Origin of the sequence: Pseudoalteromonas sp. (assembly GCF_036960685.1) — a bacterium.
Classification (GTDB): domain Bacteria; phylum Pseudomonadota; class Gammaproteobacteria; order Enterobacterales; family Alteromonadaceae; genus Pseudoalteromonas.
This window is the reverse complement of record NZ_JBALXK010000007.1, coordinates 1-174,274: the sequence shown is the minus strand read 5'-3', so window position 1 is coordinate 174,274 and position 174,274 is coordinate 1. Positions and strand designations below refer to the sequence as shown.

The window sequence follows — 174,274 nt, the reverse complement described above, 5'->3', positions numbered from 1 at the left end:
CGCTTAAAAAGTATACGTTGCTTTGGCATAATAAAAACCACCATTAATCCCGTATGGCGATGTTTCATAATATTTACCACCCCAGTTATTATTAGGAGCAACGGTAAAATCAAGTTTCTCTGCTTCTTGATCTAGCAGGTTTTGCGCACCAACTGAGAAGCTAATAGAGTCATTGAAAAAGTAAGTGACTTCAGCATCAAGGGTGATCGCTGCATCGGCCATTTTTGCTGTTTCGTCATAATCTACGTGCACACCTTGGTATTCACCAAAATAATTTGCGCGAGTAAACATTGAGAAACTTTCCCACTGTTGTGACCAAGTCAATGTGCCACGGTGATTTGGTAAATCGTTTTCTAAACGGCTTACTTTAAATGCACCAGTGATATCAGTTGAACGAGTTACTTCTGTTTCATTCCAGTTGTACGCTAAACTAAATGTAGAGCTGCCGCCTAATAAATCAGTTGCATAGTTTGCAACAAAATCAACACCTTGGGTGGTTGTGTCAAAGTCATTAGTAAAGAAGCTAACTTGCGCTAAGCTTTGTACGTTAGGCACACCTGCCTCTTCTAGGGTGTCTTTATCAGCTTGGCTTAGCTCGATTTTTTCAGATTGGCTGATACGATCTTCAACTTGAATGTTGTAGTAATCAATCGTTAAGAATATTTCACCCAGTGTATAAACGGCACCGAATGTATAACTTTTCGATTCTTCCGGTTCAAGCTCTGTACCACCTAATTGCATGGCAATAGGGTTTGTTGGTGGTAATAAAGCAGAATCTACCAGTACGCCACTGCTTAGGTTTGTTTGTACGTTACTTACATTGGCTTGACCAACTGTTGGCGCACGGAAACCAGTACTAATTGAACCACGAATATTTAAATCTTCAGTTAAATGGTATTGACCCATTAACTTATAATTTACGGTAGAGCCAAAGGTATCGTAGTCTTCATAACGCAGCGCTAAGCCCATTAAGAAGTCTTCAGTAAATGGCGCTTCAATATCCACATAAGCTGCATAGTTACGGCGTGTGTATTCACCCGCATCTGACGGTTTAAAGCCAGGGAAACCATTTGAGCCAATACCAAAGCCTTGCTCAGTTAGCGGGCCTGCAATGAAAGAGGCTTCATCACCAGAAGTAACTGTGAAGGTTTCTTCATGCCACTCAAGACCACCGGCTACATTTACATCATACGCTAGACCAAAATCAAAACCTTTTGATAAATCAAAGTTAAAGTTTTTCTCTAACTGGGAGTATTTACCAGGGCTAAAATCACGCGGGCTATCTGGGCCTAACGATGCATTAATTGTGTCATAAATGAAGTAACGAGATTCATTGAAGCCAACAGTACCACTTAAATCGTAGTAGGCGCCTTCAAGCATACCGTCGGTAAATTCGCCTTTAGTACCCATAGTCAATGATGTATCGGTAATGTTACCACCAAAGTTAGGGGTAAAACCGCCAGGTAGAATTTCGTTGAAAGCAAAACAATCTGGGTTATTAGCAACTTGGCTAATGTAGTCAGGGTTATCAAGTACGTTGTCATCAATCATGATGTTGGTAGGGCAGTTACCGCTCATATCGCCAGTAAGATCGCCGACTAGTAATGTTTCACCGCCATCATTAGAATATGCACCTGGGCGAGTATGTGGGTTACGATAGTAAAAGCCACCACGCACATCTCGCTCAGAGTAGTTACCGAACATATAAAATTCAGAGCTATTAGTCAGTTCAAGGCCAACATTACCAAAAATTGAAATATCGTCATTAACTTCTGGTGCCCCCCATACTTGGGTGATTGGTGCAATATCTGGCACGCCAGCTTCAATTAAGTTTGCTGCATCAGCACGCTGCACTGAACGACTCGTTGCATCCGCTGTTTTGTATTGAAAGCTTAAGTTAGCAAAGCCGCTGTCAGTAAATGGCAGGCCAACGTTACCTGAAATTTGTGTTGTATCGCCGTCGCCTTCAAAATATTGACCATGGCGCACTTCAAATGTCCCGCCTTCAGAGGCGTCTTTTAGTTCAAAGTTGATAACCCCTGCAATAGCATCAGAGCCATACTGCGCGGCAGCACCATCACGTAATACTTCAACTTGCTTTAGAGCAATGCTTGGGATCACTGAAATATCAGCGCCTTGAGCACCATCGTTAATACCACCGCCTAAAAAGGCAATAACAGAAGCACGATGACGACGTTTACCATTGAGTAAGATCAAGGTACTGTCAGATGGTAGGCCACGTAAGTTAGCTGGACGCACTAAAGATGCCGCATCACTAATTGGCATAGAATGTACGTTTAATGATGGAATGGCACCTTTTAATAACTCCAGCATATCAGTGTTACCTGATTTACTCAGTTCTTCACCACCGATGATATCAATAGGTACGGGTGAATCACCAATAGAGCGTGGTGCCGAGCGGGTACCCACTACAGCAATTTTTTCGACATTTTTATTAACTTTAGTGGTTTCAGTTTGTTCGTCTGCGGCAAGTGCAGTTCCTGAAATAAATAGACCCGCGGTAGTCGCGGTTAGTGCAAGTTTAACTGCATGAGTTAACGCTTTATTTTTCAATTTCATTCTAATTTCCCCAGTTAGAATTGTAATAGTTATGTAACCAAATGATTTTTATCAAGACAAATGGTTAGTTGAACTTATACAGATTGTTAAATAAATGTGCAAGGTGTTAAATAAATTGAGTTTTTTTGTTTTTTATATAGAGGAAAATTGAAAGTTAGCTACCCATATGAAAAATAATGGTTTTTTTAACTTAAAAACAATGGGTAAGGTAAAAAGTGTAATTGTTAGGCTAAAATAAATGAAAAAATAAATAATTATTTTGATAAGGTAATTTATTGAGGTTAAATATTGTTCAGTAAAATTAACAAGTGTGTATTATAAATTTTCGCTGTGTTCAAGGTTTTGTAGTCGCCAAACTTTTAATTCTTCCTTGTATTCATCCCATACACACGGGCAGCAACTGCCCCCACCACAGCATTCATCTGAAGCGGGCCTGATTGGTTTTGTTATACAACTTTTTGTTGTAACAGCAAGTTTATTTTGTTGTGTTTTTGTCATTATTTACAGTTACTAAAGAATGAGTGATTTGCTGAACTATTTTATACTTAATAATGCTGCTTTGCTAGTAAAGGTACACCGTTGATCCATTTATACCTCACAGCAGCAAATTATGCTTTGTGAAGTGTTACGGCTATGTGAGAATAGCGATTATGCGACTATATAAAGTTATTCATCGTGCCCCAATTAGAGTGGCAAAAATTACTACAAAACGCCAACAATTGCGTTTTAAGCGAGCTATGGTTGCACTTAAAATTGCACTGGCGCAAGAAAAACAAGAAACCAAAGAAATGCTCACGATTTATCGTCGCTATACTCAAGGCGAAGTTAGCAAAGAAGATTTACAAAAAGCCAATGCCCAGTTTGTGGATATTCTCAAAGGCCTCGGGTTAGGGGTTTTTGCGGTTTTACCATTTGCTCCAGTGACCATTCCGTTAGTCGTGAAACTCGGTCAATGGGTGGGTGTAGATGTTTTACCAAGTTCATTCAACATCAATAAACCGCTTAAAGACATTGATCGAATAATTGTCCAAGAACAACTAGAAAAACAGGCAAGTGAAGAAACCGCAAAGCACAGTGTAAAACCAACTGTAAAAAAATAATGTCATACACTGAAAAGGATAGCCGCTACGCTATACCTTTTACGCTGTGTTATTGATATGCTTGATCATCCTATTATTTTAAATGAGTCATTTAATGAGTACATTAATTCGTCATAGTACATCTGGTATTCCACTGTCTTTTGTTGTTAAAAATGACTTAGCTGCATGGCAACAGCAGCAATCTACTTTTTTACAAAGCTGGCTGAATAGCTGCGATTTTGCTAAGCAAGGTTTGGCACTGGTGGTTGACCCTCAAACCGGCGCACTAAGTCAGGTGTATTGTTTAGTTAATAGCCTAGACGATTTTTGGTTAGCTGGGGATTTGGCGAGCAAGTTGCCTGCTGGACTTTACCAAGTGCAAGAGTACGAACAACAATTAGAGCAGATTGCACTGGGCTTTATGTTGGGTGGCTATGAGTTTAGTGAATATAAAGCTAAAGGTGCTGCTAAAGCACAATTGGCGATAGCTGATGCAACACTTTATGCGCGCCTTAATCAGCAAGCAAATGCCATCAACTTAGTGCGAGATTTAGTTAACACACCAGCGGCTGACATGATGCCGCAGCACTTATCACAAGTGATGGCTGATCTTGCACATACTTACGACGGTAGTTTTAGTGAGTGGGTAGGGGATGAGTTACTAGAGCAAAATTACCCGACGATTCATATGGTGGGCCGTGCTAGTGAAAACAAACCACGTTTATTAGATTTACGTTGGGGGGCAGCCGATGCTCCGCTTGTCACTTTAGTGGGTAAAGGCGTGTGTTTTGATTCAGGTGGTTTAGATTTAAAACCAAGCTCAGGTATGCGCAATATGAAAAAAGACATGGGCGGTGCAGCGCATGTGATTGGCCTTGCGCAGTTGATCATGGCGGCTAATTTACCAATTAGTTTACGTGTGTTGGTGCCGGCTGTTGAAAATGCAGTATCTCGTAATGCATTTCGCCCAGGAGACGTGATTAAAACCCGTAAAGGCATTATGGTTGAAATTGACAACACCGATGCTGAAGGACGTCTAGTATTGTGTGATGCACTAACTGAAGCGCAAAATGATGAACCGCAACTACTGATTGATTTTGCTACTTTGACGGGGGCTTGTCGTATTGCTTTAGGAACTGAATTACCAGGGTTTTTCTCAACTCATCGTGATGTTGCTAATGGCATTATTGATGCGGGCATTGCAGTAAGTGATCCGGTCTGGCAATTACCACTGTTTGAACAATACAAAAGCTTATTAAAAAGTGATGTGGCAGATTTAGCAAACTGTGCAAGCACCCCGTTTGGCGGCGCAATTACGGCTGCTTTATACCTTAAAGAGTTTGTAGAGCCAACAACGCCGTGGGTGCACTTTGATGTCATGGCATGGAACTTACGTTCATTACCAGGGCGCCCTGTAGGCGGTGAAGCTTTAGGGATCCGCGCTGTATTTAATTATCTAGAAAGCCGTTTTCACTAGGCTTCATAAAGCTCTAGAGGTAAATCATCGGGGTCGGCGAAAAATGTAAAACGCTTCCCGGTGATTTCATCCACTCTTATTTCTTCTACTGCGACTGCATGTTCTTCTAAGTAAGCTTTTGCATGGCTAATATCAGCAACTGCAAACGCAAGATGTCTTAAGCCTTGAGCTTCAGGGTAACTGGGCCTCTTTGGCGCCCCAACAAATGAGAACAATTCTATTTGACTACCATCTGGTAGCGCTAAATCCAACTTATAAGAGTCACGTTCAGCACGGTATTGTTCATGAATTATGGGTAACTTAAGTATTTGAGTATAAAAATGTTTAGCACGTTGATAGTCACTGCAAATGATAGCAACGTGATGAATCGCGAGTAGTTTCATATTGTTCCAATAATACCAATCGACTTAAATATTTAACCATTCTAGCGAGCTAAATAAAGCGCGACAGTCGCGCTTTAATAGATACTGTATGTGATTAATCAGTCCCTTTACACGCAGCTACCGCTGGAGCAACTAATTCTAAACCAGTTTTGTCACACGCAGGCAGTGCTGCATCGCTAACGCTGATTGGCGTAACACGTTCACCCCATTTTATGTAACTAGCAGCCCAAGTTAAACCTGCACCAAATGCTGCTGACATAATATTCGCATGAGGTTTAATTAATCCTTGCTCTACAGCTTCACATAATGCGATCGCAATAGTGGCTGCCGATGTATTACCGTATTCGCCAATATTAACCATGACTTTTTCATCCGGCACTTTTAAGCGATGTTGAATGGCTTGAATGATACGTAAATTTGCTTGATGTGGCACAAGTACATCGATGTCATCAAGGCTTAAACTCGCTTGTGTGAGTACATCATCACAAGCTTCGCTCATGCCTTTGACTGCACGTTTAAAGATTTCGCGACCTTCAAACAATAAATCAGATGGCCCAATTGGCACATATTTATCTAAGTCACTGCCAAAGTTGGTGATATGCAAAATATCACGATCTTCGCTATCACAGCCTGTTTTTGTCGCGAGTAAACCCGCTGGCGTATCGGCGGCTTCAAGTACCACAGCACCGGCGCCATCACCAAATAACACTGCACTGTCGCGGCGATCCCAGTTTACATACCAGGTCATGCGCTCAGCAGCAATTACGACGGCTTTTTTTATCATACCAGCTTGAATTTGTGCTGTAGCTGCTTGTATAGCATATAAAAAACCAGAGCAGGCTGCATTAGTGTCCATAGCGGCTGCACCAACTGCACCAATGTTTTTTTGTACTAATGAAGCGGTGTTTGCCACCATAGTAGAGGGCGTACAGGTTGCGAGTAACACAAGATCGATGTCTTTAGCATCAATCCCTGCACAGGCTATCGCATGTTTAGCTGCCACAGTGGCAAGCTCAGCAGTGCTTACGTGGCTAACTCTACGGGCTTTAATACCCGTGCGGGATGTGATCCATTCATCATTGGTATCAACTAATTGGCTGATCTCGTCATTGCTAATACGCGCAGGTGGAATACATTTACCCCAACCGGTAATGTGTGCGTAAGTCATAGTGTGCTCTCTTTAAGTGGTCAGACATGTGTGATCTATGTTTGATTTATACCAAAAATCCACTTCTAAGACTAGTTTATCGCTGAGTTTATGTCGTAAATAGTGGTAATCAAACGTAATTTAGGCTAATGGTAGTAGAAAAATGAGGTAAATATGAAACAAAAATTAATCACTACTTTAGCTTCTCTTAGCGCTTTGGTCTGTTCGGCGTCGAGTTTTGCAACACAAACACAGGTTATTTACGCAGGTTCATTGTTAGCAGGTGCTGAACAAGCGCTGGAAAAACAACAAACAATAGTGATAGAAGATGACATAATTACCCGCATTGAAAAAGGCTATATCAGCATCGGCGAACTTAAATTGCCAAATGCGACAATTATTGATTTAAAAGATCAGTTTGTGATGCCAGGCTTAATTGATATGCATGTGCATGTTACTTTTGAGCGCGATGCAAACACAAACCCTCATCGATGGCTTACAGAGTATGAAGCGGACTATGCGCTGCGATCGATTAAATATTTACAGCGTAGTCTTGATGCCGGTTTTACCTCGGTACGTGATTTAGGCAGCAGTTATAAAGTGATATTTCCGCTACAAAGAGCGGTTGAGCGTGGAGATATTCAAGGGCCTCGTATATTTGCTGCAGGTAATACCATTACGCCAACTGGCGGACATGCTGATTTACACGGTTACCGTAAAGATATTAGTGATGTAATAAGTGGTGGCTTAGGTGTGTGCGATGGTGCAGATGATTGCCGTCGTGCTGTACGTGAAGTTATAAAATCAGGTGCGGATGTGATTAAAATCACCGCAACTGGCGGCGTATTAAGTAATACTGCCGCAGGGGTTAGTCAGCAGTTTACAGATCAAGAGCTTGAGGCAATTGTTGATACTGCACATAATCTAGGACGAAGTGTTACCGCACATGCACATGGTACATCAGGCGTAAAAGCCGCGTTGCGAGCAGGTGTTGATTCAATCGAGCATGGCTCTTACTTAGATCAGCAGAGTATCAAACTGTTTAAAAAACATAATGCGTACTTAGTGCCTACATTATTAGCTGGGCAGACGGTCAGCAAAGAAGTGCTAAGTAACCCTAATATGTCAGTGGCGATTGCCGACAAAGTGCGCGCTGTAGTGCCACAAGTTGAAGCATCATTTAAACTGGCGTTAAAAAATAATATTAATATAGCTTTTGGCACAGACTCAGGCGTGTCGCGTCACGGTGATAATGCCGATGAGTTTTTATGGTTAGTGAAATACGGCATGACTGAAAAGCAAGCTATTAGGTCAGCGACGATTGATGCTGCCAAGCTGCTTGGTCAACAAGATAAGCTAGGGCAGTTGAGTGTTGGTAAACAAGCAGATATCATCAGTGTCAATGGTGACCCGCTGGATGATATAAGTACATTGAAAAATGTACAATTTGTGATGAAAGCAGGGCAAGTATATAAACAATTGTAGGAACTATTATGGGCAGCAAAATCAAGGCGTCATTGTTTAATCATTTGATTGATGCTGAGCGCCAATTATTAGATCCAGAGGTTCGTCAATCTGAGCAAGCACTTGATAAGTTACTTGATGATGATTTTATTGAGATTGCAGGCAATGGCACTGTGTTTAATAAATACCAAGTATTAACGCGGTTACCCACAGAAGTGGTGCCGCAGTTTTATAATCAGCATTTTAAAGGCCGGATGCTAAGTGATGACATTGCCCAACTTAGCTACCAAGCAGCGTTTCGACGCTCTGCGCGGGCGGAATTTAATTATTCACTACGTATGTCGCTTTGGCGCTTAAACGACGACGGCCAATGGAAAATGGTGTTTCATCAAGGCACTCCGTGCGCGGTATTCAGTATTTCCATGGATGATGATTAGTTTAACCCGCTTATATTAGGCATATTTTTAGGTAGTTATGTATGGCGTTTTTAATGCGCACAGATCCGGCCATCAGTCGCTTACTGATGTTACGCAGCGGCGCAATCGCTATTCAACTCATTGCGGTCATTGCTGTTTATTTTCTATTAGAGCACCAAATCCCCTTACTGTCTTTGTTGGTGGTGATTGCCCTTGAAGCGGTATTTCAAATATTAAGCGTGATTGCTTATCGTAATGTCAATAAAGCGAAAGAGCTTGGTATGTTGCTGCAGTTGACTGCTGATGTGTTGTTTTTGTCAGTGTTGTTATCGCTCAGCGGCGGCGCAACCAACGCATTTGTATCATTACTGTTGTTACCTATTATGATCGCTGCTGTTAGCGTAAGCGCCAGGGGATTGGCCTACATAGCTTTACTTGCGATAGCCGCATACAGCATTTTGTTATTTAAAATGCCGCAGCACAGTATGCATCATATGCAAATGACCAGTCACTTTGTGGGTATGTGGGTAAATTTTGTGATCAGCGCCAGCGTAATTGCGTTGGTTATAGGCACCATGAACCGTGCTTTGCATTCACGAGAGCGAACCATTGCCAGTGTTCGTGAAAAACAACTACGTGCAGAGCAATTGGTTATGCTTGATGGTGCTGCGGCGCAAATTACTCATCAACTAGCCAGTCCCATTGCTAATTTACAATTACTGTATGAAGAGCTAACTGAAGAGCAACCGAATAATGAAATTGTCAAAGACATGCAGCAACCGCTTCAGCAATGTGCCCAGCAACTAGACCACTTTCGTGTTTTGTCATCTGAGTTACGCACACAAACCGTTGCCGCAGCGGTGTCATTACCTGAGTTGGCGCAACAAATTACAGATACCATGCTGTTACAATATCCAGATCAACAGCTTAAGTGGTTAAATGATACGCCAAATTACTCGATCGCTAATGATGTCATGTTACTACCGGCTATTTTAAATTTGTTGCAAAATGCCGCGTTTGCCAATCAGCAAGCACAGCAACAAAACTTAGAATTAAACTGGCAACACAGTACCAAGAGCCCTAAATCGGTGAATTTAATTATCCGTGACTTTGGAAAAGGTTTTAGCGCAGCGCAATTAGCTGAATTAGGTGGTCAGCTAATGCCCAGTGAAACAGGCATGGGGCTGGCGGTTATGCTCTCTAATGTCACATTTGAGCGCTTACAGGGCTCATTAACACTATTTAACCACCCAGAAGGTGGTGCGGTTGCCAAAGTGCAATTAACGCTAAGCGATCAAGTCAGTGAGACAGCATGAAATTATTAATTATTGAAGATGATATTAACCTCGCCAATACCTTAGCGCGGCGCTTAACCAAGCAAGGATTTCAATGTCAGCTTGCCCATAATAAAGAACAGGCGCTTCGTGCTGCTAGTGATTATGCGCCCAGTCATATTTTGCTCGATATGAAATTAGCCGATGATAATGGTCTGGCACTTATTACACCACTGCGTGCTTTATTGGCTGAAGCCCATATTGTGTTACTAACTGGGTTTGCCAGTATTGCCACTGCGGTAGAGGCGATGCGCAAGGGCGCAAATGATTATTTAACAAAGCCGGTTGATATGCTGACATTGTTACGTGCATTGAATGGCGCAGCAGAACCTAATACTGAATTAGTGGTGACAGATACGCAAACTATGTCTGCCGAGCGCTTAGAATGGGAACATATTCAGCAAGTGTTGCACGCTAACCAAGGTAATATTTCAGCAACGGCCCGCCAGCTTAATATGCACAGACGTACCTTGCAGCGCAAACTGCAAAAAAAACCAGTGCAGCAATAACCGAGCGTGTTGCAAGACTCAACCCTGAATCTAGTGAAATAGTACTACCTTATAAATTGCTTTTACTATATTAGCCCTAACGGTGAATAACACAATAAGCTATTCATCGTTTCGATGTTGCTGCAATGGCGTTCATTAACTACATTAAAAATATCATTGTATTTTTTGCAATCAGCATAAGCAGTCGCTATGGATTTATCTCAACTAGATTTTGCAGCCGTATTTTTTGCAGCCATGTCTGCTTTTATGTTAGGCGGCATTTGGTATTCGCCGTGGCTATTTCAACGGGCATGGCTTGAAGGGTGTGGCTTAACAGAACTTGATTTAAAAGCGACTAATCCTAAATGGGTATTTGGCGGGAGTTTTGTTTTATCGTTGTTTATTGCATTCAGTTTATCGCTGTTTTTAGGGCCGAACCCTAACTTAGGCATTGCAGTTGCTGTGGGATTTGCCATTGGTGTTTGTTGGGTTAGTAGCTCAATGGGGATTGGTTATATTTTTGAGCAACGACCGTTAAAACTGTTTTTAATCAATAGCGGTTACCATATCTTGCAGTTTACCCTAATGGGCTTAATTTTGGGTCTGTGGCCATAAGCTGTTAGTCTATGTCGCTATAGATTATATAAGCGTGTTTGGACTAGAAGTAACAATATAATGGCAAAACCGAATAAAAAAGGCCCCACCAAAACCGTCGATATTTTTTGCAGTCAATGTAAAGCCCAGTTATTCAAATACCGCAAAGGTGGCAAAGGGGCTTTAGTTAAATGTTTTATCGAACGTATCAGCCAAGATTTCACCACAATTCCTTGCGTATGCCCCAACTGCTCACGCCCTTTTGCTCGAGAAGCAATTATCCGAGGCGCACCAGCGTATAAAATGATCGGCGGAAAAGTGACGTTTAAATAGTTACTTAATTTGATCGTATATTCATATTTTTTGGTGTAAGTATTTTTTAGTCTAATTGTTGCTTTAACTGATTTAAGTATAAACAAACCTAACCTGTGTAATTTGACACGACTTTAAAGAGTAATTGTACAGTTTTTTATGATGTTGATGGTATCTGGGGTTGGTCTACTTCGAAAAGTGAAGCAATGAGAGCTGCATCTTTGAGAGGTTTTAAGAAGTACTTTCGGTGCAAAGTTACACGGAGCTGGGTATATGCAATTGAGCATCGTCTATATTCATTTTCTATAGATGCACATGGAGCTTCTTACGAAGTTAGGTATGGGGTAATGTATATGCAAGGACAAAGAAAACATACTCTAGCTGTGTCGCGTTTTGTAAATAGTTTTAGAATCACTAAGGAATAAAAATGATTAAAAAAGTAATTTTTATTTTTATTATATTTCAATTTTTATTGGTGATTAGTTTAAACCACCAACTTGGGATAGCCATAGCGTTAGCTACTTGTGTTTTTTATATTTTCCGTTCTAAATCAAATTTCTTTTCTTTGAGCTTTCTTTTTGAAGATGTGAAAGAAAATGCATTTACTTTACTATGGTTGTTTTCAATAGTTGCATTGACAATTTGCAAAATCTCTTATAGTTCGAATGACTGGGGGTTATTAACGGTAATAGTACCATTGTCGTTATTGTTTTATTTTTTCCTTACATTTTTTAGTTATGCTGCTGATCATGCATGTAAAATATTCGGTGAGTTTTTTAGTAGGAAGTAAGTGTTCGCAAAGTAAAATAGGAAAGGCACAAATTTTGCGATTTGCGATAGTGCATCAAGGAAATAGAATGTCAAAATATAGATTTTTAGCTCTATTATGTTTAATAGTTAATTCACAGGTATGCTTTTCAAATACGATTGAAAAACCACCTAAAGCTATTGAAGCCGTAGTATATACAATTTGTGATTCGATATATTGTAATACGAGTGTTGTTTTAAGAAATAATACTGCATTTGAAGTTAAGGTAATTTCAAATTATTTTGATGAAACTCATTTTACTGAGCATGCTTTTAATTTCTACAAGGCAAAAGATGTTTATGCAACGAGTAACCCGTTTGAGAATCCATTACCGTTTAAAAATGTAGAGTTTAGACCACTTAAAGAAGACGTAATATTTAAACCTCTTGAGGTCAAAACATATACTACGCTAATAAAAAGAGATAGATTGAATTTTGATAAAGGTACTGAATATGTTGTTTATGCTGTCGATATGTATACTCGCTACATGATTAATGGAAATCAATCAGCAATAATTTCATTACATAGTAAATTTGGAATAGTTGATGACTTACTCGCTTTGCCGGATTATTAAACTAATGTAAAAGTAAACGGGGTTAGGTCTTTCTTTTTGTTTATGCTGCAGGAAGTAAAGGCACTTGCGATATTAACCGCCTATTTATCAAGTTTTGATTTCCTAAAAGTAGCATTCAAATTTAATAGCGGACATTTATCCTGTGGCAATTTTCCTACCCTGCTAAACTTACTCGGTTTGCTGTTTCAATGATTGAAAACAACCCTCCCCATGGAATGGGCCAGTGTTTTGGGTATGATTAAAAAGGATAGGGGACACCCGTGATTGCACTTTTATTTGATATTGTTGGTATGACTGGTACGTTTTTAGTGGTTGGTGCGTTTTTTATGCTGCAACTAGGTAAGGCCACACCAACAGGGCTTTTATATAACATGATGAATTTGTCAGGTGCTATCTTGTTACTTATAAGTCTTTGTTATAACTTTAATTTGGCAAGTTTTGTGATTGAAATATTTTGGATCGCAGCCTCGTTAATTGGCTTATATAAATATTTAAAAGCGAAGCAAACGACTGCAACCGCTTAAATTTATTAAATTAATAGAGAAAAACGCTCGCGCCGTCTCACATTTGTATTAATATTGTAAATGCTACGTTATTTAAAATGTAGCTTTAATAATAAAAAATATAGGTGTAAAACGGCGTAATGACTTTAAAGCAAACTGCGTGTCTTTTTTTGTGTATTTACACAATCCCTTTATTGGCAACGGAAGCGGCAACCCAAGCAGATGACTTATTTGCCCTGAGCTTTGAAGATTTACTCGAAGTTCACGTTGATATCGCCTCAAAAACCACCGAAACGCTCGCCTCAGCCCCTTCAACAATTACTGTATTTAATCGTAAAAAAATAGCGCTGCTTGGCGTTAATAATGCCTTTGAACTGATGAATTTTGTGCCTGGTATGCAATCTACTCGTGGTGATTGGGTTGGTGCGGTGCCAAAAGATCATGCCCGTGGTGTCTACCTTGATAGCGGTAATATCTTAGTGATGATCAATGGTGAGCGCTTGAATGAATCTTCATTTGGTAAAGCGTCTGTTTATATGCCGTTTATTCCTGTTGAAGTGATTGATAAAGTTGAATTCATCCGCGGCCCAGGCTCTGCGCTTTATGGCAGTAATGCATTTTTAGGGGTGATGAACATTGTAACTAAAAGCCATGCTAATGAAATCTCTCTGGCAGTGGGGAATGTTGGTCAAGCAAGCGCTGCATTTTCGCTTAGTCAGCAAATTAATGAGCAAACACATCTTTTTGCTAATGGTGCTTACAACCGCAAAAGCGGGGAGCGCTACCCGCAAGGGGTGAAAGATCCTTTGCAATCCATTTACCTAGAAGCCGGGCTTGATATTGAAAAGCTTGCTGTGAGAGGGCGCTACAATCAAGTTGAGTTGAATGATTTTTTGAACCTGGGCGGTTACTCTGAGGATAACCAACACCAAAGTGAAAATGTGTTTATCTCCTTAAGTTATGATTGGCTTGATACTGATACAAGTACATTTTCGAGTAAAGTTGCCTACTCCCAGCATCAGATACAAAGTGCGGGGTTAATTGCTATCGCGGATAGTCTGCCACTGGCAAGTTATGACTCTTTTATTGGTCCTGCGTGGCGTACCAGTGACTTGACGATTAATCTCGATGCCAGTCATGAGTTTGATAATGGTTGGTTATTTAATTCTGGGCTGGAATATAGCCATGCAGAGCAACAAAAAGCAGATGTGCGCACTAATTATTTTGATGCAAACAGCGGTGCAAGAATCGAAGCAGATCAGTTCTATCAAGGTGGTATTGTTACTATCAAAGAGTATGCGCCGTTTCAGCAATTGCGGTCGACTTTTGAAACCCGCAGTATTTATGGACAAGTGAAAGTGCCTTACTCCGAGCAATTCACCTTGTTTTTAGGAGCGCGTTTTGATGACGTTAAAGATTTAGACAGTAAGTTGTCGCCGCGAATCGCTGCAATCTACAAACCCGCTTTAGCGCATACGATAAAATTACAATATGGCGAGTCGTTTCGTACCCCTGTGACTAATGAACTGTATTCTAACGATGACGTGACAATCGGTAACCCAAGCTTAAAATCAGAATACGTTAAAACCACTGAGTTGGTGTGGCGTTACCAACAACAAGATTGGCATGTTAATTCAGTGCTGTTTTACAACCAATTAAACGATTTCATAAGTCTTGTGCCCATGCTTGCAGATAATACTAAATTTACCTTTGCAAACCAGCTTGATGACACAAACCGAGGGCTTGAGTTCGATAGTATGTTACGCCTAGATAACGATTTTTCAGTGGAAGCGACTTATACCCAGTATTTTGATACCCCCATGCAGCCCACTTTTAAGCGCTTTGCCAGCATTATAGCCAACTATGAATATGAACAATGGTTGTTGAGCATTAATGGTGTATGGCGTGACGAGGTAAATGTGCAAAGCAGCACTATTAGCTTTACACAACCAGAGTATTTTTTACTTGGTACGGTAGTCAGCTGGCAATTTTCAGCACGTAGTCAACTTAGTTTCAAAGCCTATAACCTGTTAGATAAACGTTATGATGTGTTTGATCCCAGAATGGCCGATGGTGCTGTTGCTGGTGTCGGCAGTGAATACTCGGTACACTACCAAATCAAATTTTAAATTATTGAGGCGTAGCAATACGTCTTTTGGTTGCTCATGTTGCGTGTCCCCCGAAAAATATTATTAGCTGTTGCCATTTTAATCGTGCTGTTATTACTTAGTTTTCTATTTGGTCGACACTATGATTTAACACAAGCTAAGCGCCAAGCGCAGCGCCAAGTTAACCAATTATCTCACTACCTTGATACTGAACTTGCTCGCTTTGCCGCCATTCCCCATTTAGTGACTGATAACCAGTTGCTTACAGCGTTTATTAGTGACATGAATTTAAGTGATGACAATCAAGCTGTGCAGCCTATTAATAATTACTTGGCTGATATACAACAAGCCAGTGGCGCGTCAGATGTTTATGTGCTCAACAATGCAGGAGATGTAGTCGCCTCTAGTAACTGGCAGTTGGATTACACTTATATCGGCAATAACTTTGCATTTCGACCGTACTTTTATCAAGCCTTGGCAGGTGAAAAAGTTGCGTATTTTGCTTTGGGGCTGCGCTCAAACGAGCGCGGGATTTATTTTTCAGAGCCTATTTATCATGACAATAATGTGATTGGTGTAGTGGTGTTAAAAGTAAATGTGTCGAAGTTTGAGAGCGATCGACAATTACTAAATACCTCACAGGCAAGCCATTTTTATTTAAGCTTGGCCGATAATGTTATTGCAATGTCAGACATTCAATCATGGCGGCTAAATACAATGCAGCCAATAGATGATGCTAAGCAGCAGTACTTTACTAACAGCCGCCGTTATTTAGATTACATGCCGAAGGTGATCGATGCGCAGCAACAGATTCGTCATGGCGTTCCTATACTACATATAAGTGAAGCGAATAAACGAAGTAAATATGTGCCGGCAACCGCTGCGATCAACCTTTTAAAAGCACACATGACAGTGCTGGTGGATATGTCGTCAGTGAATATTGCACAACTCCCGCGGCTTGTATGGATAGCGGTTATCTATGCTGGCGCATTACTGATTTTTTATAGTTTAATGGCGCGCTTCGCCGGTTACAAAAAGCTGCTTTATTCGCGCCATAGTCTGGAACAAGAAGTGATAGAGCGCACTCATGCACTTGAAAAAGCTCAAACAGCGTTAGTTCAATCTGCAAAGCTGGCAACCATAGGTCAGTTGAGCGCTGGTATTAATCATGAGATAAATCAACCATTGAGTGCTATGAGCACTTATTTAGTCAGTGCAAAACGCTTAATTACCAAAGGCGAGCTAACACAAGCGGCTGAAAATATAGTAATAGTGCAATCTCTGATTGAACGAGTCCATAAAATTGTAGGCCAATTAAAACACTTTAGTAAGCCCGCGCAAACTCAACTTAGAGAGCAAAGCCTCGCACAGTTATTAAAAAATGCCATGGTGATCGCCTCACCCCAACTCAAGCGTGACGATGTAACAGTTAAATATGCAGAGATTGCTGACACAATAAAAGTGTGGGTGGATGGTGTTAAATTTGAGCAAGTATTGGTGAACGTGATCACCAATGCCAGCCATGCCATGGCGCAAAGCTCTAAACGTGAGTTAAGCTTTGAAATAGAGCAATTCGATGGACGTGTAAAACTGTCTATTTTAGATACCGGTCCTGGCATTGAATTACATGCATTAGGTACAATTTTTGAACCTTTTTACAGTACTAAATCAACCAATGGCCTTGGTTTAGGATTATCTATTTCGAAACAAATTATTAATTCATTTAATGGCTGTTTAACTGCCCATAACCGCCCAGATGGTGGGGCGCAATTTATTATTACGCTAGCAAATACCAAAGGAGCGTTATGAACACTTTAGCAAGTGACTGTAAACAGGTCATTGTCATTGATGATGAAGCGATGATCCGCGATTCACTTAGCCAATTACTGACATTGGAAGGGTATCAAGTACAGTGTTTTAATGAGCCAGTCAGCGCGCTTTCAAAACTTAATCGTCGTTTTAATGGCGTGGTACTCAGTGATATTAATATGCCAAAAATGGACGGTTTGGTTTTTCTAGAGCAAGTCAAAGCCTTTGATAGTGAGCTGCCGGTGATTTTTTTAACCGGCTTTGCTGATGTCACCGTTGCTGTTAAAGCGATGCAGTTAGGCGCTTACGATTTATTTGAAAAGCCGCTTAATGAGCAGTTGCTCGATTGTATCGCAAGGGCATGTGAGAAGCGCGCTTTAGTCATGGAGAACCGCGCATTAAAACTTGCCGTTGAGAAAACCTCGGCACCGGGTGTGCGTATTCTTGGTGAAACAGTGCAAATGCAGCAAATGATGCACTTGCTTAATGCTGTGATCGATACGCCCGCCGATGTGATGATTGAAGGCGAAACCGGCACGGGTAAAGAGCTAGTGGCACGTTTTTTACATGATCAGAGTAATCGCTCAAACAGTAACTTTGTGGCAATTAACTGCGGCGCGGTGCCAGAGCAACTGATTGAAAGCGAACTATTTGGCGCCGCAAGTGGGGCGTACACGGGGGCTACACAAAGTCGCCAAGGTAAGTTTGAGTTTGCCCAAGGGGGGACGGTTTTTTTAGATGAAATAGAAAGTACGCCAGCCTCATTACAAGTTAAATTACTGCGGGTGTTAGAAGAGCGCAAAGTCACGCCTGTGGGTGCGAATATCGCCATTGATTTAGATATTCGGATTGTCGCGGCAACGAAAGTTGATTTATTGGCGTTGGTTGAAAAAGGCGATTTTCGTGCTGATTTATATTATCGCCTCAATTTGGTCAAAGTGAGCATTCCTGCACTGCGCGATAGAAAAGCTGATATTCCATTATTATTCAAGCACTTTAGCTCAATTGCGGCAACGCGATTTCATAAACCCCCGGCGCCATTAAGCAGTGATATATTACAACGGCTATTAAGTTATCAGTGGCCAGGTAATGTTCGAGAGTTAAGAAACCAAGCAGAGCGCGCTGTGCTACTCGGTGTTGAATTAGCGTTTCCTAATACCAGTTTAAGTAATGGAAATGATTTATCGCAGGATTTGAGCTTGGCGGAAAAAGTAAGCTTTTATGAGCAATCTTTAATAGAAGAAGCGCTTGAACGCCATCAAGGCAGTATTAAAGATACCATGAATACGTTACAGATAGCGCGTAAAACCCTGTATGACAAAATGAGTAAGTATGCCCTAAACCGCGATATGTTTACTGATTAGTATGGGTGGAATGAGTGACAAAGCTGGTTTTTAAGTGTGTGGGTTTCCGCACAGTTAAATTGAATTTAAAATATAAATTTAACTTAATGTTATGATTTTTATATCTTTTTATTTAAATTGATGAGTTGGCAGTAAACTTGCCTTTATTGTTAGGAACAACAAACAATCCTAATAATAAGAGCACACACAATGATAAGAATAGATAAAAAATTAATCTCTGCATCTGTTGCATGCGCCTTGGGTGTTACAGGCTTTACACAAACGGCGCACGCCGTTGAATACGATATTTATGGCAAAGCTGAAGTGCAAATAGCTAAAACGGATAATGGCACTATGCGCTTTGCAAAAGAAGGCACGCAAATCGATGCGCCTTTTTCACGTATCGGCATTACAGGAAAGCACGGCCTTAGTGATTCGCTTAACGTCGTTTTCAAATATGAAGTGCAAGTTAAAGGTTTTGAAAACGATGATTTAGGTGACCCTTTTCGCGCACGAAACACCTACTTAGGGTTATCAGGTAACTTTGGTGAAGTGGTGGTTGGCCGTAACGATACGCGCTTTAAGTACTCGGAAGGTAAAATTGATAATTTTAATGAAACCCAAGCCGATATTGCACAGTTACTGCCAGGCCAAGCTCGAATTGGCGATACCATTACTTATACTTCAAAATCTTTTGCTGGCGCGCAATTATCATTAACTTATGCGCCCAAAGATGACCGTATTAGTGGCAAGGATGGCTTTGCTGCCACAGTTATGTACGGGGATCGTAATTTAAAAAATGAAAATTATTACCTTGCACTAAGCCATGTTGATTCATTAAATAATATCACTGCCACTCGTATCGCCGCAGCATGGTTACTCGATAATTTACAATTGGGTGCGATCATTCAGCGCAGCGAAACCGCCGAATTAGGTGATAAGTCGGGAAATGGCTATGTACTGAGTGCCAGCTATAAACTAGATAAATGGCTGCCAAAAGTGCAGTTTGTAAGAGATGAGTCGGGAATTCATCATATCGGCACTAAGACAGGCCAGCAATGGACTACAGGGGTTGATTACCTTTTTGATAAGCAAACTACGGCCTATTTATTTTATACCGATCTTGATTTAGAAACGAAATCCGATAGCAGCCTTGCGCTTGGCTTAAAGTATAAGTTTTAAGAGGTGATGCATGAGTAATTCAATAACCGATAACAACCCCACTAAAAACCCTTTGCTACAAGCTGTTATGCTGCTGTTGGGCCCCGCTGTCATGTTGCTAACTTGCTTAATTGATCCACCTGCTGGTATGAGTGTTGCTGCAATGCGCACTGCTGGCCTGGCGTTTTGGATGGCATCGTGGTGGGTTAGTGAAGTGGTGCCAATTCCTGCCACCGCATTATTGCCTTTAGTGTTTTCGCCCTTGGCCGATATTGCGGCGATAAAAAATGTCGCCGCGCCTTATGCTCATCCGCTGATATTTTTGTTTTTAGGTGGCTTTTTAATTTCAATCGCAATGGAGCGTTGGGGATTGCATAAACGTATTGCACTGCGCACTATGCTCTATGCAGGCTCTAAACCCAGTTTGCAAATTTTGGCGATGATGTTAGTTACCGCATTTTTATCGATGTGGATGTCAAACACCGCCACGGCAGTCATGATGCTACCGATTGCGATGTCTATCACGCATTTAGTACAAAAATCGAATCCTGAGAACAACGGCTATGGTAAAGCATTATTGCTGTCTATTGCTTATGGTGCCAGCATTGGTGGTATTGCTACTTTAATAGGTACACCTCCTAATGCGTTAATGGCTGCTTATTTGTCTGATAGCTATCAAATTGAAATTGGTTTTGCCCAGTGGATGATGGTAGGTGTGCCATTATCACTGGCTATGTTGATCATCTGTTGGGTATGGCTGACTAAGTTTGCTTATAAAGTAGATAAGCAAGCGAAAAGTGCTGCAAAAGTGGATACCAAATCTCTTTTTGGCTCGCAGCTAAAAGAGTTAGGTATGATGCAGCGCGCAGAAAAAGGCGTGTTGTGGGTGTTTTTATTCGCCGCAATTTGTTGGATCTTCAGACCATTGCTTGCTGATCTTACGGGACTGAAAATATCAGATACCGGTATTGCCATCGCTGCTGCTTTATTATTATTTGTTCTGCCTGCCAATAAAGGCAGTGACGAGCGTATTTTGGATTGGCAAAGCGCCGCAGGTGTGCCGTGGGGCGTGTTGTTACTGTTCGGTGGTGGTTTAACCCTTGCTGCACAAATTAAGTCATCGGGCTTGGCTGAGTACATTGCACACATGATTGAAGGCGCCAGCGCTATTCCATTGGTACTGAGTGTACTTGCGATTGCCACATTAATTACTTTTTTAACTGAGATCACCAGTAACACGGCAACCGCAGCTGGGTTTTTACCTTTGCTTGGTCCTGTTGCTGAGTCTGTTACGGGTACGCCGTTAGTCTGGGTTATTCCTGCAGCGATTGCGTGTAGCTGTGCATTTATGATGCCTGTTGCAACGCCGCCCAATGCGATTGTGTTTGGCTCTGGACAGATACAAATACGCGATATGATCAAAGCAGGCTTTGTACTGAACTTAATAGCCATTGTGTTAATCACTTTAGTGACGATGACCTTGGCTGCATCAGTATTTGGTTTTTAATTAAACTGCTATAAATTACCCAACCGGAGCGCTATTAGCCTGTAAATAGCGCTCTTTATTACCCCTTTTAATTCCAACGACGCTCGCATCTTGTACTGGTTTGGGTATATAGTGCGTGTATATTGACTTAGTTTACGAGTATGCTTTTGTCTGACACTGTTACAGCTTCCAATACACAATTACAAACGCAGTTTGCTAAGATGCAGCAGCATTTTAATGAACAGCCTTATTTAGCAATATCAAAGCGGATCCAGTTATTAAAATCCCTAAAACGTCAGCTCTTAGCTTTAGAAGCTGAGCTTGTCGCTGCAAGCTCAAAAGACTTTGGCTATCGTACAGCGTTTGACACTGTGTTGGGCGACATATTGCCGACAACCAAAACTATTAGCCACACAATTGCCCATCTACCTAAGTGGGCCAAAGAGTCTCCTCGTAAAGCGGGAGTGAGTTTAGCTCCTTCTAAAGTCGCGGTGAGTTATCAGCCTAAAGGGGTGGTAGGGGTCATTTCTCCATGGAATTATCCGATTCAGCTTGCCATAGTGCCTGTGATCACCGCGATTGCCGCAGGTAATCGGGTATTGCTAAAAGTCAGTGAGTTTACTCCTCATACTAATCAAGTTATAAAAAAACTATTTATTGACGAGCTTAGCGAGCATTGTCTGGTGATTGAAGGTGAAGCACAGTTAAGCCAACAGTTTAGTCTGCTGCCCTTTGCACATTTGTTTTTCACCGGCTCGACAGCAGTAGGGCGGCACATTATGGCTGCTGCGAGTAAAAACCTGACACCGGTAACCCTTGAATTAGGCGGCAAATCACCGGTTATTATTACTGAGCAAGTAGATATAGATAAGGCTGCAAAAGCCATTTTATTTGGCAAGATGACTAACGCGGGGCAAATTTGTGTCGCCCCAGATTATGTTCTAGTGCCGGAAAAATTACAGCATCAATTAGTGAAAAGCCTCTGTGGTCTATATAAAAAGCATTATAAATTAGGTGTTGAGGGGAAAAACTTAACCTCTGTTATTAATGACCATCATTTTTCACGTTTAACTGAGTTATTAACCGATGCGCAGCAACATGGCGCACAAATAATCAAACCACTGGAAGAAAATCAAAGTGATGCGGCAAAACATCGCTTAGGCTTACATATTGTCACAGACGTAAATGACACGATGAAGTTGATGCAAGAAGAGTTGTTTGGGCCAATTCTCGCCATAGTTACTTACCAGCAACTTAGCCAAGCGATTGCCTATATAAACCAGCGGCCGCAACCGCTTGCTTTGTATATAATGGGGCAAAATAAACAAACCAATGCACATATTCAGCAACAGACACAAAGTGGTACATTCGCAATTAATGATACATTAATGCAAGTGACTGCTGATGATGCGCCGTTTGGTGGTTTAGGCCCATCAGGGATGGGGAATTATCATGGCAAAGAAGGGTTTTTAACTTTTAGCCATGCCCGTAATACCTTAAAAACAGGTGGCTTTAATCCTAAACTAGGGCTATTACTGGCGCAGAACACACTGTTAATGAAAATATTAAAATGGCTGTACTTACGCCCATAAGGGCGTTAAGTACAGGGTTGAATGTTATGCCTTTTGGCTGCTAAAACATTCTGCCTTCGCCGGCATAAAGACCTGCTAGAATTTTCTCATATAAGGCATCGGCTTTTTCTTTTGCTTCAGTGATTTGCGCAGGCATTAGTTTACGCTCATCTAACTTACGGCTGTGGCTTGCATCTAAATTGCCATTGTATTCAGCAACTGTATTCCATATATATGACTTTTCGATGTTTTTTTCGACCCCATGGCCTTCAAAATACATTAGCGCCATATTAAATTGCGCCAGTGTATAATTATTCCCTGCGGCTTTTTCATACCAATGCATTGCTTCTTTATAATCTTGAGCGACACCATCGCCATTGGCATACATAACACCTAAGTTAAATTGAGCCGCAGGCATGTTCTTCTCAGCTGCTTGTTTAAATAGGGTGACTGACATTTGCTTATCAAGCTTTACGCCTTTACCTTCTTGATAAAGTACTGCTAATGCAAACATTGAATCAACATGCTGTTTCTTAACGCCTTGTTGGTAAAGTTCAGCCGCTTTTTGGTAGTTTTTCGTTACCCCATGACCACCTTCATAAAGTTGGCCAAGTTCATACATACCAGGTGCATAGCCTTTATCAGCAAGATAACGAAACTCCTTGAGTGCCTCTTCAAATTGTCCCTCGTTAGCTGCGAGAATGCCTTCTTCAAGCCCCGCATGAGCCATACCACTGATGCTAAGTGCACCGACCATCAACAATACATTTAACTTAGGCTGCCACATGACAATACCTCCAATCAGTTTGTTACTGTTTAATTTTAGTTCCTACAACCGCAATTGCCCAGCTTCGCACTATAAATGATAAAGAATGCACATAAGATACAGATCTTACAGAAAATTTAAAGAAATAAAAAAAGCCCCAGCGGGGCTTTTTGATTCATATCAACCGTCACCGATATGAGCAATGTAGCAAGTAAATGTGATCTTAAAGTTTTATTACTTGGGTCGAGTAAGTAAAAAACCGAAGCGTCACGCTCTCCATCAACAAAGTAGTAAAAGGGTCCAGCATCCTTACTGGTGATCTTCCCTAGGGCACTGAGGTCGTTACGTTCCTTTCAATAAGCGAAGGCTTAATGAGTTGGGTTATCTTGTGTTGATGCGAACGATTATCACTTTGATTTGTTTGTGTGTCAATGCTTAAATGATAATTATTTCTATTTTGTTGGTTTTATTTTTAATACTTCATTTACAGCAACGAGTAACTTGATTAACGTAGAGGTATTAACTGTTTAAGAAAATAAAAATGCTTAAAATAAACATGATATTGAAATGTAGAATCGCACTGATTGGTGGATTGTTAATCGCGTTGTCAGGCTGTTCTGCTACGTTTACCTACAATAATATAGGCTGGCTATCGGCATTTTGGATTGATGATTATGTCGATTTATCTAAGCAACAAAGTAAGCAAGCTAAAGCATTAATAAAACAAAGCCGAGACTGGCACCGCAAAACTCAGTTGCCGTTGTATCGTCAGGATTTATTATCATTACAAGAACTGTTAATAAATACCCCCTCAGAGCACGCCTTACTAGCGCATTTTCAAGGTGCTAAGGCGCATTGGCAGGCACTGGTTTTGTATATCAAAGATGACTTGATCGAACTCGCTCTTACCTTATCAGCACAACAGCGACAGGAATTTGTGGATGCAATAGCAAAGGATATGGCTGACGATGTTGCAGAGTTTAATGAACAAACTGCGTCAGAGCGTAAACAAGAGCGCCTTGAACGTCAGTTAGATACTTACGAAGACTGGCTTGGCGATGTTGATGAGCAGCAAGTTGCTTTGATCAGCCAAGCGAATAATGACTTTCAGAGTACCTTTTTGTTATGGCAGAGTTACAAGCAAACACGGTTAGACAAACTTAAACAGGTCTTTTTTGATCCACAACTAAGCCGTGAGCAGTTTATTAGTCAATTATCAGTGGTGATCACCGAACGTGAAGCGTTTATGAGTGATGAACTACTGCGTTTAGATGCCAATAATTCAAAACGTTATGTTCAGCTTTTAATTAATTTAAGAGCGACTATAACAGCAAAACAGCTTAAGCATGCTAATGCTGAATTTGCTGATATGCTAAAAGATATTGATCAATTAATTGCTGATGAGTAGGGCTATTAATTATTAAATTATTCATTTTTAATGTTTTTTAATAAATATATATTTATTAAAAATAAATAGCGCTTGTACTTCGTCAATTAACCGTTAGACTGACTTTTTTGTCTGGATTTAAGCTTCTCGAATGGATATCGCAGCGATTAATAGCGTTAAAGTACTACGTCAAAACTTACTGAAGTGGATATGTTTTTGTTTTGGGATTTTAGCGAGTATTTTCACCTATTTTAACCTTTTTATTAACGACTTCTATTCATTAGGCATGTTAGAAGGTGCTTTTGCTGTTTATTGTTTTTATACTTTTCACTACGCACGTACGCGTAAAATGCAAGCTTGGCAGCCGTTATTATTATGTTTGTGCATCACCTTGTTGATCACTCTGGGTACTCATTTAGCCGCAATGAAGAATGGCTTATTCATTTGGTCCTTCACGCTTCCGGTGCTTTATTATCTATTACTAGGATGTAAGCGAGGTTTTTATTTGTCGCTTTTGTTAGTGAGTGTCCAAACCAGCGTACTTATTAGCAAACCTTCTCTTGCGCCATTTGCAGATCTTAACCTAAGTTTAAATATGAGCTTTAGTTATGTTGGGATTTGGGTTATTGCACATATATTTGAAGCCAGTAGAGCGCATTTTGCAGAGCGATTAGAGAACTTAGCACTGTTTGATCCGTTGACAAAAACCGGTAATCGTCTGGCAATGAATCATTACTTTGAAGTTGAGCTGGTAAATAAAACGAACTTGTTTACTATGCTGCTTGATCTCGATTACTTTAAAAAAGTTAATGATCAATTTGGTCATGATGTAGGTGACCAAGTCTTGATAGAAGTGGCTAATATCCTCAAAAAAATACTTAACAAAGGACGAGTGTTTAGAATTGGCGGAGAGGAATTTGCGCTGTTTATCCCAAATTCAAGTCAACAAGAGAGCTATCAAATAGCTGAAAATATAAGAGTGGCATTACAAGATACAGTGATTAATATTGGCGATCGACAGATCAGTTTAACAGCCAGTATCGGTTTAGCCGCTTATAATCGTGATAATACGTTAAAACAAACACTTAAAGCGACGGATAAACAACTTTATCAAGCTAAAGAAACGGGCCGCAATAACGTCTCAGCTGAGCATATGCACTATCCAAAAAACTTAGAACAGGCTTCTTAATTGTTTTGATACATTTGCTCAAAGGCAGGAATATTACTTTCCCAAAGAGGGATATCTTTACCTAAGTGCTCACGAATAGCATCAAAGAATAACCGTGTTCTCACCGGCAAATCACGATGTGGATATACCGCGTACATGGCACTGTATTCTTGCAGCTTGATGTCGGTTAACAACGGCACCAAGCGACCTTGTTTGATCTCATCATTAATAATAAATGCCGGTGCTAGTACGTAAGTGGTGCCGGAAAGGGTTTTATCTAGCAGCACTTCTGCATCATTGGCTCTGAACACACTTTTTATTTTTTGCTCTTGCGGTAATCCGTATTGATCCACATAACGAATTCCCTCAACGCGTAACGAGGTGCTTGAATAACTGGCCGCAGGTAAATCGACTAAATCTTCTATTTTTGTTGGCAATCCATAGGTTTGAATAAACTCTGGAGCAGCTAATAGCAGCAGCCTGTTGCGGGCAATTTTGCGGGCGATCAGTGATGAGTCTTTCGGCTCACCCACACGAAAGGCTAAATCAAACCCTTCAGACACCAAATCAACTAACTTGTCATCAAGCCTTAACTCGATCTCTACTTGTGGGAAGCGTTTTTGAAAATCGTTAATAACGGGCTGTAGGTAACGTCTGCCTATGATTGCTGATGAGGTTATTTTTAGTACCCCCCGAGGTTCTTGGTGATAATTTTCGGCTAAGCGAACAGTTTCGCCAAGTAATTGCCTTAATTCATTGGCTTTTTTGACCATCTCAGCACCTGCCGCGGTCAGCGAAAATGAACGAGTAGTGCGGTTAAGTAAGCGCACACCTAAGTCATCTTCAAGGCGGCTGATTTGTTTTGAGATCACTGAGCGATCAATATTGCGGGTTTCTGCTGCTTTGGCAAATGAGCCTCGCTCAACCACTTCTAACAACATTAATAAACGACTCGTGGTATCCATTGATTACTCACTAAAATTTAATTGATGCCATATTGGCATTAATGAATTTAAAAATCTACGGTTTTTGTCCGCATGTTTGTCCCGTAACATAAAAAAACACACCAACAGGAGCGTCGTTATGAACAAACACTTAATAGCCATTGCAGTTTTAGGGGCATCACTTGCCCTTACCGGTTGTGCGGAAGAGCCAGCCCAACAAAGTAGCCAACAACACCTTCAGTCAATTGATGTTGCCGAGGTTTTAGTTAAACCAGTACAAAACTGGCACACCTACACCACGCGTTTAGAAGCGCCAGAAGAAGTGTTACTTATGCCACGTGTGGCTGGGGTTATTGAACACATTGCTTTTAATGAAGGCGACGTAGTAAAGCAAGGCGACTTATTGTTTAAGCTCGATGCCCGTCCGTATGCGGCGGTGGTGGCAAGTTTAGAAGCGCAAGTTGTCAGTGCAGAGGCTGCATTATCGCAAGCGCAAAGTGAAGCCAAAAGAGCGGTTCGATTAACTGAGCGAAAAGCGATTTCAACAGAGCAAGCTGAATCACGTACTTCAATGCTACACCAACGTGAAGCACAACTTGCAGCTTTAAAAGCCCAGCTTAACGCGGCCAATTTAGATTTAGAATTTACTGATATCCGCTCACCGATTGATGGCGTGATATCCCGTGCCAACATTACCAAAGGTAACAATGTGCTGGCAGGGCAAAGTGTGTTGACCTCCATTGTCTCAAATCAAACTATGTACGCTTATTTTGATGTTGATGAACGTACTTGGAATAGTTCATTTGATGAAGTAACTGCCGCTGCTCACCAGCAAGTTGTGATGCAAAAAGTGGGTCAACGTGCATTCGCGCACACCGGTTATATCGATTTTATCGATAACCAAATTAACGCTGCAACAGGCACATTGCGTGTTCGTGCACGATTTGATGAAAACAGCGGATTACGTGCAGGCTCGTTTGCGCGGATAAAATTAGCGGCAAATGATATTACAGAGCAAGTGATTGTGCCTGATAAAGCCATTGGTACTGATCTGAAAAATCGTTTTGTACTAACAGTCGGTGAAGGCAATGTACTTGAATATAAGCTTGTTACAACTGGCGAGCGTTATGGCAGTTTCCGTGCTATTACGGCGGGTTTAAAAGTGGGCGATGTGATAGCTGTCAATGGTCCAGCACGCGTAGGACCGGGTATGCCAATTGCACCTAATACCGTGACTTTAGACACCGAAGGTGTTGCTTTTACATTATCGCCAACAGCGCAGCACACGCTGATGGCTAAGAAGTAGGACGAATAATGAAATTTTCACACTTTTTTATTCAACGACCGATATTTGCAGCCATGCTGTCATTGGTGATTTTAATTGCCGGTGCTATTTCGTTGTTTCAATTGCCTGTTAGTGAGTACCCTGAAGTTGTACCACCGACCGTTGTGGTAACGGCAAATTACCCAGGCGCCAACCCAACTGTGATCGCGCAAACAGTGGCAACGCCACTAGAGCAAGAAATCAACGGGGCAGAAAACATGTTGTATATGTTTTCACAAGCGACCAGTGATGGACGCATGACATTGACGGTTACATTTGCACTGGGAACGGATTTAGACCGTGCCCAAGTACAAGTGCAAAACCGTGTCAATAGTGCTTTGCCGCGTTTACCGCAAGAAGTACAGCGCTTAGGTGTAGTGGCAGAAAAGTCATCACCCGATTTAACCATGGTAGTGCATTTATATTCACCTGAAAAAACCCATGATACCGCGTACCTATCAAACTATGCTGATCTGTATATTAAAGACCAAATTGCGCGTTTGAGTGGTGTGGGTGATGTGCAGTTATTTGGTGGTGGCCAATATTCAATGCGCGTGTGGCTTAATCCTGATGCATTAGCGGCGCGAGAGTTAACTGCGATGGATGTAGTGACAGCATTGCGTGCGCAAAATCAGCAAGTCGCAGCGGGTAGTTTAGGCGCACAACCAGCGGCAACGGAAAGCCAATTTCAAGTGTTGTTGAATGTAAAAGGGCGTTTAAATAGCGTTGAAGAGTTTCAACAAGTAATTATTAAAGTCGGTGAACAAGGTCAGTTAACCCGTTTAAGTGATGTTGCGCGCGTTGAACTTGGCCAAAATACTTACTCACTAAGGGCTGAGCTTGATAATCAACCTGCATTGGCAATGCCGATATTCCAACGTCCGGGTTCTAATGCGATTGAGCTTTCGGACCAAGTACGTGAAACCATGGCGCGGTTATCGAAAGATTTCCCAGCTGGGGTTGAGTACGACATCGTCTACGATCCCACTGTGTTTGTGCGTGGCTCAATTGATGCGGTAATTACTACTTTACTCGAAGCGATTGTTTTGGTTGTTATCGTGGTGGTGCTATTTTTACAAACATGGCGAGCATCGATTATTCCATTAATTGCCGTGCCAGTATCACTGATTGGTACTTTTGCGGTGATGCAATGGTTAGGGGTATCGATTAATACACTGTCGTTATTTGGTTTAGTACTGGCCATTGGGATTGTAGTTGATGACGCCATCGTGGTGGTCGAAAACGTTGAACGAAATATTGAACAAGGTTTATCGCCACTGGAAGCGACCCGTGTCGCGATGACAGAGGTGACAGGCCCTATTATTGCCATCGCCTTAGTGCTTTGCGCGGTGTTTATCCCTACAGCATTTATCACCGGTCTTTCTGGGCAATTTTATAAGCAGTTTGCATTAACGATTACTATTTCAACGGTTATTTCAGCCTTTAACTCATTAACCTTGTCACCAGCGTTATCGGCACTGTTATTAAAAAGTCATGATGCTAAACCGGATGCATTGACACGTTTACTAAATCGTTTATTTGGTCGTTGGTTATTTGCGCCTTTTAACCGTGTATTTGACCGTGGTGCAAAAGGCTATCAAAAGTTGGTGCAAAAATTAATGCGCATGACCGCCATAGTGATGGTGGCTTATGTGGTATTACTTGGCGGCACAATTAAATTATTTGATGCGGTGCCAGGTGGCTTTATTCCGGCGCAAGATAAACAGTACCTAGTTGCTATTGCCCAGTTACCAGATGCTGCGAGTTTAGAGCGCACCCAAGATGTAATTAGCCAAATGCAAGAAATTGCATTGCAAGTGCCTGGTGTTGCTAATACCGTTGCTTTTCCTGGCTTATCGGTAAATGGGTTTACTAATAGTCCTAATAGCGGCATCGTGTTTACACCGCTGGAAGCATTTAGTGAGCGTAGTGATCCAAGTATGTCTGCAATGGCCATTGCTGCCCAATTAAACCAACGTTTTAGTGCGATTGATGAAGCATTTGTTGCGGTATTCCCACCACCGCCAATTCAAGGTTTAGGCACTACAGGTGGCTTTAAACTGCAACTAGAAGACCGTGGCAATAAAGGTTTTGAAACGCTCTTTAACAGCTTGCAAACGGTGATAACTAAAGCGCAACAAGATCCCGCGTTAATGGGACTTTATTCAAGCTTTAGAATTCAAGTGCCGCAAATGGATATTGATATTGACCGTGAGCAAGCGCTGATCCAAGGTATTCCGTTGGATGAAGTATTCAATGCCTTGCAAGTATATCTTGGTTCTATGTACGTGAATGATTTCAATTTATTTGGCCGTACTTACCAAGTAAATGCCCAAGCTGATGCAGATTACCGTCTTGATCCTGAGCAAATTTTGAATCTAAAAGTGCGTAACAATCGCGGTAATATGGTGCCATTGGGATCTGTGTTAACTGCTACAGCAAGTACCGGTCCTGATAGAGTGATGCATTACAATGGCTATCCAAGTGCAGAGCTTAATGGCAGTCCAGCGCCAGGTTACAGTTCAGATCAAGCGCAACAAGCAATTGAGCTGATTTTGGCTGATAACTTACCAAGCGGTATTGAATATGAATGGACTGAAGTGACTTTCCAGCAAATTCTTGCCGGTAATACTATGGTGTATGTTTTCCCACTAGTGGTGTTATTGGTGTTTATGGTGCTGGCTGCGCAATATGAAAGCTTACGCTTACCACTGGCAATTATTTTAATCGTACCAATGACTATATTCTCCGCCTTAATGGGTGTGTGGTTGGTGGGTTCAGACAACAACATTTTTACTCAAATCGCCTTAATTGTCTTAGTGGCGCTGGCATCTAAAAATGCCATATTGATGGTGGAATTTGCACGAGATAAAAATAACCATGGGCTGAGCCATTTTGATGCCATTTTAGAGGCATGTCGGATGCGTTTACGTCCTATCCTGATGACTTCAATTGCGTTTACTGCGGGCGTTATACCACTGGTATTAGCAACCGGTGCTGGGGCTGAAATGCGCCATGCAATGGGCAATGCAGTGTTTTCGGGGATGATTGGGGTCACGGTGTTTGGCTTATTATTTACACCGGTCTTTTATATTTTGGTAACTAAAACGCGTAAAGTGACTACGCAGGAGCAAATTAATGAGTAAGTATAAATTAACCGCTCTTGTGGTTGCGGGTCTTTTAAGTGGCTGCGCAAGCAAAATCGATGAGCAGCAGTACCAAAGTCAGCTGCAAGAATTTGTTACGAAAACAAAGATAGCTGAGCAGTTACAAGGTCAAGATGAACTTAACTGGTGGCAGCAATTAAACTCGAGCCAACTCAATAATTTAGTAATGAGTGCTCGTACTAATAATCATGATTTACGTACCAGTCAGTTACAGCTGAAAAGTGCCCTTGCCCGTTTAGGTGGCCAAAAAGCTCAGTATTTACCGCAAGGGGGAGTGGCCGTTGACGCCACTCGTACAAGTATTGGTGAAGCAAATACACGTCAATCGGCAGCCAATGTAAACCTTGATTGGCAACTGGATTTGTTTGGTAAGATCACTGCGCTTGTTAATGCTGCGAATGCTGGCGCGATGAGCCAAGCAGAGCAGTTACGTGCTTTACAAATTGAAGTGGTCGCGTCTGTGGTCAAAGGATTTGTGAGTTTGCAAGGTAATAAGCAAAAGCAGCAGATCATTGCATTGCAAATTGAAGCATTGCAACAAAGCATTACGGTACTGCGGGCTCGTGTTGAGGAAGGGGTTGCTAATGAACTTGATCTAAATCGAACCTTGGCACAATTAAAGCAACAACAGGCGTTATTACCAGAGATTGAATACGCTCAGTTTCGTGATTTAGCGACCCTTGCAACGTTAACCGGCCAGTTACCAAGTGATTTAAGTCTGGTTGATGAGCAAAGCTTATTTGATCATGCGTTTACGGTGAGTTTGGCAACCCCTAGTGATGCGATTGCTTTACGACCTGATATTAGCCAAGCATTATTTGAATTTAGCCAAGCGAATTCATTAAGCGTCGCTGCAAGTAAAGCGTTATTACCAGATATCAGTTTATCGGCATTTGCAGGGGTGGTGAGTTTAGGAAACAATCAACTCTCTGATACTACACAGCAGTGGCAAGTTTCGCCACGCGTTGAATGGTCACTGTTAAGTTACCCTGCATTATTGGCACAACGTGATGCGCAGCAGTATTTGAGTGAAGCGGCTTATAGCCAGTACCAACAAGTGGTGTTGAATGCAATGGCACAGAGTGAACTTTCATTGCAGCTATTAGTCAAACAAAGTCAACAACAAAGCTATGCCGAACAGCGTTATAAATTTGCAAATAATGCCTTTTTACAAGCGCAGGCAATGTATCAAGAAGGGCAAATACCCTACTTAGAGTTGTTAGATGCGCGACAGGATGTTTTAATAGCGCAGGAAAATGCAATTGACTCAACGATTTCATCATTACTTGCTAAAGTAAACACTTATCAAGTATTTAATGGCCGTTGGAGTTATGCGTTAGTTAATTAAGTTAAGTTGAGTTTTTAATGCCACATACTGATCTTTTATCAACAATCCCCGCCACAATGCGTGCGATTGCGTTACTTGAACCAAATGAACAGATACATCTATCTGAGCTCGAACTTGCGGTGCCCGATGTCGTAGACAACGAGCTGCTGATCAAAGTTGAGTATGTTGCGTTAAACCCGGCTGATGCGTGTTTTGCAAAGCACGGTTTTTGTGAATGGCAATACCCTCACATCTTAGGCCTTGACGCTGTGGGTGTGGTTGTAAAAGCAAGCAAAGGTGTATTTCCAAATGTCGGTGCGCGGGTAATGTGGCATGGTAATGTTGGAGAACAAGGCGTGTTATCGCAATATGCAAAAGTACCTAACTTTGCTGTCTCTCAGGTGCCTGATGACGTGAGCTTAAAGGATGCATCTACGTTACCGTGTGCCGGAATGACGGCATTAATTGCGCTTGATAAACTACAATTAACTGAATGCGACTCTATTTTTATTGAAGCAGGCGCTGGTGCGGTAGGGCAATTTGCCATTCAATTTGCAAAACAACGCGGTGCGACAGTATTTACCACTGCGAGTAAACGTAACCATAAACTAGTTAAGCAACTTGGTGCGGATGCGGTGTTTGATTACCATGATAAAAAGCTCATTGATAAAATCCGCAAAGAACTTGGGCCGCAAGGTTTTGATGCCGTACTTGATTCTATTGGCGGGGAAACCACGGTGCGCAATGTTGAATTAATGCGTTTTTGTGGTCGTATTGCTTGCTTAAACCCATTGCCTATGTTTGAGCAAGAACTCATGTTTAGACGCGCACCTAATATAGGTATTGTGTCATTAGGTGGAGCTTGGCTTGCCAATAGTTTATGCGCCCAGCAAAGAATGAGTTTTATGGGCAATTTGTTACTCGATAATTTAGCCAGTGGCAATATTAAAATTCCGCAGATCACTGACGTTGAATTTAACGCCAGCAGTATTTCACAGGCGCTTAATAAGCAAGTTGCAGGTGGCTTTACTGGTAAGCAGGTGGTGAAAGTTAGTCATATTTAGTGATTTATAGCCAAATAACATTAAGCCTCGCAATTGCGGGGCTTTTTGTTATTGTTTAAGAGTATCAACTTAGGGAGTAAATATGACATTTACAGACTTTTATCGACTCAGCGCCCATGCGGTGATCACCAATGCAAGCGGGGAGATTTTGCAGCTGAAGGCAAGCTATGGTGAACAAGGGTGGGGATTGCCTGGTGGTGCGTTAGATATGGGTGAAACAGTACACCAAGCACTTATACGCGAATGCCAAGAAGAACTCGGTTGTGAGGTGAAAATTGAACACTTAACCGGTATTTATTACCACAAGGCGTTTAATTCCCATGCTTTTATTTTTAGAGTCAGTTTATTAAAAGATGCTGTGATCACCCTAAGTGATGAGCATTTAGCGCAGGGTTATTTTAAATTGTCAGAGCTTTCCAAGGTTCAACAACATAGAGTCGCAGCCTGTTTAAATTATAGCGGTACGGTTGATAGCGCCGCATTTTAATTTGCCCTGAACGCTCGCTGTCATTCACTGGAAAACGAAATATGCATACACAACGTTTAGTTCTTCGCCATGGCCAGTTAAGTGATGTGCCATTTATCCTAAGCTTATTAAATCAGCCCAGCTTTTATCGTTATATTGCTGATAAAGGCATTTACACTGAGCAACAAGCTGAGCAATATATACAGCAAACATTTATTGATGGTCACCAACAACAGGGCTTTGGTCCGTATATTGTGGCAAATAAACACGGTGCAGCCATGGGCATGGTGGGGTTGTTCCAACGAGATGCATTAGCAGTGCCGGATTTAGGCTTTGCTTTTTTAGAGCAATATACACAACGAGGGTTTGCCTACGAAGCGGCTGCAAAATTATTAAGTGTTTACCAAGATAAGTTTAACCAAATTGCAGCAATTGCCGATGCAGAGAACACCGCTTCGCATGGGTTATTAAAAAAATTGGGTTTTGGGCATATAGGCAAAGCAGTGCTCAATAATGATGGCACTGCTTTGGTGGTGTTTATTCGTGACTCAACGAACTGAGAGTCGTCGCGACTTGTTTATTAATGTTTTGCCAGTTTAATTCTAAACTTTCGACAAGGCCTTCATAGTCATCATCAATTAACGGACTCAACTCACTAAAGTAATGAATTTCTTTTAATGAACGGCCCTTTTCAAATGACGTATAATACAGGCGCCATAACCCAGAAATATCGGCATTTCCTTGACTATCCCCATTAAAATGATGCAGTTCATATTCTAATTCATAATAACTTTGCTGATCTTTGTCGGTGATAACCGGTAAGCCTTTTACTACCATCCAGTTATCAAGGGCGGTAAAGAGTGCTTGATGCGCGCTGGCGGTGAGCATTTGATCTGGGGCTTCACTCCAAAGATGATAATTTGCAGCATTAACTTGGTTGTTGTCTAGTTTCATGGCGATACCTCGGTTATTCAAGGCTCCACGCAGGCTGACAGTCGTGACGCGCAATTGAGCTATTGTGTCAGTTGAACTGCGCTGCATTGGTTTTATGGTTTGTTCGAACTGATAATATTCAACCGGTGCATTAAGCGATTGGCTACACCCAGATAAAAATAGCACCCCGATAACAGCAAGAAATTGTGGTCGTAAAAGCGTGCGCATTATTGTTTCCTCGGTGTTGGATCGCTAGGCAATGATTTATCAAAAATAAACATATTCGGTTGCTCATTTAAACCACGAGTAAGCGGTTGCAACTCTTCACTCAAGCGCTTAAATTCTGACAGCGTTTGTTGTAGCTGCTGATGAAATGAAGAACCTTGTTGGTAACTTGCCATGGTTTTTTCAAACTGTTTCATGGTGACATCAAATTGCTGCATGCTCTTGGTCATTTCAGCAAAATTACGGTTAATATCACCCGGTAAATCTTGGGTATCTTGTTTATTTAATAATGCGCGCATTTCATTTGCTAGCGATTGGTAATCAGCAAATGCGGATTCAATTTGCGCTAAACTATCTTCAATTTTTAAATTATTTACTTTATTTAATACATCTGAAACTTGATCCGCTAACACCGTGATGCCACTGGAAATACTCGGAAAAACTTGATATTGCGAGAGCGTTTCTAATTGAGCGCTCGGCGCATCATGGTAGATATCAAAATCAACGTACACAGCGCCGGTGAGTAGATTGCCCGGTTTTAAAGAAGCACGTAAGCCATTTTTGATCCAACCATCTACGCTGCTTTGCCAAAACGCTTTGGCTGATTCACTGTCATGATAAATACGGCCATATTCTATTTTTATTAGTGCGGGTACAGCTGTGCTATCAGTTCTAAAATGAGCAGGCTTGCCATCGATGATCACATTTGCAGGGGCTTCAACTACCGTGCCTACTCGCATACCGCGATATTCGACCGGCGCGCCAGCACGCAGACCTCTAATAGACTGTTCAAACTCAATTAAGTAATAATCAAAATCATAAAAACGCTCTTCTAAGGCATCTTTGTAGCTATTACTAAGGGAGAAGTTATGACCTTCTTGGGCATAATCACCTGGCGACTGTTGATCAGGTAAGGCGACGGAGATACCGCCTTTTAACAATTTACCTAAAGAACCTGTTTTGACATTAATGCCATCGGCAGATAAATCAATTTCAACACCAGAATTAACCCAAAAAATAGAATTTAAAGTGATCAGGTTTTGATAAGGTTCGTTGATGAAAATACCGTACTTCATCGCTTGGTTTTTCCAATCAAAAGTCGCCGTTTCAACTTGACCAATTTTATAGTTCTTAAAAAAGATACCTGTGCCTACATCCATTACTTCTGCATCGTAACTGAGTAAAGTAAAACGGCCGCCTTTAACATCTTTACCAATCAGTGCCGGCTCATCTTGTAGTTCAAAGTGCTCTTTTGTTTTAGTACTTTCACCTGGGGCAAACTCTAAATAAACCCCTGAAAGCAGAGTACTCATGCCGCTGATCCCCGTTTCATCTATACGTGGCTTAACGACCCAAATGTTGGCATCCTCGGTGAGTAGACTGTCATAATGTTTATCGATTTGGGCACGGGCAATAACGCTGTTTTTTGTATCGGAAAGGCGCACATGGTCAACTTGACCTATTTTTACACTGCGTACTTTTATCTCTGTTTTGCCTGCAATAATGCCTTCTGCATGGGGCATTGAAATATAAATAGTGGCGCCTTTATTTGCTTGGTACTGATAAAGCATCCATGCACCAACCAATAAAGCTATTACAGGTATTATCCAAATAGCTGAAATAACAGGTTCTTTTTTTATATTAGCCGTTTCACTCATGCTGTTTCTCTAATTTATGGTTTTTATCATTGCTTGGAGAATCCCATAATAGCCGAGGATCAAACGCGTGAGCTGCCAACATTTGGCAAATCACCATGATAGTAAAAAATACAGTGCCTAAGCCAGGGGTCACTGACATTAAGTTTCCTAATTGTACTAAGGCTACTAGAATTGCGACAACAAATACATCAATCATGGACCATTTACCAATAAATTCAGTTAATTGATACACTTTGGTATAGCCCTTTGTTTGGCTATTGGCGGGTTTACTTACCAAGAAACATAAAAAGCTTAAAATAAGTGCTTTTGCTAAAGGAACCACCACACTGGCGAGAAAAATGATCACCGCAATAGGGTATGAGCCGGCTTGCCATAAGATAATTACACCCCCGATTAATGTTGAAGGGGATTCATCCCCAAGGCTGGTGGTATACATGATCGGAAATAGGTTTGCTGGAATATAACAAGCGATTGATGTTAGTAACCATGCTGCGGCTTTTTGTACACTGTGAGGATTACGAACATGGGTTTTGCTATTACAACGCGAACAATACTCGCCTTCACTGAGTTGATGGCAAACATGACAAGCACGAATATCATTATCTATGGCGCGGTAGGGGAGTTTTTCTGCTGCAATTTTAGCTTGCGGCTGAATTTGCTCCCATAACCGTGCTCTATTTAAATGAGCTAACGCGCCAATATAGAAAATCACAAAGGCAACATATGCCCAAAAGCTAACGCCAAAGCTAATGTCCGCCAGTGACATTATTTTAACCATACTGACCAATACACCAATAAGGAATATCTCAGACATGATCCATGGCTCCAACGCTAAGGTAAACTTAAGTAAGCGTCTGGCAATCGCGTTAGGTAATACTTTTAATACCCCTAAATGCAGTGGAATAAGAATAGCGAGCAACATCATGGGTAAACCAATGATACTGATATCGATAAACAGGCCTAATAAATCACTGTCGTAGTTAAATAAAATTCTTGCCGCATCGGGTAAGGTAATGGTCTGCGTTATGCCATTACTGCTAAATGAAATAAATGGGTAAAACATACTACTTAACAGCATCAACAAGGCGCTGAGACTAAGCGCTACTATACGACTGTCATAATTTACATTTGCTGCGCAAAGTTTACTGTGGCAGTGTGGACAAACAGCCATTTGTTTTGCAACTATGTGCGGAATGTCTATTATAAGGTCACAATTAGGGCAGGCAGTTTGCAAATTAGTCGCCATGAGAGAAGTAATTTAAACCAAGTTTGCATTAATTAAGCAGTAAATACAAATGCGAGATTGGATTAACTAGACTAGGCTAATAAGAATGCAGCTATGCAGTTTTAAAAGTGGTAAAAGCATAGATCCAGAGAGGTTAAATGAAGTATTTTATAGCGATTTATTTAATTTTATACAGTGGGCTTGTTATGAGCTTAACCGCGCCTAAGCCCAGCGATAGGATCACTGTTGCTGTTAGCGCGTCTTTGCCTCCTTATGTCTTTAGTGAAGACGATACCGGTTTACAACTGCAAATTTTAAAAGCCGCTTTTAAAGATCAAGGTATTACTAATTTGGATATCGTTTACATGTCCAACAAGCGATCTGGACAGTCGCTTGAACAAATGAGTATTGATATTGCAATGAATTATGCCGGAGCTGCAAATTCTGCGATTTACTCAAGCCAGAGTTTATTGGCTTATCAAAACGTAGCGGTTAGTTTAAAGAAGAATAACTTTAAAATTAATAGCGTGTATGATCTCTCTGGTAAGAGTGTGGTTGCCTTTCAACATGCTACTGAGTTTCTGCCAGCACCATTTAAAACATTAACAACTAAGTTACGCTCTTATGAAGAAGTGGTGTATCAAGCAGCGCAAGTTGATCACTTAATGAAAGAGTGGGTTGATGTGGTCGTATTAGAAAAGCGAGTATTTTTACACTATTTGCAGCAATATAAACAAACTCATCAAATTAAGCCCATCACAATTCATCCTATATTTCCTGAAGCACCTCGCCCGGCTTATTTTACCAGTAAAGTGCTACAAGAGATTTTTGATATGGGACTGACCCATATCATTGAAAATGGCGAATATAGTAAAATTATGGCGTTTGATGGCAGTGATTACGCGCAGGTTGTTGCACCAAACTCAATCGAATAACGCAACGGTTTGACGAGTGAGTGCCAATAATTCTCCAGCTTGTGACCAAATGCAGCCATCTTCTAAACCGTAACCATCTTTGCAGTGATGTGTTATTGCTTCAAAACCAAGCCACTCACCAGCGCTCAATTGAGGCGTTTGCACAAATTCTAAATACCATGACATGCTGCTGGCAGGCGCGGGTTGGCTAAACATTTGTAATAGAGTCGGTGGCCATGCATCTGTCAGTGCAATGATATGAGCTTCACTAAGCTGAGCTGGTGACTCTTTTAATTTCATCCAACCGCCTAAATGCGAAGTTTCAGCCGCCGTAAACGGCATACCGCCTTGTTGCGGGCATAAATCAACGTGTTGAAAGAACTCCGGCATTGCCCCAGCTTGAAATGGCAAAGTGTAACGTTCATTAACCGGTTTAAGGCTCATCATTTTTTTAACGGGTACGTTGATTGCAGAATCACGGGATTTTGCAAAACATGCTTGTACAACCACACTCACTTGATCATTTTGTACTGCTTTGGCTAATACCTGAGTACTGCTTTTTCCTTCGCGTAACACTTCGATGATCATTGAGAAATCTGTATCCGCTAATAAAGGTCCCACAAAGTTGGTACTAATAGAAAGTAGGCGGCGACTTGGTTCTATTTGTTGACGCATAGCTTGATAAAGTAGTGAGGCAGATAAACCACCAAAAGCAGTTCGACCTTGGCACCAGTTGGCTGGGAACTGCATGGTTGCAGTTGCTTGTTCAGGCGATGGTAATTTGCCAATAAGTGTGGCTTGTTGCAGCAATTGATCAAAGTGCATGATGATCCTTATAAGGTGTTTTTTATTTGTTGTTAATTTTATAGCACATAAAAACTAGTCAGACCAGTTGTTAAAAGCGGGGTGGTTGCTGCAAAAAACACCATTACAGTCACTTATTCAGGCTTTTTGCAAAATAAATTACAAAAAATCACTTTTTTTTCATTTTTACAGTTGAATTAAGTTTGGGGCATCCCTATTTACTAGTCATCGAACGTATTAATGAATTTTGAAGTTGGAGAAGTTTCATGGGTAGAATTATTGGAATCGATTTAGGTACTACTAACTCTTGTGTTGCAGTACTAGATGGCGGTAAAGCACGCGTAATTGAAAACGCGGAAGGCGATCGCACTACACCATCAATTATAGCGTATACGCAAGATGGTGAAACACTTGTTGGTCAACCTGCTAAGCGTCAAGCAGTGACAAACCCAACCAATACATTATTTGCGATTAAGCGTTTAATTGGTCGTCGTTTTGAAGACGAAGAAGTACAACGCGATATCGGCATCATGCCTTTCAAAATTATCAAAGCTGATAATGGCGATGCATGGGTTGAAGCCGGCGGCGAAAAACGCGCTGCACCACAGATTTCAGCCGAAGTATTGAAAAAAATGAAGAAAACAGCTGAAGACTTCTTAGGTGAAGCTGTAACTGAAGCGGTTATCACTGTTCCTGCATACTTTAATGACTCACAACGTCAAGCAACGAAAGATGCGGGTCGTATCGCGGGCCTTGAAGTTAAACGTATCATCAATGAGCCGACAGCTGCTGCTCTTGCATACGGCATGGACAAAAACAAAGGCGAGAACATCGTTGCAGTATACGACTTAGGTGGCGGTACTTTCGATTTATCAATCATTGAAATTGATGAAGTTGAAGGCGAGCACACATTTGAAGTTCTTGCGACAAACGGTGACACTCACTTAGGTGGTGAAGATTTCGATAACCGTGTTATCAACTATTTAGTAGCTGAATTCAAGAAAGATCAAGGTTTAGACTTAAAAACTGATCCACTTGCAATGCAACGTGTAAAAGAAGCAGCAGAAAAAGCAAAAATTGAACTTTCATCAGCACAATCTACAGAAGTAAATCTTCCGTATGTAACAGCTGATGCAACAGGTCCTAAGCACATGAACGTGAAACTAACACGTGCGAAGCTTGAATCACTTGTTGAAGACTTAGTACTTAAGTCAATTGAGCCACTTAAACGTGCGCTAGCTGATGCTGATTTATCAGTAAGTGACATCAACGACATCATTCTTGTTGGTGGTCAAACACGTATGCCACTAGTGCAAAAAACAGTAACTGAGTTTTTTGGTAAAGAGCCACGTAAAGATGTTAACCCTGATGAAGCCGTAGCCGTAGGCGCAGCAATTCAAGGTGGTGTACTCGCTGGTGACGTTAAAGACGTACTATTACTAGACGTTTCACCACTGTCTCTTGGTATCGAGACAATGGGTTCTGTGATGACAGCGTTAATTGAGAAAAACACGACGATCCCAACTAAGAAATCGCAAACATTCTCAACGGCTGAAGATAACCAAGCTGCGGTAACGATTCACGTACTTCAAGGTGAGCGTAAACGTGCTAGCGACAACAAATCTCTGGGTCAATTTAACCTAGAAGGTATTCGTCCTGCACAACGTGGTACACCACAAATCGAAGTTACTTTTGATGTGGACGCGGATGGTATCTTACATGTATCTGCAAAAGATAAAGATACAGGTAAAGAGCAAAAAATCACGATTCAAGCATCTTCAGGTCTAAGCGACGAAGAAGTTGAAAAAATGGTTCGTGATGCAGAAGCGCACGCAGAAGACGATAAAAAGTTTGAAGAGCTAGTTGCAGCACGTAACCAAGCAGATGCGTTAGTTCATGGTACACGCAAGCAAATAGAAGAAGCTGGCGATGCACTACCAAGCGAAGACAAAGACGCTATTGAAGCAGCTGTTGTTGATTTAGAAGCAGCCATTAAGAGTGACAACAAAGAAGAGATTGAAGCTAAAACTCAAGCTCTAGCTGAAAAGTCACAAAAACTAATGGAAATTGCACAAGCTAAAGCACAAGAAGCTGGTGGCGAAGGCGATGCACAACAGCAACAATCTACTAAGCAAGATGACGATGTAGTTGATGCTGAGTTTGAAGAAGTGAAAGACGACAAGTAATTGTTGCTAGCGCTTCACCTAACCCAAAACACGATGACTGATATCGTAATTTAAGTTAGGATGAACAACTTAGGCGCGCAGGCACAAGCTTGACGCGCCTTTTGCATGTAAAGACGTGCATACAATAGCTTTAAAAATTCAATGGTAAATCGATAAGATTTATCGGTTTATCCGCAGCAATGCTGCAGTAGCAAAAAGAGTAGTGTGATAGATATGTCAAAACGCGATTATTATGAAGTCCTTGGTGTGGCAAAAGATGCCAGCGAAAGAGACGTTAAAAAAGCGTATAAACGCTTAGCGATGAAATATCATCCAGACCGTACCGCAGGCGATAAAGAACTTGAAACTAAGTTTAAAGAAGTAAAAGAAGCTTACGAGATCCTCACCGATAGCCAAAAGCGCCAGATGTACGATCAATATGGTCATGCCGCCTTTGAACAAGGTGGTGGTGGTGGTCATCATGGTGGCCACGGTCAAGGTGATTTTGGTGATATTTTTGGTGATGTGTTCGGTGATATTTTTGGTGGTGGCGGTGGCCGTCGTCAATCACGTCAACAACGTGGTGCCGATTTACGTTACAACATGGACTTAAGCTTAGAAGAAGCGGTTCGTGGTAAAGAAGTTGAAATTAAAGTTCCAACCTGGGTAAGCTGTTCACCTTGTGATGGCAGTGGTGCTAAAGCAGGCTCTAAACCTAAAACATGTACGACGTGTCATGGTGCTGGTCAAGTACAAATGCGCCAAGGGTTCTTTGCTGTACAACAAAGCTGTCCAACATGTCAGGGTACTGGTCAGATTATTTCTGATCCATGTAATAGCTGTCACGGCCAAGGCCGCGTTGAGAAAACAAAAACTCTATCAGTTAAAATTCCTGCGGGCGTTGATACTGGCGACCGTATTCGTTTATCGGGTGAAGGTGAAGCCGGTATGCATGGTGCACCGGCTGGAGATTTGTACGTGCAAGTCTCTGTGCGCGAGCATCGTATCTTTGAGCGAGATGGTAATAACTTATATTGTGAAGTACCGATTGGCTTTACTACCGCAGCGTTAGGGGGAGAAATTGAAGTACCAACCCTTGATGGCCGTGCTAAGTTAAAGATCCCAACTGAAAGTCAAACCGGTAAAATGTTCCGTATGCGTGGTAAAGGCGTTAAGTCTGTACGCAGTGGTGCCGTTGGTGATTTAATCTGTAAAGTGGTGATTGAAACACCGGTTAACTTAAATGAGCGCCAGCGTGAGCTACTTGAAGAGCTTGAAGTTAGCATGGGTAAGGATGGCTCTAAAAACCGTCCAAAAGAAAAAGGCTTTTTTGATGGTGTAAAAAAGTTCTTTGATGACCTAACTAAGTAACACTTTCGTTATAAAAAAAATGGCGCCAAATGGCGCCATTTTTTATGTTTGTTATTCTTATTAATGGTCTAAGAATAAAAAGTTCTGCCAGCTTTTCATACGGATCAATACTTTACGCATTACTGAAACATGCTCAAAATGATCTGAGTAAACAGCGACTTCTGCACTGGTACCTTTTGGTAGGTTATATTCACTCATATCATCAGTAAGTTTAAGTACAACAACAACTTGACCATTACGAGCAAAGTATTCACTGCCCATTAAAGTACCTTGTGCCTGTACTTGGCCTTCAGCCATTGCTGGTAAAACAGAAACGATTTCACCTGCAAACGTTTTGCCCGGAATTGCTTTGAAAATAAAGTCAGCTTTATAGCCTGCTTTTAATCGTAGTGCAGAGTTTTGACGAAATGAAGCGACAAAGCGCGCTTCTTCATCATGTACAAACGACATAACAGGGCGAAGTGGCATTGGCACTGCCATCATTCCTGGTCGTAAAGTCAACTGGGTTACATAACCATCGGTAGGCGCATAAATTTTAGTACTATCGAGGTTAAATTGTGCTTCTTCAAGACGCGCTTCTGCCTGTGCCACAATGGTCTGCTTACCATTTACTTTAGACTCAAAGGCAATACGTTGGCGCTCTTCTTCAGCTTGAGCCGCTTCATAGCTTGCTTTTGCTGCGTAATAAACACCTTTCATATTATCAACGCTGCCTTTCGAGTAAGCGCCTTTTTTAGCACCTTCTTGATAGCGCTCAAATTCTACTTTACTACGCATATATTCAGCTTTTGCACGCAACGTACTTGCTTGCGCAGATTTATAAGATGCCTCTAGTCCTTTTGCTGCTTGAATTGCGTCTTGCAATTGCGCAGTAGCTTCGTTGACTTTTGCTTGATATGGTGTGTCATCAATACTAAACAGTAAGTCACCCGTTTTTACTTTTTCATTTGGCTTAACTGAGATATTGGTCACGATACCGCGTACATTGGGTACTATTGGTGTGGTTACATATACATTTCGAGCTATGTTAGCGTGGGGATGGTTATAATTCATCACTAATATAAGCGTACCAATTAGTACAATACCACCTAAAATTGCGGTGGGAACGGTCCACTTAGTTAGTGGAATATTAAAAATTCGAAATACCGCAATACACAGTGCGGCGTAAGTTAGTATTAACAGTAAATCCATTATGCGCTCTTATTTTTATTGTCGTTTAGTTGTGTTTGTAGGTTTTCAACAGTTGCTGTTAATTGTGCTACTTTATTTGCAAGTTCATCATGCTCTTGTTGTAAATGGTTAAACCCCCAACCACGATCATCGCGCCATAGCGTTGCCCAAATCCATAAAAATGGCCATAAAACATGTAGCGTAAATAAGCTAACCCAACCCGCATAGTGAATTGCATCTAGATGAGGGTGGTTACGTTTTTTGGCTATTTCGTAAGGAATATCGTGCAGTGCGATAATGCCATAAAATAAGAAGATACCAACGAATACTAATATTCCTAGGGCAAAGTAATCTAAAAACATTCAGCGTCCTTTTTTTAGTTGCTCAGATTGAGCGAGAAAGTAGTTGCTATAATGCCAAAACTAACAGCACAGCGCACTTATTTATGTAAAAAAATGTAAGAACAGTGCTTGTAGTAGTTCAAGCGTAATCTGCGAAGACATAAAACCTAGTTTTGTTTGCTGTACCAGCATGATTGCTGTGCATTTTGGCTCAATTAATGCCTTTAATTACTTGCTCGACTATTGTGCAATTACTAATAATTTGCTGGGTGATAATTTTACCCTTCATTCGCGCTAGATCAATTATCGTTAACTTTACTGTTGGTGCTATTAGCACTAAGTTAAGGCGGTAATCGCAAGAAATGGCATACTTATCGATATGATAATTAGTCTCACTTGCATGATTGAATAATCAGCGTAAAATCAGCGCCATTAATGTATTTAGTGAAATGAGATGGCATGGTAACGCTCGATAAATTAGTAATTGGCCAACATGGCTCAGTAGTAAGCATTGACCCCAATGCCAGTTTGTTACGTCAAAAGTTACTTGCTATGGGTTTAACACCGGGCGCTCCGGTGCAAGTATTACGCTTTTCTCCGTTTGGCGACCCTATGATCGTCAAAGTTCGTGGTACTGTACTGAGCCTTCGTAAAGCGGAAGCAAAATCAATTAATTTGGAACCGGCAGTATGAATCCAAACATTGCCGTTATCGGTAACCCTAACTGTGGTAAAACCACACTCTTCAATGCATTAACTGGCAGCAAACAAAAAGTAGGTAATTGGTCAGGTGTGACTATCGACAAAAAAATTGGTCAATTTAAAGTGGCTGATCAACATGTTGATTTAGTGGATTTACCGGGCACCTACTCTTTAGATGTAAATGCGCAAACTCCACTGGATGAAAAAATTGCCCGTGATTATGCCCTCAGTGGTGAATCACAATTGATCATTAATATTATTGATGCATCAAACCTTGAACGTAACTTATACCTTACAGCCCAGTTGCTTGAGATGAAAATACCGTTAATTGTGGTATTAAACATGGTAGATGTAGCAAAGCGCAATGGTTTAACTACCGACCCTAAAGCGCTTGAAAAACGTCTTGGTTGCCCAGTCATTGCGTTAAGTGCGAATAATAAAAAGGATATTAGCGCGTTAAAAGACTGCATTGCGCAGGGCTTAAAATTTAAAAAAGTATCTGCACAACAGCCAAGTTATGATGAAAAGGTAACGCAGGCGGTTAACAATATAACCGCGAGCTTAGTAGCGAGCAGCACGCCTTTGGCTAACGTCGATAGTCAGTGGCTAGCCCTGCGATTACTTGAGCAAGATGAAAGCTGTTTTGGTTATGCAGATCAACAAACCCTATCAGTGGCTGAAGCTGAGTTTTCACAATTTGCCGATCATCATGAACTTGATGTGTTGTTTGCCAATGGCCGTTATGAGTTTGCTAACCAACTGGCTGAACTGACGCAAAACAGTAAAGGCATCGCCAGCGAAACGATCAGCGATAAAATTGATGCGGTGATCATAAATCGCTTTTTAGGGATCCCGATTTTTTTAGCAATCATGTACTTAATGTTTACCGTTGCAGTGAATGTGGGTGGGGCATTTATAGACTTTTTTGATATTGCGGTCGGTGCTATTTTAGTAGATGGTTTTGGCCAGCTGCTTAGCTCATTAGGTTCTCCTGATTGGCTTCGCGCTTTACTAGCCGATGGAGTAGGCGGCGGTATTCAACTAGTTGCTACCTTTATCCCTGTGATTGGCTTTTTATACTTTTGTTTGGCCTTTATTGAAGATTCGGGCTACATGGCGCGAGCTGCGTTTATTATGGATAGATTAATGCGTGCCATTGGTCTGCCTGGTAAAGCGTTTGTGCCATTGATTGTGGGCTTTGGCTGCAATGTGCCCTCAGTAATGGCAACACGCACCTTAGAAACGCATAAAGACCGTTTACTAACGATTGCTATGTCGCCATTTATGTCATGCGGCGCACGCTTAAGCGTGTATGCGTTATTTGTAGCAGCGTTTTTTACCACTAATGGTCAAAATTTAGTGTTCGCTTTGTATATCTTGGGAATTGTGATGGCGGTATTAACAGGCTTAGTGCTGAAGAATACCTTGTTTACTCCCACGTTAACGCCATTTATTTTAGAGTTGCCGGCATATCACATGCCAACCGCAAAAGGGGTTCTTTACAAAGCATGGGAGCGCTTAAAAAGCTTTTGCTTACGCGCAGGTAAAACCATTATTGTGGTGTTTGTGATTTTAAAAATATTGAGCTCAATTGGCACCGACTTTACTTTTGGCAATGACAACACCGATAAATCAATGCTCAGCGAAATTTCTAAAGTGGCCACGCCAATCTTTTCACCAATTGGCGTTGAGCAAGATAACTGGCCTGCAACCGTGGGAATATTCACAGGGGTATTTGCTAAAGAAGCCGTAGTCGGTACTTTAGATAGTTTATATTCAAATTTAGACGGCGCAGCGCAAACTCCTAGTGAAGATGTTAATGTTATCGATAAAGTCGCTGAAGCATTTGCCAGTATTCCCGCTAATTTAGCTGATGTGTTTGCCAACTTACTTGATCCACTGGGCTTGAATGTCACTAATGTGAGCGATAAAAGCACTGCCGCAGTTGATCAACAAGTGAATGTCTCTACTTTTACTACCATGGAAAACTTATTCAGCAGCCAACTAGCAGCATTTAGTTACCTGGTATTTGTACTTTTATACACGCCGTGTGTGGCTGTAATGGGTGCTATGTATCGTGAAGCAGGGATGAAATGGATGTTATTCGTTGCGACATGGTCAACTGGCCTTGCTTATATAACGGCTTCAGTGGTGTATCAAGTGGGTAACTTTAAGCAAGCACCGATGTTCTCGACATTTTGGTTATTCGGCTGCGCTGTGGTAGTTGCATTCGCTGTTAGCGCTATGCGTATCTATGGTAATAAAATGGCTGCTAAAAGCCGTTTGATCCCCGTAGTGAATATTATTTAGTGCGCACATATAATTGTTAAAAAAGAGTACCTTGGTACTCTTTTTTTTGGTAGTTTAAAACGCCTAACAATAAACAGGGGATAGCGATGACACCGGCAACGCAGCTTTTAAAAAAACACCGAGCCAGCTTTGAAGTGCTCAGTTATGAACATGATGCCAATGCGCAAAGCTTTGGTTTAGAAGCCGTTGAAAAGTTAGCTTTACCGGCAGAGCAAGTATTTAAAACCTTAGTACTTGAAACTAACGCACAGCAGTTAATTGTGGCAATCACCCCAGTAACACAGCAAGTAAACTTAAAATTGTTAGCAAAAGCCTGTGGCGCTAAAAAAGTGCAGATGGCAGCTGCGCAAAAAGTCGAAAATAGCACCGGTTATATTCTCGGTGGCGTAAGTCCGCTTGGGCAAAAAAAGCGCTTAGCAACCTACCTTCATAATAGTGCACAGCAATTCGATACTATTTATGTGAGTGCAGGCAAGCGCGGGCTTGAAATTGCACTTGCCCCATCAATATTGCTAAACCTAACTTCAGGCCACTACGCTGACTTTTGATAAACATCCTTAGCATCACAAAAGCGCGCAATAAATTCAGCATGACTAGGTTGGGTTAACACGGCATTCTCAATCGCTTTACTGCCTTGTTGTAAGCTTTGGGTGAGCTTATTACTATCGAGCGAGTCAAGTACTGGATTATATCGCGAAGGCATCACCTGCATGCCATTAAGTACCGCATACCAACTCGTTGGTTGAAATAATTGTTCAGCCGCTGATGTTAATGTGCCCGCGACTTTAAATATAGCTAATTTTTGTTGCAAACTTTTAGGTATTGCCATCGAAGCACAGTCTCGCCAAAATGCCGTGTCATTTCGCGTTGTAGTGCAATAATGCAGCACTAAAAAATCACGGATCTCAAGGTAGTCTTGGTGAATACGGCGATTAAACTCATCAATAATGACTTGATTAGTGTCACTGTTATCGGGGAACATCTTAATGAACAAGGCTAAACTTTTTGATACTAAATGAATTGCAGTAGATTCGAGTGGTTCGATAAACCCTTGCGCGAGGCCTAAGCTCAAGCAGTTTTTTATCCAAGCTTGTTTACGAACCCCAGTTTTAAAAGCGATTACTTTGGGCTTGGTGAGTAGCTCACCAGTGACACTTGCAAGCAGCGTATCGATTGCTTGTTGATCATCACAGTATTTATCACAAAATACGTAACCATTACCCATGCGATGCTGTAGAGGAATATGCCAGCTCCATCCTGCGTTTTGTGCTTTTGACACAGTATAAGGACTGATTGTTTTAGTGTGAGTGGTTTGTACCGTTACAGCCCGATTACAGGGGAGGTACTCGCTCCAATCATCAAAACCCGCATGCATAGTTTGCTCAATTAAGAGGCCTTTAAAGCCGGAGCAGTCAATAAAAAACTCCCCTTTAATAGACTGTTGATTAACACACACGTCAGAGATATTACCGCTGCTATCTTGGAGCACATCACTAATGATCCCTTCAACGCGTTTTACGCCATTATTTTCGGCAAAATTTCTTAAATAACGCGCCATTAAACCCGCATCTAAATGTAAGGCAAAGCGGGCGCTTGCCAGTGGCGTATTGTGCGCTTCATGGGGTATAAAAAACTTATTCTGCTGGGCCAATATAGCCTCTACAGAATGCGCCATTAATGGCGTTGTATCACCCTCGGCGGCGGTTTTTAACCAGCATTGATAAAAATCGTGACCGTCGATATTACGGCCTAACGTACCAAATGGGTGGAAATAAGTATCTCCTTTGCTGTGCCAATCTGCAAATTGAATTCCGAGCTTAAAAGTGGCTTGCGTGTGTTTGATAAAATCAGCTAAATCAATGCCGATACTTTCTAAAATGGCGATAAGCGGCGGAATAGTCGCCTCCCCAACACCAATAGTGCCAATCTCATCCGATTCAATTAATGTAATATCAACAGATTGATTTTTAAATGCGTAGCTCAATGTCGCGGCTGCGAGCCAACCAGCGGTGCCACCACCTGCAATGACTATTTTTGTTATTGGTTGTTGGGTTAATTGCATTGTGATTATTTACCTTGTTTAAGAGCAAGCGCTTTTAGTAAATTTACTTAAAAACTCACTGTGTGCTGGTGTTTGCTGAGTAAGTGTTGCCACTGTGTTTTGCATAAAGTTTAATTGTTCTATAAGGTACTGCGCAGGCATGTTATCGGCACGCGGATGATACTGTTCAGGTAAGTAACTAAACCCATCAAAAATCGCCAACCAACTGTCTTTACCAAACATTTCCCACGCACGTGGTAGCACGTCGCCGGTATCTTTAAATGCCTGCATTTTTTGCGCTAACGTGGTTGGAATATCCATATCGCGGCAATATTGCCACATTGCAGAGTCTGTTCGTTGATTTAACTTATAATGCAGAATAATAAAGTCACGCACATGTTCGTATTCAAGTGCTGTGATGTCGTTAAATTGCTGTTGCGTCTGCTCAGTGTATTGCCCAGTTGGCAGTAGTTGTTGAATACGCGCAATGGCTGTTTCAACTAAGGAAATACTGGTGGATTCTAGGGGTTCTAAAAATCCCGCAGCTAAACCAATGGCTATGCAATTGCTTTGCCATGCTTGTTTGCAACGTCCTGGTGTGAAAGATAGTGCTTTTGGTGCGTTGAGCATGGGCTCAGTTAACGAGTCAGTGAGGGCGCTTAGTGCTTGTTGATCACTACAAAATTTGCTCGAGTAAACAATGCCGTTACCCGTGCGGTTTTGTAACGGGATTTTCCATTGCCAGCCAGCGCTATGGGCTTTGGCAATGGTACGAGTGGCTGGTTGTTTATTGCTTTGCGTTTGTACTGCAAATGCGCGATCGCATACTAACCACTGACTCCAGTTTATGTAGGGTACGTTTAAAGCTTGTTGTAGTAACACCCCTTTAAAGCCCGAGCAGTCAATAAAAAAATCACCATGTAACAGACTATTATCTGAAAAAACAAGCTGACTTATGTGCTGCGAATGTTGCTCAACGGTTACTTGTGCTACTTGTTTATCAATTAACTTAACGCCTAGCGATAGGGCATGTTTTTTCATCAAATCAGCGAATAAACTGGCATCAAAATGATAGGCCCAATCGAATACTTCGAGCTGGTTTGCAGGTTTTTTATGTTGAGGAGAAAACTTATTCTGCTGCGCTAAACTGGCGCCTAATGAATATGCGCTTAGGGGAACTTGGTGACCGTGTTGTTTGGCGCGTAACCAATAGTGATGAAAGGGCACGTCTTTGGTACTTTGCCCGTACAAACCGAACGGGTGTATAAAACGAGTACCAATTTGATACCAATCTTGGAACTCAATCCCTAATTTACATGTTGCATTGGTTGCTTTAATAATATCCTCATCGCTGTAACCTAGGGTATTACAAAAGCGTCGTAATGTTGGAATGGTTGCTTCACCAACTCCCACCGTGCCAAGCACGGAAGATTCAACTAAGGTAATCGTGATTGACTGATCTTTAAAGTGCTGACTTAAAGCTGCTGCAGTCATCCAGCCGGTCGTACCACCACCAACAATGACAAGGTTATTTATTTTTTTTAGTTGCGAGCTATTCATTACCGGACTCTTATTATAAGTATAAAAACCGCTAACAAGCTTGTTAGCGGTTTTATTGTTTATCTTACTAGCTAAAAAGGCGACTAGAAGGTAATACGAGTACCCAATGTCCAACGTGCTTCATAAACATTCTGGAACGCTTTTTGTCCCGAAAACTCTACATAAGTTTGTTGGATTTCTTCAGTAATATTTGAACCATTGATATACACAGTAATGTTCTCATCAAAGTGGTAGCTCACATTTAAATCAAGTTGCGCATAATCATCTTGATACAGCGACTGACCACCTGTTGAGGCGCTCCCTTGCGTGATCAAACGAGGGCTTCTAAAGTTATAAGCTAGGCGTGTTGAGAACGCATCTTGCTCATACCACAATACAAAGTTATAGGTATCTTTTGACATACCAACGAAAGGTAAGTCATTACCGTGAACATCTTTGCTGTCTTGAGAGCTATCGCTGTATGTATAGTTTGCATCGATACCAAAATTATCGATAAAGCTATTAGTCGCAAATACGTCACCAAACGCTAGTTTAGTGCCAACTTCGTAGCCTGTTACGCTACCGCCATTGCCTTGTACGTTGGCTGTAAATGGCCATGGACCACGACTTACACCATCAGAATCGGGTTCATCAATCATCACGGTTGAACTTTCGGTGAAGCTCTCAATTTCAATATCATAAGTGGCTACGTACATCATTGATGCTTCACCCATATACCATTCAGCAGAAAGCGAATAGTTTTCCGAGCGCCAAGGGTCAAGTGCAGGGTTACCGTTTAATGTACCGTTAACGACCCGCATACAGCCACAACTGTCATCAAATACTGAGCCAACAGTTTTACCCGCGCCCCACTGATCCAAATTAAGTGGTTGCATGTTTTTAGACCATGACGCACGTAAGATAATATCGTCTGTTGCTGAGTAAGCTAAGTTTACAGAAGGTAGGTAGTCGGTATAGCTGCGATCCGTAACAGTATCACCAATATCAGGGCCTAACCCAGAATGCGGAAGGTTTGGACCGACGAGGTTTTGTTTTACGTATAGATTGGTTTCGACCACTTTCATACCCACATTACCGCTTAGCGCTTCGTACTCAAAATTAGCTTGTACAAAATAACTTAATTCGTCTAATGCAGCATCGTAAGTTGAACCACCATTTTCAGTACGCGCGACATTACCAAACACATCTTCATGGAATTGACGAGGATCACGGAAGTTGCTTGGGTCAATAGACCAAACACCTGGAATACCTGTTACTCCCCCAAAATTTGTTTGCCATGAAACTGAAGCATGTTGATCTAGGCGAGTTGGGGGTAATAGGCTGTAGGGTGTCCACGTGCCGTTAACCATTTCACCCGTACCTTGGACTTGGTAGCAAGGATCCCCTTCGCCAGCACCGTTGTATTGTTGGTCAACCGCTTTCCACTGAGCGATGTCACAGCCATCACCAAAATCAGACGTATAAGTAAACTGGTCGTGATCTACTTTACGCTCAGAATAACGCAGACCAAAATCAACACTGGTTATAAATGGATTATCTTCAAGGGCATAATTCCATTTGGTGCTAAAGGTATTGATTTCACCTTCGTCGTCAGTATTCCCCTCAGAAGAAAATGCACCGACGTGATAGGAGTCTAAATCAGCCATGTAGTCAGCAACACTGCGCATGCCTTTGCCACCATTGACCATTTGATCAAATCCGCCAAATGCAGGATGCGTTCCTGCTGCATCGTAGGTAATAAAGAAGTCATTTGACTCTATACCTTGTGAATATAGGGCGTTACAGCCACCCTGATCACCTATGATTGCTTCACCACTGTTGCAAAATTCAGCAGGATTTAAACCGCCAGGGCCTGTAACTAAGCTTCCTTGGTCGATACTTAAGATGTCGCCTTCACCATATCCGTGGCGCATTTTAGCAGTCGCACGAGCAAAAGTGGCTCTTACTTGCCCCGTTAAGGCGCCACCATTGTCATAATTAAGTTCTAGGTTAAAGTTTTGCGACTTTTCTTCGTTACCATTGGCTTGTGTGAATGATTGCATGCGATAAGGACGCATTTTAAACGCATCAACACCTTGCCACGGGTTGCCCTGTGCATCAGTGAATGTGTCACCGGTTGAGTTAGTTGCATAGGCGTAGTTAGCGTAAGTTTGCCAACGGCTATTATGGTTAAAGCCTCTACGTGCATTAAAACGATCTTGCTTTGTGTAAAAATAATCAGCAGTTAATTCAAAACCTTCGCCTAAGTCTGCTTGAAATGAAAACTGCACGGCATCACGTTTACGTTCTTCGGTTTTATTGAATGCCGTAAAACCATGCGGAATAATATTGTAAACTTCGCCACCTTCAGCTGGTTGTTCACCCCATGTATGGTTGTTTTCAGTCCAGCCTAAGCCACCGTTTTCTGAGGTATCATTATAACCATTGTAGTCACTGGCTAAGTTTGCTTCAGATGTAACTGCTGAGAATAAGAAACCCACTTTGCCGTTGTTATAACTCAGTAAACCATTAATATTAGGATCGGTTTCGTCACTGATAGAGCCGCGAGTGATTTCAGCACCACCTGAGACAACCCAGCCTTCGTCCATATCAAATGGGCGACGCGTTTTTAAGTTAACTGAACCGGCAATACCCGCGGCACTATTACTCGATGTGGCTGACTTATACACATCTACCCCAGAGAATAACTGTGATGGTAAATCACCGAAGTCAGCTCCTGAACTATCGATTGTCGTCGCACTAAGAAATACTTCGCCATTTAACGTGGTATCCACTTGTGGTAAACCGCGTATAGCGATTGGACCACCTTCACCAGCTACTCGTTCAATTTGCACACCCGTAATACGTTGCAGTGAATCAGCGATAGTAACATCGGGTAATTTACCAATATCTTCAGCTGCAATGCCATCTACTTGCGATGCTGCAAAGCGCTTGGTGTTAATTGCGGCAACGGTACTGCCGCGAATACCTCTTACTTCGATGACTTCTACATCATCTTTAGTCTCTGCGGCATTGACTGAAAGCGGCGCTATACCACTTAACAATACGCTTGCAATACTTGTTGCAATTAGACTTTGTTTAAAATACCTACCAGACATAAAGAAACCCTTTAATTATTAATATTATATTTCGGTAGAGAACTCATTTTGCTTCATTCCCAATGTTAGGTTGTCACAGGAGGGGCATTAAAAGTTGTGATTTTCTATCATGTTTTGATATTTTTATATCAAAAATTCGTTGCGTTAATTAATGGTTGGTTTTAATTGTTAATTTCACGGTTTGTTTTTTGTGGTTCACTATGACTATTAAGTTAGCATTAAAGTATTCATCGCTTATTTTTCCATTATTCTTTCATTTCAGCGTACATGTGTAAGCTGTTTTTATTCAATAGCTTAGATCTTGCCAATAAAAATAAATTGAAAAAACTGTTAAAAATTTGCTTAGAGCAATTGATCTAATCTAATTTTTATGACGTAATAGAGGTATTGTTATCTGGTCGGATGAGTTAATCATGAGTTTACGCACAAAATTAAAAAAAGTATTACCAAGTATTTCTATCACTGAACAAGAAGCCCTCGATGCGGGTGATGTGTGGTTAGAAGGCTCTATCTACCAAGGTAAGCCTGATTTTGACGCTTTACGCGCAGTACCTGCTGCGGTTTTAAGCGCAGATGAGCAAGCATTTATCGACGGCCCATTACAAGAGTTACTGGGTATGATCGACGATACTGAAATTCAAAACGGTATCCACTTACCTGACTATATTCTAGATTTTTTGAAAAAAGAACGTTTCTTTTCATTGATCATTCCTAAATCGTTTGGTGGTTTAGAGTTTAGTCCGTACGCAAATTCAACGATTGTTGGCACAATCGCCACTAAAAGTTCTGCGGTTGCGGTAACTGTAATGGTGCCTAACTCATTAGGTCCTGGTGAGTTATTACTGCATTTTGGTACACAAGAGCAGCAAGCGCATTATTTACCGCGCCTTGCGAATGGCCGTGACATCCCGTGTTTTGCACTAACTAGCCCTGAAGCTGGCTCTGATGCTGGTGGTATTCCAGACTTAGGCACAGTGACTAAAGGCATGTACAACGGCGAAGAAGTACTTGGTCTTGAGATCACGTGGGACAAACGCTATATCACGCTAGCACCTATTGCTACCGTACTTGGTTTAGCATTTAAAGTGGTCGATCCTAATGGCCTACTAGGCGGTAAAGAAAACCTCGGTATTACCTGTGCGCTTATTCCAAAAGAGCATCCAGGTGTTGAACTTGGTAACCGTCACGATCCTATGGGTATCCGTTTTTATAACGGGACTACGCGCGGTAATAAAGTATTTGTACCAATGGACTTTATCATTGGTGGTCAAAAGAATATCGGCCGCGGTTGGCAAATGCTGGTTAGCTGCTTAGGTGCTGGCCGTGGTATTTCATTACCGGCATTAGGTGTTAGTTCATCTCAGGTAGCATTTAAAGGTGCGTCTGAATACGCAGCAGTACGCGAGCAATTTGGTTTAGCGATTGGTCAGTTTGAAGGTATTCAAGAAAAGCTCGCTGATATTGCAGGTAAAACCTACCTACAAGAAGCGATGCGTGTACTAACAACTGAAGGTTTAGGTATGGGCTTAAAACCGTCAGTCGTCACTGCAATTGCAAAATATCACATGACTGAGATTGGCCGCGATGTGCTTGATTCAGCAATGGATATTCAAGCGGGTAAAGCGATTCAAAACGGCCCGCAAAACACCCTTGCCAGTGGCTATGTAGCACAACCGATTGCAATTACGGTAGAAGGCGCAAACATCCTCACCCGTAATCTGATGATTTTTGGTCAAGGTGTGATGCGTTGTCACCCATATTTACAATCTATGGTTGAGTCTATTCACAGTGAAGATAAAAACGCTGATAAAGAATTTAACAGCATCTTGCGTAAAACTGTGGGCTACAGTGTTGCTAATAGCTTACGAGCATTCCGCTTAGGTGTTTTACCGTTTACTGCAGGTGCTAATTCACCACTTCCTGAAGTGCGTGAATATGAGAAAGCAGCACAAAAATTATCAGCAAAACTAGCTGTATATGCTGACTTCTCGTTATTAGTATTGGGTGGCAAGCTTAAACAAGCAGAAATGTTATCAGCCCGTTTAGGTGATGTAATGAGCTTCTTATATGCGGCAATGGCGTCTATTAAATATTACGAGCAAAAAGTAGCAAGCAGTGAACGCGAGCAAGCAGCGCCTTACTTCCATTATGCTACACGTTTTGCACTACAAAGCGCTGAAGAAGCATTGCACAAGTTTTTAGATAACTTCCCAGCAAGTGGCACACGTAAGTTTATGCGTTTTATTACCATGAATTACTCAACTAAAATGCCAAAAATTAGCGATAATTTAATTCGTGAATTAGCAGAGCAAGCACAGCTTGATACTGCCTTTAAAAAGCAAATTACGCATTTAGTTAAGCCTGTAAAAGGTGATGGTCATTACATCAACGAGCAAGCTTACTTAGCTAAAATGGGCTGTTTAGAGTTACTCGCAAAAGTGAAAAAAGCACTGCGTGCAAAAACAATTAAACCAGGTATTCGCTTTGCATTAACACTTGATAATGCACTTGTTGCAAGTGTTATTACTGAAGAAGAGTACGCAAAACTAATTGATTATAATATCAAGCGTGAACGTGCTATTCGTGTTGATGAGTTTGATTTTGATATGAACTTACTCGACGAAAACGCACAGCCAGTGAATCCACTGAAAAGCGTTGTAAACCAGTAGAGTTTTAATTAATTCAACAATGTAAGCGCCCAGCAGTTCGGGCGCTTTTATCTTTTAAGCCCATGCAATTTTGTGTGGGCTTTTTGTTTTCAGCTTAACATCACTGTATTTAGGTCTATCTAAGCTCTTTAATCTGAAAAAGTTTATGCCATACTACGCACTAGTTGCGTAAACGTTGGTGTGTATGTCTTTTTATCTGCCTTTAATTAGTCTTCATTATAATAGTATTGAAATTACAGAAACAATTACTGCTTTGTGGAGTGGTTGTGGTGAAATAGTGCGTTGTCGTTTGGATGGCAATGCGTGTGTGATCAAAGCGATTAGTGTGCCCGATCACATTAATCATCCGCGAATTTCACAAACTGAGTTTGCAATAAACCGAAAGCGATATTCTTATGAAGTAGAATTTCATTGGTATCAACATTATGCGCCGCATTTACCAGCGCAAGCGCCTGCATTAAATTGTTATGATACTCTAGAACATCGGCAGCAAAAGGTGATGGTATTTGCTGATTACTCAGCGGCAGGCTTTACTAATGCGCAAGTAAATCATCAACATATTGCAGCTATTTTAAAGTGGCTTGGCTATTTTCATGCTTTTCATTTTCAAGTTAAACCTGATGGCCTTTGGCAGCAGGGGAGTTATTGGCATTTAGCTACTCGCCCAGATGAATATGAAAAAATGGCCGACACCGCCATTAAACACCACGCTGATGATATAGATAAAACACTGCGCGCTTGTCATTATCAAACGCTTATTCATGGTGATGCAAAACTGGCTAACTTCGCTGTTAATAGTTCTACTATGGAAGTTCTAGGTTATGACTTTCAATATGTTGGGGCAGGTATTGGTGTTGTTGATGTAATGTATTTTTTGGGTAGCTGTTTAACTGAACAACAATTAGATGATACTGCGGATGATTATTTAGCCGATTACTTTCAGCACTTTAGCAATGCCATGCGGGCGTTTGGTAACAATGAATATACAGCCGCTGTTATTAACGCGTGGCAATCACTATGGCCGGTTGCATGGGCTGACTTTTACCGATTTTTAATGGGGTGGAGCCCAGAACATGCAAAGGTTAATACCTATATGCGCAAACAATATCAAATTACAAAAATAAATTTTGGGAGCAAGCTAGAATGACGAAACAAATTCGCTGGGGGATGATTGGCTGTGGTGCTGTGACAGAAGTAAAAAGCGGCCCGGCCTATCAACACACTGAGGGCTTTATACTACAAGGGGTCACTCGCAGAGATGTTGCACTTGCTGCTGATTATGCAAAACGTCATAACGTGCCGCTGGTTTTTAACAGCGCGGATGAATTAATAGCCAGCAGTGACATTGATGCAGTATATATCGCCACTCCGCCAGATAGTCACTTAGAGCTGGCGCTAAAAGTAGCCGCAGCAGGTAAACCGTGTTGTATTGAAAAACCACTAGCACCCACTTTAGCGCAAAGTGAAGCTATTTTAGAGGCGTTTAGTTGTAAAAATATTCCTTTATATGTAGCGTACTATCGTCGCTCTTTGCCGCGTTTCAATAAAGTGAAAAGCCTTATTGATGCAGGCGAAATTGGTCAAGTACGCCATGTTAATTGGCACTTAAGTAAAGCCGCCAGCGAGCAAGATAAATCAGGAAACTACAATTGGCGTACTGATAAAGTCATAGCCCTAGGTGGATACTTTGATGATTTAGCAAGTCATGGGCTGGATTTATTCGGTTATCTATTTGGTGATTATGAACAGGTTAAAGGCTTAGCTGGCAATCAACAAAATTTATATAACGCGTTTGATGCAATCACGGCTTGTTGGCAGCATAAAAATGGCATTACTGGCTCAGGCAGCTGGAATTTTGGCGGTTTTTCACGTTTCGATGTTGTAACTGTGTATGGTGAAAAGGGGGAGATCAGCTTTAGTGTCTTTGATGAGCAAGTTATTTCGCTGCTTAATGAACAAGGACACGTTCAGTTCAGTATTGATAACCCTGTGCATGTTCAGCAACATCATGTTGAAAATTTAGCTGCAGCACTTTTAAATGATATTGAACACCCATCAACGGGTAAAACTGCAACGCATACCAGCTGGGTGATGGAGCAAATTTTAAACTAGTGACTTGCGGATGTTTCAAACGCATCTTGTAACGCGCCTACCATCCATGACTGTTCTGGTGGTGCAAATATTTGTTTATGACTATTAATGATTATTTGCTGGATTTCTGGCGTTTGTAATGCTTGATCAAATAGCGCAATCGCTTGTTTTCCTTGCTCTGATTGCGAGCAAGCAATAAAGCCAAACACTGCTTGTGTGGTTTTGTCTACACTTAGGTAACGCACATTTTCGGCTTTTGGATTGTTGCCGTGACGGGACATAAAAACGGCACTGTATTCAATTATTGCATCGAACTTATTTTGAAATAACATTTGGCTAAGACGGTACGCGCTAGTTGTACCTCCCAATGTTATAAACGAGTTCGGATGCTTAGCAATATAGTCGTCTATTTCATGACCGTAAGAACGCCCAGAAGTAATGCCGATGGTAAGCTTATATGTGTTTATAGCGTCATTTAAACTAATACTGTCAGGTAGTTCGGGATGATTATAAACGACTAAGCGATTAGCCGGAAACGCCATAATAGGGTAGGTATTAAAAAAGGCGTTTTGTAGGCGTTCGGGGGTTTTGGTTTTATTGAATAAACATACGTCTTTCATGGTGTGTAATTGTTGCCACTCTCTTAATCTACTTGCTGAAATAAAGTTTAATGCAATAGCACCATTGAGTTGTTTTTCAATATCTAGCATGAAGGTGTTGGCAATATTCAGGGGATCGTTATTTATCTGTGATGCAAAGTCGGTCATGATCTGCACTTTTAATGGCTTTTTAGCCGTGGCAAATAAAGGCATACCAGCTAATAAAAAACTGACTATGATCCCAACAGCAAATTTGGTCATAAGATCTTCGTGAGTAAATTTTCATAGTCATTATTATAGTTTAGTTACTTTAAAATATAACAATTATTGCGCTAAATGAGATAAATCGCTGCGTCAGGGCAATTAAATAAACCTTTTTATTGCACGGATCATGCTTTTTTGAAGTCTGATGGAATTTTTTAAGCTAAAATAAGCGCAATTTATTTTTCTTTTAGGCGCTATTATGACTATTCATGTAATTAATCACCCACTTGTACAACATAAACTTGGCCTTATGCGAGAATATGGCATTAGTACTAAGAGCTTTCGTGAGCTTTCATCTGAAGTGGGTACATTACTAACCTACGAAGCGACTAAGAACTTACCACTGGAAAAAGTAGCAATCACTAGCTGGGATGGCAAGCAATTAGATGTTGAACACATCAAAGGTAAAAAAATCACTGTAGTGCCAATTTTACGCGCAGGCCTTGGTATGATGGATGGCGTGATGCAGTTATTACCTGCCGCTAAAGTCAGCGTAGTTGGTTTGCAACGCAATGAAGAAACCTTAGAGCCAATCCCATATTTTGAAAAACTAGTAGGCAAGATTGACGAGCGCTTAAGCTTAGTGATCGACCCTATGCTCGCCACCGGTGGTTCAATGATCGCTACTATCGACATGCTTAAAAAAGCCGGCTGTAAAGAAATTAAAGTGATTGTTTTAGTTGCCGCTCCTGAAGGGGTTGAAAAAACCCTTGCTGCCCACCCAGATGTGGAGATTTTTACTGCCTCGTTAGACAGCCACCTAAATGAAAAAGGCTATATCATTCCTGGTCTTGGTGATGCGGGCGATAAAATTTTTGGTACAGTGTAAACGTGGATAACTCGACCTTCTCAATTAAAACAATTCTAACTGGGGCGCAAATGCTGTTTGTAGCATTTGGCGCTTTGGTGTTGGTGCCACTACTTACTGGTTTAGATCCTAATGTTGCGTTATTTACAGCAGGTATTGGTACTTTACTATTTCATGTGGTTACTAAAGGGCAAGTACCAATCTTTTTAGCATCATCATTTGCATTTATTGCGCCTATTATTGCCTGCGTACAAATGTGGGGAGTGCCTGCAACCATGGGCGGTTTAATGGCGGCGGGTGGTGCGTATATGGTGCTCAGTATTTTAGTTAAACTAAAAGGCGTTGCTGCACTGCATAAAATTTTACCCCCGGTTGTTGTCGGCCCTGTGATCATGGTTATTGGCTTAGCGCTAGCGCCTGTTGCCGTGAATATGGCAATGGGTAAAAGTGGCGATGGTACACTACAACTTATCCCCTATGAACAAGCAATTTGGGTGGCGGCATTTTCGCTATTAGTTACTTTAATATTTGCGGTATGGGGTAAAGGTGTATTTAAGCTTATTCCTATTTTAGCTGGTGTTATTGCTGGTTATAGCTTGTCTTTAGTGATGGGCATAGTCCAGTTTGATGCTGTAACAAATGCGCAGTGGTTGGCCATGCCAGCGTTTACTTGGCCAGAATTTAAATGGCAAGCAGTGTTGTTTATGGTGCCAGTTGCTATTGCACCCGCTATTGAACATATTGGCGATATGATGGCAATTAGCCAAGTAACTAATAAAGACTACCTTAAAAAGCCCGGTTTACATCGCACCTTGTTTGGTGATGGGCTTGCCACTACGGTAGCGTCAATTTTTGGCGGCCCGCCTAACACCACTTATTCAGAAGTGACCGGTGCGGTAATGTTAACTCGTAACTTTAATCCAAAAGTGATGATGTGGACGGCCATTATCGCCATCATTTTAGCCTTTGTTGCTAAAATGGGCGCTGGTTTGCAAACCATCCCTGTGCCTGTGATGGGCGGTATCATGATTTTGCTGTTTGGTTCAATTGCAGTGGTGGGCTTAAATTCATTGGTTAAGTCTGGCGAAGATCTAACCGCACCGCGCAATTTAACTATTGTGGCACTAATTTTAGTGTGTGGTATTGGCGGTATGCACATCGGTGGGAGTGAATTTAGCCTGCAAGGTGTTAGTTTGTGCGCAATTTTAGGTATTGTACTTAATTTAGTGTTACCAAAGGCTGAAAAGCCTGCTTAATAACTGCCCAAACAGTAATTATATTGCACCAAAATAGCGCATTTTAAATGCGCTATTTTTTTAACTCATTAAAAATAAAGGTATTTAAATAGTGGTCTACTAACTGCATTTATCATGTTAACAGTGTCATACTGAATAGGAGCGATTATGCAAGAGGCCAATATTGTGGATATTACCCCGTTTTTAGCAAAGCATCAGCTACCCCTTAAATACCAATATTTAAGTGAGCAGTATTTTGCTCCGTTAGCAGAAGATATTCTTCGTTTGAAACCAACAGAGCGGCCCATGCTGGTGGCCATAAATGGTTGTCAAGGTTCAGGAAAATCTACTTTAGCTGACTTTTTAGTTACCTGGTTTAATTGTAATACTACGTTTAACAGTGTTGCAGTATCGATAGATGATTTTTATCACAGCCGCGATCATCGCTTACAACTAGCGAAAGATGTTCATCCTTTATTTGCCACTCGTGGGGTGCCAGGTACACACGATACAGCCTTAATGAAACACACTTTTAGTGAATTATTACAAGGTAAAGCCGGTGTTTCATTACCCAAGTTTGATAAGCAAACAGATGACCCGGTTGAAAAATCATTATGGCCTGTCACTGAGCATGCTGTTGATATCATCATTTTTGAAGGTTGGTGTGTTGGCAGCGAAGCGCAGCAGCCTTATCAACTACACCAGTGCGTGAATCAATTAGAGGAACATGAAGACCCTGAAGGAATTTGGCGACGCTGTGTGAACAGCTGTTTAGCCAATGAGTACCAAGATGTATTCGCAATGATTGATTACACGGTGATGCTAAAAGCGCCATCATTTGCAGATGTGTATGGCTGGCGGTTAGAGCAAGAACAAAAGTTATTAAATAAAAAAGGAGCGGGTAAAGGCACGTTTGATGAGCAGCAATTAGTACGTTTTATCTCTCACTTTGAACGTATTACCCGAGAAAATCTCAACCAGTTACCAGATCATGCAGATGCATTACTGACATTAGATGAATCACGTGATATTGCGTCGATGAAATTACGCGCCGATGACACATCGATGCCGCTTATTTTTACTGATTTAGACGGCACATTACTGGATCATAATGATTACCACTGTGATGAAATAAAACCATTTTTAACTGAATTAACGACTGCTGGTATTACTGTGGTCTTTAATACCAGTAAAACCTTTGCCGAGGTTAATGCATTACAAAAATCATTAGGGCATAACCAACCTTTTATAATTGAAAACGGCGCCGCAGTTTACATTCCTAAATTTTACTTTGATCTCAAACCAATAGGATGTGAAGAACTGGATGAGCATTGGCGTTATGCATTATCACCCAGTAGTAAGCAATTACAGCAAGAGCTTGAAACACATGCTCATGAGTTTAGTGCTTATTATCGTTTGTTTAGCCAGCTATCTGCACAAGAGGTGAGTCAAATCACAGGCTTGAGTGTTGAACAAAGTGAACTTGCTCGTATCCGAGAGTATTCTGATCCATTATTTTGGCAAGGCACAGAGCAGCAATTACTGGATTTTTTAGACGTAATAAAGCCACTAGGTTATGAGGTATTAATAGGCGGGCGCTTTATCCACCTGAACCGCGGAACTAATAAAGGCATAGCCCAAAATTGGTTACTTAATCAATTTAAACAGCATTACCGTTACTCTTTTACCACCATTGCATTGGGCGATAGTCAAAACGATATGGCAATGCTCGATGAAGCTGATATTGCAATTTTAATCAATAACCCTGCAAGTAAAGCAAAAGCCAAGTTAGCGCAAAAACCTTGGTTACTCAGTGAACATCCCGCACCACAGGGATGGATCGACGAAGTGTCCGATTTAAGTGTTATCAAAGCGCAACTAGCGTGCAAACAGGAGCAATCACATGGCTGATTTTTACCAAAATGGCATCATAACAACATTACATAATATTGCTGATCGACCGCTTGAAGATCTAGAAGCTGAACTGCTTAGTTTTTCAAAGCAGCGGCCAATGGGTTTGATCTTACCCTCACTTTACAGTGAGCTTGAAGGCTCAGCGCTACAAAATATCGTTAAAGAACTAAAACATGTGCCTTATTTATCACAAATTACGATTGGATTAGATAGAGCCGATGAAAGCCAGTATCGCCATGCGTTGCAATTTTTTGCTGAACTTGGCCAACATCACCGGGTTTTATGGAATGAAGGGCCGCGTTTGCAAGCGCTTGATAAAGAATTGCAAACGCTAGGCGTTGCACCACGAGAGCTTGGTAAAGGGCGCAATGTTTGGTATTGCATGGGTTATAAATTAGCGACCGCAAAAGTTGAGTCTATCGCCTTGCATGATTGTGATATTTTAACGTATGACCGCAGTTTATTAGCACGGTTAATTTATCCCGTAGCCCATCCACGTTTTAACTATGAGTTTTGTAAAGGTTTTTACCCGCGCACTGCAGATGGGAAAATTAATGGTCGTGTTTCACGCTTATTAGTAACACCGCTTTTACGCTCCTTTAAAACCATTTTAGGCAGCACTGATTACTTAGAATACATGGATTCGTTTAGATACCCATTGGCAGGTGAGTTTTCGTTTCGTCGCGACGTATTAAACGATATTCGCATTCCTAGCGATTGGGGCTTAGAAATTGGCGTACTGTCTGAAATGTATCGTAACTATTCGCACAATCGCTTATGCCAAGTTGATATTGCAGATAACTATGACCATAAACACCAAGCATTGTCACTGGACAATCAAGCGGCTGGTTTATCAAAAATGTCGATTGATATCACCAAAGCGCTGTTTCGTAAGTTAGCGACACAAGGGGTGACGTTTACCACGGAAACCATTCGCTCACTTAAAGCAACGTATTATCGTATCGCGTTGGATTTTATCGAAACCTACCATAACGATGCGATGATGAATGGTTTAAAACTCGATATTCATCAAGAAGAAAAAGCGGTGGAAATGTTTGCGCAAAATATCATGAATGCGGGCGAGCACTTTTTACAGCACCCAATGGAAGCGCCATTTGTGCCAAGTTGGAACCGTGTTGCATCAGCAATGCCAGATGTGTTTGCGCGCTTAGAAGAAGCGGTAGAGCTTGATAATAAAGAATTTTCATAACGATATTAGAGCAGAAAAGACGGATAAATAATAAAAACTTTTATAAACAACGGGGTAGGGTAATGAGTAAGGCGTTATTTGAGCAGCGGGTTGAACAACACCTAACCAGTATATATGAGAGCGTTGACTTATGTATGAGTATTGATGCGCTCGCAAGCATGTTGATCACCACCATGTTAAGGGATGACCCTGTTCGCGACCCAACGCCCCATAAAAATCGTTGGGATCAGCAAGATGTTATTTTGATTGCTTATGGCGATTCAATTATGCGTTATCGCGATGCTGAACAGGCGGTTGCCGTGCCAAGTGAACCCCCGTTACATACTTTACACCGATTTATGAAAAACCAATGCGCGGGAACGATTAACGCGTTGCATATTTTACCATTTTACCCCTATAGCTCCGATGAGGGATTTTCGGTAATGAACTACGTGCAAGTGAATGAATCGCTAGGCAGTTGGGATGATATTCAAGGGATTGCTCAAGATGTTAAGCTCATGGCTGATTTAGTGATCAATCATTGTTCTAGTCGCAGCCGTTGGTTTGAAAACTTTATTCAAGGCAAAGAACCTGGACTCAGCTACTTTAAAACAGCCAGTTTAAATGACGATTTATCTCAGGTAGTTAGACCAAGAACATCGCCGTTACTTAATACAGTGCAAACGGCGCTAGGGGAGCGCCATGTTTGGTGCACATTTAGCCCTGATCAAGTTGATTTAGACTTTGCCAACCCATTAGTACTTAATGAGTTTGTCGGTATTATTCGTCACTATCTTGATAACGGTGTAAAAATATTCCGCCTCGATGCAGTGGCATTTTTGTGGAAAGAGCTCAATACCTCATGCATTAACTTAGCGCAAACACATGAAGTGATCCGCCTATTACGGACACTGATCGAGCATGTAGAGCCAAGTGCAATTATAATCACTGAAACAAACATCCCAAATCGTGAAAATTTATCCTACTTTGGTAACGCCAATGAAGCGCATTGTATTTATAACTTTTCACTGCCTCCTTTGTTATTACATACTTTGCTCAGTGGAGACAGTAAAGCACTCAAGCATTGGATGATGAGCATGCCTCCTGCGCAAAATGGCACTGCCTACTTTAATTTTATTGCTTCTCACGATGGAATTGGCTTGCGTCCAGCTGAAGGGCTGCTCGACGAGGATGAGCTAGGGCAAATGGTTAATACGGTTAGTCGCTTTGGCGGAAAAGTTTCCATGCGCACTGCCAATAATGGCACCAGCTCACCCTATGAACTGAATATTGCGCTATTTGATGCTTTACAAGGCACACATAAAGGTGTGGATAAGTGGGGGTTACAGCGTTTTACCTGTGCTCACGCTATTATGTTTGCTCTTGAAGGTATTCCAGGACTTTATATTCACAGCTTACTGGGCACCACCAATGATTATGAGCGCTTTGAAAATAGTCAGCATAACCGCTGTATTAATCGTCATCGCTGGCAAGAGTCTGCATTGCTAGAAAAGCTTGCTGATCAATCAAGTCATCATTATCACGTGTTTACTCAAATTAATAACTTACTAGCTATTCGTAAACAGCAAGATGCCTTTCACCCAAATGCCACGCAATTTACCTTGCATTTGACAGGCGCTTTATTTGGTTTTTGGCGTCAAAGCATAGACCGTAGGCAAAGTGTTTTTTGTGTTTATAACATTAGTGATGAACCGCAGACTTTGCTGTTCGCGGATCTGAATTTAATTGATACCGAGCAGTGGTTTGAACTTATTTCAGCACAGGAGATAAATCAGGGGCAACAAAGTATTGAACTTGCACCTTATCAGCCACTTTGGTTATCGAATAGAGAATAGTGAGCGAGTTTAGTAAAAACGGCACAGTTACTGTAAAGGGCTGTAAATCCCCTTTACAGTGTTATTTATTAAGGGCTTTAGCGAGGTTATCTACTGTAAATGGCTGTGGTTCTGTGGCCATTTTACTAAATTGAGTAAAATCAATGTCAGCCAAATCAGTTTCATTTATGTGCTTTACAAGTTTTGCGTTTTCAGCCTTAAGGTTATTGAAGATGGCCAACGATGAATGATTTAGCGAAGTTCGAGCTTTTTCATCATGATGATCAGTAATATTAATGAGTGCATAGGCGCCTAATAACACATGGCCACCCAATGTTATATCTAACGCTTCGGTACCTTTTGGTACAGCGTCCCAATTCATCCCACCAACAATGACCTTATGTGCACTATTGCGCGCTTGTAATGCTCTTTTTGCACCAAACCCAATAGCATCATTGGCGCACCATATAATATTGATCTCAGGAGCAAACTCCATAAATGCTAAGGTTTTTGTGTAACTTTCCTGTTCAGACCAATTGGCAACCTCTTTTCCTATAAAGTGTATATCTTCATGTTGCTCAACAAATTCATCTAAGCCTGCTACACGCTCTATAGATGCGGGTGTTGTATAATTGCCAATAAGCGCGAGTATATTAGCAGGTTGAGTAGAAGTTGTTTTGTGTTTAATAAGTAACTGTTGTGCAAGCGTTTTCCCTGCAGCATAATTATCCGGTATAACGCTGCCAATAATATTAACGCCATCACGTTGTAACGATATAAATTTTCCGATAGCAGGTCGGCTATATAAAAAATAAATAGGGATATTTCTAGTATTTAATTTTGCTAAGTATTTACTGACAACGCTTTTTTCATCGACCACAATTAAATAATCAGGATTGTCTTTAATGGCCTGCCTGATAAGCTCTTTCATCAAAATATGATTACGATTCGCGTATTTTATGTGCAAGTTTATATCTAAGTCATCCGCCGCATTGAGCATAATTTTAGACACTTTGAACCAAAAGTTACCGGTTGTATTTATTTCAGCAGATGAGTCTGCAAACCCAGGATTTACAAAGGTAATGTTTAATTTGGCAAAGCTAGAAGGGCTAATTATTAAACACAACAAGAAAATCAGAAATTGTTTTTTTAATCTTCGCATTCGTTCTAAACCCAAAACACATCACATCGACAAAAACGGATTCTAACACAAAATTAATTTTCACCACACTTAGAGTAAGGTTATATTCATAGCTGCTGGAGTGTATAATGATTTTTCATCTTTTTTGAGCTGTAACTGTTAGGATTATTATGAAAGTATTTTTGTGCCTTGTGGCACTGTTTTGCGCCCCGAGTATATTTGCTAGCGACGATTTTGACCTTGAAGCTCATATGAAAAACATGGGCCTTGCTTATAAACACAGTGTCGAAGCAACTCAACTACCTGAATTTAATACTGCGATCGATGAGTTTATTACCTTGGTTAAACGTAGCAAATCCGCGACTTTTCACAAACAAGCCGAGCAGTCACTGCAAGGTTTGGATAAAGTGATCGCAAAAGCTGAATTAGCTAAAAAATTAGCTAATGAAAAAGGTTTAACGGCAGCTAAAGGGCCATTAAAAGCCATTGATGGTTTACGTAAGCAATATCATAAATTGCATGAGCCGCCAGGTTTTTGGGAATTGTTATTTGGTAAGTAATGTACTGTGTGCGCCTAACAATAGGCGCACATTGTCACATCAGTGATTTATTTCCTGCCTTTCTTTTTCATTCCTTGTACTGCTTTAAAACGTGGATTGTCTTTGCAGATCACAAATACGCGACCTTTACGTTTGACGATTTGACAACCAGGACGGTTTTTTGCACTTTTTAATGAGCTCAGTACTTTCATATTTATTTGCTCCCCAAGTTTTTAAAGCGACGATTAAAGGCGGCAACTCGACCATCTGTAGATACTGATTTTTGTTTGCCGGTATAAAATGGATGCGAATCACTTGAAACATCGATAGGGACGTAAGGGTAAGTTTTACCATCAAGCTCAATGGTGCGATCTGTTTTAATGGTTGAGCCAATAATAAAGTAGCTATCGGCAGCCGTGTCATGAAAGGCCACTGTTTGGTAATCGGGGTGAATATTAGGTTTCATAAAAAGCCTTTTACTGTATATTTACGTTATGTGATATTATAACGATAATTTAAAGCAAATAGGAATTCTTTGCAAATACTATTTTGAGCCAACAGAAAAATAGTAAAGATGATGCTAATTTGTGCAACTTAGCTAAAAAAACAGCAGTCAGTTCAAAAAAACTAGCTATTGATAATTAGCCTGTTATAAATAACTTGTAACCGGGTTAAGGAATCAAATAATCATGAATGAAACCACTCAAGAACATACCACTGAACAACGCCAAGAAATTGATCAAGGTGTGATGGAAACGCTACGCACACGCGACCACAGTGTGTTGGCACAACAAATAGATCCGTTAAGTTGCACACATAACGATATTGTGGAATTACTTGCGCAATATTTAGCATTAAGTGAACAAGACGATGATGACGTATTTGATACGTGGTTTGATGGTCTAAATAAAGCACAGCATACGGTACTAAAGGTGTTTGAAGTGTATCGCGGCCAGTTTGAACATCAAGAGTAATTTATTTGCTAACTAGATAAATTTGCTGAGTCAATTTAGAGTATGCAATTTTCACTCTTTGCTTATCAAGCAGGGCATAGGCAACTGTGCTGTTTAGACTACTTTACGATAGCTTGACACTAATCAAATAAGCATTTCATTGAACATCAAGTACTTATAGACTTGTGAAAAAATTAACGTAGAATCATCTTAAAAAGGATGATTCATTAATGAAAAAAATAACAACGTTTTGCATGGCGGCAAGCATGTCTATACTCTTTGCCAACTCCTCTGTTATCGCGGCTTCTGCGCCAGCTGATGTAACAACAACTACGCAAAGTACTGAAGGTAAAATTATTTGGGCTGACTTGTATACCGGTAATGTACAAGCATCGTTAGATTTTTACACCACCACTTTTGGTTGGACTGAGCAGCACTTTGGCGACGCTGATGCGCGTTATCACCTACTTTATGACGGCAAACAACCCATTGCAGGGGTGATCAAACGCCCAACAGAGCGTAATCAAACAGAAAGTGCGCTGTGGATAGGTAGCGTTGGTACAGACAATGTACAAGTAAATGTTGATAAAGCGGCTGCCAATAATGCCACTGTGATATTTAAACCACATGACTTTGCCTTATATGGCAAACGTGCCGTAATCGCGGATCCACAAGGCGGCATTATTGCCTTTCTTGATTTAGATGAACAAAACCAAGCTCACCAAAATATAAGTAATAAATGGGATTGGGCGCAACTATTTAGTATTGATACTCAAAAAGCAGCTGATTTTTATCAAGCAGCCTTTGATTTTAGTGTAGAAAAAATTGCCAATACAGCCAACAGTTTTTACCTTGTTAAGCAACAAGCAGTCCAAGCCAGCATTGTTAATTTACTAGCAGAATTTGAACAACGTGATCGTTGGGTCAATTTTGTCACAGTGCGCAATTTAGCTCAGACACTCAGCAAAGCAACACAAAACGGTGCTGAGATTATTTATCAGCCAACCGGTGCAGCCCTTGCCATTATTGCCGATCCTAATGGTGCGCTTTTAGGTCTTACTGAACAGGAAGGTGAATAATGAAATTATTTAAAATAGCGATCACCGCGTTGTCACTGGCGTTTTTAACAATTGGCATATCAGGCTGCGAAAACACTCAAGTGAGTGGCTCTGTCAGTTATGGTGTAGGTTACGGAGCAGGCTATGGATACCCTATGTATTATGGTGCAGGTTACCCGCGCTATAATAACGTAACGGTCGTAAGACCTCCACGTAATACAAGGCCGAGACCGACAACAAGACCACAACCCCGTCGCCGTTAAATACCATTGTAATAACTATCTATATAGCCTCATTTGAGGCTTTTTTAATATGCTTTGATAACCCTCACAAGCAGGCCTGACTGCAAACCTCAAAAAAAAGTTGTCGTTTTTTCGCCGCATGACAGTTCTATTGTTAATGGACGAAGCACACCATTACTTCCTGTCTATAAAAGGCTGGAATGTGCCATGAGCGGTCATTCAAAAAATAAATGGCAAAAGGCAAGACGCGACCCCATGTTCCGCGGGCTGATATCACGAAAGATTCAAGTCAATACAGCATTTTTTATACTTTTTGCCACTACCACAGCTGCATGGATCATTACGCCCCAGTTTACCTGCTTTCCGAATTCTAGATTTTTTTAAATCATTCGCTAAATCGTTTAACCTATCCATCTCCAAGCTTGGGATTTCATCTATCGATATATCACTCCATTCAACCTTTTCGAGTATGAATTCATCAGAATAGAATAACTCGATTACCAATCTAGTGGTATCATTTACAGCAAGCATGGCCGAACGAGAATGCTCTAAAACAAACTTTTCATTTCGAGGGAAACATGATTCCTGCCAGAAAAATACTGTTAACTTAACATCGCCATATAGTGAAAGTGGAAATGAACGTTGAGTTTCTCTTTGTTTCACTAACACTAAATCGATATTATCAATAATAGTTTTTCTACACTTTTCAGCACAGTCTAGTAAAAAGCTCGAAATACGAGTTCTACCTCTCTGTTGATTGGTGGATAATACTTTTATTATTTCCATTAAACGCATAGGCATTTTTTGGTTAAGTGGAGAAGCCAGCTCTGGGTCATTAAGCTTATCAGCAAAATAATTATCTACATCTAATCTATAACCGTGGAAATTAATCCTTGTTTCAGGTGTGTCTTTAAGACTATTTGCATAAGAAACATAATTATTATGTTTTAGGTACATTCCTAAATGATCGAGTTCATCATCAGTTTGAATCACTTCAGATAGAAATGAATTCATTCTCTGCTCTAAGAAGTGTAAAAATATAAGTGGGTTATTAAAAACGTCCGAATATACCCTTAGGTCATCAATAGATATAGACCATGTAGGGGTTTTACCCATTTCAATACCGATAGACTTCAAATGTTGTATCTGAGCTGCAATCTCAGTAAAGCTATCAAGAGTGACAGGTAAAATTGTTATTTTCCTGTAATCAGAATGAGAAAGAACACCAATTTCCTTATGATTTTCATCATAAATCGAAACAGACGGTTCACTAAACAAATAATCAACAAAGCGTTGTGCCTGCTGTGACGGGCTTAGGACTAATCCTTTTATTGATTTAATATAAGCAGGAAGATCATTTGCTGGGGAAGTATAAGTAAAAGCACCAGCTTTTACTTCAATAACAAATAAATGATCATCATAGCTAACCAATCCATCAGCTTCACACCACTCCATCCTACCTTTTTTACCAACACCTGATCGATAATAAACAGACCGATACTCTTGAGACCCCGAAATAAGTTTATTTAAGTATTTAAATGGGAGTTCTTCAGAAATGTTCTTTTGTTTCTCATTCCAGTCAGGCTTGTAAAGAGGAGCATGAGAAAATATAACTCTTTGCATAACCCTATAGAAATTGTCAAAAAGACTATTTAGATCGAAGCAATAATACCTACCATTTAACTTAACAAAAGGCTTTTTAAACACAGGCCATATTCTTAATGGCCAACCTCGATACTCACCTTCAGAAAAAAACTCTTTATCTTCGCCTCGACTGAAAGAGAGTGATGAAAGCAACTTCTCAGGAATATTAGTTACTTTAGCAACATCAAATAAATCAAGCCCCATTAACCGCCCGCAAATATCTTCATTGCGACTATCCCAGTTATTTTCATGAATAACTAATCTAAGGAGTTCTCCTAAGTTCTCTTCCTTCTCAATCTTTACTCCTTGTAAAATTCTATCTTCTGCACATGCCATAGTTTCTTTTTGAAACAACTGCATATCCTTAATTGCATTCCCCATGCCATACATTAATGAATCCTGTATTTTCATTAATTCAGAAATCAACTCCTTGGTACTTATTCCAAAATTTTCCTCAATTACACTTGAGTGAGTTAGCAAAAGGTCTGACAAATGAGCTTCTTGAAACTGATGGTATCGTTCACCACGAACATTGCACCAATACATTTGCGCTTTGAAATAGAACTCTTCTTCGTCCATGTCTATATCAGGGTTTAATGCTTTTCTTTTTGCAGTATGACAAATGTGGTAATTACAATTAATTAAATTAAATAGTTTTTCTACTGCGTTGTTTAATTCAATCCAATCACTTTCAGATACTTCCGTTTTTAATGTCGAATTCGGAGAGATTGATACAATAACACTCTGTAAGTAGTCGAGCATTCTTACTGATAGAACATTATCTGAACTGGTTTCAACTTCTGACTTTATCTCCATATGTTGCATAGACATTTCAGTCCACGCTCGCTGTAATATTTGTTCTGCGGGAAGCTCACTAACCATCAACGAAATTTTATCTACCAACTCATCAATCTGAATTACAATGTCATCAAAATCACCAGCTAATTTCTTCTGGAAGTCTACAAATTGATTTTCATTAAAACTAGACTGATAAATGGTTTTATCACCAAATCTAGCCATCTCTAAAGGTCCAGCTTGAAGATACTCATCTGGTTTTACTTGTTTATTTTTTTTCATGAGATGCTCACAGTTAGGGATTTAAGATGCCCGTATAACGCCGCGCTCTGCGGAAATTTATGAGCGCCAGCGAGTAAATTTTCCGTAGCAGTGCTTTGTTATGGCTCACTCTCGCACCCAATACAAAACAAGCGCTCCAAGGGGGGTCAAAACACCAGCTAAGAACAAAAATACAGCAACACTAAACACTTGGTACTTAATAAACGATACCCTAGAGTTGTTTACAGTTTGTTCACAAAAAGCCAGCTCTAATTGGGACTCTATATGCGAGTCCAACTCACTATATTGATTAAATAGCTCAAGGTACGTTCTTTTGCTGTACTTGCAAGCATGGCCAAAAAATAGGGGATTATCTCCTTCTTCTTTACTAGGCATTTTTATCCAGAATGGTGGATTTACCCTAGGTATAAAGGAAGTAAGTGATATAACTATCGCAGCAGCAACAAATATAGCGAAGGATGCCACATATAATGCAACTAAGGCGCTTTCCATTGAGAAGGACGAATAAAGTCTCAGCACTCCAAAAATTGTTGCACACCCTACGGCGACTAGAGCTCCATTTTTAGCCTCTGCAAACTTAAGCCAGTCAACTACTTGTTTAAGTGTGCTTTCAAGCAAATCTATTCTTTCTTTGTTCATAGCTAAATATTTTCCACCGCAGTTTTAATCACATTACCACCGTAAATATCACCACTATAATCTCTTACGTTAATGGATTTTTTTGAAAACCACCCGTTCTTTATCGAATCCGCATTTGGATTAGCTGACTTATAACCATCATAAACAGCTTTAGTCATTAGTATTGGACTATGTGATTCACTGTGAGAGATAGTGGTTTTAAAGAACGTATGAAAATGCTGATCTTTATGCCTTAGCATTCTAGAGCTTGTTTCCTCAAGGTCATTAATAAACTGTTCGTAGGGCTTAGATTGCCAATGCCAATCTCTTAAATACGGATAATAATTACCTTGATGAATCGCAGGGATTGAATAATTTTCAGTTTTATTGGCGAGATCTGTAAGTCGCGACGCTGTATTGGCTGGTTTCCCAAGCCATACTAGACTGCGGTAAAACTCCTTTTCGTCACCTTGCCTAATAGCACCAGACTTAGTTATGAGCATCTTGCCGTAATCAATGCCTATCCCAGCACTAAACTCAAATGATTTAATTCTATTATTTAGAATATGCTTACAAACGCTATTCATTAAAACTGCTGTATCTACAGCTTTTGTAAAACAGTCTTGCTTATCAAACACAACCATTACCCTATCGCCAATAATATTCCTTACGTGACCTCCGTAGTAACGAGCACATGCCAGCATTGTTCTTACGAAGCTGGAATACATTTTAGCTAGAGTTTTAGGCCTTCTCACAGCGCTAATTTTTGCAGAACCGCGAATATCGACGTATAAAACACAGCTCTCAAGGAGTTTACATTTTTTCTTTTGCGTATCGAGATTATCGTAAGTAATACTTGTGTCTGATAATGAAGGAACAAAGTTCGTTTCTATAATTTCAACTTCAAAACTAGACGAGTTTACTGCTTGGACCTCTTCATCTAGCTCTCTCAAAAAATCTATTAACGCCACAAAAATCCCTCAATAGCCATAACGCTTTGCCAAGGGGCAAATGCGAACGTTGTTGGGCGAAGCCCAGTGAGTATTTGTCCCAGCCGCGCTTTTTGCGGCGAACTTAGGCAACTTGTTATATGCCTTTACCAAAACTTCCACCACTTCTGTTGTGAAGCAAAATTTAAATTTTTTGCGTTGTCATAACACATGCCGCAAAGCAAACGAATATGAGCTAGTTCTTCGATTTCCTCACTCCAATCGCCGCCATTTACTTTTAACCTTTCTTCGCATTCAGAACACCATGCATCTGGTCTTGGATTTTCAGAATCATTTGCCCACCAAAAACCACGAGGAGTTACGTCGTGAAGTGACTCAACAATGTGATTACAAACAAATGTCGCCTGCTGTTTTCCGTGTTCACAACAGTCAACTTGCTTCTCGTTTGTCACGATACTTTCCTTGGCATATAACAGCTTATTGAGCACCATTGTGGTGGTTTATAACACACCAAAACGGCGTATATTACATACCATGATAATTTCACCAATAATTACCTTTGTAAACAAGTAATTAAAACAGCTAGAAATTAAGCATGTTATTTTGCCCCAAAACGGCGTTTAATAATGTTATTGGACAAAATTAGATTTCTACTCAAAACACAGGAATAAATTTAACTTTTTCAGTGTCTGCTTCTCGCTCAAAGTACTCATTCAGTAAGTTTGGTTACACTACTCTTAAAAATCACCACATTTCGATTACGTTTATGCGAAGCTGTGATGTGGCACTATTGTTTTACCTAGAACCTAGCCCCTATAACCTATAACCTTTTTTCTTCACTTAACCGACAAATCATATTTAAGCACCAGTGCATCGATATAGCGGCTACGTAGGGTTTGTTGTTTTTCATGCTCTGCGCCGTGGCTTAGTGCGCGATTTAATAGCTTCATGGCGGGGTGGAGCCGTGTGCGTTCATCTTGATTTAGACAGGCCTTGGTACGCAGCTCGGTGATGTCGTCAACGATTAGGCGACCAATATCAACAGCGACTATCTCGTCAATTAGACCGTTTTGCGTTAATGAACCGTATTTGCTGCATAAAAATTGTTGCCACACTTGTTGCAGGTGTTCTTCTATTTCACAGCCAAATAACTCGTCGCTAAATTCAAATCCTTGCTGGGCAAGTTTGCTTAGTGCGGTCATGTATTGCTGGGCAAAATAATCAAAGGCATGACTCGATGAAGTGATTTTTTGTTTGGCAAGCCCTTGCCCCCAGTTAACACAGCCTCTAGGGTAGTAGTCGTCGTATTCTTCACATTCATACAGGCCAGAAAATGAGCTGCAACTTAATTGATTTTTAATGCAATAGCTGGGTTTAGGGAATAATCCACTGTCTTGCCAGTGCAATAATGTATCTTCATCAATTGCTAGAGCCTGACACAACTCTTCGCTGTGATAAAAGTGGGTTGCTAAAAATCGTGATAAACGCATAAAAGTGCACTCAAAGTTAAAAAATAAAGATACTGTTTATTTATACAGTTATTTATTTTGGACTAAGCCACTTAACAACACAAGTAATTTAATTAATTAATCATGCAAGACTCGGAAAACGACTACTTTTATGTTACAACTACGGCAAGTTTTTTTAAGAATAATTTTTTATGCGCAGTCTAGAACAAATTAAACAAGCAAGCCTTATTACCGCGATCAAAACCCCGTATTTAACCAGTGGTGAAATTGACTTAGCCACCTATGATTTTTTAGTTGAACAACAAATTGCCGCAGGTGTTGACGGTATTGTCGTTGGCGGTACTACGGGCGAAGGCCAGTTAATGAACTGGGAAGAGCATTTAATGCTGATTGCGCACAGCGTTAATAAGTATTCAGATAAGCTTATTATTGTTGGTAATACCGGTAGCAATAATACCAGAGAGGCAATTAAAGCCACTGAATATGGTTTTGCCAGCGGTATGGATGCAGCGCTGCAAATTAACCCGTATTATGGTCGTACTTCAATTGCGGGTGTTAAAGAGCACTTTAAGCGCGTACTGGCAATAGGGCCTGCGTTTATTTACAACGTAGCAGGGCGCACTGGTCAAGATTTAACCCCTGATATTATTGAGCCTTTAGCGCAACATGAAAACTTTATTGGTGTAAAAGAATGTGGTGGTAATGAGCGTATTAACCACTACGAACAACAAGGGATTGCGTGTTGGTCTGGTAATGATGACGAAGCGCACGATGCTCGTCACACTTACAAAGCGCATGGTGTGATCTCGGTTACATCTAATTTAATTCCGGGTTTGTTTCGCCAATTAATGGATACAAAAAATGATGAGCTAAACAGCTCGTTACAGCCATTAATGAATTGGCTATTCTGCGAACCAAATCCTATCGCGATCAATACTGCCTTGATGATGACAGGTGCTGTTAAGCCGGTATTTAGACTGCCGTATGTGCCACTTAATGCTCAGCAACAAACGCAGGGCATAGCTTTGATCAATCAACGTGAAGAGCATGACATTATTGGGCAACACGCAACTAAACTTGTTGAACAAGACGTTATTTTACTCTAAACATGAATGGGTGCTTAATTTCGCTGTGGTTAAGCACCAAAATTTTGCATTTTGTCGAGTAATAGGTAAAATAGCACGCCTTTTAGAGTAATAAGACCAATCAGCCTGTGAAATTTGTTGTTGATAATTTTAGTGTATGGATTGCGCCAGAGCAGCAAATTAGTGGACTCGAATCTCTTCCTCACCAAGACCTAAATTTAAGTTGGGTTGCGCCTATGCAGCGCAGACGTTTAAGCCAGTTTATGAAAATGGCTTTACACTGCATGCATGACATTGAAGGTGCGCAAACGCAGGCTATTAATTTTTCTTCTCGTCATGGCGATCTCTCTAAAACTTCAGGTTTACTTGATGCTATCTGCACTGATGATCCCCTTTCTCCGACTGCATTTGGGTTAAGTGTTCACAATGCCGCAGTGGGTATTTTTTCCATTTTGAATAACAATACAGCGCCAATGAACGCGATCGCCTGTGGTAATGACAGTATCATTAGCGCATTGATTGATAGCTATGCTCGTTTACACACGCAATTATGTGAGCAGATCATTATCTGCCATGCAGATAGAGCCTTACCCGCTGAATATCAGTGTTTTGCTGATGAATTACAGGTTGATCACTGTATAGCCCTATCACTTAGCCTAGCAAAAGCAGAGCAGAGCTACTTTTTACTTGAGCCTATTGAGTATCAGGCAACTGAAGATACCAATCAGTTGCTGCCAATCAGTATCCAATTTGCCATTGCATTATTAAACAAAGCACCAGAAACTATCTTATTTAATAATCAACGTGCCTGGATGCTAACGTTCCATGCTGAGTAATTGTGTTGATAAAGTAAATTATGTTTGGCGAATTTTTGCCACTGGATTGTGCTTTAGCTTATTTGGTTTTGGCGGTGTCGTTTTAACAATACTGGTGTTACCGCTACAAAGGTTATTTGAGTCATCACAAGATAAACGAAAATACCAAGCAAGACTAACGGTGCACTATTGTTTTAAAGCGTTTGTCGCTATGATGCACAACCTTGGTGTGATCCACTTTAGTGTGGAAGATAAAGCACGTTTTGCTAACTTAAAAGGTCAGCTGGTGTTGGCAAACCATCCATCCTTGATTGATGTGGTTGTGCTGATTTCGGTGATTAAAAACGCCGATTGCGTTGTTAAAGCTCATTTATTTAAAAACCTATTTATGCGTGGCGTAATAAAAAGTACCGGTTATATTAGCAATCAAGACCCGCAGGGGTTATTAGTTGAATGCCAAGCATCGTTAGCTGCGGGTAATAATTTAATTATATTTCCAGAGGGCACGCGCACGCAGCCAAATACGGGGCTAAAATTTAAGCGCGGTGCAGCGAATATCGTACTCAGGTGTCAAGCATCAGTTTCTTGTGTACTTATAAAAATGCAGCCAAGTACCCTCACTAAAGGTACGCCATGGTATAAAGTAGCGGCTACGCGAGCCCATTTTATGATGAGATTTACATCACTAGAATTTAACAATAATAATGATTTAAATGACGAACCACCGTCAATGCAAGCACGGTATTTGACTCGTCAACTACAAGACTATTTTTCAGAGGAACTAACGCGTTATGAGCGAATTAAAAAATAAAATAAAGCTATTAATTATTAGCAGTTTAGATTTAGAAGATATGACAATCGAAGACATCGAAAATGATCAACCTCTGTTTGTAGATGGTTTAGGGCTTGATAGTATCGATGCACTAGAATTAGGTCTTGCGATAAAAAAAGAATTTAACGTCAAAATTGATGCTAACTCAGAACAAACAAAAGCACACTTTGCATCTGTTGATGCACTGGCTGAGTTTATTGAAAATAACAGATCTTAATACGCACAATAGAAGTAGGAATAAGCATGAAAACGGCAGCAGATATTTATGATGTTTTACATAACATTTTAGTTGAGGAATTTGAGATTGATGCCGATGATATCAATCTTGATGCGCACCTCTATCAAGACTTAGATTTGGACAGCATAGATGCCGTTGACTTAGTGGTGAAACTGCGTGAAATCACCGGTAAAAAGATTGATCCAGACGCGTTCAAGCAAGTTAGAACTGTGCGAGATGTTGTTACTGAAGTTGAAAAACTAGTTATCTAGGCGCGCTAATATGCTCAAGGCAATAAGTATTACGCTGGCGTTAGTATGTTTAACTTTATACCCATTTATTGTGTATTTTGGTTTGCAATATACGTCTGTAAAATATGTCAGCATGATACTGATTGCTTTAGTTATTATTCGTTTATTAGTGAGTCGTCAATTACTAAAACGTATGCCGTGGCTAATACCCGCGAGCGTGCTGGCGGTGATAGCATTAACTATCTCTACGTGGCAAAGCACTGAGATTGGCTTACGTTTGTATCCTGTAATTATAAATACAGTTATGGCCATTACGTTTGCTTTTTCACTGCGTTATGGGCCACCAGTAATTGAAAGCTTTGCACGTATTCGTGAGCCAGACTTAGATGCCACAGGCATTCGTTATACTCGCCAAGTTACTAAAGTGTGGTGTGGTTTTTTTATTCTCAATGCTGGTACAGCACTTTATACGAGCTTATACGCATCGTTATCGGTATGGACGCTGTATAATGGTTTGATTGCCTATATTCTGATCGGACTGATCATGGCAATCGAGTGGTTAGTTAGACAAAAGGTAAGAAACAATGCCCGTTAGGCCGATACAATTTGATGACAAGGCTGCATTTTTTGTTGACCAGCAGCTGATCACGCAAAGCGAGTTTGTCGCTGATATTAAGCATTTTCAAAGTAAATTACAGCAGTTAAAGCCAGCCAGTCAGGTGGTGCTATTTCATCCCGACACCTATCAGTTTGCAGTGCGCTTGTTTGCACTGGCCACCCGCGGCCATACTGTTATTTTGCCTCCCAATGGTCTACCGGAAACCTTGCAAATCTTTTTACAACAAAGTGCTATTTTTTGCGGTGACGATAGTAATTTACTATTTACGGATGAGCTGCTGAATATTGAGACACAGCCACAAGTTGTAAACCCATCGAGTTCGGCACTGACATGGCCTAGCGAGGCGATGGTGGTGTTTTACACTTCGGGCTCGTCAGGTCAATCAAAACCGATTGTCAAATCATGGCATGTTCTCAATCGCGAGTTGATGGTGTTGAGTTCAAGTTTTGAGTTGTTAGGTCGGCTTACATTTATCTCAACAGTGTCGCATCAGCATATTTATGGTTTACTATTTCGTTTGTTATGGCCTTTAGCAAATGGCCACATAATTGATAGCACACAGCTGCAATACCCCGAACATATAGCGCAAAAGCTGCAATCGTGTCCGCAAGCTGTTTTAGTATCTAGCCCTGCGCAATTGGCGAGGTTATGCATTGATAACGTTTTAATGACACAAAAAGCCTCACTACAATGGCTATTTTCATCGGGTGGGCCGCTCAATAATCAGCATTCACAAACACTTTACCAGCAGCTTCAACGACCAATTACTCAAGTGTATGGCAGCACCGAAACCGGTGGTATTGCCTATCGTCAAGTACTTGATGCGTCAATCAACACGCCATGGCAGCCATTTTCGGGTAATCAATTATCACTGAATGAGCATGGTAGGTTGTTGTTAAACTCGTATATTTTACAACAAAAAAATGTGCCGTTAGATGACACTGCACAATTGCTTAGTAATGGTCAATTTCATCTGTTAGGCCGTTTAGACCGCACCATAAAAATTGAAGAAAAGCGGCTAAATCTGGATGAATTAGAAGCGCAATTAATTAAGCATGAATGGGTGCAAGAAGCTAAATTACTGGTTGTGCCAGCTAAACGCGTACAAATTGGTGCGCTAGTTGTACTTAGTGCAGCAGGCCAGCAACATTTAGATTCACAGGGTAAATTGGCGACAAATCGGTTATTGATTAATTTTTTATCGAGTCGATTTGAGCGCGTTTGTTTGCCTCGTAAATGGCGCTATATTCAAGCACTGCCTTATAATAGCCAAGCTAAGTTACATATAAAAACCATGGAGCAGTACTTTGCAAAGCCTGAATAACACTCAGCCAGATGTCACTGTGTTATCGCAGTCAGAAGATAAAGTCAGTTTGGCGTTATACATCAGTGCAGATATTGATTATTTTCGAGGTCACTTCCCAGGCGCTCCGATTCTTGCGGGTGTTGTACAGTTAGATTGGGCTGTAAAATTTGCGCAGCAGTATTTAGCATTTCCAAACACCGTACATGATGTAGAGGTACTTAAATTTCAAGTTGTTACCACGGCGAATATGACAGTAAACTTGACGCTTGAACGCAATAAAAACGGTAAATGTATTTTCAGTTATCACTCTGATAAAGGCCAACACGCCAGTGGCAGGCTAGTATTTGCATCGCAACCGTCATGAATCGCTATTGTATTGTTATCCCTAATTATAATCATACTAATGCGATTGCGGGAGTATTAAGCGAATTGGGCGAATTATCGTTACCCATCATTATGATTGATGATGGCAGCGACGCGGATGCAAAACAACTCTTTGCGAGTCTTGGGCAAAGTTACCGGTTTTTGACCTTACTGACCCACAGTGAAAACCAAGGCAAAGGGGGCGCTGTGCAAACGGGTTTACGTTACGCTTTTGCAAATGGCTTTAGTCATGCAATACAAGTTGATGCAGATGGCCAACATAGTTTAAACGATATTAGCAAATTGATTGCCGCCAGTGAAAAAGCCCCCGACAATGTAGTGAGTGGCTGCCCAATTTATGATAGTTCAGTACCTAAACATCGTTATTTGAGCCGTTATATCACTCATTTCTGGGTCTGGGTTGAAACCCTGAGTTTTGACATTGTTGACTCTATGTGTGGTTTTAGGGTTTACCCGCTGCAACAAACCGAGCAACTAATGAACAAGCGTACATTAGGTACGCGGATGGATTTTGATATCGAGATTTTAGTGCGTTTATATTGGCAAGGTGCGCGCGTTACATTTATTCCAACTCAAGTGATTTACCCTGAAGATGGCGTGTCTCATTTTCGCGCATTGCACGATAATATTGGCATTTCTTGGTTACACACACGGTTATTTTTTGGCATGTTAGTGCGTATTCCTAAATTACTTTGGCGTAAGGTAGCGCCCTGATGGCAGTAAAGCATTGGTCAAAAATGCAAGAGCGTGGTAATCAGCTTGGCATGCAAATTTTGCTGTTGAGCTATAGATTACTTGGCCGCAAAGGTTTGTGGATAGTATTATTTCCTGTGTTGTTGTATTTGTTTCTCAGCGGGAAAACGGCGCGTATAGCCTCACTGCAATTTTTAACTCAAGTTAATCACTACAATGGTGTAAACAAACAGGCGTCTTGGCGTGACAGTTTTCGCCACTTTCGGTCATTTGCCAATAGTGCATTTGATAAAATTGATGCATGGCTTAATCGCATCAAGCAATCAGATATCGTGTACACAAATGAAGCTTTGTATAAGCAATTAGATGAGCAGTGCCAAGGTGCGGTGTTTATAGGCTCTCACCTTGGCAATCTCGAAGTGTGTCGTGCGCTTAGCCAGCACCGCAGTAGTAAACGTATTAATGTGCTGGTTTTTACTCACCATGCGGTTGAATTTAATAAAATTCTTAAGCGTATCAATCCTGCTGTAAGCGTTAATTTAATCCAAGTGACCGATTTGGGCCCTGATATTGCAATCTTGTTAAAAGAAAAAGTAGAGCAAGGTGAAATTGTGGTGATCGTGGGTGATAGAACCAGCACCACGAGCGCAGGGCGGGTGATGGAATGTGACTTTTTAGGTAAGCCTGCGCCTTTTTCACAAGGGCCGTTTATTTTAGCTGCATTGCTTGATTGCCCGGTATTCTTTTTGTTTTGTTTAAAAGATCATAACGCACAAAAAGGCTTGTACTACCGTGTTGTATTTGAAAAATACGCAGACAAACTCGTTTTACCACGTAAAACACGTCAGCATGCATTACAAATAGTTATTTCGGATTATGCAGCGCGTCTTGCTCATTATACGGCTTTGTATCCATATCAATGGTTTAATTTTTATGATTTTTGGCAAAATGATCACACTGTGATCCGTGACCAAAAGAAGGGGAAGTAAGGTGTCGGATCTCGCTACTACAGTATTTGGAAATCAGCGTTTAACAATTGAAGATATAGTGCATATTGCCCTAGAGCAGGGAGCTGTTGCACTCTCTGGTGATGAGCAGTTGGCACGTAAAATCAACAGTGCAGTGGCTTTTTTAGATCAATTATTAAAAGAAGACGGTGTGATCTATGGCGTAACGACAGGCTACGGTGATTCGGTTACAGTAAAAGTACCATTGGCATTGGTTGATGAATTACCACTGCATTTAACACGATTCCACGGCTGTGGTTTAGGTGATGTGTTTAATGTGGCGCAGGGACGGGCAATTTTAGCAACCCGTTTAGCGTCGTTATCGCAAGGATACTCGGGTGTTAGTTGGGATATGCTAAACCTGCTGACGGCGTATTTAAATCATAATATTGTTCCTGTCATTCCGCAGGAGGGCTCTGTGGGTGCCAGTGGTGATTTAACGCCATTATCATACGTTGCAGGAGCAATGGTCGGTGAACGTGATGTATTTTATAAAGGCGAAATTCGCAACAGTTTAAGTGTGATGCAAGAGCTGGGTTTAACACCGTTAACGCTCAGACCAAAAGAAGGACTTGCTGTGATGAATGGCACGGCGGTGATGACAGCCCTTGCTTGTTTAGCGTATGACCGTAGTGCCTATTTAGCTAAATTAACCAGCCGTATTACTGCTTTTGCTAGTTTAGCTTTAAAAGGCAATAGTCATCACTTTGATGATATTTTATTTTCGGTTAAACCACACCCTGGTCAGCAGCAAATAGCAAGCTGGATCCGCAGCGATTTAAACCATGTGGAGCATCCGAGAAATGCAGACCGTTTGCAAGATCGCTATTCGATCCGCTGTGCGCCTCATGTCATTGGTGTGGTGCAGGATAGCTTACCTTGGTTTAGGCAAATGATTGAAAATGAGCTAAATTCGGCCAATGATAACCCGATCATTGACGGTGAAGGTGAGCATGTTCTACATGGCGGGCATTTCTATGGTGGTCATATTGCTATGGTAATGGATAGCATGAAAACGGCTGTTGCAAATTTAGCTGATTTAGCCGATAGACAAATTGCTTCGTTAGTGGATACACGTTACAACAATGGTCTACCGTCAAATCTATCTGCCAGCACCAGTGAAAGACGTTATATCAACCATGGTTTTAAGGCGGTGCAAATTGGCGCTAGCGCTTACACCGCAGAAGCACTTAAATTAACCATGCCAGCGAGTGTATTTTCGCGCTCTACTGAATGTCATAATCAAGATAAAGTGAGTATGGGCACCATTGCTGCCCGTGATTGTTTACGTATTTTACAATTAACAGAGCAAGTGGTTGCCAGTACATTACTTGCGAGCGTACAAGCACTGCGATTGCGAATTGCTCAAAATGAACTTGATTATTCAAGCTTAACAACAGACGTACAAGTGATGTATACCGATATTTGCGACTACTTTGAAGTGCTTGATGAAGACCGTCCATTAGAAAGTGTGCTAAGGTTTACGGTTGATGCAATTCAGAGAAAACGCTGGAGCTTATATGAATAGTAAAGGTGCGCTGCTGAGCACTCATGTTGAAATTGATATTCCTTTTCATGATTGCGATCCAATGAATGTAGTATGGCACGGAAACTATGCTCGCTATCTTGAAGTTGCACGTTGTGAGTTACTGCGTTTATTTGATTATGACTATATTCAAATGAAAGAGTCAGGCTATGCCTGGCCAATTGTTGATATGCGGATAAAATATGTCAGCTCTGCGGTGTTCTGTCAAAAAATACGTGTTGATGCTTATTTAAAAGAATATGAAACACGGCTACGCATTGATTATGTGATCACTGATTGCCAAACGGCTCAAAAGCTAACTAAAGCAACCACTGTGCAGGTGGCCGTTGATGTGCAAACACATGAATTGCAATATGTATCTCCAGCGGTAATAAGTGAAAAACTGCATAAGGTCATCTGATGATACGATTATTTTTAGTTTGCCTAGGCTGTTTATTAACCACAGTGATTTCAGCATCCGAACAGCCGCTTGATAAAGCAGGGAAGTTTAGCCAAGAAAAATATTTTGCAGGCTTTTCAAAACCCTTTATTTCCAGTGGCGTGTTTGTGCTTGAGCCAGAACAACTGAAATGGCAAGTAACAAAACCAATTACTAGCACATTGCTGATTAAAAATGGCCAAGTGTATGTAGAAGACTCTCAAGGCGATGTGGTGATACAACCGGGAGCGGCTCCTTTTGTGAATTTACTGCAGGCAATAATCACCCATGACTTAGGCGCTTTAGAGCAGCAATTTACGATCGCTAATGACACACAAGCAGGTTGCTCGCTGTTGCTGCCAAAAGATCAGCTATTAAGTCAGTTGTTCGTCAGTTTTCAGCTGTGTGCGCTAGATGGTAATGTGCAACAGGTGCGTTTGAATGAACACAACAATAACTACACGATTATACATTTTGAATATACAGCACCGGTTAATGGTTCAACAACTGACGCTACGGAAATAAATTAAAGTGACTCGTTGGCTGAGTGCATTTGCTTGGTTATCAGGGTTAGCGTTATTGTTAATCGCGGTGATTGTCTTGCAAAAACCGCGCATTGACAGCGATATTTTAGCGCTAATGCCTCAATCGGATACACGTATTGATAGTGTTGAAGCGCATTTTTTTGCAGATAATAAACAACAAGTGATGTTTTCTATTACTGGTGAAAATGCAGAGCAAGTGCATGATAGGCTAAACAATTGGCTTATTGATAACGATTTCCCTGCGCGTTTTAATATGCCGAAAATTGACACTTTAAGCCAGTTTTATGCTCCCTACGCCGGACGTTTACTCAGTGAAGACTATCGCGACGCACTTGAAACTGCAAACACCTTTAGCACTTTTTATTATCAACAGCTCAGCCAAATAGCCGATCCATTCGTCAGTGCCACTATCAACCTCGATGCAAGTTTAAGCCTTGCTAGTTTTTTAACTGAACAAATGCAAAAGCTGCAAACCTTTAACCTCGAAGAAAATCGTTTAACGGTATCTTATCAAGATGCCAAGTATTACCTGCTATTTGCGCAGATAAAGGATAATGCCTTTGGTATTGAGCAAGCGCAGCAACTTAGTACAAGCATTAAGCAACAGTTACAACAATTAGCTGTGGATTTTCCGTATACAAAGGTACGTTATTCAGGAGCGGTATTTCATACCAGCGCGAATGCCAGTCAAGCTAAATATGAAATGACATTATTTGGTACATTGAGCCTGCTTGCGTTGATCACTATGATTGTGTGGGTATTTCGTTCAAGTGTCGCCCTATGGCTTGCCTCATTAACTGTAGTGAGTGCGATATTAGGCGGCGCGGCGGTATTACTGGCTGTGTTCGCACAAGTGCATATCCTTACTTTAGTATTTGCGGTAACACTTATTGGTATTGCTATAGATTATTCGTTTCATGGCATGTTGGATCTGTCCAGTGGCGAGCAAAAAGGTTACAGCCGAGGCTTAAAATTAGCGCTGCTTTTGTCCTTGCTGACAACGTCGCTTGGTTATGCAAGTTTATATTTCTCGCCCATGTTGTTGCTTGCTCAAGTGGGCGTATTTGTTGTGGCTGGGCTGTTTAGTGCATGGCTGTGTACGTTACTCATTACGCAACAATGGCAGCATCAACTTATTATTGCAGCGCCAATAATTAGTATTGCTGATAAGCTAAAAGTTATCTTACTCGGATGGGTGAAATTACGCCGTTATGCAGTTGCAGGCAGTATTGTATTGCTCATCGTTTGCTATATATATTCACCAATTAGCTTAAATAATGATGTTCGTTTGCTAAATGCAAGTCCGCAAGCTTTGATTGAAAATGAAGCTTTTCATTTATCATTACTAGGGCGAGATAATGGTCGTATTATGATCATGTTTGCTGATAATGAACAAGCACTGCTTGAGCAATTAACAACCTTTAAAGCTGCGCTTCAGATACGCTCACCTGATGCAAAGCTTAATGTACTCAGCGATTTATTACCCAGCAGGGCAATGCAAGAGCACAATAGCGCGCTTGTCAAAGCAAAGCAAAATCAAGGCGTGTTTGCTGCCTCAGAAAGTATGTCCGGACAGCCATTTACGGCATCTACAAAAATGTTAACGCTGGATACATTGCTGACATCGCCTTTAGCGCCTTTCATTAAACAACAAGTGATGAAAGGCGATGAGTTTGCAGCAAGTTGGTTTATGGTAACGGATGTGTCGGAGAGTGTTTTAGCCGCATTTGCATCCGCCGATCCGCAACTACTGATGTACAATAAAGTGGCGTTACTTAGCGAAGGCCTCACACATTATAGTCATTCACTGCTTATTACTCTATGCTGCGCCATCGTGTTGGCTGGTTTTTTGTTCGCATGGCGTTTTGGGTTGACGTGTGCTTTTAAACAAAGCGCGGTGCTAGTGCTTACCATCGCGATTATTTTATCGTTATGTAGTGTGGTACAGGGGAGTTTATCGATATTTAATTTGCTCGGTAGCTTATTGGTAATGGCTTTGTCTATCGATTACCTTGTTTTTTATCAAATAAATCAATTGAGTCGAGAGAATATCATCGCGATCAGTTTATCCGCGGCCTCATCCATGTGGGTCTTTGGCATGTTAGCGATGTCAATCACTCCCGCAATTTATAGCTTTGGTTTAACAATTATGATTGGCCTGATAGCTATCTTTGTTTTGGCGCCATTGACATTAGCAGTGCCTAAAAGTAAGGAAAATAGGTGAATACGGAAAATCAACAGTACGACGTGGTGATCATCGGTGCTGGCCCATCTGGTGCAGTTGCTGCCAGTTTATTAGTAAAACGTGGTTGGAAAGTCTTAGTGCTAGAGCAGCAGCTGTTTCCTCGTTTTTCAATTGGGGAAAGCTTATTACCACAATGTATGGTGTATTTAGAGCAAGCAGGCTTGCTTGATTGTGTGCATGACAATGCCGCGCCATTGGGCTTTCAATTTAAAAATGGCGCTGCCTTTCAACGCAGTGGTGAACATGCCAGTATTAACTTCACTGAGAAATTTAGCCAAGGCCCAGGGACTACTTACCAAGTCAAACGTGCTGATTTTGACAAATGCCTTGCTGATGGTGCCCAGCAAAATGGTGCTGAAATTCGTTATCAGCATACGGTTGTTGCCTATCATAACGTGGCTGATGGTGCCCAGTTACAGGTAAAAGATCAGCAACATAACGAATACAAAGTATCAGCACGGTTTGTTTTAGACGCCAGTGGTTTTGGTCGTGTACTGCCACGTTTATTAGACCTTGAACAGCCGTCAAATTTTCCTACCCGCAGCGCTTTTTTCAGTCACTTTAAAGATGGCATTGTTGATGATAATTTCGACCGCAATAAAATATTAATTAACGTGCACCCAACTCACAAAGATATCTGGTATTGGTTGATCCCGTTTAGCGATGGCACTGCTAGCATTGGTGTTGTAGCAGAGCCGAGTCGATTTATTAAACATGCTGAGCCTCTTTCATGTTTGAATGACTTTATTGAGCAAGACCCATTTTTAGCGCAATTGCTTAATAACCGAAAAGCCATCGGTGAAGCGCGCAGTATTAGTGGTTACTCGGCTAATGTTAAATCTTTAGTTGGCAAAAACTTTGCCTTATTAGGTAATGCGGGTGAATTTTTAGACCCCGTTTTTTCTTCAGGTGTGACTATTGCGCTTAAATCGGCTTCCTTAATTGCGCCTTTAGTGGATAGACACCTGCGTGGTGAAAACGTTGATTTTGTCACGCATTATGCTGAGCCGCTACAAGCGGGGGTCGACTGCTTTAGAACCTATGTCAGTGCTTGGTACGATGGACGTTTTCAAGATGTTATCTTCTATACAGAGCAAAATCATCAGGTTAGAGAAATGATCAGTGCAATACTCGCAGGCTATGCATGGGATACCGACAACCCATTTGTAAAACAGAGTGAACGTAGGCTCACTACATTGGTGGCTTTATGTCAGTCATAATACGCGCCGCTGCATTAACCATGTTGATGTTGTTAGCTGCATGTACTACCCAGTTTTCGCCGCAAAGTGTGGTTGAGATAGCTGATAATACGACGCTTGAATTAGCAGATCCACCCAGCCAAGTGGTAATTGATAACTGGCAACAAGTCTTACAAGTTACACATCAGGATCAACAACATAGTTTGCTTGCGCAATTAAGTATTGATGATCAACAAGGTATAAATTTAGTGGTGATGACAGCGCAAGGAATGCCTATTTTTATTTTAGAAAAGCCACCGGGTGCGCCAATCAAAAGTACAAAAATGCTGCCTATTGCCGGAGTGGATCCACATTATATCCTAGCGGACATAATGCTGGTGCATTGGCCGGTTGCTGAGATAAATAACAGGCTCCATGGTGCAATTATGCAAGCCAGTGCAACTGAACGTCGTGTTATAAATGATGAACAACTATTAGTCTCAATTGATTTTGCTGGGCCTGTAACCCAACTTATTAATTATCAGCGCGATTATAAAATACAATTTCAAAGGGTTGAGCAGTGATGCCGGTTTGGTTAAATGATTTAGGGATTGTGAGTGCCTTAGGGGTAGGGCATCAGCAGACCATCGATAGTATAAATTCTCAACATATTAATACACTAACGGCAACGGATGAATTAGCATTTGGTGGCCGTCAAACGTATGTTGGCATGGTTAAAACACTGCCTTTATCAGCGATACTTCGCACACATACTTTGATTGATGATGCCCTAGCACAAATAAAGCCGACCCTTGAACAACTTAATATTGCAGCGCAGCGCATTGCAGTGGTGATAGGTACTAGTACCGCATCAATTCACGAGGGTGAACGTGCTCGTATTCATCTTAAACAAGCTGGGCATTGGCCGCCAAAGTACAACTATAACGACCAAACTCTGGTTGCTCCCGCGCATTATATTGCCAAGCAATTGAATGCAACCGGCCCGTGTTACAGCATTTCAACGGCATGCAGCTCAAGCTCAAAAGCAATGATCAGTGCAAGAGCATTACTGTTAGCTGATCTTGCTGATGTGGTGATATGCGGCGGTATTGATAGTTTATGTCAGTTGACTGTTAATGGCTTTGACTCACTGTCATCTATAAGTGATGCTGTTTGCCAACCGTTTTCGCTTAACCGAAGTGGTATTAACATCGGTGAAGGTGCGGCGTTATTTGTGATGAGTAAAAAACCTAATCAAGGTAACGCTGTTGCATTTTTAGGGGGGGGAGAAAGTTCAGATGCACATCATATATCAGCTCCTGCTCCTGATGGCAGTGGCGCAGAGCAAGCGATGTGTGCGGCATTAATTGATGCAAACTTAACTGCTGATGCTATTGATTATATTAACGCGCACGGTACGGCCACGCAGCAAAATGATGCAATGGAGTCACTTGCAATTAATCGTGTATTTGGCAACAATACGCCAGTGAGCTCAAGTAAGCAATTAAGTGGCCATACGCTAGGCGCTGCGGGGGCAATAGAAGCGGGAATTTGTTGGTTAAGCTTAATTAAGAATGACTGCTTGACTACGTTACCTTTTAATAACGGTGACAAAGATCCTGCTCTTGGTGAGATTGCCTTGCTGACCTCTCCCTTTATAAAACCTCTAAAATATTGCTTGTCCAATTCATTTGCATTTGGTGGTAATAATGTCAGCGTAATACTAGGACTTATTGATGAACAACTATAATATTGAGCAAGTAGTACCTCATAGTGCGCCTATGATTTTGCTCAATAAGCTTATCTGTTATGAGCAAAACAGCGCAACTTGCGAAGTAACTATTTCGCCAACTAGTGCATTTTATGCCGAGGATTTGCAAGGTGTGCCAAGTTATATTGGTACTGAATATATGGCACAGGCAATTGCCGCTTATGCAGGTGCCTTAGCACAAGACAAGGGAGAGGCGATTAAAATCGGTTTTTTAATTGGCACTCGTAAATACAAAACGCATACCCCAATTTTTAGTATGGGTTCAGTATTACACATTACAGTTGCAAAGTTATACGAAGAAGATTCTGGGTTAAGTGTGTTTGAATGCTGTATAAAAAACAATAACACAGCATTATGTGAAGCTAATATTAATGTGTTTCAACCGCAAGACCCAATGCAATTTATAAGAGAACAACAATGACAAAACGAATTTTAGTAACAGGGTCAAGCCGTGGTATCGGTAAGGCAATCGCATTACGCTTAGCCGAGGATGGCTACGACATTGCGGTGCATTGTCGCACTGGGCTCGAAAGCGCAAAACAAACCTGTGATGAAATTACGGCACTAGGGAAAAATGCCAGTCTATTACAATTTGATGTGTGTGATAGAGCCGCTGCCAAACAACAAATCGAGGCTGATATTGCTGAGCACGGCGCATATTATGGCGTGGTTTGTAATGCAGGGATCACTAATGATATGGCTTTTCCGGCTATGTCTGGGGAAGATTGGGACAGTGTTATTCGCACTGGCCTTGAAGGATTCTACAATGTTGTGCACCCAACTGTGATGCCAATGGTACAAGGGCGAAAAGGCGGGCGCATTGTTACTATGTCGTCGGTATCTGGTATTGCTGGTAATCGTGGACAGGTCAATTATAGCGCTGCAAAAGCGGGTATTATTGGCGCAACTAAAGCGTTATCACTTGAACTTGCCAAACGCAAGATTACCGTAAACTGTGTTGCTCCAGGCTTAATTGATACGCAAATGACAGATGATTTACCTATCGATGAAATGCTTAAGATGATCCCACTAAAACGTATGGGCGCGGTGCAGGAAGTAGCAGGGACTGTGGCTTTTTTGATTAGTGATGACGCGGCGTATATTACCCGTCAAGTGATCTCTGTTAACGGTGGTATGGTTTAATGAAACGCGTTGTTGTTACGGGTATGTCGGCAATTACAGCTTTAGGTGATCAATGGCCCGTTTTTAAACAGGCGTTACAGCGCGGTGAAAACGCAGTGCAAGTAATATCTGACTGGGATTATTTACCTGATTTAAATACGCGGCTAGCGGCTCCTGTCACTCACTTTATTAAACCGGCGCATTACACGCGTAAACAAGTTCGCTCAATGGGACGCGTTGCTATTATGTCAACGCGCACCACTGAACTTGCACTAGAGCAGGCCGGTTTATTAGATGATCCAAGTTTAACTGATGGCTCGACTGGCGTGTCGTTTGGCTCGTCAACAGGTTCAACCCAGCCTTTGATTGCCTTTGCAAAAATGATGGAAACGGGATCTATGGCAGGTGTTACAGCGACCAGTTATATCCAAATGATGGCGCACACTGCTCCCGTTAATGTTGGCGTATTTTTTGGTATTAAAGGCCGAGTGATCACCACCAGTTCTGCATGTACTTCTGGATCGCAAGGGATTGGTTATGCCTATGAAGCGATTAAATTTGGCCGCCAGAAAGTAATGGTAGCAGGGGGGGCAGAAGAGCTATGTGTTACAGAAGCCGCTGTATTTGATACCTTGTATGCAACCAGTACTAAAAATCAAACACCTAAACTGACTCCGCGACCTTTTGATAGCGAGCGTGATGGTTTAGTGATAGGGGAAGGGGCGGGAACGCTTATTCTCGAAGAGTATGAGCATGCTAAAGCCCGAGGTGCAACAATACTTGCAGAATTGGTTGGTTTTGGTTGTAACTCAGATGGTCAACATGTAACGCAGCCCACCTCTGCAACCATGCAAGTGGCCATTGAGATGGCACTGCAAGACGCTAATCTATCTGCGGATAAAATAGGTTATGTAAATGCGCATGGTACGTCAACCGAGCGCGGTGATATCGCTGAATCCCATGCTACTTTTAATGCTTTGGGCGCAAAACCTATCAGCTCACTAAAAAGCTATTTAGGTCATACTCTAGGTGCCTGTGGGGCAATTGAAGCATGGGCTAGTATTAACATGATGACGGATGACTGGTTTGCACCAACCATTAATTTGACCGAAATAGACAGTAAATGTGCGCCGTTGGATTATATTATCGGTTCAGGTAGAGAAATTCAGACTGATTATGTAATGAGCAATAATTTTGCATTTGGTGGTATTAACACTTCACTTATTTTTAAGCGTTATCAGGGTGAATAAAGTTTTTTGGTTTACTGATAGATTGTCCTGTTTTGCAGATAAAATATATGCAAAAGAAAATCGTATTATAAAAAACGTGAGTTTATTAGCTGCACTGAATATAAATGTGGGTAGGTGCACTTATGGATGGCGTGGCATTAAAAGGCACTTTAATTAAGTTATAACTAACTGCTTGCCTGAAATTGCTGTATAATTTGCGACCCTTGATAATGTGGCCGCAGGTTATACAGCATGAATTTTAAATCTTTTAGTTTTGCCCCTGAACTTCTTCAGGCGTTAGATGAACTTAACTATCACACCCTTACGCCCATTCAACGTAATGCCATTCCAGCAGTGCGTAAAGGAAAAGACGTTTTAGCCAGTGCCCAAACCGGCACAGGTAAAACAGCTGCCTTCGCGTTGCCTATTATTCAAAAATTATCTGAAGTTGAATACAATAAAAGTAATGCTCCTCGTGCATTAGTACTTGCACCAACGCGTGAGCTGGCTGAGCAAATAGCCAATAATTTCACTGATTTTGCTAAATACACTAACCTTAAAATCGTGAGCTTATTTGGTGGTGTAAATACCGCAGGGCAAGCAAATGGTTTAAAAGCCGGCGTAGACATTGTTGTCGCAACGCCAGGGCGTTTACTTGATCATATTCGCTTAGGGAATTTGAGTCTTGCCAATGTACAGCACTTAGTACTTGATGAAGCTGACCGTATGCTAGATATGGGCTTTATCACGGATATGCAAACGGTGATAAATGGCTGTGCAGAAGATCGTCAAATATTATTGTTCTCAGCGACTTTCCCAGCAGCAATTAAACAGTTTGCTAGCAAAGTATTAAAACACGCTGAAATAGTCAAAGTTGATCAAACCAACAGTACTGCTACGACTGTTCACCATGTGGTATATCCTGTTGAAGAGCGCCGTAAGCAAGAGTTGTTATCAGAACTTGTTGGTAAGAAAAACTGGCAGCAAGTGTTAGTGTTCGTCAACATGAAAGAAACCGCTGATGAGCTAGTTAAAGAATTAAACCTTGATGGTATTCCAGCGGCAGTGTGCCATGGCGATAAAACTCAAGGTAATCGTCGTCGTGCATTAAGTGATTTTAAAGCAGGTAAAGTACGTGTACTAGTAGCGACAGAAGTTGCTGCACGCGGCATCGATATTGATGATTTACCACGTGTTATCAACATTGATTTACCATGGCTTGCTGAAGATTATGTACACCGCATAGGTCGTACAGGTCGTGCCGGTAAACAAGGCCAAGCAATTTCATTTGTTAGTCGCGAAGAAGAAAACATGTTGTTTGAAATTGAAACCTTAATAGGTCAAAAAATTCAGCGTGAATATTTACCAGGTTATGAAGTAAGTAACCGTGAAGTATTGATTGATAAAATTGGTAAAAAACCGTCGCATTTACGCCGTAGCCATTCAAATAAACCATCAGGTCAAGCAACGGGTGAAGCGCGAGCTAAAAACCGTGCGCGTATCTCAGGTGTACGTAAGTCACTTAAGGGTGAAAAATTAACGCTTAAGAAATAACTTTTAGTTATTTTAAAGCAAAAAAAAGCCTGAATTACTCAGGCTTTTTTTTGGTTCTAATTTTTAGCTGTGTTTCTCAAGCATAGACAGTGCTAATGCTTCAGCCGCTTTTATGCCATCAATACCAGCGGATAAAATACCGCCAGCGTAACCCGCGCCTTCACCTGCAGGGTATAAACCTAGAGTATTAATACTTTGCATGCTCTTATCACGTTTAATACAAATTGGTGATGAAGTGCGGGTTTCAACGCCGGTTAATAACCCATCGTTTGACGAAAAACCACGAATTTGCTTATTAAATGCCGGAATTGCCTCGCGAATGGCATCAATTGCATATTTAGGTAACACATTGGCTAGATCTGTGAGTTTGATACCTGGCGTATAAGAAGGCTTTACATCGCCTAAATCACTAGAATCTTTACCTTTTAAGAAGTCACCAATGAGCTGAGCTGGGGCATCGTAATTACTACCGCCTAATTCAAAAGCTTGCTCTTCTAGTCTTCGCTGCAGATCAATACCAGCTAATGGGTGGCCTGGGAAATCTTCTTCAGGAGAAATGCCCACAACAATGGCGCTGTTAGCATTGCGTTCGCTGCGAGAATATTGACTCATGCCATTAGTAACTACGCGACCCTCTTCAGAGGTTGCTGCAACCACTGTACCGCCAGGGCACATACAGAAGCTGTAAACAGTACGGCCACTGTCACAATGGTGAACAAGTTTGTAATCTGCAGAGCCAAGGATAGGGTTGCCAGCATTATCACCAAAACGGCATTCATCGATCATAGATTGTTTATGTTCGATTCTAAAGCCAACAGAGAATGGCTTGGCTTCCACGTAAATACCTTTGTCGTACACCATTTTAAAGGTATCGCGGGCACTGTGACCAACCGCAAGGACCACATGCTGGGTATTAAGTTGTTCACCCGTTGACAGCTTTAAGCCAGTGACTTGACCATCATCAAGTAAAATATCATCAACGCGAGTGCTAAAACGGATTTCACCACCGAGAGCTTCAATACTTGCACGCATTTTTTCAATCATAGTAACCAGCTTAAAAGTACCAATGTGTGGCTTGCTGACATACATAATTTCTTCTGGTGCACCTGCGGCAACAAACTCAGTGATCACTTTACGGCCGTAATGCTTTGGATCTTTAACTTGGCTATAAAGTTTACCATCAGAGAACGTTCCCGCACCGCCTTCACCAAACTGTACATTTGACTCAGTATTGAGTGTGCGTTTACGCCAAAAGCCAAAGGTGTCTTTGGTGCGCTCACGTACTTCTTTACCGCGTTCTAGAATAATTGGCTTAAAGCCCATTTGCGCCAGTATTAAACCAGCAAACAGCCCGCAAGGGCCAAAGCCTATTACCACTGGGCGTTCTTGTATCGTTGCAGGGGCTTCAGCAACAAATTTATAGCTAGTATCAGGGGCTGGTTTTACATGTTGATCTTTTGCTAATTGAGTTAGTAGCTGGGCTTCATTATCAACTTCAATATCGAGGGTATAAATAAGTAAAATGGCAGTTTTTTTACGGGCATCGTAACCACGTTTAAAGACATTAAAGCTGTTGAGTTGGCTCTTATCAATGCCGAGCTTGGTGATAATGGCGTGTTCAATGGCTTGTTCGCCATGATCAAGAGGTAGCTTTATTTCTGTTAAACGTATCATATTTAATCTCTGTTAGGTGTCTTAGCAGTCGCTGATGCGATATGCTCACAATTGCAGGCATTTTACGTTAATTTAAGCTGTGATGGCAGCGATTATTTATTGTATTTTGGCTGGGGTTGGGTATGATCCCTCGCTGTAATTTAAGTTATGTTAGGCAAACGTTAAAATGGCATTTGTAGTCACTGAAAACTGTATAAAGTGTAAATACACAGACTGTGTAGCAGTGTGCCCAGCAGATGCGTTTTACGAGGGCCCTAATTTTTTAGCTATCAGCCCGATTGATTGTATTGACTGTGGTTTATGTGTTCCTGAATGCCCAGCAGAAGCAATTTATCAAGAAGATGAATTACCTGACTCGCAAAAAGAATTTACCGAGCTGAATGCGGAACTAGCGCTAGTTTGGCCAAGAATTACTGAAGTAAAGCCTGCCCCAGAAGATGCGGATACATGGAATGGTGTGTCTGATAAGCTAAAGTTAATCGAAACCTAAGACTTTCCCCTTATATTTTTATAATTATTATATTTTTTGCTTCAAGCTATTAACAAATGTACCTGCGTGAATTACAATTCGTGAGCTTATTTACTCATTAAGAGTAATTGAAATTTAAACGGATGTTTATGCAGTATATAAAATCAATAATAAAACCACGTACTATTCTCTTTTTGTTGTCGTTTGTTGCGCTTTTAAGTGGAGTGAGTCAAGCATCTGAAAAACAAAAGTTTAGTTTAGCGCATATTGATCAAGGTATTGATCTTGATGGTCAGCTGAATGAACCTCACTGGCAACAAGCCACGTTGGTGCCTTTGCGTTATCAAAATGAACCTAATGAAAAAGGCGTGCCACCGGTAAAAACGGATGCTTATATCTACGAAGATGGCAACTATTTATATGTTGGCCTTGTTGCTTATGATAATGATCCGAGTCAAATTCGTGCCGCACTTCGCGACCGTGATTCTTTATGGAGTGATGATAACGTAGCGCTCATGATCGATACCTTTAATGATGAGCGAACCGGTTATGAATTTTACGTAAACCCGCTGGGTGCGCAAGGTGATATGCGCATGACAGATACCGACGGTTGGAGTGAAGACCCATCGTGGGATGCGATTTGGGACAGTGCAGGGCAAATAACCGAACAAGGTTATGTGGTTGAAATGCGTATTCCGTTCACAGCCCTGCGCTTTCCTAAAAATAAGGCTGATATGACATGGGGATTTGCGCTGTGGCGTAATTACCCGCGTGAGGTACTTTATCAGTTGTCTAATGTGGGTTTTGATCGTGATGTGAAATGCAGCTTTTGCCAATTTGATAAAGTAACCGGCTTTATTGCCATGGAGCCGAGTAAAAATATTCAATTAACACCAACCTTGACAGCACTTCGTCATGATACGAAAAATACAGTACCTGGTGATTGGCAAAATGGTGATATTGATACCGAAGCTGGACTCGATTTACGTTGGGGTATAAGTCAGGATGCGGTTATTAATGCCACGATTAATCCCGATTTTTCACAAGTTGAGACTGATAGTTTAGAGTTGGATGTAAATACTACTTTTTCTATCCAATACGCTGAGAAGCGGCCATTCTTTTTAGATGGAGCGTCATATTTTAAAAGTAGTCTATTTGAACTGCTTTATACCCGTACAATTGCTGAGCCTGACGTAGGAGCTAAGATAACCGGTAAAACAGATGCACATAGTTATGCGTTTTTGTATGCTGATGATGAAAACACCAGTATTTTATTGCCGACCAACCAAGGCTCTGGCTTTGCTAATTTAGCCGAAAAATCAAAATCTTCCATTGGTCGTTATCAATATGATATTGGTGATCAAGGTACAATAGGGGTGATGAGCACCCATCGTGAAGCAAATGATTATCACAATACAGTATTGTCTGTTGATGGTAGTTATTGGTTTAATCAAACCGATAGTGTGTTGTACCAAGTTGCAACTTCAGACACTAAAAACTCCGCTTTTTTAACTGATAATTATGGTTTAGAGAAAAATCAGTCAGATCAGGCGTATAAGCTCGAATTTTCCCGCGAGAAACGTGATTATAAGCTATTTGCCAGTTATGAAGACATTGGAGAAGATTACCGCACAGACGTTGGCTATCAAGCAAAAGTCGATTACAAAAAAGCGTTATTAGGCGGTGGGCAAACCTGGTACTTAGATGCCAGTGAGATGATAACCGAATATTCTTATAATCTGGATTGGGATAAAACCTGGGCACAAGATGGCAGCTTGCTTGAGGAAGAATATGAAGGTTATATCTTTTTAAAAGGGCAATTACAGTCATCTTTAGAGTTTGGTTTGATCCATCGCAATGAAAACTATAATGATGATTTTTACAATCAAAATATTGGTTTTATTTATGGTGGTTTTAGCCCAACTAAGGATCTGCGAGTCACACTATATAGTGAATTTGGCAGTAAAATTGATTACAGCAATGAGCAGTTAGGTGATTTATTTACCATAGAGCCAGAGCTGACGTGGGATATAAATGATCACTGGCAAGTACAGTTAGAGCATAGTTACAGTCGTTTAAATAACCCACAAGGTGATAATGTTTTTACTGCGAATCTGACTGATTTACGTGTTTACTATAAATTCAACATGCGCTCTATGCTGAAACTGATTTTACAGTTTGAAGATATCGACCGTAATCAAAACGCTTACTATGCCAATGTTAATAGCATCAACCGAGATTACGGTAGTCAGCTGGTTTATTCCTATAAAATCAATGCACAAACCTTGTTTTACTTAGGCTATTCAGATAAAGGCTACCAAGACGATTCATTGAAGAGTTTAGAGCGTGATCAGCGAACTTTCTTCACCAAACTCAGTTATGCGTGGCAGTTGTAACAATATCTAATAGCAAAATTTTAATAACGAACACCTAAATAATAAAAACTGGAAATATAAAAATGAAACTACTTAAACTTACCGCAGCAGCTATTGCTGTAGCAACATTAGCTGGCTGTGCTGCAAAACAAGATGTTAGCCGTTTTGAAGCTGAGCGACCTAAAACAGTGTGTATAGCAGAGCACAAGCAAGTAAAAGAGGGCGTTGTTACTGCGTTACAAGAAGGTTTTGCAAAGCATAATGTAGAAACAAAAGTTATTACTGCAAACTATGTAATGAAGCATCAAGCATATCAAACTGATTTTGAGCCCGTAGATGCACAAGGCTGTAATGCAGTGGCATTTTATGTAGCGAACTGGCATTGGGATCTCGCGCTTTATATGTCATATGCAAATATCTGGGTTAAAGATGTTGAGCAAGCAGATACGATTGCACAGGCAAGTTATCGTGCTGGCGCAGGCTTAGATAAGTTTATTGACGCAAAAGAAAAAATTATCGAACTTGTAGATGCAATGTTTATTCAAGTTGAAGAGCAAAAAGCAGCAAATGATAAAACAAAAACTGCTATCTAATTAGTTGTGAGTTTAAATGTAGCCCCTGCTTTATAGCGGGGGCTTTTTTTCTCTGAGTTGTAAAGTATTAATTGAAGTCGGTTTATTAAAGCTCATTAAAATAAAATACGATGCTGCCACCATCTAACTTGCTGCCATTATTAATATTTATGCCTATGCCAAAGTTCTCGAACCAATCGGTCCAGCTCGTTACATCCCATAATACGCCAAAACCATATTCATAAAAATGGTCTGTACCAAGCGGTTTTTGACTATCCGCACCTAAATCAATACGTTGTGCTTTGACATAAAATGATTGCTGGAAGTCATAAAACTTAAACATATTAAAGGTGGCTTTTATGCCATTTTGGGTTTGCCAGCTTTCTGGATTGACCGAATTTAATTGCTGAGGTTGGGACAGTGCCCAGCCATAATAATAATTAACGTTGAGTTTGTATTCATAGTAGCCCCAATCGCGGGGCAAGCGATAGATTAACGATATATTCGGGTTAAAAATTACCGCGTTACTTTGCACATTGGTATAAATTCCCTCTACAAGTGGTTTTAACAGCCGTTCACTTTGCTCACTTAAATATGCATAGTCATTTTGATAATGCATGTAGTGGCTATTAAAACTAGCTTGATAAAACCATTTTGAGCTAATGGGTTTTTCAAAACTAATGCCAATTTTGGCACTTTGCATGGTTTCAGAGTTGAGATCGGGTAATGTGTCAGCAAAGGTACGTACACTTTGTTTTTGGTGTAGATAACTGACTTGGGTGACTAGCTTAGTTTGATAGCCTAAAACGGGTTTAGCTAAGGCCCAGTCAAATGGAATAGCGTATACACTGAGTTGGTTGCGTAAACCAAGAGAATCAACTTCATTTGCTACATTGTGGTGTGGACTAATAAACTTATTAGGATCAAAATTTCCGTAGCCTAAAGTAATGCTGTCACCATCGGTAAAAACTAATGACGTTGCAAATGCGGATTCGAGTTGCTTAGTGGCATTGGCATAAAGCTGCCATGGTATGAATACAGTGCTAAATAGTAATAGATAAAATGTATAGCGGGGCATAGTATATTCGTTCAGTTTAACAGCCTTGAGTGTAGATTTTATATTTAGAAAAACAACCCACTAAACTAAAAATGCCAGCAAATGCTGGCATTAAATAGTGACTCAGTTATGGGGTGTAATAAGTTGGCGAGCCTGGACCGACAGGTAAGCCAAACACAAATACCCAAAGATAGAATAGTGCCACCCAGCCGACAAAAAATATCATACTATAAGGCAGCATGGTGGCTACTAACGTGCCTATACCCATGTCTTTTTTGTATTTTGTTGCTACCGCGAGGATCAAGCCAAAATAGCTCATCATTGGGGTGATCAAGTTAGTAACTGAATCACCAATACGATAAGCCGCTTGAATGGTTTCTGGTGCATAGCCAATGAGCATTAACATTGGTACAAAAATAGGGGCTGTGATCGCCCACTGTGCAGATGATGACCCTAAACTTAAATTCACGAACGCGCACATTAATATAAATAAAACAAATACTTCTGGGCCTGTTAGGCTTAATGCTTGCAGCATTGCTGCGCCGTTAATCGCTAAAATAGTGCCTAGGTTTGTCCACTTAAAAAATGCTACAAACTGTGCGGCAAAAAATACCAATACAATGTACATGCCCATCGAGCTCATACTTTTACTCATGGCGTTGATCACATCTTTATCGTTTTTCATAGTACCGACAATTCGACCATAGACAAAACCTGGGATACCAAAAGTGATGAAAATAAACACCACGATCCCTTTAGAAAACGGGGAGTGGGCAAATAAGCCGGTCTCAGGGTGACGTAAAATTCCATCCGCAGGCACAATGGTCCAAGCCAGTAAAAGTGAGACTAACAATAATGATACACCTGCCCATTTTAGGCCTGACTTTTCTTTGTCTGTGAGGCCTTCAATATTATTTTCTGCTAGATCGGCGCTGGCCTCATCTGGGTTATATTTGCCTAATCGTGGCTCGACAATTTTCTCAGTAACCCAAGTGCCTAATACGGCGATTAACAATACCGATATCATCATAAAATACCAGTTAGCTTCTGCGCCTACTTGATAAGTAGGATCAATCATTTGCGCGGCAGGGGTGGTGATACCAGCAAGAAGCGGATCGATTGTACCAAGTAATAAGTTGGCACTGTAGCCACCTGAAACACCAGCAAAGGCTGCTGCTAAACCTGCTAGAGGGTGGCGACCTAGACTATGAAATATCATCGCTGCAAGGGGAATAAGTACCACATAACCAAGCTCAGATGCGGTATTAGATAAAATAGCAGCAAATACCACCATAAATGTCACTAAACGTTTTGATGCGCCCATCACCATGCCACGCATTGCTGCAGAAAGAAGCCCTGAGTGTTCAGCAACGCTTACACCTAACAGTGCAACAAGTACCGTGCCTAAAGGGGCAAAGTTAGTAAAGTTGGTAACAAGACCTGTGACTATGCGTTGTAGCCCTTCAGCACTTAATAAGCTGACGACCTCAATTACTCCATCAGCCTCTCGACCTGCAGAGCCAATTGGGCGAGGATCAATCGCACTTAAGCCAAACCAATCAGCAATACCACTGAATAGAATGATGGCTACACAAAATAGTGCAAATAACGTAATAGGGTGGGGTAACATATTCCCCAAAAACTCAACGGATGCTAAAAATCGGTTAAATAATCCCGATGGTTTTGCTTCGTTTGTTGAGTTGGCGTTGTCGACGGCTTTTGACATTACAAGGCTCTCAAAATAATAAATTTCCGCAATCTATCATTTTTAAGCCTGAGTATCATCAATAAACGGTGGTTTGCTGTATAGGTACGACTAATTCTAAATTATACCTTTAAACAATAATGGGTAGCGACGTAACCGCTGCCCAATAAAATCATCCGCAAGTATTTGCTGACATATAAATTCAATGTCTTCTGAGGCCTCAAACACCCAGTCGAATCGCTCAATTGCCGTTAAAAAACCTCTTTTAAGGAATCGCTGCTTACGATACTCGTCAAGATTATTCTTAATAATATCGAGTTTAGATGGATCAGTACGTAATGATGAAACCACGTTATTTATAAAATCTGTATGCTTGTTATGACAAGCTGATGAGCGGTGACGACGTGAACTGTTAAAACTCATGTTTACACTTCATTAAGTATATTTTCTAACTTTTTAAGGAAATCATCTTTGTGTTTGTCATGTTCATAATCGAGATGGTAAGTATTATGAAAACCGAATCGTAATTGCACGCCGCTACCTTTGAGATAAATGGTATAGCCATCAATATCTGAAAATGCAGTTACCCCTTGATAGTGTTTGCCATCTTCACATGGTTCACCGTGTTGAATAATATGCTCGTAAACTGACAAAATCTCTTTTGTTTCAATGTCATTTTTCATAATTACTCCAATATTACGTTTATCAATCTATAATACGAAACTAAGTCGTATTAAGTTTATAGTATGTGATAATAAATGCCTGAAATACTTTGCTATGTCGCAAAATTACAATCAGTGTATTTAGCCAACATGCTAAAGTGTATTTATTTTAGGGATAACAACGATGAAATTTAATTATACTACGCTGCTATTGTTGGTTTTATGTTTTATAAGCTATCAAAACGTGTTTGCAAGTGAAAGTAACTTGGTTTTAAAGGATCAACAAGGTGAGTTATTTGAGCTGAAAAACATTGTCGGTAAGAAACCCGTTTACTTGAAGTTTTGGGCGACCTGGTGCAAACCTTGTATGCAGCAGATGCCGCATTTCCAACATGCTTACGAACAATATGGCGATACTATTGATACGATAGCAATCAATATTGATCTCAATGATGACCCCGGTGCTGTTGCCGCGGTAAAAAAGCGCTTTAATTTAACCATGCCAATAATGACTGATGACACAGGTAAAGTTGCTCAGCATTATCAGTTTATTGGTACACCTTTTCATGTATTGCTGGATAAAACAGGTAAAGTAATCTTTCAAGGACACGAAGCAGATAAAGCACTGGATAATACATTGCGGTTATTATCTCATGATGGTGTGGTTGAACAAACTCGCTTGTTAGATGAAACCAATAAGCAACTAGCTATTGCGTTAGATATTCCTGCCCAAGGTTTTAAAGCGGTGCTGTATACAGCAACCTGGTGTGATTGGTATTTAGCGGATACGCGGCCGAACATGGCAAAGAATTGTGTTGCAGCGCAAAAGCAAATGAACTCTTTAGCTAAACAAGGGATAAATAGTGAAGCAAGAATTAGCCAACTATGGACAGATCAAGCCGCTGTAACTGAATACAAAGAAAAGTTTAATGTGATTCATCCTCTAACAATTGACTACGGTAATGATTTATTTATCGATAATGAGATTAACAAAGTGCCAACATTATTGATTTATAAAGATGGCAAAATCATAAATAGAATTACTAATTTTTCAAGTCCAATAAATCTACAAAACACACCATAATTTGCTTTGAAAACGCGCAAATCTAGCCTATGCTCTAGACTCATTCATTAGTGAGCTTAGAGCATGATAGATAAGGCGTTATTACTTAAAACTCGCGAATTATCAGATAGATTAATCGCCCTACAAACCCCGATTCGTATTTTAGATGCGATTAATTGGGACAAAAGTATAAAAGAAGAGTTTTTTAGACAAAAATGCCAAAAGAACCCTTTGGTCGACAAAGCCTATTATCAACAACGTGATCTAGGGTTTGTACCTAGTGAGTTACGCCAAGCGTTCTCTGATTTAAATCGCAATATTATTAGCCAGCTCGGGCAACTTAACCCAATCACGCAGTATATGAGTAAAATGTGTGCTGAATATAAAACAGTCCTCAATATGCTTGAATACCGTGGCACTGCGGAGTTTCATGATTTATCGGTGGAATTGTTTGGTCACCCGAAAGATCTTTTTCATGCGGGTGAGCCATCGTTGTCAGAGCTTGCGAATATGCTCGAACTACCACTTAAGAACCTGCTTGCTGCGGATATTTTACCGGATGATCCAAAAAATATTGATGCCGATGCTGCGGTTAAAATTCTTGCTGAGCAAGTAAGCGCCAGTATGCCTGGTATTGATGTTGAGGTGATCATCAGTGACGGTATAGTCAGCGATGCCGCGGCTGGTGCAAACAATATTAAGCTAAATCAAGATGTTAAATTTTCGCAACGCGAACTTGATATTCTAGAAGTCCATGAAGGCTGGATCCATGTTGGTACTACGCAAAATGGTTTAGCGCAACCTTATTTAACCTGTTTAAGTAAAGGCACGCCAAGTTCAACGGTCACCCAAGAAGGCCTTGCGGTATTGACTGAAATCATCACCCTTAAATCAACCCCACGGCGTTTATCAAAATTGGTTAATCGTATTCAAGCGGTAACTAAAGTCATAGACGGCGCTGAGTTTGTCGATATTTACCGAGATTATGTAGCACAAGGGTTGAGTAAAGACGAAAGCTATACGCTAGCGCAACGGGTTTTTCGTGGCAGTACAGCTACAGGTTTACCGTTTACCAAAGACATTGCTTATATCAAAGGCTTTGTGTTGGTTTACAATTTAATTCGTGTTGCTATTCAACTTGGTCGTATAGATCAACTACCACTGTTGCTAGTGGGTAAAATCTCAATCGATGACTTTAGGCTCATTTCTCAGTTACATGATTTAGGCGTAATTGAAGATCCTAAGTTTGTGCCACCACACTTTAAAGATCTTCGCGGTTTAGCAACCTGGCTTAGCTTTGGCCGCTTTATTGGTAACCTGTCTTTTGAACAATTAGAGAATGATTATAAACCGCTATTTTTATAGCGGTTATTCTATTGTTGACGCGATAAAAAGTAAGGTTGTAGCACTTAAGAATATATATACGCCATTATTCAGTTGATGAAAAAACTACCATTGCTTTATATTGTTAGTGTTCAATTAATCGCGATTGTTAGTGTTATTATGCCAATACTTCGCATTATAGATTGCCATAATTTGATGGGCAATCTCAGGGCCAAAATCGGCAGAATGATACTGTTTGATTGAATTACGTATTGTGTCACTTTGCATTAAGGTATTTATTTGGCTAATAAACTCAATACCCTCTTGGCTATTATTACAGGCAAAGTAACCACTATTAAACTCTGGGTACTCTATAATTTGTCGGCTCTCTAAAGATGAGTATTGTTCGTCGGTTAAGAAGTGGTTAACACTCATATCATAGTCAATAATAAAATCAACACGCTTATGCAATAGCAACTTTGCAAGGCGAGAAAAACTATCTGCGCCAATAATAGGTGCGGTCTGATGCTGGTACATCATCAAGGTGCTATCTAATTCTTGATAACTTGTTGAGGTAATGACTGCAAATGTGTAGTTATTCGCAAGTAGTTTTGAGATGGAAACCTTTTCGGGAAAATTTTGTATTGTTTCTTTAAGGCCAAATAATCTTCGCTGTAAAAACATAGATGATGGAATATCTGAGAAAATAAACTGTTTTTCACGCTGCGCTGTTTTTAATATATTGAAGCTACAGGCTTGCGATTGATTTGATAGCTCTTTTAACATACGAGCTGCATTTGTGTTGTATTGTTCAACCTTAAATTGATTGCTGAGCTCCTTTATAAACGTGTTTATATATTGCTCATCATTAATTGACTTTTCTCCTTCGTGTAAAAAATAATCATAGGATATAAGCTTTACTGTTGGCAGTGCAAAAGTAAAGTTTGGGAGTAGCATTAAAAAAATAAGTAATAGAGTTTTCATAAAAGTTTCTCCTATCAGTATTAAAATAGCAGGAAACATTTATATTGTCTTTAAAAAAGCCCTTTCGGGCTTTTCGTTATTTTAGTATCTGGTTCGTTGTTAACGAGCGTTGGTACTTTCAAATATTTTATCAGCTGATGCCGCCACAAAGCCAGTATAGAGTTCACCGTCTGGCTTATTATAACGAAGTGCGAATTCATAAAAACAACTTGGTACACTCATTTTGCCATCGCTGAATTCCACGGCAAAATCATCAGCAAGGGTTGATGATTGCTCAAGTAAAACTTCTGGAGACCCTTTAACTTCACCACCTGAGGTATTAAGCGCAAAACCAGCATCTTTTAGAGCTTGGTTTACCGCTTCGATATTATCAAACTTTGCCAGTTCATTAATGCTTACGGTAAAGTGATTAGCACGGTAACCCCATGCTGACATCCAAGCCGCATATTCACTTTCTGCAAGCAACTTTTTATATGTTTCAGTACTGACTTGCCAGTGAGTGCCTGAATATAAAAAGTCATCAGCGGTTACCGCTGTTGCATCAATATTGGCAACCATATCATTGACGATGGCTTGTAGCTCTGGTGAGCATTGCTCAACTAAAAGTTCTGAGATAAATACTTTTGGTTGTGTGGTATCAGGGTGCTCATAATGTTTTGCATACAACTTTTTAGCTTCAAAGTGATATTCACCACATTCTTTGTAGCCAACGGCTAAAAAGTGCGCTGCAAGTTTTTCAAGGCCAATGTGTTCATGGTTAAATGTTCTTAATGCGATATGATCATTAATCACATCATCTTTTTGCGTTGACCCAAGTAGGTCGTGAACCTTAACCGCCGAAGGCGTAACGGATAAATAATTTTGCCATAGGTTGTCAAATAGGGCATTTACATCTGTGTGCATTTTTAATTCCTTAATTTGGTTTAAATGGTGTTGCCATTTAGTCATTATTTAATGATTAAGCCCGGCGCTAGGGTATCAGGTAAGTTTACTTTGTCTGCTTCAACAGAGGCCACAGGGTATGAGCAGTAATCAGCAGCATAATAGGCGCTTGCCCTGTGATTCCCACTGGCACCAATGCCGCCAAATGGAGCTGCGCTTGATGCACCAGTGATAGGGCGGTTCCAATTAACAATACCAGCACGAATACGCTTTAAAAAGTGTTGGTAATCATCATTTGAGTCGCTTAACAGACCAGCAGATAAACCAAACGAGGTGTTGTTTGCCTCATCAATAGCACTGTCAAATTCAGTGTAACGATAAACTTTAATGAGTGGTCCAAAGTGCTCTTCATCCGGCATGTTTGTAACATTGCTTACATCTATGATCCCTGGGCTTACAAAGCCAGTGCCAGATTTTAAGTGTTTTAGCTCAACCAGTGATTTAGCCCCTATATCGAGTAGTTGCTGTTGTGCGCTAACCATACCAAGCGCTGCTTTTTCACTGATCATTGCTCCCATAAATGGTTGCTCTTGAGCAAAGCTATCAGCAACTTCAATATTTTTTGTGACGTTGATAAGTTTCTCTAAAATGGCATCACCATTGGCGGTGTTTTCAATAAATACGCGGCGGGCACAGGTGCAACGTTGCCCTGAGGTAATAAAGCCTGATTGAATAATATCGTGTACTGCTGCGTTAATATCGGCGACATCTTTGATAATAAGCGGATTATTGCCGCCCATTTCAAGCGCGAGAATTTTTCCTGGATGCCCTGCAAATTGCTTGTGCAGCAAGTGACCTGTATTTGAGCTGCCAGTAAAAAATAAGCCATCAATATCTTGGTGGCTGGCAAGCGCAATGCCCGTTTCAACTTCACCTTGAATGAGGTTGATCACACCGGCAGGTAAACCTGCTTTTAGCCATAATTCAAGGGTAAACTGCGCAACATGTGGCGTTAGTTCAGAGGGTTTAAATACCACGGTATTACCCGCTAATATTGCAGGTACTATGTGACCGTTTGGTAGATGCCCCGGGAAGTTATAAGGGCCAAATATTGCGACAACACCATGAGGCTTATGGCGAATAAACGCTTTGGCACCCGGCATCGGGTTTTCAGTGATGCCGGTGCGTTCATTATGGGCTTTAATTGAAATAGCCACTTTACCGGTCATTGCACCCACTTCAGTGCGCGTTTCCCACAGTGGTTTCCCGGTTTCACGTGCGATAATACTCGCAAACTCTTCGCTGTGCTCTTTTAACTGAGCAACAAAGTTTTCCAGCACAATTATGCGATCGCTAATCGGCGTTTGTGCCCAATTAAATTGCGCTTTACGCGCTGCAGTAATAGCCTCATTCACTTGCTCTTTACTGGCTGTTTTACCTTGCCAAATGGTTTCACCATTACTTGGGTTAACTGACGTAAAACTGTGACCAAGGCCGCTTTGCCATTGGTTATTAATAAGTTGAGTTGTGGTACTCATAAGATGATTCCTTTACAAGATCACAGACGAAAGAATCGTGCTGCATCGCCTTGTTTTAATTTAAGTGCGCGTGCGACATCTTGGCTGATTATCAAAGTATGCTTGGCATGATTGTAATGTGCGTGCTTAGTAAACGTGGCTCTAAAATCGCTGACGCCTTGGTTACATATCGCCAAGGTATCTGAACTTTGTTCATCAACATAATCGAGTTCACCAATAGAAATAGGGCATACTAGTGACTCTCGAACACTACGAATGTTGCCGAGTTTGGCCTCAACCGTTGGCCCTGCATCAAATAAATCAACGTAGCCACGGTGCTCAAAGCCTTCTTTTTCAAGTAGCTTGAGTGCTGGTTTAGTTTTTTCATGAACTTTGCCAATCACGGCTTGCGCTTTTTTACTTAATAAATTGGCGTAAATTGGGTATTTTGGCATCAATTCACTAATAAACACTTTATCGCCTAATCCGACAAGGTGATCAGCTTGTGGAAATTCGATACTAAAAAAGTGTTCTTCTAACCATTGCCAAAAAGGCGAGTGACCTTTCTCGTCACTCACACCACGCATTTCAGCGATGATGGTATCGGCAAAACGCTCACTGTGTTGAGCCATAAATAAAAACCGTGAGCGTGATAAAAAGCGCCCAGCCAGCCCTTTGCGGCTATTTTCACGTAAAAACAAAGTGCATATTTCAGAACAGCCAGTGTAATCATTACACATACTTAATATATCAACTGTGTTATACACGTTTAACGTGCGCGAATGATGAACGGTTTTACCAAGGTGATAATGATACAAAGGAACATTAAGGCCAACAGCAGCTTCAATAGCGGTTGTGCCAACCACTTCACCGGTTTCACTATCTTCTAGTACAAATAAGTAGCTTTCATCTTGCGGTTGATTGATGTTTTTTGCAAAACTACGTTCAGCGCGGTCAATTTTCTCAAGTAATAAAGCATCATTGACAGGTAATGAAGTAAAGCCATGGCCTGATTCAATAGCTATTTGCTTGAGTGCATCAAAATCACTGGCAGTAATAGGACGTAATACGTGCATTTAAGAGTGCTCCACTAGCGCCCAGCAAAGCAAGGGCGCTAAATTAGATTAACCGTTTACAACATCCGCAACCGCTTTTTCAAAGCGTGCTAAGCCTTCTTTAATGTCTTCAATTGGGATCACTAATGAAGGTGTAAAACGAACAACATTGGTTCCTGCAACTAAGCTCATTAAGCCGTGCTTGGTGCTGGCAACTAAAAAGTCGCGCGCGCGTCCTTCAAATTTGCTGTTAAGTACTGCACCTAATAATAGACCTTTACCTCGTACTTCGCTAAACACGTCATATTGCGCGTTAATGGCATTCAAACCATCACGGATAAGTTGCTCGCGATGTTTAACACCCGTTAGTACATCTGCGGTATTTACAGTATCAAAGGCAGCTTCTGCTACCGCACATGCCAGTGGGTTGCCGCCGTAGGTCGAACCATGTGTACCAACTTTAAGATGCTGCGCGATCTCCGTAGTGGTGATCATCGCACCAATAGGGAAACCGCCACCAAGTGCTTTGGCTGTGGTTAAAATATCAGGTGTTACGTCTAAATCTTGGTATGCATATAAAGCACCAGTACGACCAACGCCAGTTTGTACTTCATCAAAAATTAATAATGCATTGTGTTTGTCACATAATGCGCGCACACCTTGCATAAATTCATTGTTTGGCGAGATGATGCCGCCTTCACCTTGCAGTGGCTCCATCATCACAGCACACGTTTTATCACTAATTAGTTTTTCAAATGCCGCTAAGTCATTATAGTCACAGTGGTCAATTGCAGCAGGTTTAGGGCCAAAACCATCAGAGTAAGCTGCTTGTCCGCCTACTGTTACCGTAAAGAATGTACGACCATGAAAGCCTTTATTGAAAGCGATGATTTGAGTTTTATCTTCACCATGAACATCGAGTGCAAACCGACGAGCTAGTTTAAGTGCAGCTTCGTTTGCTTCTGCGCCAGAGTTGGCAAAGTAGACTTTATCGGCAAAAGTGGCATCAGTCATTTTTTTCGCTAAGCGTAGTGCAGGCTCATTAGTCATGACATTCGATAGATGCCAAATTTTTTCACCTTGTTCTTTGAGTGCGGCCACAAGTGCAGGGTGACAATGGCCTAAACAGTTAACTGCAATCCCGCCGGCAAAGTCGATATACTCTTTATCGTTTTGATCCCATACACGAGAGCCTTGACCGCGAACTGGGATCACCTCAGAAGGATTATAGTTTGGCACCATTACGTCGTTGAATAATTCTCTTGTTACTTGCATTTGTTACACCTAAATCTGGCTTATAGTGAAAAAAGTGATATTGCATAAAAGGGGTTAATTAAGCCGTTATTAACCCGCAATAGATTGATTTAATAATTTTTATTATCTGCTACTGGTATTATCTTGGTTCGAAGTTTAAATTTGCAGTGCTATTTTGTGAAAAATGATTAAAATAAAAAGCAAAATAGTGAAGGTAATAACCAATATGATAACTCCACAAGATGAGAAGCTACTTTCTATACTACGTACAAACGCTAGGGCGAGTATTTCTGACCTTGCACGACTACTTAACTTGTCGCGCTCAACAGTACAAAGCCGCATGCTAAAACTAGAAGAATCAGGCGTTATCAAAGGATACAGTGTTGATTACGGAGAAGCCTATTTAAATGCGATGGTGTCTGCACACGTATCCATAAAGGTAAAACAAAAACTGACGACTAAAACTAATTTAGAACTTAAGCAAATAGATGCTATTTCACAACTATATGCTATCAGCGGAGAATTTGATCTTATTGCAGTCGTCCAAGCGCAGAATTTAGAAAAGCTCAGTCACTTGCTTGATGATATAGGCAACCTTGATGGCGTAGAGCGAACCACGTCTTCGGTTATTTTAGAAACAAAGTTTAATCGCTAGTACTAATGGGTTAGCGATTAAAATAATTCTAGCAATTTAAAATTAATTGTTTTATTAGACTACACTAGTATTTATCTTAGGATTAATTCTGTGTGTTATAAACCTAGCTTCACTAAGCGGTAAATTTCGAGGATTCATGCAAGTTAATTTATTAAATTCTATTATAAAGCTTACCAAAAACAGAGACGTCGATTCGCTTGAATATACGATTATTTCTACAATTCAAGAGTTTATAGCGTGCTCAGAAATTACAATTTATAAAGATTTAGCAATAGAGGGGGAGCTTAGAGTTGAGCGCAGTGCGTCATTACAGTTTAAGGGAGCTAAAGAGTTTATTTGGCTTGATAAAACTATAATTGAAAACCCTAGTGCAGAACTTATTTCATGTTTGCGATCAACATGCATAATTACGGTTAAAGCAGACAATCATAAAGAACACAGATGGTTACCTATTTGCTTGCAAGATAGGTCTGTTGGCGCTATTGCAATTATTTCCAATGAGTTAAAAAGTGAAGAACAGGTGCTATTAAATGCATTTTGTCGGATCTTCGAAAATTACTTATCTATTTTGCATGAAAACGAAACGGATAAATTAACCGGGCTTTTAAATCGTCAAACGTTTGATAAAAAGTTAAAGCTATTATTAGAAAAACAGCTCGTTAAACAACATAAAACGAATAAAAATGATAAGCATAGGAGTCGTCAAGCTGGTGCAACATCGTGGCTGGCAATCGTCGATATCGATCACTTTAAAATGGTAAATGATCAGTATGGTCATGTTTGTGGTGATGAAGTGTTATTAGTACTAGCTCAGCAGATGAAAGGCTTTTTCCGCTCTACTGATTTAATTTTTCGTTTTGGCGGGGAAGAGTTTGTATTGGTATTTGAACAGACTGATTTTGAATCCATAGAAGCTAAGCTTAATGGTTTCTTAGAGCATACTAGAAAAACTAAATTTCCATTCATTAAGCAACTTACTGTGAGTATCGGGCTATCGCGGATAAGTCTATATGAGTTTCCTATTTCAGTTATAGAAAATGCCGATAGAGCGCTTTATTACGCTAAGCAAAATGGCCGTGATCAATTGCGTTTTTATGATGATTTGATCAGTAAAAATTTGATTGAAGCACAACAATTGCAATCAGATATTGATTTGTTTTAATTACAGTGGTGCTTTTTTAATTACTTTTTTTGTGGCTTCATCCAGCTTGATAACGTATGCGTTGCCGCCAATACCCTTGAACTCCTCATCAGTAAAGATCAGGGTATTTTCATCATAGAAGGTGATCGCTTCTTTTTGTGTGACAATACCAAGGTCTATTATCGATACATCACCAGAGAAAAACTTATCCCCGCTGAAGTTTTCAAAAAGCCAAATACTGGTGGAATCAAGTAGAACTAGCTTAGTACGATTTGGGCTTAATGCGGCTGAGGTGATCCAGCACAGCTTCTCCATAGTGGTACAGGTTTTAAATGAATCGATTAACTCAGCATCGAAATTAGCGGCATGATCACCTACTTTATAAACATTAGTAATACCATCAAACGGCTCAGTACGATTCTTTGTAAATAGGTATAAGTGGCGGCCAAACGCGACAAACGCTTCAAGATCAAAATTTCGTTTGTCTGGTGCTACAGGATTGCCATCAAGTTCTGGGTAGGTGAATTTAATGATTTCAGCTTCGGTAGTATCTCCTTTGATATCAATGGGGTTCTCGATTTTGTAAATAGTCAGCCATTTGCGTTCTTGTTTATTATTACCAAAATCCCCCAAAAAAAAGTGACCAAAATCGTTTTGCGTCATATCCTCCCAGTCAATATTTTTAGCATTTGTCACTAGCACTTCTTTGGCAATCGAACCGTCCTCGTTGAGGCGGTAGAGTTTAGGATCATCTCCGCCATCGTTGATAGCCCAAAGTCGGTTGAGTTTATCAAATTCAATGCCTGATATTTCCTTTAACTTAGGATCAACGCTGATTTGTTTTTTACTATACAGGGTATAAATAGACATACTGATTATGATCACGGCAGCTAATACTGCCACTGTGATAAGAGAATAAAGGCTTTTTTTGAGCATGGAACGCTAAGGTTTGATACTAAGTTACTGAGTATTATTATCTATTTTGAATGTAATTTCTATGGCAAAAGGATGATTATCAGGTTTCTAGATTCCAAACCCCAGTGCCAGTTGCTGCAATATGATTAACATTCCCTTGTAATAATTTACTGCCAACGTTAATCGATGATTGTGGGCGGCTAACTAAATAACCTTGTACACAGCGGATACCCATGCGCTTTACAAGCTCAAACTGAGCAATTTCTTCAACCCCTTCAGCGACAATTTTAAGCCCTAATTTAGTACCTAACTCACTGATAGAATTTAAAATTTCGTTGTATTTTGGGTTTTCATTCGCTTGCGCGATAAACAGTCGATCAATTTTTATCACATCAATAGGTAAATCAGCTAATGTGCTTAGAGAACTAAAGCCTGTGCCGAAGTCATCAATGGCAATGGTGACGCCTTCTTTACGCAGTTTTTCAAGTTCATTAATAATGGTATCGCTTGCTGTGATCAAGGTTGATTCGGTAATTTCTAACATCAAAGAACTTGGTGGTAGCCCTGTTTTAGCGAGTTTTTTCATGACCCACTCATGAATAGGGCGATGTTTGAGCTGAATACCAGAGACGTTTACTGATATTTTTACTTTGCGCATACCTGCGTTATGCCATGCAGCCATTTGCCGGCATGATTCAAGCATTATCCAGTCACCGAGTTCTAAAATTAGGTTTGACTCTTCCGCAATGGGAATAAACTCAACGGGTGAGATTGCCCCTTCAACAGGGTGATCCCAACGGACTAACGCTTCGAAATAATCTATCGCGCAGTCTTCTACATGGACAATGGGCTGAAATGATAAATGGAAATTATGACACGCAATGGCTAAACGTAGCTCTTCTAATAAGTAATGATAGCGACGCATTTTATTACCCATTTCAGGCGAGTAGACTTTAAAAATACCACGGCCATCAGTCTTTGCACGGTACATGGCAACATCGGCCATTTGTAAAAGTGCATGGGGCGTAGAGGCGCTTTCTGGATACACTGCGATACCGACACTGGCGCTAATTTTTATCAGCTTATTACCGAGTACAAAATCACGTTCTATCTCATTTAGTACATGCTGCGCTACATCTAAGCTTTTAGAGTCAACATCGATATTATTGATAAAAATGGAGAACTCATCGCCACCTAAGCGTGCTAAGTTTTGCTCTAACAAGCTCGTTGGGTTGATATCGTTAAGTTTATGATGGCGCAACACGCAGGCAAGGCGCTCTGCAACTTGGATCAGTACTTCATCGCCAAAACTATGACCAAAGGAATCATTGACTTGTTTAAAACCGTCTAAATCGATAAATAGTAACGCACAGTGGATCTTTTTTAATTCAGCACCATTAAGTTGCCTATCAAGGTGCTCAATGTAAGCATGACGGTCAATTAATAGGGTGAGTTTGTCTTGGCTGATGCTAGTTTGAGTTTCGCGAGCATAGTTTGTAACGTGAGTGGTTAACGCATTAATTGCCTGACTTAGGCGAGTAACTTCTGTTGCGTGATCTAAATCAGGAAGCTGAATATTAAACGAGTCGATTACTTTCTGGGTTTGTAAATTTAGCTGGGCAATTAATTGTTTTTCACGTTTGCTATTTAACTGCTTACCTAGATACCAAGTAAAAAATAAACCAATTAAAATCAATAAAATAAAATTGGCAGGTGACAAAATCGTGGCACTTATCAGTGCTGCTGCTGGCGCGGTAATAAATTGTGTTTCTGTTACTTTGATGAGTAGGTAATCGGTTCCATCTTTACTGATTACATTATGGCCGCTTAAAATTGGGTTGTACCAAGCGGGCATTGAAAGCTCTGTGGTGGCGGTATCAAATGCTCTGATCGCAATACTCGATTGCTGCGGATTAATAGTATTGACTTGGTTTGTTAATAATATATTCATGCCATAACAAAAAACAATGATAGCAATAAAGGTAATACTGAGTAAGCGAAAAAGTTTAGTCATTCCATTAAACCATTTTATCCCAATTATATGAGTTTATTATTAGGTACTGCCCATTTTTGTCAGTATATAGTTTGTCAGACTAACTAACAAAACATTTCTTTAACAATAGCTTTGTAAAAGGAACATCTATTTTTATAAACGCCATCAGCTCAGGGACTATCGAGTGTTTACTCAACTTAAGTATTAAATTAATTCACTTTACCCCTGCTTATTTATTAACTACTTTATAGTTTAAAATTCAGACAGTCAGTAAAACTTGGTTTAGTTCTTGCTCCTATTTTAGTTGCTTATAACTAGGTGAGTATTTCGTAATTTTCTTGCACGATTTAGGTGCAGTATTTATTTCATTGCACTGTCATAAAGCATCAATATAACTTTGTTTAACTAAACAAATGTTATAAATACACTATAACCCCCTGCATATGTTGAGTAGTTGAGCACGGCACGGTGGCAAGGATTAATTAACCTTAAGGTTTATTTGGAGCCCGCTATGTTAAGTAAACGATTTTTTAAAACTAAAGATGAAGCTGAAGTTACCTTTGAATTCCAGCACCCTCAGGCAGATCACGTGCAGTTAGTTGCTGAATTTACCGATTGGCAGCCTGTGGCTATGAAATTTAATAAAAAAGAGCAGTGCTTTAAACTCAAGCAGCGTTTACCCAATGATCAACAGTTTCATTTTCGCTATTTAGTTAATGGGACTATTTGGGATAACGATCATCACGCTGACGGATACATTGCAAACAGCTTTGGCACAGAAAATAGTATAGTTAATACACAACGTATTTAAGGCGCGGTTAATGGAGTCACTTTCACAGCTGTTTTATCTACACGGTATTGGCTATGAATACACTAAATATAACGGTGAACATGTTGTTTTTAGTAATGAAACCCGCAGTGCTGCACTAAGTTGCTGCGGTGTCGATGTCACGGACAAGACACAAATAGATCACCTTAATATTCTGTTAGACGCGAATAAGTGGTTACAACTGGTACCAAATTGCAGTTTAGTAAGCGCTGAGCAACCCGCTGTTAAAGTACGAGTCGATAAGCGTATGTTAGCGCTGCAATGCACAGTTTCTTTTACTACTATCGATTTACCGAGTGTCACACACTCATTGGCAGATCTACACTGTTGTGGTGATTATGTTTTTAATGAAATCACTTACCTAGAGCTGATTTTTCCTTTGCCCGCTTTGCCAATTGGCTATCTTGATGCGACTGTGCAGGTGGCTGATACTACACAGCAAACTCAGTTGTGGGTGACACCAAAACATAGCTATCAAGTCGGTGATGAAAAACAAACCGGATTGTCTATTCAACTTTATAGTTTAAAAAATAAAGCTGAGCTAGGAGTCGGGGATTTTGCTGATTTATTAGCGTTGGTGGAGCAAGCTGGGCAGCAGCAGTTGGACTATATTTTATTAAACCCACTGCATTTATTATTTTGTCAGCAACCAGAGCGAGCTAGCCCGTACAGCCCCAATAGCCGTGCATTATTAAATCCGCTTTATATCGCTATTAATTTATGTGCAGATAGCACAAATAATATTGAGCTTGAGCATTACTTACAAAGCGCTGCTACAAGCGAATTTAAACAACGTATACAAGACTTACAATATATTGATTACAGCGACGTAAATCAGTTTAAGTATGCTGCATTTAAGTTACTGTACCAGCATTTTAAAAACCATGGCAGCGAGCAACGCAAACAGCATTTTAGTGATTTCTGTCAGCTGCATGAAGCAACACTTGCGACATTAAAAGTCAATGACACTGAATTTGCTAATTACTTGCAGTGGCAAGCACATGTGCAATTAAAACAGTGCCAAACCAGTGCCAGAGATCATGGTATGAACATCGGGCTGATCAATGATTTAGCGGTGGGTTGCGCCGGTGACGGCAGTGAGTTTTTGAATCAACAGTCCTTATTTACTGATTCAGCTTATGTCGGCGCGCCACCGGATCCTTGGGCTGAGCAAGGTCAAAATTGGGGATTACCTGCACTTAATCCAATTAAACTCAGTGATAACAATTTTAGTTACTACAAAGCGCTAATACGTGCCAATATGGAAAACGTTGGCGGCTTACGTATAGATCACGTTATGGCAATTCGTCGCTTATGGTGGTGCTTTGAAAACCAACAGCAACAAGATGGCTGTTATGTTTATTATCCTTTTGACTATTTATTGGCCATACTCACTATTGAATCTCATTTGAATCAGTGTATTGTCATTGGAGAAGATCTTGGCGTGGTGCCACCAGAAGTGAAAACCGCGCTTGCAGACAAAGCAATTTTTTCAAACGGGTTATTTTATTTTGAAAAAGATTTTCACGGTGAGTTTTTAACAGCGCAGTCATTTCCTGCTCAATCATTATTAATGGTTGCTAATCACGATGTACCGCCTTTCTTCGGCTGGTGGCAAGGGTTTGATCTTACTTTAAAGCATGAATATCAGTTGCTAGACGAGCAGCAGCTTGCCCAACTGCAAACAGAACGAAAAATTGAAAAACAACGATTACTGCGCTTTCTGTCAAGCTGTGAAGAGCACTCATTCTCGCTAGACAGCCCGGCAGAAGATGTATATCAAGCAGTAACATTAGGCTTAGCGCATGCACCTGCGCGGTTATTTACAATTCAGTTAGATGACTTAGATGAGCAAACGTTACCAGTTAACATTCCGGGTACAGATCAAGAGTACCCGAATTGGCGTCGGGTATTATCGCATTCAAGTGAGCATATTTTAGCGCGCCATAGTGCACTGCTCAGTGCTATTAATTCCATAAGGACTAATTAAATGAACAGTCTTGTTCGTAAAACTGCAAAGTTACAGCACTATGAGCAACAAGTTGATGCGTTAAAGCGTGGCTGCTTTAAAGACCCATTTAGTTTTTTAGGGTTACATGCAATTTCAGATACCGACAGTGAGATCCGCTGTTACATGCCAGGCGCCACAAATTTAAGTATAAAACTGGCAAAGCAAACACTTAGTTGTACACGTTACCCTGACTCTGATTTATTCATTTTACAACTGAGCAATAAGGCAATCTCGGCATATAAATTAGTGGTTGATTACAGTGACTGTCAGCTTACTTGTGAAGATGTTTATCGCTTTGAAAGTAGCCTTGATAACAGCGCCATGTATTTATTTAATGAAGGTACATTGGAGCATGCTTATCGTCATCTTGGAGCCCATTTTATTGAATTATCGGCTGTTCAAGGTGTCCGTTTTAGTGTTTGGGCGCCCAATGCAAGTAGCGTTTCGGTAATTGGTGAGTTTAATCATTGGCAGCGTAACCAGCATTTTATGCGATTTAACCCCGCTTCAGGGGTATGGGATCTATTTATTCCAGCGCTGACACAAGGGCAATGTTATAAATTTTCGATCACCACACTCAGCGGTGAAATCCTTGAAAAAGCAGACCCATTTGCATTTAAAATGCAGCAAGCACCAGGCACCGCTTCGGTATTACAAACGCGCCCTGCAGCGATTGAATTGACTGATAAAATGCGCACTCAAAGGACAAAGCGCAATGCAGTTGATGCGCCGATCAGTATTTACGAAGTGCATTTAGGCTCTTGGCAACGCGAAGCGGGGGACCGTTACTTAAATTATCAAGAGTTAGCACAGCGGCTAATTAGCTATGTAATCGAACATGGTTTTACTCATATTCAACTTATGCCGATCAGCGAATTCCCCTTTGATGGCTCGTGGGGATATCAGCCTGTTGGTTTATTTGCACCAACTAGTCGCTTTGGTGGTTTGGAAGATTTTCGCTATTTTGTAGAGCAATGTCACCTAGCAAATATTGGCTTGTTGATCGACTGGGTGCCAGGGCATTTCCCAAGTGATCCTCACGGCTTACATCGCTTTGATGGCACGCACCTATTTGAGCATGCCGATGCGCGACAAGGTTTTCATCCTGATTGGAATACTTATATTTACAATTATGATCGCCCAGAAGTGCGAAGTTTCCTGGTCGCAAATGCGATGTATTGGTTGCAAGAGTTTGCTATTGATGGCTTACGTGTCGATGCCGTGGCATCTATGCTATACCTGGATTATAGTCGCAAAGAAGGTCAGTGGATCCCTAATAAATATGGTGGCCGTGAGAACTTAGGGGCCATTGAGTGCTTAAAACAAGTGAACTTACGTAGCTATGCTAATAACCCTGGGATCATGATGGTAGCTGAAGAATCGACCGCGTGGCCCGGTGTTACGCGCCAAGTGGATCATGATGGTTTAGGGTTTGGTTATAAGTGGAATATGGGCTGGATGAATGACAGTTTACACTATATGCAACGCGATCCATTGTATCGTCAGCACCACCATCATGAATTAACATTTTCCATGGTGTATGCCTACAGCGAAAATTATATATTGCCATTAAGTCATGATGAAGTCGTACACGGTAAAGGCTCTTTAATTGAAAAAATGCCGGGTGACGATTGGCAAAAATTTGCCAATCTCCGTGCTTACTACGCCTTTATGTGGGCGCATCCTGGTAAAAAACTTCTGTTTATGGGCAGCGAAATAGCACAACGAAATGAATGGAACCACGATCAATCAATTGATTGGCACTTACTAGAACATTTATCCCATCAAGGTGTGCAGCGAACCATTACCTTGCTTAATAATGTTTACTGTAATGAAGGGGCGCTGCATCAGTTGGACACTGATCCTGCGGGGTTTAGTTGGATAGATAACCAAAATGCCCAGCAGAGTATTTTTAGCTTTATTCGTTTTGCTAAAAAAGCCAGTAATTATGTGGTTGTGATCAGCAATTTAACGCCGGCTGTTTATCATGATTACTGTATTGGTGTGCCAACCGCTGGTGAGTTTGAAGTCATTTTAAATACAGATGATGAGCAACTCTTTGGCTCTGGCGTTCGTGTTTTTTCGCACGCTAATAAAACAATCTCAACTCAACCAATGGCAAGTCATGGCCAGCAACACAGCCTGAAAATCTCATTACCCGCGCTTGCGACCGTTTACTTAAAAAGGGTGCCTGATGAGTCTATCAATTGAATTAAATAAAGGACATGTTTCGCCACTTGGTGCCAGTGTAGTCGAAGCCGGTGTTAATTTTGCTGTTTATGCCCCTTTGGCTAAACAGCTGTATGTGTGTTTATTTGATGCCAGCGGCCACACTGAAGTTTTAAAGTTGGCTATGAATAATAATGAAGGTGGTATATGGAGTTTGCATATTGCACCGCTTGCCGTAGGCACATTATATGGCTATCGAGCTGATGGTGAATATCAACCGAAAAAAGGACTGTTTTTTAATAGTCAAAAACTGTTAATTGACCCTTATGCAAAAGATCTGTTTGGTGAATTTACATGGAGTGAGCGCCATTATGGACAAATGCCAATAGGTACTTTAAGTACGGTAAACAACGCTATTGATATTCCTAAATCTAAAGTGGCTCAGATACTGCCTTATCAAGGTAAAAAACCACAACATAGTTGGGGTAAAACCGTTATTTACGAATGCCACGTAAAAGGTGCAACGGCTCGTCACCCAAATATTCCGGCTCAGTTACAAGGGACTTATTTAGGCTTAAGCCACCCAAGTTTTATTGAGCACTTACGCACACTCGGTATTACTACATTAGAATTATTACCTGTACATAGTTTTATTAGCGAACAGTTTTTAACCGCCAAAGGACTGCAAAACTACTGGGGATACAATACGTTAAACTTTTTTACCCCCCATAAAGAATACCTAGTAACTGATGAAATTGCTGAGTTTCAACAAATGGTCACTAAGTTACATGAAGCGGGTATCGAAGTTATTTTAGATGTGGTGTATAACCATACTGCTGAGGCGGGTAGTGATGGCCCTATTTTGTCTTGGCGTGGTTTAAATAACCCAGGTTTCTACCGTACTTTAAATGATGATCCTGCGGTCTATATAAATGATACGGGCTGCGGTAATACCTTAAATATTGACGACCCCTTTAGTTTAAAAATGGTCCTTGATAGCCTGCGTTATTGGGTGGAAATAATGGGCGTAGATGGCTTTAGGTTTGACCTTGCCACCATTTTAGGACGCACGGCACATGGTTTTAGCCAAGTTCATAGTTTTCTACAAGCGATTAATCAAGATCCAATTCTAAGCCAAGTAAAGCTTATCGCAGAGCCATGGGATATCGGCCCTGGTGGTTATCAGCTCGGTGCTTTCCCAGCGCCGTGGCGAGAGTGGAATGACAAATACCGCGATGTTGTTCGGCGTTTTTGGCAAGGCCAAAACAATATGTTGGCTGAGCTTGCAAAACGCCTGCATGGCTCATTTGATTTATTTGATCATAATCACCGAGGGCCACTCAATAGCATTAATTTTATTACCAGTCATGACGGCTTCACATTAACTGACTTGGTCAGCTACGAACAAAAGCATAATGAGGCTAATGGCGAACACAATCGCGATGGTCATAGTGCTAACTACTCATTTAATTGCGGCTTTGAAGGCTTTACTGATGATATCAAAATTGCCGCCTTGCGGTTGCAGCAACAAAAAAACTTGTTATTGACCTTACTGCTTTCGAAAGGGGTACCGATGCTCTCATCTGGCAGTGAAATGGGGCATTCACAAGGCGGTAATAACAATGCGTATTGTCAAAATAACCGTACTGGTTGGCTGGCATGGAAAGACTCACAACGTAGTCACAGCCTAACTCGCTTTATAGATGATGTATTAAGTATCAGAAAACAGCATTGTGTATTCAAACACAGTGTATTTTTACATGACTCAGACAAACGTTTCGCCGTTGATTGGTATACCGAGCAAAGTAAAGCGATGCAAGAAAGTGACTGGCATGATGGCTCGAAACAATTTTTGATGTATAGCTTAAAAGATACTCAGTTGAATACCGCTTTACTGATTATTTTAAATGCCAGTAACGTGGCGGTGAAGTGCCAGTTACCAGTGCTTGAAGGTGCAGCTGCATGGTGCTTAGCGCTTAGCAGCGTTGATCAAGCAGAGCTTAAGAATAAAGAACAGTTTGAGGTTGCTGCACAAAGCAGTTGGGTTTTTACCGCTAATTTAGAGGATCAAGGAAATGGCTAATAACAGTGAACAAATGTGTGTTGCAAAAAGCTGGCAAGATGCCCCTTTAATCGATGAAAGTACGCTTGAAGATGATTTGTCGCGGCACTTTTATTATACCCTTGGTCGGGATAAAGTAGGAAAATCGCAACTGTATTTATATAACGCCTTAGCGCTGACTATCCGCGATAGATTAGTCGCCCGTTGTCGAGCAACAAAGCAACAAATACACAGTGAAAAGCGCCGAAAAGCCGCGTATATCTCATTGGAATTTTTAATGGGGCGGGCACTTGGCAATGCTATTTTAAACTTAGATTTAGATGAGCAAGTAAAACAGGCACTCAATACTTACTGTGCTCAAGTAGAAGATGTTGCCGCAGCAGAGCACGATGCAGGGCTTGGAAACGGTGGCTTAGGACGATTAGCAGCCTGCTTTTTAGATAGTTGTGCAAGCTTAGCATTACCAGTTACCGGTTATGGCATTCGTTATGAATATGGCATGTTCAATCAATCAATTGAAAATGGTCATCAAATTGAACAGCCTGATAATTGGTTACGTGAAGGTCACCCGTGGGAACTCAGTGCACCAGAGCAAGCCAAGCGAGTTAAGTTTTTTGGCCATGTTGAGAGCTATACCGATAAACACGGCCGGGTTCATCGCCAATGGTTAGATACTGAAGATGTATTAGCTGTGCCTTATGATGTGCCAATTCCAGGCTATAAAAATGATATCGTCAATACGTTACGACTTTGGAAATCAGAAGCCACCGATGAGTTTGATTTAGGGGAATTTAATGCCGGTAGTTACTCCGAGGCTGTGGCACATAAAAACCTTGCTGAACAAATTACCATGGTACTTTATCCAAATGACAGCAGTGAAAATGGCAAAGAGCTGCGCCTAAGACAGCAATATTTTTTATCTTCAGCAAGTTTGCAAGATATCGTCGGTGTGTGGGTTTCACAACACGGCGAAGATTTTAGCGACTTTGCTGAGTATCATGTTTTTCAACTCAACGATACTCACCCTAGTATTGCGGTTGCAGAATTAATGCGCCTGCTGATTGATGATTATGACTTAGATTGGGACGCTGCATGGCAGATCACCACAAGTACCATGGCCTATACTAATCACACCTTACTTCCCGAAGCCTTAGAAAAATGGTCCGTATCGTTATTCGCGCGGTTACTACCACGTATTTTAGAAATCATTTATGAGATAAACGCGCGTTTTCTAGCGCAAGTAGCACTGGCATGGCCTGGCGATGTTGCAAAACAACAAGCCTTGTCGCTTATCGAAGAAGGCCATGATCCACAAGTAAGAATGGCGTATTTAGCCATTGTTGGCAGCTTTTCAGTCAACGGTGTTGCCGCACTACACACGGAATTACTTAAAGATGGTTTATTTAAAACCTTTTATGAGTTGTGGCCAGAAAAATTCAACAATAAAACCAATGGCGTTACGCCGCGCCGCTGGATAGCTCACTGTAATCCAAAACTCACTCAGTTGATTGGTGAAAAAATAGGTCAAGATTGGGTCGGTGATTTTGCGCAAATTAGTCAATTACGCCGTTATTTTGATGACGTTAATTTTCACCAGCAATGGCAACAGGTTAAGCTTGAAAACAAACAACGTTTAGTGGATTTAGTGAAAACACGATGCGGCGTTGAATTTGATACTAGTATGTTATTTGACGTGCAAGTAAAACGTATTCACGAGTACAAGCGGCAATTATTAAACGTGCTGCATGTGATCCATTTATATGATCGCATTCGCCGTGGTGACACGGAAAACCTGGTGCCACGTTGTGTGTTATTAGGTGGCAAAGCGGCACCGGGTTATTACATGGCAAAGCGTATTATTAAGCTTATCAATAATGTAGCGGATGTGATCAATAAAGATCCATTGGCGCAGCCGTTCTTAAGGGTTGCGTTTTTACCCAATTATAATGTCACAGCAATGGAAACGATTTGTCCTGCAACGGATTTATCAGAGCAAATTTCAACCGCGGGTAAAGAAGCGTCAGGCACCGGAAACATGAAGTTTATGATGAATGGCGCGCTGACGATTGGCACTTTAGATGGCGCAAATATAGAGATTCGTGATGCCGTTGGCGCAGATAACTTCTTTTTATTTGGCGCGCAAGCAGAGCAGGTTGAAAGTATCAAGCAAAGCTACAATCCGCTGCATATTATTCATAGCACCCCTGATTTACTTAATGTGATGCAGCTATTGGAAAGCGGCCACTTTAATTTATTTGAACCTGGTTTATTTGACGACATTATTGGCGCAATCAAAAGTCCCCACGATCCTTGGTTAGTTGCCCATGATTTTGACAGCTTTGTTCAAGCACAGCGGACTGTTGAGCACGCCTACCAAGATCAACAACACTGGACGCAAATGAGTATTTTAAATACCGCAGCCAGTGGGGTTTTTTCAAGTGATAGAACGATTGGCCAATACAGTGATGATATTTGGCATTTACAAGCATTAACAACATCTAAAATGGCCGACACAGCCACTAATAGCACAGATTAATACGGAGATAATTATGCCAAGTTATGCAAATCGCTACATAAGTAGTCTTACACGGGAAACCTATGCACTCATTTTAGCGGGTGGGCGCGGATCACGTTTACATGAATTAACTAATTGGCGGGCAAAACCTGCGGTCTATTTTGGTGGTAAACATCGTATTATCGATTTCCCGCTATCAAACTGTATTAATTCAGGTATTCGCCGTGTCGGGATCGCCACTCAATACAAGTCTCACTCGTTAATTCGCCATGTTAATCGCGCCTGGGGCCACTTTAAAAAAGAGTTGGGTGAGTCTGTTGAAATTTTACCAGCATCACAACGCTATGGTGACGAGTGGTATTGTGGTACCGCCGATGCGGTGTTTCAAAATATGGATATCATCCGCCATGAGCTACCCAAATATGTGATGATTTTATCTGGCGATCACGTCTATCGTATGGATTACGGTGCGTTATTAGCGAAACATGTTGAAACCGGTGCTGATATGACAGTGTGCTGTATTGAAGTACCGTGCGAAGAAGCAGCCGATACCTTTGGTGTTATGACGGTCGATGAAGCTAAACGTGTGAAACGCTTTGATGAAAAGCCGAAAATGCCAAGTTCAATACCAGGTAAGCCGGGAACATGTTTAGCATCAATGGGAAATTACGTTTTTAATACCGATTTTTTATTTGAACAGTTGAAAAAAGACGCTGAAAATGAAGGCTCAGGCCGTGATTTTGGTCATGATATAATTCCAGCGATCATTGAAGAGCATAATGTATTTGCGTTCCCATTTCGTGATCCAGGCCATGAAGGACAACCTTATTGGCGTGATGTAGGTACGCTGGATTCATTTTGGGAAGCTAATATGGAGCTGGTAATGCCAGAGCCACAGTTAGATTTATATGATCCAACCTGGCCTATTTGGACTTATCAGGAGCAACTGCCACCGGCAAAATTTATTTTTGACAATGACGATAGACGTGGCATGGCTGTTGATTCGACGGTATCGGGCGGCTGTATTATTTCAGGCTCGGTGGTGAGAAAATCATTATTGTTCTCAAATGTTCATATTCGCTCATACTGCGTAATCGAAGAATCGGTGATATTACCGGGTGCAATTATTCAACGTAATTGCCGTATTCGCCGTGCTATTATTGACCGTAGTTGTGAAGTGCCAGCCGGTGTTGAAATTGGCTATGATCGTAAAGCAGATGAAGAAAATGGCTTTAGAGTATCGAAAAAAGGTATTGTGTTAGTAACTCGTGAAATGCTCACTGAGCTTTCAAAAAAGCTTGAGCGCCTAGAACGTGAGAGCAAGCAATTGGCCTGAAGTTTAAACAGCAGTAGGAAACAAGAAAAAGATGCATGTATTAATGGTTGCGGCCGAAAATGACGCTTTACCAAATGCCAAGGTCGGCGGCGTTGCTGATGTACTAAGGGATTGCCCAAAAGCATTGGTAGAGCAAGGCTTAACCGTCGATGTGGTTATTCCTGATTACGGTTTTAGTGCACTAGAGCGAATACAACTAGGTACTGTAGAGGTACCATTTGCAGGCAGTATCCACTCAGTTCAAGTGTGGCAAGTGTATGTAGGGCAACAACAGGTGAGGCAAATTGTGTTATCGCACTCATTATTTAGCCAACACAATGGTGACGTGTACTGCAACGATGATGGAGACCGGCCGTTTGCTACCGATGCGACTAAGTTTGCGTTATTTAATGCAAGCTTATGTGAGGCATTGTTAAAAGGTGTGATCACCCGCCCTGATGTATTGCATTTGCATGATTGGCACAGTGCCTGTGTGGCAGTGCTATTAAAATTTGACCAGCGGTTTGCATCTTTTTCTTCTTTACGTACCGTGTATACGGTGCACAATATTGCGTTGCAAGGAATACGGCCATTTAAGGGCGACAACTCAAGCCTAGAGGCATGGTTTCCTGCATTAAGCTATAACGGTGAATTGCTGTGTGATCCGCGTTATCCGCATTGCTTTAACCCGGTGCGCAGCGCAATTAATTTAGTCGATAAAATACATTTAGTCTCGCCAACTTACGCGCAAGAAGTATTGCAAGCCAGCCAGCCGCATAATGGCTACTTTGGTGGAGAGGGCTTAGAGCAAGATTTAAAGCATGCCAGTGCGAAGAATAAACTGGTAGGTATATTAAATGGCTGCGAATACAACATCGACAAACAACTCGCAAATAGTCAGTTAGCCGATCTTTACGCTGCAATAGAGCAGGCTTTATTTGCTTGGATGGCAAGCAAAGTCACCTTACAAAGTGGCTATTATATTGCTCATCAACGGTTGCTAAAATTTATTCAACAACCTGTTAGCGGGCCTTTAGTAACAAGTGTAGGGCGCCTGACTGACCAAAAAGCTTTGTTGCTGCGCCAGCCTTATCAAAATCAGTATGTACTAGATGAACTTTGCCAAAAATTAGCTGAGCAGCAAGGGCGAATGATTATTTTAGGCTCGGGTGATCCTACACTTGAAAACATCATGACAGCTGCGATGGCACGTAATAGTAATCTGCTATTTTTAAAAGGCTATGGTAATAATGTTGGCGATTTACTGTATGAATTAGGGGATTTGTTCTTAATGCCAAGTTCTTTTGAGCCGTGTGGTATTAGCCAAATGCTTGCTATGCGAGCAGGTCAACCATGTTTAGTACACCAAGTTGGCGGCTTGAACGATACCATTACAGATTTAAAAAATGGCTTTAGCTTTTGTGGTGACACGTTACAAATGCAAAGTGAAGCTTTGGTAAGGTGTTTTGAAAATGCCTTAACAGTGAGGCGAGAGCAGCCAAAACTGTGGCAGAAAATTACTTCTAATGCAAAGGCAGCTCGTTTTACTTGGTCACAGGTAGCAAAGGATTATCTAGGTAAACTTTATAATTAATACTGCTATTTATCATCTTACTAGCTATAATGTACTGCAATAACATTATATATTAGTTACTTAGTACTGGTTTTTCTAGGCAATGACCAGTGACTGAGTTTAAGGGTGAATAAGTGCAAGTATTTGTTGCGCGCCAAGCAATTTTTAACCGTCGCCAGCATGTTGTTGCCTACGAGTTATTGTTTCGTAATAGTACCGACAATTACTTTCCAGATATTGAAGAAAGTGTTGCGACCGCCAAGCTGATTATGGAAAATCAGCTTAATTTTGGCACCCGTCATATAACGTCAGGCAAAAAAGCACTCATTAATATTGGCCCTGATTCGTTGAAAATGGACTTATGTGCTTTTTTACCATCACAAGATGTGGTCCTAGAACTGTTAGAAACAATTGAACCAACTGAAGAAAATTACCAACTATGTCGTGCACTGTTTCATAAAAACTTTGTGTTAGCACTTGATGATTTTGTCTATGAACCAAAGTGGGAAAGGTTTTTAAAACTAATAAAACTCATTAAGTTTGATATTCAAATCACCCCATTACAGCAAATTGCACCGCTGATAAAAAAGCTAAGAAAATACAATAAATTAAAGCTGTTAGCTGAGAAAATAGAAACAATTGATGATTTTAAAACGGCTCATAGTATGGGGTTTGATTATTTTCAGGGCTATTTTTTTGCAAAACCCACGGTCATTCAACAAAAAGATATTGATATCAATTATGCACTGGCGTTGACAATTTATGCGCAAGTCATGAAACAAAATCCTGATATCAATGCGATTGCATGTTTGTTTCAATTAGATACGGCGCTGGCATTTAAGTTGTTGAGGTTGATCAACAGTGGTGTGTTTCCTGTACAAAAAGAGATCGAATCACTGAAACAGGCATTGGTTTATTTAGGTCATGATCATATTAAAAAGTTTGTTAGTTTGATCATCACCGCCCATGTTGCGCAAACCAAGCCCTGCGAATTAATAAAAATGTGTATTATCCGTGCTAGGTTTTGTGAGTTAATTGCGAAAAAAGTTGCGCCCAGCGAAGCCAACAGTGCTTTTTTAACCGGATTATTTTCACTGTTAGATGCGATTCTAGATAGACCCATGGAGCAGCTACTAACACGTTTACCGTTTCCGGACTCAATCAAAACGGCCTTAATGCAAGAGAAAAATACTTTATATTATATTCTCGAAACAGTGAAAGCCTATGAATCTGGTAGTTGGTGGGCAATGGAACAGGCAGTTGTATTTATTAATATAAACAGTGATTTACTACCAAAACTTTATCGAGATGCGTTAGACTGGTCAAACACCCACCAGTACAATTAATAGAGTAGAGCAATTAATGCGCAATCAAAATATGGATATTACTCGCGGCCTTGCTGTACTTGGTTTAATGTACATGAACGCCTATTTCTTCGGTTTGTTTGAGTTTGGTTATGTAGCATTAACTAACCCGCCACTTTCTGATCATATTATTCAATGGATCAGTCTAATTTTTGTTGATGGCCGCTTTCGTAGCTTATTTTGTATATTGTTTGGCGCTGGTTTATATATTCAATGGCAGCGCTGGCAACAAACGCATAAGATCACACAGCGCTTAAAAATATTAGCGGTATTTGGTTTATTACATGGTTTTTTACTGTGGGCTGGGGATATTTTACTGATCTATGCGTGTGCAGGCTGGCTGGTGTTAAAGTACCTTGATGCAAGCGATGAGCTGTTGCTCAAACGCGGCTGGCAGTTTTTACTATTAGCCATGGGGATCACCGTATTAATCACTCTCATCGAACCGCATATCAGTCACGTTAGAGATTCAGCTGAGTTTATTGCAATTTATAATGAGCATCATGGCTCTGTAATCGACATGTTTGCCAACAATAGTGCTCTGTTTCTGGTGATGATAATTGTAATTCCGCTGATAACTTTATGGATGACTGCAGGATTAATGCTATTCGGTATTTATGGCTACAAAAATAACTTTTTTGTAACCGGCTTAGCGAAATTATGGCCACGTAGAGTGCTGCTTATTGCGATACTATTAAGCGCTATCAGAATTAGTTTTGAGTATCAATCCAGCCCGTTAATTATGGCTTTAAAAGAACCGGTAAATTGGTTAGCCGCCTTATTTACAGCACTTTTAATGATCCATATGGTGGTTACTCTAACGACTAAGTACGGTTTTCGTTTTAAAGCCTTGCAGTGCTCGGGAAAGCTCGCATTGACTTTATATATAATGCAGACAGTTTGTTTACTATTGTTGTTCAAAGTGTTTTTTCCGCATTGGATCCTAAGCTTCAACCGTATTGAGTACTGGCTACTTGTGAGCTTACTTGTTCTTGCACAGCTGGTTTTCAGCGTGATTTACCTGCGTTATTTTAAGCAAGGACCACTGGAATTTATTTGGCGAAAGTTAGCACGTTAATTGCTGTTTACCTTTTCAGGTTATTTTTATTACAGACAGGCTTAATAGTCTTGTCTAAATCGCTTTTAATTCCACCTCAAGCTCGTATCTTGAGGTGGTTTGGGTATACAATACGGGCCTTTGAAATTAAGATGAAATGGTAATGACAGATTTAAAACGATTAAATAAATTTATTAGTGACACCGGTTTTTGTTCACGACGCGAAGCGGATAAATATATTGAAGATGGTCGTGTAACTGTCAATGGCCTTCGCCCTGAAATGGGTGTAAAAGTTGCAAGTAGCGATGTTGTTTTAATTGATAATAAACCACTTAAAGCAGTCCCGAAGCGTGCATACATTGCTTACAATAAACCGGTTGGTATTACTTGTACGACAGAGCGTAAAATTCAAAGTAATATTGTTAAAGCGGTTAACTATCCTGACCGTATTTTCCCAATTGGTCGCCTAGATAGACCATCAGAAGGGTTAATATTTTTAACCAACGAAGGCGATATCGTTAATAAAATCCTTCGTGCCGGTAATAACCACGAAAAAGAATATGTAGTGACTGTAGATAAACCATTGAACCGCCAGTTTGTAAATAAAATGGCTGGTGGTATTCCCATCCTTGATACCGTGACTAAAAAGTGTAAAGTCACGCAAACTGGCGCTCAAGAATTTACGATAATTCTTACTCAAGGTTTAAATCGTCAAATTCGTAGAATGTGTGAATATTTAGGCTACGAAGTAGTCACGTTAAAGCGCACGCGTATTATGAACGTGACGCTAAAAGGATTAAAAGTAGGGCAATGGCGCCATTTAACACAGCAAGAAATGGCCTTGATCAATGACTCAATAGCTGATTCTGGTAAAACCGAAGAGTTGTCAGTGGATGAAAACAAACAAGCCGCTAAAGTTAGCACACCTTTGCAAGAGCGAGCACCACGTAAAGATGATGACAAAAAACGTGATTTTTCTAAACATGTAAAAAAAGGCCGCTTTAAGTCTCAACATAGTCAAACCAATAGCAAGCCTGCAAGACGAAACTCTACAACCCGCACAGGTACATTGAGCCTTAAAAAGTAGCGTGTTTTTGCTGTTATTGAAACAAGTAACTTAACCTTTAATCAACAGCAAAGAGCAAAAAATGCGCTCTTCGCTGTAATAAATCTCACCTAATTAGCTTTCGGTACTTCAATTTTGAACAGTACCGTATAGAGTACCGGCACTACGATTAATGTCAGTACTGTAGCAAACCCTAATCCAAACATGATGGTTACAGCCATAGACTGGAAGAACACATCAAATAATAACGGGATCATGCCTAAAATAGTGGTTATGGCAGCCATGGCAACAGGGCGCACACGGCTGACTCCTGAATCAAATACCGCTTGGTATGGGTCTTTGCCTTCACTGAGTTCAAGGTTGATTTGATCGACTAACACAATACCGTTTTTGATCAGCATGCCGCTTAAGCTCAATAGGCCTAATAAAGCCATAAAGCTAAATGCCGCGTTCATTAGTAATAAACCAGCGCTTACACCAATTATGGCAAGCGGTACGGTTGCCCAAATCACTAATGGCTTTTTAACAGAGTTAAATAACAATACAGTGACAGCAAACATTGCTAAATAGCCCAGTGGTAATGAGCCAAAAATGGCTTTTTGCGCTTTAGTGGAAGATTCAAACTCGCCGCCCCATTGCAATTCATAACCGTGGGGAAGGTCAATCGCTTCAACGCCAGCTCTTACTCTAGCAAATAGCTTTGCGGGTGTTTCATCGCCAATGACATCGTGATCAGCCATGACGGTGATTGTGCGTTTACGATCACGGCGCATAATCAGGCTGTCTTCCCACTCTACAACAAAGTCATCCACCACTTGAGTAACGGGCACAAATACACCTAATACTGGGCTGTAGATTTGTAAATCACGAAGACTTTCAACATTCAAGCGTTCTTCAGCAGGGGAGCGGGCTATGATCGGTAATTGTTGAGTGCCATCTTTATAAACGCCCACTTTTTTACCCGATAAACTGGTCAACAACAGTTGATCTAAGTCTGTTTTAGCAATGCCTAAGCGTCGTGCTTTTTGCTCATTCAATTGTGGCCGAATAAGTTTCGAGCGTTCACGCCAATCATCGCGAATATTATACGCCCCAGCATCTTGGCTAAAGACGTGTTTGGCTTGTTTTGCTAATTGGCGAAGCACAACAGGGTCAGCCCCCGAAAAACGTGCTTCTATCTTTGCATCAGTAGAGGGGCCAATTTCCATACGTTTAATTTTAAGTTTGGCATCAAACACATGAGCAGTTTCGTAATCCCGTACTTTGGCAATCATGGTTGCAACGGCTTCACGGTCTTTAACCCGAATGATCAATTGGCCGTACGCTGGATACGATTTTTCGGGCGCGTAGGTCAACATAAAGCGCGGTGCGCCTTGGCCGATTGTTGATGTTACTTCTTCGACCAGCTCATCTTTTTGTAAAAAGGCCTCGAGTTTGGCAACGCCATCTAATGTTGCGTGAATATCAGCGCCTTGCGTATGCCAATAATCAACGTAAAACATCGGGGTGTTAGAGGCTGGAAAGAACGCTTGTTTAATAAACTTGAAACCAAACACGGAACTGACAAGTAGCACCACCATCAGTAATAAAGTGGTTTTACGAAAACGCATTGCAGTGCTTAATAGGCTTTTATAGCAGTTAAATATGATGCCTTGGTATGGATCTTCAGTGTGACTTTGCTCTTTTAACTCAGACTCTTTAAACATGAGATCAGCAAAGAATGGGGTTAGCGTAATTGCAGTGATCCAGCTCAATAATAACGAGATAAATAGCACCCAAAATAGACTTCCCGCAAACTCACCACTGGCATCAGAGCTCAAACCAATTGGTGCAAATGCAGTTATCGCAATCACGGTTGCGCCAAGTAAAGGCCATTTTGTTTGCTGCACAATATTTGTAGCCGCTTGGACTTTTGTTTGCCCTCGTTTTAGGTTTATTAATATACCTTCGGTGACCACGATAGCGTTATCAACCAGCATACCTAAGGCGATGATCAGCGCGCCTAATGAGATACGTTGTAAATCTATGGCGAATAGCTTCATGAATATGAAAGTACCGAGTACGGTAAGTAGTAAAATTGCGCCAATCAGTACACCACTTTTAAACCCCATAAATACCAGTAGTACAATGATCACAATCGCAACAGCTTCGAGCAAACTAACAATAAAGCCACTGACTGATTTTTCTACTTCAACGGGTTGGTTGTATACCGTGTTTATTTCCATGCCATGAGGACGCTGATATTCAAGTGATGCTAAATGCGCGTGGATGTTATCGCCAACATCGACCACATTAACGCCCGTGCTAAAAGAAATACCCACCATTAATGCTTGCTGCTGATTAAAGCGCATTACATTATTCGGCACTTCTGCGTATTCACGGTATACCGTTGCCACATCACCCAAGTAAATAAGCTCACTGGCACCAGGTTTTGAGATCAATAGGTTTTCAAGCTCTTTTACGTTTTTAAATTCGCCCGTTGGGTGTAGCCTGATTGATTCATCACCGACACGTACTTTACCTGCGTTCGATACTGTGTTTTGTGATTGTAATAATTGATAAATTCTATTGGGTGCAATACCTAGTTGGGCCAGTTTTCGGGTTGATATTTCCACCATAACTTGCGCTTGTTGTTCGCCGCTGACAGTCACTTTACTGACTCCTTCAACAAGGACTAGCTCGCGTTTTAAGAAATCCACGTAATCTTTTAATTCATCGTATGAGTAGCCATCACCCGTCACCGCATACATTACGCCGTACACATCACCAAAGTCATCCAAGATAGTACTTGGGTAAACGCCGGTGGGCAGTGTTGCAGCGTTATCGTTAATTTTACGACGTAACTCATCCCAAATTTGTCGTAAGTCTTGTTTGCGATAGGTACTTTTCATTTCAACGGTGATTTGGGATTTACCAGGAGATGAAATACTGGTGACGTAATCAACGTAGGGTAATTGTTGAATTGCATTTTCTATCGGGAAAGTAACTTCTTCTTCCACTTGCTGAGGTGACGCACCGGGGTACAAGGTGATCACCATGGCTTTTTTGAGTGTGAACTCTGGATCTTCAAGTTGTCCAAGGCCAAAATAAGACACCGCACCACCGACTAACAACAGCAGTGCAAACATCCAGCTAACCACTTTTTGTTTAATGGCAATTTCTGCAAAACTCATTGTTATAAGCCTCGCTCTTTTTGCCACGGACGCACTTGCATACCTTCTTCTAAATAATGTACGCCGGCGGCAACCACAGTTTGCCCTTGTTTAATACCTGAGAGCACTTCAATGCCACTGCGGTGCAATTGCCCTACAGCTACAGCTTGCTTATTAACTTTGCCAGTTTCTGGGTCATATACCCAAACATAGCTGTTATTTGCAGACTCAGTGGGTTCAGAAAAAACCGCTTCAACAGGTAATAAAACATACCGAGATTGAGAGTGGGTTATCTTGCTCAAATCTATATCGACACGACCGGTCATACCTGCGAGTAAATTAAAATCCTCTGGGACAGGTAATGAAAAAACCACCTTGTACGTGAGTGTGGCTGGATCGGCTTGTGTATCGAATTCTTTAATTGTTAACGTGTACGATTTATTGGGAAAACCGTCAAATACCACTGTCGGCTGATAATTAGCATCTTTATCTATGCGAGCAATAAGTTTTTCGGGTACTTGGATAATAACATCCATTAAATCACGGGTTTCTAGGCGCAGTATATTTTGCTTGGCTTGAATGTTTTCATAGTTTTTAACAAATACTTTTGCCACGGTGCCACTAAATGGTGCGCGCAATTCACTATTATCTAAGTTTGTTTTCGCTATTTTTAAGGCTGATTCTGCTACCTGTTTATTAGCGAGGGCTTGATCAAGCTCTGACTGACTTGTGATAGATTTATCAAATAGGGTCGCCACGCGCTCTAATTGCGATTGCGCTAATTCAAATCGCGCTTTACGCTCTTCATACTGTAGTTGAAAATCTTCCGGATCGAGCTTTGCAAGGAGTTGACCCTTTTCAACATGTTGACCTGCCAATGCAGGGAACTGTAATAGCTCACCATTGACCCGAAAGGCTAAGTAAGAGCCTTGATTTGCCACCACTTCGGCTGGAAAACTACGAATTGTCTCGTCGGAATTGCTATTTATAGCAAATAATTTTACAGGGCGAATTGGTTGCTCGACCTCTGCATCAGTATTTGCTTCCTTACAAGCGACTAAACTCAGCATTAATGTCGTTATGATTAAAACTGGCGACAGTTTCATGGTCTTCTCCGTGGTTATGAAAACATAAATTGAGTGCAGCATACGCCGCAAACATATAAAATAAAAATTATTAAATTTTAAAAAGATCATAAATAAAATTTATGAAGATTCACGAGAGTCCGCTATGAACCTTGTCCAATTAAAAATGCTTGATGCGATTGTGCGTACCCAAAGCCTTTCAAAAGCGGCGAGTGTATTACATAAATCGCAGCCAGCGTTGACGCTTGCAATCAAAAAGCTTGAAACAGAAATTGGTTTTCAATTGCTCGATCGCAACCAATATCGGTTAGTTTTAACTGAAAAGGGCCGCTTATTTCATCGAGAAGCACAGCTGTTACTCAGCGCGCAATCTCATCTAACACAGCTTGCCAATGAATTAGCGCTCGGCAATGAAGCTAACTTTAAAATTTGTTACGAACAGCTGTGCCATGCGTCAAAGTATAACGATATTATTTGTGATGCTTTTACCCAGTACCAAAGTACAGAGTTTAGCGTAAGCAGTGGAAAACGCTTTGCTTCTTTGGAGCAAGTGAATAAGTCACAGGCTGATTTAGGCATAGGTCCGTGGTTTGATTTATTTCATGCTACAGGGGACTTAGAAAGTATGCCTATTGGAAAGCTCGATATTGGTCTGGTGTGCGCAAATAACTTAATGCCTAAGCAACTTAATTATCAACAGCTTCAGCATTATCCTTGTTTAGCGATGTTTGAAAGCGAGATGAGTTTTGATTCCGAGCGGTTATCTTACTCAAAAGGCTCCGCTATAATGAAAATAGATGACATAGCCACGTTAAAATCATTTTTAATTTCAGGCGCGGGTTGGGCAATGATAAGTTTAGCCCATTGCCAAACTGAGCTCGACTCAGGGTTATTACAACGTGTTGAAATACTCGATAGAGAGCATACTTTTAGTGCTCAAATTAGAGTGTTTAGGCAGTACTCAGTGCATCACGGGCCAGTTGCGCGCGCTATCTGGCAAGGTTTTAAACAAGCAAGTGAACAATTTTTAAATGAATGACAATGAAGCAAGCAAAGAAGATAAGATTTATACCGTGATGGCGAATATACCCTTTGGCTGCGTTGCAAGTTATGGACAAGTCGCGGCAATGGCTGGACTGGCAAGTAATGCGCGTTTGGTGGGGCGATTGTTAAAATTAATGCCCAAAGATTCAGTTATTCCTTGGCATAGAGTGATCAATAGCCAAGGTAAAATATCGTTTCCTGAAGGGTCCCCTCAATACCTTAAGCAATATCAATTATTGCAAAGCGAGGGGATCATCTTTAAAAATGGCAAAGTGAATATGCGCATCTATCGTTGGCAGTAACTAATAAATATATTTGCTGATCGAAATATAATGGCAAACACAGCCCGCAATAACAAAAACATGCCATATAGCGTGACTAAATTGGCGTTGTTTCGCACTATAAAACAGCGTCCCTAGGCTATAAAGAATTCCACCTGCGAGTAACCACCACAGTGCATTGAGCGGCACGTTTAAATACAAAGGATAAATAATAGCCACTGCAAACCAACCCATTAATAAATAGGTGGCTAGTGACACTTTCTTGTTTTGGTTTGTTACGCATAATTTGTAGTACACCCCACCAAGAGCAAGAGACCATATAAATATTAAAGGTAAAATTGCCCACAGCCCACTTAGAGAAAGCACTAAAAATGGAGTGTAAGTACCTGCAATCAATAGATAAATAGCACAGTGATCGCACTTTTTATAGATAGCGCGAGCACGTAGATTAAGACTGCTGTGATAAAGCGTGGACGATAAAAACAACAAAAATAAGCTGGCACCATATATTACAGCACTGAGCGTCTGAGCAGAGCTTTGCGATTTTGTCAGCAACTCCCACAGCACATAGATTGAAAAAATAACCCCAGCTCCGTGTGAAAGCGCATTTAGTTGCTCTTCTTTTGCAGAATAAGCAGGTACAACACTCATAGTGTACTCATCGATAGTAAAAAGTAATTTTCAGTGTACAAGTGTACGCTGAACTTATCAACACTAAATAATAGCCTAAATAGTAGTGGTTTTGACTAATTTAAGTGGTCAAAAGTATTGGGAGATGAACCTGCACTTAAAGTTTGTTTTGGATTATTCTTTACTATCAATATGTTAAAAATTATTTTTCACTTGGCACAACCTTTGATTAAGTAATAGCGACTAACTTAATAACACAATAAGGAATACCATTATGAAAAGCATTATTAAACTATCTGTTGCAGCGCTTTTGGTTGTTGGCTCTACACAAGCAAGTGCAAATGACGGTCAATTAGACATCACTCAAACACTTTCAAACAATATCGCACATTACATAGAAAGTACGAGTAATGAATTACAAAGTAAATTAAAAGAATCATTGTTTCATGATTCGCAAAAACTGTTAAACGAGTTACTTTCGCTTCAAAGTGAACAACTAGTTGAAGCTAATGTTGTAGAAAACACACCATCGCCTGTTGCAACTAACAATGCGTCGAATGTTGAGGGTTAAGACAATGAGCAGCGAACTTGGATTATTAGCTTTAATGTTAGCACCTGTAGTGAGCTTGTTGAGTGCATATGCATCAGTTGAACTACTGCGTAATGTGGGGCAATGGCTAAATTTAGGTTAATTGGGGTATAGCTAAGTAATGATCAGTAACATTGATCTTATTCGCTGCGGTGCACGTAACGTAATGCATAGTTAAACTGATGTAGTAAGCCTTATGAAACGTGCAATCTTTCCATTACCGGTGTTTATTTTACCTAGCGGGTATACGCGGTTACGTATTTTTGAATCTCGCTATCTTGATATGGTTAAGGAATCATTAAAAACCGAGCAAGGATTTGTACTGTGTCAATACGATGTTGACAGTTATCTTAATGTTCCGCAATACGGTTGTTTAGTCGATATTATTGACTTTTCACAAGACGAACAAGGGCAATTATTGATTGATGTCGTCGCGAAGTCGGTAGTTGAAATTAGCGATGTAAGCGAAAATAAACAACAATTACGCTATGGCCAGTTATCGTCAACACGCAGCACTTTTTGGTTTCAGCAACCTCACCAATTACTAGATAAAGATAAATGCTTAAAAACGGCTTTACAGCAGCTTTTTACTGCTAATCCACAATTAAACGATTTATACCGTGAAACTCAGTTTGATGAACTTAATTGGGTTGTAGCCCGGTGGCTCGAGCTGTTACCTATCTCAATTGATAAAAAACAACAACTTGCCTTTAAATCTGACTTTGCGAATATTCACTCTTTCCTCCATACTGTGATTAATAACGAATTTTCCTAATTAATATGATCCCTCTGTAATTTTGCAGCGTATTGCTCCTGTAAGAAAACTAATAGGAATATTAAGATGGTAAGTCAACAACCAGCTACACGTTGTGAACCTAACACAGGTAATTATACTGCCATGCCAGAAACGCCGAGCCAAGAGCTAGCTGATGCCTTATCGGCTGTCGCCGTGAAGCGTGATAAACAAGCGTTTGCTTATTTATTTGCTTATTTTTCGCCAAAAATTAAACGTTTTGGTATTAAACAATTTAATTCTGATGCGCAAGCTAAGGAGCTTGTGCAAGAAACACTAACTTCGGTATGGCGTAAAGCACACCTGTACAATAACGATAAAGGTGCCGCAACTACTTGGGTCTATACCGTGATGAGAAATGCCTCATTCGACATGCTGAGAAAAATGAAAAGTAATAAAGAAGAGCATATCAGTGAAGATATTTGGCCATTGGTCGAACAGCACGCAAACTCAGACTATGAATTTAGTGATCATCTTGAAAACCAGCAAATAAAAAACTATTTGGATAAATTGCCTCAAGCGCAACGGGATGTAGTTAAAGGGGTGTACTTTCAAGATATGTCTCAGGAGCAACTGGCAGAGCAGCTAAATATTCCTGTAGGTACAGTTAAATCACGTTTACGATTAGCGTTACAAAAATTACGCAATGAAATGGGAGACCGCAATGATTAAACATCACCCAAGCGATGCGTTATTAGCGCAGTATTGTAATGCGTCACTACCAGCAAGTTTAAGTGTTGCCGTGGCTATTCATGTAGAAATGTGTGAATGTTGCCAAGCGCAAGTTAAGCGCTTAGAAGCACAAAATGCCAATGCCATCTTTGCTCAACCTGATTTGTCTATTGATGAAGAGCTCAGTGGTGATGCGATGTCATTATTTGCTGCAATCACAGCCAGCGATGAGGTTGACGAAGTGTATGAAGTGTCGCCGCAAACCATTGCTATAACTAAGCAATATAGTTATCAATTACCACGTGCACTTGCACGTATTCCACACAGTAAATTTATGCAAATGGGAAAATTATCTCGTTCTCGTATTGCCCTTGAAGATGGCGCGTTGCGCTCAAGTTTATTGCACATCGATGCTGGCGGCGAGATCCCAGAGCACACCCACACAGGTTTTGAGTTAACTTTATTACTCGATGGTGAGTTTAGCGATGAAGACGGTGATTATGTTGCTGGCGATTTTATGTGGTTAGATGGCCGTCATCAACATACCCCCACGACGAAAGATGGCTGTTTATGCTACACAGTTGTCAGCAGTGCACTACACTTTAATAAAGGCTTAAGTAAGTTACTTAATCCAATCGGTAGTTTAATTTACTAGGACTATTTACTAGGGATCGCATGGTGCAATCGAGTATTAAAATAGGTATCAGTGCCTGCCTTGCAGGTGAAAAAGTACGCTTTGACAGTGGCCATAAAAAATCTAATTTTTGTATGGATGAGTTGGCTAAACATGTTGAATATAAACGTTTTTGCCCTGAAGTTGCGGTAGGGTTACCAATCCCTCGCCCAACAATTAGACAAGTTAGAGTAGGTGACACTATCAAAGTGTGTCGCCCTGATGGCAGTGGTGACGTTGGCCCTAAATTGACGGAATATGGGAAGCGGGTTGCCACCGAGCAATCGGCAGAGCTTAGTGGTTTTGTATTTTGTGCTAAAAGCCCTAGTTGCGGTATGGAGCGGATCAAAATATACAATGAAGCTGGTACCGGTAATACCTCTGAAGGGGTTGGTTTTTTTGCAGAGCAAATAATGGCGCATAATCCATTATTGCCTTGTGAAGAAAATGGCCGGCTAAATGACATACATTTACGTGAAAACTTCGTAATGCGGGTGTTTACCTACAAAAATTGGCAATTATTACGCGAACAGCCTGTAACGGTTCATCGATTAACTCAGTTTCATGCACAATATAAATACCTGTTAATGGCCCATAATTATCAAGCATATCGCGATTTAGGAAACTTACTAGGTACCTATGAGGGTCGTGATTTTGAAACACTGGCAGATAGTTACATCAGTGGTTTGATGGCTGCATTGAAAAGACCCGCATCACGGAAAAATAATAGTAATACCTTAATGCACTTACAGGGTTACTTTAAAAAGCAGCTATCTAAAATTGAAAAACAAGAATTACGCGATGCGATCGATGAGTACCGTGCAGGTTTAGTACCTTTGTATGTCCCGCTTACACTGTTGAAGCATCACTTAAAAGTGCACCCAAATGAATACTTAGCAAAGCAAGTGTACTTTAATCCTTATCCAAACGAATTAAAATTACGCTACGGAATTTAATGAACACTGTATTTTGGTTTAGGCGCGATCTGCGCCTTTTTAATAATCGTGCCCTTTATCAAGCAATCGAAATTGGGTGTAAAGATGCTATTTTTTTTATCACTGAGCAACAATGGCAGCGCCATGGTGTTGCGCCAATTCAGATTGATTTGCTCAAGCGTAGGCTCGACTACTTAGGTCAATTATTAGCTGATAACGGCATTACATTACATATTATCGATAGTGGCGATTATAACGGCTGTGTGCAACAGTTAACGGCATTTTGCAAGCAACATGGCGTATCAAGTGTATACGCGAATAAAGAATATGAAATTAATGAAGTTGAGCGTGATCAGGCTTTTTTAAAACATAGCGATGAAGTTGGCATTTCATTGCTGTTGTTTGATGGTGATGTAATTGCGCCACCGGGTACAGTGCTTAATCAAAGCGGTGAAATGTTCAAAGTATTTACGCCATTTAAAAATGCTTGGCTAAAGCAGTATCATGACACGCATTTTTATTTTCAGCCCCTGCCGACAATGTTCAGCACAATTACTTGGCAGGGCTGTGCGTTATTAAGCACGGATAATATCTCCCACAAATGGCCAGTCGATGACGAGTCTCTCAGCCAAGTTTGTGATCGATTTATTCGTGACAAGCTACTCAGTTATAAAGACCAACGAGACATCCCCAGTATTAAAGGCACATCGGGTTTAAGTCCTTATTTAGCACTGGGGATTGTTTGTGTTCATCAATTAATCGCTTTGGTACAGCAACAGCATATTGATGTATTGAGCAGCTCTAAAAGCAACTTATTTACCTGGGTAAACGAATTAGTGTGGCGTGAATTTTATCGTCATTTAATCGTGGCTTATCCAAAGCTCAACAAATACCAAAACTTTAATGAAAAGTATGATCCCGTTCAGTGGCGCACTGATGATGCTGATTTTACAGCCTGGTGCCAAGGTAAAACGGGTTATCCACTGGTCGATGCCGCGATGAGGCAATTGCTTCAAACGGGTTGGATGCATAACCGACTGCGTATGGTGGTCGCCAGCTTTTTGACCAAGCATTTGCTGATTGATTGGCGCAAAGGTGAGCGTTTTTTTATGCAGCACTTAATTGATGGTGACTTAGCGTCAAACAATGGTGGTTGGCAATGGGCGGCCAGTACCGGTTGTGATGCGCAGCCTTATTTCAGGATATTTAATCCCATCACACAAAGCGAACGTTTTGATCCAGAAGGTGAATTCATTCGTAAGTATATACCGGAGCTTACGTCGGTACCGAGCAAGCATATTCATTTCCCGCATGCATATTTAGCGTTACAGGGAAGCGATAAAAATAAGTACTGGCCAGCAATTGTAGATCATAAAGCGGCTCGCCAACGGGCGCTTGACGCATTTAAGGTATGACATGGGTAACCACAAAACGGAAAAGTTTATTGAAGTTTATCAGTCACTCAATAAAGACAATTTATTTTTATTGGGTGAGATTTATCATCCGGATATTGCGTTTAAAGATCCCCTCCATCAGGTAACTGGCTTAACTGAATTAACAGACTATTTTTCAGGCCTCTATAGCAACTTGTCTTATTGTCAATTTATCATCAGTGATGCCGTTAGCACCGATGATAAGGCATTTGTGTATTGGACAATGCAGTACGCGCACCCAAAGCTCAATGGGGCGCAGCAAATAGATGTTGAAGGGCACAGTTACTTGCTTTTCAATGGCGAGAAAATCATTAGCCATAGAGATTATTTTGACGTAGGTGCTTTGTTATATCGCCATATTCCACTCCTTGGATCTGTTATTAAACACATAGATAAAAAGGCAGCACAATCATGATCACTTTGATAACTGGCGCGACCTCTGGAATAGGGGAGCAACTAGCAAAACAATACGCAAGTGCGGGTGATACTGTAATTGCGTGTGGCAGAAATCAAGATAAATTAAATGCACTTGCGCAGTTTGATAATATTACAGCATGTCAATTTGATGCCACCGAAATTCAACAGATACGCCTTGCAACAGCAGCTTATCCTAATTTAGACCGAGTGATTCTTAATGCCGGGAATTGTGAGTATGTCGATGATGCGCGTAACTTCGATAGCAGCTTATTTACCCGCGTTGTGACAACCAACTTGCTCAGTATGGGGTACTGCCTAGAAGTACTGTTACCTAAAATAAAAGCGGGTGGCCAGCTGGTGCTGGTCAGCTCAAGTGTGACTTATTTACCCCTACCGCGCTCAGAGGCGTATGGAGCGTCCAAGGCGGGAGTTAGCTATTTAGCTAAAAGTTTAGCCATTGATTTAAATGATATTGATGTCACCTTAGTGCACCCTGGTTTTGTTAAAACACCACTGACAGATAAAAACGACTTTCCCATGCCAATGGCCGTAACCGCTGAAAAAGCGGCTGATTATATTATTAAAGGCGTGGCAAAAAGACGCAAAGAAGTGCATTTTCCTTATCGGTTTACCCTCATTTTAAAATGTTTACGTATATTGCCATTACCACTTTGGCTTAAACTTGCAAAAGGATTAACGCGTTGAAAAAAATCGCTATTATAGGGTCGGGAATAGCCGGCTTAAGTTGTGCACAGCTACTGCATAAGAAGTACGATGTCACCATTTTTGAAAAAAACAATTACATTGGCGGACACACAGCGACAGTCGATGTGCTCGTAGATGGCAATGAATACGCAGTAGACACCGGTTTTATCGTTTTTAACGACCGTACTTATCCCAACTTTGAGAAATTACTAAAACGTATTGGTGTTGAGCGAAAGCCCACGCAAATGAGCTTCAGTGTGCATAATGAGCAAACGGGCTTTGAATACAATGGCCATACCTTTACCAGTTTATTTGCTCAAAAACGTAATATATTTCGTCCGCGATTTTGGAAATTGCTCAGTGACATTGTGCGTTTCAATAAATTATGTAAGTCATTACACGCAGCGAATCAATACCAGCAAGGGCAAACATTAGGTGCGCTACTTGACCAACACGGCTTTAACGATTTTTTCCGCTATCATTACATTTTGCCAATGGGTGCGGCGATTTGGTCTACCAGTATTAAAGAAATGAGTAATGTGGGTGTTGAGTTTTTTGTAAAATTTTTCTTTAATCATGGCTTACTTGATATAACTAATCGACCGCAGTGGTATGTGATCCCAGGTGGTTCGCGTGAATACATAGCCCCATTAATCAAAGGTTTTGCAGACAAAATTCAGCTTAATAGTCAGATCAAAACAATAATAAGAAATGAGCAAATGAGCACCATTGAGTTTGCTGATGGTCACACAGAAACGTTTGATAAAGTTATTTTTGCGTGTCATTCAGATCAGGCACTAGCTTTAATTAATGAGCCAACGGCGGATGAGCAAATGGTTCTCGGTGCTATTCCATACACTGAAAACTCTGTGATCTTACACACCGATACAGGGTTATTACCAAAGCGAAAAGCAGCGTGGGCAAGCTGGAATTACTTGTTAAATGATAATACTGACAAGGCCGCAGTGGTAACGTATCAAATGAATATTTTGCAAGGTATACAAAGCGATACTCAATTTTGCGTGACCTTAAATCACCGCGAGGGTATTGATAGAGCAAAGATCCTACGTGAATTTACTTATCATCATCCCGTGTTTAACAAAGCATCAATTGCCGCTCAGCAGCAAAAACCATTAATTGATGGCGTAAACAATAGCTTTTTTTGCGGCGCATATTGGTACAACGGTTTTCATGAAGATGGTGTGAGAAGTGCGGTTGATGTAGCACGCCAGCTTGGGGTTGAGTTTGACTAGCGCGGTTTATGTTGGCGATGTTAAACATCGCCGATTTGCTGTTAAAGCACATCAATTTAAATATCCCATGTATATGATGTGGGTTGATTTAATGGCACCGGATTCTTTAGACGGCATTCATCCTTGGCTTGGTACGAAAGGATTGAAGGCACTAAAATTTTGTCAACAAGATTACCTAGAATACGCAGAGCAACCGCAACAAGCGATCAGCCAACGTGCGCTTGCTAGAATTGCAATACTTGGCGTTTCAGACTCATTTACAGGTGTTTATATGCTTGGGCAGCTGCGTTGCTTAGGAGTTTATTTTAGCCCTGTGAATTTCTATTTTTATCAAACGGCAGCAGGTGATTTCACTCACATGGTTGCTGAGGTGAGCAATACTCCGTGGAACGAGCGACATTACTATTTAGTACCACTTGAAAAAAAAGTGAACTTTAAAAAAGCTTTTTCCGTATCACCTTTCATGGATCTCGATATGAACTATCATTGGCATATACGTTTTAATAAAGATAACACCATGATACATATTGAAAATAAAAAAGATGACCAACTGTTGTTTGACGCCACACTGAGGCTTGAACGACAAACGTTAACTAAGGCTGCGATCAGTCGCTTGTTAAAACAGTTTCCAGCAATGACGTGGAGTATTTTTAAAGGTATTTACGTTCACGCTTTTAAGTTGTTTTGTAAGCGCGTGCCTTTTATAGGTCATTCAGGTAACGGCAGTTAACACACTGCGATTAAATTTTAGGTGAAGTTATGGAAAAAGTGTCCAATTTAGAAAATGGGCAATCGCGCGATTGGCTAGTAAAAGTATATAAAAAGCTTGTATTTGGTGCGTTTAATAGCCTCAAAGTTGGCCATATTACTTTAGTCCATGGCAATGATGTGATGCATTTTGGCGACCAACACAGTCAACTTAAGGTGCAGTTAACCGTTCACAATGCTGCAATGTATAAAGCGTTTGCCTTATCTGGCAGTGTTGGTGCGGGAGAGTCTTACATACTGGGTCATTGGGACTGCGATAATTTAACTGCACTGATTGAAATTTTTGCGATAAATCAGGCTGAGTTGGATGCCTTTGAGAAGAAATTTGCATTTTTCAGCAATATTTATTTTCGTCTTAATCATTTTAAAAATAAAAACTCGCAACATGGTTCGAAAAAGAACATTGTTGCCCATTATGATTTAGGCAACGACCTCTATTCATCGTTTTTAAGCACTGAGATGCTTTATTCATGTGCTGTTTACCCAGCAAAAGAAGCAACTCTTGAGCAAGCGCAAAGTCATAAACTGGATTTAATTTGTCAGCAAGTCGATTTACAACACGGCGACACCGTGATTGAAATTGGCACCGGCTGGGGGGCATTTGCTATCCATGCGGCAACGCATTATGGCTGCCACGTGACCACCACGACAATTTCTGATGAGCAGCATGCTTATGTGGCACAAAAAATAGCCGAGTTAGGGCTTGCAGATAAAATCACGTTATTGAAACAAGATTACCGCCTACTTGAAGGGCGTTACGACAAGCTGGTTTCAATAGAAATGATTGAAGCGGTTGGCCATGAATTTTTGCCAAGCTTTTTTCAAAAGTGTAATGAGTTATTAAAAGAGTCTGGCGCTATGTTGATCCAGGCAATCACTATCGGCGATCAACGTTATCAGCATTATTTAAAAAACTCAGACTTTATTCAGCAATATATTTTCCCAGGTGGTTGTTTGCCATGCATTGACGAAATGAATAAGCAAATCAAACAACAAACAGATATGGTCGTACACAGTATTAAAGACATTGGTGTTCATTACGCAAGAACTTTGGCCGATTGGCGAACGCGGTTTATAGCAAGTTGGCCTGAGATCGATAAAGTAAAGTTTGATCAGCGGTTTTATCGTTTATGGTTGTTCTATTTAGCGTACTGCGAAGGTGCATTTCGTACTCGGGCAACCAGCACCGTCCACTTAGTGGCTCGTAAGCCACGTTTTAGTCACTCGGGTGATGATATTGCACTCAGTTATTAATTTCGCGCTGTTCCAAGGGGTCTGGTTTATGGCCTTACTCCTTGAAGAGAGCGCAAATCTGCCTATTGCTGCTGTGCTAGTGCTAATGCTGTTGTTATCAAAACAACGTAAGCAAGATTTACTGCTGCTATTGCTTGGCCTTAGTATCGCGCTTGGTTTTGAATACCTTATGGTGCAATTAAATTTCCTTGGTTTTAAATCAAATCCTTACCCAGTTTGGTTTGTATTACTGTGGAGTGCACTACTTTTGACCGTGAATACCTCAATGCAATTCTTAACTCGACTACCTTGGTATTTATCAGTTGGTGTGTGCGCTATGTTTGCACCTGCTAGTTATTGGGCTGGTGCTCGGTTTGAGGTGATAACAATTGCACAGCCATTGTGGCTATTTTGGTTGGTGTATGGCCTTAGCTGGGCGCTGATGTTTAATTGCATTATTTTTGTGAATAAAAAAATGGCTATATATGTTCATTTGGGCGAACAATCAAAGCACTAACTACGTATCAATATCGACTACTAAAAGGATCCGTTATGCGTAAACCTATCACTTCTTTGCTAAGTATCCCTTTGTTACTGCTATCAATGAATAGCATGGCAACAGAGTTTAAACAGGTAGGGCAGAGCCGCTTTGAATATTATTTTTGGGATGTCTATGATGCAAAACTTGCCACTCCCTCAGGGCAGTACCAGTTTGGTCAACATCCGAGTAAGTTATCGTTAACTTATTTAAGGGACTTTGCAGCCAAAGATATTGTTAAAGCGACGAATGAGCAATGGCAACATTTAGGGAAAACTGACCTGATTGGTAAGTACGATAAAGAGCTACTTGCGTTATGGCCCGATATTAAAGAAGGCGAAACACTGTCCTTTATAACTGATGAGCAAGGGGACGGCACTTTTTATCATAATGATACTAAGCTCGGTGCAATTGCTGACAGTGAGTTTGCTGATAACTTTTTAGCGATTTGGCTATCGCCACAAACGTCTGAACCAACAATGCGTAAACAATTAATCGGGGAGCAAAAATGAAAAAGCTCACGTCAGTATTCACATTATTTTTTTGTATTTTATTAGTCAGCTGTGTTGCCCCTGATGTAGAACATTATCAGGGCAGTAATCCTGAATTTAATTTTAAGCAATTCTTTAATGGCAAACTCAAAGCATATGGCGTTGTGCAGGATTACAGCGGTGAATTAACCCGTAAGATGGTCGTTGATATGAACGCCAGCTGGGATGGCAATCAGGGCGTGATAGAAGAAGATTTCGTTTACGATGACGGAGAAAAACAACGCCGCGTGTGGAAAATCACTTTAAATGACGATAATACGCTAACGGGCACTGCATCGGATGTCATTGGTATTGCTAAAGGAAGCAGTAATGGCAGTGTGTTTCATTGGCAATATACCCTTGAGTTACCCTATGGAGATGACACCATTGAAGTTAATTTAGATGATTGGATGTACTTGGTAACACAATCGCGCTTGATTAACCGCACAGCTATTGATAAGTTTGGCATTGAGGTCGGGGAAGTGACCTTAGTTATCGAAAAAGTGGAATGATAAACAAATTGTCATATTGATTTGCTAACAACTTGATTATATTCACTGTTGGTTAATGTTTAAATCAGTATTTATTTGGGCAATTATTTAAAATTTACTCATTTTTTAAGAATTTACGTAAAAAAGGCAATTTGCTGTTGCCAATCCTTAAAAAATGCATAAAGATAGGTTTTGCGAAGGCAAAATAATAACGAATAGGAATTTAACAAATGAATAAAGCTCAATTAGTTGAAAAAATCGCTACTGATGCAGAGATCTCTAAAGCAGCAGCAACACGTGCACTTGATGCATTCACTGGTGCTGTTACCTCTTCTTTAAAAGATGGTAATTCAGTTGCACTAGTTGGTTTCGGTACTTTCTCTGTAAAAGAGCGTGCTGCACGTACTGGCCGTAATCCACAAACTGGTGCAGAAATTCAAATTTCAGCGGCAACTATCCCAAGCTTTAAAGCGGGTAAAGGTCTTAAAGATCAAGTTAATCCTTAATCGATTTAATTGATTAAATAAAAAAGGGCTAATTAGCCCTTTTTTTGTGTCTGCGATAAATCTCGATTTAGGCTTTTAACGCTTTATCACCACGACCAATGCCAACAGCACCAGAGCGTACAACTTCGACTATGTCTGTTTCATGTCGCAGAGTATCTAAAAATGATTCGATTTTATCAGTGCTACTCACAAGCTGTAATGTATAACTGTTACGTCCCATGTCTAAAATAGCACCTTGAAACACATCAACAACACGTGTAACGGCGGCACGTTTCGCTTCATCTTGTGCAAATACTTTAACTAATAACAGTTCACGCTCGATGTGTGCCATTTCCGTCAGATCAATAATTTTCAATACATCAACTAACTTATTCACCTGTTTGGTGATTTGCTCAACTACGCGGTCATCACCCATAGTGGTGATGGTGATACGCGATAACGAATGATCGTCCGTTGTGCCTACGGTTAAACTATCGATATTGTAGGCGCGTTGTGAGAACAGGCCAACGATGCGTGATAAAGAGCCTGGCTCATTCTCAAGTAAAATAGATAAGATACGGCGCATTATGCTTTCACTCCTTTACGTAACCACATGTCATCAACAGCCCCAAGTTTTATTTGCATCGGGTAAACATGTTCATTTTCATCAACCAGAATATCTAAAAAGACTAAACGATCATTTATCGCCATTGCTTTATCAATAGCAGGTTGCAGTTCTTCAAGCGTGTTAACGCGAATACCAACATGGCCATAACTTTCAGCAAGCTTAACGAAATCCGGAAGGGATTCCATATACGATGATGAATGACGGCCACCATATACCATGTCCTGCCATTGACGAACCATACCAAGCGAGCGGTTATTCAGTGACACCACTTTTACCGCTAAGTTATATTGCAAACAGGTTGATAGTTCTTGAATATTCATCTGAATCGAACCGTCGCCAGTGACACATACAGATTCTTTATCTGGAAAGGCAAGTTTTACTCCCATCGCAGCTGGTAAACCAAAGCCCATAGTGCCAAGGCCGCCTGAGTTAATCCATTGGCGCGGATTCTTAAACGGGTAGTACTGCGCTGCAAACATCTGATGTTGGCCAACATCAGAGCTAATGTAAGCATCACCATTGGTGGCTTTATAAATTGCCTCAATGACCGCCTGAGGCTTTATTTTGTCGCCTTCATGGTTATAGCTCAGGCATTTTTGTTCACGCCAACTGATGATTTGACGCCACCAATCTTCTTGCGCGCTGCGGTCAATTTTAATCGGGCTTTTATCTATTGCCGTTTGCAATTGCTCAAGTACCGTAGATAAACAACCCACCACAGGTATGTGCGCTTTTATGGTTTTAGAAATTGAAGTTGGATCGACATCAACATGGACTATGGTGGCGTTTGGGCAGAACTTTTTAACATTATTGGTTACCCTGTCATCAAAACGAGCACCTAACGCTAAAATCACATCCGCATTTGCCATCGCTTTATTTGCTTCAAGACTGCCGTGCATACCGAGCATGCCAACAAAGTTAGGATGCACACCGGAAATACCCCCTAAGCCCATTAAGGTATTCGTGATTGGTGCATTAAGTGACTCAACTAAATGAGTTAACTGCTCAGAGGTGTTTGAAATAACAATCCCGCCGCCAGAGTAGATGACTAATTTTTTTGCCTCTAAAATAGCCGTAACTGCTTTGCGAATTTGTTTTGGGTGGCCTTTGGTATTGGGGCTGTAGGTTCTAAGCTCGGTTGTGGCCGGAAAATTAAAATCAAATTTTAGTGCCGGGTTTAACATATCTTTTGGTAATTCTACTACCACAGGGCCTGGACGACCTGTACTGGCGATGTAAAAAGCTTTCGCTAAAATGGCCGGAATATCTTTGGCGCTGCGACAGTTAAAGCTATGTTTAACAATAGGTCGTGAACATCCAACAATATCCGTTTCCTGAAACGCATCATCACCAATTAAGTTGGTGGGTACTTGGCCAGATAACACCACCATTGGAATTGAATCCATATAGGCGGTTGCAATGCCAGTAATGCAATTGGTAGCACCAGGACCTGAAGTTGCTAAAACAACGCCCACTTCGCCGGTGGCGCGTGCATAGCCATCAGCCATATGGGTTGCTGCTTGTTCATGGCGCACTAAAATATGCTCAACATCATCTTGTTGAAATAATGCATCATATAAATCTAGTACTGAGCCACCGGGGTAGCCAAATATATATTTTACCTTTAATGCTTTTAATGCCTGAACTACTAGTTCGGAGCCATTATATTGTTGTGTACTCATCCTCATTCCTCTGCGTGCCTAATACCATTGTAAAATAACGAATTGAGTGTGTTCATTCTTTTAGCTATTTAATTGCAATGGCATTGTATTTTAAATGCATAAAAAAACCCCCGCGGAAGGCGGGGGTTTTTAAAAAGCGTTTTCACCTTCTAATACATCCCCACTGGGCTTAAGACTAAGACCAGTACGAGTACATTGACAAGGTGACGTTGAATATTCATAGCGTTATTTTTCTTCTATTTGTGCTGTTATAAATTTTTTAATGGCTGATTACATTGCGCTACTAAAAGAACACAACTCATTCACTAATTTTAATACCCTTATTTTTAAAGCTTTTGCTAATCGATGTCAACCGTGAATGTGAAAACTTGCATTAAATTTCCAAATTAAATGAATTTTCATTTTAAAGTTGCTTTAATTTGTAATTAAAGTGACAAAAATAAAAGAAATTATGCGATTTGGCGTTAGTGAACTTTTTACTTGCCCGCATCGTAAAATAACATGTGCCTTTTTAAATTGTTCGCTATGATGGCAACAACTAAGTGGTAAGTAGGTGATAAAGTGAAATACGCGCAATTGTTGTTTGCCCTGAGCTTGGCATCGTTAAGTCAATCGGTTTTGGCAAAGTCACAATCAAATAGCCCAACTGATATTGGTGTGATCAACAAAGATCGGATCCTCTATTGGTTAGATAAACGCGGGCAACTTGAAGCTCAGTCCGACTCGCAAGCTGTGTTAACAGATTATATTGGCCAGGGCGGCAGTCAGATTTTTCACCGTCCTCCTACATCGCAGGCAGTACTTAATCAACAGCGCAGCATGTCTAAGCGCATGGCAAGTGTTTCTGCACAGCAACCAAATGAGCAAAAAAATACCGTTAAGGTATTGGTCGTTTTAGTTGATTTTCCTGATTTACCACATGATCAAAATGGCTTAGAAGCTGCGGATACAGATATGTTCTACGCAGATTACAGCACCGAACATTATCAGCAAATGTTATTCGCAACTGCAGGGTACTCAGGGCCACAACAGCAAACTTTGCAAACTGCGTATCAGTATTATCAACAAGCTTCGGGCGAAAGTTTAGCGTTTACAGGTAAAGTATATGGTTGGGTAACAGCGGATAATGAGGCAAAAACCTATGGCGCTCGTCAAGGTGATAATAATGATATAGATGCCCCCAGTTTAGTACATGAAGCGGTAGAAAAAGCGGTTTCGAAATTCAATATCAATTTAGCCGATTATGATTTAACCGATTTAGATGATCGAGATGAGGATGGTATAACAAACGAGCCGGATGGCATCATCGACCATGTAATGATTTTTCATTCGAGTGTGGGTGAAGAAGCGGGGGGTGGTTTACTTGGCACCGATGCGATTTGGTCTCATCGCTTTTATGTGTATGATGAAAATAATCAAGCTACAGTGATTGATGGCAGTAGCACTCGTTTATTTGGCTATACAATTAATCCAATTGATGCCGGAATAGGTGTGGTAGTTCATGAATTTGGGCATGATTTAGGCTTGCCTGATGAATATGATTTAACAGGGAGTAATCTTGGTGAGCCGGTGGCGTCTTGGTCAGTCATGTCGGGGGGCAGTTGGGCAGGAGCTCCGCGAGGCTCGCAACCTGTGATGTTTAGTCCATACGCCTTAGAGTATTTGCAAAATCGTTATCAGGGTAATTGGCTTAATCAAAAAAGTATTACTTTAGATGAAGTTGCCACCAATACACAACAGATATTACAGCACAGTAGTGGTACATCAACCCAGCTTAATCAGTTAAAAGTAACGCTACCTATTGCGCTTGAGCCGTTTTATGATGCGGTAGAAGGGCGTTTTCAGTACTACTCTGGGAGCGGTGATAATATCGCCAATAGTATGACGTTTACTATTGAATTGCCTGCAAGTACACAGCCCACTTATCTTGATTTAAGCACTTATTACAGTATTGAAACTGATTATGATTATGCGCAAGTATTGGTTAATGGCCAAGCAATGGCATCCGAGTATACCAAAGATAACAATCCTTTTTATATGCAACTAGGCCATTACATTACAGGGTCATCAAGCGCTGTGGCGGGTAGTCAGCAGCCGAATAGTTTTTTACGCCACCGTTTTGAATTATCAGACTTTGCAGGGCAGAGTATTACTCTAAGCTTGACTTATCAGTCTGATATTTATACTAATTACTTTGGCTTCGTGGTTGACGATTTGCGTATCAGCCAAGGTAATAAGTTAGTTTGGCAAGATAATGCAGAGCTAACCTCAATGGCGCAGTTAACTGGTTTTAGTCGGGTCGGTTCATATATTTATTCAAAGCCACAACACTACTACTTACAATTACGCAGCTATTTTGGCATAGACAGTGGCCTGCAAGTTGAACAGTATTCTCCAGGTTTATTGCTGTGGTCTGCTAATGAGAAGTTTTCAGATAATAACGTGCCAGAACACCTCGGTGAGGGAATGATACTGGTAGTGGACGCAGATCAGAATAGTATTAATCGAGGCACAACTAATAGCCCTGCAAATACCACTATTCAATTACGTGATGCGGCGTTTAGTATTTATGAGCAACGCCAGGGTCTGGGTGATCAACAGCTTAGCGGCATCACCGAGTTTGATGATCGTAATGATTATAGCTTTGCCCCACAGCCGGTATCTGGCGTAAAAATTACGCCCTACGGTTTTAATTTCTCCATTGTTGATCAAGCTGTTGATAATAGTTCAATTGAATTGAATTTAGGCTATACATCTGAGTCTGGGATAACTGTGATCACTAATGATCTTAAAGCAAGTTTTGCAATTAATGGCATGGCGTTAACCCCGACTGATAGCTTTAATTGGCAGTTTGGTGATGGCCAAAGCAGTGACGAATTAAACCCTAGTCATAAATTTGCTGACTACGGTAGTTATACCGTTAATTTTACTCGTACTAACGAGCAAGGCCAACAGTTCACAGAATCAACGAGTGTTCAGCTTATTGAACCTCTTTCTATTAATGGAATAGAAACGTCTATAGAGAGAGAAACTATAACTGCTCAAGTGTCACTTTCTGGCGGACAAGCGCCGTACAGTTACACATGGCAGCTAGGGGATGGCTCAACTGCATCAGGAAAAATTATCACGCATAGTTATCAACACAGTGGTGATTATACTATAAATGTTACTGTAACGGATGCTAATGATGAAATGCAATCTTTTGCAACATCGGTATCTGCACAGGTTTTATTCGCCGCGCAGGCTCAGTATAGCGCAAACGAATTACGTGTTAATTTTAGTAGTGAATTGCAAGGTGGTTTTAATAACTATGCTTATAGCTGGAACTTTGGTGATGGCAGTGTTGTAAGTGAGCTTGCCAACCCTTCCCATACATATAACCAAGCAGGAAGTTACACTGTTACTTTGACAGTATCTAACACTTCTCCAAGCGGTATTGAAGAAATATTGCCACCGATTCTGCTTACAGTGACAGTGCAAAAACAAGCCTCTAGTTCAGGATCCAGCGGCGGAAGCTTATTTTGGTTGCTACTAGTGCTACTGCCAGTGAGCTTCTTACGAAGGAAAATACGATAAAACAAGGACAAAAAAGCCAGTCGAAACTGGCTTTTTTCTTAGCGATTATTGTTCGTTGTAATTATAAACGGTCAATAACAGCTTGTGTGAAATCAGTCGTACCGTGGCTGCCGCCTAAATCGCGTGTAGTACGGTCGCCAGTTTTGATCACGTCAGCAACAGCACTGCGGATGCGCTCAGCAGTCTCGGCCATTTCTAAATGCTCTAACATTTGGATAGACGCTAGAATTACAGACGTTGGATTAGCTAAATTTTTACCTGCAATATCCGGTGCACTACCGTGAACGGCTTCAAAAATAGCGGCATCTTCACCAATATTAGCCCCTGGTGCCATACCTAAGCCGCCAACTAAACCAGCACATAAATCTGATAAAATATCACCAAACAGATTGGTTGTAACAATAACGTCAAACTCTTCTGGGCTCATAACAAGTTTCATACAGGTTGCATCAACAATCATTTCAGTTGATTCAATTTCAGGGTAACGCTCAGCAACTTCACGGGCTACTTTTAAGAATAAACCTGAGGTTGATTTTAAGATGTTAGCTTTATGAACAGCTGTTACTTTTTTGCGACCTTCACGTACTGCTAGTTCGTATGCAAACGTAACGATTTTTTCTGCACCGTCACGAGTGATCATAGACATTGCTTGTGCTTCGTTACCATCTTCAGAGGTTACTTGACCTAAACCTGAGTACATACCTTGGGTGTTTTCACGTACCGTGATGATATCAATGTCTTCATAACGAGCTTTAGTACCCACAAATGATTTTACTGGGCGAACATTAGCATATAAACCAAATTGCTTACGCAAGGTTACATTGATTGAAGTAAAACCTTCACCAACTGGCGTAGTTAGTGGGCCTTTAAGAGTAATTTTATTACGCGCAATAGTATCAATGGTATCTTGTGGTAATAATTCACCGGTCTTTTCTAGGGCTGCAAGACCTGCATCAACGAATTCATAATCAAAATCGCACCCTGCGGCTGTTAAGATCTCAAGGGCTGAATCAATAATACTCGGACCGATGCCGTCGCCTTTGATCACTGTGATGGTTTGTTTAGCCATGAACTTTTCCTATTACGAGTTAGAAATGCACGTAAATGTGTCGCATTATTGAACTGCGATAACTTGTTAGATTATTTACGTGAATGAGTTTGAAAATGTAAGCGGCTTTTATAGCAATTTATTCAACTTTTTGCCAGTAAAACCCGCGAAAACGCGCTAAATTAGTCACAATGTCTAATAAGTATTCATACACTGTTGCTTAAGCCTAGGCTAGGTAGTTGGCTATAAAACTGTTCACTTGATTGCCAGTCAAGGCGTTTTAGCACATGTTCAAAAATATGTGTTTGCCAGCTACTTTGTTTTGCGTCGGGCTGAAATACGTGAGTCACGATGAGCTTTATGGCAACCCATAGTTGCGCATGGGCAGATAAATGTTGTTTTTGTTGTTGCTCTGCATCCAATAGGGCTTGTGTCCAGGGATTATCACCTAGCAGCTCTAGTAAATAATCAGTTAGTTGTTCACTGTCGTAGGACGTTACACCAAATAGCCAAGCAAAAGGCATGCTTACATCACTTTTAAGCTGCTTCTCATACAAGGTTTTACGGCTAATAGAAGTACTACAATACTCAATCAGGTAATTCAAGTAGCCGTAAATTGGTAGAGCAAGATGCTCAAACTGATTATGTTTATCATGGCTTACCAGCAGGTTTAACAAGCGAATAATTGCTTGCAAGCGAAACTGTACGTGCTGCATCAGCGGGTGAGCTTGGTGATTTACTAGTTGCTTAAACAGTACTTGCTGAATAAGTGCTGGAGCATTATACAACCCAACCATTGATAAACAGTGACGTAAGTCTTTACCGGCTAAATGCTCTTTGTTGTAAGGTTTTACTGCTTCACGCAGTAACTCGACGGTTGCAGGATGATTATTAAGTAATTTGGCAAGTGCACTGTATGAATATTCTTGTTGTATTTTAACTTGGCTTATCAACATTAATAACTGCTGTTTTTCAACGTTATCTACTTCAACAGGTAATGCGAGATGCTCATTAAACCATACGCTGAATAATAATCGCTTATCTTGACTTGGACGTTGTTTTGAATTCACTGCTAATTGGGCTTTTACACTATACCATTTAGATTTGTGTTGCTCATTTAACGCAATTAACAAGTGACGTTGTCGAGAGTCCTCGCCAATATAAGTAAGTCGTTGCTCATTATAATGTACCAAAGAGCCTGGCAAGTAGCGGCCAAGATGAGCAATTAACGCTTTTAATGCCTGTTGAGCAAAAATGTTAGGTGTGCGGATATAAATATCAGCCACTGCTTTGTAAATATCAATATGATCATTTTGGCTACGATAAGTTATGTTCATCGCAATAATATTTGCCAATGCAACTAAGGTAGTGGGGCCATCGTAAATCATAATTTTTGGTGTACTTAACAGCGCCTGCTTATATTTATTTAAGCGCGATAAAATACCTGCAATATGCTCTGTTGGCACATTAGCCGATTGCAGTAACTTTACCGCTAGCTGATGACGCGATTGCCACTGCTTTTTTTCTTGTAGATTTAATGGTTGGCGTAGGGCCAATTTATTCGTTTGTATTTGCACACATAAATAATTGGTTAAACACACACAAATAAGAAGTTGTGTAACTTTACTATCGTAGCCTAACGAACGGCACAAAGCACTGATTATAACACATTGATTAACGACTAAATTTGTTGTGTAACCGTGGGTATCGAGATATAGAGTCAGCTGCGCTTGCATTGCATTTGGATGCGAATAATAGAGTTTATAATACTGCTCAGCGAGTTGACTCAAAAGCGGATAAATCTGTGGCCATTGGCTTTTGTTATGATAAAACCGTAACACTTGATGAGTTTTTTCAAAAAGGCTAGCAAGATCGCGTGCGCAGGGATTATCCATAGTTAATCAATTATCCGTGTTGCTCGTATACATCAAATGCACTGGGTCCCCATAAAATTAATTCACCATTTTTAAACAGTAAACCAGTGCATTCGTCCATTGTCGTGATCCCATCTGACTTAACATGTTGTGTACGGTAAAAAATAATTTGCCATACTTGTTCATTATCGCGTTTTGCGAAGGTGAGATCTGGGCTGCCTAAATACTCTAAAACAGTATTTAAAGTAGTTGGCGTTTCTATACTTAACTTAGCGATATAACGTTTATTGAATGCTTCTCGGTCTTGCCAGATCATCGCCTCTGGATCATCTTTATAAAAAGTGATAACTAAGGTAGCGATCAAGGCATATACACCTAAACCTAATATGAGATAGCGAAAAACTTTCTTAAACATTTTACACTCTTGCACTGAGACTTAAATTGAGTATACGCATAGTTCAAATTCAGTGCTATGAGAATGCGATTAATTGAGTCTTAACTGCTTTAAACTAAAGCCTAAATTAATATCTGTACGTAAAGCAACCAAATGTTTAGAGGTAATATAGTCAGCCATACCTACAGCTAACTTTTTGCGTACGGCAGGGGACAATGACTCATCTTCAACAGCTTGTGTAATATCCGTATGTTTGCTGATAATTTCTATGGCTGTTTTAGTGCCTATACCTTTAATACCTGGAATATCATTGGTTTTATCACCAGCCATGGCCCAAAAATCTATTAATCTTGATTGCTCAACACCAAAACGTTGTTCGATTGATGCATAATCTAAATAGTCTTTTTTAAAATAGTCATACACATTGATATAACTATTTATGCTAGGTAAAAAGCCCTTATCGGTAGAAACAATAGTGCAATACAAGCTATTTTCAGCCATTTTATGAGCCAAGGTTGCAATGATGTCATCAGCTTCATCATTGACTGGCGCAAACACCACAATACCAGTTTGTTCAATCGCTTGTTTAAACTTATCCAATGCGTTTTTTAGTGTTGTTGGCATCGGTGCACGGCTACTTTTATACTGTGCGTAATAATGATAACGCCAGCTTTTATCGCCATCAAATACAGCAACTGCATGACTTGCTTGAGTGATTTTGATGAGTTTTTCACAGGCATGAGCAACCCGCGCGCAACAAGTATTAATCATTTGCTCATCACTGCCTTTATTTTGATTACTATCAACTGCATAAATGCGCCTAATTAAATTAAGCGCATCTATTAAAAGTAACTGACCTGACACAACTATATTAACCCTTATGCTTTAACTTCATAACATGGTACATATTTACTGCCGGGAAGCTTCATTCTTCCTTGCTCAACAAACGCTTGTAGCAGGGTATCCATGGCTTTCATTAAGGCCGGCTCGCCACTGATCACAAATCGACCATGCTGTTTAATGGCTTGAATACCTTCGTCTTTTACATTACCGGCAACAATCCCGGAAAATGCGCGACGCAGGTTAGCGGCAAGCAATTGCTTCTCTTGATCTAAATGCAGATCAAGTCCTGCCATGTTTTCATGGGTGGGGGCAAAGGGCTTTTGAAATTCATTAGCGATTTTTAATGTCCAATTAAAGTAATAAGCATCACCTTGGCTTTTACGATAATCGCGAACATTAGCCATTGCTGATTTTAGCTTGATACCGACCAGTTCAGGATTATCAATAATCACTTCAAATTTATCGAGGGCTTCTTTGCCAAGCGTCATTTCAACAAACTGACATAGCTCAATAAAATAGTTTTCACTTTCTTTAGGCCCAGTTAAAATAACCGGTAATGACTGCTTGGCGTTATCTGGATGCAGTAAAATACCTAATAAATATAATAATTCTTCAGCGGTACCTGCGCCGCCAGGGAAAATAATAATGGCATGAGCAGTACGCACAAAAGCTTCAAGGCGTTTTTCAATATCGGGAAGAATAACCAGTTCATTGACTATTGGATTCGGTGGCTCAGCGGCAATAATACTGGGCTCAGTAAGGCCTAAATAGCGGTTGTTGGTATTACGTTGCTTTGCATGGCCAATTGTTGCACCTTTCATTGGGCCTTTCATTGCGCCCGGGCCGCAACCAGTACAAATATTTAAGCCGCGCAGCCCTAATTCATAACCGACTTGTTTTGTGTATTTATATTCAACTTCATTGATTGAATGACCGCCCCAACAAACAATCATACTGGGATCGCTGTTAACGCGCAGAGCCGCGGCGTTGCGCAGCATGTCAAACACCATATGGGTAATGGCTTTTTGCTCGCTTAGATCTTTTTCATACTTTTGACAAATAAATAAAATATCACGAATTACTGAGAAAATGTGCTCGTGAATACCGGTGATAATTTCACCATCTACAAACGCGGTTGTAGGTGGATTGAGTAGCTCAATTTTAATGCCGCGTTCACGGCTGAGTAGACGAATGTCAAAATCTTCGTATTTGTTGTAAATTTCTGAGCTTGAATCTGTGTGGCTTCCCACATTAAGAACAGCGAGTGCACAATTTCTGAATAACTTATAACGCTCACTGGTGGACGATTGCTCTAATAAATCAACTTCAAGTTGCGACAGTAAATCTAACACACCTGTCGGGTTTAACTGTATTAACATAGGCATTCTCCTTGCTTTTAGAAGCAGTGGGGCGGTCGCTTTTATTTATTGATACATAAACGGTCACGACCGGTATTTTTTGCTTTGTAGAGAGCATCATCAGCGCGGTCAAAAGCACTCAATGGCGTGTCGCCTTTTTTAAATTGAGTAGCGCCGATAGAAATTGTTATCTCTACTTGTTTATCTTTGAACTTAAACGGAATTCCTTTCACCGCTTTTCTTAACTTTTCAAGAGGTTGGCTGGCGTATTCTAAAGACATGCCTGGCATTAACAACACAAATTCTTCACCGCCGTAGCGGGCTATAAAGTCTGATTTACGGATTGACATTTGTAGTGCTTTAGCGATCACTTGCAGTGTTTTATCGCCTGCGCTGTGGCCGTATTTATCATTAATCGATTTAAAGTGATCAACATCAATAACAACTAATGTAACATCTGACTCTTGTACTGCAAATAAATGAAATTCGTGATTAAAGCGCTCATCAAACGCAGCTCGATTCGGTAATTTTGTTAAGCTATCAAGTAAGCTTTTAAAACGCTGCTCATGTAAGCGTTTTTTATATTTAGATAACTTTGCTTCAAGGCTATTGATACGTTGATTGATCCCTTGGAAATTGTTTAATAACATTTCACGATCTTTTTGTTCAAGGCGTTCTTTTTCAATTAAGTCTTGGCTTAACGATTTTAATTCGTTATCAACGAGTGTTTTTAATACTGAAATTGACGTGGCATTTTGGGTTTGTATCGTTAGATTACTAATTTTACCTTCAATACGCTTATTGAGTGCATCAAACTCAGCGCCCATCGCTTCAGAGTGCTTACTGGTAGCGACAATTGAATGATGTAGCTCTTCAAGAGTTTGATTTAATGAAACTAAAAAGCTTTGCGCAGATTGACGTTCTTTACTGATATTACCGGCAATAATTTTAATAATATCAATTGCAGCCGCTAATAAATCGTCGACTGAATCAGTTTCAGAGATGTTATTTTTAATTGTTTTGACTAGATCTGCAGCTTCATCTTCAAATACTAAATCATTTGCTAAATTAAGCAGTTCTTTAGCAAGAGCTGGCTGCATCGGTGCTTGTTCAGTCGCTGGCAAAGTAAGTTTTACTTGCAATGCCTGATGGTAAATCGTCACCAAACGATTAAGCAGCGGAATAAAATCTCGAGTAGATTGGACGTTATTCAGTTCATGATCGAGTAAATGCCGTAAAGTCCTGCGCGCATCATCGGGTAAGCCTTTGGTTTTTTGCAGTAACTTGCCTGCCTCAAGCACACTATTGTGTAGTTCGCGCTGATGCGTTGCTTGTTGAGCTTCTTGGCTTTTTAATAACGCAAGAATGTCATCAATTAACGGGGCAAATATTTCAAAGTCGACACCTTTTGTTAAGGCGCTACGAAATTTTGCTAAGCGGTTATCAAGCTCGATATCCATACCTTTACAACTTAACGATAGCTTTGCGGCAAAGTTACTAAGCGTGTCTACTTGATGTTTTCGTGCATGTTCAATCACCATGCGAGTATCAATGGCTTGTTTAAGTTTTTTGTTTAAAACTTCGAGCTGTTGTGACACTAAGAGTTACCGCCATTGATTAAAACTTTTTTATTGCTCTAAGTTTACAACAAAATTTGCACAAATGTAGTTACTAAGTCAAAAACTTAGCATTTGGTGATGATTTTTATTCATCGAACCTATCTGGGCGTGAATTTATCGCTTTTAATTCACATTTCACATCATCGTTGTTAGGCTCAAGCACAATAAAGTCACTGGATATAAGAATTAAGAACCGTTATGAAAAAGTTTTTAGCGTTGTCGGTATTAGCCGCATTATCTCAATCGGTTTGGGCCGATGTTAATTATTCACTTGCTGTTACTCAACCTGAGCACCATTTGGGCAATGTCAGTGTTGAGTTTCCGCAAACTGCGCAGGCACATCTTGATGTAAAATTACCAGCTTGGCGTACCGGCCGTTATGAAATTTTAAACCTTGCCAACGGGGTGCGCTATTTTGAGGCTAAAGATGAGAATGGCAAAGCACTACAATGGGAAAAAGTGGATGCCAGCACTTGGCGTGTTCACCTAGATGAGCCAACAGAAGTAAACATAGATTACCAAGTTTATGCTAATGAGCTTGGCAAGCGTGCTCGTCACATCGATGATAGCCATGCCTTTATAGATGCATCGGGCTTTTTTATGTTCAGTGAATCATTTCGACAAGAGCCCGTTACCGTTAAGCTTGATGTGCCAAAGGCATGGCGCTCAGTGTCTGGTATGGACAATGCAGGATCAAAACATAGTTTTAAAGCCGCCGATTACGACATATTAGTCGATTCTCCTATTGAAACGGGTATTAACGAGCACCATACATTTGCAGTAGATGGGCGAGATTATGAACTAGTGATTTGGGGCGAAGGTAATTACGATGTTGATCAAATGCTTACGGATCTTAAAAAGCTTGTAACTACCGGCAGTATTATTTGGGATGATTACCCATACCAGCGTTATGTATTTATGGTGCACGCTACATCGGGTGCTGGTGGCGCTACAGAGCACATAAACTCGACTATTATTCAACGTCCAAGGGATCGTTTTGGTTCGCGTGAAGACTACCTTGCGTTCATTAGCACCGCAGCCCACGAATTTATTCATACTTGGAATGTAAAAGCATATAGACCAGAAGGTCTAGTACCCTACGATTATACACATATGAATTTTGATAAGTTGCTGTGGATTGCTGAAGGTTCAACCAGCTACTTTGAAGATCACCTCATGGTGCGTTCAGGTATTTCAACTACGGATGAGTTCCTTAAAACCTTAACGAAAACTGTTAATCGTCATTTATTAACACCGGGGCGTGAAGTACAAAGTGCCACAGCAACTAGCTTTGATAAGTGGATTGGTCAAGGCGGTGATCATGCGCGTAACTACAGTACCAATATTTATTTAGAAGGGGCGCTGATCTCAATGGCCCTTGATATTGATTTACTTGAAAAAAGCCAAGGCAAACAAAGCTACCGCGATGTACACCGTGCTTTATACAGTCAATATAAAATGCCTCACGGTTTTAGTGCTAATGATGTTAAGACCATCTTAAAAGACTTAACAGGGCGTGATTACAGCCAATGGTGGGCAACGAATGTTGATGCACCAGCTGCTATCGATTTTGATGCTTTGTTTGCAAAAGTGGGTTTAGAGTTAGTACGTCCTAAAGGTGCTAAAGCGGTTGCCAGTATTGATGCTGTAGCAAAAAATAGCGGTGAGTTACTCACCTTAACGCATGTAAGACGTGATGGAGCTGCATGGCAGGCAGGTTTAACTACTGATGATAAAATTGTCGCTATTAATAAAAAGCATGTTGGCAAAGATTTAACATCAAGCTTAGAAACCTTCAAAGCAGGCGATAAAGTGACCATAGATTTTATCCGCCGTGATGTGCTACAAAGCAGCACTTTAGTGCTCAGTGAAGACTTTGATAAAGACAAAAAGCTGGTTGCCAATAAAGATGCAACAACACAACAAATGGCGTTATTTAAAGCATGGATGGGTGTTGAGCACCCAAATCTAGCTAAAAAATAACGGCTGTTTTATTTTTAAAAGTTATGAGTAAAAAGGAGCAGTGGCTCCTTTTTTATTGTTTGAAGATAATGTACTTCGCTTAGTGTGTTTAATAAATGCAGCCGTGGCAAAGTGATTATTAATAGCACTGCTTAATTGCTGAACTTTTCGTGTTAAAAATGATTTTTTAACACGCACTGCACTGCGCGATTTTATATCACTGACCTGCTCACAGTTTTGAGCAAAGGGATAGGGCAGTAACGAATAGCCTGCTACCTGTGTTTCCCATATATGCTGTAAATCACAATCAACAGGGCGGCCAAATGTGTCTGTAGCCGCTAATAATTGTTTGGCGCCTTGATAACTAATAGCAGTCGCACAACAGCCTGTCATCAATTTTTTATGAATGACTAGCTGCTGCTCATGCTGCAAAGGAACTTGGTAGGCAATAGGCCTAGTCCGGTTTTGATAAGCAGAGAGTTTTATCATCTGCCAATCAAAGGGGAGTTGTTCAATGTTTTTGATAGTATTACTGAGATCATTTTCTAAGATAAAGTCATCTTCGAGCACAATTGCGTAATCAAGCTGCCTTTCAACGATTGTTTGCCACGCTTTTTGATGACTTAAATAACAGCCTATTTGCCCAGCACTCAGCGGGTAGTGGTATTTTTGCTTATTAAGGCTAGCGCTATAATGACTGTTTAGCTGCGCATGGCTAAGTGTTGCGCCATCAACTGCATCGATACGCTCAAAGCTAAGTCCATGTGCGGCTAATTGTTGTTGACTGTTCGCTAATCGCTCAGGGGAGCGAATTAGGTTTATCACAAAAATTGAAGGCATAACGGGCTACGTTTTTAGTAATAGTAAGTAAACCATAATCATCAATGATGACAATTTGATTGCACAGGTTTACTTACCCGATGAGCATGGGTTTTAAGTTTATATATTTTGTTACATTATAACGCTTATATTAATCGCAGAAAGATTGACCCTCACCTGTGTTGCCGCGTAACCTGTTATAGAAACAATAAAAAGGATTAAAAAATGCGTTTAAAACCTCTAATAGCAACACTTGCTATTGCAGCCTCGGGCAGCTCATTTGCTGATGAAGGTATGTGGCAACCACATCAATTGCCAGCTCTAGAATCAATTCTTAAAGCCAAAGGGCTGGAAATCGATGCTAAATCTATTTCTAAATTAACTGAGTTTCCAATGAATGCAGTGATAAGCCTCGGTGGCTGTACTGCGTCATTTGTATCGCCAAAAGGCCTTGTTGTTACTAATCATCACTGCGCTTATGGCTCTATACAATATAACTCAACACCAGAAAATAATATTTTAGAAAACGGCTTTTTGGCAAAAACACCTGCTGAAGATTTACCCGCCGCACCAGGCTCTCGTGTATACGTGACAGAAACCGTCACCGATGTGACCGACAAGGTGATAAAAGGGACTGAAAAGCTCAGCGCCAAAGCACGTTATGATGCCCTTGAGAAAAACGAAAAAGCGCTAGTCGCCGAGTGTGAAGCTGATAAAAACTACCGCTGTAATGTCTATTCATTTCACGGTGGCTTAGAATTTTATTTAATTAAATCGTTGGAAATTAAGGATGTACGCTTAGCGTACGCACCGGCGATGGGCGTAGGTAAATATGGCGGTGATATAGATAACTGGATGTGGCCGCGTCACACAGGTGATTTTTCTTTCTATCGTGCGTACGTAGGTAAAGATGGCAAACCGGCTGAATTTAGCGAAGATAACGTTCCATATGTGCCAGATTCATACCTCAGTGTAAGCGCTAAAGGCGTGCAAGAGGGCGACTTTGTTATGGTGACAGGCTACCCAGGGCGAACTAACCGTTACCGTATTGCCGCTGAAGTTGATTATGTATTTAACGAAGCTTACCCAAAATCGCGTGAGCATAATTCAAAATATGTGTCTTTGATTGAAGAAAACTCAGAAGACGGTAGCAAAGCACGCATTGCTTATGAAAGCACGATAGCGGGTTACAATAACTACATTAAAAACTACGGTTCAATGATAGAAAGCTTTAACAAGGGTACTATGTATGAGCGTAAAAAACAGTTTGAACAAGATTTAACAACTTGGATAAACAGCGACCGTAAGCGTAAAAAACAATATGGCACAGTGTTAAATGACTTATCAACGCTGGTGGCTCAATCGCAGCAGCATAACCAACGTGATCGTATGCTAGGTTATGTGCACCGCTCACAAATGATCAGCACTGCTATCAGTTTGTATCGCCTTGCCTATGAGCAACAAAAACCGGATAGCGAGCGTGAATCAGGTTATCAAGAGCGTGATTTACCGCGCATTGAAGCCGGTTTAAAACGTATGACACGTCGTTTTGATACAAGTGTTGATAAAGCAATTTTACTGCATTTTTTAGAGCTATACGCAGCCTTGCCAAAGCAAGAGCGCTTTGCAGAAGTTGATAAAGTCTTTAAGCTAGAAAATGGTTTTGATACTGCGAAGCACAGCGCATTGCTAGATAAAATGTATGCAAATTCAACACTTAATGATGAAGAGGTTCGCATCGCATTATCTCAGCAAGCATTTGCGGAACTTGAGCAAAATCAAGACCCATTCATTCAATACGCAAAAGCAATTTTTGCAGTAATGAAAGCTGAGGAAGACAAAAACAAAGCACTTGCAGGTAAATTACAAGCGGCGCGTCCACAGCTAATGAGTGCCATCATAGCGTTTAATGAAGCACAAAATAAACCTGTATATGCCGATGCTAACAGTACATTACGAGTAACGTATGGCACTGTAGGTGGTTATTCTCCACAAGATGGCTTAGTGGCAACACCATTCACAACATTGGAAGGATTACTTGCTAAAAATACCAATGTTGAACCATTCAATGCGCCTGAAAATCTACAAAAACAGATCAAAACAAAACTGTATGGCGATTACACCGGTGGTATGAATACTGTGCCGGTTAATTTCTTATCGAATGTGGATACCACCGGCGGTAACTCAGGCTCACCAACGCTTAACGGTAAAGCTGAACTGGTAGGTTTATTGTTTGATGGTGTTTACGAAAGTATCATTGGTGATTGGGATTATAACCCTGCACTTAATCGTTCAATTCACGTTGACTCACGTTACATGCTGTGGGTGATGGATAAAGTAGATAACGCACAAAACTTATTAGACGAAATGAAAATCGTAAAATAAGTTATAAGAAAATCAATAGGGCGCTCAGAGTAGCGTCCTTTTTTCCTTTATAAATTATACCAATCGACTTAAATATCTCAATTATTAAGGTAATAATAAAGATTAGCAGGAGAAGCCAGCGTCGTTTTATAATATGAGTTACACTCTTTAGCCTTTTCTCGGTGTTGCTAAGATCGCTTGTTTTTCGCTATCCGATAAAATAATCCAATCAAAAATTTCATCACTGGTTCGGCCACATCCTTCGCAAATACCTTTACGACGATCGCATTGCCCAATGCAGTCGGTTTTATATGCAGATGTTGGTTTTTTAATTTTCTTTGTTGCCATAATGGGACTGTTCGCTGTACTTTTGAAAGAGTCTGAGGTTTACTAGCATTACTATTTATAAAAGGATTAGGTAATGAAATTATTCTTTATAGTCTGCTTGAGCTTAGTAACTAGCTTGGCAAACGCAAAAGATTATAGCAGTTTGTATGAAAAACTCGACCAATCAGTGGTGGTTATTTATGCCGATACCGACTTACAGCGAATTGAAAATGATCGCGCAGTAAAAACCACCTCAAGTAGTTTAGGCACAGGCTCCATTATTAATGATGAAGGGCTTATTTTAACCGCAGCACATGTAGTAAATGATGCGGATGAGTTAACTGTAGATGTACCAAACCGTGGTCACTTTAAAGCGAAAGTACTGGCCAGTTATGCACCTGCTGATATTGCGCTTATTAAATTGATCAGTAAAGAGGCTGATTTTAAAGCCATTAAAATAGCGGACTCAGATAAAACAAGCATTGGTGAGGAAGTGTTTATTATTGGTACTCCTTATGGTTTGAGCCATACCTTAACGGTCGGGCATTTAAGTGGTCGGCGTATTCACCCAAGTAGTGATGAAGATCTGAAATTAGAATTCTTGCAAACCGATGCAGCTATTAATCAGGGCAATTCTGGCGGCCCTATGTTCAACCAAAAAGGGCAGCTGATAGGTGTTGTAAGTTATATACAAACACAATCTGGCGGTAATGAAGGCTTAGGTTTTGCAGCCAGTAGTAACCTTGTTAAACAAATGCTGATAGAGCGCCCGACTATTTGGTTTGGTACCCACTATACAACGCTACCCAGTGGTATTACTGCAGCGTTAAACATTCCACAACGTTCAGGTTTATTAATCGAGCGAGTATCTAAGCAAAGTTTTGCTGATCAAGTCGGTTTAAAAGGGGGCTTAATACAGGCTGTTATTCAAGGGCAACCTTTGACAATTGGTGGTGATGTGATTTTAGCGGTAGGGCCGCATGCGATCACTGGGGAAAAAACTAATATTGAGCTTATCACCAGTTATATTAAAGGGCTTAAAGCCGGTACGCCGATAGAATTCACTTTAATGCGAGCAGGGCACATAATTAAGCTATCAGCACCCAAACCTGCTACCCAGATAAAGTTGCTCTAAACAGCTGACTTTCATGACTAATTTAGTGTAAACAAAAGGCCAACAATTATGTTGGCCTTTTGCTGTTAAGTCGTTTGACTGTAAAAATGAATCTATCTATTTCCCTGCGACAGGCTTGCCAATTTCTAATGACGTTGACCAAGGTGTTGAACGCGATAACGTTTTACCGGTATGAATTGAGATCACAGGCGTTGATTCATCAAGTACGAAGGTAGTACGTAATGACTCTGCTGATTCTTTTTGTTGCTCATGCCAATTATTTGCAGCTAAACACTCACGGGTAAAATCAACCGCTTTTTGATGAATTGCAACCGCTTGCGTTTGTTCTTTATAATTATCTTGGCAACGGTAGGTTACAGTATCCGCATCCAGTGCAGTGATTTGGCACTGATCGCCCACTAAATTATATTTAGCCGTCCACGTTTCCATGTATTTAGTGTTAACACGGGTGCGTTTTAAACCTTCAAAGCGTTTATCGTAAGAGGCTAATAGCCCATTGATTTTTTCACAAGGCGTAAGATTATCAATTTGTGCTTTTTGCTCAGGCGCCATTGACGTACAGCCAGCTAAAATAACACCGCTAAATAATACCGTTAAAGATTTTTTCATAGTGCGCTATCCTTTTGTAATAGCTAATCCTTCGAAGTTCCTTAAAGGATACCTAAGGGCTTGAAAAAATGCTATTAAAGACTAAAAAAATAACGCCATAAATTATAAGTTTTGTTTAGGCACATTGTTTACTGTAACAGAGCCAGAGCCATCGGATAACAAAGTAAAGCTTGCTGCTTTATCAACAGTGATACCGCCTGAACCATCAGAAATACTGACATCGCCCTGAATATTTTTCACATTAATATTGCCAGAGCCATCACTAATCTTTACGTTCTTCTCACTATTTACAAGCTCAATACTTCCTGAGCCGTCCTGAATATTCACATTTCCAGAAATATTGCGCGCCTCAATTGTTCCAGAGCCATCTTCTATGTTCAGGTCCCCTGTAATATTACGCAGTTGTATTTCACCAGAGCCATCGAGAATTTTTGTTGCAGCCGTATTCTCAATTAAAATCGCGCCTGAGCCGTCGGTAATATCCAGGCTAAATGTTTTCGGTAATGCTACCGTTAAGTCAATGCGTGTTTGCTGGTCATTATTACTATTACAATTATTTGCAGTGAGCTGCGCTGTTGTGCCTTCGTTAGCTAAATTAAGGCAATAATTGTCGTGCGCTTCATATTGGTAAATTTCAGCTTTTACAGTGATTGCAGCTGTATCAGTGCCAACAATATTTAAAAAACCAGCGCCAGCCTCGACATTTAAAGCCGTTAGCGACTGCGCATCAAGTGTCAGCTGTTTTGTATCCTGCAATGTCATATCGTTATTCCAAGCCAATGTTTGAGCTGATAGTAATGCTGCGCCGATCAGTGTGAGTCGAGTGAATGTGTTAGTCATTATTATTCCTTTTCATTTTTGTGGTGTTGTTAGTTTAGTCGCAAAAGCGATTGAAAAGGTTTAAATGGAGAGGGTTATTTTGTTAACTACTCTTTATGTGTGCTTAAAAGCACAGCGATTCTTGGCTCTTTGTGAGTAATTAATTTACTTAACGCTCTTTCAAACAAGGCGCTGAGCAAGGCCCAGCGCGTGTGGCTAATTATTTATGGCGGCCTTGCAAACATGCTACAACATCTTGCAGCTCAAGGCCTTGGCGCTGTAGTAACACGATTAGATGATATAACAAATCGGCAGATTCGTTAGTCAGTTCCTCGTTATCATGCTTCATCGCGGCAAGGGCGACTTCAACGCCTTCTTCACCCACTTTTTGGCAGCTGCGGCTTAAATCTTTGGCAAATAATGACGCTGTGTAACTTTGTTCAGGATCGTCGTTTTTACGCTCAACAATCACTTGCTCAAGCTGGGCTAAAAAGCTTAAGGCAGGTTTTGCAGCATCGCCAAAACAGCTTTGCGTGCCTAAGTGACAGGTTGGGCCAAGCGGCTTAGCGAGCACTAAAATTGAGTCATAGTCACAATCTGTATGCACCGATACCACCTCTAAATAATTTTCAGAGGTTTCGCCTTTGGTCCATAAACGGCTTTTTGAACGCGAATAGAATGTCACTTTTTGCTTATCAAAAGTCACTTCCAGTGATTCTTGATTCATAAAGCCTTGCATTAAAATAACGCCAGTACGGGCATCTTGCACAATCGCGGGGATCAATTCGCTTTTAGCAAAATCAACTTGAGTGAGGTTTTGTTTAGTTAGTTGCATAGTCGCGCCGCCACTTGGTTATCTAGTAAATATTGTTTTAATTCGCCGATATTAATCACATTTTTATGAAATACACTGGCTGCTAATGCGCCATCAACTTGGCTTTGCTTAAATACATCAACAAAATCTTGCATGGTGCCAGCACCGCCTGAGGCGATCAGGGGAATATCACACAACGCACGAATTTTAGATAACTGTTGATTATCGTAACCATTACGTACGCCGTCTTGGTTCATGCAATTTAGTACGATTTCACCTGCGCCTAAGTCTTGCACGCGCTTAACCCATTCTTCGGTTTTGTAACGCGTACGGCTTGATGCATTAGGATCGCCGGTAAGTTGATACACTAAGTATTCACCGGTAGTTTCGTCATAAAAGCTATCAATACCGACCACCACACATTGCTTACCAAACTCATCGTGTAGCTCTTTGATAAGCTCTGGGCGAGCAATAGCGGGGCTGTTAATGCTGATCTTATCCGCGCCGCGTTCAAGTACGCGCGCTGCATCGGCTACAGATTTAATTCCACCGGCTACACAAAACGGAATATCAATATGACGAGCTATGCTTTCAACCCAATTTACATCGAGTAGGCGTTTTTCAACGCTTGCGCTAATTTCATAAAAAACCAATTCGTCTGCGCCAGCTTCACTGTAAGCTTGCGCAAGCGTTAAAATATCACCAACAATTTCGTGACCTTTAAATTTTACGCCTTTCACTACTTGGCCGTCTTTTACGTCTAAGCATGGGATTATGCGTTTTGATAACATGCTAACGCCTCCTCAACATTAAATGCGCCATCAAGTAGTGACTTACCTAAAATAACGCCGCCAACGCCCAGCTCTTTGAGCTTTTTAATGTCATCAAGCGAGCTTACGCCACCTGAGGCTTGAACTTTTATATCGCTGTTGTGGTTAGCTAAATCTTGGTACAGTGCAAATGAAGGGCCGGTCATGGTGCCGTCTTTACTGATGTCCGTACATAGGAAATCAATCACACCCAATGCTACATAAAAATCGATGAGTTCAAATAAGCCAAATTCTGATTCACTTAACCAGCCGTGTGTCGCAGGCACCCAGCCATCGTCGGTTTTATTAACGTCAAGCGCAATCACAAAGTGTTTAGCACCAAATTTCTCAATCCAGCCTTTTACTTCATCACGTTTTTCAACTGCCATAGAGCCAATCACAACTTGGTTGGCACCGGCTTTAAGCCAGTCGCTTACGTCTTGTTCTGTGCGAATACCGCCACCAACTTGATACGGTACGTTAAGTGCTCTGGTGGCCGCTTGAATGTGCTGCCATTGCTTTTTGCTTGGATCGCGTGCGCCTTCTAAATCAACCAAGTGCAATTTACCTGCGCCACTTTGTGCATATTCTTGTAATCGTGCGCCAAGCTCAAACGGGTAAAATTGTGCTGTGTCGTATTTACCTTGATATAAACGCACGATCTGATTTTGTAATACATCTAATGCTGGAATAATCACGTTAAATTCTCTTTAATTTTGTTTGCAAGCAGCTTATAGCTGCCAGTCTAAAAA

156 protein-coding genes are annotated in these 174,274 nt (G+C 40.8%); 102 read left to right on the top strand and 54 right to left on the bottom strand.

From position 1 onward, the window contains the following. Window positions 1-3 precede the first annotated feature (3 nt). Entirely contained in the window at window positions 4-2,580 is a 2,577-nt protein-coding gene (locus V7783_RS08545) for a TonB-dependent receptor plug domain-containing protein (RefSeq protein ID WP_335678366.1), read from the bottom strand. Window positions 2,581-2,895: 315 nt separating this feature from the next. After that, window positions 2,896-3,078, bottom strand: coding sequence for an oxidoreductase-like domain-containing protein (locus V7783_RS08540; protein WP_084447991.1), 183 nt, complete (start codon window positions 3,076-3,078; stop codon window positions 2,896-2,898). 152 nt (window positions 3,079-3,230) lie between these two features. Between V7783_RS08540 and V7783_RS08535 the strand changes: the two genes are divergently transcribed. After that, a complete protein-coding gene (locus V7783_RS08535) occupies window positions 3,231-3,680 on the top strand; it encodes a hypothetical protein (RefSeq protein WP_335678365.1) in 450 nt (149 codons plus the stop codon). 94 nt (window positions 3,681-3,774) lie between these two features. Continuing rightward, window positions 3,775-5,136 (top strand): leucyl aminopeptidase family protein, encoded by a 1,362-nt coding sequence (locus V7783_RS08530; protein ID WP_335678364.1) that lies wholly within the window; start codon window positions 3,775-3,777, stop codon window positions 5,134-5,136. On the opposite strand, the gene gloA2 is transcribed toward V7783_RS08530, so the two are convergent. Continuing rightward, window positions 5,133-5,519 (bottom strand): SMU1112c/YaeR family gloxylase I-like metalloprotein, encoded by a 387-nt coding sequence (gloA2, locus tag V7783_RS08525; protein ID WP_064665115.1) that lies wholly within the window; start codon window positions 5,517-5,519, stop codon window positions 5,133-5,135. The genes V7783_RS08530 and gloA2 overlap by 4 nt on opposite strands. A gap of 94 nt (window positions 5,520-5,613) precedes the next feature. After that, window positions 5,614-6,687 carry a ketoacyl-ACP synthase III gene (locus V7783_RS08520; RefSeq protein WP_335678363.1) on the bottom strand — a complete coding sequence of 358 codons (1,074 nt, stop codon included), beginning with the start codon at window positions 6,685-6,687 and terminating at the stop codon, window positions 5,614-5,616. A gap of 153 nt (window positions 6,688-6,840) precedes the next feature. Between V7783_RS08520 and V7783_RS08515 the strand changes: the two genes are divergently transcribed. The 15 genes from V7783_RS08515 to V7783_RS08445 all read left to right on the top strand — a co-directional run bounded on the left by V7783_RS08515 (window position 6,841) and on the right by V7783_RS08445 (window position 22,658). Then, complete coding sequence (locus V7783_RS08515) at window positions 6,841-8,151, top strand: metal-dependent hydrolase family protein (RefSeq protein WP_335678362.1); 1,311 nt, start codon at window positions 6,841-6,843, stop codon at window positions 8,149-8,151. Between the two features lie 8 nt (window positions 8,152-8,159). Then, window positions 8,160-8,567 carry a nuclear transport factor 2 family protein gene (locus V7783_RS08510; RefSeq protein WP_335678361.1) on the top strand — a complete coding sequence of 136 codons (408 nt, stop codon included), beginning with the start codon at window positions 8,160-8,162 and terminating at the stop codon, window positions 8,565-8,567. A gap of 53 nt (window positions 8,568-8,620) precedes the next feature. Continuing rightward, window positions 8,621-9,862 (top strand): ATP-binding protein, encoded by a 1,242-nt coding sequence (locus V7783_RS08505; RefSeq protein WP_335678369.1) that lies wholly within the window; start codon window positions 8,621-8,623, stop codon window positions 9,860-9,862. After that, complete coding sequence (locus V7783_RS08500) at window positions 9,859-10,389, top strand: response regulator transcription factor (protein WP_335678360.1); 531 nt, start codon at window positions 9,859-9,861, stop codon at window positions 10,387-10,389. Before V7783_RS08505 ends, V7783_RS08500 begins: the two co-directional genes overlap by 4 nt. A 189-nt stretch (window positions 10,390-10,578) precedes the next feature. Next, window positions 10,579-10,983 (top strand): DUF1761 domain-containing protein, encoded by a 405-nt coding sequence (locus tag V7783_RS08495; RefSeq protein WP_335678359.1) that lies wholly within the window; start codon window positions 10,579-10,581, stop codon window positions 10,981-10,983. Between the two features lie 60 nt (window positions 10,984-11,043). Continuing rightward, window positions 11,044-11,295, top strand: coding sequence for a hypothetical protein (locus V7783_RS08490; RefSeq protein WP_335678358.1), 252 nt, complete (start codon window positions 11,044-11,046; stop codon window positions 11,293-11,295). Between the two features lie 406 nt (window positions 11,296-11,701). Then, entirely contained in the window at window positions 11,702-12,064 is a 363-nt protein-coding gene (locus V7783_RS08485) for a hypothetical protein (protein WP_335678357.1), read from the top strand. 67 nt (window positions 12,065-12,131) lie between these two features. Beyond that, the gene (locus tag V7783_RS08480) at window positions 12,132-12,656 is read left to right on the top strand and encodes a hypothetical protein (protein WP_335678356.1); all 525 of its coding nucleotides are present in this window, start codon (window positions 12,132-12,134) and stop codon (window positions 12,654-12,656) included. 260 nt (window positions 12,657-12,916) lie between these two features. Next, window positions 12,917-13,180 (top strand): CBU_0592 family membrane protein, encoded by a 264-nt coding sequence (locus V7783_RS08475; RefSeq protein ID WP_064665100.1) that lies wholly within the window; start codon window positions 12,917-12,919, stop codon window positions 13,178-13,180. A 119-nt stretch (window positions 13,181-13,299) separates the two neighbouring features. After that, complete coding sequence (locus V7783_RS08470) at window positions 13,300-15,288, top strand: TonB-dependent receptor plug domain-containing protein (protein WP_335678355.1); 1,989 nt, start codon at window positions 13,300-13,302, stop codon at window positions 15,286-15,288. A gap of 36 nt (window positions 15,289-15,324) precedes the next feature. Next, window positions 15,325-17,076 carry a sensor histidine kinase gene (locus tag V7783_RS08465; RefSeq protein WP_335678354.1) on the top strand — a complete coding sequence of 584 codons (1,752 nt, stop codon included), beginning with the start codon at window positions 15,325-15,327 and terminating at the stop codon, window positions 17,074-17,076. After that, entirely contained in the window at window positions 17,073-18,440 is a 1,368-nt protein-coding gene (locus tag V7783_RS08460) for a sigma-54-dependent transcriptional regulator (RefSeq protein WP_335678353.1), read from the top strand. Before V7783_RS08465 ends, V7783_RS08460 begins: the two co-directional genes overlap by 4 nt. 189 nt (window positions 18,441-18,629) lie before the next feature. Further along, the gene (locus V7783_RS08455) at window positions 18,630-19,601 is read left to right on the top strand and encodes a porin (protein ID WP_335678352.1); all 972 of its coding nucleotides are present in this window, start codon (window positions 18,630-18,632) and stop codon (window positions 19,599-19,601) included. Between the two features lie 10 nt (window positions 19,602-19,611). Further along, entirely contained in the window at window positions 19,612-21,087 is a 1,476-nt protein-coding gene (locus V7783_RS08450) for an SLC13 family permease (protein WP_335678351.1), read from the top strand. A 140-nt stretch (window positions 21,088-21,227) separates the two neighbouring features. Next, a complete protein-coding gene (locus V7783_RS08445) occupies window positions 21,228-22,658 on the top strand; it encodes a coniferyl aldehyde dehydrogenase (protein ID WP_335678350.1) in 1,431 nt (476 codons plus the stop codon). A gap of 40 nt (window positions 22,659-22,698) precedes the next feature. On the opposite strand, the gene V7783_RS08440 is transcribed toward V7783_RS08445, so the two are convergent. Next, window positions 22,699-23,424: a tetratricopeptide repeat protein gene (locus V7783_RS08440; RefSeq protein ID WP_335678349.1), complete on the bottom strand. Its 726-nt coding sequence runs from the start codon at window positions 23,422-23,424 to the stop codon at window positions 22,699-22,701. Window positions 23,425-23,944: 520 nt separating this feature from the next. Between V7783_RS08440 and V7783_RS08435 the strand changes: the two genes are divergently transcribed. Both V7783_RS08435 and V7783_RS08430 read left to right on the top strand, forming a co-directional pair. Next, entirely contained in the window at window positions 23,945-24,811 is an 867-nt protein-coding gene (locus V7783_RS08435; RefSeq protein WP_335678348.1) for a DUF6279 family lipoprotein, read from the top strand. 130 nt (window positions 24,812-24,941) lie between these two features. Next, on the top strand, window positions 24,942-25,979 hold the full coding sequence (locus V7783_RS08430; RefSeq protein ID WP_335678347.1) for a GGDEF domain-containing protein: 1,038 nt from the start codon (window positions 24,942-24,944) through the stop codon (window positions 25,977-25,979). Here the strand turns inward: V7783_RS08430 and V7783_RS08425 are convergent. Then, window positions 25,976-26,923, bottom strand: a complete 948-nt coding sequence (locus tag V7783_RS08425; protein ID WP_335678346.1) for a LysR family transcriptional regulator — start codon at window positions 26,921-26,923, stop codon at window positions 25,976-25,978. The genes V7783_RS08430 and V7783_RS08425 overlap by 4 nt on opposite strands. 118 nt (window positions 26,924-27,041) lie before the next feature. Between V7783_RS08425 and V7783_RS08420 the strand changes: the two genes are divergently transcribed. The 6 genes from V7783_RS08420 (at window position 27,042) to V7783_RS08395 (ending at window position 34,810) form a co-directional block, all read left to right on the top strand. Next, a complete protein-coding gene (locus tag V7783_RS08420; RefSeq protein WP_335678345.1) occupies window positions 27,042-28,208 on the top strand; it encodes an efflux RND transporter periplasmic adaptor subunit in 1,167 nt (388 codons plus the stop codon). A gap of 8 nt (window positions 28,209-28,216) precedes the next feature. Beyond that, a complete protein-coding gene (locus tag V7783_RS08415) occupies window positions 28,217-31,372 on the top strand; it encodes an efflux RND transporter permease subunit (protein WP_335678344.1) in 3,156 nt (1,051 codons plus the stop codon). Continuing rightward, on the top strand, window positions 31,365-32,741 hold the full coding sequence (locus V7783_RS08410) for a TolC family protein (protein ID WP_335678343.1): 1,377 nt from the start codon (window positions 31,365-31,367) through the stop codon (window positions 32,739-32,741). The genes V7783_RS08415 and V7783_RS08410 overlap by 8 nt, the downstream gene beginning before the upstream one ends. Before the next feature lie 17 nt (window positions 32,742-32,758). After that, the gene (locus V7783_RS08405; protein ID WP_335678342.1) at window positions 32,759-33,784 is read left to right on the top strand and encodes a zinc-binding dehydrogenase; all 1,026 of its coding nucleotides are present in this window, start codon (window positions 32,759-32,761) and stop codon (window positions 33,782-33,784) included. Between the two features lie 82 nt (window positions 33,785-33,866). Further along, complete coding sequence (locus V7783_RS08400) at window positions 33,867-34,271, top strand: NUDIX hydrolase (RefSeq protein ID WP_182718712.1); 405 nt, start codon at window positions 33,867-33,869, stop codon at window positions 34,269-34,271. Between the two features lie 41 nt (window positions 34,272-34,312). After that, window positions 34,313-34,810: a GNAT family N-acetyltransferase gene (locus V7783_RS08395; RefSeq protein WP_335678341.1), complete on the top strand. Its 498-nt coding sequence runs from the start codon at window positions 34,313-34,315 to the stop codon at window positions 34,808-34,810. Here V7783_RS08395 and V7783_RS08390 read toward each other — a convergent pair. Genes V7783_RS08390 through V7783_RS08380 form a run of 3 tightly spaced genes read right to left on the bottom strand, consistent with a single transcriptional unit; the run spans window position 34,788 to window position 38,300 of the window. After that, a complete protein-coding gene (locus V7783_RS08390; protein WP_335678340.1) occupies window positions 34,788-35,411 on the bottom strand; it encodes a PqiC family protein in 624 nt (207 codons plus the stop codon). The genes V7783_RS08395 and V7783_RS08390 overlap by 23 nt on opposite strands. After that, entirely contained in the window at window positions 35,411-37,066 is a 1,656-nt protein-coding gene (pqiB, locus tag V7783_RS08385) for an intermembrane transport protein PqiB (protein ID WP_335678339.1), read from the bottom strand. Before pqiB ends, V7783_RS08390 begins: the two co-directional genes overlap by 1 nt. Next, window positions 37,059-38,300 carry a paraquat-inducible protein A gene (locus V7783_RS08380; RefSeq protein WP_335678368.1) on the bottom strand — a complete coding sequence of 414 codons (1,242 nt, stop codon included), beginning with the start codon at window positions 38,298-38,300 and terminating at the stop codon, window positions 37,059-37,061. The genes pqiB and V7783_RS08380 overlap by 8 nt, the downstream gene beginning before the upstream one ends. A gap of 149 nt (window positions 38,301-38,449) precedes the next feature. On the opposite strand from V7783_RS08380, the gene V7783_RS08375 reads away from it, so the two are divergent. Next, entirely contained in the window at window positions 38,450-39,226 is a 777-nt protein-coding gene (locus V7783_RS08375) for a transporter substrate-binding domain-containing protein (RefSeq protein ID WP_335678338.1), read from the top strand. Here V7783_RS08375 and V7783_RS08370 read toward each other — a convergent pair. Continuing rightward, window positions 39,215-40,030, bottom strand: coding sequence for a thioesterase family protein (locus V7783_RS08370; RefSeq protein ID WP_335678337.1), 816 nt, complete (start codon window positions 40,028-40,030; stop codon window positions 39,215-39,217). The genes V7783_RS08375 and V7783_RS08370 overlap by 12 nt on opposite strands. 245 nt (window positions 40,031-40,275) lie before the next feature. Between V7783_RS08370 and dnaK the strand changes: the two genes are divergently transcribed. Then, window positions 40,276-42,195 carry a molecular chaperone DnaK gene (gene dnaK / locus V7783_RS08365; RefSeq protein ID WP_335678336.1) on the top strand — a complete coding sequence of 640 codons (1,920 nt, stop codon included), beginning with the start codon at window positions 40,276-40,278 and terminating at the stop codon, window positions 42,193-42,195. Between the two features lie 213 nt (window positions 42,196-42,408). After that, complete coding sequence (gene dnaJ, locus V7783_RS08360) at window positions 42,409-43,545, top strand: molecular chaperone DnaJ (RefSeq protein ID WP_335678335.1); 1,137 nt, start codon at window positions 42,409-42,411, stop codon at window positions 43,543-43,545. A 60-nt stretch (window positions 43,546-43,605) separates the two neighbouring features. On the opposite strand, the gene V7783_RS08355 is transcribed toward dnaJ, so the two are convergent. Together V7783_RS08355 and V7783_RS08350 are read right to left on the bottom strand one after the other, a co-directional pair. Further along, window positions 43,606-44,736, bottom strand: a complete 1,131-nt coding sequence (locus tag V7783_RS08355) for an HlyD family secretion protein (RefSeq protein WP_335678334.1) — start codon at window positions 44,734-44,736, stop codon at window positions 43,606-43,608. Next, window positions 44,736-45,077 carry a DUF3302 domain-containing protein gene (locus V7783_RS08350; RefSeq protein WP_335678333.1) on the bottom strand — a complete coding sequence of 114 codons (342 nt, stop codon included), beginning with the start codon at window positions 45,075-45,077 and terminating at the stop codon, window positions 44,736-44,738. The genes V7783_RS08355 and V7783_RS08350 overlap by 1 nt, the downstream gene beginning before the upstream one ends. A gap of 438 nt (window positions 45,078-45,515) precedes the next feature. Between V7783_RS08350 and V7783_RS08345 the strand changes: the two genes are divergently transcribed. The 3 genes from V7783_RS08345 (at window position 45,516) to ybaK (ending at window position 48,615) form a co-directional block, all read left to right on the top strand. Beyond that, window positions 45,516-45,749: a FeoA family protein gene (locus tag V7783_RS08345; RefSeq protein ID WP_335678332.1), complete on the top strand. Its 234-nt coding sequence runs from the start codon at window positions 45,516-45,518 to the stop codon at window positions 45,747-45,749. Next, window positions 45,746-48,067 (top strand): Fe(2+) transporter permease subunit FeoB, encoded by a 2,322-nt coding sequence (gene feoB, locus V7783_RS08340; protein WP_335678331.1) that lies wholly within the window; start codon window positions 45,746-45,748, stop codon window positions 48,065-48,067. Before V7783_RS08345 ends, feoB begins: the two co-directional genes overlap by 4 nt. Before the next feature lie 86 nt (window positions 48,068-48,153). Next, complete coding sequence (gene ybaK / locus V7783_RS08335; RefSeq protein ID WP_335678330.1) at window positions 48,154-48,615, top strand: Cys-tRNA(Pro) deacylase; 462 nt, start codon at window positions 48,154-48,156, stop codon at window positions 48,613-48,615. On the opposite strand, the gene V7783_RS08330 is transcribed toward ybaK, so the two are convergent. The 3 genes from V7783_RS08330 to V7783_RS08320 all read right to left on the bottom strand — a co-directional run bounded on the left by V7783_RS08330 (window position 48,600) and on the right by V7783_RS08320 (window position 54,766). Continuing rightward, the gene (locus V7783_RS08330; protein WP_335678329.1) at window positions 48,600-50,129 is read right to left on the bottom strand and encodes a tryptophan halogenase family protein; all 1,530 of its coding nucleotides are present in this window, start codon (window positions 50,127-50,129) and stop codon (window positions 48,600-48,602) included. The genes ybaK and V7783_RS08330 overlap by 16 nt on opposite strands. A gap of 18 nt (window positions 50,130-50,147) precedes the next feature. Then, window positions 50,148-51,668 carry a tryptophan halogenase family protein gene (locus V7783_RS08325; RefSeq protein WP_335678328.1) on the bottom strand — a complete coding sequence of 507 codons (1,521 nt, stop codon included), beginning with the start codon at window positions 51,666-51,668 and terminating at the stop codon, window positions 50,148-50,150. An 83-nt stretch (window positions 51,669-51,751) separates the two neighbouring features. Continuing rightward, entirely contained in the window at window positions 51,752-54,766 is a 3,015-nt protein-coding gene (locus V7783_RS08320) for a TonB-dependent receptor (protein WP_335678327.1), read from the bottom strand. A gap of 413 nt (window positions 54,767-55,179) precedes the next feature. On the opposite strand from V7783_RS08320, the gene V7783_RS08315 reads away from it, so the two are divergent. The 3 genes from V7783_RS08315 to V7783_RS08305 all read left to right on the top strand — a co-directional run bounded on the left by V7783_RS08315 (window position 55,180) and on the right by V7783_RS08305 (window position 59,547). Beyond that, window positions 55,180-57,435, top strand: coding sequence for an acyl-CoA dehydrogenase (locus tag V7783_RS08315; RefSeq protein ID WP_335678326.1), 2,256 nt, complete (start codon window positions 55,180-55,182; stop codon window positions 57,433-57,435). A 184-nt stretch (window positions 57,436-57,619) separates the two neighbouring features. After that, window positions 57,620-58,582, top strand: coding sequence for a phosphotransferase (locus V7783_RS08310; protein ID WP_335678325.1), 963 nt, complete (start codon window positions 57,620-57,622; stop codon window positions 58,580-58,582). Next, window positions 58,579-59,547, top strand: coding sequence for a Gfo/Idh/MocA family protein (locus V7783_RS08305; protein WP_335678324.1), 969 nt, complete (start codon window positions 58,579-58,581; stop codon window positions 59,545-59,547). The genes V7783_RS08310 and V7783_RS08305 overlap by 4 nt, the downstream gene beginning before the upstream one ends. Here V7783_RS08305 and V7783_RS08300 read toward each other — a convergent pair. Beyond that, complete coding sequence (locus V7783_RS08300) at window positions 59,544-60,386, bottom strand: ABC transporter substrate-binding protein (RefSeq protein WP_335678323.1); 843 nt, start codon at window positions 60,384-60,386, stop codon at window positions 59,544-59,546. The genes V7783_RS08305 and V7783_RS08300 overlap by 4 nt on opposite strands. 202 nt (window positions 60,387-60,588) lie before the next feature. On the opposite strand from V7783_RS08300, the gene upp reads away from it, so the two are divergent. The 5 genes from upp (at window position 60,589) to V7783_RS08275 (ending at window position 67,391) form a co-directional block, all read left to right on the top strand. Further along, window positions 60,589-61,218, top strand: a complete 630-nt coding sequence (gene upp, locus V7783_RS08295) for a uracil phosphoribosyltransferase (protein ID WP_064665066.1) — start codon at window positions 60,589-60,591, stop codon at window positions 61,216-61,218. Window positions 61,219-61,220: 2 nt separating this feature from the next. Further along, on the top strand, window positions 61,221-62,453 hold the full coding sequence (locus V7783_RS08290) for a uracil-xanthine permease family protein (protein WP_335678322.1): 1,233 nt from the start codon (window positions 61,221-61,223) through the stop codon (window positions 62,451-62,453). A 147-nt stretch (window positions 62,454-62,600) separates the two neighbouring features. Next, window positions 62,601-64,343: an HAD-IIB family hydrolase gene (locus tag V7783_RS08285; protein ID WP_335678321.1), complete on the top strand. Its 1,743-nt coding sequence runs from the start codon at window positions 62,601-62,603 to the stop codon at window positions 64,341-64,343. After that, a complete protein-coding gene (locus tag V7783_RS08280; RefSeq protein ID WP_335678320.1) occupies window positions 64,336-65,556 on the top strand; it encodes a glycosyl transferase in 1,221 nt (406 codons plus the stop codon). Before V7783_RS08285 ends, V7783_RS08280 begins: the two co-directional genes overlap by 8 nt. 62 nt (window positions 65,557-65,618) lie before the next feature. Then, complete coding sequence (locus V7783_RS08275; protein WP_335678319.1) at window positions 65,619-67,391, top strand: sugar phosphorylase; 1,773 nt, start codon at window positions 65,619-65,621, stop codon at window positions 67,389-67,391. Between the two features lie 61 nt (window positions 67,392-67,452). Here V7783_RS08275 and V7783_RS08270 read toward each other — a convergent pair whose 3' ends face one another. Further along, a complete protein-coding gene (locus V7783_RS08270; RefSeq protein WP_335678318.1) occupies window positions 67,453-68,532 on the bottom strand; it encodes an ABC transporter substrate-binding protein in 1,080 nt (359 codons plus the stop codon). A 149-nt stretch (window positions 68,533-68,681) separates the two neighbouring features. On the opposite strand from V7783_RS08270, the gene V7783_RS08265 reads away from it, so the two are divergent. Next, window positions 68,682-69,071: a cytochrome b562 gene (locus tag V7783_RS08265; protein WP_335678317.1), complete on the top strand. Its 390-nt coding sequence runs from the start codon at window positions 68,682-68,684 to the stop codon at window positions 69,069-69,071. A 47-nt stretch (window positions 69,072-69,118) separates the two neighbouring features. On the opposite strand, the gene ykgO is transcribed toward V7783_RS08265, so the two are convergent. Beyond that, complete coding sequence (gene ykgO, locus V7783_RS08260; protein WP_149980141.1) at window positions 69,119-69,262, bottom strand: type B 50S ribosomal protein L36; 144 nt, start codon at window positions 69,260-69,262, stop codon at window positions 69,119-69,121. Between the two features lie 2 nt (window positions 69,263-69,264). After that, complete coding sequence (locus tag V7783_RS08255; protein WP_335678316.1) at window positions 69,265-69,516, bottom strand: type B 50S ribosomal protein L31; 252 nt, start codon at window positions 69,514-69,516, stop codon at window positions 69,265-69,267. 223 nt (window positions 69,517-69,739) lie between these two features. Here V7783_RS08255 and V7783_RS08250 point away from each other — a divergent pair, with 223 nt between their 5' ends. The 3 genes from V7783_RS08250 (at window position 69,740) to V7783_RS08240 (ending at window position 71,324) form a co-directional block, all read left to right on the top strand. Further along, on the top strand, window positions 69,740-70,024 hold the full coding sequence (locus tag V7783_RS08250; RefSeq protein ID WP_335678315.1) for a hypothetical protein: 285 nt from the start codon (window positions 69,740-69,742) through the stop codon (window positions 70,022-70,024). Between the two features lie 209 nt (window positions 70,025-70,233). Next, window positions 70,234-71,082: a VOC family protein gene (locus V7783_RS08245; protein WP_335678314.1), complete on the top strand. Its 849-nt coding sequence runs from the start codon at window positions 70,234-70,236 to the stop codon at window positions 71,080-71,082. Beyond that, on the top strand, window positions 71,082-71,324 hold the full coding sequence (locus V7783_RS08240) for a hypothetical protein (RefSeq protein WP_335678313.1): 243 nt from the start codon (window positions 71,082-71,084) through the stop codon (window positions 71,322-71,324). The genes V7783_RS08245 and V7783_RS08240 overlap by 1 nt, the downstream gene beginning before the upstream one ends. A 252-nt stretch (window positions 71,325-71,576) precedes the next feature. On the opposite strand, the gene V7783_RS08235 is transcribed toward V7783_RS08240, so the two are convergent. The 5 genes from V7783_RS08235 to V7783_RS08215 all read right to left on the bottom strand — a co-directional run bounded on the left by V7783_RS08235 (window position 71,577) and on the right by V7783_RS08215 (window position 77,082). Further along, complete coding sequence (locus tag V7783_RS08235) at window positions 71,577-74,024, bottom strand: SEC-C metal-binding domain-containing protein (RefSeq protein ID WP_335678312.1); 2,448 nt, start codon at window positions 74,022-74,024, stop codon at window positions 71,577-71,579. Window positions 74,025-74,129: 105 nt separating this feature from the next. Next, window positions 74,130-74,663, bottom strand: coding sequence for a Pycsar system effector family protein (locus V7783_RS08230; protein WP_335678311.1), 534 nt, complete (start codon window positions 74,661-74,663; stop codon window positions 74,130-74,132). Window positions 74,664-74,665: 2 nt separating this feature from the next. Continuing rightward, entirely contained in the window at window positions 74,666-75,613 is a 948-nt protein-coding gene (locus V7783_RS08225; RefSeq protein WP_335678310.1) for an adenylate/guanylate cyclase domain-containing protein, read from the bottom strand. 125 nt (window positions 75,614-75,738) lie between these two features. Next, complete coding sequence (locus tag V7783_RS08220) at window positions 75,739-76,044, bottom strand: hypothetical protein (protein WP_335678309.1); 306 nt, start codon at window positions 76,042-76,044, stop codon at window positions 75,739-75,741. A 384-nt stretch (window positions 76,045-76,428) separates the two neighbouring features. Further along, entirely contained in the window at window positions 76,429-77,082 is a 654-nt protein-coding gene (locus V7783_RS08215) for a DUF6058 family natural product biosynthesis protein (RefSeq protein ID WP_335678308.1), read from the bottom strand. Window positions 77,083-77,252: 170 nt separating this feature from the next. Between V7783_RS08215 and dapA the strand changes: the two genes are divergently transcribed. The 21 genes from dapA (at window position 77,253) to V7783_RS08110 (ending at window position 95,878) form a co-directional block, all read left to right on the top strand. After that, window positions 77,253-78,167 carry a 4-hydroxy-tetrahydrodipicolinate synthase gene (dapA, locus tag V7783_RS08210; RefSeq protein WP_335678307.1) on the top strand — a complete coding sequence of 305 codons (915 nt, stop codon included), beginning with the start codon at window positions 77,253-77,255 and terminating at the stop codon, window positions 78,165-78,167. Between the two features lie 107 nt (window positions 78,168-78,274). Further along, entirely contained in the window at window positions 78,275-78,982 is a 708-nt protein-coding gene (locus V7783_RS08205; protein WP_335678306.1) for a beta-ketoacyl synthase chain length factor, read from the top strand. Beyond that, a complete protein-coding gene (locus V7783_RS08200) occupies window positions 78,972-79,772 on the top strand; it encodes a lysophospholipid acyltransferase family protein (RefSeq protein WP_335678305.1) in 801 nt (266 codons plus the stop codon). Before V7783_RS08205 ends, V7783_RS08200 begins: the two co-directional genes overlap by 11 nt. Next, window positions 79,753-80,010: a phosphopantetheine-binding protein gene (locus V7783_RS08195; RefSeq protein WP_064665048.1), complete on the top strand. Its 258-nt coding sequence runs from the start codon at window positions 79,753-79,755 to the stop codon at window positions 80,008-80,010. Before V7783_RS08200 ends, V7783_RS08195 begins: the two co-directional genes overlap by 20 nt. Window positions 80,011-80,036: 26 nt before the next feature. Continuing rightward, a complete protein-coding gene (locus V7783_RS08190; protein ID WP_335678304.1) occupies window positions 80,037-80,282 on the top strand; it encodes an acyl carrier protein in 246 nt (81 codons plus the stop codon). A gap of 10 nt (window positions 80,283-80,292) precedes the next feature. After that, entirely contained in the window at window positions 80,293-80,856 is a 564-nt protein-coding gene (locus V7783_RS08185) for a hypothetical protein (protein WP_335678303.1), read from the top strand. Further along, window positions 80,846-82,204: an AMP-binding protein gene (locus tag V7783_RS08180; protein WP_335678302.1), complete on the top strand. Its 1,359-nt coding sequence runs from the start codon at window positions 80,846-80,848 to the stop codon at window positions 82,202-82,204. Before V7783_RS08185 ends, V7783_RS08180 begins: the two co-directional genes overlap by 11 nt. Further along, on the top strand, window positions 82,188-82,550 hold the full coding sequence (locus tag V7783_RS08175) for an ApeI family dehydratase (RefSeq protein WP_335678301.1): 363 nt from the start codon (window positions 82,188-82,190) through the stop codon (window positions 82,548-82,550). Before V7783_RS08180 ends, V7783_RS08175 begins: the two co-directional genes overlap by 17 nt. Further along, entirely contained in the window at window positions 82,547-83,284 is a 738-nt protein-coding gene (locus V7783_RS08170) for a glycosyltransferase family 2 protein (RefSeq protein ID WP_335678300.1), read from the top strand. Before V7783_RS08175 ends, V7783_RS08170 begins: the two co-directional genes overlap by 4 nt. After that, window positions 83,284-84,252: an acyltransferase gene (locus V7783_RS08165; protein ID WP_335678299.1), complete on the top strand. Its 969-nt coding sequence runs from the start codon at window positions 83,284-83,286 to the stop codon at window positions 84,250-84,252. Before V7783_RS08170 ends, V7783_RS08165 begins: the two co-directional genes overlap by 1 nt. Before the next feature lies 1 nt (window position 84,253). Then, window positions 84,254-85,798 carry an HAL/PAL/TAL family ammonia-lyase gene (locus V7783_RS08160; protein WP_335678298.1) on the top strand — a complete coding sequence of 515 codons (1,545 nt, stop codon included), beginning with the start codon at window positions 84,254-84,256 and terminating at the stop codon, window positions 85,796-85,798. Then, entirely contained in the window at window positions 85,791-86,216 is a 426-nt protein-coding gene (locus V7783_RS08155; RefSeq protein ID WP_335678297.1) for an acyl-CoA thioesterase, read from the top strand. Before V7783_RS08160 ends, V7783_RS08155 begins: the two co-directional genes overlap by 8 nt. Beyond that, a complete protein-coding gene (locus V7783_RS08150; protein WP_335678296.1) occupies window positions 86,216-86,764 on the top strand; it encodes a LolA family protein in 549 nt (182 codons plus the stop codon). The genes V7783_RS08155 and V7783_RS08150 overlap by 1 nt, the downstream gene beginning before the upstream one ends. A gap of 1 nt (window position 86,765) precedes the next feature. After that, window positions 86,766-89,003, top strand: coding sequence for an MMPL family transporter (locus V7783_RS08145; RefSeq protein ID WP_335678295.1), 2,238 nt, complete (start codon window positions 86,766-86,768; stop codon window positions 89,001-89,003). Next, window positions 89,000-90,244: an NAD(P)/FAD-dependent oxidoreductase gene (locus tag V7783_RS08140; RefSeq protein ID WP_335678294.1), complete on the top strand. Its 1,245-nt coding sequence runs from the start codon at window positions 89,000-89,002 to the stop codon at window positions 90,242-90,244. Before V7783_RS08145 ends, V7783_RS08140 begins: the two co-directional genes overlap by 4 nt. Continuing rightward, entirely contained in the window at window positions 90,232-90,786 is a 555-nt protein-coding gene (locus V7783_RS08135; RefSeq protein ID WP_335678293.1) for a DUF3261 domain-containing protein, read from the top strand. The genes V7783_RS08140 and V7783_RS08135 overlap by 13 nt, the downstream gene beginning before the upstream one ends. Beyond that, the gene (locus V7783_RS08130) at window positions 90,786-91,952 is read left to right on the top strand and encodes a beta-ketoacyl-ACP synthase (RefSeq protein WP_335678292.1); all 1,167 of its coding nucleotides are present in this window, start codon (window positions 90,786-90,788) and stop codon (window positions 91,950-91,952) included. Before V7783_RS08135 ends, V7783_RS08130 begins: the two co-directional genes overlap by 1 nt. Further along, on the top strand, window positions 91,939-92,394 hold the full coding sequence (locus tag V7783_RS08125) for an ApeP family dehydratase (protein WP_335678291.1): 456 nt from the start codon (window positions 91,939-91,941) through the stop codon (window positions 92,392-92,394). Before V7783_RS08130 ends, V7783_RS08125 begins: the two co-directional genes overlap by 14 nt. Beyond that, the gene (gene fabG, locus V7783_RS08120; RefSeq protein WP_335678290.1) at window positions 92,391-93,116 is read left to right on the top strand and encodes a 3-oxoacyl-ACP reductase FabG; all 726 of its coding nucleotides are present in this window, start codon (window positions 92,391-92,393) and stop codon (window positions 93,114-93,116) included. Before V7783_RS08125 ends, fabG begins: the two co-directional genes overlap by 4 nt. Then, complete coding sequence (locus tag V7783_RS08115) at window positions 93,116-94,345, top strand: beta-ketoacyl-ACP synthase (RefSeq protein ID WP_335678289.1); 1,230 nt, start codon at window positions 93,116-93,118, stop codon at window positions 94,343-94,345. The genes fabG and V7783_RS08115 overlap by 1 nt, the downstream gene beginning before the upstream one ends. Before the next feature lie 231 nt (window positions 94,346-94,576). Next, window positions 94,577-95,878 carry a DEAD/DEAH box helicase gene (locus tag V7783_RS08110; protein ID WP_335678288.1) on the top strand — a complete coding sequence of 434 codons (1,302 nt, stop codon included), beginning with the start codon at window positions 94,577-94,579 and terminating at the stop codon, window positions 95,876-95,878. A 63-nt stretch (window positions 95,879-95,941) separates the two neighbouring features. Here V7783_RS08110 and V7783_RS08105 read toward each other — a convergent pair whose 3' ends face one another. Then, window positions 95,942-97,552: an NAD(P)/FAD-dependent oxidoreductase gene (locus V7783_RS08105; protein WP_335678287.1), complete on the bottom strand. Its 1,611-nt coding sequence runs from the start codon at window positions 97,550-97,552 to the stop codon at window positions 95,942-95,944. A 166-nt stretch (window positions 97,553-97,718) separates the two neighbouring features. On the opposite strand from V7783_RS08105, the gene fdxA reads away from it, so the two are divergent. The 3 genes from fdxA (at window position 97,719) to V7783_RS08090 (ending at window position 100,989) form a co-directional block, all read left to right on the top strand. Then, window positions 97,719-98,042: a ferredoxin FdxA gene (fdxA, locus tag V7783_RS08100; RefSeq protein WP_335678286.1), complete on the top strand. Its 324-nt coding sequence runs from the start codon at window positions 97,719-97,721 to the stop codon at window positions 98,040-98,042. A 128-nt stretch (window positions 98,043-98,170) separates the two neighbouring features. Further along, window positions 98,171-100,417, top strand: coding sequence for a DUF5916 domain-containing protein (locus V7783_RS08095; protein WP_335678285.1), 2,247 nt, complete (start codon window positions 98,171-98,173; stop codon window positions 100,415-100,417). A 62-nt stretch (window positions 100,418-100,479) separates the two neighbouring features. Continuing rightward, a complete protein-coding gene (locus tag V7783_RS08090; RefSeq protein WP_064665029.1) occupies window positions 100,480-100,989 on the top strand; it encodes an Sbal_3080 family lipoprotein in 510 nt (169 codons plus the stop codon). A gap of 85 nt (window positions 100,990-101,074) precedes the next feature. Here V7783_RS08090 and V7783_RS08085 read toward each other — a convergent pair whose 3' ends face one another. From V7783_RS08085 to V7783_RS08070, 4 genes are all read right to left on the bottom strand, one after another. Then, window positions 101,075-102,046: a Solitary outer membrane autotransporter beta-barrel domain gene (locus V7783_RS08085; protein ID WP_335678284.1), complete on the bottom strand. Its 972-nt coding sequence runs from the start codon at window positions 102,044-102,046 to the stop codon at window positions 101,075-101,077. A gap of 106 nt (window positions 102,047-102,152) precedes the next feature. Continuing rightward, a complete protein-coding gene (locus tag V7783_RS08080) occupies window positions 102,153-103,751 on the bottom strand; it encodes an AbgT family transporter (protein WP_335678283.1) in 1,599 nt (532 codons plus the stop codon). Between the two features lie 96 nt (window positions 103,752-103,847). After that, window positions 103,848-104,153 (bottom strand): hypothetical protein, encoded by a 306-nt coding sequence (locus V7783_RS08075; protein ID WP_335678282.1) that lies wholly within the window; start codon window positions 104,151-104,153, stop codon window positions 103,848-103,850. 2 nt (window positions 104,154-104,155) lie between these two features. Then, the gene (locus V7783_RS08070; protein WP_335678281.1) at window positions 104,156-104,413 is read right to left on the bottom strand and encodes a DUF3081 domain-containing protein; all 258 of its coding nucleotides are present in this window, start codon (window positions 104,411-104,413) and stop codon (window positions 104,156-104,158) included. A 163-nt stretch (window positions 104,414-104,576) separates the two neighbouring features. Here V7783_RS08070 and V7783_RS08065 point away from each other — a divergent pair, with 163 nt between their 5' ends. Continuing rightward, window positions 104,577-105,476 (top strand): redoxin family protein, encoded by a 900-nt coding sequence (locus V7783_RS08065; protein WP_335678280.1) that lies wholly within the window; start codon window positions 104,577-104,579, stop codon window positions 105,474-105,476. 63 nt (window positions 105,477-105,539) lie between these two features. Beyond that, complete coding sequence (locus V7783_RS08060) at window positions 105,540-106,820, top strand: flavohemoglobin expression-modulating QEGLA motif protein (protein WP_335678279.1); 1,281 nt, start codon at window positions 105,540-105,542, stop codon at window positions 106,818-106,820. A 114-nt stretch (window positions 106,821-106,934) separates the two neighbouring features. Here V7783_RS08060 and V7783_RS08055 read toward each other — a convergent pair whose 3' ends face one another. From V7783_RS08055 to V7783_RS08035, 5 genes are all read right to left on the bottom strand, one after another. After that, on the bottom strand, window positions 106,935-107,762 hold the full coding sequence (locus V7783_RS08055; protein ID WP_335678278.1) for a transporter substrate-binding domain-containing protein: 828 nt from the start codon (window positions 107,760-107,762) through the stop codon (window positions 106,935-106,937). A 99-nt stretch (window positions 107,763-107,861) separates the two neighbouring features. Beyond that, window positions 107,862-108,665 carry a DUF1338 domain-containing protein gene (locus V7783_RS08050; protein ID WP_335678277.1) on the bottom strand — a complete coding sequence of 268 codons (804 nt, stop codon included), beginning with the start codon at window positions 108,663-108,665 and terminating at the stop codon, window positions 107,862-107,864. Between the two features lie 44 nt (window positions 108,666-108,709). Then, on the bottom strand, window positions 108,710-110,182 hold the full coding sequence (gene astD / locus V7783_RS08045; protein WP_335678275.1) for a succinylglutamate-semialdehyde dehydrogenase: 1,473 nt from the start codon (window positions 110,180-110,182) through the stop codon (window positions 108,710-108,712). Window positions 110,183-110,202: 20 nt separating this feature from the next. Next, on the bottom strand, window positions 110,203-111,237 hold the full coding sequence (astA, locus tag V7783_RS08040; RefSeq protein WP_335678274.1) for an arginine N-succinyltransferase: 1,035 nt from the start codon (window positions 111,235-111,237) through the stop codon (window positions 110,203-110,205). Between the two features lie 48 nt (window positions 111,238-111,285). Then, window positions 111,286-112,491 (bottom strand): aspartate aminotransferase family protein, encoded by a 1,206-nt coding sequence (locus V7783_RS08035; protein ID WP_335678273.1) that lies wholly within the window; start codon window positions 112,489-112,491, stop codon window positions 111,286-111,288. Between the two features lie 205 nt (window positions 112,492-112,696). On the opposite strand from V7783_RS08035, the gene V7783_RS08030 reads away from it, so the two are divergent. Together V7783_RS08030 and V7783_RS08025 are read left to right on the top strand one after the other, a co-directional pair. Then, window positions 112,697-113,125 carry an Lrp/AsnC family transcriptional regulator gene (locus V7783_RS08030; protein ID WP_335678272.1) on the top strand — a complete coding sequence of 143 codons (429 nt, stop codon included), beginning with the start codon at window positions 112,697-112,699 and terminating at the stop codon, window positions 113,123-113,125. Between the two features lie 136 nt (window positions 113,126-113,261). Beyond that, window positions 113,262-114,287 (top strand): GGDEF domain-containing protein, encoded by a 1,026-nt coding sequence (locus V7783_RS08025; RefSeq protein WP_335678271.1) that lies wholly within the window; start codon window positions 113,262-113,264, stop codon window positions 114,285-114,287. Here the strand turns inward: V7783_RS08025 and V7783_RS08020 are convergent, their stop codons facing one another. Both V7783_RS08020 and V7783_RS08015 read right to left on the bottom strand, forming a co-directional pair. Then, on the bottom strand, window positions 114,288-115,202 hold the full coding sequence (locus V7783_RS08020; protein ID WP_335678270.1) for a hypothetical protein: 915 nt from the start codon (window positions 115,200-115,202) through the stop codon (window positions 114,288-114,290). 79 nt (window positions 115,203-115,281) lie between these two features. Beyond that, window positions 115,282-117,195, bottom strand: a complete 1,914-nt coding sequence (locus tag V7783_RS08015) for a putative bifunctional diguanylate cyclase/phosphodiesterase (protein ID WP_335678269.1) — start codon at window positions 117,193-117,195, stop codon at window positions 115,282-115,284. Between the two features lie 490 nt (window positions 117,196-117,685). Between V7783_RS08015 and V7783_RS08010 the strand changes: the two genes are divergently transcribed. The 10 genes from V7783_RS08010 to rluF all read left to right on the top strand — a co-directional run bounded on the left by V7783_RS08010 (window position 117,686) and on the right by rluF (window position 133,156). Further along, the gene (locus V7783_RS08010; RefSeq protein ID WP_335678268.1) at window positions 117,686-117,985 is read left to right on the top strand and encodes an isoamylase early set domain-containing protein; all 300 of its coding nucleotides are present in this window, start codon (window positions 117,686-117,688) and stop codon (window positions 117,983-117,985) included. A gap of 10 nt (window positions 117,986-117,995) precedes the next feature. After that, window positions 117,996-119,993, top strand: a complete 1,998-nt coding sequence (gene malQ, locus V7783_RS08005; RefSeq protein WP_335678267.1) for a 4-alpha-glucanotransferase — start codon at window positions 117,996-117,998, stop codon at window positions 119,991-119,993. After that, on the top strand, window positions 119,994-122,225 hold the full coding sequence (glgB, locus tag V7783_RS08000) for a 1,4-alpha-glucan branching protein GlgB (RefSeq protein WP_335678266.1): 2,232 nt from the start codon (window positions 119,994-119,996) through the stop codon (window positions 122,223-122,225). It abuts the gene before it with no gap. After that, window positions 122,209-124,266: a glycogen debranching protein GlgX gene (glgX, locus tag V7783_RS07995; RefSeq protein ID WP_335678265.1), complete on the top strand. Its 2,058-nt coding sequence runs from the start codon at window positions 122,209-122,211 to the stop codon at window positions 124,264-124,266. Before glgB ends, glgX begins: the two co-directional genes overlap by 17 nt. Then, window positions 124,259-126,781, top strand: coding sequence for a glycogen/starch/alpha-glucan phosphorylase (locus tag V7783_RS07990; RefSeq protein WP_335678264.1), 2,523 nt, complete (start codon window positions 124,259-124,261; stop codon window positions 126,779-126,781). Before glgX ends, V7783_RS07990 begins: the two co-directional genes overlap by 8 nt. Window positions 126,782-126,794: 13 nt before the next feature. Beyond that, window positions 126,795-128,096 carry a glucose-1-phosphate adenylyltransferase gene (gene glgC, locus V7783_RS07985; protein ID WP_064665009.1) on the top strand — a complete coding sequence of 434 codons (1,302 nt, stop codon included), beginning with the start codon at window positions 126,795-126,797 and terminating at the stop codon, window positions 128,094-128,096. A 31-nt stretch (window positions 128,097-128,127) separates the two neighbouring features. Then, complete coding sequence (locus V7783_RS07980; protein WP_335678263.1) at window positions 128,128-129,669, top strand: glycogen synthase; 1,542 nt, start codon at window positions 128,128-128,130, stop codon at window positions 129,667-129,669. A gap of 113 nt (window positions 129,670-129,782) precedes the next feature. After that, window positions 129,783-130,994, top strand: a complete 1,212-nt coding sequence (locus V7783_RS07975; RefSeq protein WP_335678262.1) for an EAL and HDOD domain-containing protein — start codon at window positions 129,783-129,785, stop codon at window positions 130,992-130,994. 16 nt (window positions 130,995-131,010) lie between these two features. Further along, the gene (locus V7783_RS07970; RefSeq protein ID WP_335678261.1) at window positions 131,011-132,090 is read left to right on the top strand and encodes a DUF418 domain-containing protein; all 1,080 of its coding nucleotides are present in this window, start codon (window positions 131,011-131,013) and stop codon (window positions 132,088-132,090) included. 142 nt (window positions 132,091-132,232) lie between these two features. Continuing rightward, window positions 132,233-133,156 carry a 23S rRNA pseudouridine(2604) synthase RluF gene (gene rluF, locus V7783_RS07965; RefSeq protein WP_335678260.1) on the top strand — a complete coding sequence of 308 codons (924 nt, stop codon included), beginning with the start codon at window positions 132,233-132,235 and terminating at the stop codon, window positions 133,154-133,156. An 89-nt stretch (window positions 133,157-133,245) separates the two neighbouring features. Here the strand turns inward: rluF and V7783_RS07960 are convergent, their stop codons facing one another. Beyond that, window positions 133,246-136,308, bottom strand: coding sequence for an efflux RND transporter permease subunit (locus tag V7783_RS07960; protein ID WP_335678259.1), 3,063 nt, complete (start codon window positions 136,306-136,308; stop codon window positions 133,246-133,248). A gap of 2 nt (window positions 136,309-136,310) precedes the next feature. Next, on the bottom strand, window positions 136,311-137,393 hold the full coding sequence (locus V7783_RS07955) for an efflux RND transporter periplasmic adaptor subunit (protein WP_335678258.1): 1,083 nt from the start codon (window positions 137,391-137,393) through the stop codon (window positions 136,311-136,313). Window positions 137,394-137,517: 124 nt separating this feature from the next. Between V7783_RS07955 and V7783_RS07950 the strand changes: the two genes are divergently transcribed. Further along, entirely contained in the window at window positions 137,518-138,411 is an 894-nt protein-coding gene (locus V7783_RS07950) for a LysR family transcriptional regulator (protein ID WP_335678257.1), read from the top strand. Beyond that, on the top strand, window positions 138,404-138,718 hold the full coding sequence (locus V7783_RS07945) for an MGMT family protein (protein ID WP_335678256.1): 315 nt from the start codon (window positions 138,404-138,406) through the stop codon (window positions 138,716-138,718). Before V7783_RS07950 ends, V7783_RS07945 begins: the two co-directional genes overlap by 8 nt. Here the strand turns inward: V7783_RS07945 and trhA are convergent, their stop codons facing one another. Then, on the bottom strand, window positions 138,719-139,348 hold the full coding sequence (gene trhA / locus V7783_RS07940; RefSeq protein WP_335678255.1) for a PAQR family membrane homeostasis protein TrhA: 630 nt from the start codon (window positions 139,346-139,348) through the stop codon (window positions 138,719-138,721). 253 nt (window positions 139,349-139,601) lie between these two features. On the opposite strand from trhA, the gene V7783_RS07935 reads away from it, so the two are divergent. From V7783_RS07935 to V7783_RS07865, 15 genes are all read left to right on the top strand, one after another. Further along, the gene (locus V7783_RS07935) at window positions 139,602-139,898 is read left to right on the top strand and encodes a hypothetical protein (protein ID WP_335678254.1); all 297 of its coding nucleotides are present in this window, start codon (window positions 139,602-139,604) and stop codon (window positions 139,896-139,898) included. 214 nt (window positions 139,899-140,112) lie between these two features. Next, window positions 140,113-140,691: an LON peptidase substrate-binding domain-containing protein gene (locus V7783_RS07930; protein WP_335678253.1), complete on the top strand. Its 579-nt coding sequence runs from the start codon at window positions 140,113-140,115 to the stop codon at window positions 140,689-140,691. Between the two features lie 66 nt (window positions 140,692-140,757). Next, entirely contained in the window at window positions 140,758-141,381 is a 624-nt protein-coding gene (locus V7783_RS07925; protein WP_335678252.1) for a sigma-70 family RNA polymerase sigma factor, read from the top strand. After that, a complete protein-coding gene (locus tag V7783_RS07920; protein WP_335678251.1) occupies window positions 141,374-142,036 on the top strand; it encodes a ChrR family anti-sigma-E factor in 663 nt (220 codons plus the stop codon). Before V7783_RS07925 ends, V7783_RS07920 begins: the two co-directional genes overlap by 8 nt. 20 nt (window positions 142,037-142,056) lie before the next feature. Then, window positions 142,057-143,010, top strand: coding sequence for a YbgA family protein (locus tag V7783_RS07915; protein ID WP_335678250.1), 954 nt, complete (start codon window positions 142,057-142,059; stop codon window positions 143,008-143,010). Beyond that, window positions 143,010-144,404, top strand: coding sequence for a deoxyribodipyrimidine photo-lyase (gene phrB, locus V7783_RS07910; protein ID WP_335678249.1), 1,395 nt, complete (start codon window positions 143,010-143,012; stop codon window positions 144,402-144,404). Before V7783_RS07915 ends, phrB begins: the two co-directional genes overlap by 1 nt. 1 nt (window position 144,405) lies before the next feature. Continuing rightward, window positions 144,406-144,837: a nuclear transport factor 2 family protein gene (locus V7783_RS07905; protein ID WP_335678248.1), complete on the top strand. Its 432-nt coding sequence runs from the start codon at window positions 144,406-144,408 to the stop codon at window positions 144,835-144,837. Further along, window positions 144,834-145,544, top strand: a complete 711-nt coding sequence (locus tag V7783_RS07900; RefSeq protein ID WP_335678247.1) for an SDR family NAD(P)-dependent oxidoreductase — start codon at window positions 144,834-144,836, stop codon at window positions 145,542-145,544. Before V7783_RS07905 ends, V7783_RS07900 begins: the two co-directional genes overlap by 4 nt. After that, a complete protein-coding gene (locus V7783_RS07895; RefSeq protein WP_335678246.1) occupies window positions 145,541-146,797 on the top strand; it encodes an NAD(P)/FAD-dependent oxidoreductase in 1,257 nt (418 codons plus the stop codon). Before V7783_RS07900 ends, V7783_RS07895 begins: the two co-directional genes overlap by 4 nt. After that, window positions 146,790-147,527 (top strand): DUF1365 domain-containing protein, encoded by a 738-nt coding sequence (locus V7783_RS07890; protein ID WP_335678245.1) that lies wholly within the window; start codon window positions 146,790-146,792, stop codon window positions 147,525-147,527. Before V7783_RS07895 ends, V7783_RS07890 begins: the two co-directional genes overlap by 8 nt. 29 nt (window positions 147,528-147,556) lie before the next feature. Further along, the gene (locus V7783_RS07885; RefSeq protein WP_335678244.1) at window positions 147,557-148,819 is read left to right on the top strand and encodes a cyclopropane-fatty-acyl-phospholipid synthase family protein; all 1,263 of its coding nucleotides are present in this window, start codon (window positions 147,557-147,559) and stop codon (window positions 148,817-148,819) included. Further along, window positions 148,797-149,315: a DUF2878 domain-containing protein gene (locus V7783_RS07880; RefSeq protein WP_335678243.1), complete on the top strand. Its 519-nt coding sequence runs from the start codon at window positions 148,797-148,799 to the stop codon at window positions 149,313-149,315. Before V7783_RS07885 ends, V7783_RS07880 begins: the two co-directional genes overlap by 23 nt. 35 nt (window positions 149,316-149,350) lie before the next feature. After that, a complete protein-coding gene (locus V7783_RS07875; RefSeq protein ID WP_442961352.1) occupies window positions 149,351-149,848 on the top strand; it encodes a chalcone isomerase family protein in 498 nt (165 codons plus the stop codon). Further along, window positions 149,845-150,378, top strand: a complete 534-nt coding sequence (locus tag V7783_RS07870) for a DUF3833 domain-containing protein (RefSeq protein WP_335678242.1) — start codon at window positions 149,845-149,847, stop codon at window positions 150,376-150,378. Before V7783_RS07875 ends, V7783_RS07870 begins: the two co-directional genes overlap by 4 nt. A gap of 209 nt (window positions 150,379-150,587) precedes the next feature. Further along, window positions 150,588-150,863, top strand: a complete 276-nt coding sequence (locus tag V7783_RS07865; protein ID WP_064664984.1) for an HU family DNA-binding protein — start codon at window positions 150,588-150,590, stop codon at window positions 150,861-150,863. Window positions 150,864-150,930: 67 nt separating this feature from the next. Here V7783_RS07865 and ilvN read toward each other — a convergent pair whose 3' ends face one another. Further along, window positions 150,931-151,428 (bottom strand): acetolactate synthase small subunit, encoded by a 498-nt coding sequence (ilvN, locus tag V7783_RS07860; protein WP_283709221.1) that lies wholly within the window; start codon window positions 151,426-151,428, stop codon window positions 150,931-150,933. Beyond that, on the bottom strand, window positions 151,428-153,152 hold the full coding sequence (locus V7783_RS07855) for an acetolactate synthase 3 large subunit (protein ID WP_335678241.1): 1,725 nt from the start codon (window positions 153,150-153,152) through the stop codon (window positions 151,428-151,430). Before V7783_RS07855 ends, ilvN begins: the two co-directional genes overlap by 1 nt. A 561-nt stretch (window positions 153,153-153,713) precedes the next feature. Between V7783_RS07855 and V7783_RS07850 the strand changes: the two genes are divergently transcribed. After that, window positions 153,714-156,728, top strand: a complete 3,015-nt coding sequence (locus V7783_RS07850; RefSeq protein ID WP_335678240.1) for an immune inhibitor A domain-containing protein — start codon at window positions 153,714-153,716, stop codon at window positions 156,726-156,728. Window positions 156,729-156,789: 61 nt separating this feature from the next. Here V7783_RS07850 and V7783_RS07845 read toward each other — a convergent pair whose 3' ends face one another. The 6 genes from V7783_RS07845 to V7783_RS07820 form a co-directional block, all read right to left on the bottom strand. Next, window positions 156,790-157,797 carry an isocitrate dehydrogenase gene (locus V7783_RS07845; protein ID WP_335678239.1) on the bottom strand — a complete coding sequence of 336 codons (1,008 nt, stop codon included), beginning with the start codon at window positions 157,795-157,797 and terminating at the stop codon, window positions 156,790-156,792. Window positions 157,798-157,982: 185 nt separating this feature from the next. Continuing rightward, window positions 157,983-159,671: a hypothetical protein gene (locus tag V7783_RS07840; RefSeq protein WP_335678238.1), complete on the bottom strand. Its 1,689-nt coding sequence runs from the start codon at window positions 159,669-159,671 to the stop codon at window positions 157,983-157,985. 10 nt (window positions 159,672-159,681) lie between these two features. After that, a complete protein-coding gene (locus tag V7783_RS07835) occupies window positions 159,682-160,065 on the bottom strand; it encodes a DUF3192 domain-containing protein (protein ID WP_335678237.1) in 384 nt (127 codons plus the stop codon). Window positions 160,066-160,134: 69 nt separating this feature from the next. Continuing rightward, window positions 160,135-160,908 (bottom strand): flap endonuclease Xni, encoded by a 774-nt coding sequence (gene xni, locus V7783_RS07830; RefSeq protein WP_335678236.1) that lies wholly within the window; start codon window positions 160,906-160,908, stop codon window positions 160,135-160,137. 14 nt (window positions 160,909-160,922) lie between these two features. After that, window positions 160,923-162,266, bottom strand: coding sequence for a nucleotide 5'-monophosphate nucleosidase PpnN (gene ppnN, locus V7783_RS07825; RefSeq protein WP_335678235.1), 1,344 nt, complete (start codon window positions 162,264-162,266; stop codon window positions 160,923-160,925). A gap of 41 nt (window positions 162,267-162,307) precedes the next feature. Further along, on the bottom strand, window positions 162,308-163,786 hold the full coding sequence (locus V7783_RS07820) for a GGDEF domain-containing protein (RefSeq protein WP_442961355.1): 1,479 nt from the start codon (window positions 163,784-163,786) through the stop codon (window positions 162,308-162,310). Window positions 163,787-164,062: 276 nt separating this feature from the next. On the opposite strand from V7783_RS07820, the gene V7783_RS07815 reads away from it, so the two are divergent. Next, complete coding sequence (locus V7783_RS07815; RefSeq protein ID WP_335678233.1) at window positions 164,063-165,847, top strand: M61 family metallopeptidase; 1,785 nt, start codon at window positions 164,063-164,065, stop codon at window positions 165,845-165,847. 21 nt (window positions 165,848-165,868) lie between these two features. Here the strand turns inward: V7783_RS07815 and V7783_RS07810 are convergent, their stop codons facing one another. Next, window positions 165,869-166,666, bottom strand: a complete 798-nt coding sequence (locus tag V7783_RS07810; protein ID WP_335678232.1) for a glycosyltransferase family 25 protein — start codon at window positions 166,664-166,666, stop codon at window positions 165,869-165,871. Between the two features lie 204 nt (window positions 166,667-166,870). Here V7783_RS07810 and V7783_RS07805 point away from each other — a divergent pair, with 204 nt between their 5' ends. Beyond that, window positions 166,871-169,030 carry a S46 family peptidase gene (locus V7783_RS07805; protein ID WP_335678231.1) on the top strand — a complete coding sequence of 720 codons (2,160 nt, stop codon included), beginning with the start codon at window positions 166,871-166,873 and terminating at the stop codon, window positions 169,028-169,030. A gap of 147 nt (window positions 169,031-169,177) precedes the next feature. Here the strand turns inward: V7783_RS07805 and V7783_RS07800 are convergent, their stop codons facing one another. Continuing rightward, a complete protein-coding gene (locus V7783_RS07800; protein WP_157586616.1) occupies window positions 169,178-169,357 on the bottom strand; it encodes a DUF1289 domain-containing protein in 180 nt (59 codons plus the stop codon). A 73-nt stretch (window positions 169,358-169,430) separates the two neighbouring features. Between V7783_RS07800 and V7783_RS07795 the strand changes: the two genes are divergently transcribed. Beyond that, complete coding sequence (locus V7783_RS07795; protein WP_335678230.1) at window positions 169,431-170,471, top strand: S1C family serine protease; 1,041 nt, start codon at window positions 169,431-169,433, stop codon at window positions 170,469-170,471. A 96-nt stretch (window positions 170,472-170,567) separates the two neighbouring features. Here the strand turns inward: V7783_RS07795 and V7783_RS07790 are convergent, their stop codons facing one another. The 5 genes from V7783_RS07790 to V7783_RS07770 all read right to left on the bottom strand — a co-directional run bounded on the left by V7783_RS07790 (window position 170,568) and on the right by V7783_RS07770 (window position 174,220). Further along, on the bottom strand, window positions 170,568-171,080 hold the full coding sequence (locus V7783_RS07790; protein ID WP_335678229.1) for a hypothetical protein: 513 nt from the start codon (window positions 171,078-171,080) through the stop codon (window positions 170,568-170,570). Between the two features lie 102 nt (window positions 171,081-171,182). Next, the gene (locus V7783_RS07785; protein WP_335678228.1) at window positions 171,183-171,920 is read right to left on the bottom strand and encodes a hypothetical protein; all 738 of its coding nucleotides are present in this window, start codon (window positions 171,918-171,920) and stop codon (window positions 171,183-171,185) included. A gap of 199 nt (window positions 171,921-172,119) precedes the next feature. After that, on the bottom strand, window positions 172,120-172,734 hold the full coding sequence (gene hisIE / locus V7783_RS07780) for a bifunctional phosphoribosyl-AMP cyclohydrolase/phosphoribosyl-ATP diphosphatase HisIE (protein ID WP_335678227.1): 615 nt from the start codon (window positions 172,732-172,734) through the stop codon (window positions 172,120-172,122). After that, window positions 172,725-173,504, bottom strand: a complete 780-nt coding sequence (gene hisF, locus V7783_RS07775; protein ID WP_335678226.1) for an imidazole glycerol phosphate synthase subunit HisF — start codon at window positions 173,502-173,504, stop codon at window positions 172,725-172,727. Before hisF ends, hisIE begins: the two co-directional genes overlap by 10 nt. After that, window positions 173,486-174,220, bottom strand: coding sequence for a 1-(5-phosphoribosyl)-5-[(5-phosphoribosylamino)methylideneamino] imidazole-4-carboxamide isomerase (locus tag V7783_RS07770; RefSeq protein WP_335678225.1), 735 nt, complete (start codon window positions 174,218-174,220; stop codon window positions 173,486-173,488). The genes hisF and V7783_RS07770 overlap by 19 nt, the downstream gene beginning before the upstream one ends. Between the last annotated feature and the right edge of the window lie 54 nt (window positions 174,221-174,274).

Excerpts from the sequence above, each read along its gene's own strand:
- fabG (WP_335678290.1), top strand. The coding sequence starts at position 92,391 with ATGACAAAACGAATTTTAGTAACAGGGTCAAGCCGTGGTATCGGTAAG.
- V7783_RS08235 (WP_335678312.1), bottom strand. The coding sequence starts at position 74,024 with ATGAAAAAAAATAAACAAGTAAAACCAGATGAGTATCTTCAAGCTGGA.
- upp (WP_064665066.1), top strand. The coding sequence starts at position 60,589 with ATGACTATTCATGTAATTAATCACCCACTTGTACAACATAAACTTGGC.
- V7783_RS07905 (WP_335678248.1), top strand. The coding sequence starts at position 144,406 with ATGGGTAACCACAAAACGGAAAAGTTTATTGAAGTTTATCAGTCACTC.
- V7783_RS08095 (WP_335678285.1), top strand. The coding sequence starts at position 98,171 with ATGCAGTATATAAAATCAATAATAAAACCACGTACTATTCTCTTTTTG.
- V7783_RS08065 (WP_335678280.1), top strand. The coding sequence starts at position 104,577 with ATGAAATTTAATTATACTACGCTGCTATTGTTGGTTTTATGTTTTATA.
- ykgO (WP_149980141.1), bottom strand. The coding sequence starts at position 69,262 with ATGAAAGTACTGAGCTCATTAAAAAGTGCAAAAAACCGTCCTGGTTGT.
- V7783_RS08465 (WP_335678354.1), top strand. The coding sequence starts at position 15,325 with ATGTTGCGTGTCCCCCGAAAAATATTATTAGCTGTTGCCATTTTAATC.
- V7783_RS08150 (WP_335678296.1), top strand. The coding sequence starts at position 86,216 with ATGATACGATTATTTTTAGTTTGCCTAGGCTGTTTATTAACCACAGTG.
- ilvN (WP_283709221.1), bottom strand. The coding sequence starts at position 151,428 with ATGCGCCGTATCTTATCTATTTTACTTGAGAATGAGCCAGGCTCTTTA.
- V7783_RS08200 (WP_335678305.1), top strand. The coding sequence starts at position 78,972 with ATGCTGAGTAATTGTGTTGATAAAGTAAATTATGTTTGGCGAATTTTT.
- phrB (WP_335678249.1), top strand. The coding sequence starts at position 143,010 with ATGAACACTGTATTTTGGTTTAGGCGCGATCTGCGCCTTTTTAATAAT.
- V7783_RS07810 (WP_335678232.1), bottom strand. The coding sequence starts at position 166,666 with ATGCCTTCAATTTTTGTGATAAACCTAATTCGCTCCCCTGAGCGATTA.
- V7783_RS08330 (WP_335678329.1), bottom strand. The coding sequence starts at position 50,129 with ATGCAATTAACCCAACAACCAATAACAAAAATAGTCATTGCAGGTGGT.
- V7783_RS07845 (WP_335678239.1), bottom strand. The coding sequence starts at position 157,797 with ATGGCTAAACAAACCATCACAGTGATCAAAGGCGACGGCATCGGTCCG.
- V7783_RS08050 (WP_335678277.1), bottom strand. The coding sequence starts at position 108,665 with ATGCACACAGATGTAAATGCCCTATTTGACAACCTATGGCAAAATTAT.
- ppnN (WP_335678235.1), bottom strand. The coding sequence starts at position 162,266 with ATGTTAATACAGTTAAACCCGACAGGTGTGTTAGATTTACTGTCGCAA.
- V7783_RS08255 (WP_335678316.1), bottom strand. The coding sequence starts at position 69,516 with ATGAAACCTAATATTCACCCCGATTACCAAACAGTGGCCTTTCATGAC.
- V7783_RS08015 (WP_335678269.1), bottom strand. The coding sequence starts at position 117,195 with ATGACTAAACTTTTTCGCTTACTCAGTATTACCTTTATTGCTATCATT.
- astD (WP_335678275.1), bottom strand. The coding sequence starts at position 110,182 with ATGAGTACCACAACTCAACTTATTAATAACCAATGGCAAAGCGGCCTT.
- V7783_RS08510 (WP_335678361.1), top strand. The coding sequence starts at position 8,160 with ATGGGCAGCAAAATCAAGGCGTCATTGTTTAATCATTTGATTGATGCT.
- ybaK (WP_335678330.1), top strand. The coding sequence starts at position 48,154 with ATGACACCGGCAACGCAGCTTTTAAAAAAACACCGAGCCAGCTTTGAA.
- V7783_RS08060 (WP_335678279.1), top strand. The coding sequence starts at position 105,540 with ATGATAGATAAGGCGTTATTACTTAAAACTCGCGAATTATCAGATAGA.
- V7783_RS08480 (WP_335678356.1), top strand. The coding sequence starts at position 12,132 with ATGTCAAAATATAGATTTTTAGCTCTATTATGTTTAATAGTTAATTCA.
- V7783_RS08055 (WP_335678278.1), bottom strand. The coding sequence starts at position 107,762 with ATGAAAACTCTATTACTTATTTTTTTAATGCTACTCCCAAACTTTACT.
- V7783_RS08300 (WP_335678323.1), bottom strand. The coding sequence starts at position 60,386 with ATGACCAAATTTGCTGTTGGGATCATAGTCAGTTTTTTATTAGCTGGT.
- V7783_RS08215 (WP_335678308.1), bottom strand. The coding sequence starts at position 77,082 with ATGCGTTTATCACGATTTTTAGCAACCCACTTTTATCACAGCGAAGAG.
- V7783_RS08430 (WP_335678347.1), top strand. The coding sequence starts at position 24,942 with ATGGATATCGCAGCGATTAATAGCGTTAAAGTACTACGTCAAAACTTA.
- V7783_RS07970 (WP_335678261.1), top strand. The coding sequence starts at position 131,011 with ATGCGCAATCAAAATATGGATATTACTCGCGGCCTTGCTGTACTTGGT.
- V7783_RS08190 (WP_335678304.1), top strand. The coding sequence starts at position 80,037 with ATGAAAACGGCAGCAGATATTTATGATGTTTTACATAACATTTTAGTT.
- V7783_RS08035 (WP_335678273.1), bottom strand. The coding sequence starts at position 112,491 with ATGCAAGTAACAAGAGAATTATTCAACGACGTAATGGTGCCAAACTAT.
- V7783_RS08350 (WP_335678333.1), bottom strand. The coding sequence starts at position 45,077 with ATGTTTTTAGATTACTTTGCCCTAGGAATATTAGTATTCGTTGGTATC.
- V7783_RS07920 (WP_335678251.1), top strand. The coding sequence starts at position 141,374 with ATGATTAAACATCACCCAAGCGATGCGTTATTAGCGCAGTATTGTAAT.
- V7783_RS08435 (WP_335678348.1), top strand. The coding sequence starts at position 23,945 with ATGCTTAAAATAAACATGATATTGAAATGTAGAATCGCACTGATTGGT.
- V7783_RS08230 (WP_335678311.1), bottom strand. The coding sequence starts at position 74,663 with ATGAACAAAGAAAGAATAGATTTGCTTGAAAGCACACTTAAACAAGTA.
- V7783_RS07785 (WP_335678228.1), bottom strand. The coding sequence starts at position 171,920 with ATGACTAACACATTCACTCGACTCACACTGATCGGCGCAGCATTACTA.
- V7783_RS07945 (WP_335678256.1), top strand. The coding sequence starts at position 138,404 with ATGAATGACAATGAAGCAAGCAAAGAAGATAAGATTTATACCGTGATG.
- V7783_RS08345 (WP_335678332.1), top strand. The coding sequence starts at position 45,516 with ATGGTAACGCTCGATAAATTAGTAATTGGCCAACATGGCTCAGTAGTA.
- V7783_RS08165 (WP_335678299.1), top strand. The coding sequence starts at position 83,284 with ATGGCAGTAAAGCATTGGTCAAAAATGCAAGAGCGTGGTAATCAGCTT.
- V7783_RS07980 (WP_335678263.1), top strand. The coding sequence starts at position 128,128 with ATGCATGTATTAATGGTTGCGGCCGAAAATGACGCTTTACCAAATGCC.
- V7783_RS07795 (WP_335678230.1), top strand. The coding sequence starts at position 169,431 with ATGAAATTATTCTTTATAGTCTGCTTGAGCTTAGTAACTAGCTTGGCA.
- V7783_RS08285 (WP_335678321.1), top strand. The coding sequence starts at position 62,601 with ATGCAAGAGGCCAATATTGTGGATATTACCCCGTTTTTAGCAAAGCAT.
- V7783_RS07865 (WP_064664984.1), top strand. The coding sequence starts at position 150,588 with ATGAATAAAGCTCAATTAGTTGAAAAAATCGCTACTGATGCAGAGATC.
- trhA (WP_335678255.1), bottom strand. The coding sequence starts at position 139,348 with ATGAGTGTTGTACCTGCTTATTCTGCAAAAGAAGAGCAACTAAATGCG.
- V7783_RS08020 (WP_335678270.1), bottom strand. The coding sequence starts at position 115,202 with ATGCTCAAAAAAAGCCTTTATTCTCTTATCACAGTGGCAGTATTAGCT.
- V7783_RS08545 (WP_335678366.1), bottom strand. The coding sequence starts at position 2,580 with ATGAAATTGAAAAATAAAGCGTTAACTCATGCAGTTAAACTTGCACTA.
- V7783_RS08460 (WP_335678353.1), top strand. The coding sequence starts at position 17,073 with ATGAACACTTTAGCAAGTGACTGTAAACAGGTCATTGTCATTGATGAT.
- V7783_RS08010 (WP_335678268.1), top strand. The coding sequence starts at position 117,686 with ATGTTAAGTAAACGATTTTTTAAAACTAAAGATGAAGCTGAAGTTACC.
- V7783_RS07820 (WP_442961355.1), bottom strand. The coding sequence starts at position 163,786 with ATGGTGATTGAACATGCACGAAAACATCAAGTAGACACGCTTAGTAAC.
- V7783_RS08530 (WP_335678364.1), top strand. The coding sequence starts at position 3,775 with ATGAGTACATTAATTCGTCATAGTACATCTGGTATTCCACTGTCTTTT.
- V7783_RS08250 (WP_335678315.1), top strand. The coding sequence starts at position 69,740 with ATGAATGAAACCACTCAAGAACATACCACTGAACAACGCCAAGAAATT.
- V7783_RS08390 (WP_335678340.1), bottom strand. The coding sequence starts at position 35,411 with ATGCGCACGCTTTTACGACCACAATTTCTTGCTGTTATCGGGGTGCTA.
- V7783_RS07885 (WP_335678244.1), top strand. The coding sequence starts at position 147,557 with ATGGAAAAAGTGTCCAATTTAGAAAATGGGCAATCGCGCGATTGGCTA.
- V7783_RS08240 (WP_335678313.1), top strand. The coding sequence starts at position 71,082 with ATGAAATTATTTAAAATAGCGATCACCGCGTTGTCACTGGCGTTTTTA.
- V7783_RS07875 (WP_442961352.1), top strand. The coding sequence starts at position 149,351 with ATGCGTAAACCTATCACTTCTTTGCTAAGTATCCCTTTGTTACTGCTA.
- V7783_RS07880 (WP_335678243.1), top strand. The coding sequence starts at position 148,797 with ATGATATTGCACTCAGTTATTAATTTCGCGCTGTTCCAAGGGGTCTGG.
- V7783_RS07960 (WP_335678259.1), bottom strand. The coding sequence starts at position 136,308 with ATGAGTTTTGCAGAAATTGCCATTAAACAAAAAGTGGTTAGCTGGATG.
- V7783_RS08075 (WP_335678282.1), bottom strand. The coding sequence starts at position 104,153 with ATGAGTTTTAACAGTTCACGTCGTCACCGCTCATCAGCTTGTCATAAC.
- V7783_RS08495 (WP_335678359.1), top strand. The coding sequence starts at position 10,579 with ATGGATTTATCTCAACTAGATTTTGCAGCCGTATTTTTTGCAGCCATG.
- V7783_RS08185 (WP_335678303.1), top strand. The coding sequence starts at position 80,293 with ATGCTCAAGGCAATAAGTATTACGCTGGCGTTAGTATGTTTAACTTTA.
- V7783_RS07815 (WP_335678233.1), top strand. The coding sequence starts at position 164,063 with ATGAAAAAGTTTTTAGCGTTGTCGGTATTAGCCGCATTATCTCAATCG.
- V7783_RS07915 (WP_335678250.1), top strand. The coding sequence starts at position 142,057 with ATGGTGCAATCGAGTATTAAAATAGGTATCAGTGCCTGCCTTGCAGGT.
- V7783_RS08540 (WP_084447991.1), bottom strand. The coding sequence starts at position 3,078 with ATGACAAAAACACAACAAAATAAACTTGCTGTTACAACAAAAAGTTGT.
- V7783_RS08315 (WP_335678326.1), top strand. The coding sequence starts at position 55,180 with ATGAGTTTACGCACAAAATTAAAAAAAGTATTACCAAGTATTTCTATC.
- V7783_RS07990 (WP_335678264.1), top strand. The coding sequence starts at position 124,259 with ATGGCTAATAACAGTGAACAAATGTGTGTTGCAAAAAGCTGGCAAGAT.
- V7783_RS08025 (WP_335678271.1), top strand. The coding sequence starts at position 113,262 with ATGCAAGTTAATTTATTAAATTCTATTATAAAGCTTACCAAAAACAGA.
- V7783_RS08270 (WP_335678318.1), bottom strand. The coding sequence starts at position 68,532 with ATGCGAAGATTAAAAAAACAATTTCTGATTTTCTTGTTGTGTTTAATA.
- V7783_RS08280 (WP_335678320.1), top strand. The coding sequence starts at position 64,336 with ATGGCTGATTTTTACCAAAATGGCATCATAACAACATTACATAATATT.
- astA (WP_335678274.1), bottom strand. The coding sequence starts at position 111,237 with ATGCACGTATTACGTCCTATTACTGCCAGTGATTTTGATGCACTCAAG.
- dnaK (WP_335678336.1), top strand. The coding sequence starts at position 40,276 with ATGGGTAGAATTATTGGAATCGATTTAGGTACTACTAACTCTTGTGTT.
- V7783_RS08450 (WP_335678351.1), top strand. The coding sequence starts at position 19,612 with ATGAGTAATTCAATAACCGATAACAACCCCACTAAAAACCCTTTGCTA.
- V7783_RS08355 (WP_335678334.1), bottom strand. The coding sequence starts at position 44,736 with ATGGATTTACTGTTAATACTAACTTACGCCGCACTGTGTATTGCGGTA.
- V7783_RS07855 (WP_335678241.1), bottom strand. The coding sequence starts at position 153,152 with ATGAGTACACAACAATATAATGGCTCCGAACTAGTAGTTCAGGCATTA.
- V7783_RS08415 (WP_335678344.1), top strand. The coding sequence starts at position 28,217 with ATGAAATTTTCACACTTTTTTATTCAACGACCGATATTTGCAGCCATG.
- V7783_RS08325 (WP_335678328.1), bottom strand. The coding sequence starts at position 51,668 with ATGAATAGCTCGCAACTAAAAAAAATAAATAACCTTGTCATTGTTGGT.
- V7783_RS08395 (WP_335678341.1), top strand. The coding sequence starts at position 34,313 with ATGCATACACAACGTTTAGTTCTTCGCCATGGCCAGTTAAGTGATGTG.
- V7783_RS08135 (WP_335678293.1), top strand. The coding sequence starts at position 90,232 with ATGTCAGTCATAATACGCGCCGCTGCATTAACCATGTTGATGTTGTTA.
- V7783_RS08125 (WP_335678291.1), top strand. The coding sequence starts at position 91,939 with ATGAACAACTATAATATTGAGCAAGTAGTACCTCATAGTGCGCCTATG.
- V7783_RS08155 (WP_335678297.1), top strand. The coding sequence starts at position 85,791 with ATGAATAGTAAAGGTGCGCTGCTGAGCACTCATGTTGAAATTGATATT.
- V7783_RS07790 (WP_335678229.1), bottom strand. The coding sequence starts at position 171,080 with ATGAAAAAATCTTTAACGGTATTATTTAGCGGTGTTATTTTAGCTGGC.
- V7783_RS08305 (WP_335678324.1), top strand. The coding sequence starts at position 58,579 with ATGACGAAACAAATTCGCTGGGGGATGATTGGCTGTGGTGCTGTGACA.
- V7783_RS08320 (WP_335678327.1), bottom strand. The coding sequence starts at position 54,766 with ATGTCTGGTAGGTATTTTAAACAAAGTCTAATTGCAACAAGTATTGCA.
- glgC (WP_064665009.1), top strand. The coding sequence starts at position 126,795 with ATGCCAAGTTATGCAAATCGCTACATAAGTAGTCTTACACGGGAAACC.
- malQ (WP_335678267.1), top strand. The coding sequence starts at position 117,996 with ATGGAGTCACTTTCACAGCTGTTTTATCTACACGGTATTGGCTATGAA.
- V7783_RS08105 (WP_335678287.1), bottom strand. The coding sequence starts at position 97,552 with ATGATACGTTTAACAGAAATAAAGCTACCTCTTGATCATGGCGAACAA.
- V7783_RS07805 (WP_335678231.1), top strand. The coding sequence starts at position 166,871 with ATGCGTTTAAAACCTCTAATAGCAACACTTGCTATTGCAGCCTCGGGC.
- V7783_RS08115 (WP_335678289.1), top strand. The coding sequence starts at position 93,116 with ATGAAACGCGTTGTTGTTACGGGTATGTCGGCAATTACAGCTTTAGGT.
- V7783_RS08265 (WP_335678317.1), top strand. The coding sequence starts at position 68,682 with ATGAAAGTATTTTTGTGCCTTGTGGCACTGTTTTGCGCCCCGAGTATA.
- V7783_RS08520 (WP_335678363.1), bottom strand. The coding sequence starts at position 6,687 with ATGACTTACGCACACATTACCGGTTGGGGTAAATGTATTCCACCTGCG.
- hisF (WP_335678226.1), bottom strand. The coding sequence starts at position 173,504 with ATGTTATCAAAACGCATAATCCCATGCTTAGACGTAAAAGACGGCCAA.
- V7783_RS08085 (WP_335678284.1), bottom strand. The coding sequence starts at position 102,046 with ATGCCCCGCTATACATTTTATCTATTACTATTTAGCACTGTATTCATA.
- V7783_RS07840 (WP_335678238.1), bottom strand. The coding sequence starts at position 159,671 with ATGGATAATCCCTGCGCACGCGATCTTGCTAGCCTTTTTGAAAAAACT.
- V7783_RS08400 (WP_182718712.1), top strand. The coding sequence starts at position 33,867 with ATGACATTTACAGACTTTTATCGACTCAGCGCCCATGCGGTGATCACC.
- hisIE (WP_335678227.1), bottom strand. The coding sequence starts at position 172,734 with ATGCAACTAACTAAACAAAACCTCACTCAAGTTGATTTTGCTAAAAGC.
- V7783_RS08470 (WP_335678355.1), top strand. The coding sequence starts at position 13,300 with ATGACTTTAAAGCAAACTGCGTGTCTTTTTTTGTGTATTTACACAATC.
- V7783_RS08170 (WP_335678300.1), top strand. The coding sequence starts at position 82,547 with ATGAATCGCTATTGTATTGTTATCCCTAATTATAATCATACTAATGCG.
- V7783_RS08485 (WP_335678357.1), top strand. The coding sequence starts at position 11,702 with ATGATTAAAAAAGTAATTTTTATTTTTATTATATTTCAATTTTTATTG.
- V7783_RS08515 (WP_335678362.1), top strand. The coding sequence starts at position 6,841 with ATGAAACAAAAATTAATCACTACTTTAGCTTCTCTTAGCGCTTTGGTC.
- glgB (WP_335678266.1), top strand. The coding sequence starts at position 119,994 with ATGAACAGTCTTGTTCGTAAAACTGCAAAGTTACAGCACTATGAGCAA.
- V7783_RS08030 (WP_335678272.1), top strand. The coding sequence starts at position 112,697 with ATGATAACTCCACAAGATGAGAAGCTACTTTCTATACTACGTACAAAC.
- V7783_RS07900 (WP_335678247.1), top strand. The coding sequence starts at position 144,834 with ATGATCACTTTGATAACTGGCGCGACCTCTGGAATAGGGGAGCAACTA.
- V7783_RS08535 (WP_335678365.1), top strand. The coding sequence starts at position 3,231 with ATGCGACTATATAAAGTTATTCATCGTGCCCCAATTAGAGTGGCAAAA.
- V7783_RS08405 (WP_335678342.1), top strand. The coding sequence starts at position 32,759 with ATGCCACATACTGATCTTTTATCAACAATCCCCGCCACAATGCGTGCG.
- fdxA (WP_335678286.1), top strand. The coding sequence starts at position 97,719 with ATGGCATTTGTAGTCACTGAAAACTGTATAAAGTGTAAATACACAGAC.
- V7783_RS07950 (WP_335678257.1), top strand. The coding sequence starts at position 137,518 with ATGAACCTTGTCCAATTAAAAATGCTTGATGCGATTGTGCGTACCCAA.
- V7783_RS08370 (WP_335678337.1), bottom strand. The coding sequence starts at position 40,030 with ATGCACTTTGATCAATTGCTGCAACAAGCCACACTTATTGGCAAATTA.
- V7783_RS08090 (WP_064665029.1), top strand. The coding sequence starts at position 100,480 with ATGAAACTACTTAAACTTACCGCAGCAGCTATTGCTGTAGCAACATTA.
- V7783_RS07800 (WP_157586616.1), bottom strand. The coding sequence starts at position 169,357 with ATGGCAACAAAGAAAATTAAAAAACCAACATCTGCATATAAAACCGAC.
- V7783_RS07930 (WP_335678253.1), top strand. The coding sequence starts at position 140,113 with ATGAAACGTGCAATCTTTCCATTACCGGTGTTTATTTTACCTAGCGGG.
- V7783_RS08245 (WP_335678314.1), top strand. The coding sequence starts at position 70,234 with ATGAAAAAAATAACAACGTTTTGCATGGCGGCAAGCATGTCTATACTC.
- V7783_RS08410 (WP_335678343.1), top strand. The coding sequence starts at position 31,365 with ATGAGTAAGTATAAATTAACCGCTCTTGTGGTTGCGGGTCTTTTAAGT.
- V7783_RS08080 (WP_335678283.1), bottom strand. The coding sequence starts at position 103,751 with ATGTCAAAAGCCGTCGACAACGCCAACTCAACAAACGAAGCAAAACCA.
- V7783_RS08275 (WP_335678319.1), top strand. The coding sequence starts at position 65,619 with ATGAGTAAGGCGTTATTTGAGCAGCGGGTTGAACAACACCTAACCAGT.
- V7783_RS08070 (WP_335678281.1), bottom strand. The coding sequence starts at position 104,413 with ATGAAAAATGACATTGAAACAAAAGAGATTTTGTCAGTTTACGAGCAT.
- V7783_RS08445 (WP_335678350.1), top strand. The coding sequence starts at position 21,228 with ATGCTTTTGTCTGACACTGTTACAGCTTCCAATACACAATTACAAACG.
- V7783_RS07835 (WP_335678237.1), bottom strand. The coding sequence starts at position 160,065 with ATGTTTAAGAAAGTTTTTCGCTATCTCATATTAGGTTTAGGTGTATAT.
- V7783_RS07925 (WP_335678252.1), top strand. The coding sequence starts at position 140,758 with ATGGTAAGTCAACAACCAGCTACACGTTGTGAACCTAACACAGGTAAT.
- V7783_RS08130 (WP_335678292.1), top strand. The coding sequence starts at position 90,786 with ATGCCGGTTTGGTTAAATGATTTAGGGATTGTGAGTGCCTTAGGGGTA.
- V7783_RS08195 (WP_064665048.1), top strand. The coding sequence starts at position 79,753 with ATGAGCGAATTAAAAAATAAAATAAAGCTATTAATTATTAGCAGTTTA.
- V7783_RS07935 (WP_335678254.1), top strand. The coding sequence starts at position 139,602 with ATGAAAAGCATTATTAAACTATCTGTTGCAGCGCTTTTGGTTGTTGGC.
- V7783_RS08505 (WP_335678369.1), top strand. The coding sequence starts at position 8,621 with ATGCGCACAGATCCGGCCATCAGTCGCTTACTGATGTTACGCAGCGGC.
- V7783_RS08455 (WP_335678352.1), top strand. The coding sequence starts at position 18,630 with ATGATAAGAATAGATAAAAAATTAATCTCTGCATCTGTTGCATGCGCC.
- V7783_RS08440 (WP_335678349.1), bottom strand. The coding sequence starts at position 23,424 with ATGTGGCAGCCTAAGTTAAATGTATTGTTGATGGTCGGTGCACTTAGC.
- V7783_RS07870 (WP_335678242.1), top strand. The coding sequence starts at position 149,845 with ATGAAAAAGCTCACGTCAGTATTCACATTATTTTTTTGTATTTTATTA.
- V7783_RS08500 (WP_335678360.1), top strand. The coding sequence starts at position 9,859 with ATGAAATTATTAATTATTGAAGATGATATTAACCTCGCCAATACCTTA.
- V7783_RS07955 (WP_335678258.1), bottom strand. The coding sequence starts at position 137,393 with ATGAAACTGTCGCCAGTTTTAATCATAACGACATTAATGCTGAGTTTA.
- dnaJ (WP_335678335.1), top strand. The coding sequence starts at position 42,409 with ATGTCAAAACGCGATTATTATGAAGTCCTTGGTGTGGCAAAAGATGCC.
- V7783_RS08180 (WP_335678302.1), top strand. The coding sequence starts at position 80,846 with ATGCCCGTTAGGCCGATACAATTTGATGACAAGGCTGCATTTTTTGTT.
- pqiB (WP_335678339.1), bottom strand. The coding sequence starts at position 37,066 with ATGAGTGAAACGGCTAATATAAAAAAAGAACCTGTTATTTCAGCTATT.
- rluF (WP_335678260.1), top strand. The coding sequence starts at position 132,233 with ATGACAGATTTAAAACGATTAAATAAATTTATTAGTGACACCGGTTTT.
- glgX (WP_335678265.1), top strand. The coding sequence starts at position 122,209 with ATGAGTCTATCAATTGAATTAAATAAAGGACATGTTTCGCCACTTGGT.
- V7783_RS08425 (WP_335678346.1), bottom strand. The coding sequence starts at position 26,923 with ATGGATACCACGAGTCGTTTATTAATGTTGTTAGAAGTGGTTGAGCGA.
- gloA2 (WP_064665115.1), bottom strand. The coding sequence starts at position 5,519 with ATGAAACTACTCGCGATTCATCACGTTGCTATCATTTGCAGTGACTAT.
- V7783_RS08490 (WP_335678358.1), top strand. The coding sequence starts at position 11,044 with ATGGCAAAACCGAATAAAAAAGGCCCCACCAAAACCGTCGATATTTTT.
- feoB (WP_335678331.1), top strand. The coding sequence starts at position 45,746 with ATGAATCCAAACATTGCCGTTATCGGTAACCCTAACTGTGGTAAAACC.
- dapA (WP_335678307.1), top strand. The coding sequence starts at position 77,253 with ATGCGCAGTCTAGAACAAATTAAACAAGCAAGCCTTATTACCGCGATC.
- V7783_RS08110 (WP_335678288.1), top strand. The coding sequence starts at position 94,577 with ATGAATTTTAAATCTTTTAGTTTTGCCCCTGAACTTCTTCAGGCGTTA.
- V7783_RS08375 (WP_335678338.1), top strand. The coding sequence starts at position 38,450 with ATGAAGTATTTTATAGCGATTTATTTAATTTTATACAGTGGGCTTGTT.
- V7783_RS08310 (WP_335678325.1), top strand. The coding sequence starts at position 57,620 with ATGTCTTTTTATCTGCCTTTAATTAGTCTTCATTATAATAGTATTGAA.
- V7783_RS08420 (WP_335678345.1), top strand. The coding sequence starts at position 27,042 with ATGAACAAACACTTAATAGCCATTGCAGTTTTAGGGGCATCACTTGCC.